The 230,686-nt window shown below is 42.8% G+C and carries 200 protein-coding genes and 1 riboswitch (2 of these 201 only partly in view); of the genes, 113 read left to right on the forward strand and 87 right to left on the reverse strand.

Features of this window, described 5'->3' with window-relative positions; genetic code table 11:
• On the reverse strand, positions 1 to 339 hold the 5' portion of the coding sequence (locus ACO067_RS13130) for a hypothetical protein (protein WP_421874802.1). The gene continues 33 nt to the left of window position 1, outside the view; the window shows 339 of its 372 coding nt (coding positions 1–339); it begins with the start codon at positions 337 to 339; its stop codon lies beyond the left edge, outside the window.
• Positions 340 to 501: 162 nt separating this feature from the next.
• On the opposite strand from ACO067_RS13130, the gene ACO067_RS13135 reads away from it, so the two are divergent.
• A complete protein-coding gene (locus ACO067_RS13135) occupies positions 502 to 1,395 on the forward strand; it encodes an EamA family transporter (RefSeq protein WP_421874803.1) in 894 nt (297 codons plus the stop codon).
• Positions 1,396 to 1,805: 410 nt separating this feature from the next.
• Here the strand turns inward: ACO067_RS13135 and ACO067_RS13140 are convergent, their stop codons facing one another.
• From ACO067_RS13140 to ACO067_RS13185, 10 genes are all read right to left on the reverse strand, one after another.
• Positions 1,806 to 2,261: a hypothetical protein gene (locus ACO067_RS13140; RefSeq protein WP_421874804.1), complete on the reverse strand. Its 456-nt coding sequence runs from the start codon at positions 2,259 to 2,261 to the stop codon at positions 1,806 to 1,808.
• Positions 2,262 to 2,265: 4 nt separating this feature from the next.
• A complete protein-coding gene (locus ACO067_RS13145) occupies positions 2,266 to 2,745 on the reverse strand; it encodes a hypothetical protein (RefSeq protein WP_421874805.1) in 480 nt (159 codons plus the stop codon).
• Between the two features lie 242 nt (positions 2,746 to 2,987).
• Positions 2,988 to 4,025 (reverse strand): polysaccharide deacetylase family protein, encoded by a 1,038-nt coding sequence (locus ACO067_RS13150; protein WP_421874806.1) that lies wholly within the window; start codon positions 4,023 to 4,025, stop codon positions 2,988 to 2,990.
• Between the two features lie 13 nt (positions 4,026 to 4,038).
• Positions 4,039 to 4,833: a glucosaminidase domain-containing protein gene (locus ACO067_RS13155; protein ID WP_421874807.1), complete on the reverse strand. Its 795-nt coding sequence runs from the start codon at positions 4,831 to 4,833 to the stop codon at positions 4,039 to 4,041.
• A 33-nt stretch (positions 4,834 to 4,866) separates the two neighbouring features.
• Positions 4,867 to 5,451 carry a hypothetical protein gene (locus ACO067_RS13160; RefSeq protein WP_421874808.1) on the reverse strand — a complete coding sequence of 195 codons (585 nt, stop codon included), beginning with the start codon at positions 5,449 to 5,451 and terminating at the stop codon, positions 4,867 to 4,869.
• A gap of 97 nt (positions 5,452 to 5,548) precedes the next feature.
• The gene (locus ACO067_RS13165; RefSeq protein ID WP_421874809.1) at positions 5,549 to 6,526 is read right to left on the reverse strand and encodes a hypothetical protein; all 978 of its coding nucleotides are present in this window, start codon (positions 6,524 to 6,526) and stop codon (positions 5,549 to 5,551) included.
• 157 nt (positions 6,527 to 6,683) lie between these two features.
• On the reverse strand, positions 6,684 to 7,730 hold the full coding sequence (locus ACO067_RS13170) for a hypothetical protein (protein WP_421874810.1): 1,047 nt from the start codon (positions 7,728 to 7,730) through the stop codon (positions 6,684 to 6,686).
• Positions 7,731 to 7,818: 88 nt separating this feature from the next.
• On the reverse strand, positions 7,819 to 8,661 hold the full coding sequence (locus tag ACO067_RS13175; protein WP_421874811.1) for a hypothetical protein: 843 nt from the start codon (positions 8,659 to 8,661) through the stop codon (positions 7,819 to 7,821).
• Between the two features lie 92 nt (positions 8,662 to 8,753).
• Complete coding sequence (locus ACO067_RS13180; protein ID WP_421878306.1) at positions 8,754 to 9,449, reverse strand: sulfite exporter TauE/SafE family protein; 696 nt, start codon at positions 9,447 to 9,449, stop codon at positions 8,754 to 8,756.
• A 53-nt stretch (positions 9,450 to 9,502) separates the two neighbouring features.
• Positions 9,503 to 10,165, reverse strand: coding sequence for a response regulator (locus ACO067_RS13185; RefSeq protein WP_421874812.1), 663 nt, complete (start codon positions 10,163 to 10,165; stop codon positions 9,503 to 9,505).
• Between the two features lie 250 nt (positions 10,166 to 10,415).
• Here ACO067_RS13185 and ACO067_RS13190 point away from each other — a divergent pair, with 250 nt between their 5' ends.
• Positions 10,416 to 12,299, forward strand: coding sequence for a tetratricopeptide repeat-containing sensor histidine kinase (locus ACO067_RS13190; RefSeq protein ID WP_421874813.1), 1,884 nt, complete (start codon positions 10,416 to 10,418; stop codon positions 12,297 to 12,299).
• Here the strand turns inward: ACO067_RS13190 and ACO067_RS13195 are convergent.
• The 4 genes from ACO067_RS13195 to rocD form a co-directional block, all read right to left on the reverse strand.
• Complete coding sequence (locus ACO067_RS13195) at positions 12,296 to 14,494, reverse strand: tetratricopeptide repeat protein (protein WP_421874814.1); 2,199 nt, start codon at positions 14,492 to 14,494, stop codon at positions 12,296 to 12,298. The genes ACO067_RS13190 and ACO067_RS13195 overlap by 4 nt on opposite strands.
• Before the next feature lie 69 nt (positions 14,495 to 14,563).
• Positions 14,564 to 16,486, reverse strand: a complete 1,923-nt coding sequence (locus tag ACO067_RS13200) for a tetratricopeptide repeat-containing sensor histidine kinase (protein WP_421874815.1) — start codon at positions 16,484 to 16,486, stop codon at positions 14,564 to 14,566.
• 53 nt (positions 16,487 to 16,539) lie between these two features.
• Entirely contained in the window at positions 16,540 to 18,330 is a 1,791-nt protein-coding gene (locus ACO067_RS13205) for a tetratricopeptide repeat-containing sensor histidine kinase (protein ID WP_421874816.1), read from the reverse strand.
• 88 nt (positions 18,331 to 18,418) lie between these two features.
• Entirely contained in the window at positions 18,419 to 19,699 is a 1,281-nt protein-coding gene (gene rocD, locus ACO067_RS13210) for an ornithine--oxo-acid transaminase (RefSeq protein ID WP_421874817.1), read from the reverse strand.
• A gap of 79 nt (positions 19,700 to 19,778) precedes the next feature.
• On the opposite strand from rocD, the gene ACO067_RS13215 reads away from it, so the two are divergent.
• From ACO067_RS13215 to ACO067_RS13265, 11 genes are all read left to right on the forward strand, one after another.
• On the forward strand, positions 19,779 to 19,934 hold the full coding sequence (locus ACO067_RS13215; RefSeq protein WP_421874818.1) for a DUF5522 domain-containing protein: 156 nt from the start codon (positions 19,779 to 19,781) through the stop codon (positions 19,932 to 19,934).
• 66 nt (positions 19,935 to 20,000) lie between these two features.
• Positions 20,001 to 20,240, forward strand: a complete 240-nt coding sequence (gene rpmB, locus ACO067_RS13220; protein WP_421874819.1) for a 50S ribosomal protein L28 — start codon at positions 20,001 to 20,003, stop codon at positions 20,238 to 20,240.
• A gap of 172 nt (positions 20,241 to 20,412) precedes the next feature.
• Entirely contained in the window at positions 20,413 to 21,867 is a 1,455-nt protein-coding gene (locus ACO067_RS13225) for an aminopeptidase P N-terminal domain-containing protein (protein WP_421874820.1), read from the forward strand.
• Positions 21,857 to 22,573, forward strand: a complete 717-nt coding sequence (locus tag ACO067_RS13230; protein WP_421874821.1) for an SIMPL domain-containing protein — start codon at positions 21,857 to 21,859, stop codon at positions 22,571 to 22,573. The genes ACO067_RS13225 and ACO067_RS13230 overlap by 11 nt, the downstream gene beginning before the upstream one ends.
• A gap of 58 nt (positions 22,574 to 22,631) precedes the next feature.
• Positions 22,632 to 22,814 carry a 50S ribosomal protein L33 gene (gene rpmG, locus ACO067_RS13235; RefSeq protein ID WP_115867038.1) on the forward strand — a complete coding sequence of 61 codons (183 nt, stop codon included), beginning with the start codon at positions 22,632 to 22,634 and terminating at the stop codon, positions 22,812 to 22,814.
• 2 nt (positions 22,815 to 22,816) lie between these two features.
• The gene (locus ACO067_RS13240; RefSeq protein ID WP_421874822.1) at positions 22,817 to 22,972 is read left to right on the forward strand and encodes a DUF4295 family protein; all 156 of its coding nucleotides are present in this window, start codon (positions 22,817 to 22,819) and stop codon (positions 22,970 to 22,972) included.
• 92 nt (positions 22,973 to 23,064) lie between these two features.
• Positions 23,065 to 24,018: a signal recognition particle-docking protein FtsY gene (ftsY, locus tag ACO067_RS13245; RefSeq protein ID WP_421874823.1), complete on the forward strand. Its 954-nt coding sequence runs from the start codon at positions 23,065 to 23,067 to the stop codon at positions 24,016 to 24,018.
• 183 nt (positions 24,019 to 24,201) lie between these two features.
• The gene (locus ACO067_RS13250) at positions 24,202 to 24,564 is read left to right on the forward strand and encodes a hypothetical protein (protein ID WP_421874824.1); all 363 of its coding nucleotides are present in this window, start codon (positions 24,202 to 24,204) and stop codon (positions 24,562 to 24,564) included.
• A 15-nt stretch (positions 24,565 to 24,579) separates the two neighbouring features.
• Positions 24,580 to 28,590, forward strand: a complete 4,011-nt coding sequence (locus ACO067_RS13255) for a VPS10 domain-containing protein (protein ID WP_421874825.1) — start codon at positions 24,580 to 24,582, stop codon at positions 28,588 to 28,590.
• Positions 28,591 to 28,680: 90 nt separating this feature from the next.
• On the forward strand, positions 28,681 to 29,694 hold the full coding sequence (locus ACO067_RS13260) for a helix-turn-helix domain-containing protein (protein ID WP_421874826.1): 1,014 nt from the start codon (positions 28,681 to 28,683) through the stop codon (positions 29,692 to 29,694).
• Positions 29,695 to 29,759: 65 nt separating this feature from the next.
• Complete coding sequence (locus ACO067_RS13265) at positions 29,760 to 30,647, forward strand: tetratricopeptide repeat protein (RefSeq protein ID WP_421874827.1); 888 nt, start codon at positions 29,760 to 29,762, stop codon at positions 30,645 to 30,647.
• Here the strand turns inward: ACO067_RS13265 and ACO067_RS13270 are convergent.
• On the reverse strand, positions 30,644 to 31,669 hold the full coding sequence (locus ACO067_RS13270; RefSeq protein ID WP_421874828.1) for a DUF697 domain-containing protein: 1,026 nt from the start codon (positions 31,667 to 31,669) through the stop codon (positions 30,644 to 30,646). The genes ACO067_RS13265 and ACO067_RS13270 overlap by 4 nt on opposite strands.
• Entirely contained in the window at positions 31,666 to 32,301 is a 636-nt protein-coding gene (locus tag ACO067_RS13275; protein WP_421874829.1) for a DUF6134 family protein, read from the reverse strand. The genes ACO067_RS13270 and ACO067_RS13275 overlap by 4 nt, the downstream gene beginning before the upstream one ends.
• A gap of 72 nt (positions 32,302 to 32,373) precedes the next feature.
• Here ACO067_RS13275 and ACO067_RS13280 point away from each other — a divergent pair, with 72 nt between their 5' ends.
• The 3 genes from ACO067_RS13280 to ACO067_RS13290 are packed head-to-tail and all read left to right on the forward strand — an operon-like array spanning position 32,374 to position 36,134.
• Entirely contained in the window at positions 32,374 to 33,585 is a 1,212-nt protein-coding gene (locus ACO067_RS13280; protein WP_421874830.1) for an alpha/beta fold hydrolase, read from the forward strand.
• Positions 33,586 to 33,645: 60 nt separating this feature from the next.
• Complete coding sequence (locus ACO067_RS13285; protein WP_421874831.1) at positions 33,646 to 35,760, forward strand: hypothetical protein; 2,115 nt, start codon at positions 33,646 to 33,648, stop codon at positions 35,758 to 35,760.
• Entirely contained in the window at positions 35,760 to 36,134 is a 375-nt protein-coding gene (locus tag ACO067_RS13290; RefSeq protein ID WP_421874832.1) for a DUF1801 domain-containing protein, read from the forward strand. The genes ACO067_RS13285 and ACO067_RS13290 overlap by 1 nt, the downstream gene beginning before the upstream one ends.
• A gap of 21 nt (positions 36,135 to 36,155) precedes the next feature.
• On the opposite strand, the gene ACO067_RS13295 is transcribed toward ACO067_RS13290, so the two are convergent.
• From ACO067_RS13295 to ACO067_RS13310, 4 genes are all read right to left on the reverse strand, one after another.
• Entirely contained in the window at positions 36,156 to 37,079 is a 924-nt protein-coding gene (locus ACO067_RS13295) for an SRPBCC family protein (RefSeq protein WP_421874833.1), read from the reverse strand.
• Positions 37,080 to 37,151: 72 nt separating this feature from the next.
• Positions 37,152 to 38,039: a DMT family transporter gene (locus ACO067_RS13300; RefSeq protein ID WP_421874834.1), complete on the reverse strand. Its 888-nt coding sequence runs from the start codon at positions 38,037 to 38,039 to the stop codon at positions 37,152 to 37,154.
• Positions 38,040 to 38,081: 42 nt separating this feature from the next.
• Entirely contained in the window at positions 38,082 to 39,575 is a 1,494-nt protein-coding gene (locus ACO067_RS13305; protein WP_421874836.1) for a sensor histidine kinase, read from the reverse strand.
• Entirely contained in the window at positions 39,572 to 40,273 is a 702-nt protein-coding gene (locus ACO067_RS13310) for a response regulator transcription factor (RefSeq protein ID WP_421874837.1), read from the reverse strand. The genes ACO067_RS13305 and ACO067_RS13310 overlap by 4 nt, the downstream gene beginning before the upstream one ends.
• A 248-nt stretch (positions 40,274 to 40,521) precedes the next feature.
• Here ACO067_RS13310 and ACO067_RS13315 point away from each other — a divergent pair, with 248 nt between their 5' ends.
• Both ACO067_RS13315 and ACO067_RS13320 read left to right on the forward strand, forming a co-directional pair.
• Positions 40,522 to 40,962, forward strand: coding sequence for a DM13 domain-containing protein (locus tag ACO067_RS13315; protein WP_421874838.1), 441 nt, complete (start codon positions 40,522 to 40,524; stop codon positions 40,960 to 40,962).
• On the forward strand, positions 40,946 to 41,845 hold the full coding sequence (locus ACO067_RS13320; RefSeq protein WP_421874839.1) for a hypothetical protein: 900 nt from the start codon (positions 40,946 to 40,948) through the stop codon (positions 41,843 to 41,845). The genes ACO067_RS13315 and ACO067_RS13320 overlap by 17 nt, the downstream gene beginning before the upstream one ends.
• Here the strand turns inward: ACO067_RS13320 and ACO067_RS13325 are convergent, their stop codons facing one another.
• Positions 41,846 to 42,028: a hypothetical protein gene (locus ACO067_RS13325; RefSeq protein ID WP_421874840.1), complete on the reverse strand. Its 183-nt coding sequence runs from the start codon at positions 42,026 to 42,028 to the stop codon at positions 41,846 to 41,848.
• Between the two features lie 179 nt (positions 42,029 to 42,207).
• Here ACO067_RS13325 and ACO067_RS13330 point away from each other — a divergent pair, with 179 nt between their 5' ends.
• The gene (locus tag ACO067_RS13330) at positions 42,208 to 42,621 is read left to right on the forward strand and encodes a hypothetical protein (RefSeq protein ID WP_421874842.1); all 414 of its coding nucleotides are present in this window, start codon (positions 42,208 to 42,210) and stop codon (positions 42,619 to 42,621) included.
• A gap of 57 nt (positions 42,622 to 42,678) precedes the next feature.
• Here ACO067_RS13330 and ACO067_RS13335 read toward each other — a convergent pair whose 3' ends face one another.
• The 3 genes from ACO067_RS13335 to ACO067_RS13345 all read right to left on the reverse strand — a co-directional run bounded on the left by ACO067_RS13335 (position 42,679) and on the right by ACO067_RS13345 (position 47,210).
• A complete protein-coding gene (locus ACO067_RS13335; protein WP_421874843.1) occupies positions 42,679 to 43,095 on the reverse strand; it encodes a DUF3052 domain-containing protein in 417 nt (138 codons plus the stop codon).
• Between the two features lie 28 nt (positions 43,096 to 43,123).
• The gene (locus tag ACO067_RS13340; RefSeq protein WP_421874844.1) at positions 43,124 to 44,431 is read right to left on the reverse strand and encodes a hypothetical protein; all 1,308 of its coding nucleotides are present in this window, start codon (positions 44,429 to 44,431) and stop codon (positions 43,124 to 43,126) included.
• A 244-nt stretch (positions 44,432 to 44,675) separates the two neighbouring features.
• Complete coding sequence (locus tag ACO067_RS13345) at positions 44,676 to 47,210, reverse strand: adenosylcobalamin-dependent ribonucleoside-diphosphate reductase (RefSeq protein WP_421874845.1); 2,535 nt, start codon at positions 47,208 to 47,210, stop codon at positions 44,676 to 44,678.
• A 389-nt stretch (positions 47,211 to 47,599) separates the two neighbouring features.
• Here ACO067_RS13345 and ACO067_RS13350 point away from each other — a divergent pair, with 389 nt between their 5' ends.
• The 5 genes from ACO067_RS13350 (at position 47,600) to ACO067_RS13370 (ending at position 55,979) form a co-directional block, all read left to right on the forward strand.
• Positions 47,600 to 47,995, forward strand: coding sequence for a PadR family transcriptional regulator (locus ACO067_RS13350; RefSeq protein WP_421874847.1), 396 nt, complete (start codon positions 47,600 to 47,602; stop codon positions 47,993 to 47,995).
• A gap of 283 nt (positions 47,996 to 48,278) precedes the next feature.
• On the forward strand, positions 48,279 to 50,963 hold the full coding sequence (locus ACO067_RS13355) for an ABC transporter permease (RefSeq protein WP_421874848.1): 2,685 nt from the start codon (positions 48,279 to 48,281) through the stop codon (positions 50,961 to 50,963).
• Between the two features lie 126 nt (positions 50,964 to 51,089).
• Positions 51,090 to 51,629 (forward strand): RNA polymerase sigma factor, encoded by a 540-nt coding sequence (locus tag ACO067_RS13360; protein ID WP_421874849.1) that lies wholly within the window; start codon positions 51,090 to 51,092, stop codon positions 51,627 to 51,629.
• A gap of 457 nt (positions 51,630 to 52,086) precedes the next feature.
• Positions 52,087 to 53,262, forward strand: a complete 1,176-nt coding sequence (locus tag ACO067_RS13365) for a FecR domain-containing protein (protein WP_421874850.1) — start codon at positions 52,087 to 52,089, stop codon at positions 53,260 to 53,262.
• A gap of 77 nt (positions 53,263 to 53,339) precedes the next feature.
• A complete protein-coding gene (locus ACO067_RS13370; RefSeq protein ID WP_421874851.1) occupies positions 53,340 to 55,979 on the forward strand; it encodes a carboxypeptidase-like regulatory domain-containing protein in 2,640 nt (879 codons plus the stop codon).
• 52 nt (positions 55,980 to 56,031) lie between these two features.
• Here the strand turns inward: ACO067_RS13370 and ACO067_RS13375 are convergent, their stop codons facing one another.
• The 7 genes from ACO067_RS13375 to ACO067_RS13405 all read right to left on the reverse strand — a co-directional run bounded on the left by ACO067_RS13375 (position 56,032) and on the right by ACO067_RS13405 (position 68,702).
• Complete coding sequence (locus ACO067_RS13375) at positions 56,032 to 56,742, reverse strand: hypothetical protein (protein WP_421874853.1); 711 nt, start codon at positions 56,740 to 56,742, stop codon at positions 56,032 to 56,034.
• A gap of 75 nt (positions 56,743 to 56,817) precedes the next feature.
• Entirely contained in the window at positions 56,818 to 60,048 is a 3,231-nt protein-coding gene (locus ACO067_RS13380) for a caspase family protein (protein WP_421874855.1), read from the reverse strand.
• A 100-nt stretch (positions 60,049 to 60,148) separates the two neighbouring features.
• Positions 60,149 to 60,784 carry a lipoprotein signal peptidase gene (locus ACO067_RS13385; RefSeq protein WP_421874856.1) on the reverse strand — a complete coding sequence of 212 codons (636 nt, stop codon included), beginning with the start codon at positions 60,782 to 60,784 and terminating at the stop codon, positions 60,149 to 60,151.
• A gap of 114 nt (positions 60,785 to 60,898) precedes the next feature.
• Entirely contained in the window at positions 60,899 to 64,258 is a 3,360-nt protein-coding gene (gene ileS, locus ACO067_RS13390; RefSeq protein ID WP_421874857.1) for an isoleucine--tRNA ligase, read from the reverse strand.
• 18 nt (positions 64,259 to 64,276) lie between these two features.
• Entirely contained in the window at positions 64,277 to 66,664 is a 2,388-nt protein-coding gene (locus ACO067_RS13395) for an efflux RND transporter permease subunit (protein ID WP_421874858.1), read from the reverse strand.
• A 208-nt stretch (positions 66,665 to 66,872) separates the two neighbouring features.
• On the reverse strand, positions 66,873 to 67,298 hold the full coding sequence (locus tag ACO067_RS13400; RefSeq protein WP_421874859.1) for an endonuclease domain-containing protein: 426 nt from the start codon (positions 67,296 to 67,298) through the stop codon (positions 66,873 to 66,875).
• 54 nt (positions 67,299 to 67,352) lie between these two features.
• Positions 67,353 to 68,702: a deoxyguanosinetriphosphate triphosphohydrolase gene (locus ACO067_RS13405; protein WP_421874860.1), complete on the reverse strand. Its 1,350-nt coding sequence runs from the start codon at positions 68,700 to 68,702 to the stop codon at positions 67,353 to 67,355.
• Between the two features lie 123 nt (positions 68,703 to 68,825).
• On the opposite strand from ACO067_RS13405, the gene ACO067_RS13410 reads away from it, so the two are divergent.
• Positions 68,826 to 70,469, forward strand: coding sequence for a hypothetical protein (locus ACO067_RS13410; RefSeq protein WP_421874861.1), 1,644 nt, complete (start codon positions 68,826 to 68,828; stop codon positions 70,467 to 70,469).
• A 292-nt stretch (positions 70,470 to 70,761) separates the two neighbouring features.
• Complete coding sequence (locus ACO067_RS13415; RefSeq protein ID WP_421874862.1) at positions 70,762 to 72,477, forward strand: methyl-accepting chemotaxis protein; 1,716 nt, start codon at positions 70,762 to 70,764, stop codon at positions 72,475 to 72,477.
• Between the two features lies 1 nt (position 72,478).
• On the opposite strand, the gene ACO067_RS13420 is transcribed toward ACO067_RS13415, so the two are convergent.
• The 5 genes from ACO067_RS13420 to ACO067_RS13440 form a co-directional block, all read right to left on the reverse strand.
• Entirely contained in the window at positions 72,479 to 73,255 is a 777-nt protein-coding gene (locus ACO067_RS13420) for a zinc-dependent peptidase (RefSeq protein WP_421874863.1), read from the reverse strand.
• Positions 73,256 to 74,803, reverse strand: coding sequence for a glycine--tRNA ligase (locus ACO067_RS13425; protein WP_421874864.1), 1,548 nt, complete (start codon positions 74,801 to 74,803; stop codon positions 73,256 to 73,258). It lies immediately after the preceding gene.
• 90 nt (positions 74,804 to 74,893) lie between these two features.
• Positions 74,894 to 75,127: a type II toxin-antitoxin system RelE/ParE family toxin gene (locus ACO067_RS13430; RefSeq protein WP_421874866.1), complete on the reverse strand. Its 234-nt coding sequence runs from the start codon at positions 75,125 to 75,127 to the stop codon at positions 74,894 to 74,896.
• Positions 75,115 to 75,255, reverse strand: coding sequence for a hypothetical protein (locus ACO067_RS13435; RefSeq protein ID WP_421874867.1), 141 nt, complete (start codon positions 75,253 to 75,255; stop codon positions 75,115 to 75,117). The genes ACO067_RS13430 and ACO067_RS13435 overlap by 13 nt, the downstream gene beginning before the upstream one ends.
• Positions 75,256 to 75,317: 62 nt before the next feature.
• Positions 75,318 to 77,261, reverse strand: coding sequence for a cation:proton antiporter (locus tag ACO067_RS13440; RefSeq protein ID WP_421874868.1), 1,944 nt, complete (start codon positions 77,259 to 77,261; stop codon positions 75,318 to 75,320).
• A gap of 166 nt (positions 77,262 to 77,427) precedes the next feature.
• Here ACO067_RS13440 and ACO067_RS13445 point away from each other — a divergent pair, with 166 nt between their 5' ends.
• From ACO067_RS13445 to ACO067_RS13470, 6 genes are all read left to right on the forward strand, one after another.
• Complete coding sequence (locus ACO067_RS13445; protein WP_421874869.1) at positions 77,428 to 78,201, forward strand: DUF547 domain-containing protein; 774 nt, start codon at positions 77,428 to 77,430, stop codon at positions 78,199 to 78,201.
• 168 nt (positions 78,202 to 78,369) lie between these two features.
• A complete protein-coding gene (locus tag ACO067_RS13450; protein ID WP_421874870.1) occupies positions 78,370 to 79,536 on the forward strand; it encodes an acyl-CoA dehydrogenase family protein in 1,167 nt (388 codons plus the stop codon).
• A gap of 55 nt (positions 79,537 to 79,591) precedes the next feature.
• Positions 79,592 to 79,786, forward strand: a complete 195-nt coding sequence (gene rpsU, locus ACO067_RS13455) for a 30S ribosomal protein S21 (protein WP_421874871.1) — start codon at positions 79,592 to 79,594, stop codon at positions 79,784 to 79,786.
• A gap of 72 nt (positions 79,787 to 79,858) precedes the next feature.
• Entirely contained in the window at positions 79,859 to 80,734 is an 876-nt protein-coding gene (locus ACO067_RS13460; RefSeq protein ID WP_421874872.1) for a tyrosine-type recombinase/integrase, read from the forward strand.
• A gap of 28 nt (positions 80,735 to 80,762) precedes the next feature.
• Positions 80,763 to 81,065 (forward strand): ribosome hibernation-promoting factor, HPF/YfiA family, encoded by a 303-nt coding sequence (gene hpf / locus ACO067_RS13465; protein WP_421874873.1) that lies wholly within the window; start codon positions 80,763 to 80,765, stop codon positions 81,063 to 81,065.
• A gap of 342 nt (positions 81,066 to 81,407) precedes the next feature.
• Positions 81,408 to 83,666: a TonB-dependent receptor gene (locus ACO067_RS13470; RefSeq protein WP_421874874.1), complete on the forward strand. Its 2,259-nt coding sequence runs from the start codon at positions 81,408 to 81,410 to the stop codon at positions 83,664 to 83,666.
• A gap of 167 nt (positions 83,667 to 83,833) precedes the next feature.
• Here the strand turns inward: ACO067_RS13470 and cysS are convergent, their stop codons facing one another.
• Positions 83,834 to 85,315, reverse strand: a complete 1,482-nt coding sequence (cysS, locus tag ACO067_RS13475) for a cysteine--tRNA ligase (protein WP_421874875.1) — start codon at positions 85,313 to 85,315, stop codon at positions 83,834 to 83,836.
• A 158-nt stretch (positions 85,316 to 85,473) separates the two neighbouring features.
• On the opposite strand from cysS, the gene rimP reads away from it, so the two are divergent.
• The 8 genes from rimP (at position 85,474) to ACO067_RS13515 (ending at position 102,244) form a co-directional block, all read left to right on the forward strand.
• Positions 85,474 to 85,944 (forward strand): ribosome maturation factor RimP, encoded by a 471-nt coding sequence (rimP, locus tag ACO067_RS13480; RefSeq protein ID WP_421874876.1) that lies wholly within the window; start codon positions 85,474 to 85,476, stop codon positions 85,942 to 85,944.
• Between the two features lie 3 nt (positions 85,945 to 85,947).
• Positions 85,948 to 87,189 (forward strand): transcription termination factor NusA, encoded by a 1,242-nt coding sequence (gene nusA / locus ACO067_RS13485; protein WP_421874877.1) that lies wholly within the window; start codon positions 85,948 to 85,950, stop codon positions 87,187 to 87,189.
• 38 nt (positions 87,190 to 87,227) lie between these two features.
• Positions 87,228 to 90,071: a translation initiation factor IF-2 gene (gene infB / locus ACO067_RS13490; protein ID WP_421874878.1), complete on the forward strand. Its 2,844-nt coding sequence runs from the start codon at positions 87,228 to 87,230 to the stop codon at positions 90,069 to 90,071.
• A 118-nt stretch (positions 90,072 to 90,189) separates the two neighbouring features.
• A complete protein-coding gene (locus ACO067_RS13495) occupies positions 90,190 to 93,063 on the forward strand; it encodes a ligand-binding sensor domain-containing protein (protein ID WP_421874879.1) in 2,874 nt (957 codons plus the stop codon).
• 341 nt (positions 93,064 to 93,404) lie between these two features.
• Positions 93,405 to 94,895, forward strand: a complete 1,491-nt coding sequence (locus tag ACO067_RS13500; protein ID WP_421874880.1) for a SusF/SusE family outer membrane protein — start codon at positions 93,405 to 93,407, stop codon at positions 94,893 to 94,895.
• 80 nt (positions 94,896 to 94,975) lie between these two features.
• The gene (locus ACO067_RS13505) at positions 94,976 to 97,699 is read left to right on the forward strand and encodes an alpha-amylase family glycosyl hydrolase (RefSeq protein WP_421874881.1); all 2,724 of its coding nucleotides are present in this window, start codon (positions 94,976 to 94,978) and stop codon (positions 97,697 to 97,699) included.
• 12 nt (positions 97,700 to 97,711) lie between these two features.
• Positions 97,712 to 100,672, forward strand: coding sequence for a SusC/RagA family TonB-linked outer membrane protein (locus tag ACO067_RS13510; protein ID WP_421874882.1), 2,961 nt, complete (start codon positions 97,712 to 97,714; stop codon positions 100,670 to 100,672).
• A gap of 12 nt (positions 100,673 to 100,684) precedes the next feature.
• A complete protein-coding gene (locus ACO067_RS13515) occupies positions 100,685 to 102,244 on the forward strand; it encodes a RagB/SusD family nutrient uptake outer membrane protein (protein ID WP_421874883.1) in 1,560 nt (519 codons plus the stop codon).
• A 213-nt stretch (positions 102,245 to 102,457) separates the two neighbouring features.
• Here ACO067_RS13515 and ACO067_RS13520 read toward each other — a convergent pair whose 3' ends face one another.
• From ACO067_RS13520 to ACO067_RS13530, 3 genes are read right to left on the reverse strand one after another with little or no spacing between them, the layout of a single operon-like run.
• Positions 102,458 to 103,300 carry a DpnII family type II restriction endonuclease gene (locus tag ACO067_RS13520; protein WP_421874884.1) on the reverse strand — a complete coding sequence of 281 codons (843 nt, stop codon included), beginning with the start codon at positions 103,298 to 103,300 and terminating at the stop codon, positions 102,458 to 102,460.
• Positions 103,301 to 103,302: 2 nt separating this feature from the next.
• Entirely contained in the window at positions 103,303 to 104,376 is a 1,074-nt protein-coding gene (locus tag ACO067_RS13525) for a DNA adenine methylase (protein WP_421874885.1), read from the reverse strand.
• Positions 104,377 to 104,391: 15 nt separating this feature from the next.
• Positions 104,392 to 104,724: a helix-turn-helix domain-containing protein gene (locus ACO067_RS13530; RefSeq protein ID WP_421874887.1), complete on the reverse strand. Its 333-nt coding sequence runs from the start codon at positions 104,722 to 104,724 to the stop codon at positions 104,392 to 104,394.
• Positions 104,725 to 105,237: 513 nt separating this feature from the next.
• Here ACO067_RS13530 and ACO067_RS13535 point away from each other — a divergent pair.
• From ACO067_RS13535 to ACO067_RS13545, 3 genes are read left to right on the forward strand one after another with little or no spacing between them, the layout of a single operon-like run.
• Positions 105,238 to 105,483, forward strand: a complete 246-nt coding sequence (locus ACO067_RS13535; protein WP_421874888.1) for an OadG family protein — start codon at positions 105,238 to 105,240, stop codon at positions 105,481 to 105,483.
• Between the two features lie 5 nt (positions 105,484 to 105,488).
• Entirely contained in the window at positions 105,489 to 107,375 is a 1,887-nt protein-coding gene (locus ACO067_RS13540) for a biotin/lipoyl-containing protein (protein ID WP_421874890.1), read from the forward strand.
• Between the two features lie 4 nt (positions 107,376 to 107,379).
• Positions 107,380 to 108,573 carry a sodium ion-translocating decarboxylase subunit beta gene (locus ACO067_RS13545; protein WP_421874892.1) on the forward strand — a complete coding sequence of 398 codons (1,194 nt, stop codon included), beginning with the start codon at positions 107,380 to 107,382 and terminating at the stop codon, positions 108,571 to 108,573.
• 43 nt (positions 108,574 to 108,616) lie between these two features.
• Here the strand turns inward: ACO067_RS13545 and ACO067_RS13550 are convergent, their stop codons facing one another.
• The 3 genes from ACO067_RS13550 to ACO067_RS13560 form a co-directional block, all read right to left on the reverse strand.
• Positions 108,617 to 110,398: a M56 family metallopeptidase gene (locus ACO067_RS13550; protein ID WP_421874893.1), complete on the reverse strand. Its 1,782-nt coding sequence runs from the start codon at positions 110,396 to 110,398 to the stop codon at positions 108,617 to 108,619.
• Positions 110,391 to 110,756, reverse strand: coding sequence for a BlaI/MecI/CopY family transcriptional regulator (locus tag ACO067_RS13555; RefSeq protein ID WP_421874894.1), 366 nt, complete (start codon positions 110,754 to 110,756; stop codon positions 110,391 to 110,393). The genes ACO067_RS13550 and ACO067_RS13555 overlap by 8 nt, the downstream gene beginning before the upstream one ends.
• 64 nt (positions 110,757 to 110,820) lie before the next feature.
• On the reverse strand, positions 110,821 to 112,047 hold the full coding sequence (locus ACO067_RS13560) for a hypothetical protein (protein WP_421874895.1): 1,227 nt from the start codon (positions 112,045 to 112,047) through the stop codon (positions 110,821 to 110,823).
• Positions 112,048 to 112,183: 136 nt separating this feature from the next.
• On the opposite strand from ACO067_RS13560, the gene ACO067_RS13565 reads away from it, so the two are divergent.
• The 4 genes from ACO067_RS13565 to ACO067_RS13580 are packed head-to-tail and all read left to right on the forward strand — an operon-like array spanning position 112,184 to position 114,467.
• On the forward strand, positions 112,184 to 112,558 hold the full coding sequence (locus ACO067_RS13565) for a MarR family winged helix-turn-helix transcriptional regulator (RefSeq protein WP_421874896.1): 375 nt from the start codon (positions 112,184 to 112,186) through the stop codon (positions 112,556 to 112,558).
• A gap of 34 nt (positions 112,559 to 112,592) precedes the next feature.
• Positions 112,593 to 113,237, forward strand: a complete 645-nt coding sequence (locus ACO067_RS13570; protein WP_421874897.1) for an NADPH-dependent F420 reductase — start codon at positions 112,593 to 112,595, stop codon at positions 113,235 to 113,237.
• Positions 113,238 to 113,293: 56 nt separating this feature from the next.
• Positions 113,294 to 113,947, forward strand: a complete 654-nt coding sequence (locus tag ACO067_RS13575; RefSeq protein WP_421874898.1) for an SDR family NAD(P)-dependent oxidoreductase — start codon at positions 113,294 to 113,296, stop codon at positions 113,945 to 113,947.
• A gap of 43 nt (positions 113,948 to 113,990) precedes the next feature.
• Positions 113,991 to 114,467, forward strand: coding sequence for a heme-binding domain-containing protein (locus ACO067_RS13580; RefSeq protein WP_421874899.1), 477 nt, complete (start codon positions 113,991 to 113,993; stop codon positions 114,465 to 114,467).
• Here ACO067_RS13580 and ACO067_RS13585 read toward each other — a convergent pair.
• Positions 114,464 to 117,517, reverse strand: coding sequence for an efflux RND transporter permease subunit (locus ACO067_RS13585; RefSeq protein ID WP_421874900.1), 3,054 nt, complete (start codon positions 117,515 to 117,517; stop codon positions 114,464 to 114,466). The genes ACO067_RS13580 and ACO067_RS13585 overlap by 4 nt on opposite strands.
• Positions 117,518 to 117,664: 147 nt before the next feature.
• On the opposite strand from ACO067_RS13585, the gene ACO067_RS13590 reads away from it, so the two are divergent.
• The 11 genes from ACO067_RS13590 to ACO067_RS13640 all read left to right on the forward strand — a co-directional run bounded on the left by ACO067_RS13590 (position 117,665) and on the right by ACO067_RS13640 (position 131,721).
• Positions 117,665 to 118,795, forward strand: coding sequence for a DUF4221 family protein (locus ACO067_RS13590; protein WP_421874901.1), 1,131 nt, complete (start codon positions 117,665 to 117,667; stop codon positions 118,793 to 118,795).
• Positions 118,796 to 118,977: 182 nt separating this feature from the next.
• Complete coding sequence (locus tag ACO067_RS13595; protein WP_421874902.1) at positions 118,978 to 119,982, forward strand: BF3164 family lipoprotein; 1,005 nt, start codon at positions 118,978 to 118,980, stop codon at positions 119,980 to 119,982.
• Positions 119,979 to 120,815: a hypothetical protein gene (locus ACO067_RS13600; protein WP_421874903.1), complete on the forward strand. Its 837-nt coding sequence runs from the start codon at positions 119,979 to 119,981 to the stop codon at positions 120,813 to 120,815. The genes ACO067_RS13595 and ACO067_RS13600 overlap by 4 nt, the downstream gene beginning before the upstream one ends.
• A 206-nt stretch (positions 120,816 to 121,021) precedes the next feature.
• Positions 121,022 to 122,188, forward strand: a complete 1,167-nt coding sequence (locus ACO067_RS13605; protein ID WP_421874904.1) for a hypothetical protein — start codon at positions 121,022 to 121,024, stop codon at positions 122,186 to 122,188.
• 191 nt (positions 122,189 to 122,379) lie between these two features.
• Entirely contained in the window at positions 122,380 to 123,579 is a 1,200-nt protein-coding gene (locus ACO067_RS13610) for a 6-bladed beta-propeller (protein ID WP_421874905.1), read from the forward strand.
• 16 nt (positions 123,580 to 123,595) lie between these two features.
• Positions 123,596 to 124,759 carry a 6-bladed beta-propeller gene (locus tag ACO067_RS13615; RefSeq protein WP_421874906.1) on the forward strand — a complete coding sequence of 388 codons (1,164 nt, stop codon included), beginning with the start codon at positions 123,596 to 123,598 and terminating at the stop codon, positions 124,757 to 124,759.
• Positions 124,760 to 124,846: 87 nt separating this feature from the next.
• The gene (locus tag ACO067_RS13620; protein WP_421874907.1) at positions 124,847 to 125,914 is read left to right on the forward strand and encodes a BF3164 family lipoprotein; all 1,068 of its coding nucleotides are present in this window, start codon (positions 124,847 to 124,849) and stop codon (positions 125,912 to 125,914) included.
• 360 nt (positions 125,915 to 126,274) lie between these two features.
• Complete coding sequence (locus ACO067_RS13625) at positions 126,275 to 126,481, forward strand: hypothetical protein (protein WP_421874908.1); 207 nt, start codon at positions 126,275 to 126,277, stop codon at positions 126,479 to 126,481.
• Between the two features lie 54 nt (positions 126,482 to 126,535).
• Entirely contained in the window at positions 126,536 to 127,621 is a 1,086-nt protein-coding gene (locus ACO067_RS13630; RefSeq protein ID WP_421874909.1) for a BF3164 family lipoprotein, read from the forward strand.
• A 48-nt stretch (positions 127,622 to 127,669) separates the two neighbouring features.
• Positions 127,670 to 128,764, forward strand: a complete 1,095-nt coding sequence (locus ACO067_RS13635; RefSeq protein WP_421874910.1) for an efflux RND transporter periplasmic adaptor subunit — start codon at positions 127,670 to 127,672, stop codon at positions 128,762 to 128,764.
• A complete protein-coding gene (locus tag ACO067_RS13640) occupies positions 128,761 to 131,721 on the forward strand; it encodes an efflux RND transporter permease subunit (RefSeq protein ID WP_421874911.1) in 2,961 nt (986 codons plus the stop codon). The genes ACO067_RS13635 and ACO067_RS13640 overlap by 4 nt, the downstream gene beginning before the upstream one ends.
• On the opposite strand, the gene ACO067_RS13645 is transcribed toward ACO067_RS13640, so the two are convergent.
• Genes ACO067_RS13645 through ACO067_RS13655 form a run of 3 tightly spaced genes read right to left on the reverse strand, consistent with a single transcriptional unit; the run spans position 131,718 to position 134,456 of the window.
• Complete coding sequence (locus tag ACO067_RS13645; protein ID WP_421874912.1) at positions 131,718 to 132,434, reverse strand: DJ-1/PfpI family protein; 717 nt, start codon at positions 132,432 to 132,434, stop codon at positions 131,718 to 131,720. The two genes, ACO067_RS13640 and ACO067_RS13645, sit on opposite strands and share 4 nt — an antisense overlap.
• Positions 132,431 to 133,684, reverse strand: coding sequence for a methionine adenosyltransferase (gene metK, locus ACO067_RS13650; RefSeq protein WP_421874913.1), 1,254 nt, complete (start codon positions 133,682 to 133,684; stop codon positions 132,431 to 132,433). The genes ACO067_RS13645 and metK overlap by 4 nt, the downstream gene beginning before the upstream one ends.
• Before the next feature lie 58 nt (positions 133,685 to 133,742).
• Positions 133,743 to 134,456, reverse strand: coding sequence for an SAM-dependent methyltransferase (locus ACO067_RS13655; RefSeq protein WP_421874914.1), 714 nt, complete (start codon positions 134,454 to 134,456; stop codon positions 133,743 to 133,745).
• Between ACO067_RS13655 and ACO067_RS13660 the strand changes: the two genes are divergently transcribed.
• Complete coding sequence (locus ACO067_RS13660; protein WP_421874915.1) at positions 134,455 to 134,667, forward strand: DUF2905 domain-containing protein; 213 nt, start codon at positions 134,455 to 134,457, stop codon at positions 134,665 to 134,667. The genes ACO067_RS13655 and ACO067_RS13660 overlap by 2 nt on opposite strands.
• On the opposite strand, the gene ACO067_RS13665 is transcribed toward ACO067_RS13660, so the two are convergent.
• Positions 134,659 to 135,420 (reverse strand): alpha/beta fold hydrolase, encoded by a 762-nt coding sequence (locus ACO067_RS13665; RefSeq protein ID WP_421874916.1) that lies wholly within the window; start codon positions 135,418 to 135,420, stop codon positions 134,659 to 134,661. The genes ACO067_RS13660 and ACO067_RS13665 overlap by 9 nt on opposite strands.
• 6 nt (positions 135,421 to 135,426) lie before the next feature.
• Complete coding sequence (locus ACO067_RS13670; RefSeq protein WP_421874917.1) at positions 135,427 to 136,143, reverse strand: pyridoxine 5'-phosphate synthase; 717 nt, start codon at positions 136,141 to 136,143, stop codon at positions 135,427 to 135,429.
• A 48-nt stretch (positions 136,144 to 136,191) separates the two neighbouring features.
• Here ACO067_RS13670 and ACO067_RS13675 point away from each other — a divergent pair, with 48 nt between their 5' ends.
• The 11 genes from ACO067_RS13675 (at position 136,192) to ACO067_RS13725 (ending at position 145,950) form a co-directional block, all read left to right on the forward strand.
• Positions 136,192 to 136,644 carry a GatB/YqeY domain-containing protein gene (locus ACO067_RS13675; protein ID WP_421874918.1) on the forward strand — a complete coding sequence of 151 codons (453 nt, stop codon included), beginning with the start codon at positions 136,192 to 136,194 and terminating at the stop codon, positions 136,642 to 136,644.
• A 4-nt stretch (positions 136,645 to 136,648) separates the two neighbouring features.
• Positions 136,649 to 137,188 (forward strand): CvpA family protein, encoded by a 540-nt coding sequence (locus ACO067_RS13680; protein ID WP_421874919.1) that lies wholly within the window; start codon positions 136,649 to 136,651, stop codon positions 137,186 to 137,188.
• Between the two features lie 28 nt (positions 137,189 to 137,216).
• Positions 137,217 to 137,972: an alpha/beta fold hydrolase gene (locus ACO067_RS13685; protein ID WP_421874920.1), complete on the forward strand. Its 756-nt coding sequence runs from the start codon at positions 137,217 to 137,219 to the stop codon at positions 137,970 to 137,972.
• A complete protein-coding gene (locus tag ACO067_RS13690) occupies positions 137,969 to 138,634 on the forward strand; it encodes a CBS domain-containing protein (protein ID WP_421874921.1) in 666 nt (221 codons plus the stop codon). Before ACO067_RS13685 ends, ACO067_RS13690 begins: the two co-directional genes overlap by 4 nt.
• Before the next feature lie 7 nt (positions 138,635 to 138,641).
• On the forward strand, positions 138,642 to 139,517 hold the full coding sequence (locus ACO067_RS13695; RefSeq protein ID WP_421874922.1) for an NAD kinase: 876 nt from the start codon (positions 138,642 to 138,644) through the stop codon (positions 139,515 to 139,517).
• Between the two features lie 45 nt (positions 139,518 to 139,562).
• A complete protein-coding gene (locus ACO067_RS13700) occupies positions 139,563 to 140,657 on the forward strand; it encodes a DUF6089 family protein (protein WP_421874923.1) in 1,095 nt (364 codons plus the stop codon).
• A 3-nt stretch (positions 140,658 to 140,660) separates the two neighbouring features.
• On the forward strand, positions 140,661 to 141,368 hold the full coding sequence (locus ACO067_RS13705; protein WP_421874924.1) for a DUF6089 family protein: 708 nt from the start codon (positions 140,661 to 140,663) through the stop codon (positions 141,366 to 141,368).
• An 82-nt stretch (positions 141,369 to 141,450) separates the two neighbouring features.
• The gene (locus ACO067_RS13710) at positions 141,451 to 142,188 is read left to right on the forward strand and encodes an isoprenyl transferase (RefSeq protein WP_421874925.1); all 738 of its coding nucleotides are present in this window, start codon (positions 141,451 to 141,453) and stop codon (positions 142,186 to 142,188) included.
• Between the two features lie 2 nt (positions 142,189 to 142,190).
• Positions 142,191 to 144,851 (forward strand): BamA/OMP85 family outer membrane protein, encoded by a 2,661-nt coding sequence (locus ACO067_RS13715; RefSeq protein ID WP_421874927.1) that lies wholly within the window; start codon positions 142,191 to 142,193, stop codon positions 144,849 to 144,851.
• Positions 144,852 to 144,854: 3 nt separating this feature from the next.
• Positions 144,855 to 145,391 (forward strand): OmpH family outer membrane protein, encoded by a 537-nt coding sequence (locus ACO067_RS13720; RefSeq protein ID WP_421874928.1) that lies wholly within the window; start codon positions 144,855 to 144,857, stop codon positions 145,389 to 145,391.
• A gap of 16 nt (positions 145,392 to 145,407) precedes the next feature.
• On the forward strand, positions 145,408 to 145,950 hold the full coding sequence (locus ACO067_RS13725; RefSeq protein ID WP_421874929.1) for an OmpH family outer membrane protein: 543 nt from the start codon (positions 145,408 to 145,410) through the stop codon (positions 145,948 to 145,950).
• 65 nt (positions 145,951 to 146,015) lie between these two features.
• Here the strand turns inward: ACO067_RS13725 and ACO067_RS13730 are convergent, their stop codons facing one another.
• From ACO067_RS13730 to ACO067_RS13760, 7 genes are read right to left on the reverse strand one after another with little or no spacing between them, the layout of a single operon-like run.
• Positions 146,016 to 146,243, reverse strand: coding sequence for a hypothetical protein (locus ACO067_RS13730; protein ID WP_421874930.1), 228 nt, complete (start codon positions 146,241 to 146,243; stop codon positions 146,016 to 146,018).
• Positions 146,244 to 146,300: 57 nt separating this feature from the next.
• Positions 146,301 to 147,482, reverse strand: coding sequence for a chromate efflux transporter (gene chrA / locus ACO067_RS13735; protein WP_421874931.1), 1,182 nt, complete (start codon positions 147,480 to 147,482; stop codon positions 146,301 to 146,303).
• Positions 147,482 to 148,444, reverse strand: a complete 963-nt coding sequence (locus ACO067_RS13740) for an isopenicillin N synthase family dioxygenase (protein WP_421874932.1) — start codon at positions 148,442 to 148,444, stop codon at positions 147,482 to 147,484. The genes chrA and ACO067_RS13740 overlap by 1 nt, the downstream gene beginning before the upstream one ends.
• Before the next feature lie 43 nt (positions 148,445 to 148,487).
• A complete protein-coding gene (recO, locus tag ACO067_RS13745) occupies positions 148,488 to 149,174 on the reverse strand; it encodes a DNA repair protein RecO (RefSeq protein WP_421874933.1) in 687 nt (228 codons plus the stop codon).
• Positions 149,171 to 151,345, reverse strand: coding sequence for a T9SS type A sorting domain-containing protein (locus ACO067_RS13750; RefSeq protein WP_421874934.1), 2,175 nt, complete (start codon positions 151,343 to 151,345; stop codon positions 149,171 to 149,173). The genes recO and ACO067_RS13750 overlap by 4 nt, the downstream gene beginning before the upstream one ends.
• Positions 151,317 to 151,904 (reverse strand): thymidine kinase, encoded by a 588-nt coding sequence (locus tag ACO067_RS13755; RefSeq protein WP_421874935.1) that lies wholly within the window; start codon positions 151,902 to 151,904, stop codon positions 151,317 to 151,319. Before ACO067_RS13755 ends, ACO067_RS13750 begins: the two co-directional genes overlap by 29 nt.
• Complete coding sequence (locus ACO067_RS13760) at positions 151,905 to 152,225, reverse strand: 2Fe-2S iron-sulfur cluster-binding protein (RefSeq protein WP_421874936.1); 321 nt, start codon at positions 152,223 to 152,225, stop codon at positions 151,905 to 151,907. It lies immediately after the preceding gene.
• Positions 152,226 to 152,245: 20 nt separating this feature from the next.
• Between ACO067_RS13760 and ACO067_RS13765 the strand changes: the two genes are divergently transcribed.
• Positions 152,246 to 153,664 carry a hypothetical protein gene (locus tag ACO067_RS13765; protein WP_421874937.1) on the forward strand — a complete coding sequence of 473 codons (1,419 nt, stop codon included), beginning with the start codon at positions 152,246 to 152,248 and terminating at the stop codon, positions 153,662 to 153,664.
• 2 nt (positions 153,665 to 153,666) lie between these two features.
• On the opposite strand, the gene rodA is transcribed toward ACO067_RS13765, so the two are convergent.
• The 14 genes from rodA to ACO067_RS13835 all read right to left on the reverse strand — a co-directional run bounded on the left by rodA (position 153,667) and on the right by ACO067_RS13835 (position 167,512).
• A complete protein-coding gene (gene rodA, locus ACO067_RS13770) occupies positions 153,667 to 154,935 on the reverse strand; it encodes a rod shape-determining protein RodA (protein ID WP_421874938.1) in 1,269 nt (422 codons plus the stop codon).
• Entirely contained in the window at positions 154,932 to 156,779 is a 1,848-nt protein-coding gene (mrdA, locus tag ACO067_RS13775; RefSeq protein WP_421874939.1) for a penicillin-binding protein 2, read from the reverse strand. Before mrdA ends, rodA begins: the two co-directional genes overlap by 4 nt.
• Positions 156,776 to 157,129 (reverse strand): hypothetical protein, encoded by a 354-nt coding sequence (locus ACO067_RS13780; RefSeq protein WP_421874940.1) that lies wholly within the window; start codon positions 157,127 to 157,129, stop codon positions 156,776 to 156,778. Before ACO067_RS13780 ends, mrdA begins: the two co-directional genes overlap by 4 nt.
• A 161-nt stretch (positions 157,130 to 157,290) precedes the next feature.
• Positions 157,291 to 158,103, reverse strand: coding sequence for a rod shape-determining protein MreC (gene mreC / locus ACO067_RS13785; RefSeq protein WP_421874941.1), 813 nt, complete (start codon positions 158,101 to 158,103; stop codon positions 157,291 to 157,293).
• 6 nt (positions 158,104 to 158,109) lie between these two features.
• Positions 158,110 to 159,138, reverse strand: a complete 1,029-nt coding sequence (locus tag ACO067_RS13790; protein ID WP_421874942.1) for a rod shape-determining protein — start codon at positions 159,136 to 159,138, stop codon at positions 158,110 to 158,112.
• Positions 159,139 to 159,200: 62 nt separating this feature from the next.
• The gene (purH, locus tag ACO067_RS13795) at positions 159,201 to 160,727 is read right to left on the reverse strand and encodes a bifunctional phosphoribosylaminoimidazolecarboxamide formyltransferase/IMP cyclohydrolase (protein ID WP_421874943.1); all 1,527 of its coding nucleotides are present in this window, start codon (positions 160,725 to 160,727) and stop codon (positions 159,201 to 159,203) included.
• 34 nt (positions 160,728 to 160,761) lie between these two features.
• On the reverse strand, positions 160,762 to 161,343 hold the full coding sequence (locus ACO067_RS13800; protein ID WP_421874944.1) for a phosphoribosylglycinamide formyltransferase: 582 nt from the start codon (positions 161,341 to 161,343) through the stop codon (positions 160,762 to 160,764).
• Complete coding sequence (locus tag ACO067_RS13805) at positions 161,334 to 162,209, reverse strand: geranylgeranylglycerol-phosphate geranylgeranyltransferase (RefSeq protein ID WP_421874945.1); 876 nt, start codon at positions 162,207 to 162,209, stop codon at positions 161,334 to 161,336. Before ACO067_RS13805 ends, ACO067_RS13800 begins: the two co-directional genes overlap by 10 nt.
• On the reverse strand, positions 162,206 to 162,994 hold the full coding sequence (locus ACO067_RS13810) for a Rossmann-like and DUF2520 domain-containing protein (protein WP_421874946.1): 789 nt from the start codon (positions 162,992 to 162,994) through the stop codon (positions 162,206 to 162,208). Before ACO067_RS13810 ends, ACO067_RS13805 begins: the two co-directional genes overlap by 4 nt.
• A complete protein-coding gene (locus ACO067_RS13815) occupies positions 162,994 to 165,516 on the reverse strand; it encodes a heme lyase CcmF/NrfE family subunit (RefSeq protein ID WP_421874947.1) in 2,523 nt (840 codons plus the stop codon). Before ACO067_RS13815 ends, ACO067_RS13810 begins: the two co-directional genes overlap by 1 nt.
• Positions 165,517 to 165,519: 3 nt before the next feature.
• On the reverse strand, positions 165,520 to 165,924 hold the full coding sequence (locus ACO067_RS13820) for a cytochrome c maturation protein CcmE (RefSeq protein ID WP_421874948.1): 405 nt from the start codon (positions 165,922 to 165,924) through the stop codon (positions 165,520 to 165,522).
• Positions 165,925 to 165,928: 4 nt separating this feature from the next.
• The gene (locus ACO067_RS13825) at positions 165,929 to 166,138 is read right to left on the reverse strand and encodes a CcmD family protein (protein ID WP_421874949.1); all 210 of its coding nucleotides are present in this window, start codon (positions 166,136 to 166,138) and stop codon (positions 165,929 to 165,931) included.
• 4 nt (positions 166,139 to 166,142) lie between these two features.
• On the reverse strand, positions 166,143 to 166,802 hold the full coding sequence (ccsA, locus tag ACO067_RS13830) for a cytochrome c biogenesis protein CcsA (protein ID WP_421878308.1): 660 nt from the start codon (positions 166,800 to 166,802) through the stop codon (positions 166,143 to 166,145).
• 56 nt (positions 166,803 to 166,858) lie between these two features.
• Positions 166,859 to 167,512 (reverse strand): heme exporter protein CcmB, encoded by a 654-nt coding sequence (locus ACO067_RS13835; RefSeq protein WP_421874950.1) that lies wholly within the window; start codon positions 167,510 to 167,512, stop codon positions 166,859 to 166,861.
• A gap of 163 nt (positions 167,513 to 167,675) precedes the next feature.
• On the opposite strand from ACO067_RS13835, the gene rfbB reads away from it, so the two are divergent.
• From rfbB to ACO067_RS13985, 30 genes are all read left to right on the forward strand, one after another.
• Positions 167,676 to 168,731, forward strand: coding sequence for a dTDP-glucose 4,6-dehydratase (gene rfbB / locus ACO067_RS13840; RefSeq protein ID WP_421874951.1), 1,056 nt, complete (start codon positions 167,676 to 167,678; stop codon positions 168,729 to 168,731).
• Positions 168,728 to 169,594 carry a glucose-1-phosphate thymidylyltransferase RfbA gene (gene rfbA, locus ACO067_RS13845; protein ID WP_421874952.1) on the forward strand — a complete coding sequence of 289 codons (867 nt, stop codon included), beginning with the start codon at positions 168,728 to 168,730 and terminating at the stop codon, positions 169,592 to 169,594. The genes rfbB and rfbA overlap by 4 nt, the downstream gene beginning before the upstream one ends.
• On the forward strand, positions 169,585 to 170,124 hold the full coding sequence (rfbC, locus tag ACO067_RS13850) for a dTDP-4-dehydrorhamnose 3,5-epimerase (RefSeq protein ID WP_421874953.1): 540 nt from the start codon (positions 169,585 to 169,587) through the stop codon (positions 170,122 to 170,124). The genes rfbA and rfbC overlap by 10 nt, the downstream gene beginning before the upstream one ends.
• Positions 170,125 to 170,151: 27 nt before the next feature.
• Positions 170,152 to 171,465 carry a UDP-glucose dehydrogenase family protein gene (locus ACO067_RS13855; protein ID WP_421874954.1) on the forward strand — a complete coding sequence of 438 codons (1,314 nt, stop codon included), beginning with the start codon at positions 170,152 to 170,154 and terminating at the stop codon, positions 171,463 to 171,465.
• Positions 171,462 to 172,406, forward strand: coding sequence for a UDP-glucuronic acid decarboxylase family protein (locus ACO067_RS13860; RefSeq protein ID WP_421874955.1), 945 nt, complete (start codon positions 171,462 to 171,464; stop codon positions 172,404 to 172,406). The genes ACO067_RS13855 and ACO067_RS13860 overlap by 4 nt, the downstream gene beginning before the upstream one ends.
• A gap of 6 nt (positions 172,407 to 172,412) precedes the next feature.
• Positions 172,413 to 173,666 carry a nucleotide sugar dehydrogenase gene (locus ACO067_RS13865; RefSeq protein ID WP_421874956.1) on the forward strand — a complete coding sequence of 418 codons (1,254 nt, stop codon included), beginning with the start codon at positions 172,413 to 172,415 and terminating at the stop codon, positions 173,664 to 173,666.
• Between the two features lie 60 nt (positions 173,667 to 173,726).
• Complete coding sequence (gene cysC / locus ACO067_RS13870; RefSeq protein ID WP_421878310.1) at positions 173,727 to 174,326, forward strand: adenylyl-sulfate kinase; 600 nt, start codon at positions 173,727 to 173,729, stop codon at positions 174,324 to 174,326.
• Between the two features lies 1 nt (position 174,327).
• Positions 174,328 to 175,233 carry a sulfate adenylyltransferase subunit CysD gene (gene cysD, locus ACO067_RS13875; protein WP_421874957.1) on the forward strand — a complete coding sequence of 302 codons (906 nt, stop codon included), beginning with the start codon at positions 174,328 to 174,330 and terminating at the stop codon, positions 175,231 to 175,233.
• Between the two features lie 55 nt (positions 175,234 to 175,288).
• A complete protein-coding gene (locus ACO067_RS13880) occupies positions 175,289 to 175,642 on the forward strand; it encodes a four helix bundle protein (RefSeq protein ID WP_421874958.1) in 354 nt (117 codons plus the stop codon).
• A gap of 3 nt (positions 175,643 to 175,645) precedes the next feature.
• Entirely contained in the window at positions 175,646 to 176,938 is a 1,293-nt protein-coding gene (gene cysN / locus ACO067_RS13885) for a sulfate adenylyltransferase subunit CysN (protein WP_421874959.1), read from the forward strand.
• 150 nt (positions 176,939 to 177,088) lie between these two features.
• Positions 177,089 to 177,847 (forward strand): 3'(2'),5'-bisphosphate nucleotidase CysQ, encoded by a 759-nt coding sequence (cysQ, locus tag ACO067_RS13890; protein ID WP_421874960.1) that lies wholly within the window; start codon positions 177,089 to 177,091, stop codon positions 177,845 to 177,847.
• 980 nt (positions 177,848 to 178,827) lie between these two features.
• A complete protein-coding gene (locus ACO067_RS13895; RefSeq protein ID WP_421874962.1) occupies positions 178,828 to 179,787 on the forward strand; it encodes an SDR family oxidoreductase in 960 nt (319 codons plus the stop codon).
• 76 nt (positions 179,788 to 179,863) lie between these two features.
• On the forward strand, positions 179,864 to 182,344 hold the full coding sequence (locus ACO067_RS13900) for an SLBB domain-containing protein (protein ID WP_421874963.1): 2,481 nt from the start codon (positions 179,864 to 179,866) through the stop codon (positions 182,342 to 182,344).
• A gap of 3 nt (positions 182,345 to 182,347) precedes the next feature.
• A complete protein-coding gene (locus ACO067_RS13905) occupies positions 182,348 to 183,448 on the forward strand; it encodes a Wzz/FepE/Etk N-terminal domain-containing protein (protein WP_421874965.1) in 1,101 nt (366 codons plus the stop codon).
• Positions 183,432 to 184,445 carry a UDP-N-acetylglucosamine 4,6-dehydratase (inverting) gene (gene pseB / locus ACO067_RS13910; RefSeq protein ID WP_421874966.1) on the forward strand — a complete coding sequence of 338 codons (1,014 nt, stop codon included), beginning with the start codon at positions 183,432 to 183,434 and terminating at the stop codon, positions 184,443 to 184,445. Before ACO067_RS13905 ends, pseB begins: the two co-directional genes overlap by 17 nt.
• Entirely contained in the window at positions 184,442 to 185,632 is a 1,191-nt protein-coding gene (gene pseC, locus ACO067_RS13915) for a UDP-4-amino-4,6-dideoxy-N-acetyl-beta-L-altrosamine transaminase (RefSeq protein WP_421874967.1), read from the forward strand. Before pseB ends, pseC begins: the two co-directional genes overlap by 4 nt.
• Positions 185,629 to 186,297: a pseudaminic acid cytidylyltransferase gene (gene pseF, locus ACO067_RS13920; RefSeq protein WP_421874968.1), complete on the forward strand. Its 669-nt coding sequence runs from the start codon at positions 185,629 to 185,631 to the stop codon at positions 186,295 to 186,297. The genes pseC and pseF overlap by 4 nt, the downstream gene beginning before the upstream one ends.
• On the forward strand, positions 186,294 to 187,478 hold the full coding sequence (locus ACO067_RS13925; protein ID WP_421874970.1) for an ATP-grasp domain-containing protein: 1,185 nt from the start codon (positions 186,294 to 186,296) through the stop codon (positions 187,476 to 187,478). Before pseF ends, ACO067_RS13925 begins: the two co-directional genes overlap by 4 nt.
• Position 187,479: 1 nt before the next feature.
• Positions 187,480 to 188,520, forward strand: a complete 1,041-nt coding sequence (locus ACO067_RS13930) for a hypothetical protein (protein ID WP_421874972.1) — start codon at positions 187,480 to 187,482, stop codon at positions 188,518 to 188,520.
• Positions 188,504 to 189,031 carry an acyltransferase gene (locus tag ACO067_RS13935; RefSeq protein WP_421874973.1) on the forward strand — a complete coding sequence of 176 codons (528 nt, stop codon included), beginning with the start codon at positions 188,504 to 188,506 and terminating at the stop codon, positions 189,029 to 189,031. The genes ACO067_RS13930 and ACO067_RS13935 overlap by 17 nt, the downstream gene beginning before the upstream one ends.
• Positions 189,021 to 190,031, forward strand: a complete 1,011-nt coding sequence (gene pseI, locus ACO067_RS13940; protein WP_421874974.1) for a pseudaminic acid synthase — start codon at positions 189,021 to 189,023, stop codon at positions 190,029 to 190,031. The genes ACO067_RS13935 and pseI overlap by 11 nt, the downstream gene beginning before the upstream one ends.
• Positions 190,032 to 190,196: 165 nt before the next feature.
• On the forward strand, positions 190,197 to 191,738 hold the full coding sequence (locus ACO067_RS13945; protein ID WP_421874976.1) for an aldolase catalytic domain-containing protein: 1,542 nt from the start codon (positions 190,197 to 190,199) through the stop codon (positions 191,736 to 191,738).
• On the forward strand, positions 191,735 to 192,469 hold the full coding sequence (locus ACO067_RS13950) for a 3-deoxy-manno-octulosonate cytidylyltransferase (protein ID WP_421874977.1): 735 nt from the start codon (positions 191,735 to 191,737) through the stop codon (positions 192,467 to 192,469). The genes ACO067_RS13945 and ACO067_RS13950 overlap by 4 nt, the downstream gene beginning before the upstream one ends.
• A complete protein-coding gene (locus tag ACO067_RS13955; protein ID WP_421874978.1) occupies positions 192,459 to 193,082 on the forward strand; it encodes an HAD family hydrolase in 624 nt (207 codons plus the stop codon). The genes ACO067_RS13950 and ACO067_RS13955 overlap by 11 nt, the downstream gene beginning before the upstream one ends.
• Before the next feature lie 273 nt (positions 193,083 to 193,355).
• Complete coding sequence (locus tag ACO067_RS13960) at positions 193,356 to 194,789, forward strand: lipopolysaccharide biosynthesis protein (RefSeq protein ID WP_421874979.1); 1,434 nt, start codon at positions 193,356 to 193,358, stop codon at positions 194,787 to 194,789.
• Positions 194,790 to 194,797: 8 nt separating this feature from the next.
• Positions 194,798 to 195,880, forward strand: a complete 1,083-nt coding sequence (locus ACO067_RS13965) for a polysialyltransferase family glycosyltransferase (RefSeq protein WP_421874980.1) — start codon at positions 194,798 to 194,800, stop codon at positions 195,878 to 195,880.
• Positions 195,852 to 197,117: an O-antigen ligase family protein gene (locus ACO067_RS13970; RefSeq protein WP_421874981.1), complete on the forward strand. Its 1,266-nt coding sequence runs from the start codon at positions 195,852 to 195,854 to the stop codon at positions 197,115 to 197,117. Before ACO067_RS13965 ends, ACO067_RS13970 begins: the two co-directional genes overlap by 29 nt.
• On the forward strand, positions 197,118 to 198,215 hold the full coding sequence (locus ACO067_RS13975) for a hypothetical protein (RefSeq protein ID WP_421874982.1): 1,098 nt from the start codon (positions 197,118 to 197,120) through the stop codon (positions 198,213 to 198,215).
• A 124-nt stretch (positions 198,216 to 198,339) separates the two neighbouring features.
• Positions 198,340 to 198,954, forward strand: coding sequence for a WecB/TagA/CpsF family glycosyltransferase (locus ACO067_RS13980; protein WP_421874983.1), 615 nt, complete (start codon positions 198,340 to 198,342; stop codon positions 198,952 to 198,954).
• A gap of 10 nt (positions 198,955 to 198,964) precedes the next feature.
• Positions 198,965 to 200,353 (forward strand): undecaprenyl-phosphate glucose phosphotransferase, encoded by a 1,389-nt coding sequence (locus tag ACO067_RS13985; protein ID WP_421874984.1) that lies wholly within the window; start codon positions 198,965 to 198,967, stop codon positions 200,351 to 200,353.
• 465 nt (positions 200,354 to 200,818) lie between these two features.
• Here the strand turns inward: ACO067_RS13985 and xrtX are convergent, their stop codons facing one another.
• Together xrtX and glmS are read right to left on the reverse strand one after the other, a co-directional pair.
• Positions 200,819 to 201,376, reverse strand: a complete 558-nt coding sequence (xrtX, locus tag ACO067_RS13990) for an exosortase X (RefSeq protein WP_421874986.1) — start codon at positions 201,374 to 201,376, stop codon at positions 200,819 to 200,821.
• A 1-nt stretch (position 201,377) separates the two neighbouring features.
• Positions 201,378 to 203,222, reverse strand: coding sequence for a glutamine--fructose-6-phosphate transaminase (isomerizing) (gene glmS, locus ACO067_RS13995; RefSeq protein ID WP_421874987.1), 1,845 nt, complete (start codon positions 203,220 to 203,222; stop codon positions 201,378 to 201,380).
• A 227-nt stretch (positions 203,223 to 203,449) separates the two neighbouring features.
• On the opposite strand from glmS, the gene ACO067_RS14000 reads away from it, so the two are divergent.
• From ACO067_RS14000 to ACO067_RS14015, 4 genes are all read left to right on the forward strand, one after another.
• Entirely contained in the window at positions 203,450 to 204,541 is a 1,092-nt protein-coding gene (locus ACO067_RS14000) for a glycosyltransferase family 4 protein (RefSeq protein WP_421874988.1), read from the forward strand.
• A 627-nt stretch (positions 204,542 to 205,168) separates the two neighbouring features.
• Positions 205,169 to 206,179: a phenylalanine--tRNA ligase subunit alpha gene (pheS, locus tag ACO067_RS14005; protein ID WP_421874989.1), complete on the forward strand. Its 1,011-nt coding sequence runs from the start codon at positions 205,169 to 205,171 to the stop codon at positions 206,177 to 206,179.
• A gap of 13 nt (positions 206,180 to 206,192) precedes the next feature.
• On the forward strand, positions 206,193 to 207,302 hold the full coding sequence (gene gmd, locus ACO067_RS14010) for a GDP-mannose 4,6-dehydratase (protein WP_421874990.1): 1,110 nt from the start codon (positions 206,193 to 206,195) through the stop codon (positions 207,300 to 207,302).
• 5 nt (positions 207,303 to 207,307) lie between these two features.
• The gene (locus ACO067_RS14015; protein WP_421874991.1) at positions 207,308 to 208,237 is read left to right on the forward strand and encodes a GDP-L-fucose synthase family protein; all 930 of its coding nucleotides are present in this window, start codon (positions 207,308 to 207,310) and stop codon (positions 208,235 to 208,237) included.
• Positions 208,238 to 208,240: 3 nt separating this feature from the next.
• Here ACO067_RS14015 and ACO067_RS14020 read toward each other — a convergent pair whose 3' ends face one another.
• The 7 genes from ACO067_RS14020 to guaB all read right to left on the reverse strand — a co-directional run bounded on the left by ACO067_RS14020 (position 208,241) and on the right by guaB (position 215,759).
• On the reverse strand, positions 208,241 to 209,206 hold the full coding sequence (locus ACO067_RS14020) for an AAA family ATPase (protein WP_421874994.1): 966 nt from the start codon (positions 209,204 to 209,206) through the stop codon (positions 208,241 to 208,243).
• Between the two features lie 11 nt (positions 209,207 to 209,217).
• The gene (locus ACO067_RS14025; RefSeq protein WP_421874996.1) at positions 209,218 to 210,567 is read right to left on the reverse strand and encodes a foldase protein PrsA; all 1,350 of its coding nucleotides are present in this window, start codon (positions 210,565 to 210,567) and stop codon (positions 209,218 to 209,220) included.
• A complete protein-coding gene (locus tag ACO067_RS14030; protein WP_421874998.1) occupies positions 210,521 to 211,375 on the reverse strand; it encodes a peptidyl-prolyl cis-trans isomerase in 855 nt (284 codons plus the stop codon). The genes ACO067_RS14025 and ACO067_RS14030 overlap by 47 nt, the downstream gene beginning before the upstream one ends.
• Complete coding sequence (locus ACO067_RS14035) at positions 211,372 to 211,788, reverse strand: ATP-binding protein (RefSeq protein WP_421875000.1); 417 nt, start codon at positions 211,786 to 211,788, stop codon at positions 211,372 to 211,374. Before ACO067_RS14035 ends, ACO067_RS14030 begins: the two co-directional genes overlap by 4 nt.
• Complete coding sequence (locus ACO067_RS14040; protein ID WP_421875002.1) at positions 211,778 to 212,119, reverse strand: STAS domain-containing protein; 342 nt, start codon at positions 212,117 to 212,119, stop codon at positions 211,778 to 211,780. The genes ACO067_RS14035 and ACO067_RS14040 overlap by 11 nt, the downstream gene beginning before the upstream one ends.
• A gap of 5 nt (positions 212,120 to 212,124) precedes the next feature.
• Positions 212,125 to 214,173 (reverse strand): SpoIIE family protein phosphatase, encoded by a 2,049-nt coding sequence (locus ACO067_RS14045; RefSeq protein ID WP_421875004.1) that lies wholly within the window; start codon positions 214,171 to 214,173, stop codon positions 212,125 to 212,127.
• A gap of 119 nt (positions 214,174 to 214,292) precedes the next feature.
• The gene (gene guaB / locus ACO067_RS14050) at positions 214,293 to 215,759 is read right to left on the reverse strand and encodes an IMP dehydrogenase (protein WP_421875006.1); all 1,467 of its coding nucleotides are present in this window, start codon (positions 215,757 to 215,759) and stop codon (positions 214,293 to 214,295) included.
• A gap of 87 nt (positions 215,760 to 215,846) precedes the next feature.
• Here guaB and pnuC point away from each other — a divergent pair, with 87 nt between their 5' ends.
• The 3 genes from pnuC to ACO067_RS14065 all read left to right on the forward strand — a co-directional run bounded on the left by pnuC (position 215,847) and on the right by ACO067_RS14065 (position 219,618).
• Complete coding sequence (pnuC, locus tag ACO067_RS14055) at positions 215,847 to 216,455, forward strand: nicotinamide riboside transporter PnuC (RefSeq protein ID WP_421875008.1); 609 nt, start codon at positions 215,847 to 215,849, stop codon at positions 216,453 to 216,455.
• Entirely contained in the window at positions 216,448 to 216,966 is a 519-nt protein-coding gene (locus tag ACO067_RS14060) for an AAA family ATPase (RefSeq protein WP_421875010.1), read from the forward strand. Before pnuC ends, ACO067_RS14060 begins: the two co-directional genes overlap by 8 nt.
• A gap of 15 nt (positions 216,967 to 216,981) precedes the next feature.
• Positions 216,982 to 217,091, forward strand: a riboswitch (TPP riboswitch).
• 64 nt (positions 217,092 to 217,155) lie between these two features.
• On the forward strand, positions 217,156 to 219,618 hold the full coding sequence (locus ACO067_RS14065; protein ID WP_421875012.1) for a TonB-dependent receptor: 2,463 nt from the start codon (positions 217,156 to 217,158) through the stop codon (positions 219,616 to 219,618).
• 203 nt (positions 219,619 to 219,821) lie between these two features.
• Here ACO067_RS14065 and ACO067_RS14070 read toward each other — a convergent pair whose 3' ends face one another.
• The gene (locus ACO067_RS14070; RefSeq protein WP_421875014.1) at positions 219,822 to 220,397 is read right to left on the reverse strand and encodes a DUF4136 domain-containing protein; all 576 of its coding nucleotides are present in this window, start codon (positions 220,395 to 220,397) and stop codon (positions 219,822 to 219,824) included.
• An 86-nt stretch (positions 220,398 to 220,483) separates the two neighbouring features.
• On the opposite strand from ACO067_RS14070, the gene ACO067_RS14075 reads away from it, so the two are divergent.
• On the forward strand, positions 220,484 to 221,110 hold the full coding sequence (locus ACO067_RS14075) for a hypothetical protein (RefSeq protein WP_421875016.1): 627 nt from the start codon (positions 220,484 to 220,486) through the stop codon (positions 221,108 to 221,110).
• Here the strand turns inward: ACO067_RS14075 and ACO067_RS14080 are convergent, their stop codons facing one another.
• Complete coding sequence (locus ACO067_RS14080) at positions 221,111 to 222,943, reverse strand: YfbK domain-containing protein (protein WP_421875018.1); 1,833 nt, start codon at positions 222,941 to 222,943, stop codon at positions 221,111 to 221,113. It lies immediately after the preceding gene.
• 116 nt (positions 222,944 to 223,059) lie between these two features.
• On the opposite strand from ACO067_RS14080, the gene ACO067_RS14085 reads away from it, so the two are divergent.
• Positions 223,060 to 223,632 (forward strand): RNA polymerase sigma factor, encoded by a 573-nt coding sequence (locus tag ACO067_RS14085; RefSeq protein WP_421875020.1) that lies wholly within the window; start codon positions 223,060 to 223,062, stop codon positions 223,630 to 223,632.
• Positions 223,619 to 225,052, forward strand: coding sequence for a TonB family protein (locus ACO067_RS14090; RefSeq protein WP_421875022.1), 1,434 nt, complete (start codon positions 223,619 to 223,621; stop codon positions 225,050 to 225,052). Before ACO067_RS14085 ends, ACO067_RS14090 begins: the two co-directional genes overlap by 14 nt.
• Here ACO067_RS14090 and prmC read toward each other — a convergent pair.
• Positions 225,049 to 225,891, reverse strand: a complete 843-nt coding sequence (gene prmC, locus ACO067_RS14095) for a peptide chain release factor N(5)-glutamine methyltransferase (protein WP_421875024.1) — start codon at positions 225,889 to 225,891, stop codon at positions 225,049 to 225,051. The genes ACO067_RS14090 and prmC overlap by 4 nt on opposite strands.
• Before the next feature lie 48 nt (positions 225,892 to 225,939).
• Here prmC and ribD point away from each other — a divergent pair, with 48 nt between their 5' ends.
• A complete protein-coding gene (ribD, locus tag ACO067_RS14100) occupies positions 225,940 to 226,965 on the forward strand; it encodes a bifunctional diaminohydroxyphosphoribosylaminopyrimidine deaminase/5-amino-6-(5-phosphoribosylamino)uracil reductase RibD (protein ID WP_421875026.1) in 1,026 nt (341 codons plus the stop codon).
• The gene (locus ACO067_RS14105) at positions 226,958 to 227,440 is read left to right on the forward strand and encodes a GAF domain-containing protein (protein ID WP_421875028.1); all 483 of its coding nucleotides are present in this window, start codon (positions 226,958 to 226,960) and stop codon (positions 227,438 to 227,440) included. The genes ribD and ACO067_RS14105 overlap by 8 nt, the downstream gene beginning before the upstream one ends.
• Positions 227,441 to 227,442: 2 nt before the next feature.
• On the opposite strand, the gene ACO067_RS14110 is transcribed toward ACO067_RS14105, so the two are convergent.
• From ACO067_RS14110 to ACO067_RS14125, 4 genes are all read right to left on the reverse strand, one after another.
• Positions 227,443 to 227,919 carry an RDD family protein gene (locus tag ACO067_RS14110; protein ID WP_421875030.1) on the reverse strand — a complete coding sequence of 159 codons (477 nt, stop codon included), beginning with the start codon at positions 227,917 to 227,919 and terminating at the stop codon, positions 227,443 to 227,445.
• Positions 227,920 to 228,034: 115 nt separating this feature from the next.
• Positions 228,035 to 228,691 carry a phosphatidylserine decarboxylase family protein gene (locus ACO067_RS14115; protein WP_421875032.1) on the reverse strand — a complete coding sequence of 219 codons (657 nt, stop codon included), beginning with the start codon at positions 228,689 to 228,691 and terminating at the stop codon, positions 228,035 to 228,037.
• A gap of 2 nt (positions 228,692 to 228,693) precedes the next feature.
• Positions 228,694 to 229,968: a Glu/Leu/Phe/Val family dehydrogenase gene (locus ACO067_RS14120; RefSeq protein ID WP_421875034.1), complete on the reverse strand. Its 1,275-nt coding sequence runs from the start codon at positions 229,966 to 229,968 to the stop codon at positions 228,694 to 228,696.
• A 149-nt stretch (positions 229,969 to 230,117) separates the two neighbouring features.
• Positions 230,118 to 230,686: the 3' portion of a phosphatidate cytidylyltransferase gene (locus tag ACO067_RS14125; RefSeq protein WP_421875036.1), read on the reverse strand. It continues 250 nt past the right edge of the window; 569 of the gene's 819 nt are visible here — the last part of the coding sequence; the start codon falls outside the window, past its right edge; its stop codon occupies positions 230,118 to 230,120.

Raw genomic sequence — 230,686 nt, forward strand, 5'->3', positions numbered from 1 at the left:
TCCCTTTTCAATCATCGCTTTTATTTCCACTTGAAGCTCTGGTGTTAACTTTTTGATGTGAAAACAGCTTTTTCCTTTTAGACACTTTTGAAGCTCAGCTGATAAGAAGAACTGGTCCACATGGGTGTAGATGGGAAAATAGTACAGCCGGATGTCCTTTGGTTTGGGTACTACACTGGCAAAATAAAATCCGTCTACTTTTTGCTTACCCTGCATGGCTTCTTTAGTGCCAGCCACTTCAAACACGTTTTCATTGTCTTTTCGGATCTGCAACGGAGGCACGTGAGCTTTTAAGAGTTCCTGTAGCGTATTCTGGATTTCAAGTAGGTCAATGATCATATGAATAAAACTAATCTTTTATTCTATTAGAATTAGGAAATAATACTCCCGAGTTGTCTCACCGCTTGATACGGCAGAACGACTTTCCGAATAAATAGTCGATTTGACTAGAATATGCGCCAAATGATACTCACCTTTGCCAACCTGCGAAATTGACAAATTATGTGGCTACTCCATGCAATTGCTTCAGCAATATTTCTTGGTTTTTACGATATCTTCAAAAAAATCTCTTTGGATAGCAATGCGGTGCTGCCAATACTCTTTCTATCTACTGTTGCAGGTTCCATCATTATGCTAGGATTTGTGATTGCATCAGAGAGCGGGTGGATTGCTGCAGATAGTTTAGCTTATGTGCCCCGGATGACCACTCGTGAACATTGGCTGATTGTGCTGAAGACGGTGATTGTACTGAGCAGCTGGATCTGTACCTACTTCGCATTGAAGCATTTACCCCTTACGATTTTCGCGCCGATTCGCTCCACCGGTCCACTTTGGACTACTCTTGGTGCATTCATCATCTTCTCAGAGCGGCTTACGCCTTTGCAGTTTATCGGTGGAGGGCTGATCTTTGTTTTCTTCTACTTGTTTTCTACAGCGGGGAAGCTGGAAGGCTTTTCCTTCCGATCCAATAAGTACGTCTGGCTGATGATCACAGGTACTTTGCTTGGTTCGGTCAGTGCGTTATATGATCGGTACCTACTGCGAGAAATGAATGTGATGGCAGTGGAGGCTTATTTCACCTTTTACCAGACATTGCTGTTAATTCCGGTTTTGGCCATATTCTGGTACCCACAGCGTGCCAAATCCACTCCTTTTTCGTGGCGTTGGGCCATTCCATTTATTGGTTTGTTTTTGCTGATTGGGGATTATTTGTACTTCTATAGCATTTCTCTGCCAGATTCGCTCATCTCCATTATAGCCCTGGTTCGTCGGTCCAATGTGCTGATTGTCTTCATTTTTGGGGCATTGTTTTTCAAGGAACATAACATAAAAAAGAAGGGAGTTTACCTGATTGGAATCCTGATTGGATTGACACTGTTGGTTCTGGGCAGGTAATTTTAGATCCCCCGGTATTTCGCCCGAAGTGTCGGGTCAGAAATCCGTGGAATGACGACTGCTCTTTTCGTCATTCCACGACGCAACGATGTGGAGATAGAGGAATCTGATCAATGCAGCTCGAGAGTTGATAAGGGGAAAGTTGGGAGGATCAAAAACGAAATTGATTTCTATCCGATTACCGTTCGGGATTAAAAGGGTAAAGTAATTTTATGATAGCATTGAGCATCACCATTCAAACTGTCATATTAGATCCCCCGGTATTTCTTTTGAAGTGTCGGATAGAAATCCGTGGGATGACGACTGTACTTATCGTCATTCCACGGTGTAGCGCAGCGGAAACCGGGGCGCCCGGCTAGGGGTGCCCGACCAGGGGAATCTGTTGCTGATCATAATGATCTGGCCGATGATTACCCAACAAACTCGATGTTCTCGGTCTGTGCTTTTTCACGGAGATCGTTGATGGCGGCTTTGGGAAACACACCACTTGTCTTGTAAGTGATTAGCTGATTGTGATTAGCTAACTGTAGTTGTAGTTTATCATGATTCACTTTCAAATAGCGAATGTCCTTCCATTTGATTTTGATGAACTCAGACAGCATCATGGGCTTGAACCAAAAATCCTCATCGTTAATCAGCAGTTTGGTGGCGTATCGGTTTGGGGTGTAACCCAAAAGAGTGAGCCCAAAGAAGATTATAGCTAGTAAAACCATCGACAAGGCGATATAAAACCGCATGTAGTTTTCGCTTGGGTTAGACCAGGTTTCTAACAACCAATTCAATCCTAAAATCAGCTGTATTGTCCAAAGTAGCATTCCATGCCACAATTTCATTTTAGTAAGACCAAGATAGTGTTTCTTTTGCATGGAATTATGAGGTTATTTTCACCCAATTCTTCTTCTCACCAAACTGAATGTCTTTAGACTCAGCGGTCTCTTTTAAATCACTTATGGCTTCTTTACTGAATATACCTACTGTCCGGTAATTGATGTTTTGTTCACTCTTCTTCAGCTGTATATAAAGTTGATCAGTGACCACATTGAGATAACTCAAGTCATCCCATTGGAGCCTTACAAGCTGATTGTTCATCCGAGGCTTGAAGATGATCTCTTCGTCATCGAGCATCAGTTTAGGAGCCATTCGATTGTTTCTAAAACCCAGGAAAAAAGAGACTAGATAATAAATACCAAGCAGAGTCATACCGGACCCAAGAAGCCATTTCATCAGAGAGTCTCCTTCTACTATGGCACCCCAAATCCAGAAGAGTCCCATAAGTGGATGAAGAGCTGCCATGAAAATAGTGGCAGCTTTTGTGTGCTTATGAATGCCGAGTAAATAAGTTCTTTGCATAACGGTGATTTTATCTGCAAAATAGCTTCTAACGGCAAAAATGTCAATTCATGAATCCCTATGATTTGAACTAATTAGATCCCCCGGTATTTCACCTGAAGAGTCGGGTGGAAATCCGTGGATCGGCTGTACTTATCGTCATTCCACGGTGTAGCGCAGCGGAAACCGGGGCGCCCGGCTAGGGGAATCTAGAGATCGGGGTGCCCGACTAGGAGTGTCCGACCAGGGGAATCTGTTGGTGACTACTTCACCTCTGGCCTGATCCAAAGATGACTATACCAGTACCATTTTCCATTTTGCTGAGCCGTAAGTGTGTAAAGGAATCTACGCCTTCCTGTGATATCGCTTTTCGGCGTGATTGTGAGCTTGACCTGATCCCCTTCTGGTGATTTGGATACACTACATTCACTCCCCTGTATGAAACAGTTCACCGAACCAGCTAAAGGTGAGTCCGAGTTGACAAGTAAGGTGAGCTTGGGACTGGTGGATTTTGCGATGAATGAACCTGGATCTTCTTTGCTTATTGCCACATGGTGCATTCCTGCTTTTGATTTGAACTTGTCAAGAGGGGCGTAGGACTCGGACATTGGAAAGCGAGGACATCTCATTAAATCCGTACTCAAGCCGATCACGCCTGAGTTCTGTGCAGCAGCGCCTTTAAATCCAGTCTCTTTGACAATGGAAAGCATTTTTGCATCCAATTCGCCATATGGGTAGGCGAATGTTTGGGGCTCTTTCCCAATTTTTTCTTTGATCAGTTTTTGGGTGAGTTGCAGCTCCTCTTTGAAGTTGGTATACCGCTCACTCTCGGGTTGATTGAGAAAGTAGGCATGTGAATGTGTGTGATTGCCAATCTCTACACCAGCATCTGCAGCTTTTTTCAGCTGCTCCCAGCTCATGTAACTAGTACCCCCCACCGTTTCTGTGTTGACATACAAGCTGGCTGGAAAACTATACTTTTTAAGGAGTGGAAGCCCATTTTTATAGAAACTCTCATAGCCATCATCAATCGTGAGCACGGCTGTTTTTTGCGGAGGGCTATCCGACTGCAAATAGTCAATTGCATCAGCAAAGGTCAGTACTTGAAACCCTTCACTTTGAAGATATTTCAGGTGAGCCTCAAAGTCACTCAGGGAGATGTTGGTAGATGGATACCGATCGTCACCAAAGCGGTGATAGACGAAGCACACCACTTCTTTTTGGGGATCAATTGGTGTGTTTTCGGAGCGTACACATCCAGATGATACTATGATACACAGGATCGTGGTTAGAAATTTCATTGCTTTAGCTGTATTACTGTTCTACAAAAAAGGTGGGATCTATTGTATAACTGTCGTACTGGGTGAGATTGTTTTGGCGGATGATGGTTCGGAGTTGATCCACATACGCATCCCGGCGCTCAGAGTAGTATTTCAAATAGGGAAGTAGCTCGTCCACGTCATCAGATTCAGCACGGGCATTTCTAAACCGTCTGTATGCTCTGGATCTTCCTACAGTCTCCAAATAGTCGGTTATGGACTCGGAAACGTCTGCATACTTTCGCAAATAGACCTGTTTGTCACCTCTGCTGTAGCTGGCTTTGATCCGGGGTTCATTGGCATTGTAGGACCAGATACCAAAAAGGTTGTTGGCCTGCTGGAAAAACCGTGAAGAGCCCCAGCCACTTTCCACAGCAGCTTGTGCCAAGATGATGGAATTGGGATGAGTGAGCATTCTGGAAAGGAGCTTTGTGGAGTCTTCTGTATTGAAACGGGCAACTTGTATTTTGTAGAAAGAGGAATCTTCTGGGGACCAATCCTCTTTGGCAATTAGTGATTTGAGCTGTTCTCTATCCTGCTCCAGGCGATACTTTGCAATAAGAATGGCTGGCAGCACTGCAGCAATGAACTTTTGTTTGGATTCATCTACAGTCAGTGATTCGAAGCTTGGGATATTTCGGTATAGTATGGCTTGTGCAGTGGAATCTCCCAAACCCACAATACCATCGGGAGATTTAAGCGTCACTTCTTTGGTTTGTAGGACCAGTTCCTTTTCCGCACAGCCAATCACCAGAGAGAAGCCAATGACGATGTAAGCAAAATTTTTCATCCGCCTTAGATAACCATCATTCATGCTTTTGGTTCACAGTTTGTTGGCAGAGATCCATTCTTCCTGTGAAGTGCGGACATCCTGATGAGTAGCTTTTAGTGTTTCTTCCTGCCGTTGTAGTCCCCGTTCTATGCTTTTAGCTACCATGGAGTGTTCTATGGGTTCATTCTCCTTCATGCCCATCTGCTGCATCACATGGATGATCCGGTCCATCCCAAAAGAAGCCAGAGCCACTTCATCCATCCCCAGGTGAAATTCGATCTGCATGTCAGACGTTTCCTGAAAGCGTTTTTCCAGCAGCTCATTGATCGAATTGAATGGATGGACCTCCATGGCGATTGCTTTGGTTATTCCAGCGAAAGTATGATTGGCAAGGTCGTAAGCCGAGCAAAGGATCAGGTCATCTGTTGAGGCAAGTTCGCCGGGTTTTTTTAGCTGAATATTCAGTACTCCAGCCATCTGCTCTATTTCCTTTCTTGTTTGGTCAAAAAAATAGACGAGCAACTGCTGACCAGGTGATTCAGCGAAATGAGCCATCACCACGCGGTATTTGGCCATTTTGCTCATGTAAGCGATGTAGCTTTTGGTGGGCCCCTTTGGTTTCTTTTTCCAAAACATGATAGAAGTTACGCAAACCCCACAAAAAAACCTCCTGATTGAGATAACCAGGAGGCGAAATACACCGTGTGTGTTCGCAATCAGGATGTATTCAAGTTTATTTACCAGCAGCGTACCCCAGGAAGGAATCAGTTGATTTGTCCAGATACAAAGTCGCCGCTTCTTTAACACCCGCTATGTATTTATTCGCATCACACTCCGCCACTTGCACCGTTTTAGCATCCACATCATTGGATACTACTATGGTATGATAGCCCATGCTATAGGAGGAATTTGCTTCAGCCCCAGCTACGGCTTTGAATTTTTCGTCTTTAAATACACCACTGATATTGATGTTTTTTTTCAGGGGGATATTGAGGTAACTCTGTGCTTCAAAATGATACTTGATGTTGCTACTTTGATCTACTCTTAGGTATGGACTGGCCACTACTTTTGACACTCCTCCTACGATACCGGTGGCTAACTTGCTGGCACCAGATTCGCTTTCTACCATAAAAGGCACATCCAGATCCACATTGACCACTACTGCTCCAAGCTGTTGAGAAACTTTGTGGCTCTTGTCAATTCCCTTTTCCTTACCGTCTTTGCCTAGCCTTTTTACATAGTAGTCAAAGCCCGTAGGAGTGATAGTCCCGTAGCCCAGCTTCTGTACCTCGCTCATCTTGCCTCCTGACATGCGCGTGTATTCCTCAAACTCCTTGATACCAGATGCATCGTCTGCAGTAAGGATTTCATATCCGGCAGCTTCCATTTTGGTGATGTAGTTGCTGTAAAGCTCATCGGTGATAGCTTGTAGATCCGCCTGTGGTACTCCTTCAAATCCCACAGTGAGTGTGGAGGAGGTAGCTCCATGGTAGACGCCTTCTCTTGTTTGTTCTGAGTCGATGTAGATGAGTTGGAAGTTCACGTTGAAGCGATTGATGTAAAGCTTCTTTGGAGCTTTTTTCATTTTCTTTTCAGCAAAGTTTCCGGCAGCTCTTCCAGTTTTGAATTCGATTTCCTGACTGACAGTTTGGGCATTTGCCCAGCAGATGGTCAATAGTAATCCAAGAGTAAGTGAAAAAATTTTTTTCATGGCACTTATTAGTTTGGTGAGATAATAAAGTTCTATTCATTCGCTTTCTGAAGCCATAAGTGCTAGAGGGCATATTGCCATACCATGAACCCCTGAGTGAGGACCAAAAAAGCCCGAACACAAGTGCTCAGGCTGGTATCAGAGGATCAGAGTCACGCTAGAATTTTGCCTTTTCTCCTTGCATTCCTTTTCGTACCATATCCAGGGACATGTCTAGGAACTCTATAATAGGTTTTTTTACCTCAGCCTGGTAGACACTGGCATCACACTCGATCGTGTTGGAAAGGGCTACGGTCTTGTCTTCTACTGTAAAGAAGGAAGCATATGATGGTACTGTTGTTCTGGATTTGTTGGCCACTGATTTGAACTCCTGACTTTCAAATACTCCGTTGATTTGAACTGGTTTGGTTAGCAGGGTTTCTACTGCAGCATCAGGATAAGCAACACCCGGCTTGTTTCCTTTTCCCTGAATGTAGGAAGCTTTGGCATTATGTAGTCTTAAATAGGCGCCACCTTTTACTTTGGCCGTGCCGAGCTGTGATTTAGCATCCAGATAGATACTTGGTACGTTCAATGCGATTTCCACTACACACATATCACCAAGCTCTTTGGATATCTTTGGGTTTGGTCCATAAGCTGAAGACGAAAAGCTCCCGTCGTTGCCTGTGACGCCACTCATGAATGCACCCGTTTTTTCTTTTCCGCTGTTCGTGATTCTTTTAACCATATAGGAGAACCCTTCCGGGATGACCATTAAGCTACCCTTTAGCTGCTCTTCGTTGATGGTAGGCCCACTCACCTTTTCCCAACCCTCAAAGAACTCAATATCACCTATATTGTCTGAGGTATACACCTCAAAACCCATTCCTTCTAGTTTGGAGACATAGTCATTGTAGATGTCATTGGTCATGGCTTGCAAATCTTCCGGAGCGATTCCCTCCACACCCACGGCGAGTCTGGCTGTAGCGTCTCCAGTGTAAGAACCGCCTCCAAGCTGACGTCCACCATAGACAGTCTTTTCAGCCTCAGCTATCATTTGGTAGTAAATCTTGAAGGACTTCAAGAAGACCTTTTTTGGTGCATCTGCCATTTTTTTGGCCTTCATATCCACTACCTGCACATTTTTCTTGTTGAATTCATATTCCTGGGAATACCCCATTAGCGCGATCAGTAGCAATAGGGTAGTAATTTGTAATTGTTTCATGATCGATTTTTTAGTTTAAAGTTCACTTTCTACTATGGGAGTTTCAATCCGTTGCAAATGGCAATCTATCTACCGTCTAGCACGGATATTACCTGTTCATAAAGGCAAAGCCCCAGGAAACGTTGAACAAAAACCCACTGAGTGGACGGTGACCGATCTCGGCAGCAAAGACCGAGTTTCCTAAAAATTTGTAGTCGCCATCATGGGGGCTTACGTACCAGGAGTAACCAAGTCTCCATCCGAGTATTCCATCGCTTTTGACATCACCGGTGTTGGCTGCTGCATCAGGGGTGGAAACTGGCAGCACCAGCAGATCAGCATATACTCTGGTGAATCCCGCCCCGATCCTTTCTACATCATTGTTAATTTTAGTTTTGACAAATGCCTGAGAAGTGAACTGGCCACCCAGGTAAATACCGGATAGGAAGATAGAGCCTCCAGCTCCATTGTCGACGATCGCTGTTTGGCGGTTGTGCAGACCAGCACGCACTCCCAGTTGGTTTTTGTATTGACCATTAGGGATTGTTATAGAACGTGTCTCTTCTACATTGTACTTTTTACCGTCTTTATATTCGGTGCCCGCATAAGGGTTGTAGCTTAGTATGATGGGTACATCTTTCTTTTTGATCTTGGTGGTCAGAGGTAAAAACCCTCCAGCTTCCAGCAGGAATCCGATACCTGATCCATTCAATTGGTAGACATCCACACGAGCTGTGCCTTCCAGAGTGATCAGATCAGTCAGTCCAAACCGAGCATTTGCACCGAGAAAGATGGACAGGTTGGTCGTGTTGCTTTCGGCTCCCCACTCTGGAGCAATGAATTTAGTGTAAGCTTTGTCGGGATCATCTTCCAATACCTGATAGGAGATTTGCTGCGATTGTGCCAGGTATCCCAGGCAAGTGAATGCTATAAGAGCGATGATGGTTTTCATGTGAGATTTTTGATGCCAAAAGTCTCTCAGAATCCCCAGGATTGTAATCCCGTGAGTACTCGATTTTACATACCGTCAGCAGGGTATTTTTGCTAAAAAACCATCAAAATGGCTGCCAGAGTTGTGGTGGCAATGATAAACCACCGATAGTAGGTCTCGGGTATTTTCTTGATGATCCAGATTCCCAGAAAAGCACCAATTACTACTGCAGGGAGTGTGGTCAGATCCAGTAAAAAACTGTCCCACGAGATGGTTTCCCAGACAAAGACATGGAAGGGTACTTTGAACAGGTTCAGCACCAGGAAGAACCAGGCTGCAGTGCCAATGTATTGGTTTTTGGGCAAGCGCATGGTCAGCAGGTAAAGCGCCATCACAGATCCGGCCAGGTTGCCCACCATGGTCGTGAACCCACCCAGCACTCCGAGCAGAGCAGCAAACCACCAGCCATCGGGGATCCGTTTGTTTTTACTCCGTTCCTGCCAGATCATAATCACCAAACTTCCCAGTATGATCACCCCCATGATCAATCGGAAAGAGCTATCATCAATCCGATCACCCACATACGTACCAACAATCACACCCAAAGCAGCCCAGGGAAACAGCTTGAACAGGTGTGACCATTTGGTGTGACGATGGTAGTAAGAGACGCCAAAGATGTCTGCCATGCACAGTATGGGAAGCAAAAGGCCAGTGGAATTCTTACCTCCGAAAATCATCGCTAGAAAAGGTACAGCAGCCATTCCAGCTCCGTGTACACCAGTCTTAGACATACCAATTAACAAAGCCACCAGGAGTAGTAATCCAAGGTCGCTGTGACTCAAATGAAAGGAGAAAAGCTCGATCAAATTAGATTGTTCGCGTAAGCATATTTGATTAAGCCCACTAAGTTATTGGTTCCCGTTTTGCGAAAGATGTTTTTGCGGTGGGTTTCTACGGTGCGTTCCGAGATGAATAGCTCTTCGGCTATTTGTTTGTTGGTAAATTCCTTACTAATTAATTTGAGGATTTCACGCTCTCTGTCAGTGAGTAGCTTTTGTTCGCCTTCACCATTTAGCCCTTTGATCAGTATGCTGTTTACATCTGAGCTAAGATAGGTTTTGCCGCTTTTAATGGAATAGATAGCATTGATCAGTTCGTTATGCGAATCCTTCTTGATGAGATAGCCATCTACACCTTCTTTTAAGATTTCTTTCACTAAATGAGCCTCATCGTGCATACTGAGCACCAATACCTTGAGATGCGGATACTTGCGCTTCACTTTTCTGACCAGGGTAAGACCATCGTCATCAGGCAGGTTGTAATCTGTGATGAGTAAATCTGCCTTGGTATGGGTGAGTGCATCCATGGTGGATTGTACATCACCGGCCGTTCCTACGACTTCCAAATCATGCTCCGCTTCGATGATCTTTTGCAGACCACCGATCAAGACGGCATGATCATCCGTTAAAAATATCCGCATGTGACTATTGACAGTGTTTTTGCGTAGGAAAGATAATAAATTCATTAAGCAACAGGTACTTTGAGCATCAAATAACGATTTGTTAATTATGCAGTAAAAAAAGCGTAGACACCCATAGCAAACCATACCATGTACAGGGTATTTCGAATGTAAGCCTTTCGCGTACTGATCTCTGTCCCATTTATTTGTAGTTGATCGTGTCTATGACCTCTTTTGTCTAGATGTTGTCTTGATTAACCTGGGTTGCCCGTATTTTTAAGAAACTATTTTGGATTGAATATAGCCACCGCCAGTTATGCTACAATTTTTATTGTTCCGTATATTAATCTCTGTTCTGTTAAGCTTGCTGCCTTTTCTGGTCATCGGCCAGGGTATTTCTACTGATCAAGAGCCTCTCCCAGAGCAGCTAGATGGAGCGCTGACCACAGCAGATACGGCATCTCTCAACAGAATGAATCAATTGGCCGCCTCCTACCGAAACAACCATCCGGACAGTGCGATTCTCTTAGCAAATCGCGTTTTAACACTGGCCGATTCGGGACTACTCACGATCAGGCTTCAGGCCTATAAGACCATTACTGCAGCCTACTATATGACCAGTGATGCTAAACTGTGCTATGATTATTCAGAGCAAATCATTCGAGTGGCTGAGCAGCTGGGGGATAAGAAATCGATGCTGAACGGACAGCTATATCTGGGGCTGGCTTATCTTCTGCAGGACAAGTTTGAAGAAGGGATAAAGGTTTTTGATAAGTATTTATTACTCGCCATGGAGTTGGAAGACTCACTGTCCATTGCCAGAGCATACCTCAATAGAAGCATCAATTTTGATGGAATGGAAAACTTCGAGCGAGCACTCTCAGATGTGAATGAGTGCATCACCTTTTCCCAAAAGATCAACAATTCCTACTTTCAGGCCATGGGACTCAATCGCAAAGGCTACATCCTTAGTGATCTGAATCGATATCAGGAAGCTGTGAATAATCATTCTGCTGCATTGGAGGTGATGAGTGATGACAATGACTGGGAGCGCTGTTTTGCCTATGCCGGACTTGCTCAGGCTTATCTGGGACTGAAAGACCTGGACCAGAGTATCGCCTATGGTCAGCGGGGTATAGATCTGGCTATGTCAATGGGTGTAAAGTGGGATATTCAAAATGTGGCTGATATCCTCTATCAGGCCTATGAACTAAAGGGTGACTATCGAAAGGCACTCGGCTATTATAAGCTCTACAAGATTTACAACGACAGTATCTACAGTGAAAGCAACGAAAAGAAGATCCATCAGCTGCAGCTGGAACAGGCAGCTCAGGTACAGGCAGCTTTGGCTAATGAGAACGAGCTGAACAAGCAGCTAGTGGAGCGACAAAGCAAAGAACTTATTCTTATGTCATCACTCATAGGCTTACTCCTCGTGATTTCCGGTGGGTTGTATTATGTGATCAAAAGTAAGAGCCGACTCACCCGAAAGCTTCAGGCCCAGCAACAAAAGCTTGAAGAATTAAACGAAATGAAGGACAGAATCTTTTCTATCGTTGCACATGATATGCGGAGTCCTATGCACACCGTTTGGGCCATGCTTTATCTGATTAAAAACAAACCAGACCATGTGCAGATGGATGAGCTGCTAGATGGAGTACAGCATCGCATTTCCACCGTCATTAAAAGCCTGGATAGTATTTTGGAGTGGTCTCTGAGGCAGTTTCAGTCTGAGCTGACCTCACCACCACAGCCGATAGATACAGAGGAGATCATCCAAGAGCAAATTCAGTTGTGCAGTTATGATGCCGAACAGAAAAAAGTGTCGATTATTCATGAGCCTACGTCTAGCTACAAAGTGTTAGTAGAGGGAGAGCACCTCAGAATCATTGTGCGAAACATCATTGCCAATGCCATAAAATTCACAAATGAGCAAGGAGAGATAATTATTAGTTATCAGGACCTTGGCTCTCAACTGTCCATAGATATAGCAGATAATGGTATAGGTATATCTAAAGAAAAACTTTCGAGGCTTTTCCAGTCAAGGGGCAACTCATCTACAGGCACCCGAAGTGAGATCGGTGCAGGCTTGGGTCTTTTTCTTTGTAAGCAATATGCTGAAATGAATGGCGGCACCATTAGCGTGGATAGTACCCCTGGTATTGGCTCCACTTTTCATGTGATTTTAAACAAAGCCTAGATCGCCTCTGCCTCGGCAGTGACCATTGGTTCTCTTACCTGAGCATTTACTATTAAGGTATTTCCTTTGATTCCTGGGGTGCTTTCTACCTCCAGTTCTCCATGAAGTAGGTTCGCACGAGAGTTCATGTTGTGCCATCCGTTTCCTTTGCCCGACTTTAGGAGATTGGCATCAAATCCACTCCCATTGTCTTCGATCAGGAGTGTTATCTCTACTTCGTCTTTAGTGATTTGTACGGTCACCTTATTGGCATCTGAGTATTTCATGATGTTGTTGACCCACTCCTGTGTGATACGGTAAAGCGAGATTTCTTGTACTTCGGTTAGCCGTTCGTCGAGTCCAAAAAAGTCTGTTTCTACATAAAGATTGCCGGTGCTGTTAATTCTAACCGCAAACTCGCTTATGGCAGAAGTAATCCCATGTTTGATCAGGGTTTGAGGCATCAGGTTAAAACAGATGCTCTTTAGCTCCTGGTACATTTCTTCCAACACCTTAGTGGAGTTTGAAAAGACCTCATGCCGATCAGCATCGTCCGTTTCCAGTGACTTCAAGTTCAGGTTAAGAATGGAAATCATTTGCCCGAACCCGTCGTGAAGGTCTTTGGCAAATCGGGTGCGTTCTTTTTCCTGCGAGGCAATGGTCGCTTCGATTTCCTTTTCACGAAGTATGTTTTGCGCTTCCAATAGAAGCAATGCTTGTTTCTTTTTAGATCGGCTTCTATTAAGCAGGACTACTGCTATCAAAGAAAGAATGATGATGCTCAAACCAATGATAGCAATCACGTTGCGTTGATTCTGTGCAGCTTGTTCGGAAATTTGAGAGGCTTGCAGCGCCAATTGTTGTTCTTTCTTTTCCGTTTGGTATTTCGTTTCTATTTCTTCTATTGAGGCCAGTTTATCACTATTCAGGATGGAGTCTTTTAGAATCGTGAACTCATCATACCTGGTCACAGCCCTTTTGTAATCGCCTAAGTGTTTATAAAGTGCAATTTGACTTTGGAGGATATCTTTCAATGTAATTTTATTGTCTATCGCCACGGCCAATTCATAGGCCTCATCCAGGTATGTTTCGGCCTTTTGCCAGTTTTGTTCCATAATGGCCAGTTCTCCTAAATTGGTCAGTGTCGGCAGCATTCCGGACGGGTTGCCAACTTCTCGCTTGATGGCAAGGGATTTTTCCAGGTATTCAGCTGACGCTTTCAATTGACCGGTTTCTAAATAAACACGCCCCAGACTACCCAGCGCACTTGACTCTTCCGTAGGGTTCTGATGAGCAATGGCTAATTCGAGCATTTTTTTAAAGTAAAATTCGGCACTGTCATATTGTTGTTGACCAGTATGGTATAGGCCCAGTCCGTCATAGGCGTTGAGTACAAGGTTTTTGCTGTTGAGCTTCTGCTCGATTTGAAGCATTTTTTTAAAGTACCGCTGGGCTTTTTCTGGTTTATCCAATTCATCAGCATAGATGTAGGCTAGATTGGCAAGTGCGTACGACTGAAAGTTTGGTAACTGCTCTTGTTCATATATTTCCAAAGCCTTGGTAAAGGAATAGATGCAGGAGTCTAAATCTCCTTTGTAATAGAATACATTGCCCAGGTTTAAGTAGATGTCACCTATCTCTTTGGTCCGATTTTGACTTTTCCTGATCTCCATGGAGTTCATTAGAGCAGCTTTACTCTTATCGTATTCGCCCATTTGCTGATAGATGATGGACATGTTGTTTAACAAACTGGCGATTCCATTCAGATCATTTAGTTCTTTCATTATTTCCAATGACATACCCTGGTAGTGGAGTGCTGAATCAAATTTTGATAAGCTCCTGAGCAGGCTTCCGTAGGTCAAATAGATGTCACTTAAACCAATCTGATAATCTATAGATTTTGCTAACCTTTCGGCTTTTTCTAAAACGACTCTGGAACTGTCAACCTGCTTTTCCGATTTAAGCAACCAACCCAATTGATTCAAAGCCAACACCTCGGTGGTGTCTGTTTCCATGTCTTTTATGGCCTTTTCGATAAAGAGAAAAGCACTATCAACATCAATGGAGAATTTGGAAATACGTATCTCGTTATATGCTTTTTTGTCTCCCGTAAGTTGGGTATTTAGCTGAAGCAAACTATCAAGATTGGTCCGCTGAGCGTATGTAGATAAAAAGTAACCGACAGCCAGAAATAGTGTGATTGGGTATTTCAACATTGGAGTATTTTTTCAGCAAAGTAGAAAACCCGATTTGCTCAATCCATACCCTCTGCATGGTATATTGAGTTATACCAATTCCTGTCTTGATTCCTGCGCAAATACTTTGGCATTCACTATTAGCGTAGATCCTGCTACACCCGGAGTGGTATCCAATTCTAGTTCTCCGTTGATCAGGTTAGCCCTGGAATTCATGTTTTTCCATCCATTACCTTTACCCTTCCTGAGTAGGTCAAGATCAAAACCAGGTCCATCATCTTCAATCATCAAGGTGATTTCGTCTTCGTCACGAGTGACCTGGATGGTGACTTTTCTTGCATCTGAGTACTTCATGATGTTGTTGACCCATTCCTGAGTAATCCGATAGAGGGAGATTTCCTGTACTTCGGTCAGTCGCTCCTCCAGACCAAAAAAGTCCGTTTCCACGAAAAGCTTATCCGTGGAGTTTACTCTTGCGGCAAATTCATTGAGCGCAGCAGTGATGCCATGTTTGATGAGTGTCTGAGGCATCAGGTTGAAGCAGATGGATTTGAGTTCCTGGTACATTTCCTCCAGCACTTTGGTGGAGTTTTCAAACACTTCTTGCTTGTCCTTAGCTCCATCTTCCAGTGACTTTAGGTTGAGGTTGAGAATGGAGATCATTTGCCCAAATCCATCATGCAGATCTTTTGCAAACCGGGATCGCTCTTTTTCCTGAGAGGAGATTGCAGCCTCAATTTCGGCTTCTCTTAGGATGGTTTGTGCTTCCTGAAGTAGGAGCTGTTGTTTTTTCCTTGAGCGACTTCTGTTGAGCATTACCACTAGTACCAATGAAACAATCACGATCACTAAACCGATGATCATAGCAATATTACGCTCATTTTGTGCTTCTTTTTCAGATAGGAGTGCCGCCTGCAAAGCTATTTGCTGTTCCTTCTTTTCTGTTTCGTAGCGCACATTGATCTCCTCTATATTATTTCTGGTCTCTTCATTAAAGATCTCCTGTGAGAGGGAATCGTATTGCTTGTAGGCGGAGAGTGCACGTCGAAAATCTCCTGTTGATTCATAACATTCAGACAAAACCAGGGACGATTCCTGTATTAGTACCGGCTCATTGATTGCCTGGGCTATCTGCTGACCCTTGATCGAGAAATTAATCGCATTTAGGAAATCACCTATTGAAAAGTGGCATTTTCCCAGGTTTACAAGAACCTCGGCTTGGCCAGATTTATTCTCAGTGGTCTGATAAAAAGGCAAGGCTTGCTGGTAAAAAAAGATAGCTGAGTCGGGCATGGATCGACTGAGGTAATTCATCCCTAGGTTTTGATGGGCATTGCCTATACCGTACTGATTTCCCAACTTCTGGTGGATTTCTAGAGCTCTTTGGTTGTAAAAGATAGCAGAATCAAACCTCTCCAGTTTACTGAAAACAGCCCCTAGATTGCTGAAACCTCCTGCGATCTCTGTGCTGTCCTGCGCATCTAGAGCATTTTGCAGGTACCTGTTAAAGTATAGCATGGCTTTAGTGTAATCATCGTTATAAAAATACACCTGACCGATGATGTTGGATGCTACACTTATTCCTTTTCTGTCACTCAGTTTTTCAAACATCTTGAGCGCCTTGGTGGCACTTTCTATGGTTTCTTCAAACCTCCCCAGCCGATTGTAATTGATCGACAGATTGACAGCTATTTTGGCAATATCCAGTTCATATCCACCTTTTTCGAAGGTTTCCAGAGCCTTCTCATAGTGAAAGCTGGAGGAATCGTACAGGCTTTTTCGATAAAGCCAGATGCCCAGAGCCTTGTGGTAATCCGCCTTTTGATACAGGTTGTGATCCTTATTGGTCAAGATCGGTTTGATCGAGTCCAAATACAGCAATCCGCTATCTGCATTTTGATTCATTTTCTCTTTAGCAGACTTCAGCAAGTCAGCCACTTTGATGGAGTCAAGTCCCTGGCCAGATGCACTCACACACGTGACCATTAACAAGGTTATGAATAGGTTTTTCATTCTCTGTTTTGGTAGAGGTATTGTTTTGGGGAATTTAGAACTTTATTTCGCAATCAACTCTGTACTGCGTACTCCGTTTTGTCTACATGCTGAGTTTTGGCATTTACGATCAGTGCAGAGCCTTTGATGCCTGGTGTGGTGTCTACTTCCAATTCTCCATTGATGAGGTTGGCACGGGAGTTCATATTTTTCCAGCCGTTACCCGTGCCTTGCCGCAGCAGATCAAGCTCAAAACCTGATCCATTGTCTTCGATCATCAGTGTGATCTCTTCATCGTCTTTTGTGATTTGCAAGGTGATTTTCGTCGCGTCCGAGTATTTGATGACGTTGTTGATCCACTCTTGCGAGATTCTGTAAAGAGAGATTTCCTGTACGTCTGTTAGTCGATCATCCAGTCCGAAAAAATCTGTTTCGACATATAGGTTACCTGCCACATTGATACGACCTGCAAACTCCTCCAAAGCAGCTTTTATCCCATGCTTGATCAAGGTTTGAGGCATCAGGTTGAAACAAATACTTTTGAGTTCCTGATACATCTCATCGAGTACCTGGGTGGAGTTTTCAAACACTTCGTTTCTATCCTTCTCTCCCTTTTCTAATGATTTCAGATTGAGATTAAGCAGAGAAATCATCTGTCCAAACCCGTCGTGAAGGTCCTTGGCAAAACGCGAACGTTCTTTCTCCTGACTAGATATGGCAGCTTCTATCTGCGCTTCTCGTAGCTTGATTTCGGCTTCTTGAAGGAGCAGTGCTTGTTTCTTCATCAGACGGTTGCGGTTCAGCAAAAACAAAGCCGTCAGTAGTGATAATGCCACGATAAGACCAAGAATCAACACTGTATTTCGCTGGTTTTGGGCTTCTTTTTCTGCGATTTCTGCAGCCTGCAGCTGGATCTGCTGTTCTTTTTTAGCCGTTTCGTACTTAGTTTCCAACTCCGCTACTGCTTTGGTTTTGGCGATATTGAAGAGGCTATCGCTGAGCGCCACATGTTGTTTGTAGAGTTCGAAAGCTTTGGTCACATTGCCCGATTGCTCATATACTTTCGATAGCTGAAGTAAAATATGTTTCTCAAAATCAGTGAATTGTGTTTTTTGTGCTACCTCTAGAGCCATTTGAAAGTAAGGCTCTGCCCTGGCAGCCATGCCATTGATTAAAAGAGTCTCACCAATGTTGTTTTGGACGATTGCTCCTCCAATCTGCTCACCAATGCGATTTTTGTAATCAGCTGCTAATTCAAAGTAATAGATGGCGCTATCCAGCATCTTCAGTTGTCCATAAACCTGACCGAGGTTGTCATAGTTATAACTCAGCCCTACTGTGTCATTGGCGAGTTGTTTGTACTCGGTTGACTCCAGAAAAAAGCGTTTGGCCTGATCAATATCATCTTGCTGAAAGTGTACCAATCCCATGTTGTTCAGACTATTACCAATTCCCACCAGATCGTTGGACCTTTTGGCAATAGTGAGTCCCTCCATATAATAGTCCATCGCCTTGTCAAAATTTCCTTGTTTTTTCTGAAGTGTACCTACCAGGTTGATCGTTAGCACTGTCTTTTCATTCATGCCGGCAGAGTCGAATAAGTCAACCGCATTTTGGTACAAAATGAGTGATTCCTCATAGGCACCAAGGCAATACTTAGATAGCCCTTTTTGGAGAAGTACTTCTGCCTGTATGCTGAGCTCGGATTGTTCGAGTGATCCCGGGTCTATTTCGTCGAGAAGAATAAATGCACCATCACAATCTGTTTCTCTTAGCTGTTTGGAAGCTTCTATGAGGCCGGCAATATCATCAGTCTTCTGAGAGGGCAGTAGCAAGGCACTGGCGAGTAATAAGGTGTTGAGCATAAGTTGGTGATTAGTGGCGGTGGTATGAAAATAAAAAAAGCGACCCGAATTCAGGTCGCTTTTTTGATGGCTCGCTCATTATTTTCGACTAGTTGTATGCTAGTATCGTTTTTTCTATGATATCACAGCATTCGTGTAGTTGTTCTTCAGTCATTACCAAAGGTGGAGCAAAGCGAATGATGTTGCCATGAGTTGGTTTGGCCAGCAACCCATTTTCACTCAACTTCACGCAAATGTTCCACGCGGTGCTGCTGCTAGGATGGTCGTTCACCACTACCGCATTGAGTAAGCCTTTGCCTCTTACCACACAGACCAAATCCGTTTTTTCAATTAGTTTTTCCATGCGCTTTCGGAAGATCTTGCCCAGTTTACGCGCATTTTGAGCCAGTTTTTCATCTTTAACCACTTCCAGAGCAGTCATAGCTACTTTAGCACCAAGCGGGTTACCACCAAAGGTAGACCCATGTGTCCCTGGAGTGATTACTTCCATCACTGGATCATTTGCCAGAACAGCAGAAACTGGATAAGCTCCACCAGAAAGTGCTTTACCCAATACAAGCAGGTCCGGTTGCACATAGGTTTTTTGCTTTTCGCAGTGGCCTGAACAAGTGCAATCACCACATACGGCAAGCAAACTTCCCGTTCTGGCTATCCCGGTTTGTATCTCATCAGCGATGAATAGTGCATTGTTTTCTTTACACAACTTAGCAATCTCTGCCATGAAATTGTCATTTGGCACCATCACTCCGGCTTCTCCTTGTATGGGCTCTACCATCACCCCCACAATGTTGTCATTATCAGCAAAGACCTCTCTTAGGGCATCTATATCATTGTAAGTCACCTTGATGAAGCCGTGGGTATACGGCCCGAAGTTTTTCTTAGCATCAGGATCTGAACTAAAGGAGATGATCGTGGTAGTTCGCCCGTGAAAATTCTGATCAAATACAACAATCTGACCTTTGTTTTCATCCACTCGTTTTTTCTCATATCCCCACTTGCGGCAGATTTTAATGGCTGTTTCCACAGCTTCTGCTCCAGTATTCATCGGGAGTACCTTATCAAACCCAAAGTAATTCGTTACATACTTTTCATAGGGTCCCAGTATGTCATTGAAGAAGGCTCTACTGGTTAGTGTGAGTGTTTCGGCCTGTGACTTTAGTGTGTCCACTATTCTAGGGTGACAGTGGCCCTGATTTACGGCTGAGTATGCCGATAGAAAATCATAATACTGTTTGCCGTCTACATCCCATACATGTACACCTTCACCTCTGGCTAGTACAACTGGCAAGGGGTGGTAGTTGTGCGCACCATGTTTGCTTTCAAGGTCTATATATTCCTTGGCTGATTTCTTTTTGGTATCTGTTGCCATAAATCTTTTCTTTATTCTGCTGTGGTACTAAAACAAAGCCTCAAATTTGAGGTTCCAAAAGTAATGTTTTCGCACGGAGATGGCGCAAGGAAAGAAGTTTAAAGGTTTACAGGAGGAAGATTTTTATTATACCCCGGAGAGATTTTTGGTCTTCACTGAGAAGTACCACCTCAAAAGAGGCTATTGCTGCAAGAGTGGCTGTAGGCACTGTCCCTATGACTTCAAAAGAAATTAGACTCCGTGTTTGCTATTTTCAAGTTTCTTGCGATCTTTGCAGTCCGTTTTTAAAAACTGAGAAATCATGTCAAAAGTTTGCGAAATATCAGGTAAGAGACCAAGAGTAGGTAACAATGTTTCTCACTCAAATAACAAAGTGAAGAGAAGATTCAATCCAAATCTTCAGAAAAAGAAATTCTACATTCCAGAAGAGGACAGATGGGTGACTATCAGCGTTTCTACTTCTATGTTGAGAACAATCAACAAAAACGGAATTTACAACGAGATCAAGAAAGCAAGAGTTAAGGGAACTACTTCTCTTTAATTCGAGTCTTTACCTGTTAATATAGAAACTAAGCCCTGTTCCCCTTGTGGAATTGGGCTTTTCTTATTTGCATGCTATTCTACATGCTTTCCGCCATTCGTCAAACTTGCATACCAGATCAGTGACGAATTGAATACCTTGCATCCGAAGGACACAACAACTCGAAACAATTATGAAAAAATGCCTATCGATTCTGGCTGTATTAGTTGTCACGCTGGTACAGGCACAAAAGCCAGATCTTCCATCTGATTTTTTATCTTCTGATTTCCATAAGGAACGACGCGAATTGGTTCGTGGGCAAATGCCTCCAAACAGTGTTTCGGTGATTTTTTCTAATCCGGTGAGAAACCGGGCCAATGATGTTGATTACGTCTATCATCAAGACCCTAATTTTTATTACCTGACTGGCTATACCGAACCGCATGCGGTACTGCTCATCTTCAAAGACAATCAGCAAAGTCCTGATGGTGAAGATTACAATGAAATTGTATTTATCCAACCAAGAAACGCTATGGCAGAACTCTGGACTGGCAGGAGATTGGGTACTGAAGGAGTCCAGGATAAACTAGCCATCAACCAGGCATTCAATAACAGCGAGTTTGAAAAGTACAACATCGACTTCTCCTCGTTTGATAAGGTGTTGTTCTATGACTTTGACAATGATGTGCGTGATACACGAGTCAAAGGAGATTTGTTTGATCTGATTTCGTGGTTTAAGGAAAAGGCTAACTACCCGAGTTCGGAATCTTTGGAGCTGGAACCTCAAGCACAAAACCTGGATACTGAATCTCTGGATGAGATCATGGTGTCTTTGCGAGGTGTAAAAACCGAAGCAGAGCTTGAGCTGATTCGAAAGGCCGTAGATATTTCTTGTATTGCTCAGCGTGAAGTCATGAAAGCCATGCGTCCTGGCATGTCCGAACGAGAAGTGCAGGGGATACACGAGTTCATTTTTAAGAAATACCAGGCAGAATATGAAGGTTATCCTTCTATAGTTGGAGCAGGACACAATGGATGCATCCTTCACTACATTGAAAACTATAAGCCGGAGATAGAGAGTGATGAGATGATCCTTATGGATTTGGGAGCCGAATATCATGGATATACGGCGGATGTGACTCGTACCATACCTATCGATGGTAAGTTTTCTAAAGAGGAAAAGGCCATCTATGATTTGGTTTACAAAGCGCAGCAAGCGGCATTTGAGGCCTGCAAACCGGGAGTTAATATTTCCAGAGATTTAAATGAAAGCATCGTCAAACCAATTATCAATGAAGGGTTGGTAGAGCTTGGGATCATCGATAGCGTGAACCAAAGACATTGGTATTATCCGCATGGACTGGGGCATCACATTGGGCTGGATGTGCATGATAAAGGGCAGTATGAATACCTGGAACCGAACATGGCCATCACGATTGAGCCAGGGATCTATATTCCAAGAAATGCCAAATGTGATGAAAAATGGTGGGGAATCGCCGTGCGAATAGAAGATGATTTCCTAATCACTGAGGATGGATGCGAATTGTTATCTGATCTGGCACCTCGCACCAGTGAGGAGATTGAAAAATTGATGAAAGAGCCAAGTCCGCTGGATGACTTTATTTTACCTTCCTTAAATGACAAATAAATTGATGAAGTCGGCGCTATATTCTTTAATCCTTTTACTCACTTTGTGGCAAGCAGAGGCACAGGAATCTCGCTCTATTATTGTAGATGGAGAAGCTTCTGATTATTACATTCCAGATGTTACCAAGTTGACCCTTAGATTTTCTGAAAAAGCTGAGAATCAAGAAAAGGCTTTATCCAATTTGGATAAGGCGTTAAATGAAACGGTAAAAGTATTGACCGAAAACTCCTTTTTAGTAAAGGAGGATTTACTGACTTCTTATTTTGAGAGTAACAAAAGGATAGATTATAAAACCAATGAAGAGCACGTAGACGCTTCACAAACATTAACGACCAAGTTCAAAACAGATAAAGAGAAGATTCTGACGATTTTAAATATTCTCAAAGACTTTAATATTGAAGCCAGTTACAAACTGGACTTAAAGTTTTCAGAGCAGAGAACGAATGAAATCGAAAAGGAATTAACCCGTAGAGCTTTTGATAATGCCAGAAGTAAGGCGGATCTACTGGCTACGTCAGGGAAGTTTAAATTGAAGGAGATTGCCAAAGTGAATTTCTCACAGCGTTTTATTAACAGGGATGTTTTCGCAGCTGAAGCTGTAGAGGAAAAAGTAGATATTGGCTATGGATCTTCCAGGTTTGGTGGGTTTAATGTAGAGCCATCCAAGGTTTCGAGAAAAATTACAGTGGAATACTATATAGAATAATTGATTTTTCAATTTTCTATACTACATTTGCACTCCTTTTAATAATTGGGCGAAGAATATGGCAAAGAAAGGCAATAGAATTCAAGTAATCCTGGAATGCACTGAACACAAAAACAGTGGACAGCCGGGTACTTCACGTTACATCACTACAAAGAACAGGAAAAATACTCCTGAGCGTATTGAGCTTAAGAAGTATAATCCTATCTTGAGAAAATATACTGTACATAAAGAAATTAAATAACCATGGCTAAGAAAGTAGTTGCAACCCTAAAGCAGCCCGGCGGAGCAAAATTCGCTAAAGTAATCAGAGCCATCAAGAACGATAAAGGCGGATACGCTTACCGTGAGGAGATGGTTCCTGAGGCAGAGGTAAAAAACGTATTGGCTAAGAAAGACTAATTAGGTCTTACTTTAAAGATATTCTTTGACTGAAGTCCCTCTGTGTAGGGACTTTTTTGTTATTTTCCGTCCTCGCTTTTTCGAACGTTACTATGGGCCTAAAATCATTTTTCAGCAAGGAGAAGAAGGAATCTCTGGACAAAGGACTCGAAAAGTCCAAGGAGAGTTTCTTCAATAAACTGGGTAAGGCAGTTGTTGGTAAATCAACAGTAGACGATGAAGTGTTGGATGAGCTGGAAGAAGTGCTCATCACCTCAGATGTCGGAGTAGATACCACCATCAAAATCATCGGCCGTATCGAACAGCGTGTTGCTAAGGATAAGTACCTCAATGCCTCCGAACTCAATAAGATCCTTCGCGAGGAAATAGCTGGCCTGCTAGAAGAAAACAACACACAAGATCTTAAGAGTTTTGAGTTGCCGAAAGTAGATGGCCCATATGTCCTACTTGTAGTCGGTGTGAACGGTGTAGGTAAGACTACCACTATTGGCAAGTTAGCCGCTCAACTGAAAGGGCTTGGCAAAAATGTGGTGCTTGGTGCAGCGGACACGTTCCGTGCAGCAGCTGTGGATCAGCTGATCATGTGGGGCGAGCGAGTGGGTGTTCCCGTCATCTCCAAAGGAATGAATACTGACCCTGCCTCTGTAGCCTTTGACGCTGCTAAATATGGTGTGGACAACAACGCGGACGTGGTGATCATCGATACTGCCGGCCGTTTGCATACCAAGGTGAATCTGATGAATGAGCTTTCCAAGATCAAAAAAGTGATTCAGCGATTTATCCCCGAAGCACCACATGAGGTGATGCTCGTGTTGGACGGTAGCACCGGGCAGAACGCCTTTGTACAGGCCACAGAGTTTACAAAAGCCACGGATGTGACTTCATTAGCAATAACCAAGCTGGATGGCACCGCCAAAGGCGGCGTAGTGATCGGCATTTCTGATCAATTCAAGATTCCTGTCAAATACATTGGAGTGGGTGAGCGAGTGGAAGACCTTCAGGTCTTTAACAAGGTGGAGTTTGTAGACTCCTTTTTCACTCGATAAATCCTCATTTCAACTCAGAATAAAATCCTGTATTTTACTGATTTGCAAAACGTTGCAGGCAAATGCTGTGTGTTTTCCTTACAATGTTTTAACCGTTGATTTTACTCTAATGAGACTACACTATTTCAAGTCAATATGTGCTAGTTTTGATTGATGTACCGGTTGTATTTATTTTCCATTTTGGTGCTACTGCTGAGTTGCAGAGGCTCTAATCAATCCATTTCTGAAACTGAACTCAAAGATCGAATCTCCGATAAACTGGGTGAAGATTTTGTGCAGGTAGATCGTGGCGAACTGGCCTTGTGCATGTCCAAACCAGAAGTGGTCGGGTCCGAATGGAAGACCTTTCTGGTGATTGATACGGCAACCGGCCAGGTGTTGTATGGTCCGGAACGAAAAAATGCCATCATCAATTGGTATGCAGATCGAGAATTGATCATTAAGGTTCAATCAGAAGTTATTTCAGATAAACAAAACTCCACAACGAATACTTATCTAGTCAATGTAGATTCCGGTGAAACATCCACCCTACAGGAATCCCGCTAATTGCACTCAACTACTATGAAAACAACCCAAACACTCAAAGCACTTGGAGGTGCCGCTATCCTTATACTATTGGTAGCTGTTGCATATCTTCTTACTAAAAGTGAAGAACAATCACTTACTGCATATCAGAAGTATGCACAGCACAAGATCCAAGAAGAGCGTAATGGTGATCCGAAAACTGACGCACCCGAGTTACATGGTATCATACAGCGTGAGCTGAGAACCAGAATAGGCGAGGAGTCTCCCAACTATGGGCCCAACCAGGTGATGGAAGAGTTTTTAAAAGCTAAGAAATCGATTCAGTCTGCTCGAAAGTACCGAACCAATTCTCTTGATTTTGTGGAACGTGGACCAGGTAACGTAGGTGGAAGAACGAGAGCACTCATAGTAGACCCTGATGATCCCAATCAAGAGACTTTTTATGCCGGGGCAGCCAGTGGCGGTATCTGGAAGACGACTAATGCTGGGCAAGTTTGGGAATACATCTCCTCTGATATTCCAAATCTGGGAGTGAACACATTAGTGATGGCCCCAAGCAATACGAATGTGATCTATGCGGGTACCGGCGAGCACTTTACCAGTGATATTGATGGATCCGGGATGTTCAAATCTACGGATAGAGGTCTCTCCTGGACGCAAATAGCCGATCCATCTGAGATGCCCGATTTTAAGAATGTGTCACGCATCGTGGTGGACCCTAATGATGAGAACACCGTGCTGGCTACTACAAGAAATACCGTTTGGGGTGGTTTTAGAGCTGCCATTTACAAGACTACTGATGGTGGCGCTTCCTGGACAAGAGTGCGGAGCTCTACCTCTCAGCGCTATGACGATATAGACTATGATCCTTCAGATTTCAATACGCTGTATGTGGCAGTGAGAGCTTTGGGTGTTATCAAGTCCACTGATGGTGGAGCTACCTGGACTGATGCCAGCGAGGGCTTAGTCCCTTCTGGTCGTGTGGAAATTACCGTATCTCCAGTCAATACCAATCGCATTTGGGCTTCTGTAGAGGGCGGTCTCAGCGGGAATGGTTCAGATCTGTATGTGAGTAATGATGGTGCGCAAAGCTGGCTATTGGCAGTGAATTCATCTGGTAGCAATGAAGACTTTCTGGGTGGACAGGGATGGTATGACAACATCATTACTGCTCATCCTTTTGACGAGGATATAGTCTATGTGGGCGGAGTAAATACATGGAAGTTTGAGCTGAATGGCGGACAGGGAACGGAGATTAGATCGATCCAACCTGAACAGGGTGGAACGGCTAGTTTTATGTCTTTCATCAATTTTGGGGGAGCTTATCTAGGCGGTGGAATGGACGTGGGCACTGTCAGTGAAGAGGATCTTTTGCCAGTAGAAATCAGGTTTGGTCAGGGCACTCAAAAAGCGCATCGTTTCACAGTAGGTGGTCAGGGACCAAGTGTTCCTAAGAATGACTATGTGTATGAAGATTATGTAGAAGTACCGTTTCAGGTATGGGATACAGAAAACAACGTACAGCTAATGGCTTCATTTAGAGACCAGCAGGAAGATGGCAACTGGAACTTAATCGCTCCTAATACAGAAGGGGCTACACAGAATCATTCCAGAGAATACCTGTATATCCACAATGTGCCTTATAGTGAATCGGCGGATGCTTCTATCTCGGTCACAGGGGGTCATGAGACCAATCAAATGTATTTCTTTTGGCCAGTTCTGGCTTCCGGAGCATCGTTTAATGCTGCTTCATTGCCAGAAAGTAATCTTCAAGTAAACTTCCAGATTACTGTTGGAACCACTAAAGTAACCACTAGCGTGACCGATGCCTATGGTCAGTTTGATGGGCCTAATGGCTTTCCTCAGGCTACACGATCACAGGGTCTTCATCCTGATCAACACAACATAGTGATGTATGATCTTAATGACAATGCTAAGACTTTCCGCATGTTGGTGGGAAATGACGGAGGCGTGTATCGTACCGTGTCTTCATCTAATCCAGGTCCTGTAGAAGGTCATTATGAGTTTATAAGCTACGGCTATAATACCACGCAGTTTTACAGCGCTGACAAAGCACCAGGTCAAAATCGATATGCTGGTGGTATGCAGGATAATGGCACCTGGTATCATCGTGCAGGAGTAGAGGGTGGAGCAGCTGTTGATGCCACGTTTGGTATCGGCGGGGATGGATTTGAAACTCTGTGGCATGGCACAGACCCAGACAGAATCATTGGTGGCTCACAGTATAATAACTTTCGCAGAACAGTGGATGGTGGCTCTAACTGGACCGGCGCTACATCAGGTTTCAACGATGATGGTCCGTTCATCACTCGTCTGGCACATCACAAAAACTTACCTGATAGACTATTTACAGTGGGGACTAAGGGTGTCTGGAAATCCAATAATTTTGGTGGAAACTGGGCCACAACAGCTATGGAAAATCCAGAACTATGGAGCTTTTCCAACAGCGCTGATGTAGAGGTTTCCTATGCCAACCCAGATGTGGTCTGGGCAGGAGGTGCACTGCATAGCGGAGCTCGGCTATTTGTCTCCACTAATGGAGGAACCAACTTTGCACCATGTGCCAACTATGACCTTTTCAACCTTGGAGCGGTATCAGGAATCGGCACGCATCCTGTCAATGATCAGGTGGTATATGCGTTGTTCTCTTTCGCTGGATTTCCAAAAGTGATCAAATCAGAAGATCTGGGCCAAAACTGGGAAGATATCTCAGGCTTTGATGGAACAGGAGCAGCGAGTGATCGAGGCTTTCCTGATGTGGCTGTCAATTGCCTATTTGTATTCCCAAACAATACCGATCGAATATGGGTAGGTTCGGAAATAGGCATTATCGAATCGATGGATGGAGGTGCTAGCTGGTCATTACTCGATAGCAATATGCCTCCTGTTAATATTTATGATTTTAAGCAGGTCGATGACCAAATTGTGATTGCTACTTACGGTCGTGGAATTTGGTCGGTATCTGTATCGGGCATTGTTTCGGCGCCTTTGGTGACCAATGGATACACCAATATTTCTGGACAGTGGCTTTTGGAAACGGAATATGCGGCTTCCTTTGATTCGGTTCTGGTATTTCTAAACGACCAATTGGTTCTGACAGACCGAGAGGTTGCTGCCGGAAAAACCACTTTGACTTTTGCAGAGCAAGCTGTGGATGGCTTGAAGTCTACTAAAGTGATTGGATATCTCAATGGTACACCATATGAGACCGATGAGCAAGATTTCTATTTTGTAAAACTGGGTGAGGTAGCAGACAGTTACCAAACCGATTTTTCCAGTGCTGCGGCGGATTTTGTGTCTGGAGGCTTGGTACTGACAGCTACAGATGAACTAGAAGATGCAGCTCTTCACTCAGATCACCCATATGCTGACGGAGTGGATCACTATGCTTATTTGCGTACTCCAATTCGGGTACAACTCAATCGATCAGACTTCAGCTATGAGGACATTGCTTTGGTAGAACCAGGTGCTGCTGGCAGTGCTTTTGGTGACGATGCTTTTAATGACTATGTCGTCGTAGAAGGGTCATCTGATGGTAAAAACTGGATTCCATTGGGGACAGGTTATGATGCTTCGCTTCATGATGATTGGACCGATGCCTTCCAAAGTGGCACTGTGACCTCTTCCCTATTTAAGTCGCACTCGGTTCCGCTCGTCAATTATTTTGCCAATGGCTCAACGATAATGATCCGGTTTAGGCTTCATTCGAATACTTCAGAATCAGGCTACGGATGGGTCATTGATAACCTCAGCATTCAGACAGAATCCATCTTAGGTACAGGGAAGTCACAAGAGAATCTATCCATATATCCTAATCCGGTTGTGAATGAAGCAACGCTCAGGTTTGCAGGTACGGTCCCTTCAGAAGTGATGGTGTATGACCTTAATGGCAAACGAATGGATGTGATAAATACAGGAGGTAACCGAGAGGTTGTTTGGGATTCAAATAGCCTAAAAAGAGGTGTCTACCTTGTGAAGTATTCCATTGATGGAGTCAGTCAATCACAAAAGGTAATCGTACAATAAGCTATAAAAGCCGGTTCACAGTTGAGCTGGCTTTTATTGGATTTCTCTTTTGATTAGGGATTCGTATCTTCCTCTTGTTATTCTATCAAGATGAATCCATCCTTTGATCACTGGACCGTAATATTTTTAGTCGTCGGACTGCAAGGTTTGATACTGGCTGTGGGGTTGTTCTCGAAAAAAACAAAGCAGTCAAACCTACTTGCATTCATGATGGCAAGCTTTAGCCTGATCATGATCTACTACGTGATCTACTGGACGAAGTACTTCTCAGTCTTGCCGAGAGCAATTGCAGTAACGCAAGGGCTTACTTATACTCTGGGACCACTATTTCTCTATTGGATCAAAAAGCAACGAATAGCCCCAATTCACTGGGCACCTTTCCTCATCTATACTGTGTACTTCTTCTTGCTGCCTTATCTGGTAGTGGAGGTTCGTCCCATAGTGATCCAGGCTCAGGTGATTTGTCAAATTATCCACTTATTGGCATATGCAGTTGTAGGTATTTTCGAGTTAAGACATAGTTCCAAACGCATGCAAGCAATTGGCTTGAGCTATCTCGGTTATACGTGCACTTTCCTGGGTTATTTTGTATTGGTTTGGACGCGGGTACTGACATTGGAATATGACTACATGGTATCCTTCGCTTCGTCTTTCTTCATCTATTTTATTGGCTACAGCGCATTCATCGATCGCTCTATTCTGCACTATAAGCAGCCAAGATATGATAAGTCCGGGCTGACCACCTCTTCTGCAAGGGCAATTCACCAGGAACTAATCCATATGATGGAGAGAGACCGACCTTACCTGGAGAGTGATCTGAAACTCTCCGATATTTCCAATGCGCTATCACATTCCCCCAATCATATTTCTCAGGTAGTGAATGAGTTAGAAGGGTGTAATTTTTCAGAGTTTGTCAACCGGTTTCGGGTGGATGAAAGTAAGCGGTTGTTACAGCAGGGAAATGATCTCACACTGATTCAAATCGCCTACCAGTCCGGATTCAACAATAAGGTCACCTTCAACAACACTTTTAAGAAATTTACAGGCCTCTTACCATCTGAGTTTAGAGATGCTGTACTAAGTCAGGATCCTCAGTTGCAATAAGGTAAAATATCATAGGATTTTACCACCTGGAGGAATTTCATGAATACTATTGATTCAAAAAGATCATGAAAACTCTTGCAATCCTTTTAATGCTATCATGTTTCACTGGTGTTGCTCAGGACTTGAAACAAACTGCTGATGCAAACTATCAAAACCAACAATGGGCCGATGCAGAAAAAGACTATAAAAAATACGTAAAGAAGAATAGCGCTGATTCTTCGGCATGGTATAGACTTGCCTTTTGTCAGATGAAGTTGGGTGATTACGAAGCATCTCTAGTGAATTTTGACAAGGCACTGGAGACCAATTTTTACCCTGGCTACACACTGTACAACAAGTCCAAGGTTTATGCTCTGCAAGGCAATACTGAAAAAATGTACGAAACCTTATCGACTGCTGCCCAACAGGGCTTTAACAATTTTGGACAGCTTCAGAATGAAGATGAGTGGAAGACATTTAGAGAACAGGAAAGGTTTGTTGCAGCGCTGCAAAGAGTTAAGGAAAATGCTTTCCCATGCCTTGCAGACCCTGTGAGGAGGCACTTTGATTTTTGGATAGGCGAATGGGATGTGATGGTAAACGGCAGAAAAGTGGGTGAAAACAACATCACTCTGGCGGAAGGAGGGTGTGCGCTGCACGAGAGCTACACCACCCCGGGTAATTTCTCCGGTCAAAGCATTAATTACTATAATCCACTGGATAAGAAATGGCACCAGACCTGGGTGGCTAGTGGTGGTAATGTACTAGACTACACCGAAGTGGACAAAGAAGAGGGAATGATTCAGTTCGTAGCTGATTTCCTAAACCCTGCTGGCCAGGTGGTGAAATCCCGACTGACCTTCACCGCTAATGAGGATGGTTCCGTACGTCAGCTATTCGAAAACTCATCCGATGGAGGCGAAACCTGGACTGCAGGATTTGATGGGCTTTATGTGAAAAGAAAGGAAAATTAATCACTTTCAGGTAGAGAAGGTTGGTCCTTTTTCTTGAAAGGGTTGACCTTTTTGCCTGCTTCAGTGATTCCATCAGCCACTTTGGATCCAGCATTTTTGATTCCTTCCCATCCGGAGCGGATGGTATCTGCACCAGCTTTGCGAGTAGCGCGGGCTAGTCCACTGATGATTTTGCCAGAAGACTCGACAATGATCGTTCGAAGCTCTTTGGTTGCACCAAAAAAGGCCTCTTTCCGCAATTTGGATCTAGAAGCTACCTGGTTGCATCCACAGTATTTTTTGGTGATATGTCCCACACGTAGTGTAAGGAAAGCATTAGTCGATCCTTCCAGTAGTGAATCTAGCACAATGTGCGCAGTGGGACCAATCACAGGTATGGACTTACCTGCTGAGCTTCGAAGGAAAGAGCTGATGACTGGCTCTATCTGCTGAGAGATGTCCAGGTCTTCTATTTCTGAAGCGAGAAAACTAGCTCCAGCTACGTTGGCGTAGAGGTAAACCATTTCCCGAAGTGTAGGTCGCTGATAGTAAATATGTGCAATCTTCCATACCATTCGCGATTGAGTGGCCAGGATGGTCAATGCATCCAGTTTTCCATTTTGTGAAACCGAAGTGGTCAGAAAAACAGCTGTTGCCGTTTCATGCACCACTTTAGATGCCTCTTTGTCCAGCCTGGTCAGACTAGCCTCCAAGTCATCTACTGATTTTGGCACGTGGTTTTGAAGTTTGAGGGTCTTGTTGCGTTGCAGCCTTTTGAGCATCCGTTTGCGATAGACAATCAACTCCTCCTCATCATTTGGCAGCTTCAGTGGCTGAGGTAACTTTAGATAGAGTAGAAAGGGCCAGGCTACTAAACCAGCCGTTAGCAGCACCATCACAGCCAATAAGATGTTTGCCATGATCTCGCTGTTGGCTCGCACTATGAGATAAACACCTGATATTTGGTTGATCATGAAGAGGATAAATCCCAAAATCACCAGGAGACTCAAAGGGATAAACAGCTTTTTAATGGATCTGATCATTTGGAAATGCTTTTGGCAAACGTATTATTTCTCACGGCTGCCAGCAGATCAGGTTTCAGTTCCTGGCTAAATGTGGCAAAGTCTCGACTAACTTTTACATAGGTACAAATGCCATTTTCGTAGGTATACTCATTTACTCCATCGGGTGAGGTGAGCTTGTACTTATGCTCACCCAACTTCTCAAATGTGAGGTACCTGCCAAAATAGGCAGAGAATACCTCCTTGTTGTGATAAGGCTCTTCGAAGTAGACCTCAGATACAGAATCTCGAATTTCCACTTCATCTATTTTCGTGTGGATACCGTCAATGATCAGTTCGTAGTACTGGTCTTTCTTATTGAGTTTTGTCGTTTTTTGCCGGCTCCCATTCAGGGTGTTAAACCCTGATCCGGTAGTGAGTACACTTCCCTGAAAGCTCTCTTCCAGTTCATACTCCACCTCAAATTTGAAAAGGATTCGAAATTCGGTTTGTGTTATTAGCTCGTAGGAGATGATGTCATTTTGCACTCGTCGGTTGACCTTGGTGACCCCCATGGACTCGCCATTTCGGATCACATCATAGATAAGTGATTGTCCCCAAAGTGACGATGTGACTAAGAAAATAAAACTGGAGGTAACTAGAAGTGGTTTCAATAGTGGTTATTCGTTAAATTCATTACAGATGGCCATCTAAATTAATCAATTTAAAACGCAATCACCCGTACCATGCGCTCCCAGAAAATTTCTTTCGATAATAATGAAGGCAAAAAACTCTCAGGGATTATCGATTTTCCCCTAATCGGTCAGCCGAAATGCTATGCCATTTTCGCTCATTGTTTCACTTGTTCCAAGAACCTTAAAGCTGTTGACAACATAGCAGCAGCACTTACCCAAACGGGGATAGCCGTGCTCAGGTTTGACTTTACAGGACTTGGACAGAGCGAGGGAGATTTTGAGGAGACCAATTTTTCATCCAACCTCAGTGATCTGAAAGATGCCTATGATTTTCTGTCTAAGAATTTTCAGCCACCTAAGATTATGATCGGTCATTCATTGGGTGGAGCGGCTGTTCTTCACGTGAGCAGCAAACTACAGGAAGTACAGGCAGTGGTGACCATAGGTGCTCCAGCCGATCCAGAGCATGTCAAGCGACTGTTCAAAGACAGTCAACAATCCATTGAAGATGCTGGAGTAGCAGAAGTCAACATTGGCGGTCGGCCATTTAAGATCAAAAAGCAGTTGCTGGATGATTTATCCGAGAAGAACTCCAAAGAGGTCATACACGAACTCGATCGAGCCCTGTTGATTCTCCATTCTCCTCAAGACAACATCGTTGGGATCGAAAATGCCGCAGAAATATACGATGCGGCCATGCACCCAAAGAGCTTTATTTCATTGGACGGAGCGGATCATTTAATGTCGGACATTGGGGACTCAGAATATGTAGGCAGTATCATTAGTCCCTGGGCCAAACGGTATGTGGATTTTGATGAGGAGCAAAACCTGGCTCCAGAGGGCGAAGTGTGGACCCGGTTATCAGGCAACGATTTTGTGACGGAAATTACCGCTGGCCAGCATCAGCTCATAGCTGACGAACCAGAAGGCAGCGGGGGAACTGATCTGGGACCTTCACCTTATGGTTATTTGCTGAGCGCATTGGGTGCCTGCACGGCTATGACTCTGCGTATGTACGCCAACTACAAAAAGCTGAAGCTGGAGGAAGTGGAAGTCCGACTGACTCACGACAAGATACATGTAGAAGATGGTGAGCAATCTGAATCTGCCAAAGGGAAAATTGATCAGATCAAACGGATCATTCATCTGGAAGGAGACCTGACTGCTGATGAGCGGAAACGATTGGTTGAGATTGCCGAAAAGTGTCCTGTCCATAAGACGCTGGAAGGTAAACCGGAAATTATCACTGAAGAAGCCAGCTAGGTTATTAACTTTGCCGCCAATCACTCACCTGGCCATTTTTCAGTTTCCAAACCACTCTATATGAAGCGAAAGGTTCTTATTGGAATTTATGTCATGATGCTGTCACTAAATGCTGTCGCTCAGCAGGATTTTAACGATAGCTATTTTTTAGATGCCCGGATTTTTGTAGATACCATGGAATACCGCTGGTCAAAGGATGTGGTGACCAGGAACAATAAAGAAATGCTTCGGTTTAGCTATGACCAGGAAAATGAGGTAGCCGAGGTGTACCTGATGTTCGACGAAGAGTCTCCAGTGACCGGTATTTCACTAGTCCCTTCAGGGGATTTTTCACAGGTAGATTCTTTGATTCTTTTTCGGGATTATGCCCGCTTCAAGGTGCAGTTCAACAGCCTCACCAATAGTGATTTTTTGAAATTCACCTTCAGAGTGAACATAGACAGCACCGAAGAGATCGTAGAGCTACCATTGTATCCATATACAGAAATCTACGTGAAGTTATATCCCAATACTGATGAGCTGTATATAGGAGAGGAGAAGGTTTTCGAGCTTACCAGCAACAATGTGGAGAACATAGTACCCGACAATCGCTGGACAGAAGGTTTGCCGATTAACTATCGTACCACGCGCGATGGACCGAGGTTATTGCTACACCTATTGCCCAATAAGCTGGGTAACCAACAGCTGGAGGTCCCTTTCAAAGTGAAGCGGCCATTTCGGAAAAATGGACAATTTATATACGATCTGGAGCCTCTTCAAGTAGAGTTCAGCGTTAAATCAGGTCGGCTGGTTTTCCTGAAATTTGACCAACAAGAGGTCACACCCAAAGAGGATAAGACTGAGCCTATTGAAGTCCAGATCGATAACAACCGCTTTTTACGACTAGACAAAACCTATCGGATCGAAAATCAGGAAGAATCTGGAGGGCCACTGATAGCGGAGCTCTACACGAAAGCTCGACTCAACAACGATAAAGTACTGTGTTTACTGCGACCTTATGCCTTTCACCGACAGTCAGAAGGTTACCTGTATATCAAAGAAGGTGATGACCCATGGTTTGTTACTAATGTCGATATCACACCCAAAACAAGTATCCAATCGATCTACGTGCAGCGTGAGGGTAAAGACTGGCAAAAGTCCAATGTGGTTTACCCAGGAGAAACCATCAACATCAAGCTGGAAGGTGAAGGTCTACACAAAGCCAATTTCAGTTTCCCAGGTGCCAATAATCTGGATTATGATTCTTTGATTAAAAATGAACAGATCAGCTTGTTTCGCATCAAAATACCGCTGACGATCAATTCCAACAGCATAGAAATATTCAATCACAACGAGTCAACAGGCTCCTCATTACGTGTGCAGGAATACCAGCGTCCACGTGATCTTGATTTCATCGATCTTGACTTTGGTACCCGACAGGTGAATGTAGCCAATGTGGATAAGCCAATTTATTATGAAGAGACCCTCACCGATCTGGTTTTTGATTTTCAACGATCCAAAATCGATGATGGTGACCTATACGGTAAGCAGTACCTGACTATTAAAGTGAAGATCTCCAATAAGAAAGGAAACCTGATCGAACTCTATCAATTTGATGAGGTGGTGGTCTGTCCCAATGAAGCCTCGCCGAGGTTCGTCAACTATGAAAGCAAGGACTGCAGAGGAGATGACATCAACCTTAATAATTTTATTTCTAAAAAAACTTCGGAGTTAGAAGAGTGGTCTCGGATTGAGCTGGAGATCAGTCATATCAAAAGCAAATATGGAGGCGCTGGCAAGACTAAGAAAATTCTGATCCACCTGAAGCGGGATTACAATTTTGACATTGACGTATCCTTTCCTGCTGGTTTGCTGATTCTTAAGTCTGGTACGAAGGCATTTACCAATTTTGGTGGGGTGAGCTTTGCCATGATTGCGCAGATGAGTTTTTACCAGGAGGGCAAGATTGCTAAATACAAGCCCTATAAAATTGGAGCTGGCTTCATTGCCATTGACGCATTTAACTTCTCTGAGAGCGGCGGCAACCGGGATGTCGGACTGGTGGTGATCGGGTCGCTGTACCCAACCTCCAGTGACAACAAACTGACCTTCCCACTATACGCCGGAGGAGGCTATCTCATGAGTGAGCAGAAGATGTTCTTTTTAATAGGTCCTGGAATTAGAGTGAGACTGTAATGCAATACGAAGCTACGAACCCTGACGATTACCTGGGCCAGCTCCAAAATGACTGGCGCAAAGAGAAGCTTTTGTGGATCAGACAACTGCTGCTGGGCTACTCGGAATTAGACGAAGGGATGGAGTATAAGATGCTTCGCTATGGCAATGACAAATCTTCTTTGTTCCACTTAAACGCTCAGAAAAACTACGTCAGTCTCTATGTGGGAGATACGAAAAAAATAGATCCTTCAGGAGCACTCTTAAAAGATTTTGATCTGGGAAAAGGATGTATCCGAATTAAAAAAAGCATTGACCTGGAAGCAACCTCACTGCCTGCTTTCATCGACATGGCGCTGCAAAGGTGGAAAGCAGGTCTGGACCTGTCATGCTGATAGCTCCAGACCTGGTTCAAATCATTTGATCGGGAAATTCACATCGGTGATGAGCTCTTTTGGAGCTGTTTCAGCTGGTGAGTTCACGTAGCTTTCAAACGGGTGAATGTCTTTCTTTTGCTTGAAAACCTTGGCTCGCTGCATCATCATCATGGCACTCCATGGATTGCCCAGGTGGTCGTATTTACCAATGTGACGTAGCTTATAGAGCCTGGTTTGAGGTATGCTACCCGTAACAACCCCATCCGGTAAGCCATTGGGCACTTCAGATACGGGAATCGCCGCGGTGTAGCTGGCCATCCCTTTGACTATCTCCCATTTATGATAAATAGAAACGGGCTCATTGGAAATGATGTCAGTCTTATCTGCCATAAACTCCATGAGCGTTCCAAAGTCCTTCTCCATAGCAGGACCCATGTTGTCCATAGATACATATCGAGTGATGCCAATGTAGGTACAGCCCGGGTAATCAGTCTGGCCAATAAAATCAAGCTTAGAGTGTACCTGATCATCCACTGCATAATCTTGCAACATTTTCAGCCCACGATCAAAATCCATTCCGAGCATGGCCACCATCATATTTTTCATGAAGAACAAAAAGAATGGCAACTTGCTATCCATGAGCCACTTCACCTCGGTCTTTCCTTCTTTTTCAGAAATTTCGAAACGGATATCTGCCTGCGACTTCCATGGTTTTAAAAAGTGCAGGTCAAAATCAACTGAATTGTTTTTTTCTGTACTTAAGATTTTCATTTCTCCACTACCTACTCGCTCTCCTTCCCAGGAGTAGGACTGGCCATCATCGGCCACATTAAATGTGGCTCCTGGTTCTAGGACCAACCAGGGAGACCATTTGTTCCAATGGTTCAGGTTGCTGACGCATTCATAAACTTTGCTCACTGGAGCATCTATCAGGATTGACTTCTCAACGTGAAATTTAGGCATGGTATAAAAAATTGGTTACTGGAATTTACTATTATCTAAACAATCAAGCAATACTACACCTCTACTTGCGTGTTAAGGTTTCTTCTTCTTTTCAGCTAGAAAGATTCCGCCGATGACTACTATAGAGCCTACCAATTGGATCAAAGTCAAACTTTCATCTAAAAACAGATAGGCGAGGGCAATGGTAGAAACTGGTCCAAGACTCCCGAAAATAGAAAAGCTATTAGCGCCTATCATTTTGATCGCATAACTGATCAAGTAAGAGGGAATGACGGTAGCAAAGAATGCCATGGCCAACCCGATCCAGTACACCTCTGCGTCAAAGTCCAGTATGGTTATTTCTTCTGTCAGCAAGTAATGAATCACTACACAGCCGCAGGAGATCATCATGGCGTATGATGTGAACACAGTGGCACCAAATTTTGGAATGATCCAACCGGAGCCAGTTAGGTAGCTGGCATAGGTCAGCGCACTGAAAAAGATGAGCACTGCTCCTAATATTACCTGATCACTTTGATTAACTGCCAACTCTCCAGAAAAAATAATGACCACTCCTATGTAGGTTACCACCACGCCGATCGCTTGTTTTCGGGTGATGGTTTTACCGAAAATGAGATAGGATAGTAACAGGACAAGTGTGGGGTAGATAAAGAGTATGAGCCGCTCCAAACTTGCTTTGATGTATTGCAGACCAAGAAAATCGAAATAGCTAGCCAGATAGTAGCCGATCATTCCCAGTGCAAAAAGCCATAGGTAGTCCCTGCGAGCTATCGGTTGCTGGGGGCGCTTGATCAGGCTTATAGTCAGGTAAAATGGAAAAGCAAAAACCATTCTAAGTAGCAGGATGGAGATGCTATCTGCTCCATATAAGTAGGCGAGCTTGACCATCACTGCTTTGCTGGAAAAAAGCAGAATGCCCGTTACGGCAAGGATAACTCCTAGTGTTGTTTGGTTTTTCAAGGTGGCTGATTTCAGCTGGCTAAGTTAACGCAGCTGTGGGTTTTATGTCACTCGCTCAGCATAAATCGGTAGATCAAACTGGAAGGTAGTTCCTAGATTTGGTTGGCTAATCACCCTTATCGTGGAGTCATGGATCTCCAGTATCTTCTTCACTATGGCCAGCCCCAAACCTGAGCCTTGTCCATTGGAAGGACTCTTAGACTTACGATACCGATCAAAAATATGCTGCTGGTCGTGTTCAGAAATACCTTGCCCAGTGTCTTTCACAGAAATAGCTACATGATCTTCATCTGCTTTTACCTCCATGGTAATGACCCCACCCGGAGGTGTAAACTTAAGTGCATTGTCCATGAGGTTTTGAATGACTCGCTCCACCAGACTCAGGTCAGCAAATACCAACGGAATATTGTCCGTGCTCTCTAGTTCTATACCAATATTTTTTTCCTTTGCCAGTAGTTCAAACTTGGAGCGGACATCCAGCGCAAGTTCTGTAATTTGGAAGGGTTCTTTATGTGGCTCTATCTGTTGAGCCTCCAGCTTTGAGTATTCAAAAAGCTGCCCGACCATATGTGATAGACGCTCAGAGCTGTTCCAGATTATCTTATGGTATTGTTGTCGTTCCTGATCCGCAAGCTCTTGATTCTTCATCTCCAATGTTTCTATGTAGCCCTGGAGAATAGCAAGTGGTGTACGCAGGTCGTGAGAGATATTGGCGATAAGCTCACGTCGCAGGGTATCTACTGATTTGATTTCTTCCATATTGCTGACGATGGTATCAGCCATGTCATTGAAAGTGGAAGCAAGCGTACTCAGATCTTTAGTCTCCGCCTGAGGTATTCGTGCATTAAGGTCTCCTTCCTGAAAGCGCTTTACATGATGGATTACTTCTCGCAGGTTTCTGGTGAGATACCATACGCTGATGAACCCGACGATTCCAGCAAACAACACAATCAGAATACTTGCTCCTACTCCTAGCCGCAAGAAGAAGCTAGAAAAGAGCTGTGTATTCACCATCTGGTATTGCTGACCAGCAAGTATGATATAAATAAAGCCGGCTTTATCTTCCACCTGATATCGCTCAGCGGAAAAGATCTTCTTTTGGCCAGGGTTTCTGGGATCATCTCCAAGTATATGAGCCTTCTTGTCGGACTGTAGAAATTGGAGAATTGGTTCGGTGGCAATGTGGGCTACGGGCTCACCCGGATGGTGATCCAAAACTACCGAATAGAGCACCTTGCCCTTTTCGTCCAAAAGATAAACTTCTATGCCCTGATTTACTGCCATCATGTCGTGCATGATGTCACCAAAGAGTGGTTTATTCACAGACCCGTCCTCTAGAAATGGTGAGGTATCTTTAAATTTCTCATTGATCAAATGACTGGCTACCTCACCATTCAATCGCTGTGTCACCTCCTCAAAATGTTTGTTGGTGATAAAGACCGATAGCGCCACAAATGCCGCTCCTATTATTACAAGTAATAAAAAGAAGCTTAGTGATAGTTTAATGATCAGTCGATTGTTGATGGCTCCTTTCATACAACCTCTTCATTGAATTTATATCCCACTCCCCAGGCGGTGATGATGAATTGTGGATTGTTCATATCTGCTTCTATTTTGGCTCTTAGCCGATTGATATGACTGTTGACAGTGTGCTCGTATCCATCAAAATCATAGCCCCAGATGAGTCTCAGTAGGTCTGTCCTAGAGTAGCACTTGCCAGGGTGTGTAGCCATGAGTGATAGTAACTCAAACTCCTTAGGCGAAAGCTCTACTTTGCGCTTGTCGATCGTCACTTTGCGTTGTTCTACATTGATCAGCAGATTGCCAAAAGACATCAACATCTTATTCTCTATGTCGATACTCTCCCGAATCATGGATGCTCGCCGGAATGTTGCCTTTACCCGAGCTATGAACTCTCGAATACTGAACGGTTTGGTCATGTAATCATCCGCACCTAGTTCCAAGCCTAGTACTCTGTCTATTTCTTCTGATTTTGCAGTAAGCATGATAATTGGTGTGTTGCTTTTAGATCGAATCTGACGGCACACCTCCATACCATCCAGAGTAGGTAGTGCTATATCAAGGATAATCAGGTCTGGAGTTTCGTTGAGTGCCCGATAGAGACCAGACTGCCCATCATATTCTCTAAATACTTCACAGTCGAGATCTCTCAGGTGAATTTCCAGCAGGTTGACGATTTCTTGATCGTCTTCTATAACCAATACCTTTTTCATAATTTATTCATAGCAATACAAGCGATAAAGTATCACAGAAGTATCACAGTGAGGTACAGACTATGTGATAAATAGGACCAAATAGAACTGCCACGACATTATTTAAGACTAAAAAGTGGCTCTCCTAGGAATAATGCGGTCACTAGTCGATTTGACGCAAATGTGAATTCTCTGTGACCAAATAGAGATATCTGCTTGCTTGATTTGTAAAAAGGAATTTATAATAACCAAATCAAGAAATGTATATCATGAAAAAACTAGCATTCGTATTGACATTAGGAGTCGTGCTGCTTTCGTGCAGCGAAGAAGACCCGGAAATAATCGATAGTAGCATGCCACAAGGTGATTTTGCCGTGTCAGCATCAGGGAATTTTGTTGCACAAAATGATACTGGCAGTTCGGGTATGGTGGAGACTGGAGTTGATTCTGAAGGAACCTCTTTCGTTCATTTTGCCGATGATTTTGAAACTGTATTGGCTACAGGAACAGTAACTGTATTTTTATCCACTTCAAGTGAGGCATCATTTGATCCTGGGAGTGGCAATCCAGATGTATTGCTAATCGGCAATGTCTCCATGAACGGTGAACAGTATTTCAGACTAAACGAAGCTCCAGCGGCTAAATATACCCACGTGATACTGTGGTGTGCTTCTGCAGGAATACCTTTTGGTTATGCGGAAATCCAATAAATATATCGGTTTATTACTTCCGCTGATCCACCTGTCGCTGATGGGTGGATCTCTTGTTGAAGTGCAGGCTCAGAGCGGATGGACCAAAGGAAAAGATGAAGCATTCTTTAAGCTGTCATACATCCACTTTTCCTCGGATGAGTACCACAACCTATCAGGTGAAAGCATGACCACCGCTACCTACCGTCAGCAACAAGTTGGAGTCTACGGCGAGTATGGTGTAACGGAACGCTTGACCCTACTAATGGACTGGCCGTTGCTGAAGTGGCAGGGGTTTGAATCTACAGAGACGGTGTTGGGAACTGGAGATATAAGGATAGGGGCTAAGTATGCCCTGGTGAAAAAGATCCCGATCTCACTCACCATCATGCCTGAGCTACCCATTGCTCAAGCCAACAAATATGCTCGGAATGACAATCCTGCTTTTGGATCGATCAACTTGCCTACTGGAGATGGAGAGTTTAATGTCTATTCCACATTGGCTGTGTCTACCTCTTTATATCCACTCCCTGGTTACGTTAATTTTTTTTCAACTTATAATTTTCGTACATCATATGAGTCTGTCCAGTTGACCGACCAGATGATGGAAGGATTGGAGGTAGGCTATCAGCCCGTAGGAGCTCTATGGTTGAAAGCTGGGCTGAAGTTACAACAGACACTTAATGACTCAGAAACAGCTGTAAGTTTCGTGAGAGGTGAAGGAACTGAGTTTACCTCCTACTACTTGGGTGCTTATTACAGCGCCACGGAAAGCTGGGGAGTGGACTTCACTTTTATTAATTACCTGGATGGCCCTCAACAGAGCCGCAACATTTACCAGGGTCCGATCTTCTCCTTAGGTCTTGTCTATGAGACCTCCGGGCTCTTTTCTGGAAACGACTAGTTACTTGACATCCTCTAGCAACACTTCGATCTCATCATTGCAGAATCCAAGCTCCTGGCCCTGTAGAAAGATCATTTGACGCTTCTCGTTTTCACTCTTTTGAAGTTCCAAAGTCGCTTTGGCTTTTTGGATGAATTGGAATACAAGCTCTTGCTGAAAGTCGTGTACCCTGAGAAGTGTCATATCGGTAAAATTTTAATAAGTGATCAATATGGGTGTGAATATATCAATATAAAGATAAATAGTCAATATAAAATCTAACAAAATAGCCATTTCATTGAGAATATCATTTTCACACAGGATGATCCCAACGAATTTTCTAAAAACTGGGTCTATTACTTGCATCGTATATGATTTACTAAATGAAACATCTATTATTCATAGCAATTATTGTGTTGGCAATTGGCTGTGATGACTGTTGCCATGAACTTGAAAACGGTCAGGATCTCATTGGTAAATGGCGAGTAGTAGAGGTCGGTTATTCCCCAGGTGCTGGCTACATCACAGATAATGTGGAGGACCAGTCCAGTTTTATCCAGTTTGGTACGGATCATCATTTCCAATCGAACTATGAGGAACTCAATGACGTCCATTACTACCGGATCCTTGAAGACAATGGGATCTCTGTATTAGAATTGTATCCAAGCAAACCGACAGATGATATGAGTGAGCAGTTGGTTTACAAATACCACTTGTCCTTTGAAGACAACTTGCTCAAACTGAAGTATGTCTACTGCATAGAGGGTTGCCACATCGGGATTCAGAAGGTAGAGTAATTGAATTGGATTCAGATTTAATCTCTGAAATCTAATGTTTTTTGTCTTAAAGTAAGGTTATCGATCTTTCGTCCGATACATAACCTTGAGACCAGACCAGTTTTCATCTACGGCTGCCACCTTAACATCCACCAGCCCGATTTTCAACACAAAATCTCTGATGGACTCCCTGTTGATATTTGTTTGCATGCCCGAGGAACCCTTTGGCCAGGATACCCACAGACTTCCATTTTTCTTGAGAAAAGGCTTGGCCATTGGTACGTACTTTTCCAATGCCTCACTGTTGAGCGTGAAGACATGTATGAAATCGAGGCTCTCAGGATCAGGATGCGCCACTTGCTCCACGCCTTCCGGCCAATCTGCAAACAGGTCAAAATAGTGCTTGGGAGCTTCAAATATTTTGATTTTGAAATCGGGTTTGATACCCAGTTTTTTGGCGAGGGGAGTTCCTGAATATCCAGCAGTCGGCATCATCTCGTAGATTGGTTCATAGGAATATACGTCAAAGTTGTACCCCGAAGTTTAGATCCGCCCAAAAAGTATGGTTATTTGTTTGGCTGACCAGTGGTCCCTCCACCACTGATGGATCGCCTGAATCTATCCAGGTAGCATTACCAGTCAGACCTACAAAGAAGTAGAGGTCCATCATTTTAGTTTTGCGGAATGGATTGTATCCAAACTGTGCTTTGGCCGTGTAGATTAGGTTGGGGTCCAGAAATGAATCTCCGTTTTCCACCAGATTAGTTACTTGCAAGAATGCTTCATAGAAGTATTGGTTCTGAGCCAGTCCTGCCGGACCTTTTTTCTTTTGATTGCCTAGAGCATAGCTGTATCCATTGCGATCTCGCTGACCATCCCAACTGTAAGTCAGAGCACTCAGGAGCTTTTTGGAGCCTGTCGCCATCTCGATATTGTAGCGAAACATACGGTTGGTATGTGCACGAAGAAATCCATTAATATCCCCAGCGAGGTTCAATAGTCCGACTGGATATTGTGGAATCTTGTCGGAGATATTAATCAGTCCAAGCTGTGCAAAACCAATGTCCTTACCGTAATTAACCAAACCTACCTGATAACCATCTCCGTTTTCAAATGCGAGGTTGAACAGTCCTAGCTGCATCCAATAGAAGCGGTTTTCGCGGTAAATGTGACTATTTCGGTTAGATACTGCATTGAACCCACCAAATTGCAATCCATCCAACTCATGATTCACATAATTAAACAAGGCAAAGAGCTGCGTGCCGGACATCATCCTGGCGCGATTAACCACTAAAGCTGATTGAAAGCCAAGTGCCATGTCTCCGACTCGATTGGATACCAGCGAGATTTGTCCTCCAGAAAGCGCTTTGTTTACATCGTTATGAATGGAACTAATTTGTATTCCATCAAGTGTACCTGTGACAAGATTGATGCCACCGCTTAATTGTCCTCCGAATCCCCCACCATTGACGCCATTGATCAGTCCAGCCACCTGTATCGCCCCAAACTCTGCCAGGCTATCGCGGTGCTGTCGAACTTTGAGAAAGGGATATGCTCCCAGTATATTGGAAATTCCAGCGATGTTGATGCCCTGACTTCTCTGTACCTGGAAGTGACTGATACCGGCAATGCTCAGGATGTTATTGGCATAGGCATGGCCTGAGAAGAGATTGATGGAGACATTGTGTTCGTACTTAAGGCCGTAGACTCCCGTACTACCAAACCCAGGGACAACTCCAAAATGGAAAGGTTTGAATTGGACAAAATCAGGATTTTGGGCATAGGCTAGCTGTACTGCCAGGAGCAGCGCTATCAAGGTGATTCTTTGCATAACACGTTTACATTAACACTAGAGGACTAACGTATGCTTACTTGGATTCGTACACGAATCGAGTGCTCTAGACAGATTGTAGATCTAAAGTCAATTGGGATGACTGTCACTCGCATATGAATGAAGAGGTTTTAAAATGCAATGAAGACCAACAAGTCCTAATATGTTGCTGTTAGCTCGGGGAGTTTGATTCGTATCTATTTACTAAAATCTTGATCAAGTGAATTGTTGCAACAGCAAAAGCCTAACTACACTTCGAATGCCCACAATTTTTGCATTTTAAGCAACCTTCCTCGAAGATCAAACCTTCTTCATCGCCACATTTGGGACAGAGGTGATCCTTTGCATGTGTGCCCTCTGGAATGAACTTTTTTAAGGCACGATTCACTCCATTTTTCCAGGTATTGATGTGGTTGCGGTCAAAATTGAGGTTGTCAATCAAATGGATCACGTCTACCAGGGGCATCCCATGTCTCAGGATACCCGAGATCAATTTGGCATAATTCCAAAACTGTTGATCAAAAGAACGGGAAAGACCAGCTATTAATACCTCATAGCCCTGGCTATCTACAAAGCGGAAATCATAGCGAGTCCTGTTTTGAGAATCCTTGGTACGGATGATCCAGCCATCTTTCACATAGTCGGGCAAAGCAAAGGAATCCTCAGCCCGACCAGTAAATATTTCATATGGTTTTCCGTTTAGTAACCCCACAAAAGCCATCCAGCTCTCTTTTTCATTTTGAAAACGAACGACCTTAGCCAACAGCTCCTTTGGACGTTTGGGCGCTTTGGTCTCGATGATGTCCTCTTCCTTTTTTTCATCCTGGCTGACCAGTACTCCTGTTCTGGACCCATCCCGATAGACAGTAATTCCTTTGAGACCTTGTCTCCAGGCTTGTCGATAAATTTCGTCTACTTCCTCTACTGTGGTCGAGGCTGGCAGGTTGATAGTGGAGCTGATAGAATGAGTGACATATCGCTGTATTAACGCTTGCAGTTCAATACGTTTTTGCCAGTCTATTTCAGGAGCAGTGGCTCCGGCATACGGACTCTCTTCTATGGACTTTTTCGGATAGAGAGCTTTCCATTCTTCCAGCTTGGCATGATAGACATCAAACTCCTCCCAGCGATCTCCGGATGCATCTATGAAAGTTGATTCTTTGTCAGACTGCTCTGAGGCTTTGCGTCGACGCTTGTATGAAAGCATGAACACCGGTTCGATTCCTGAAGAGGTTAGAGCCAGTAAGCTAACAGTCCCCGTTGGTGCCACCGTTGATATGGAGATGTTGCGGCGGCCATGAGTCATCATACGCTCATAGGTTTCTGGGAATTCTTTTTCCAAAAACGTCACAAAGGCAGAGGTCTTCTCTATTTCAGGATCAAATGCCTCAAAAGCTCCCCGTTCAATGGCCATATCCACCGAACTATCAAACTCTGCCTTGCATTTGGTAGCCATGATTTGTTGGACTAGATCTAAAGCCTGGTCGCTATCAAATTTTACTCCCAAAGCAGCCAGGGTATCAGCCAGTGCCGTGAAGCCAAGTCCCGTTCTGCGACCCTTCTTGCCATTGCTGTGTAGATGATTCCAGGTGTCTGCCTCCACATGCTTGATATGCCCGGGCTCCGGATCATTCGCGATTTTTTCAATGATTTTGTTGACATGCTCCAACTCCAGGTCCACCAGGTCGTCCATCAAACGCTGACCTTCATAGACTACTTCGTAAAACAGATCGTGGTTGAACCGTGCTTCAGAGGTAAATGGCTGTTTGATAAAACTAAAGAGATTCAACGCCATGAGTCGACAAGAATCATTGGGCTGCATGGCAATTTCCGAACATGGGTTGGTGGAAGCGTTCTCAAATTCCGGGTAAACGGAAGAGGTGCTATAGATGTGCTGCTTGTCCCAGTAAATGATCCCAGGCTCTGCGGTATGGTGTGCAGCTTTGATGATGGTAGACCAAAGTTCTCTGGCATTGATCGTTTTAGAAATGATCGGCTTCTCACTATTGATTGGCCAATGCAGCGTGAAGTCATCGCCGCTATGTACCGCCTGCATGAATGCATCGGAAACGCGTACGGACAAATTCGCACCTGTGACTTTCGTTAAATCCTGTTTGACGGTGATGAACTCTACAATGTCCGGATGGGCAATATCGATGGTCAGCATGAGTGCTCCACGGCGACCATTCTGACTCACCTCTCGTGTAGTGTTGGAAAAGCGCTCCATAAATGAAACGATACCTGAAGAAGTTCCTGCTGCATTGTGTACGGCCAGACCTTTTGGTCGGATGGTGGATAGATCAAAACCTACCCCACAGCGGCGTTTACAGAGCTGGGCGATTTGCTGGTCCGTGTAGAAAATACCTCCATAGGAATCCACAGGCGAATCAATCACCACACAGTTGCTAAGCGATCCGGTGAGGTGTGGGTTGCCCAGTAGTGCCATGACACTACCTTGAGGGATCAGGTATTTGAAGTCTTTGAACAACTCAAATATGACTGATTCCTTGAGTGGTTTACGTCGTTGGCCGTATTCACTGAGATTGGATTTATCCGTTTTTACCTGCTGGTAGTCGTGTTCGATTCGATAAAATTCACGAGCCATACGCTCATGCATGTCATCCGGGGTAAGTTCCAAAAACTGATGATCTTCATTGATCATGCAGTATTTGTTGACCCAGGTAGTAGCGGCCAACTCATCACCTCCGAAATAGAGCAAAGCGGCTTCCAATACATCTTCGCGTGAGTAAGTGGAGTTTTCCAGGAGTAAATCAGACATCAGATAGAGAAGTTTATGATTAGGCTAAAAACTGGATCAAAGGAAATAGGAGCTGGTTGGAAAGTGTATGACTCAGGTCATAGAGTGGTATGTTTGGTGTCAAGGTCCTTTATTCCCCTGAATTACTAATGAAAGATTGAAATTCTCCTTAATTGATTGGAATGGGTCAGTTTGGTTGGCAAAATAGGGATATATCTCCTTACACGGAAAGTAATTATTGAGTCATTTCTTGTACAAAGCAACAAAATATATAACTTGTACGTTTGTACAACAAACTTCGTTTGATTTGACCTTTGACTACCTGAATTTCTTAGAAATGGAGAAGCTAATGGAACACAAGTGGGATCTAGAGTTGATGAAGCTCGTATTGAATTAGAATAATATGAATCATGGACGAGCTGAAGCAGAACTCTGATTGCTCCATTTCTCTGTGGTTAGGTAAAAAGAAAACTATGAAAGGAGAAACCATAGGCGAACTGGAAGAGCTGGTACTTCTCACAGTAGGATCCCTGCAAGAGGAAGCTTATGCAGTAGCCATACTTGATGAAATTATTGAGAAGACTGGACGTAGTATGGACGTGACGGCCATTCACTCGGTGCTTCGTAGACTGGAAAAGAAGGGTCTGGTCAAATCCGAAATGCGTGGGGCGACACAGGAGCGTGGTGGTCGACGCAAACGCTACTTTACCATGACTCCAGCCGGGCGTGCTGTCCTGGATGACAACATGGCCGTGCGCATAGAGCTGTATCAGAAGCTGCCGAAACTGACTTTCTTCGGTATTTGACGGAACCACAGAGATCGCTGAGAAAACAGAGTATATAAACCTCTGAGTTCTTTGATTCTCTGCGTTTAGAAGAATATGCGACAAGAAAGAAAGTGAAAGTTAAGATTGCTCAACCACGGAGATCACTGAGAAAACCGAGTAGATAAACCTCTGAGTTCTCCATTTCTCTGCGGTTAGATAGAAATTAATTGATAAGAATGCTTAACCACAGAGAGCACGGAGTAAATAAACCTCTGATCTCTCCGATTCTCTGCGGTTAGAAAACTTCTGCGGTTAGAAAAAAATGACTAACAAAACCAACCATACCGACCCACCTCAATGGGCCATGCACTTCCTGCACTGGTATTGTAAACCAGAGCTGCTGGAAGACCTGGAAGGCGACCTGCTGGAGCTCTACGACCGGAAGGTGGAAGCCAAAGGTGTGCGGGCAGCCAACCGACTATTCACCTGGTTGGTGTTGCGTTCGTTTCGGTGGTCGGCGATTAAAAAGAATCATAAACTCAAAACTCAAATACCCATGATTACAGGACAAAATTTCAAAGTAGCGGCACGAGTGCTGTGGCGAGATAAATTCAATACCTTCCTCAATGTGTTGGGACTGACTATCGGGATACTATGCTTTGTGCAGATGGGACTTTACGTAGCACAGGAGCTGAGCTTTGACCACATGCACACCAAAAAAGACCGGATTTATCGTACCTATCTTTATGAAGACTATGGCGATGGTCGGATCTTCTTCAACTCCGTGACCCCCATTCGTTTTGAGCCACTCTTCGAGGCAGAGTTTCCAGAATTCCAATCGGTGGTACAACGAACAGAACGCACCTTTGCCGTCACCAAAAAAGGTGAAAACTGGATCAACGAGAGTGTGGCAGTGGTAAGTCCTGACTTCTTTGAGGTCTTTGACTTTGAACTCATTCATGGAAATACCAATCAACCCTTGCAAGGCAGGTACGATCTGATCATCTCAGAAGATTATGCGCAGAAATACTTTGGTCGGGATAATCCTGTTGGGGAAACACTAACCTTCAATATCAATGAAGAAGAAACCGCTTTCACCATCACCGCAGTATCGGCTAGCATTCCCGAAAATTCCAGCATCCAGTTTGACCTGGTGATTTCTAATGAGCTGAACAAGACGATTTTTGGTGAAGGGGCATTGACCGGATGGACCTCTGTGAGCCAGGAGACGTTTGTGCTAGTGAGTGAAAATGCGAGCATCAAAACCGTCAATGAAAAATCACAGGATGTATTGATGAGTTATCTCGGTGAGGATTTTGAGCGGGACCAGTATACGATAGGCTTTCAGCCATTGACGGACATCCATCTAAATCCCGAAATACCAGCTGGAATTGCGCCGGTGAGTAACCCGACCTATGTGTACGTGCTGGGGATCATTGGATTCCTGGTGCTGCTGATCGCCTGTGTGAACTACACCACCCTGTCCATTGGCAAATCTATCAAACGTGCCAAAGAAGTAGGCATGCGCAAGATCCTGGGAGCGGGCAAGAAGCTTCTTGTGGGACAGTACCTGACGGAGAGTATATTAATTGCGCTAGTATCGATGGTAATTGGAACTGTCATTGCCATTCTTAGCATCCCAACCTTTAACCGACTCACTGGCGTATCTCTGGTGTATGACTTTGCCTGGTGGCATGTGGGACTGTTCCTGTTGATCGGATTGCTAATCGGCACACTGGCTGGTTTGTACCCATCTTTTGTGCTGACGAATATCCGTATCATGACCATCATGCAGTCGTCCAACACTTCAGGTGGCAAGCACTGGGTACGCAAAGTGATGGTCACATTTCAGTTTTTAGTGACAGTGCTCCTCATTAGCAGTACGCTGATCATGAAGAAGCAGATTGGCTACTTGCAGAGCAAAGATTTGGGCTATGAATACGAAGCGGTGATTTCGGTTCCTTTGTTTGCCGAACAAAACGGCCGATTTGTGGAACGCTATATGAGTGCACAAAACAATGCTCGACTGCTGCAGCAAAATCTCGAAAAGCATCCTGAGTTGACCAACTTTACCACGTCCAGTCATGCGTTTGGCACCAATGGATGGATGCACCTCGCCTTTGAGGACATTCGGGGCAATTTCTTGTGGTTTCGATTGCTTGGAACAGATGCCGACTTTGTGGAGTCTTTTGACCTAAAGGTAGTGGAGGGGCGAAATTTTGAATCGGACAACACGGCCGATGAACGCCAGTCGATCTTACTTAACGAAACTGCTGTAAAGTACTTTGGGTTGGAAAACCCACTGGAAGAGAAGCTGCCAGGCGCTGACTTTGGGGAGCACCGGATTATCGGGGTGGTAGAAGACTTTCATTATTCTTCTCTGCATGAGGAGATAGAGCCGCTGGTGATCACGCAGAGCCTGATTCCGGTGTTTCAGGGAATCTCCGATGCAGACTTTACCGATTCACCCATTCCCAAGCTGCTGTTTAAGTATACAGGGACTCAGCTGACTACTGTCAATGACATCCTGCAGGAGGAGTGGAAGCGCACCTTTCCCAATCGTAATCTTGACTATGAGTTCATGGATGAGAACATCGCACGCCAGTACGAAAATGAAGCGCGCCTCAACAAGCTTATTGGCGTAGCAACCTTGATTTCAATAGTGATTGCGTCCATTGGCTTGTTGGGCCTGACTGTTCTGGTGGTCAACAGCCGTGAGAAGGAAATAGGCATCCGTAAGGTGATTGGCGCCTCTCCAGCACAGATCTTTGGCTTGCTGGCCAAAACATTTAGCTGGCAGCTAGCCTTAGGCGTGATCCTGTCCATCCCGCTGACCATCTGGCTGATGGGTATATGGCTCGAAGACTTTGCCTATCGGGTAAGCATCGGCGTGGACATGTTTGTGGTGAGCACGCTGCTTTCTGTGGTGATTGCACTGCTAGTCATCAGCTACCACAGCTGGAAAGCGACAAGAATCAATCCTGTGAAGAGTTTGAGGGCGGAGTGACACTCACCGTAACCGAATAATCAAAATGTGACTTTCGACAATAGACGAGGCTTGTAGGATCGGAGAATAATCTTAAAGAGCAACACTTCCTGTAAATTAGCGTAGGTTATTCAGCACCGACCTAACATGCAGTTGATTCAGGATTTTCAGAATGGAGACAAGCGTAGCTTTGAGTACATCTTTGGTGAGCTTTACCAAAGGGTCTGTGCTTACAGCCATCGTTACCTCACAGACAGCCAGGAGATAGAAGATCTAGTGCAGGATGCTTTCATTACGCTCTGGAACAAACGCACCGATTTTGAGCATATCAATGCTATCAAGTCCTTTCTCTACACGACCGTTCGAAACAAGTGTCTCAACTCACTGAAGCACCAAACAGTCATCCGAGAGCATGAAAGCCGACTGATCTACGAACTGGAAAACGCGGACAAAGAACAAGCGGTCATCGAAGAAGAGTACTATGGCCACCTCTACAATGAAATCAAAAACCTACCAGAGGGAAGTCAGAAGGTGATGTTGCTAGCATTACAAGGACTTAAAAACAAAGAAATCGCTGACGAACTCGACATCTCCGAAAACACTGTCAAGACCCAAAAGAAGATCGCCTATGCCAAGCTGAAAGAGCGTCTCAGTCCGATGTTGTTTAGTTGGTTATTGATGGTTTGATAAACCTAATCAACTTTCCCCGTTTCAAGAGGAACAAGAAAGGGGTTGGATACTCAGCAGATTCCCCGATCTCCATTGCGCTTCGCTTTACTCCGTCGTGGAATGACGAAGAGAGCAGTCGTCATCCCACGGATTTCTACCTGATACCTCGGGAGAAATTCCGGGGGATCTGAAATAGAACTTTACATGTGTCAGGCAAACTAAGAAACAAGATGAATCATTCTATCATTGGCAGATTCCCCTGATCGGGCACCCCTAGTCGGGCACCCCAATCTCCACTACGTTGTGTTGTGGAATGACGAAGAGAGCAGCCGTCATCCCACGGATTTCTGACCCGATCACTTTGGGGGAAATACCGGGGGATCTTGAGTCATGTCGAATAGAGTTTGAGGCGAAGAAATAAATATCAAAAAAACTCACTCCCTCACTTCACCCACTTCGCAAACTCGATTGTTTTATGTCCGTAATTGTGAAAACCATGAACGACCGATTTGACATAGCCGAGCTGATCCACAAACACTTCAAGGGTGAACTCACACCGGATGATGAGTCAAGATTCCTGGAGTGGTTGGGGCAAAGTGATAAGAATAAGGCACTATTCGAATCTCTAAAAGATCATCAGCAGGCCCTGACCCGCTGGGAAATCTACCAGCAGTTTGATGCTGACCAAGCATGGCAAGCCATGCAAGCTCATCTGGAGAAGCCAAAAGTGATCACTTTGCACACTCGTCTTTGGAGATATGCTGCAGCCATTCTGCTTCCTATCCTAGCTGTAGGAGCCGTGGTTTACATCCTTCAAGAGAGCACTGAACCACTAGCAGGAGTAGATGATTCGATCCTACCTGGTAAGGAACAAGCTACCTTGATCCTGGCAGATGGGAGCGAGGTGGAGTTGGTGCCTGATCAGTCCACCAAAACCATCGCACAGGGAGGAACTAAAGTCACCAATCAAAACAAAACCATCCGGTACGAATCCATCACTCATGAGGCAAAACCCTTGGCAGTGGTGTACAATGTACTCAAGACACCAACAGGAGGCACATACCAGTTGGAACTTGCTGATGGGACTCGTGTGACATTGAATGCGGAATCATCCCTGCGCTATCCAGTCTCTTTTTCTGACTCTACACGTACGGTTCATCTCTCAGGTGAGGCCTACTTTGAGGTAACCCACACCGGCAGTCCATTTATTGTGCAAAGCGAATCGCAGCGAGTGCAGGTCTTAGGCACAGAGTTTAACGTGATGGCTTATGCCAATGAGACTTTGGTTCAAACGACTCTGGTCGAAGGAAGTGTGCAGGTTGAAACCAATTCACAAAAGCGATTACTCAAACCTGGTCAACAAGCTGTTTTGGAGGCGGAAAATCTGGAGGTTTCATCGGTGGACACACAGAAATATACCGCATGGAAGTCAGGCAAATTTCAATTTAATAATGCCTCCATGGATGAGGTAATGCGGAGGTTGGCGCGCTGGTACAGTTTCGAATATGAATTTGAAAACGAGCAGTCTCGGGAACTTCATTTCACCGGGCGTATAGACAATCGACAAAAAATCTCTGGTATCCTGAAGATGCTGGAGGCAACAACTACGGTCCGCTTTGAATACACTGACAAGCGGATCATTATTCAATAAAAAAATGGGAAATGCGGCAACATCTCCCATTTTATTTCTAATCAAAAGACGTGACAATCTTTCAATCAATTAAAGGTATGAAAAATCTAATCAAAATTCACACTACCAGGTTCCGGCAGCTGCTCATCATAGCGCTGGCAGTTCTATTATCCTTGCTGTATCGTTCTGCTTTTGCGCAGGAGCAGCTGATTAGTTTGGACTTAAAAGAAGCTAGCTTTTCAGAGGCAATTGATGAGTTGACCAGACAAACCCAGATCAACTTTATTTACAATGAAGAGGAAACCAAAGACGTGACGGCAATCACGTTGAAAGTGTCTAACGTGACTGTGGAAGTAGCCCTGTACCAATTGCTTTCCGACACGAAACTCCAATACAAAAAAATCAATGAGACTATCGTCATCGGACCCAGGCCGGAGATCCCCAAATCAGACACTCCGGGCTTCAAACAGACGCTTCGCGGTACGATTTATGACAAGGACTCACAGGCACCGTTATCCTTTGCGACAGTACAGGTGATCACTTCTGAGACAATCAAAGGTGCCATTACCGATATTGATGGCAACTTTGCCATTCCCAACTTACCAATCGGTAGGCATTCACTAAAAGTATCATTCGTTGGTTATGAAGATGCATATGTCAATGACATCCTGTTAGGTACAGGTAAGGAGACCGTAATTAAAGTGGCGCTAGCGGAGCAATTGACTTCTCTAAACGAAGTGGTGGTGACTGCCTCTAACGGACTGCCTATCAACGAGATGGCTACTGTCAGTGCCAAATCCTTCAATGCCGAAGAGACCAAACGATACGCAGCAAGTATCAGTGATCCAGCACGAATGGCGCTGGTATTTGCGGGTGTAGCCACTACAGATGATGCCTCCAATGAGATCGTGATCCGTGGCAATTCTCCCAACTGGATGCTTTGGAAGCTGGAAGGTGTGGAGATCCCAAGTCCAAATCACTTTGCCGAGGAGGGTTATTCTTCTGGAGCGATCAGCATCTTGAGTGCCAATATGCTGGGCAACTCGGACTTTTATACCGGCGCTTTTTCAGCCGATTATGGCAATGCTCTATCTGGTGTATTTGATCTGAAATTACGCAATGGTAACAATCAGGAATACGAGCACACTTTTCAGGCAGGAGTTTTAGGCGTAGATTTTGCGTCAGAGGGTCCATTCAAAAAAGGATACAATGGTTCTTACCTATTCAATTATCGCTATTCTACTTTGGGATTGCTGAATGCATTGAACTTTGAAGTTTCAGAAAATGCGCTACCACAATACCAGGACTTGTCGTTCAAAATGAATCTGCCTACTAAAAAAGCAGGCACCTTTTCTGTTTGGGGGATTGGAGGTTTGAGCCAGGCAGTGGAGCATTTTGAGCCAGACAGCATCGAGCAGGATGACTGGCAGTATGGCTATCATGACGACACCTACACTGGCATGTATGCTTATGGTGTGACACACAATTACTTCATTGACCAGAACTCTTTTGTAGAAACAGTAGTATCTCATTCTAAAAGCTTTAGCAGAGAAAACTACGAGGAGATGGATTCCACCTGGACGCTTTATCCTCAGTTTCAGGATGGACTGAACAAAGGTTCCGTTCGATTGAGTTCTTATTACAATAGAAAGGTCAATAGTCGGCTCACTATGAGATCGGGAGCTATCTTGAGTCGCCTTGACTATGACTATGAGTCTAAAGAATGGGATAATACCGCGGATGACTGGAATGTAGAAATAGATACCAGAGGACACACCTATTTATTCCAGGGCTATGCTCTGGGAAAGTATAAGTTCTCAGACAAATTGGTCGCTACGGGAGGGTTGCATTTCACTCGTTTTGAGCTGAACCAGGATCAAACCATTGAGCCCAGACTGAGCCTTGCCTGGGAGCTGGCAAAGCAACAGAAACTAACTTTTGGCTATGGGCGCCACAGTCGTCATGAACACCTTCCGCTATATTTCGTTCGCACATATGGAGAAAATGGACAAATCTACATGCCCAATAGAATGCTGAATCTGACTCGGGCATCGCATTATGTTTTGGGATATGAAAAGGCCTTTTCAAAAACACTCCACTTTAAGGTGGAAGGTTACTATCAGCAAGTCAACAACCTCCCAGTTCCAAACAATCCATCCCACTATTACACGCCAATCTTTGGCGGTTTCAGCGACGTGGATACGTTGGTCAACAAAGGCAAGGCCCGAAACATTGGGCTGGAGTTCACTTTGCAACGCTTTTTTGCCAATAACTATTACTTCCTGGTGACCAGCTCCGTGTTTGACTCCAAGTACCAGCCGCTTGACGGCAAGTGGTACAATGGTCGGTACAACCTCAACTATGTTAATAATTTTGTCTTTGGAAAAGAATGGAAGTGGGGTGACAATAAATTGATAGGTCTCAATTCCAAAGTCATGTGGACTGGCGGCAAGCGTCAATATCCGATTGATCTGGAAACCTCCAGGGAAGAAGAAGGAACCTATGTGTTGGATGATCAGCCCTGGGAGCTGCAAACGAAAGATTACTTTCGTATAGACCTGGGATTGAAGGTTCATTTTTTCAAAAAAGGAAAAGAACAGGTCGTGTCCCTCGATATTCAGAATGTGACCAATCGCTACAATACCTGGGCACAGTACTACAACCCACAGTCCGGTCAGGTGGAAGACTCCACCATGGCCGGTTTGATTCCGATATTGAATTATCGATTGGAATTTTAGATCAAAATCAACTCAAAAGAAAGGACTGTCATTGAGAATTGACGGTCCTTTTCTAATCCTCCAGTTCACGATTAATGTGTTGGATCAAGCTGACCGCAGCACTATTCACCTGGTGGTAGTAATCAATGATGAACTCCCTGTTATATTCTATCTTGTTCAAATAGGTTAGGAACAGTTTTCTTTCTGCTTCAGTCAGTTTTACGGGTTGCACAAAGCGCACTAATTTACCAGACTCGTCGTAATGAAACGACTCAGCTAGTAGCTCACTGATTGGCTCAAAATAATTGTCAAAAAACTGATTCTCTGCATAGCTTTCTTCGAGCTTTTCGAGCACCTGGAAATGAAAATCATACATGGCAATGATCTCAAGCCTCAGCGAATCATCGTCAATCAGCTCCAGACCTTTGGATTTTAATGACTCATATCCAGATTTGTTTTGGATGGAAATGAAGTCTCGAAGTAGCAGTCTGAATTGTTCGTTGGCGGTACTGTCAGGGAGCTCTTTATTGTCAATTAAATCACGAAAATACGTGCATGCTTCGATTCCTCGCCGATGGCCAACAATATTGCCCCGCATGTCTGCCGTGTCCAACTGAAGTCCATTTCTGATCTCAGTCAAGATCTTGGTTTCTGTATGCTTGTCTTTTCGGTTTTCACTCCAGGTATTGAGGAGGAAGGCTACAGTAATCCCAGCAAATACCGTGAGAAACTCAAAGGCATAATAGCGTGCCTTTCTTTTTTTACCTCGCTTGGTCTCTTCCATTATATAAATATAGATGAGTTCTGTTTCTTGAGCGCATTCGGTTCAAAGCTTGTTGCATGGCTCATTTCTACTACCTTATTTTTTCTTCAGTACGATCGGGAAATCGTGGCCTATTGAGAACGTATTGGGATACTGAGGCATGTTCTTGTACTTCATGGAATAGGCCGGTACCTGATCATCGAGGAATGACTTGAGCTCATACACAGTTACTTTTTCATCGGCAGGAGCACCATCCGCTTTGCCTTTGAGTGCTTCAATCACCGTATAGGTGAACAGACCGTGCCCCAACTCCTGGAATTCGGTGGCTGTTTGATCCGATCCGGCAGCTGCCAGAATGTGTACTCCAGCACTACGTGATAGTTGGGCTAATGCTTTCTCTTCTCCGGCGCCCCTTGAGGCTAGTAGCTGGGTGGATCCACCAGAGTGACAAGCATCAATGAAGAGCACCTGCTTCAGAGCTTTAATGGATTTTAGTCGTTCAACCACTTCTGGAACGGGTAGGGCCTCTTGCTCCAGAGCTGCTTCCTCATAGAGTCGTGTGCAGTTAGTCGGGATGAAGTAGAATTTGTCATTGAGCATATTTCCATGACCGGCATAGTAGAAGTAGAAAACATCTGTTGGTTTGATCACTTGGGAGAGTTCATCCAGCTTTGTCAGAATATGGTCTCGCGTAGCATCCTGATCTGTAATAAGTATCGTTTCGACTTTGGTGAAGAGCGCCGCGCCCTGCTCACTTATCAGGTTGGTGATGCTTAAGGCATCATCCACAGCATAGTTCAGGTTGAGCCTGGGATTGGCATATTGATTGATTCCAACTGCAAATACGTAGCAAGCAGCCGTGGGCTCATCAGCCGGACGGTTGATTCGCACTTCATCTGGTTTTGATTCTATCCGGTTATGACCAAAGGCGGAGGCCTGGATGACGTTGAGTCCAGGGACTAAATCCAAGAAGTAGGATTTAGCTAATGATCTCCCAGAGTGTGTGGGTTCAAACTCGGTGTCTGCGATGACTCGTTTTCCATTTTGCAGCACTTTCAGTTCCTCAATACCGCCTCCCTGGTCAGTTATTTTGATGATTACTTCGGTCCTGGAAGTTGCTATTTCCCGCTCACGAGGATAGACGATTTCAACAACGGGTGGCGGTACACTGACGATCTGACTGCCTAAATTTCCTGTGGTCCGTTGCAGACTGCTTCCAAGCAGGTCTACAGTTAGAGAAGGCTGAAAGTATTTTTCAAAAAATTGTTCGAGGCTGTAAAGAGATTTTCCCTGCACAAAATACATGCTTTTCATCCCTTCCTGCGTGGCATAAAAATGCCCTGAAGGCAACATGGTGGTCCACCGGTTTCGGTCCAAAACGAGGTGAGTGTACACTTCTTTTTGAGATTCCATGTCCCAGACTTTGATGGTCCCATCCTGACTGCCAGAGATCAGATGAAGTCCATCGTCAGTAAAGCTAAGTGAAACTATGGCGGACAGATGGCCGACAAATTCAAATTGCTGGTGTCCGTTCCGATCATAGATCCGAATCACATTGTCTGCAGCTCCCGTCGCAACAAGGGTTTCATCGGGGTTGAATGTGGCACAATAAACCTTATCAGCGAGCTTTTTACCAATTTGGATAACCTTGCCACCATAGTACAGATCTCGTAAGAATACCTGACCATCCCACCCTGTGGTGAGAAGTGTTTTGCCATCTTTGGTGGTTTGTATGTCATGTAGCCGATCTTCATGTGAGTCAAACTCCACCACCACATCTCCCGTTTTTGGATCTCTCAAAGACTCCCCCCATGTAACCAGGCCCGTGGAGGTGTAGTGAACACTCATGGGGGTGTTATAACCATCTGATGCTGCTCTTGGCAAGTCCTGAAGGTATGCGCCGGAGTTAGAATCCCATGCGACCACCCTGCCGCTCATGTCTATGCTGATCACTTGTTTGTTGTCTATGCTGAACCCGACCGTCAGAACTCCCTGGTAAAGCCGGCGAGACCATAGCGTATCAGCTGTGGCTACATCGTGTACAAACAGTGATCCATCAGCTGCACTTGATACCAGGAGCTGCTGGTCTTCGCTGATGGCCAGACCCAGTACCATATCGTCATGAGCTGGAAAACTACTGGTGATTTTGCCGGTGGTGTAGTCCCATGCCAATACTTGCTTGCCAACACGCTCGATAATGGTTTTTGGGGGCAGGAATAGGTGTTTTTTCGTGGACTTCATGATCCAGTAATCCAGTAGATTGTCTGTGAGGTGTCCTTTGAATAGCCGCGTGGCTTTGAGATTGTTGGAGTTTACCAGCTGTGGGACAGCTCCCCGATTTAGTGCCAGCGTATCAGTGATGGGATGAAAAACCAGGTTGCTGATCTGGTTAACATTTTCAATTTCTAGTGATCGGATCAGTTTGCCTGTGCGCAAATCAAATGTGTGATATCCGCGGTTATCGTCCCTTTCAAATTGGCCTTTGACTCCATTGAGATATAAAGCCAGCAACTTACTGCCATCATTGGTTATGGCCAGGTCATTGAACTTAAATGCTATGCCTGTACCAATATCCTGAGGTGCCAATAGTACACGTGGTTCTTTTTTAGGGTCTACCCACCACTGGATTATTCCCTGTACCTGCGAGCCTATGACAAATGACTCGCTATCTGGTAGAAAGGCAACAGAGGTAATGCCTGAGTGACTGAATCTGCTTTCATAGTGCAGGCATTCATTGACGAGTTTTCGCTTGGGGATATTCCACAGACTGACCTGTCCATTTCGATCTACGGTAACGAGCCATTTCCCATCCGGACTCACATCCATTGAGTGCTGACAGTTATAGTTGCAGTAGGAGCGCTCTCCATCTAAAGTAGCGACGGGTTCTACTTTATCAATAGACCAAATCGTGGCTACTTTAGGTCCTGCAGTTATAAATTCTTTTCCATTGGGGAGGAACTGGCCACTTTGTAAATATCCATCGGTTACTTCATATGTTTTGAGTAATCGTCCAGAGTGTACTTCGAAAACTAGAGCCTTGCCACTTTGAACCACTGCCAGGAGCAGGTCACCAGCAGGATTAAAATCCAAAGACTCTACGTTGTCTTTACAGTCAATATGTCTCAGCTCGCGACCAGACGCCATGTCCCACAAAATGATGCTGCGATCATAGCCGCCGGATGCCAGGATGGTGCCATCATTACTAAAAGTCATGGCAGATACGCTGCTGTAATGACCGGCCTCTATCCGAAGCTCTATGGGTGAGTCCTGAGCTGTGGATCGCACAAGACTAAAAATCACGGTCGCAAGAATCAGAAGGAATCGCATGTGGCTATTGGCTTGACTAAGCCAAAGCTAACTGAATTAGACCATGAGAAACAAAAAAAGGCAGAATCTGCCTTTGCACTATTAGCTTCTCTTACCGGATCTATTCAGATTCCACTAGTTCAGCCTTCTCACTTTCTTCGGACTCATGACCGAAGTAACGTTTTTGGAAAATAAGGATGAAGGTGATTCCTAAAAATATGGAGGCATCGGCTACATTAAATACTGGCCACAAAGCCATATAGTCTCCCCCGATAAAAGGAACCCATTCGGCAATACGTCCTTCCCAAATGTCGATGTAAAACATATCTACAACCTGGCCATAAAACCATGGAGTAGGCGCATCGAATGGTGCATTGTCGAGCCATACTCCATAGAAAATACTATCCACCAGGTTGCCAATAGCTCCGCCAAGAATCATGGCAATACAGATGAGCAATCCTTTATTACTTTCTTTCCTGTAAAGCGTGTAGAGATAATATCCGATGGCCACCATGGCTCCAAGGCGGAAGATGGTCAGTACCAGTTTACCATTATCAATGAAGCCGATCTCCATGCCGAAAGCCATCCCCGGGTTAGTCAGGTAATGAAGCTTAAAAAAGTCTCCTAAGACCTGAATCTGCCCTTTAGATCCTTTGAGCATATTAAAATGCACGGCCATTTTCACAGCCTGATCGATGCCTATCACCAGCAAGCTGATGAGGTAAAACAAGTATAAAGGGGTTCTTTTTTTCTCCATTGTTCTAGTAAGTAGTCAATAAACCATAGTCTACAGACATTTATTTGTAATTTGTTAGTCGATAGGCCAAAGTCAATTGACGCCAGATTAAACTGTTGACTATTTATCTATTGACTATTTGGCCACTTCCAAATCCACACTCATCTCCAAACCGTCGATATCCAGGGAAGTTCCGTTATTCACTTGTTCAACATACTCCAATGAAAGCGCCTGGGTTTCCTTTTGTATGTAGTTTTTATACGATTCTACGGATTTTTTGAGTAAGTCATCGGTTGTATGATAGCTTACGTTTATTTTATCCTGCACCTCCAGTCCCTGATCTTTTCTCAGGTTTTGAAGTCTGTTCACCACATCTCTGCTGATACCTTCCTGTTTCAATTCATCGGTGATGGTGATATCAAGAGCGACTGTCAGGCCATCTTCACTGGCCACCAGCCATCCTGGAATATCTTCAGAAGTGATTTCTACATCATCGAGTCCAAGAGAGATCGTTTCACCGTCAAGTTCCAGGGCATAGGCACCGGTTTTTTCCAATTCTTTTATTTGTTCCTGACCCATTTGGTTGATCAATGGAGCAAGTAGCTTCATTTTTGGTCCAAAGGTTTGACCCAGTTTACGGAAGTTTGGTTTAATTTTCTTAACCAGAATGCCTGATGCATCATCTACGTATTCGACCTCCTTCACATTGGTTTCTGAGATGATCAGCTCTGCTACTTTCTCAATTCGAGCTTTGTCAGCTTCATTCAGAATAGGTATCAGCACCTTGTGCAATGGCTGACGTACTTTGATCTTTTCTTTCTTTCGCAAACTATGCACCAGAGAAGAAGCACTTTGTGCCAGGTGCATGCGTTTTTCTAGTTCCTCGTCAATGAGTGACTCATCTGCTTTCGGGAAGTCTGCGAGGTGAACAGACTCACTTTTATCCAAACCAGAAACAGCATTCAAATCCTTGAATAATTGCTCTGAGTAAAATGGGGCAATCGGAGCAGAAAGCTGAGCCACAGTGCTCAATGCGGAATAAAGTGTCTGATAAGCTGCTTCTTTGTCTTCATCGTATTCGCCTACCCAGAACCGTTTTCTGTTCAGACGAACATACCAGTTACTCAGATCATCCATCACAAAGTTTTGGATGGCTCGGGCAGCTTTGGTGGGCTCGTAATCATTGAATGCCTCATCCACTTCCTTGATCAGACTGTTCAGCTTGCTGATCACCCATCGGTCGGATTCCGTTCGCTTTTCCATGGGTACGGAGCCTTTGGAGAAATCAAACCCATCCAGGTTAGCATACAGTGCAAAGAATGAATAGGTATTGGATAAGGTGCCGAAGTACTTTCGCTGCACCTCTGCTACTCCTTCTATGTCAAATTTGAGGTTGTCCCACGGGTTGGCGTTAGAGATCATGTACCAGCGCGTAGCATCCGGACCAAACTTGTCCATCGTTTCGAATGGATTGACCGCATTACCAAGACGCTTAGACATCTTGTTACCGTTTTTGTCCAGAACCAGACCATTGGCAATCACATTTTTGAAGGCTACACTGTCATTGAGCAATACGGCAATCGCGTGAAGCGTAAAGAACCAACCACGAGTCTGGTCTACACCTTCCGCAATGAAATCTGCAGGATAATTGGCATTAAATGTTTCATCGTTTTCAAAAGGATAGTGCCATTGTGCATACGGCATAGCACCCGAGTCAAACCAAACGTCAATCAGATCTGGCTCGCGGTACATCGGTTCACCGTTAGAAGCTGTGAGGATCACATCATCTACATATGGTCGGTGTAGATCAAAATCATCTCCGATCTCTTCTGTCATATGGCCAGCAGTAATGGACTTCTTCACTTCTTCCTGAAGCTCAGCGATGCTGCCGATACACTTTTCTTCTGATCGGTCTTTTGTCACCCAGATAGGAAGCGGTGTTCCCCAGAAGCGCGATCGACTCAGGTTCCAGTCCACCAGGTTCTCCAGCCAGTTGCCAAAGCGTCCGGTACCGGTAGAGGCTGGTTTCCAGTTGATGGTCTTGTTTAGGTCAACTAGTCTGTCTTTTAGTGCAGTGGTCTTGATGAACCAGCTGTCCAAAGGATAGTAGAGCACGGGTTTATCCGTTCTCCAGCAGTGAGGGTAGCTGTGTTCGTATTTTTCTACTTTAAAAGCTTTATTCTCTTCTTTGAGTTTGATGGCGATGAGTACGTCAGTTGGCTTAAAGTCCGGATCGTTGCGAGTGGCATCATCGTAGTACTCCTCTTTCACAAACTTTCCAGCAAAGTCGGTTACTTCATCCACGAACTGACCTTTCTTATTGACCAATGGCACATCGTAGCCTTGCTCATCTTTCACCAGTACAGCTGGAACGCCGTTTTGCTGAGCTACTCTAAAGTCATCTGCACCAAAAACAGACGCTGTGTGTACTACTCCGGTACCGTCTTCGGTAGAAACGAAATCACCCGGTATCACTCGGAAGGCATTTTTCTCCAATCCCTCGTTGGTCACATAAGGCATGAGTTGCTCATAGCGGACTTCTAGAATGTCTTTTCCAGTAAACTCACTGACAATTTCAAACGGGACAAGCTTGCCACCAGCCTGATAGTCTTCGAATTTGATTTCTTTCGCCTTGTCAGAGAAATAATTGCCTACCAGATCCTTAGCCAATACGGCACTAATAGGTTCACCTGTATACTGATTGAAAGTTTTTACTTTCACGTAAGTGATCTTCTCGCCCACAGCCAGTGCACAGTTGGATGGTAAGGTCCATGGGGTGGTGGTCCAGGCGAGGATTCGAACATCTTCGTCAGCTGAATCGAAAAGGAACGCAGACTTGTCGTCTTTCTTCACTTTGAACTGGGCCACGATGGACGTGTCTTTCACGTCTTTATACGTACCTGGTTGGTTGAGCTCGTGAGAGCTAAGTCCTGTTCCCGCCGCAGGGGAGTACGGCTGAACGGTATATCCTTTGTACAGGAGCCCTTTATCATAGAGTCGTTTGAGCAAATGCCACAGCGTCTCCATGTACTTCTGGTCAAAAGTGATGTAGGGATCATCCAGATCCACCCAATAACCCATTTGCTGAGTCATGCGGTCCCATTCGTCTTTGAAACGCATCACCGTTTCTTTGCAGCGCTGGTTGTACTCAGCTACAGAGATTTTTTTGCCAATGTCGTCCTTCTTGATGCCAAGTTCTTTCTCCACCTGGAGTTCTACAGGAAGTCCGTGTGTATCCCAGCCACCTTTACGTTTGACCTGGTAGCCTTTTTGCGTTTTGTAGCGACAGAACACATCTTTCACTGCACGAGCCATCACGTGGTGAATACCTGGTGTTCCGTTGGCGGAGGGAGGACCTTCATAAAAGGTGAATGTTTCGGCTCCTTCACGCTCGGTTACTGACTTCTCAAAGATTTTTTGGTCAGTCCAAAATTTCAATACCTCTTCTGCTATTTGAGGGTAACTGACCTGCTTGTACTCTGGATATTTAGCCACCTTAATCTTCTAAAATTTTTATTGGTTCTTATCAGTCTCTTCTTCGTCATCCTCTTCATCATAGTCTGCTTTCGCAAAGTCCTCGATATAGGGATGATCCTCTTCTTTGATCTTACCGGTATCAAATTGCAACAGCAACGACGGCAATACGATCAGGTTGGTGAACATAGCAAACAACAGGGTGATGGAAGTTAGTTTCCCAAGTGCCACCGTGCCGCCAAATTCGGATAATGTAAAAATCACAAATCCACAAAATAGAATAATGGACGTATAGATCATGCTGGCACCGGTTTCTCTCAAGCTGCGGCTTACCGCAATTGGCACGAAGAAATTGTGCGCATGAAGCTCCTGACGGTATTTGGCCAGGAAGTGAATGGAGTCGTCTACAGAGATCCCAAATGCAATACTGAAAATCAGTGCAGTACTAGGCTTCAATGGAATACCCCAGTAGCCCATGATGGCCCCAGTCAGAAGAAGCGGAATCATGTTGGGTACCAGGGAGATGACAATCATTCGGAAATTTTTAAACAGAATAGCCATAATCACCGCAATGATGAAAAAGGCGAAAATCATGGAGGTAATCAGATTGTCGATCAGGAATTTGTTGCCTTTGATGAACAACGGAACAGTTCCCGTGACCTTAACGTCCATTTTGCCTTCATCAAAGATTTCGTCTATCCGGGGGCTGATGACCTGATTGACGAGTGAGTCCATTTTTTGTGAGCCCACGTCTGGCATTTTCAGTGAGATTCTGATCAGCTGACCAGTACTGTCTACAAAATTTTTAGAAACTCCTGCTTCGTCGCTTTCTTCTTTGAGATAGCGGAGGATGAATGCACTCTCCCGATTATTGGGTATGGAATAGAAGGCTGGACTTTGATTGTAAAATGCCTGCCTGGCAGCTTTAATAAAGCTAACTACTGATACCGGTTGTGAAATACCTTCCAGTGAGTCCAGGAACAGCTCAAACTCATTGATCTTGCGAAGGTTGCTTAGTTTCTGTACCCCTTTCTTGGTGCCTGTGTCCACGATGATCTCCAAAGGCATCACGCCACTAAAGTTCTCTTCAAAAAAGGCCAATTGCTTGGCCAATGGGCTATCTTCAGGTAGGTCATCTACCATGTAAGAATTCGATTCTAGCTTGGTTAGCCCATAGACAGAGGCAATCACGATCAGGATGGTGGCTGTAAATACCAGTTTGCGATGCTTGTGAACCAGCACGTCCATTCCAACCAGCGCACCATTTAGCATTTTGAAATCCAAATGCTTCAGATGTCTATCAGAAGGAGGTTTGAACAGTGAGAACACCGACGGGATCATGATCGTGCTCACGATGAACGTACACATGATGTTGATACCTGCCACTATACCAAACTCCATCAGGATGGGAATACCAGTAAACACTAATACGAAGAACCCAACAGCCGTAGTGAAGTTGGTGATGAAGGTTACGATACCGATGTTTCGGATGATTTTACCCAATGCTTTCATTTGGTCCCCATGAGTGCTGTATTCATGGTGATACTTATTGAGCATGTAGACGCTATTCGGTATGCCTATGACCACAATGATGGATGGAATCAGTCCAGTTAGCAATGTGATCTTGAATTGGAACAGTGAAACGGTTCCTAGTACCCAAACCACAATCACCCCAATGATGATCAATGGAAAAATCACGGCCTTTAGAGATCGGAAAAAACCAAAGAGGATCAGCCCGGTTACGATGACCGAGTAGATCAGAAATTTATTCAGCTCTTCTTTGATCTTAAGCGTATTGACCGATCGCACATAAGGCAGCCCGGCGTAGTTAACACTTATTCCGGTATTCTCTTGAAACTGGTCACCTGCTCTTACAATGTCGGCGACCATCGTATGACGGTACTCAGAGTTGAGTGCTTCTTTTTCAACGGTCACTAATATCAGAGTAGCTCCATTGTCTGGGTTGATCAGCTGACCGGAGTAGAATTTAAGGTCCATAGCGAATCGGAGCATACTGTCGAGTTCCGATTGGTCTTCGGGGATTTCTGGAAAAACAGGTTTTAGTTCAAATTGTCTTTTTTGATCATTCTTAGAGAGCATCTGAAGGTTGGCCAGGCCGAGCACATCTTTTACGCCTTTGATACTTTCTAGCTCATTCGAGAGATATTTAAGTCTGCGGAAGTTATCTGCTTCATAGAGCGAACTATCCTTAAATCCCAGAGCCAAAATGTTTCCGTCCTCACCAAAGGTTTGTTTGAACTGTCGGAAATAGACCTGATCTGGATCGTCCTCAGGCACAATATTGGCCATATCATAGGACCACTGGATGTACTGTGCCTGGTACGCCATGAATACTGTGATCAACCCTAAAACCGTCATTAGGGTGATCCTGTACTTAAGAATGATATTGGCTAATTGTGTCCACATGGAAAATGAAGCTGCAAATGTAATGATTTTATCAGTTCTGACGACCTTAATAACTGATTGATAAAGAGGTTGTTGGTTGAGTGGGAAAATTACGGTTTAAGGCTGAGTTGTTTGTTAGGTGTATTTCTGTTAGTTCGTGATTATATCCCCCCTTTGGAGGGGGTTAGGTGGAGGTGTGAATTGTCCTAGATTAAGATGGTAGGTATTGTTAGGGTTTATTTCTTCTTTTAGGTAAATCCAAATTTTTGGATTCAACAATGCTTGTCGCTACTTGAAATACAGTTTCATAGACATGATCAATGTTTTCTAACACCTGCTCATCTGAAAATCTTATCACTTTGAATCCAGCATCTTCTAATTTTTGTTGTCTGATCTTATCATTTCTGGCCAAGGATTCAAAGGAATGTGTAATTCCATCAGCCTCGATTATTAACATAAGCTCCTTACACATGAAATCAGCAATGTAGTTTAACACAGGCCTTTGACGTCTAAACGTGAATCCAAGAATCTTACCAGCACGAAGGACATATTTCCAAAGGCAAGCTTTTGCTTTGGTCATTTGCTTCCGATTCTCCTGAGCAAATAGCTTAAGTCTTTTGTTGTAACCGAAGTTATTGGATTTATTCGCTTTCATTTCCTCCCCCTTTCTCACCCTCCAGAGGGGGAAACCAATACTGAAATTTAGATTTCAAACCTTACTCGTTGGCAAGGAAAACCCATAGATTGTCTTGTACAATTTGATCGCATACGAGTCTGTGAGACTGGAAATGAAATCTGTGTTGACCAACAGTAGTTCATAGACGGTTTTTTGCTTTCTCAGCTTGCTTTGGATGGCTTGCGGTAGCAGCCTGAAAACCGATTTCATACGTGGTGTATGGGCGTCTTCATCATAGTACTTTGTGTAAGAAGCCATGCAAAATGATTCCATCAGCTTACCAATCACCTCAAAACCTCCGGCTTCACGTTCCAGCACTTGTTTGGAGCGGTAGATTTTTTCAATGGACAAAGAAGCGATTTTATTGAGAGCTTCACCTGCCGGAATATGTTCGGTCAAAGCTCCGTCAAACTCCCCGGTCAGAATCGCTTCATCCTGCTCTAGAAAAAGGGTAACACACTGCTGAATGAGCTGAGAAATAGCCAATGCTCGTAAAAGCCCTAGTTTCTGGTTGACATCATCGGATCGCTCCAGTTTTTGCTCATCATAGTTTTCTCCAATGATAGCTGCCATCAGATCCCTTGTTTGCTCATAAGGAACCAATCCCAGGCGGCATCCATCCTCCAGGTCTATGATGTTGTAGCAGATATCATCAGCAGCCTCTACCAAAAAAGTGAGCGGGTGTCTGGCCCACGATTCATCACCTAGTTGCTTTAGACCCATGGTCTGTGCTAATTCAGAAAATTGCTCCAGATTACTTCGGTAATAACCATATTTCTTTTGTGACTTTCGGTTCTTATCCCTGGGAGCATGTGAGGACTTTGGATATTTGGTAAATGCTCCCAGAGCGGCAAATGTAAGTCTCAAACCTCCATTGTCGTCATCATTTAAGATCCGAAAGCCTTGAGCATTTCCTTCAAAACTGATCAGGTCTGACCACTCTTTCTGATCCACTAGTTTTTGAAATTCCTGGCCCTTAGGATTATCTGTAAAAAAAGACGAAATAGCCGTTTCTCCAGAGTGTCCGAATGGTGGATTGCCTAAATCATGGGCGAGACTGGCTGCTGCTACGATTCCCCCAAAATCATGAAAAGTATAACCTGCTTCAGCGAGTTGTGGATACTTTTTCAGCAAGTGTTCGCCAACTGCTTTTCCAAGGGAGCGACCCACGCTGGATACTTCCAGACTGTGCGTCAGACGGGTGTGTACAAAATCATCTTCCGGAAGTGGAAACACCTGAGTCTTATCTTGAAGTTTTCTGAAGGGATGGGAAAAAATCAGGCGATCATAGTCTTGCTCAAATCTACTCCGGCTGTCATTGGCCACTACTGCCTCACTCTTATCTCCGAATCGCTTAGGTGAAAGTAATTGTATCCAGTTCATTCTATTCAGCGAATTTGTCCGCAAGTTAACCCCCTCAGATTAATCTGGGGTAAAAAGTATCAAATCAGCGGTATCATTTAAATTCTTTAGTTTTAAAATTTTTGAACCTAACCATTAGTAACAATGAAAAGAACACAACTTGTTGTTTTGCTATTTTTTATCCTTTCCCGAATCGAGGCTCAGCAAACGCTATTCCAACTCAAAAAAACACTTGGTGAAGACTACAATGATTACACTATCAGTCATGTGAGATACCAGGAAGATAATAATCAGGTAACCCTTTATGGCGTCAACTGGGAAAGGGGCTGGCTAAACGAGAAGAAAGAGTCTGAAGGAGGAAAGAAACTTGAATTTATACAAGGTGTGGGGATTCGGGGAGAGGAGGTTTCACAGCCGATTCTTACAGTACTGACTTTGGATGCTCAGGGGACCGTAACAGACAAAGTGGAAAGGCCCATTCATCTATCCGGAGTTTTTGATGAGATACCTGCTGATGCTTCATATGTAATCAATGACTATGAATCCTTGCAGAAATGGATCGATAGTGACGAGACTACTCAACTAACTGACTTACGAACTGAATTTCCTGAAGCGTTTCCTGTTGAAAAGGAAGATTATCAGACAGTAGAACTAGCACCGTCATATGGTGGCAATTTGAAAAAGCAGATAACCGAGCACAAATACAATAGTTGGTCAGGTAATTACAAAGCTGAAAAGCAGGGCTGGCAGACTGTCAGTTTTGAAAAAGCCACTAGCAAAGAATATGGTTCTGAAGAGTATTTCTTTGACAGTGAAAGAGAACAGATTCTCTTTCCATTGAAAGCTCAACTGGGGGATCGATTGAGTCCTTATTTCAATAAACAGATCTATCTAATAGATGCAAACGGAGACGTTTTAAACAGCACGTCAATAGAGCTGGAGCAGCCTAAGGATTTGAAGTTTGTTGGGGGATTTGGAGAGGGCCAAACATTCACCGAAGGTGCTATACTCATCTACGGACGAGCTCAACTAGGCAAGAAGAAAAATGATCAGGACCTGACCAGACACTATGCTGTTTTACTGGATGGGTCCGGTTCGGTGAAGTATCAGACTGAATTTAGTCTGGGAGTGGATAAGCAGTTCATCCAATTCTACACTTCGTTTAGACAGGGTGATCAATTCTATGTGTTTGGCCGCTTACTCGGTAAGGACAACTCTGCACATGTAGTTATCAAATTCGATCAAAATGGTTTTGTAGAGACCACTAAATACAACTATCAGCAAATGGTAGATATGCTCAAGGGAGACTCAGACCCAGCCTTGAGACTATTCATTAGCAGAGGTTTTGCGCCTTATTTGACCACAAGTCTGCCTGATGGCAGTACCTTGATTGCTGGGGAGACCTATGAGGAAGAAAAAGAAACTTTGCCACCCGCCGAAGGTCAAGCTTTTGGGGAAGTAAAAATCCATCGATACCACCTAAGCAGAATCTTTTTGGTTTTTGATCCGACAGGCAAGTGGGTAGGCTATTACTCAAAAAGACGACCGGAAGAAAAATCTGAAAAACCAGCGTCTATGGAGCTTGCATTTGTTTCCGACTCCAGGGTCTACCTACATGATAGTGCCAAGCGCAAAATGTTGGTCCTGGATTTGAGTAAAGAGATGGTTGAGGAGATTGATTCGGTTGAGAAAACCTTCTCAGACAAGGAGGGTCAAGCGGTTTTGGTCAATGACTGGAATGCTACGGAAGAAGGTCGTATAGTTGATGTAAAAGTATTGGCTTATTGAGGTAGTAAGCTACAGCTACATGATGGATGGGATCTGAACTCTCTACATAGTGATTTGGACGAGAGTTACCAAGTCCCGTTCATCTTGTTAAACGAATTTGGATTTAGGTTAAACACCTTGTAGTGATATTTTTTTGAGAAAAACATCGCATCAAATTGATCGATTGCTCACACGACCTACGTACCCATTGATGCGATGTTTATCCCTGTATAGTAGGAGGTTAGGTAATTCACCTAAAGACAGGAAAAGAGGATCTGGTAAATTCGAAGTTCATTAATACCAGCCATTTTTTATGTTTAGTTCACTCAGTAGATTTAAAGATCGAGTAGCAAGTCAAAGAACACAACAAGACTATTTAAAAGATGCCATAGACAAGGCGTGGGCCCACATAGAGTTTGAGCCAGATGGCAAGATTTTAGGTGCCAATACTATTTTTTTGCAAACGATGGGTTATACCAATGAAGAAATCATCGGTAAACATCATCGGATGTTTTGTGACAAGCAGCATGTCCAGTCCAAAGAGTATCAGGATTTTTGGAAAAATCTGGCTGCAGGTCAGTCCCTATCGGATGAATTCCCGCGAGTAGCCAAAGATGGTGCTGTGATTTGGCTCAATGCTTCGTACACGCCTGTGGTCAACATAGAAGGTCAGGTGGTGAAGGTGATTAAGATCGCTTCAAACATTACTGAAATGGTCCGAACAAGAAATCAGGCGACCTGGGTCAAAAATGCAGTAGATACTGGTTGGAGCATGATCGAATTTACTACTGAAGGAGTCATTTTAGGTGCGAACGATAATTTTTTAAACACATTCGGATACGAAGAGCATGAAATTCTTGGCAAACATCACCGGATGTTTTGTGACGTGGACTATGCGCGCAGTGAGGAATATTCAAGTTTTTGGAAAAATCTGGCTGCTGGTCAGGTTTCTACGGACTCCTTCAAAAGATTGACCAAGGCTGGAGATGAAAAATACATTTATGCCTCTTACACCCCAGTAAAAGGTAGAACTGGTGAGGTGGTAAAGGTGATCAAAATAGCATCAGATATTACTGAAGCAGTAAAAAGCCGGCAGAAATTATCTCAGCTGATGGAGCAGGTAAAGCTACTCAGCGGCACAGTGACCCACTCCTCCAAAGACCTCAGCGGTCGTTCCGTGGCTATGAATTCGTCTGTTGCCGAGATGTCTTCTGCTATCGAGCAGATTGCAGAAGGTAGTCAGGATCAACGTCTGCAATTAGAGGAGATTTCACAGTTTCTGATAAACCTTCGCGAAACCTCTACGGATACAGCAGACCGGACACGTGAGATCAAAGAGGCGGCAGAGTCGGGTGTGTCAGAGGCTAAGAATGGGAAAATAAAGCTGCAATCACTCGTAGAAAGCATGCACGGCATTTCGGGCAATAGTGATATTGTCACAGAGTCTATTGCGCAGATGATCCAGAAGTCACACGAGATAGCAGGAACTCTCAGTGTTATTACAGAAATTGCCTCAGAGACTAACATGCTGTCATTAAATGCCGGAATCCAGGCGGCCAGAGCAGGAGCTGCCGGTAAAAGCTTCGCTGTGGTGGCAGAGGAAATCAGGAAGCTAGCAGAAAACTCCAGATTAAGAGTGGATGAAATACGAAAAGTCATTACCGACACGCAATCGGAAGTGAAAAAGGCGGATGAAGCCATTCGGACCATGAGTGTAAGCGTCAAGGCCGGTGAGGAAATATCCCATCAAGCTGAGGAGGCCTTTGAGCGATTGGAAAAAAGCACAACCAATACACTAGAGAAGTCACAGGCCATCGAAGAGTCAGCTGAATTTCAAAACACTTCGATCAACAAGATCGTGGAGGCAGTAGAGCGAATAGTGGTAGTTTCAGAAGAAACGGCCACTGGATCTGAGCAATTAGCTACCTCATCTTCTGATGTGAAAGTGTCTATGGAAGTGGTGGAGCAAACAAGTAGAGATTTGCTGGAGCAAGCTGAAGAGCTGGAGAAACTCATTGAGCAGGAATAACCTATCTGCGTAATAGCAAAGGATCTTGCTTGAGTAGTTCTGCCAGGGTACGGTAGAGCGCATAGTTATGTGTGGAGAATTCTTTGGGGCGCTCGAAGAAATTCTCAACAGCCACTGCGAAGAATTCGGCGTGGTTGGTGGAGGCATATTCTCTAAAAAAGGAAGAGCGACCCGAGCGAATTTCTTCCATCTCCCGGATGGCCAATTCCTGCCATATCTTAATTGGTCCATCTTCCATAAAGCCAAACTCATCGTTCATGATGATGTTTTCCAACTGGAGTGCGTGAGCCATTTCGTGAAGACCCAGGTTGAGGCCTTCATCCTCGGCATATCCTTCCACAAAGTGTTTCCAGGAGATCACGATCACACCCATTGCTGGATTGACCTCTCCCTTGTGATAGCGCTGATCAGCATTACTCCAAAACTGATCAGGATAAACAATGATCCGTTCGAAATGTGCCAGGAACACATCGTCAAATCCAAAGGCTATCTGAACAGCACATGCCGAAATGAGTACCTCCATTTCTGAAGATACTTCAGACATTTGTCTGGGGACAAATTCGGTTAACCTTTGGAAGCGCTTTACCCGGTAGGCAAAAATGCGTTGAGATCGAGGTGGTAATGATCGATAGTAGGCAAAATGCTTTTGCAGCGAATACAACTCGCTTTTCGTAAGCGGAGGACGAATTCCTTCTGACGCCAAATATTGTTGGAAGGTATGTGACCGATAAATCACTACTCCAAAAACTGTGGCTACAATCAGAAGAAACCAAACCACTTACAACTGCTTTAGCAAAGTCTTGATGTTGACCTTTTCGTCCAGGGTTTTGATGAGCTCTGGGATAGAAACGCGTTGCTGCTCCATGCTATCCCGCTCCCGAATCGTCACCGTGTTGTCTTCCAGTGTTTGGTGATCCACAGTCACACAATATGGAGTACCAATGGCATCTTGTCTTCTGTAGCGCTTACCGATTGCATCTTTTGCGTCGTACTGGGCATTGAAGTCTAGCTTGATTTCCTTCATGATCTCTTCCGCTTTTTCAGGTAGCCCATCTTTATTCAGCAAAGGAAGTACAGCTACTTTTACGGGAGCTAGTGCTGGTGGTATTTTGAGTACAGTACGCTCACTTCCGTCTTCCAGTTGCTCCTCTGTATAAGAAGAGGACATCACGGCTAGAAACATTCTGTCCAGTCCGATAGAGGTTTCCAGTACATAAGGTACGTAGCTCTCATTCAGGTCATTGTCAAAGAACTGAAGCTTCTTGCCGGAGTGTTTTTCATGTGCGCTCAGGTCAAAGTCCGTTCGGGAATGAATTCCTTCCAGTTCTTTGAAACCCATCGGGAAATTGAATTCTATATCGCAAGCAGCATTCGCGTAATGAGCCAGGTTGAGGTGATCATGAAAACGGTAATTTTCTTCACCCAATCCAAGGGCTTTGTGCCATTTGATGCGCTTTTCTTTCCAGGTTTCGTACCATTCCATTTCTGTGCCCGGTTTGATAAAGAATTGCATCTCCATTTGTTCGAATTCTCGCATACGGAAGATGAACTGACGTGCGATGATCTCATTACGGAATGCCTTACCAATCTGGGCGATACCAAATGGGAGACGCATACGGCTGGTTTTTTGCACATTCAGGTAATTCACAAAAATTCCCTGAGCAGTTTCTGGCCGCAAGTAGATTTTTCCTGATTCATCCGCCACAGAACCTAATTCGGTGCTGAACATCAGGTTGAACTGACGCACATCAGTCCAGTTTCTGGAGCCAGATACCGGATCTGCTATGTCCAGGTCTACGATCAGTTGCTTCAAAGCTGCCAGGTCGCCTGCTTCTATAGCAGTTTTCATCCGGTTTTCAATCTCCTCGATCTGCCCCTGATATTTAAGCACCCGATCGTTGGTGGAAACAAACTGCTCTTTATCGAAAGAATCTCCAAACCGCTTTTCTGCTTTGGTGACCTCCTTATCGATCTTGCCTTGAACTTTGGCGATGGCATCTTCAATCAATACGTCTGCGCGGTAACGCTTCTTAGAGTCTTTATTGTCAATCAATGGATCATTGAAAGCATCTACGTGTCCTGATGCTTTCCAGGTAGTCGGGTGCATGAAGATCGCCGCGTCGATTCCCACAATGTTTTCATTGAGACGAACCATTGCTTTCCACCAGTATTCTTTGATATTGTTTTTCAACTCAGAGCCATAGGGACCGTAATCGTAGGTTGCTCCCAGACCATCGTAAATCTCACTGGAAGGATAGATAAAACCGTACTCCTTGCAATGTGAGGCTATATTTTTAAGTGTGATATTGTCGCCAGAATTTGCCATAGCCGCAAAGATAAAATTTTGAGCATCTTTTGACCATTTTTTTAATTGATGAGTTTCGAACCATGAATGATTCTCAGAATTATTTATAACTCATCTGTGTAAATTCTGTAAACATCTGTATTTGCCAAATATGACTTCTCGTAAATCCTCGTTTTTGAACTCTGGGACAATTCTGCCAGATCTTGGAAAATCATGCAATCTATCTATTGCTTCGAACACATTGTTGCCAAACTCTTGTACATATCTTACTGAATCTTGTGCGATGTAGTCTGTAATGGAGTCAAGATCATCCCATGCGGACTCTGCAAATCTTATTTCGACCATTTGGACTTGAATAAGTCTTTCGCTTGTTGTAGAGGCATCGATTTCCCCTCTTCCACATCATTTAACCCCTTCTCCACCTTATCAATGAAAAGCAGTTTGTCGATTAATTCTTCTGGTAGAAAACTCATTTGGAAGTTGATTCAATGTTTCTATTACCTGACCCTTTTTCATACTTTCAAATTTAGTCAAATCAATTATCAAACTTTAACTGCACTTCATTCAGGCTTTTGATGGAGCCAACCACCGTGACGATATCCTTCAGCCTCAGCCGTGTGTACCCATGAGTGATAATACTCTGCCCACCACGAATAATAGATAGAATGATCACATCGCCGGGTAGACGTAAATCTCGTAGCGTAAGTCCATGGATATCCGGGTTGAGAATTTCGATATCTCGAGAATCCTGACCTTTTTCCATGCCCAGCAAGAGAGAAGTAGCCTGCGGTGATCTCACGAAGTGATCCAGTAAACTCACCATCGCAGTGGAAGGATCTACCACCTTGGCATCCAGTGCCAGAAATTTGTCATAATTGAACCGGTGATTGAGCCTGACTATCACATCACGTGTGCCGAAGTGATGATAAGCGGTCTCACAGATGAGTAAATTTTCTTCATCCGAGAGCATGGTGACTATAGCTTCCGTCTTATCGGCATGCATCGAGTCAAACTCCTCTTTGCTGAAATCTTTGATTCCATAGGTCATTTTGATACCTTTTGGTTCGTCGATACTGCCCTCAGGCAGCTTGGTAGCAATTTGTACTTCCCATCCATTTTCTATTAGCTGCTTCGCTAGGGCTACCGATTGGCTCTCAAAACCAAAAATGATGGCATCTCTGATTCCGTCAAATTCAGGAGTTTGGGCTTTGCTCCGATCTTCACCCAACTTATAAATGGCCCATTTGAATAACGGGGGTCCAATGAATTGATTGAGCACAATGACGGCAATGATCACTGTGGCAAATTCATCGCCCCAGCTTGGAAACTCATCAGCGATCACAGTTGCTAATCCAAGACCTACACCAGCCTGGGTGACATAAGGCATCCATCCCAGATGATTTTGTTTCATCGGGTCACCAGCCATGATTCCGCCAGCATAGGCACCTATAATCATCGTGATGATCCGAATGGCAAAAAGAATCAACGCCACGCCGATGACCGAACCGATGACATTGACTGCTAATGTCGCACCTGTTAGGGTGAAAAAGGCTATGTATATGGGAGTGCCGGTTTTTTCCAGAATGTTCAGAAACTCTGGTCGGTATTTTGTGTAATTGGTGACATAAAAGCTCGCCAGAATCGACATCAGCAAAGGCTCCAAGTGGAGGCTGTGAGCAAAGGCGATCAGCGTTATTTCCTTTAGCGCATGGGACAACAGGTAGCTGCTAAAGCCTACAAACAAAACCAATACAGTCTTGCCTGGACGAATGATCTTGAAAGAGAGCACCAACTTGAGCAACTGACCAAAAAAGAAGATCCCCAAAAGGAAAGACAAGATCAGCTCTACAATAATGATCACTATACTTATCGCATTGAACTCATCACCACTGATCATGGATTCACCCAGCGCCAGGCAAATAGAGAACAGGATAATCACCAAAAAATCCTTAACCACAGTCACTCCCATCACGGTCTGAACAAACGGCCCCTTCGCTCGGAGTTCGTTGATCACAGCAATAGCAGATGCTGGTGAGCGAGCTACGAATATGGCAGCTGTAATAGTAGAAATGCTAATTTTAGCTGGCGTGCTCATCTCCGCCATGTAGGGAATGTAGCTTGCACAGAAGTATACGGCTATAGATCCGAATACAAAGGTGATGACCAGCTGTCCAAACGTGTTCCATTTGATGCTCTTGAACCGACTTCTCAACTCCCGTAGATATAGCTCGGCACCTGCAGCAAAAGCTATAAAGGCCAGGGCTATTTCATTGATGAACTGAAGGTGGTCTTTCGCTGATGCAGGAATTAGTCCAATCAGGTGAGGGCCAGAAATAATTCCTGTAAAGATCAATCCAGTGATCAGTGGTAATCGTATTTTCTGAAACGACTTGGCGATTTGATTGGATGCCAGGGCTATAATCAGAAATCCCGCCAGCAAGCCAATGAGTTCTTTGTATGTAGATAGAAATGTTACCAAGCTGACTGTTTTAGCTGAAATAGTTGGTTTTAACAACAGGCATTTTAATTGCCCGTTATCTTAATGAATCCAAAAATTAAACTGTTTTGTGAAATGAGGCACTAGGTTTTTGATCTAATCTTAAGAATTAACTACTAAAAACCTCTAGAGAAACTCTTTTGAATCTATGAAAATAACCAATAAGTACATGAAATATGTGGCTGGTCTAGTAGTTGTTTTACTTCTTAGCTGCAATACCGTGGCATCTAACTCCGAAGGGGGTAAGCCAGTCTCTCATGAGATCTTTGATTCTTTGCTGAAGAAATATGTGAATGAGCAGGGGTTTGTAGACTATAAGGGCTTCCAGGCTGAGCGGTCAAAACTACAGCAATACCTCGATTTACTTCAGAGTACCTCCCCGGGATCTGACTGGTCACGTGAAGAAGAAATCGCCTATTGGATCAATGTCTACAATGCGTTTACCATCGAACTGATTCTGAAACACTATCCGCTTGAAAGTATCAAGGATATCGGTAGCACCATTCAAATACCATTTGTAAACACTCCATGGGATATCAAGTTCATCGAAATCGGTGGAGAGGCCTATGATCTCAACAACGTAGAGCACGGCATCTTGAGGAAAAAATGGACAGAACCACGTATTCACTTTGCAGTAAACTGTGCGTCTTATTCTTGTCCGGTGCTCAGAGGCGAGGCTTATACGGCTGACAAGTTAGAATCCCAGCTAGATGATCAGGCCAAAAGATTTATCAACACAGATATAAGAAACGACATCACTAAAAAAGAAGCCAGACTCTCCAAAATTTTTGATTGGTATGGTGGTGATTTCAAAAAAGTAATGCCCATCAAAGACTTCATCAATCAATATGCCGACGTGCAAATGACTGAGCAAACGGAGATTTCTTACAAAGAGTACATCTGGACTCTAAACGAACAATAGTCATAAGGAGGGGAACAAACATCAAGTGTAGGAAATCAGTTAACCAAATGTACTTCAAGCAATAACGTACATCTGACGGATAATCATGTCAGTGGAAATAAGGCAAACGATGGGCTTTGACTCCCGTTAGATTGTTAGTTTTGTAGAACAACATTACCCCAAATACAAATGATTGAAACAATGACTGAGAGTCCGCAGACATCACAGCGGGCGGAGAATCAGCGGATGATCGCTGATATGATCCGGGAGTTCGGTAAGCATGAGATCGAACCACACAAGATGGATTGGGATGAATCCCAGGAATTCCCCGTTCATGTATTCAAAAAATTAGGAGAGCTTGGATTGATGGGCGTTTTAGTCCCCCAAGAGTACGGTGGATCTGGATTCGGTTACCACGAATACGTTACAGCCATTATCGAGTTGGCTAGAATGGATGGCTCCATAGGACTGTCCATGGCAGCACATAATAGTTTATGCACCGGGCACATCCTCCAGCATGCTAATGAGTCCCAAAAAGCGAAGTACTTACCCAAACTAGCCACTGCGGAGTGGATCGGAGCCTGGGGATTGACTGAGCCCAATACCGGATCAGACGCTGGCAACATGAAAACCACGGCAGTAAAAGAAGGCAATGAATGGGTGATCAATGGTGCAAAGAACTTCATTACCCATGGTATTTCAGGAGATGTAGCCGTAGTAATCGCTCGTACGGGAGAGCCCGGAAAATCACGTAATGCCTCAGCATTTATTGTAGAGCGTAGCACTCCTGGTTTTTCTGGAGGCAGAAAAGAAAATAAATTGGGAATGCGCTGCTCGGAAACCGGAGAAATGATCTTCGACAACTGTCGAATTCCAGAAGAAAACCTGATTGGAGAAGTAGGTGACGGTTTTGTGCAGTCTTTAAAAGTTCTGGATGGCGGACGTATTTCCATTGCGGCTTTAGGTTGTGGTATTGCGCAGGGAGCATTCGATGTGGCCGTGCAGTATTCCAAAGAGCGCGAACAGTTTGGTAAACCAATTAGTTCTTTCCAGGGTATTTCGTTTAAACTGGCCGATATGGCTACTAAGCTGGAAGCAGCGAAATTGCTGACCTATCAAGCTGCGGATTTAAAAATGCAGGGTAAGCCCATGACCAAAGAGTCTGCCATGGCGAAGTATTATTCTTCTGAGATTGCAGTGGAGCTGAGTAATGAGGCGGTACAGATTTTTGGTGGATATGGCTATACTAAAGACTATCCGGCGGAGAAATATTACCGAGATGCCAAACTGTGTACCATTGGTGAAGGCACTTCAGAGATTCAAAAATTGGTGATTTCCCGAGAAGTATTGAAATAAATGTTTGGGAGGAACAAATTTTCCATTAATTTTGCAGGCTCAAATACGAAATAACATGATTGTAGTAAACGTAAAAGAAAACGAGTCAATCGATAAGGCGCTCAAAAGATTCAAAAAGAAATTCGAGAAAACCGGAGTTCTTAGAGAATTGAGAGGCAGAACTTATTTCACTAAGCCATCTGTAAAGAGAAGAACTGAAGTGATCAAGGCTGCCTATCGTCAGCACATGCAAGAGCAGGAAAATAAGTAATCCCAACTCTAGGGAATTATCATATGAAATTAGTAAGTTAGTATTTACCCTGTTCAGGGTAGATGCTGACTTATGATTGACTCCTTCCTAAAATACCTTCGATACGAAAAGCGATATAGTGAGCACACGCTCACCGCGTACGAAAAGGATTTAGAGCAATTCACTCATTTTTTAGCAGACACTTTTGAAATGGAGGACACCCATGAGGTGAAACATCCCCATTTGAGAAGTTGGATCGTGGAGCTGATGGAAGCTGGTATAGCTCCAGGTAGCATCAATAGAAAGATTGCTACGCTCAAATCGTATTACAAATTTCTTCTTGGCAGAGAGTATATCAGCACCAACCCCACAGGTAGGCTAAAACCACTTAAATCGGAAAAGCGATTGCCATCGTTTGTTCGCGAGAACGAAATGGTCACCCTTTTGGATCAGGTGCAGTTTAGCGAAGACTTTTATGGTCAGAGAGATCGCCTGATTCTGGAGCTCCTTTATGCCACCGGCATGCGACTTTCAGAATTAATCAATCTTAAAGATCTGGATATCAACGAATACCAGAGTTCCATCAAAGTTTTAGGAAAAAGAAATAAAGAAAGGCTTATACCAACGTCCGATTTTCTCGTTAAACTACTTAGAAGTTATCGGGAAATGCGGGCCGAAACATTCGGCAAAACGGAGTTCCTACTGGTAACAGATAATGGTGATAAGTTATACCCAATGATGGTCTACAGAACAGTTAAGAAATACCTCGAGCAAGTCACTACCATCAGTAAAAAAAGCCCTCACGTATTGAGGCACACATTTGCAACTCACTTATTGAACAAAGGTGCGGAGTTAAACGCAGTGAAGGATCTGCTTGGTCATACGAGCCTGGCAGCTACCCAGGTTTACACGCACAATTCTATGGAGAAGCTGAAGTCGGTTTTCGATCAGGCCCATCCAAAAGCATAAATGGTTAAACCTTTAAATTAAAAGAATCATGAAATTACAAATGCATTCTATCCACTTCGACGCTGACCACAAGCTGGTCGATTTTATCCAAAGAAAAGCTGATAAGCTAGATACCTTCTATGATAGAATTATCGACGGAGAAGTTTTCATGAGACTAGAAAAGGATGATGATAGAGAGAACAAACTTCTGGAGATCAAACTCAACATTCCAGGAGGACAACTTTTTGCAAAGGAGAAATCCAAGTCTTTTGAGGCTGCAGCAGATGAAGCCGTGGAGTCTTTAAGAAGACAACTAAAAAAGCACAAAGAAAAGCTTTATGCACATAATTAATATAAGCACTACTTGTCAAAGGAAACCCTGATTAGCCCAGCTAATCAGGGTTTTTTTGCGGTTTCACGTGATTGGGAAACCAAAAATCGACCAAAATCAACCGGTTATCTAATAACCAGCAAAATTAGTAAATTATTCCTCACTTTTGTTCCAGATACTATTGGTTAGGGTATCAGCGGTGACTAGATGGTATAATCAACCATCAACCTATGGCCGTCTCTGAGGCGAGAGACGGCTTTTTTAATGTCTTGAGGTAAATTTAGATATGTCTAAAAATTAAATAAGATTTGTATAATAAATAATTCCGTCTAATTTTGATGTTAAGTTTAACTAAGCATCAATATGTTGATTTTGAGGGGTGTGTTGTTTTTTTTGGTCGTTATCAGCTTCTTGCCGGTGATTGCGCAGGTTAGTGGTGTGATCTACCATAAAGGAGAATCAATTCCTGGAGCCACCATTCAAATCATAGATTCTGATATAGGAACAGTCTCGGGTATCGATGGCAAATTCGAAATTGAGCGACTCCCGCGGACACCGGCCACATTACTCATTAGATCCGTCGGTTTTAAGCAAAAGCGACTGGAAGTAACGAATGGAGCGTTTTATGAGGTATCACTTGAGTCAAGTGAATTGGGTTTGGATGCAGTGGTGGTTACAGGCACCATGACACCCACGATGATCACCGCCTCTCCGGTGAAGGTAGAGGTGATTAGCTCAGAACATCTCAATACCTATCTTCCTGCTGCTGCTTCGAGTATTATGGAAGGGGTCAAATTGATCAACGGTGTGCAGGAGGTAGTGGCATGCGGAGTTTGCTTTACCAACAGTATCAGTATCAATGGATTGCCGGGCCCATATACAGCTGTTTTGATTGATGGTAGCCCCATGTTTGGCAACCTCGCTTCTGTGTATGGATTGAATGGCATTCCAAATCAGGTGATTGATCGCTTTGAAGTAATCAAAGGACCGAACTCGACACTTTACGGATCAGAGGCCATGGCAGGTGTTATTAATATCATTACTAAAGATCCGGCCAACCAACCTAAATTTTCTATCGACCTCATGGGCACTACTCATCTGGAAAGCTTTGGAAATATTGGAGTGTCCTCGTCAGGGAATAAATGGGAAGGGTTTACAGGTTTGAATTATGCCATCATCGGTGATTTCGATGATGAAAATGAAGATGGATTTAGTGATTTGGCCAATCTGGATCGATACTCTTTGTTTTCCAAATGGAGCATGGAGCGTGCGAATGGCAAGCAATTGACTGTCGCTGGAAAGTTGTATTATGAAGACCGACGAAATGGAGTGGAGAAGTATTTGCAAGACAGAAACTATCGGAACCTCCGAGGAAGTGATTCTATTTATGGAGAAAGTATCTACACCTACAGGGCAGAACTATTCGGTACCTACGAGTTACCAACCTCCGAAAACCTAAAAATGGATTATTCAGCCAGCCACCACATTCAGGATAGCTATTATGGAGCAGATCATTATGAGGCAGAGCAAACCATTGCTTACACCAACCTGGTGTGGAACAAGCAGCTGGTTAATCACACCTTAGTTGGTGGATTGACCAATCGATTTCAACTGTATGACGATAACACAGTGGCTACAGAGATTGAGTCCAGTGGACTAATCAATAATAATCCAGACAATCAGTGGATACCAGGTGTTTTTGTTCAAGATGAAATGGAATTAAACGAATGGTTCAGCTTGCTGGCAGGACTCCGATTAGACCATTATTCTTCCCATGGGTTCATTCCATCACCTCGACTTTCCACGAAAATGAAGTTAGGTGACTGGACCACTTTGAGAAGTAATTTTGGTACTGGTTTTCGGGTGGTTAATCTGTTTACGGAGGACCATGCATTTGTAACTGGCCAGCGCGAAGTTCAGATCACTGAGCAGCTGAAACCAGAGCGATCTGTTAACGGGTCATTAAATCTGAATCATGTTTTTACGATTGGCAACAGTCAGGGCATGCTGGATGTAGATGCGTACTATTCGTATTTCTACAATAAAATTATCCCAGACTATGAGCAGCCAGCTTTTATCATTTACGACAATTCTTCAGGTTATGCTGTCTCTAAAGGACTGGGGTTTAATTGGAATCAGGAGTTCGCTTTTCCCTTGTCGTACTCCATTGGTGGAAATCTTCAAAGAGTGACAGAAACCGAAGAAGGCATCACTAGAAATGTAGAGTTTGCGGCCAATTGGAGTGGGGTCATCACTGCTAATTACAATTGGAAGCAACCGAAAATGACTATCGGCTATACCTTACGAGTCACTGGGCCGATGGCACTACCCGAAGTGTATGACCTGAATGAAGCAGGAGAGCCTATCAGCTCACCACGGCCAATTCAATCAGAACCTTTTGCCTTTCAGAATATTCAATTGACGAAACAGTTTTCGAATCAGCTGAGTGTCTATGCCGGGGTGCAGAACCTGTTTAATTATGTTCAGAATGAGTCACCACTGGTTGGGTTCAACGACCCCAATAACCCCATTGGTTTCAGCCCTTATTTCGACACCTCATATGCTTATTCACCGATCCATGGCAGAGAGTTTTACCTGGGCGTGAAATGGCAGATTGATTGATTTGGATCGAAATCAAATCTCAAGTTGTCAAGATTTTGAAGTAGATACTGAGATTCCATGCGGATCAAGTTCAGCATGACACTTGCTATTGTATTTCGAATAAAAACACATTTCGTCATACTGAACTTATTTCAGTATCTAACTTGACAAATTGGGATCAGCACAACCTACTCCTCAAAAGCCCAGTCAATGCCTGTTTTCATATCTTTAACAATTACTCCCTGGGACTTAAGCAATGCTCTGAGTTCATCTACCTTGTCATAATTCTTGGCTTCTTTGGCATCTTTATAGTCTTTCAGGATGACCTCAAGCAGATTCTCTGAGGACAAGCTTGATTCTAGTTTTAATCCTAGAATATCTTCCGCGAAAGAAATAAAGGTAGATTTCATACGCTCAAAAGTCTCTTGACCGATCTCTTCAAATTTGAGTTGACCGGCCTGAATGGAATTCACCTTCTTTACCAGGTTAAACAGGTGTCCGATGGTAAGTGCGGTGTTGAAATCGTCGTTCATGGCATGATAGCAGTTGTCACAGATTTTATTGATCTGATCCGCCTGCTTCTGATTGATTTCCGCCTGTATCCCTTCTGGAAATTTATAATTTTTAATCAGTCGCAATCCATTGGCCAATTTCATGTAGCCTTTTTGAGCAGCGTTCAATGCTTCATTAGAAAAGTCCAGAGTGCTGGCATAATGCGACTGCAGCATGAAAAAGCGGATGGTCATTGGGCTGAAGCCTCTTTCTAGTAATTCATGATTTCCGGAGATCAACTGATGTGGCAAGAAGGAGTTGCCTAGCGACTTACTCATCTTAGTGCCGTTTACGGTCAGCATATTGGTATGCATCCAGTATTTGGCTCCTTCTTTTCCTTTGGAGCCGGCATTCTGAGCAATCTCACATTCGTGGTGCGGGAATTTCAAGTCCATACCACCACCATGGATGTCAAACTCTTCACCCAGATATTTGGTACTCATCACAGAGCACTCCAGGTGCCAACCCGGGAAGCCGTCACTCCATTTGGTCTTCCAGCGCATGATGTGTTCTGGCGCGGCTTTTTTCCATAGGGCAAAGTCTAAAGGATTTCGTTTATCTGAGCTTCCATCTAGTTCACGAGTCTGATTCAGAAGATCTTCTGTCTTACGACCACTCAGTTTACCATAGTCAAACTTATCGCTGTATTTATTGATGTCGAAATACACAGACCCGTTGGATTCATAAGCGTATCCATTGTCTACCAGCTCCTGGATCATGTCCAGCTGCTCCATCAAATGACCTGTAGCTGTGGGCTCAATATCCGGAGGCAACAGGTTAAAGGTCTCCATCACTTTGTGGAAGTCATTGGTGTACTTCTGTACAATCTCCATTGGTTCTAAAGCTTCCAGTTTCGCTTTCTTGGATATTTTGTCCTCACCAGTATCTGACAAGTGACCCACATCTGTGATATTACGCACATAGCGCACTTTATAGCCCAGAAACTGCAGGTATCTGTAAATCACATCAAAAGACATGAAGGTGCGCACATTGCCGAGATGAACATCACTATACACTGTAGGTCCACACACATACATTCCCACATGAGGTGGATTCAGTGGTTCGAATACTTCTTTTTCTCTGGTCAGTGAGTTTACAACTCGGAGTTTTCCGATCATCAGTTCTTTTTTATAAATCCTTAGTTATGACGAACTTGGCTTCAAATAGTTTGTTCAAACCGCAATTTGAATTGACTATTTTTTCTTTTAGCTTTGCATTGCAAATATAGAATTAAGGTTCGAGGGGACGCAAGTCCCCTCTTTTTATTCATAATAAAATGGTTGCAGGAAGGAAGATAGAGGAAGAGGTACATCAAATGGTCGAAGAAATCATCTCGGATGACCCGTCACTCTTTATTGTGAAAGTCATTCTGAAAGGCAACCAGGGGAACCAAAAGCTAATTGTGCTGCTTGATGGGGATGAGGGCATCACCATTGATAAATGCAGCAAGGTGAGTAGAAGACTCTCCGAATGGTTAGAAGAGCAAGATTTGGTAGACGGGAAGTATTTTTTGGAAGTCTCGTCGGCAGGTCTTGATTTTCCACTACAGTCAATCAGACAGTACCGCAAAAACATTGGCAGATCATTGAAAATAGATCTGGAAAACGGTGAGTCTGTGACTGGTGAGTTAAAAGAAGTGAATGAGGATCAGATTAAGTTGGAGGAGAAGCTAAAGAAGGAAGTACTCAATCACGAAGTAAAAGTAAGTGACATTAAAAAATCGATGGTATTAGTTTCATTCAAATAGACAATGGATACTGGAATTTTAATTGATTCGTTTGCGGATTTTGCCAGAGGCAAAAACATTGATCGACCTACTATGATCAGGATTCTGGAGGATGTTTTCAGAACCATGATCCGCAAGAAGTATAAGACTGATGATAACTTTGACATTATCATCAACACCGACAAAGGTGACCTTGAGATCTGGAGATTTAGAGAGATCGTAGATGATAACTCGGAAGATATCTGGGACCATGACAAAATCAGTTTGTCTGAAGCTAGAGAAATAGAGCCCGACTTTGAAATAGGAGAGGAAGTCTCTGAAGAGATTAAGCTAGAAGATTTCGGTAGAAGAGCCGTGATGACGGCCCGACAAACCCTGATTCAAAAAATAAAGGATCTGGAGAAGGATATTCTCTTCCAGAAGTACAAAGACCTTGTTGGTGAAATCATCACTGGTGAAGTGTACCAAACTCTTAGCCGAGAAATTTTGTTGATTGATGCGGAAGGGAATGAGCTGAATTTGCCGAAGGGCGAGCAGATTTCTAAAGACAGATACCGCAAAGGTGACTCTGTACGGGCTATTGTGCACCGTGTGGAGATGGTTAATGGAAACCCAAAAATCATTCTTTCAAGAACCTCACCTACTTTCCTGGAGCGTTTGTTTGAAAGTGAAGTGCCAGAAGTCTACGATGGTTTGATCACGATCAAAAATGTGGTGCGTGAACCAGGTGAGCGAGCTAAGGTGGCTGTAGAATCCTATGATGATCGCATTGATCCGGTTGGAGCATGTGTTGGTATGAAAGGTTCCAGAATTCACTCCATCGTACGTGAGTTGCAGAATGAGAACATTGATGTGATCAACTTCACTGACAACATGGAGCTGTTCATTGCTCGTGCTCTGAGCCCCGCCAAAATCACTAGTATGGTGATAAGTGAGGAAAAAGATCGTGTATCTGTATATCTGAAACCAGATCAGGTATCTTTGGCGATCGGAAAGGGTGGTCAAAACATTAAATTGGCTTCTCGTTTGGTAGGTTTGGAGATCGATGTGTTCAGAGAGTTGGATGAAACTCAAGAAGAAGATGTGGATATCGACGAATTCTCTGATGAAATCGAAAGCTGGGTAATTGATGAATTGAAGAAAATTGGTTTGGATACCGCTAAAAGCGTATTGAAGCTTTCTTTAGAAGAGTTGGTCAGAAGAACTGATTTAGAAGAAGAGACTGTTCAGAACGTACTGAACATCTTCAAACAGGAATTTGAATAATAGGCTAATAATAATATAAGTATTAGTAACAGTAATATATGGCAGAAGAAAAAACGTATAGACTTAGTCAAGTAGCGAGAAAACTCAACGTTGGTCGCGGAACAATCCTCGATTTCCTTTCTGATAAGGGTTTTGAGGTGGATAGTAGTCCGAATTCCAAGATCACACAAGAGCAGTTTTCCTTGCTTTCCAGGGAATTTGCATCTTCTGCCATGGAAAAAGAAGAGGCCTCTGGTTTGACTATTGGTACCAAGCATTCTGATAACATGGTCATCAAGGCCAATGAAGAGCAGGAAAAGTCGTCTGATGATGAAGAAGAGATTCTTATCAAGGACAACAGTGCCAAGCAGAATGCTAAAAAAGAAGAGGCTGAAGATGCCGAAAAGATCATCGGCAGGGCCAAGCTAGAAGGTCCTAAGGTGGTTGGTAAAATAGACCTCAATCCAACAAAGAAAGAAGAGCCTAAAAAGGAGGAGCCAAAGCCGGAAGAGCCTAAGAAAGAAGAGGCTCCAAAAGTTGAAGAAAAGAAGGAAGAGGCGCCCAAAGTAGAGGAAAAACCTAAAGCGGAGGAGAAAAAAGAAGAGCCTAAGGTAGAGGAGAAGAAAGAAGAGCCTAAGAAAGAGGTAGCAGAGGCACCTAAGGCCGAAGAGAAGATAGCTGACGAGCCTAAAAAAGAAGAACCGAAGAAAGAAGAACCTAAAAAGGCTGAAGAGAAGCCTGCTGATCAGAAAATAGAAGCGAAAGCAGACTCACTGAAAGGGCTTACTGTATTGGGCAAAATAGAGCTGCCTGAGAAGAAAAAGGCCAAGCCAGTGGCTAGTTCAGATGAGAACAAGGATCGCAAGAAGAAGCGACCTAGAAAACGAATCAACAGTCCGGGTGACAATCAAAACCGCGGCGGAGGAGGCCGAGGTGGAGATCGACCTAACAGAGGCGGAGGCGGAAGACGCGATACGCGTAAGACCGAGGAGCTTTCTGACAAAGAGATTCAGGATAAAATTAAAGCCACTCTGGCCAAACTCTCTGGAGGTAAAAACACCGGAGGAACTGGAAGAGCCAAGTATCGAAAAGATAAGCGAACCGCTAAAGCAGAGGCCGAAGAAGAAAGGCTGATGCAAGAGCAGGAAGAGGCTAAAAAGCTAAAAGTGACCGAGTACATCTCGGCTAGTGACCTGGCATCCTTGATGGGCGTATCGGTGAATGATGTGATTTCTACATGCATGTCACTGGGTATGTTCGTATCGATCAACCAAAGATTGGATGCAGAGTCCATTACCGTAATTGCCGATGAGTTTGGCTATGAGGTAGAGTTCACCTCTGAAGATGACGAGGTAGAAGTAGAAGAAATCGAGGACAGCCCGGAAGATCTGGAAGATAGAGCTCCGATTGTGACGATCATGGGTCACGTAGACCATGGTAAGACATCACTTCTCGACTTTATTAGAGATTCTAAAGTAACCGAAGGTGAAGCTGGAGGGATCACACAGCACATTGGTGCTTATGATGTGACTACTGAGAATGGCAAACGAATTGCCTTCCTTGATACTCCGGGTCACGAAGCGTTTACGGCGATGCGTGCTCGTGGTGCAAAGATCACAGATATAGCGATTATCGTAGTGGCTGCAGATGATGCGGTGATGCCACAAACCAAAGAGGCGATTAACCACGCTCAGGTAGCTGGAGTACCTATTGTTATTGCGATTAACAAAGTGGATAAGCCAAACGCTAATCCTGATAAAATCAAAGAGGAGCTCTCCGGAATCAATATTTTAGTTGAGGACTGGGGTGGTAAATACCAATGCCAGCACGTTTCTGCAAAAACGGGTGAAGGAATAGATGAGCTGTTGGAGAAGGTATTGCTGGAAGCAGAACTTTTGGAATTGAAAGCTAATGCTGACAAACCGGCAGTTGGTTCGGTGATTGAAGCGACGCTTGATAAAGGTCGTGGATATGTGACTACACTGATGGTACAGGCAGGTACTATGAAAGTTGGAGATGTGGTATTGGCCGGTTCCAACTATGGTAAGGTGAAAGCGATGTTTGATCATCGTGGAAATAAAATGAAAACGGTAGGCCCATCTACACCAGTATTGATGCTTGGTTTGGATGGAGCACCACAGGCCGGTGACCGGTTCAATGTGATGGAGTCTGACCGTGAGGCACGTGAGATTGCCACCAAGCGAGAGCAAATCCAACGTGAACAGTCTATCAGAACCAAGAAACACATTACGCTTGATGAGATTGGTAGACGTTTGGCTATCGGAAGTTTCAAAGAACTTAACGTTATTGTAAAAGGTGACGTGGATGGTTCTATTGAGGCACTTTCTGATTCCTTGCTGAAACTCTCTACTGAAGAAGTTCAGGTAAACATCATTCACAAAGCAGTAGGTCAGATTTCTGAGTCTGACGTATTGTTGGCCTCAGCCTCTGATGCGGTGATCATTGGTTTCCAGGTACGTCCTTCTGCGCAGGCACGAAGAACGGCTGAAAACGAAGAGATCGAGATCAGGTTGTACTCAATCATCTACGATGCGATCAACGATGTGAAAGATGCCATGGAAGGTATGCTAGAGCCAACTACAGAAGAAGTGATCACCGGAAACATAGAAGTTCGAGAAGTCTTTAAAATTTCCAAAGTGGGAACTGTAGCTGGTTGTTACGTGACTGAGGGTACCGTAAAACGCTCCAACAAAGTGCGGTTGATCAGAGATGGTATCGTGGTTTATGAAGGTGAAATCAATCAGTTGAAGCGATTCAAAGAGGATGTAGCTGAAGTGAAGAATGGTTACGAATGTGGTGTATCCATTAAAAATTTCAATGACATCAAAGTTGGAGATATCATTGAAGGGTTCACTGAAAAAGAAGTAAAGAGAACGTTGTAAGAGTTCGATTAACGCATAATTCATCAAAAGCAGGTCTATCTGACCTGCTTTTTTTGTTTCAATAGATTGGTATTGATAAATTCGAGAATCTCACAGTAGACCACTTACCCCATAGCCAGTGACTAGAGTTGCTTTGTTTTTGTATGGTATGATCTTGCTAGCCTCGCCAGCAAAAGCCCAAACCGACCAATACATTTATTACGACCTCAGTGATGCTGTGGATAATGAAGTCATCAAAGGCGTCATCAAAGATCAGAATGGCTTTATCTGGTTTGCTACCGATCAGGGCGTGCTCAAATATGATGGAAAGTCCACACAGCTTTTTCGTGAGGGGTTGCAAAGTGCCTACACGAAGAACTTTCTTACCACTTCTGACAATCGACTGTTGGTCATCAATGACCTGGGTATTCGGGAGATTGTGGAGGAAGATAGCTTGCTATTTGCTCCATTCCAGTGGGGCGGTACTCAGTACAACGAACCTTTGGGTTACCCGAAGAGTATCTTTCAAGATCGAAATGGAAATATTTGGATCGGGGAATACAATGCCTTACTTAGGATCAACAGTGAAGGGTACAAGCGGTTTGAGCTTGGACAGCCCTATCAGTCTATTAGTTACCACCGTACGTTTAGTTTTAAAGAAGATGCATTTGGCACTTTGTGGATAGCTCCATTTAAAGGGTCTTTGCTGAAATATGACCCTGATGCAGATGAAGTGCTACCTGTCGACATCAACCTGCCAGTAACAGAGGTAACCGGTATCAGCGTCCTCAGGGGAGATTATATCTTGATAGGAGGAAAGGAAGGACTGTTTCAGCTAAAGGTGGATAGCGATCAACAAATCCTTTCTGAGCAGTTTTATTCGGAAGTAAAAAATATTTCAGCCCTGCAGTCGGCTCGAGAGCAACTCTTCATCGGTACCTGGGACAGTGGCCTTAAGGTCTTTGATTTTGAACGCAAACGATTTGGATCTATAGAAGAAGTGGACTTTAACGATGTAGTCGACTTTTACTATGACCGCTCGGTACCAGAGATTTGGGTAGTTGGTAGCGAAAATGTTGGATTGATTTCGTTTTCTGTGATTCACTCGTTTCAAAGCGTTGGAAAATCACGAGTAGAGTCTGTGACCAATGTTGGAGATGAAATATACTATTCTATTGGTCAGGAGTTGAAGAAGTTTACCTGGGACAACACTGGCCCTGGGGTTTCCATCATTTCTTCGAAGACCAACTACTTCGATCGTATCCAGGCAGACAGTGGCGCAGTTTGGATAGGTGATAGCTTTGGTGCCATCATGTGCTATGATCTGAAGAATGAAGAATTGTTAAATATCAAGGATAGCACTGGGTCATCTATTAAATATGTGACCATAGATCGACAAGGCAATAAATGGTTTGCCGGGGATAGCGAGCATCTCATTCGAATAGGGAAAGGGCAAAAGAGTATGAAATACTATCCCTTGAAGTCTTCAAACATTGTCCGACAAGCGCCAGATGGGCAAATCTATGTAGGTTGTTGGGGAGCCAATGGGTTATTTCGATTCTTACCATCAGAAGATAAGTTTGATGCAATTACCTTGGAGCTAGATTTTGATTTGGAGGATCAACTTTCGGTTGAAGATATAGCCATTGATCCATCAAATGGATTGTGGCTAGCTACTAATCATGGATTACTTACAGGTAAAGATGGGTCGTTCAAAAGGGTCCGTGTACCTAATCTGGAGGAAGACGTACAGCTAAAAGCCGTGGCTATCAAGGAGGATATTGTATGGATTTCAGGAGACTTTGGGGTGGTGGCATACGATGGTAAGGATGCCATTCTGTTCAACACCAAAAATGGACTTCCATCTAAGCTGCTGAACTGGCGAGGACTGAAGCCCTATAAAGAAGGAGTATTAATCTCATCAGCCAAGGGTCTGGTCATGGCTAAGTCTGATTTGGTGAAGTTCGAAAAGACACCTTCACCAGTGATTTTGAGTATTTCGGTTGATGGGCAGGCAATCACTTCGGAGAGCGATCTGTCGGTAGCTTATAAGGGAGCTTTGCAGGTGGAATATACCACACTGACTTATCCAGGTAAGCAAGTTATCTATCAATCACGTTTGATAGGGTTAAACGACGACTGGTCCGATCCGACCAGCAATAGACAGGTTTCCTATCTGGGGTTTTCTGAGGGAAACTATCAGTTGGAGGTTCGCTCAAGAGAGATCGGTGCACTTTGGAGTGATCCGGTCATTTTGACGTTTACCGTGCCTAAACCCTGGTTCCAAACCTGGTGGGCTTATGTCATGTTTACTGTCGCTACTGTTATAGCGGTAACAGTTGTAGTGAGAGTGTATAACTACAGTCTCATTTTGCAGAAGCGCCGCTTCCGCAAAATCATCGAAGAGCGTACTCAGCAGATCAATGAGCAGAAAAATGAAATCATCAGCCAGAAAAATCACATTATTCAGCAGAAGGAAGAATTGCTTGCAAAAACGGAAGCAGTTCACAAATCACAGCAGGCTTTGACAGAAGCAGACGTTAATTTTCTGCATCTAAAAGAAAAACAGCTCAAAGATCAAATCGAATATCGAGATAAACAGATCACCACACAGTCGCTTAACCTGATCCAGAAAAACGAGGCTTTAAAGTCAGTAAAAGATAAACTGGAAGAATTGATAAAATCTCATCAACGAGTGTCAGGTCAGGATATTAGAAAGGCGTTGAAACTTATCGATGACAGTTTCAAACAAGATAAAGACTGGGATGATTTCAAACTTTATTTTGAGCAGATCTACACAGGATTTTATGCCAAGCTAAAAGTTAATTGCCCGGCATTGACCACACAGGAGCTGAGACACTGTGCGCTGATCCGGCTTAACTTATCAGTCAATGAATGTGCTACTATCTTGGGGATTTCCCCGGATAGTGTTAAAGTGTCCAGATCAAGAATTAGGAAGAAACTGGAGCTCGAACAAGGCCAAAACCTCACTGATTTTATTCTTTCTATTTAAGTAAAAAGGTTAACAAAAGGTTAACCACCAAAAAACCTGTGAAACTTTATTCTTCCTTTAAAAATTATATTTGTTAACTCTTTGTTAACCCCTTGTTTTCAATCAAAATAGGTCTTCTAGTACCCTCAACGCATTTTTTAAGGGTGCTTATAGTACAATTGACAATCCTTTTTTCCATCCTTCTTGATAACTAATTGTGGTGGGTTAACCCATCAATCAATTCTTCTTACGGGTCAATTTGGTTGCTGGATATTGAAAAAAGCGCAATAAACCAGCTGATTACTGGCTGCTATTTATCGATTATCCAAAAAAGACAATCAATCAATAAAATTATTTTAAGTATGAAGAAGTTAAATGAAATTTTAGGAAAGCTAATCATGGTATTTGCTGTGATTTTTGCAATGTCAGCTTGTGACACAGCTGATGACGTAACAGATGAGATCGATGACATCATCAACGAAGGTCCATCACTAGATGATGGGTACTATATCGTGGGAAGTGCCATCAGTGCAGATACCACAGATGCCAACATGCTAGTGTCGGGTCAGGTGAACGGTCCTGATTTTGGAGCACAAGACAGAAGTGGATTTTTCGAGGCTTATGTGTACATGGGTTCTGGGGATTTCTCCTTTATGAAAGTTGCGGGTGAAGAAATCACCGAATTTGGAGGTAGCTATGAAGAAGTAGTGGATGGCGATCCAGCCGAACTCAACATTTACGTTGGTGCTTACTCAGACGGAGGTAGTGCTTCTGCGCCTTTTGATGGTTTGGTGCATGTGATGATCGATGAAACTACCGGTCAATTTGTAATCATTCCGGTTCACTACTGGGAGATTATTGGTGGTGCTACCGAAGGTGGCTGGGGCTCCGGTCAGGAAATAGCGCTAAAATCTGCTTCTGCTGACGAAGTAGTATTCGAAGGAACCAAAATCGTGTTGAGAGAAGGCGACTTCAAATTCAGATTTGACGGTAACTGGAGCATGAATCTTGAAGAAGGAGACTGTGATGTAGCCGAAACTGCATGTCTGAACTACTTCACCAACTTCGGTGGAACAGTGGATGAATTAGTACATGGTGGAGGTAACATCGTATTTGATGGAACTGAAGGTGAGTACACCATCACTATTACGTACAAGCCTGGAGAAGGAAACAGTATCACTGCTAAATTGGAAAGAACTGGAGATGTAGAGCCACTTCCAGAGTACCCTGATGAACTGTATATGGTTGGTGCTACCATCGGTGGATGGGATTGGGAAGCTAACGGTATTCAGATGATCCCAGTGCATAGCAACCCGCACCTTTTCTGGAGAATAGTATGGATGGATGCAGATGCTGCGGATCCGGGTGTGAAATTCGCTCCTCAACCAGAGTGGAATGGTGATTTCGGTATCTCAGGAGAAGCTACTGATGGCGTATTCGCTAAAGGATCAGATAACGTTCCTGCACCAGCTGCATCTGGTTACTACACAATTGTGGTGAACCTTGAAGCAGAGACTGTTGAGGTAAACGCTCCTATGGTTTATGGAATTGGTGATGCATTTGGCGGCTGGGATGCAGCTACAGAAGCGTTCCTTTTCACAGTTGATAATGACAACATGGTATTAAACTCAATGGCATTTGTAGCCGACGCTGAGCTTAGAATACACGTTACAGCATCTACAATGACCAAGTCCGAAAGCACTGACGCCGTTGATTGGTGGCAAGCAGAGTTTGTTCCTATCGATGGTACAATCGAATACCGTGGAACAGGCGGAGATCAGGCAAGAACCAACGTTACTACTGGTCAGACCGTTTCGCTTAACTTCAAAGATGGTACTGCTACCATTCAGTAAGACTAAATAAATCTCTATGGATTGCCTCTATTCTGAGGCAATCCTCCTTTTAAGAAGAAGTTTCTAGAATACTCAGGAAAATGCTTAGAAACCTACTAGTGTTAATAGGTCTGTTTGGGTCTGTGTGCTATGCTACTGCCCAAAAAGTAGACATCAAACCAACCATCAGTCCCACTTTTTTTTCTCCAGATGAGGAGATCACTATCACTTATGATGTGACTGGGACTAATCTGGCAGGTTTGAGCGAAACATGGCTATGGCTTTGGTTGCCAGAACTGGCCGATGTGGATGTGCCATCCAATGTAAATCCAGCGAGTTCCGATCCTGGAAAAACGGATAAAGCCAAATTCACTAAAAGCAATGATGCCGGCCGAACTTACTTTTCGATTAGCCTCACGTTAACAGACTTCACCAATAAATCTGCTGCTGAGATTACAAAAGTAGGAATGCTCATCAAAGGTGATGATTGGGGTGACGGTCAATCAGAAGACTATGTTTATGAAATCCAGGATGGGTTTAGCTGGTTGATCAATTCTCCCTCATCGGGATATTCCTTTTACAATGAAGGTGATGAGGTAGTTTTTGATATTGATCTGTCCGAAAGCGCATCAGTTAGTCTCACTCTTGATGGGAACGAAGTTTTCAGTGCTGATGCTACCAATGAGATTGCTTACACCCATCAGGTGATTTCGGATGGACTGGTACATCAATTGGTAGTGAGTGCAAGTAATAGTTCAGAGACTCTTACCTACCTGCATTCATATACCACATCTCCAGAGGTACAAGAGGCCACGTTGCCCGACGGTAAGGTCAATGGAGTGAATCACGACTCTAATACTTCAGTGACTCTGGTGCTGACAGCACCTAATAAAGACAATGTCTTTGTCATTGGTGATTTCAACGATTGGTCGCTGGACACTGACTACCTTATGAAAAAAGATGGAGACAAGTTTTGGTTAGAAATAACTGGTCTTGAGGCGGGTACCGAATACATCTATCAGTACCTAATCGATGGAGAACTTGTTATTGCTGATCCTTATTCAGAGAAAGTAAGCTCGATATATGATGACGGAGAGATCATTGCCGAGAATCGTTATCCTGGATTGAAACCACATCCAAGTGACAAAACATCCAAAGAAGCTTCATTTCTGATGGTAGGTATGCCTGAGTATGAGTGGACGGTCACTGATTTTCAGGCTCCGGCCAAAGAAGATTTGGTTATCTATGAACTTTTAGTACGAGATTTTTCAGAAGACAGAAATTACCGTGCAGTCATCGATAAACTGGACTACCTGGATTCTCTTGGGATCAATGCCATTGAGTTGCTACCCGTCACAGAGTTTGAGGGTAACCTCAGCTGGGGGTATAATCCATCTTACATGCTGGCTCAAGATAAATACTATGGGACGGAAGATGAGCTCAGAGAGCTTATTGATAAAGCTCATGAGCATGGCATTGCCATTATTTTTGACATGGTGCTCAATCACCAGTTTGGTAGAAGTCCCCTCGTCGGGATGGAAGCCAGTGGTGAGTTTGGACCACCCACTTCCGCTAATGTCTGGTTCAACACCTCGCCCAAACACGACTACAATGTAGGCTACGACATGAATCATGAAAGTGATTACACAGTGGAGTTTGTGGAGCGTGTGGTGAAGTACTGGATCGATGAATACCAAGTAGATGGTTATCGCTTTGACCTGTCTAAAGGCTTTACCCAAAAGAATACCTTGGGAGATGTAGAAGCCTGGGGTAAATATGACGCCAGTCGTGTGGCCATCTGGAAACACATTGCAGACTACATCTGGGCACAGGACCCTGACTCTTATATCATTTTGGAGCACCTCGCAGAAAATAGTGAGGAAAAGGACCTGGCCAACTATGGGATGATGCTTTGGGGCAACATGAACCACACCTATATCCAGGCAGCTGAAGCACGTAGCGTGGACCTGAACTGGTCCTATCACAAAACCAGAGGCTGGGATGAACCTAACCTGGTGGCGTACATGGAGTCTCACGATGAGGAACGGGTCATGTGGGATATCAGCAAGAGATCAGGATATTCCCTCAGAGAAAACCTGGATCGCATTAAACTCAACGCAGCATTCTTCTTCCTAACACCAGGACCAAAGATGTTATGGCAGTTTGGGGAGATGGGCTACGATGAAGAGCTGAACAATGATCGGCTAGGTATCAAGCCAACTCATTGGGAATACATGGAGGATCCGGAGAGATTAAAACTTTTCGCAGCTTTCCAGTCCTTGATCAACCTAAAGACCAAGACGGATCTTCTGGATCCAGAAACCTTTAGCTGGGGAGTGAGCACTTCCTACAAATGGCTCAATTATGACAATGATGGAGTGAAGATTTGTGCGTTTGGAAACTTCAGCGACGAGTCACGATCTGGTGACCCGCATATCCTTGCTACAGGTACCTGGTACGACTACTTCACTGGTGAGACAGTCGAAATCACCGATACTGATGAAAGGACCCTGGGGTCTGGAGAGTTTCAAATACTAACTTCAGAACCTATTGAGAATTACATCAATACCATCCCCTATGAACTAGTGTTAGAGGTGGATGAGACCAGTCAGGGAATGTTGGTTTATCCCAATCCTACCAGGGATCAAATAGCTATTGAAAGCAAATGGAAGTTGCACCATGCATCGCTTAGAGATCTAAGTGGACGCACACTCATGGTTACCAACCAGCCAGTGATGGATTTATCGCAGCTTCAACATGGTCTCTACTTACTAGAAGTGGAGACAAACTCAGGAACATTTACAGAAAAAGTGATAAAAGAATAATCCAATAAGAGTATGAAGAAGAATAATTGGAGAACGAATCACATTAAGTCTTTGCAAACTTCGCTGTTTGTAGTCTTGATGATGATCAGCTCAGTGCTTAGCGCGCAGGAGCGAGTGATTACTGGGAAAGTAACCGACGCAGAAGATGGGTCAGGAATTCCCGGAGCGAATGTTATCGTAAAAGGTACCTCAGATGGTACTACCACCGACTTTGATGGAAATTACCGTTTGTCTGTATCTGACGATGCAGTACTTGTCTTTTCATTTATTGGTTATAAAAGTGTAGAGGAGCCAGTGGGTAATCGATCTACTATCGATGTGGATTTGTCGTTGGATATAGAAGAGCTGCAAGAAGTAGTCGTAGTGGGATATGGTGCCGTCCAAAAGAAGGACGTGACCGGAGTGGTTGCTAAAGTGGATAAGGAAAACTTCAACAATGGAGCCATCACCTCACCTACTGAGCTGCTGGCAGGAAAAGTAGCCGGAGTTTCCATTACTACTGCTGGTGGGATCGGTGGAGCTCCACAGGTTCGAATTCGAGGTACCTCTTCTATTAACGCTAGTTCGGATCCACTTTATGTGATTGATGGTGTGATCATTGACAATGGTGGAACTGCTGGTCAGCGTAATCCACTCAACTTTATCAATACCGAAGATATTGAGAGTATTACGGTCTTAAAAGATGCATCCGCAGCAGCCATTTATGGTTCTCGGGGTGCTAAAGGTGTGATCATTATCAATACCAAGCAAGCTACAGGTGACCCAAGAATCAGCTACGATGGATACTACTCCGTGAGTAATTTCATTGGTGAGCCACAGATCATGAGTGCTAACCAATTTACGTCATTGATCAACTCGAAATACCCACAGTACTCAGAAAACCTGGGAAACACTACTACAGATTGGGTGGATGAAGTGACCCAAACAGCTACAGGGATGAAACATGCCCTTTCACTGTCCAATAACGGCTTGTACATTTCCATGATGCATCATACCCTGAACGGTGTGGTGAGAAAGGATAAGATAGAGCGAAACATCTTCAACCTGAACTACAACAACAAGTTTTTCAATGACGTGGTGAAGTTGAATATTGCTCTGAAGAATGGCTTTACCAAAAACAACTTTGGTAGCAACCAGGTAGGTGCAGCCTATGATTTCAACCCGACTGTGCCTGTCAGAAGTGACTCCAGTATTTTTGGTGGCTACTACGAGCCCAGAGGTATTGGAGAACTTGGTGTACAAAATCCGGTAGCTCAGCAAAACCTGTCTACTAACATCGGTAGATCTTACCGAGGATTGGGTAAAGTAGAAGTGGTCGTAAACATACCGGGTGTAGAGGGACTGTCTGTAACTAACAACATCTCCTATGACGTGACCACTTCCAAAAATCGATTCTTCCAGCCGTTGAACCTTTTTGGTGTGTATGGTAGAGGTTCTCTCACCTACGATGAGGCACTGAAGACGAGTTTGCTGTTTGAGTCCTTCGCCAACTATAAAACAGATTTAGGTTCTCAGAATAACCTGGAGCTTACAGCTGGGTACTCCACACAGACATTCAACTTTGAAAGCACGGCTTTCTTCGCAGATTCTCTAAAGAACGACCTGTATACCTACTATGACATCAGTCAAGCCAAGGAGATTAAATCAGGACAGGGGTATAGTGAGACCAGACAAGAGTCAGTATTTGGTCGAATCAACTATTCGTTCCAAAACAAGTACCTGGTTACGGCTAATTTTCGAGTAGATGGAAGTAGTCAATTCGGTCAGGACAATCGCTATGCCTTCTTCCCTTCATTGGCGCTGGGTTGGAGAGTAATTGATGAATCTTTCGGAGCATTTCTGGAAGGGCCATTTGATGATTTCAAACTGCGTGCAGGCTATGGAAAGCTAGGTAACCAGGAGTTTGGTTCGTACCTATATGAGACCTTTTACTATCCGGGTACCAACGACGCACGCTACCAGTTTGGCAACCAATACGTCACCACACTCAGACCAACAGCTGTAGATCCGGGCATCAAATGGGAACTTACAGAGACTTACAACATTGGGTTGGACTATACCATCTCGGGTGGTCGATTCTACGGTTCATTGGAAGTGTATCAGCGAAATACGGACGACCTGTTATTCAGAACAGTGATTCCAGCCGGGATTAACGTAGGTGATCGGGTGCTTACTAACGTAGGTTCCATGGTCAACAAAGGAGTAGAGTTCGAACTAAGTGCAGTAGCTGTGGACAAACCAAAGTTTAAGTGGAACTTGTCATTCAACGCTTCTCATAACCAAAACGAAGTGACTCGAATCACCGGAGGTAGTGACCAAAGTGGATTCATTCAAGATGGAGGCATTTCAGGAGATGTCGGTCAGACCATACAGATCATAGCTGTTGGTCAGTCACTGAAGACCTTCCATGTGCTGGAGCAAAAGTATGAGAATGGAAAGCCTGTAAACGATCAGGGGCTCAATAGCCGATTGGATATGTATGTGGATCAAAACGATGATGGCATCATCAACGAAAACGATTTGGTTCCGTACAAAAATGCCAATCCGGATTTCGAATTTGGGTTTACTTCCAATGCAACTGCAGGTAATTTCAATCTGAGTTTTACACTGAGAAGTAAAGTGGGCAACTATGTGTACAACAACGTTGCATCGAGCAAAGGATACTTCAACCGAATCAAAGAGTTTGGTCCGAATAATATCCACACCTCGGCGTTCAAAACACTGTTTGAAGACAAACAGCTTCAGTCGAGTTATTATGTGGAAAATGCTTCTTTCTTGAAGTTGGACAACATCACCTTGTCCTACAACATTGATGCATTGGAGTGGGCTAAAATACGCCTGTATGGAACCGCTCAAAACGTGTTGACGGTAACAGGATATAGCGGATTGGATCCGGAAGTAGCTGGAGGTATTGACAATGGCTTGTACCCAAGATCATTGAACCTTATCGGCGGTATTAATATCACTTTTTAATCGACAGGAGCCATGAAAAGAATACTATTATTAATCATACCTTTATATGTAGCGTTTTCTTGTGCCGACCTGGATGTGGCACCGAAAACAGGAACTACAGCGAACAACATCTTTAAAAATGCCGAAGCTTACCGGCAGTACATAGCGAAGATCTATGCTTCACTCTCACTGACCGGACAGGATGGACCGGCAGGACAGGGTGACCTGACCATCATCAATGACGAGGGATTTACTAGCTACATCAGAGCTTATTGGAAAGCACAGGAGCTGCCAACTGATGAAGCGGTTATCGCATGGAATGATGCAGGTATTCAGGATCTGAATACCCAGACCTGGTCTTCAGACAACCAGTTTGTGCGTGTGCTGTACTACCGCATCTTTTACTTGATTTCACTCACAAACGACTTCATGCGCCAGTCTACCGAAGGTGTAATGGATGCCAATGGAGTTCCGGTGGAAGACCGTGAGGAGATCATGCAATATCGAGCAGAAGCCCGGTTTTTAAGAGCACTAGGCTATTGGCATGCGCTGGATTTGTTTAGAAACGTGCCGTTGATCACCACCATTTCTGGTGATTTTCCAGAGCAGTCAAATGCAGAGGGCATTTTCAACTTCATCGAAAGTGAGCTCAACGAAATAGAACCGCTGATGGCCGCCCCTCGTGAAAACGAGTACGGTAGGGCTGATCGTGCAGCGTTGTGGATGCTTCGAGCAAAGCTTTATTTAAATGCGGAAGTCTACACAGGTGAGGATCGTTACTCCGATGTGATAGCAGATTGCAATCAGATCATTAGTGCGGGATATACTATTGAGCCGGAATACAAAGACCTGTTCAATGCGGACAACCATAATTCTGATGAACTTATTTTCACTTTACCAGCTGATGGGGTGAACTCACAGAGCTGGGGATCGACCACATTCCTGGTACACGCCGCTGTTGGTGGAGAGCTGATGGTGCCTGCTGACTATGGAATAGATGGTGGCTGGGAAGGCTTACGGACCACCAAGGTCTTTGTGAGCAAGTTTGCAGATATCACCGGTGCTACAGATACTCGTGCAAACTTTTACTCTGATGGACAGACCCTGGAGATTGAGGACTTAAGAACGTTTACCAACGGCTATGCAGTACCTAAGTACACCAACCTCACAGCAAGTGGAGGAGTAGGAAGTAACACCACACATGTAGATACGGACTATCCGATGTTCCGACTAGGTGATGTTTATTTGATGTATGCTGAAGCGCATTTGCGAGGTGGAGGCGGAGATGCTGGTACTGCACTTGGGTATGTCAATGCTTTGAGAGAGCGGGCATATGGAAATGCCTCTGGTAATATTACCTCTGGTCAGCTGTCATTGGATTTTATTCTTGACGAAAGATCTCGTGAGTTACACTGGGAGGCTACTCGTAGAGTGGACTTAATTAGATTCGGAAGATTTACCGATAGTGGAGTATGGCCTTGGAAAGGTGGAGAAATGGAAGGAACAACCACTGGTTCGTACCTGAATATCTTCCCGATTCCGGCTTTCGAGCTCAATGCCAACCCCAACATGGAGCAGAATCCTGAGTATTAGCGTTTTCTAATACTTCTTCATAACAGGCCCTTTCGGGGGCCTGTTTCATAATTTAATTTGTTTCGATTACCTAACCAAAAAGCAGGCCTGAGTGGTCTGCTTTTTTATGCTTTTGGTTGGATTGCATTTGGTAATGAATAATTGCTCGTTTACCAGTAAGTGATAATTCCTTCAAAGGTAGAAAGGATCTCAACTAACAACTCATCGATAGTCTTAAATACCTAATTCTAGTTTTATTTGTTTTAGGTCAGCAAGCAAATCATCTCGCATTTGCTGAGTATAAATCCTGTAAATATCACCGAGATTTTGATATTCAATGAGTCTTTCAAAATCACGCATTCTTGCTGTCCAGGTCACTCCATCTGTTACAAGGAAAAAATAGGTGTCACTTCTCTTTTCATCAATAATTTTTCGGACATCACCAATTACATCACTTTGCTTACTTCCTGTTGCTCCATAAGCTTTCACCTCAATGACAATGCTCGGATGTTGGGTTGAAGGAATGCAGAAATCAGCTTTTGCGGTACTCAAGCCATTTGCTCCAATGAAGCTTTTTCGAATTTCAAACTTATCAAATACTTGTTGCACTAAAACTTCTACAAAGTCTTCTAAATTCTTGCCTCTTTTTTGTCCCTTAATAGCACTGCCTCTACCCATTTTTAATCGCTCTTGAATAACCTCCTTCCAAGTGTATTTTCTTGAGATTAGAGTATTAATTGCTTTTACCAGACCGTAATTCTCCAAAACCGCCAAATATTCATTAGGATTATTCCTGAATGATATTTTACCATGTCCATACTTGTTGTCAAAAAATAATGCTTTAAGAGTTTCGGTAAATTCATCTTTTGATTGTTCAAGAACCAATCTGAACAATGTAATTCCGGCATCAAAGTTTTTCTCTAATAAGCCTTTAAGATGTTCAGTTGTAACAGATTTCTCGACGTTGAAGTCAGTCAGAAATGTTACGAAAGTTCTAGCAAAATCGTCTTTCCAATCGGTTAATACCTCTCCCAATTTAGGAATCAGTTCATGTTTAGTTTGTTTATGCCTTTGCATTCTTATCCTTGACCAATTATTAGATATTCATTGACTTTCGATCTGGATACTGTTGAATGATTCCCAAAATGATACTTATATGGCTTGGATTTGACCTCTACACTGGATTTATGATTCCTCATGATTGAGGTTAAGGTTTCCAGGTCTGGATAAGCATTGGATGAGTATGATAAAATTAAAGTACTGTCATTGAATTTATCAAACATCTCATCAAATGCTTTTATTGCTGTTTTACGATAGGAAAATGGAGTGAATTTCTTTTTAATCTTCTTGACTTTTGTGTTTTCCATAATCTCCTCTCCATTCCAATATTTTGAAAGACCTTCTAAAAAATGATATCTTTTTATATAGCAATTATCGTCTGAAGGAGGAACATATGGTGGATCTAAGTAAACCAGATCTGGTTTGTACATTTTTTCACTGAAGTCAAAAATATCTAAATTAAAAGTTATGTTTTCCTGATCATTATCAAAAACAACGTTATTGTAAATTGCAACCTGTTCAATGAAATGCTGTTTAATAGTAAGTCTCAAATCACGCCTGCCATCATTGTATTTATCTAAGTTACCGGAAATTGTGAAGACACCTCTAGGTTGTTTTTTTAAACATGATCTGAATAAAGCTGTATATGCCAAGGCTCTTTTATATGGAGATGAAAGGCGAGATATATTATGACTTACTTTGTCTAGGAAGAAAAGATCATCTTTACTGTAAAAGACCTGATTGAAAGTCTTCTGAATAAAGTTATCAGACTTTACATTCTCGTTGAGAAGCATTGAGAGGTCGGTGCTATCTATTATTTCTGATTTATTTTCAATGACGGCCTTTGATATCAATGAGGAGAATTTCAGAAAATCGTTGGAATAAACTCTTTTATTCATTGATTTCAATAAGTAAGAAACAACACTAGAACCTGCAAAGGCGTCAAATGCAGAGTTAAATTCAAGTGAATTCAGCGTCTCATGAATCCATGGGATTAGTTTGTATTTGCTACCCATATATCGCAATAACGGATAGTTATTTATTCTATCTGAGCTGGATCCTTTTTCGAATGATGGTAATATTAGTTGCTCCATTTAATAGACAGATAGTTAAAAATCTATTTGACCCTGACTTGCATTTTTATTTTTGATATATATCGCCTGTTCCTCGGCGACAGAAAAAACTGTCTCAGAGCACTCATATTTCATTGCTTGTTCAATTAAGATATCTGCAACGAAGAGCTCTTTTAGACTTTTGAAGTCAAGTTTGTATAATTCCGATAGCGCTTTGAGCTTCGCAAATGGAAATTTCTTTTTTCCTCTTTCAATTTTACTTACATCGGTGTACGGAAGATTCATTTGCCTTGCAAAAGTATCTTGTGTTTGATGATGTAATTCTCTTTGTTTTCGAAGAAACTCTCCAAATGTTGCCACCTTATCCACTTGATATATTTTGTCTTGCCACTATTTTGGCAAGTTAATTAATTGACAACCGTTAACGATAGCAGATCAGTGAATTTTTTCTTAGAACTCATCTGAAATAATCCAAAATCAAAAAATGAATACTTTATTTAAATTTTGTTCTTTAATATCTTCCAAATGCTGACCTAAAATCGAGAATGATTTGGAGTGTCTCCAGACACGATCAGATTAATTATTTTCTATCATGTCTGTCATTAAGTTTGGAGATCCACTCGGTTAGACTGCCGTGTCTTGAGACACTCGTTTTCATCTAGGTTCTTAAGTGACACTTAAACAACAAATGGCATATAGGTCTAATGTCAAGCTTCTAAATTCTAGTGTCTAATATCTAGCATCTTTAGTCTATCAACCCTTTGACCAAAATCATAGCTAGACCTGACTCATGATATCGGCATCCTCTCCGGAGTTTTTCACCTTTGTTTTGACGTCCAGTCCAAAGGGATTCATTAAATTCAAGTCTCAACTAACCCAAAAATGGACCAACTATCTACAGCTTTTACACTACTAGGTATTGGCATGATTACCGTATTCGTGGTGCTCTCACTAGTAGTCATTACAGGCAATCTTCTCATTCGGTTTGTCAATACGCTCAACGCATCTGATAATCAGGGACCTTCTTTACATGGAGATGATCCAGGGGCTGTTGCTGCCATCACGGCAGCAGTGGAGATAGTGACCCATGGCAAAGGGCGTATCACTAGTATTGAACGTAAAAAATAAAAGTCATGGCTAAGGAAATAGGCTTAAGTCTAGTGTATCGTGATATGTGGCAGTCTTCTGGTAAGTACATGCCACGTGTGGATCAGCTCGTTCGTGTAGCTGAGCCAATCATCGATATGGGATGCTTCCGACGAGTGGAAACTAATGGAGGTGGTTTCGAGCAGATCAACCTGCTTTATGGTGAAAACCCCAACAACTCTGTGAGAAAATGGACCCAGCCTTTTAATGATGCAGGGATCGAGACGCATATGCTGGAGCGTGGCCTCAATGGTCTGCGGATGTATCCGGTGCCCAGAGATGTGCGTAAGCTGATGTTCAAGCTTAAGAAGAAGCAAGGAACAGATATAGCTCGCTCATTTGATGGTCTCAATGATACCCGAAACCTCAAGCTTTCTATTGAGTATGCCAAGGAGGGAGGTATGATTGCTCAGGCTGCTCTATGTATTACACATTCCAAACTCCATACGGTAGACTATTACCTGAAAATGGCCGAAACACTCATCGATATGGGTGCCGAAGAGATCTGCATCAAGGATATGGCCGGTATTGGCCGACCAGCGTCTATGGGTAAGCTGGTAGCAGGAATCAAAGCCATGAAGAAGGATATTCCGGTGACTTATCACGGACATTCTGGGCCAGGATTCTCCGTGACCTCTTCGCTGGAGGCAGCCAGAAATGGTGCTGACTTCATCGATGTAGCCATGGAGCCACTATCATACGGTACCGCTCATGCGGATTTAATTACTGTTCATGAAATGTTAAAAGATGCCGGGTTCAGTTTGCCGGATATCAACATGAAAGCCTACATGCAAGTACGTTCGCTTACACAGGAGTTCATTGATGACTTTCTCGGCTATTACATCAATCCGAAAAACCGGTTGATGAATGCGTTGCTCATCGGTCCTGGACTTCCCGGCGGTATGATGGGCAGCTTAATGGCTGATTTGGAAAACAACCTGAAGAGCCTTAATAAGTGGAAAGAAAAAAACAACCAGCCTCCAATCTCTCAAGATGATCTACTAATCAAATTATTTGATGAGGTGGAAGAGATTTGGCCACAAATGGGTTATCCTCCATTGGTTACTCCATTTAGCCAGTATGTTAAAAATGCAGCTTTGGTCAATGTGATGCAGATGGAAAAAGGCAAAGAACGCTGGTCCATGCTGGATGAAAATGCCTGGGACATGGTGCTAGGCAAGTCAGGTCGCGTGCCAGGTGAGGTGGGAGATACGTTGAAGAATCTAGCCAAAGAGCAAGGACGTGAATTCTTTGATGGGGATCCGCAAGATCTTCAGCCGGATGCGTTGGATGAATTCCGCGCCAAAATGAAGGAGAATGGATGGGATGCTGGCCAGGATGATGAGGAACTCTTCGAGTATGCCATGCATCCACAGCAGTACGAAGCCTATAAATCTGGAAAAGCGAAAGCTGATTTCGAGACGGATTTGGCGAAAAGAAAGGAACCAGAAGTGACCCCTACTCCAACTCAGAATATCCCAACTCCGCCGGTAAGTGCACAACCAAAAGACATGGACATCACCGTAAATGGTCAGGTCTATAAAGTGTCTGTGAGCTATGGAGAAGAAGGGAAAGCTGATCAGGCCCTACCCCAAGCCACTGCAGAATCTGTACCCAAACCATCCATGAATGGCAATGGCTCTGCCAAGGCAATCACAGCACCACTTGAAGGGAAAATCTACATGACCAAAGATGCTGGAGAAAAGCCCCTGAAAGTGGGAGATTTGGTGGCCAAAGGGGACATTGTCTGCTACATCGAAGCTATGAAAGTGACCAATGCGGTTAAATCTGATCAGGAAGGTACTGTGATTGATATTCTGATCAGCGAAGGCGATGATGTATTTGACGATGATGTGTTGATTAAGCTGAACTAAGTAGATGGAGTTATTTGAGAAACTGTACCGGATGACGGCCATCCAGAACATCATTGAGTCGCCTCAGATTCTGCTGATGATATTGATTGCTTTCTTCTTGCTGTATCTCGGGATCAAGAAGCAATACGAGCCACTTTTATTGGTTCCTATTGCGTTTGGGATGTTAATCGCCAATTTTCCCGGAGGTCAAATGGGTGTGGAGAAAATAGATGAAACCCTCACGCTCTATCAGATAGCCCATGAGCACGGCATCATGAACTTCGTTTATTATTCACTAATCAAAACGGGATTCCTTCCTCCTATAATCTTTCTGGGGGTTGGTGCTTTGACGGATTTCGGCCCAATGCTGAGAAATCTCCGGTTGGCGTTTTTTGGGGCGGCTGCTCAGATTGGAATATTTACGGTACTGATCTCGGCAGTAGCTTTCGGATTTAATCTGAAAGAAGCTGCATCTCTTGGAATCATCGGTGGAGCCGATGGCCCAACAGCCATTTATACGACAATTAAGCTGGCACCTCATCTGCTCGGCCCGATAGCTATTGCAGCCTATTCTTATATGGCGCTGGTACCAGTGATCATTCCTTTGGTAGTGCGATTTACAACGACCAAAAAAGAGTTGTTGATCAACATGAAGCAGCAAGACAAGCTCTTCCCGTCTAAACGACCAATCAAGAACCTTCAGACTTTGAAAATCATTTTTCCGATTGCTGTGGGGACCATTGTGGCTTTGCTCGTTCCGTCCTCTGTTCCCTTAATTGGGCTATTGATGTTCGGGAATCTGGTCAAGGAAATTGGGGCCTCTACTGGCCGCTTGCACAAAGCAGCGTCAGATACGATTCTCAATGCAGCCACGGTCTTTCTCGGGCTGGCTGTTGGTGCTACCATGACAGCCGAAGCGTTCCTAAACCTGGAGACTATCCTGATTATTCTGGGAGGTTTTATCGCTTTTGCGATCTCCATCGCTGGGGGGATTTTCGCGGTGAAGTTTTACAACCTGTTTGCCAAAAAGAAAATCAATCCGCTCATTGGGGCAACCGGACTTAGTGCTGTACCCATGGCATCACGCGTGGCAAATGATATAGCATTAAAGCACGACCCCAACAATCATTTGCTGCAATATGCTATGGCGAGCAATATTTCTGGTGTCATTGGTTCTGCGGTCGCTGCAGGAGTTTTAATTAGTTTCTTAGCAGGCTAGAAACGCGTTGGACCACATCATGTGGTCCGACGATCATTTGCTATTAGTAAAACTCATAGTTGTAATGAATGGAGTATTCTGGATCTCCATACACATTGAAGATTTCGGTGCGTTCTTTTAGTCCATTGTCGGCATAGTAGTACTTTCGGGTATTGTAGAGTTTTCCGTTGTTAAAGAATTTGGAGGCCACTAGTCTGGAATCATCGTATTCAAACTCGTAAGTGATCTTTCCATCTGAAACCTGTGTGAGCAATTCACCGGAATATTGAAACGAGTAGTCTTTACTGTTGTGTACCGATTTGGAAGGACGTGATTGCTGACCTGGTCTTAGATATTTGTTTATTTCTGAGTTGTCCTGTTCTCCATGGTGATGGTAGGATTCTACTTTGTTGTCCTCGTAAGTAAATTCCTCAATGAAACTGCTTTTTATAGTAAACAGGTTGTTGTAAGACTGATAGCTGGCGTCTACAACGATCCTTTCGGGTAGGTTGGCCCCAGCCGTGGTAATGCTTTTGCTGTATTCTGTGCCTTCATATCCCACGCTAAACTTTGGATGCCCGTTCTCGAAGGAGTGCTGATATTTAGCTGGCCAGTCGTTACCATATAATAGGTTGTATTCTGCAATGTCCAGTTCAAGTCCATCCAGAATTACAGGTACAGCATTTGCATCTGTTTGTCCCCAGAGACTGACCCGGAATGGATTTTCATAGTTGTAAGGATAGGTCATGTGCTGTATCACTTCATCTAGCGAACCATCCGGTAAGAAGCGTGCGACTGCCACGGTTTTCATGTCCTTGTTTTCCGTATCATTTTGATGACTGACAAACGTAGTGGTGATCTCTCTGATGGGTTCACCGTTATAAACTAATGTTTCTGGAAATGCAGTCGTGTTAGTGGTATCACATCCGGCTATCCAGGTTGCCAGAAGTAAGAATGGAATCAAAAAGGCCAATGATCCCCAGTATGTTTTTTGCGGATTGTGCAGTTTATCAATACGTTTTCGGGTGTGTGCAAAACTGAAGCTATTCAGCGGAAGTCGGTTCACGGTAAGATGACGACTTGCCAGTGAAAGCAACACTTGTGAATAATCCTGGGCTCCAAAGCGACCTGACATTTCCAGATCCACTTCATATTCATGGTTGAGGCGAATCTCATGACGGATGATCCAGAAAATGGGATTGTACCAAAATACACATAAGATCAGCTCTGAGACAAGTATATCCAAACTATGCCATTTACGCGCATGGACTTGCTCATGAGCGATGATCACTTCCGCGGGTTCGGAGTTTTGATATTTTGAAGAGATGAATATCCTATTAAAAAAAGACGCCCCAATGATTTTTTCCGAAGTGAGGAAGTGAATTCCAGAAACGTGATCGAAGCTCGCCTGACGGTTCAACCGAATAACCGAGCGCAAGGCTGACAGGAAGCGGATCAAGAGTAACACGGAGATCATCAGATACAGCATCCACCAGTTTATTTGGAAATCATTGGTGCTGTTTGGAGTTACTGCCCTGGTGTTGGTAATCTCTCTCGCATCCTCACTTGTTTGGGAGGAAGCCGCATTCACAGCAGGTTCTCTTTTCTCCACGGATGGTTCTTGTTGGTCGAGGACATGGGTAATTTTATGCGGAGTAGGGATCCACCTGGCAGCTGTATTTACCTGATAGTTCATTAGAGACAGTAGAGCTGGAGATAGGAGGCATAGAAGCAATACCATTCGTCTTATGGATGGTTGGAGCGTCTTCTGAATCAGGAGGTATCCAAGGTAAAGTACACCCGAGGACAGCCCAACTTCTAGTAAATAAGGTGTGAGTTTATCCATTGTCTTTGCTGTTAATCATTTCTTTTAGTTCGGCTATTTCATCAGGGGATAAATCGTCATTTTTAATCATGAAGGACATCACTTGGGTAAACGAGCCGTCAAAATAGTCCTTCACCATGGAGGACATGAGGTGGCGACTGTATTCCAGCCTGGAAATAGCAGGGAAGTACTCGTGCGTTTTGCCATAGGCTTTGTGAGTCACCATTCCCTTGCCTTCCAATATCCTGACAATTGATGACACGGTGTTGTAAGGAGGTTTGGGTTCGGGAAGCTCGCGAATGATATCCTTTACAAATGCCTGCTTTAGCTTCCAGAGCTGCTGCATGATGGGTTCTTCTGCCTTGGTGAGTTTTTCCATTCGTTAAATGTATAACGGAAAAATCAGTTATACAACTAAAATTTTAGTTATTGTACGCAGAATCTCAGAATTGTAGTCTCATACCCAGTGAAAGGGAAGTGGTTCGTGGGTTGATGGTAGATTCATTCCATGAAAGTCCAAACTCTTGATTCGAATAATCATCAATGCGCATGGAAGTGAACCAGGAGTTTTGGAAGCGAAGACAAAAGGAAAAACTCTTAGACACGTAATGATCGATAGAGCCAATCACGCCTAACCCAAAAAGAGATTGCTTACTGTTGCGCTCCTCATAGCTTCCGTTCATGTCATCACCAGCATAAATATAGGTATACAAATCTGGTGTCATTTGCGAAATAGCCACACCTGCGTTGAATTGCCAGTTGTCACTGACGCCATGGAGATACGGACTAAACCTTCTGAGTAAATAGACACTATGCATTACAAACTCATAGTTATAGTTCACAGAATGAGAGACATTGGTGTCATAATAGGCTAGGCTGGACCCGCCGTAAAATGAACTAGTGAGTTGATATCCTACTTCCCAGTGACTGTTGGGGCTATAGCCAACACCAAAGGATGATTCTATCTGACCTCTTCTATCCTGACTTACCTCTGGAAACTGACTCTGGTAATTTTCAATTATTTGATCACCAATGGAAGTCCACCAGATGCCCGGTTCGAATGGTTGAAGGTAAAATCGAGGACTATATCCCAGTTGCCTGGAAGGCTTTTCCAGATCTTTTGAAAATGATAATCTATGAAGCCGAGCGATTCCTTTCTCAGTAATTCGAATACTATCCGACTGAACGAAGAACTTGTTGAATCTTGTCTTTCGAAGTTTCAGGATATTGGTCGGGCTGGTGGTGTCAATGTACAGGCTTGGAGTCATCGCTACCAGTCCGGTAAGCAGACTGGTAGGGGCTACTATGAGAAAATTGCCAAGTACAAAGAAAAACCAGGGGCCAAAATAGCTGTCATTTTCACCTAAGGTGGTGAATACAATCAGTGTTTCGCTGAAGACAAATCCTTTGATCAGTCCGGTGAGAAAAGACGATTTCTGTAGAAGGACAATTCGATTGATTGCCTCATAGGAAAGGGTAGAATCGTATCCGTTTTCTGGAAAGAACAAGGTGACTGAGTCTTCAGTAATGTCAGCGAGGTATCCTCTTAATTGCTCTTGATCATTTGTTTCAAGCAGGACTTTGATCGCTTTTCTATCTGGCATTAATTGGCAGAAAACGCTATGATGTAGTAAAGACACAGCCAGAAAGACAAGTAGGCGAGCTTTCATAATGAAGTAGGAGTTGAAAAAATCTTAAAAAAGATAACTATTATTTCAATCTTTAGTATTATTGCTTGTACATACAAATATAATGACTGACGATAGATCTTACTTTTGTGATTGTTTATATTTCTCTGCTAATTCCTTGGCAAGAAACCTCACCCGAATAGCAGAGGAGGCTTTTGCTAAGACAGGGCTTGCGCCATCTCATGCGTTTGCACTGATGTCGATTAATAGAAACCCGGGTACCAATCCATCTGATGTGGCGAAGGAGATGCACATGACCCCTTCCACGATAACTCGGTTTTTAGATAAACTGGAAGTCAAAGGGTTGATCTCCCGGAGATCTGAGGGTAAAAGTTCCTCCCTCTGGCCAACTGAAAGTGGTAAGGAAATGCAACCTGATTTGGAGCAATCATGGAATGAACTATTGAATAGTTACAATGAAAAGATAGGTAAGGAAGCTGCAGCCGGCCTGGCCAGAGTGGCGTATGATGCGAGTGAAATCTTAAAGGAATAATATTTTGGAATAACAATTAGTTGTACAAGCAAATATGAAAAAGATAGGAATTATTGGATCAGGCATGGTTGGGAAGGCCCTGGCTGACGGATTTTTAAAGGAAGGATATGCCGTGAAGATCGGAACGAGAGACTTAAGCAAACTTGCTGACTGGAACGCTCAGTCAGGGGAAAGTGGATCTGTCGGATCATTTGCCGAAGCGGCGACATTTGGTGAGCTAGTTGTGTTGGCCGTTAAAGGAGCTCATGTTGTAAAAGTTTTGACAAGTCTGGATGAGGTTAGCCTCAAAGGGAAAGCGATTATCGATGCGACGAACCCAATAGATGACCAAGCCGGTCCGGAAAATGGAGTGCTCCAATTTTTTACCGGCCCTAACGAATCCCTAATGGAGCAACTTCAGTCATCATTTCCTGAGGCACACTTTGTCAAAGCATTCAATTCGATTGGCTCTGCTCATATGGTTCATCCAAATTTTGTCTCGAAGCCTACCATGTTTATCGCAGGTAATCATTTATCAGCCAAAGAAGAGGTCACTGAAATCCTGGAACAATTCGGATGGGAGGTAGCGGATATGGGAGCGGCTACTGCTGCACGAGCTATCGAGCCTTTGAGCATGTTGTGGTGTATTCCAGGCTTCACTCAGAATCAATGGTCTCATGCATTTAAGTTGTTGAAATAAACAATCTGGAGGTGAATAGTCTTGTATTAAGGCTATTCACTTAATTTTTTTAAACTATGGAAAAAGTCATCGCTATAGCCGGAATGGGCGGTGGGATCAGTTATGCAGTTGCTCTGAGGTTTGGTAGAGCCGGATATCAAGTTGCCATGATTGCTCGCAATGAAGAAAAACTCAAAATCTTTAAGGACATGCTCTTCAAGGATGGCATTCCCAGTGAATACTATGTCGCGGATGTATCTGTCCAAAGCCAGCTGACGAAGGCATTTCGAAAATTGAAAGAAGAACTAGGGGATCCAGAGGTATTGCATTACAATGCGGCAAGGATTAAGGACAAACACATACTTCGAGAGAGTATTGCTTCCATTGCTTCTGACATCAAAACGAATGTGGGAGGGGCACTGCACAGTGTGAAGCAAGTAGTGCGAGCGATGAAGAAATCGAAGAAAGGAACCATATTGTTTACAGGAGGTGGACTAGCATTGGAGCCACATCCCAATTATGGATCACTCTCCATAGGTAAAGCTGCCATTTTGAATCTCGCTAAGCAGCTGGGATCTGAACTGTCATATGCTCATATCAAGGTTGGTACCGTAGTGGTCAAAGGATACGTGCAGGCTAAAGACCCTAAGTACAACCCCACCATGATTGCTGAGGAGTTTTGGAAGATTCACAAAGAAGAGTCTAAAGCATTTCACTTAGTTGAATATTAAACCTGACCAATTTTTGTCTAAAGACTTTCGCTAAATTAGCCAAATGAACATCTGGATCAAACGCACATCGATTGGATTGGCTGTAGTGCTTGTCCTCATTCAGTTTTGGCCTACCGACAGACCCGAAACAATAGTAGATAACCCCAATGACATTCATCAGGAGATGGTCATTAATGCGGAAGTCAGTGACCTCCTTAAGGCAGCGTGCTACGATTGCCATTCTACAGAGGTGATCTATCCATGGTATGCCAGCGTAGCTCCTGTTTCATTCTGGATCAATGAGCACATAGCCGATGGTAGTCGCCACTTAAACTTTTCTGAGTGGGCGACTTATTCGCCTAAAAGAAAGCATCACAAGCTGGAAGAAATTTATGAAGAAGTAGAGGAGGGTGAAATGCCATTGGATTCCTACACCTGGATACACAGTGAAGCTCGTCTGACACAAGAGCAAGTTGACCTGTTAGTCAACTGGGCGAAATCAGAGATGCAGAAAATCAATGTAGAGGAAGAAGGCAGTTAAGTTCTTTTCCTCCGCACCATCATGGCTGGAAGCACTATTAGTACCAGTAACGTAGAAAATGCCAGTCCTCCGATCATTCCTATCGCCAGCGAGAACCAAAAGACCTCCTGATCTCCATTGATTAGGAACGGAATCAATCCAACACAAGTGGAAACTACCGTAAGCGTAATCGGCCAGGCTTTCTGAAATACCGCTTTGGTTACGTTTCTGGATTGGATGCGACCTTTTTGCTGGTTGTAGTCACTGAATATGAAAATGGCCGCATTAACGACCAGGCCACCGAGCATGAGAAATGCCGCATAACCTCCCTGATCAAAGTAAAAGCCTCCCCACGCAAAAATCAGGAAGAGTCCAATAAAGGAAAGTGGAATGATGAATACGATCAGTAGCGGCTTTTTAAAATCTTCGAAGAAGACCACACAGATCAAGTAAATAGCGATAATGAGCACAATGATGAGTGAGTATTGTCTTTTTTCTTTCTCACCAAACCAGCTGTATCGAGAGGATTCCATACTAAATCCCGGTGGCAGAATTGGCTTCATTTCTTCCATTACCTCTTCCAAATACTTCTGACCAAATCGATGACTTCCAAAATAGTCAAAGCCAACCATTCGCAGGTACTGACGATCTTGTTTGTGGATCTGCGGATTGCCCGTTTCTTCTTTTAGATGACCAATCAGTCCGAGTTTTACCTCATCAAAGTTGTAGTTGAGCAACTTGTAGGGACTGAATGTGGAGGCTCTCTCTGGATCTAAATAGACAGGCACGCGCTCATTGTTTAAAGAGGCGTAACCAGCCGGAGCGGACCGGTAAGACTGGTTGGCTGCAGACTGGAAGGCACGGTGAATAGCAGCTGTAGGGATGGCGTTCCACTGATCCTGATATTGAAACCGCAGTTCTTTTAAGTCTTTGGAGTTCCAGCTCAGGTGTTCGTTGATATTAACCTCCTGGATGCGTTTGTGCTTTAGGAGCTTCTCTGCAAAAACTCCGGCCATTTCTTCCAATTTGTCAAACTGATAGCCTTTCATCTGAACCCGAAAGCTGGGCAGCTGCTCACCGGATTGGTTACTAAAGCCTCGCCCCACACCATAGATACTCCAGTCCACACCACCCCAATCTAGTGCTTTGGATGTAAGACGGTTTTTCAGCACATAGGGCAGGCCACCTTTTTCTTCTTTCTCTTCAAACTCAATAATGATTTGTCCACTAGTACCCGAGTACACATAGGATAAGAACACGTCCAGACCAGAAACAGTAGCCAGGTACTTTTCTACCTTTTGTAGGGTAAAATCCATTTGCTCGATGCTATGGCCATAGGGCAATGAAGCTCGTACGTACAATCGCGTTTTTCCTGGTTCCCGAAAGCCACCACCTTCGAACACATTTCGGTAAAACAGGCGACTGGCTCCTCCCAATACGCGATCTACATAGGGTCGAATTTCCTCCTGATAGTAGTCATTGCCATAGGTATCATTGTACCACTCCTGTCCTTCGATTTTTGTCGGGAGCAGATAAACCGGTAGGCCAAACGCCAAAGTCAATGCAGTGATTAGCCAACCTCTTTTAGACGCCAGCCAGATGACTAACCGATCGTAGAACTGGTAGACTTTTATGGTTCGCTTTGATTTCCCACTGGATGATTTCGATACTCTGGCACCCACCAGTTCCAGCAGAGAAGGAGTAAACAGCCAGGCCACCAGGAGGCTGCAGCTCAGAGATAAGATGACAATGAGTGCAAAATCTGAGAGGTTTTGCCGATCCTCTGCAGGAAGGAAAAAGACCACAGCCAGGGCTGCTACTGTAGTGAGGGAAGCGGCCAAAAGTCCTGTCAATATTTGCTTGTTGCGGTACTTGGTTAGGTGGTCCAGCATCACGATGGCATTGTCAATAAGCAATCCAAACGATACGGTAAGTCCCGCTATGGTATACAGGTGTATTTCCAGGCCCCAGAGATACGAAAGCAAAAGCACCAGCCCTACATTGATGAGAATCCCAGAAAACAGAATAACCAGTTGCTTCCATCGAAGTGTAAATAGTAAAATGAATCCGCAGAGGATGATGATGGAAAAAATGGTCCGGTAAGAAGCTTTATGAAGTTCCTCCTTTAAAAATGTGGTGTCATCGTAGCGTTTTCTGACGTTTATTGAAGAGGGTAGCTGCGGCGAAATGGATGCCACGACTTGCTCCGCCTCTTCTGCCACTTCAATTCGGTTGACCGCTTCGGCAGCCATGATCGAAAGTAGGATGGCTTTTTTTCCGTTGATTCGGTGAATGCGCTCATCTTCGCGATCCTGCATGATGATCTGACAGATATCACCAAGCTGCAGTTCTTTGCCGATTGGAATGGATTGGAGTTCATTTAGCTTTTTCTCAGCTCCGATCAGCACCGGGAGCTCCAACTGCCCATCGCGTATGGAATATTGGAAGGCCAATGAAGTCTGACTTTGCAATGCCTGTACGATTTCTCTGGGAGCAATACCCAAGCGATCCAGCTGATCTTGACGGTAATTGACGACCAGAGTCTTGGTGGAGGTACCTGAGAGGTCTACTTGTTGTACGCCTTTTACGGTAGATAGCCTGGCGATCATTTGCTGATCAATGACCTGCTGAATGTCTGAAGTAGCCATGTCGGCGTAGATTGCATAAATCAGCAAAGGGGAGTCATTTTCGTCCTCATCAGTTTGCAGACTTACCTGGGGAAAACCCACTTCTGGCGGCAGTTCCTTTTGAATTCCCCGAAGCAGTGAGATGATCTCTATTTTTTTAAAGGCCAAATCTTCATTGGCATCAAAGGTCAAAGTGAGGTATCCAGAACCATATCCGCTGCGTGAGTATAGTTTTTGAATACCATCAATCTGGCTGAGCTCATTTTCCAGGATGGAGGTGATTTTTTGTTCGATGATAAGCGGAGACGCACCATACATCTGGTAGGAGATCGTGAATGCAGAACTGATGGGTGCTGGCGTGTAATGCAGGCTTAGTTTGGGGGCTAGCAGCACACCCAAAAGCGCTAAAATGGTAAATACCAATACCGTGCGGAATGCAGACATGGCGGAAAGATAACTGGAAGGGAGAAATCAAACCATTACTTGTAGAATAAATAGCAAGAAAGTTGAAAGTATGTTAGTTTGCTAATTGTTCGAGCTAATTGTGTTATGCTGATAATGAGACCTATTCTCTCTTCAATCCTCCCTTGTTTGACCTTGGTATTACTGATGGCTGTCTTCACTGAATGCAATCATAAAACAAGTGTTGATTATGGACAGCTCGACACCATCCAGGTCAAGGCTGAGAAAGTACTGGAGGTGGACAGTGTCTCGCTCAATCATTTGGTTTACCCTCAGATTTTGGAGCGCGATGGAAAAACCTTGGTGACTTCCATAAACGTCGTAGACAACTCGGTTAAGATTTATAATTTGGCTACTGGCCAACTTGACCGGACGTATTTGTTTGCCAAAGAAGGACCTAACAAAGTTGGTGCGGTCCTATCAGTTAGTTTTCCGAATTCGGATGCTATCTTTTATCTGGATCAATCCTCCACTTTGTATGTGCTGGATGATTCCCTGAAATTCTTATCAAGACATTCTTTCAAGCAGGCAGAGCAGAAGGGATTACCACTATTTTATGCCAATCACATTCCTCTGATTCATAAATCCGGGGATAAGTTAGTAGCAGTTAATTATTACACCAATAGGACAGACAGGATGCTCCTTTTGGAGGTGGATCTGTCAACTGATAGTTTACGTTATTTCAATCCCATTCCGCCAGAAGTCGTCGAAGGATACTATGGCATGGCCGATTTTACTTATTGGAATTATGTTTATAACCCAAATAGTAAAAGCTATGCTTTCAGTTTTCCAGCGTCGGACTCTCTTTATATGTATGATGCTGATCTCAACTTTACGCACAAGGTGTCGGCAAGAAGTACTTTAAAAACGGATGAAGTAGCACCGCCCTTGCCTACAGTGAAATCTGATGATCTTGGAGAACTCCGAAAGTTCAGTCAGGAAGAAGTCATGTCACGTATTAAGCAGTCATGGGCTTATCATGATTTGATCTATAATCCCAAAAAAGGCCACTACTATCGATTTGTTGGTCTACCGATCAGTGAAATGGATATCGAAGATGGGGACCCGATACGAAGTGAGGTTCGACAATTTACCCTTTTGGTCATGAACGAAGATTTCGAGACCCTCAATGAATACCTACTTCCATACAACAAATACCTGATCGAAAAAGACTGTTTTTTTATTCATAGCGGTGACCTCTACCTGCAGCGACACGAGGAGGATGAAGACCGTATTTATTTGGATGTGTTGGATTTGTGATTAGTGGGTGGTAAAAACTCGCCGTATGCTTATTTTGAATGTAATGATAGAAACCCTTGATTGATAAGATTTGCGTCATTAATTTAATAGGTCAAACCAAACGGTGGATTCACGAATCTGCCACGAAAGTCTGAATGATTAACACCCTACTTTTACGTCGTTTAAGTCTACTAACCTTGTTGATGAACTTGATTGGTTCTTGCACGAATCAGCCTGCCAGGGAAATCACTTTTGACTCTTTCACGGAGAAAATTGAAGATCTGGAGCTGAGATCCCGGCATGACTTACAGCGTTTTATGTCTCTTCCTGCGATGCATTTGGTAGGGGACTACTTGGTCTTTTATGATGTCCATTTGCAAAATGAGGAGTTAATTGATGTTTACAGTAAGGATAGTTTCGAATATCTGGGCTCTTTGGTCACGCGTGGAGGATCTGAAACGGAGATAACCAGCCCAGGTTTCCTAACAGTAGCTCTCGACAACCACTCCATATGGGTGACGGATAATGGCAAAAGCCAGATGGTTCGCTATGACCTGAGTTTGGTCAATCGTGATTCGGTTATTCATTGGTCTGAGGTTATTTCCTACCCTCCAGATACACCAATTCTCATGGGTTTTGCGCCAACTAACAATGGTCAATTCATAGGGCAGACCTTCGCTGATACGGATAGTTTACTGATGCAATTTGACTCTGATAGCAAACGGTATGTGGCATCTGGTTATCCATCTGATGATGCTTTGGTGGTAGGGGATGCCTTTTCACAATTTGCCAATGTTTTTTGTTATTTACCAAATGGGAACATTGCGCTTGCATATCGTCATTATGATGCATTGCAAATCCTCAATACTGAAGGCCTCAAACTGAGGACAGTTATCGGACCAGATAAACTAAAGATAACCGGTCCCAGAGACAAAAAAGCCGCATACCGCCATACCAAGGCCACTGAGAACTACCTATATGCAGAGTACGTAGGTGATGAGGTCATTAATCCTGAAACCAACTCGATGAATCAGGCCAGGTCATTGTTTATTTTCGATTTGGATGGAAACCCTGTTGCTGAGATAGACCTGGGACTAACCATCGCTAATTTTGCCGTAGATCCGGAAACAGAATCCCTTTGGATTTACACCAATGATACAGAGAATGAACCCTTGTTAAGATATAAATGGAATGAAAACAATTTATGATTAAACCCACTGCCACCTATTTTCTCACATTCGTTGTTAGTCTATGCGCCTATGGACAACAACCAGTCAAAGAGGTAGCTCCGTTTGACTGGCATGCTTTTGACCAGAAGGGAGGTAGTGATTTTTATGACTTTCAGTTTGTCACCTATCAAGAGTTACAAGAGGGTCCATTCACCGCTCGTGTGGAGCCCGGAGTTCATAAGCTGGTTTTTAATGAAGGTGTCCCTTTAGAGAGCCTTTCGGTAAAAGGTCCAGACGGGGAAGATGTTCCGCTCAGCTATACCAAGGATTCGGTCACCTTTCGGTTGGAACACGGTGGATACATTGATCTGGTCCTCGAAGCTGAAGAACTTCAACTCGGAAATACAGAGCTAGTGGCGATGTTGTATTTTGCCTACGACCAGCATTGGTCCAAAGAATACGACGGGTTGGATGCCAAAAACTTAGACGGATCACCCTTTGAATTCAAGCATTCTAAAGGATTAACCCTTTATGTTCAGTATATGGCACCACATGAGCTGCCTGACAGTAGTCCCTCTAAATTTCAAGAGCTTAAAGACTTATATGGAGATCAGCTGGATATTGTGTTGATCACTAATAATTTGGGGTATTTTGGTAAGCAGACACGGGTGACTGCCTGGGACAAGAAGTATCCACAGTTGAGCTTCGTTTTGGATCCAAATTTCAGGATGCGGTATCAATACAAAAAGTATCTGATGTCCAGCTTCAGTTTCCTCACAGATGGAGAGCAAGTGCTCTATTGGCGCCTGGGAGACTGCTATGATCCTCATGCGATTTTCGAACCTAAAATCAAAGCGTACTTGAGGAAGTGAAATGATTCAGAATAATTGGTTTGTGAGGTCTTATTTGCCATAGACCTTGGGAAGGTGGCCCTGAGAATATCAGAAGTGACTACCCGTCCAGGCATCATAGTCTGCCTAGAAATAGTATGCCAATCACTTTAAACAATATTTCTTCCAATTGATACGTATTCCTTAAGACCAACCTTAGTTCTCTTTTCTACAAAGCCACCTACACTATGAATATGAAATCTGTTTATTGTTTCGTCTTAGGACTTAGTTTTCTGATTGTGTCATGTACTGAGCCAACCCAGGAAAATGCATCAAAGGAACAGGGAATTGCTTTTGAGAGTATTCAAAAGTTTTCCCAATACGACTCGTTGGTTATAGATAAAGCCGAGAGACTAAGATTCGTTGGACAGATGGCCGAAGACTTGGTGTTCCAAACTGATCTTGGAGACTTTGTCATTACTTCTCCAAAAGGTGAACTAATCCGAGAACTTACACTCACTGGTGAAGTCATGGATCGCGTAGGTAAATCTGTTTATCAGTCTGCGATACATCAAGACAAGCTAGTCATACTGAGTAGCAGAGGCATTTCGTTTTATTCTTCAGAAGGTGAACTGCTGCACAGGATTCATCAGAAATTTCCATTCAAGTCGGCAAGGAAGACCTTGTATGTCGATATCATCAACAAAGACTCCATTTTCATCATGGATCCTCAAAAGCCATTTTTTGATTTCACGGCGAATAATCCGGGGGATCCAAGTTCTCTTGAAAAGTATTATCGAAGTTACCACGCTGGTATGATCTACCGTACTTCTCAACCGTCACTGGACTCGAGTGAGCTGGTCATGAATTTTCCACTCGAATCCATTTTTGCTGAATACCAATACCATTATCCTGACTATGGCAGCTTCTACATGTATGATCCGAACACCTCAATCCTTTATTTTATGCACAGTCCTGATTTGATGTTGCACTCATTGAATATCCAAAATGAAACCGCTACATCAATAAAGTTGGAGTTGCCTGATTTTAATATTGAGTTTAAAACCAATCTATCAGAAGGCATGCCGGGTGGTCAAGTTTTACAAAAGGCCAGGATACTTAATGCTTCAATTACAGCATTGACTAGCAAGGATGATAAAATTTACGTGCAATATCGTTTGGGTTTACCGGAGCAATCACTCTTTGAGACCAAAGCTGAGAGAGTGAATCGAAGGGAATATCGATTAGCCGTATTTAATAAAGAAAATAGGACTAGCAAGGTTTATAAGCTTCCGAATAGTTTCGAGACTTTTCAAGGTGTAGATCATCAGGGCCGACTATTGTTTAAGTCCAAAATGGAGCATCCTGATTCCGAAGTGTTTTATGTAGTGGATTCGGATAAGCTGTCAGAATAGATCTAAGGTTTGAATTGGTGGTTCTGATCAAGTGATGTGATTACTAAAGGAAAAATGATTCGACTGACTGGAATTAATAAATAACGGTACCCCTTGCTAAAGCATGAATTGGCTTTTAATTTACTTGTTGCTGCACCTGTCTATAATGGTTAGCAGTGTTATGCTTCTGATTAACTATTTCACCAAACCAAATGAACACACTACTTAAAGCCACCGGCTTTCTACTACTTGCTATTGTTTTTTCCTGTTCGGATTCTCCACAAGAATCTGATGAAAATTTAGCCATACCAGTTACCTTCCAGCGCACCATCAATCTGTCGGAGCTTGTTGATACAGAGCTCAGTTATATTCCGCTTCAGTCAAAGGAAGCGCCTCTGATCGGGGAGATTCAGAAAGTTGCCTTTACCGATTCGTTGATCTATGTTTTAGACAAATACCACCTGCAGACTGTACTCATTTTTCGAGGAGACGGATCATTTGTTGGGCAAGTAGGTTCGGTAGGCGAGGGCGTTGGCGAATATCAATACATTAGTGATTTTATCCTTACCGAAGCTGGGATCGAAATTGCGGATTCACATTCGCAAAAGGTAATTCAGTATTCGTTTGCTGGACATTACGACAAGGAATGGAAAGTACCTTTTATGATTTCAGAGATGGAATTGGCCGGAAACAATCGGAGATGGGTCTACTCGCCATATGATATTGCGGATACAGCTTACAACCAGGTGCTCTATCTTCTAGACTCCACCTACACGACTATTGAGCAAAGTTATTTTCCTTATGAAAATGTAATCGATGATGCGCCATTTCCCGGGTACATGACTAGCTATGATGGTCACATGACTTACACCAAACCACTTTTGGGTGAATACTACCAATTTAATTCCAGTAACGGCCAGAAGGAGTTTGAAATGAAAGTAGATTTTGAGCCTTATGGCTGGCCCATCTCAAGAAAGGAGCTCACCAGCGAAACGGAAGCAGTGGAAGAGGTATTTAGGAAAGGAAATGTGATGACTATGTCACACCAACTGACAGAGACAGAAGGTTTTATCACCTTATGGACGCTGATGAGGGATCCAGATTTTGTATCGGATGATCCATATGACTTTGGAGATCCATGGCTATGTATCTATCACAAAAAGTCTGGTAAGCTATTGGCCGTGCAAAACGTGATCAATGATCTGGATGATGGTTTGTTTGCCTTGCCGATTGCTACTCATAGAGATCAATTGATTGGCGTCTTAAATGTGGAGAGGTTACTCGAGCAGGCCGAACCCGGTAGTTCTATGCAATCCACATCCAGCATTGCACAAATTATGGATAGCCTGACTCAGGAGAGCAACCCGGTATTGATGAGGTATCGGTTGAATGACGGGTTGTTCGATGATTGATACAAGTGTCAAACGAATGAATGGGTTAGTAAATTGGATATGGGGGTTCTTGATACTTACTGCCTGTTCTCAAAAAGCAGAGCAAAGCCAGGAAACCTTCTTGGAGGATGGCGCTGATAGAGAAATTGTTATTTCGACTGAATTATCTGAACCAATTCAATTTAACGATTTTGCTGATTTGCAGTTTATCCAACTCGAAACCTCCGATAGTGTCCTTCTGTCTCGACCTTCGAAAATCTTAAAAGTAGGTTCCAATTTGATTATTCTGGATAAGCGTTTGAATGCTGTACTTCGTTTTGACGAACAAGGTCAATTTCTAAATAGAATTGGACAAAATGGGGACGGTCCTGGTGAATACCGAAGACCTATGGATATTCTTTGGGATGACCGTTCACGCCGCTTAAAAGTCCTGGTTAATTCGCATTCTGGCTATTTTGCATATGATTTGAAAGGAAACTATTATAGCAAGCAAACCAACTCTTTCTTTACCATTGGATTTGCACAGTGTGGTGAGCAGATGGCCTGGTTCAATGGGTACAACAGTGATACGCATAACTTATACTTGACGGATGGAATAGGCGAGGTTGTTGATCGATATTTTCCATACGACCCAAGCAATTACCGTTTTGGCATTGATTTTAGTGGAGGCATTTCTAATATACAGAATGGTGGATTCCTCTATGCAGAAACGGCCGACCCTGTCATCTACGAATTTGATAGTGATATGAACCTTTCTCATAAATATCGATTTGATCTCGGCCCTCTGACTTGGCCTGGTGATAGAAAGACCGAGCTAGATGCTTTTTGGGAAAAGGTGGAAACCTTTGAAACCGCCTATCTAGGTTCTCAATTTTATAGTAATAACTGGGGCTTAGTCTTTGACTATTATGACAAAAACCATGGATATGCGTTTTACAGCTACAATGATGGGGAGTTATATGCCAGAAGCTCACTTGCAAATGATCCGCTTGCTGAAATACTCTGGGCGCCTTGCGGGTTTGGACCGAATCAGTTCATTTCCTTTTTGAATCCTGCTGGGTTTGATGACAAGACAAATGACTTCCAGCAGCGTATTCATAGCGATTACCCGATACTATACGACCTGCTCACCGATCGGTCAAGGGATTATTATGACAATCCAATAGTGGTAGTCCTGACTTTCAACCAAGATACCATTTGACAATACGATTTTTAGTGCTAGGTGAGACTGAATTTAACGCATAGAATGACATACAGCATTATATTAAAAATCGATGGTAAAGTGTAAATGAAAGGGCATTTAATAATTTCAGTATCCGTTGTTTCATGTAAATCGGATTCAGAATATTTGGATAGTGGTCTTGCTATCCGTCATTTTGATGAGTCAGATTTTGTAGAGAAAATAAATATCAGGGGAACGAAACAGACTGGCAATGATATCATGGTACCTAGAAGAATCAAAATTCTGAACGAAGATCTACTTCTAGTTGCTGAAAAGACGACCGATACTTTAATACATGTACTGAGTAGATACAACTTCAAATGCATTAAACACTTAGGTATCAGGGGTTCTGGTCCAAGGGAAATTGAGTATCCCTATAAGTTTCTAATGAAAAGCCTAGAAGACAGTACATTTTGGTACCTTGGAATGGGTAGAGAAAAAATACTAAGTAGGTTTGATGTGACTTCCTCGTCTGTATATCCTGATACTCAAATCCAGCTTAGAGACAGTCTTTTTTTAATGATGGATTTTGCTTTTTCTTCTGACAGCTCAATTCTGGGGACATATTCAGATGGGATGGCTAAATTTTACGAATATTCATTGAACAACAAGAAGTTAAATGTTTGGGGTTCATGGGAAGGAATGGTTGATCAGGATTGGCCTCCTAACGTCATATCGTCACTTTTTAATGGAGCATTTACTTCAAATCAGGCAAAATCTAAATTCGTATTGGCATCTACCAAAATAGATTATTTAGAAATTTTTGATAAAACAGACGGCACTTCTATTGGTTTGAGAGGACCAATAAACGAATTCCCAAATGTTACTGTGGATCAGTCTAGTTCCTACCCGATGCTTATGGAGCTAGGTTATGAGAATTTATATGGATATTCAAATGCTGTAATAGGAGAAAAATTCATTTATGCACTCTATTCAGGTTATAGCCGGCGTGAAGTTGATATCATTAAAGAAAAAGCCTTCGATAAGTTGTTGATATTCTCATTAAGTGGTGATCCGGTTAAGTACATACAGTTCGATGAGCAATTAGTTGATTTTGACGTAGATCATGTAAACGGGATAGTGTATGGAATCACATACGATGGCAATCCGAATGTCATTGTTTATCAGCTCTAGAACTTTCGTAGCGATGGTATATGACCATTGCTACTTCAATTTAATTGGACAGATTACCATTACCATTACCTCTGTGCCAGGTCTATGACAATTATCGGTGTACTCTAGAAAGATCACCTAACACCCACCAACTCCACTAAGCAAAACCATTATATCAAATGATAGCAAATAGCCACAAAATACTATCAAATGATACAGAACGGTATGTATTTTCATAAAAAACAACGGAAAGACTTGCAGAATACCCCCCCCCCTGTTATACATTGTCAAAATCAAAAATTCACCGGCCGGATTTTTTTGATTAGCGGATATCGAAAAGCTATCAATAGAGTAGATAGTCAATTATAACAATAATTTGATATGAAAAAGTATCTTAAAACCTCTCTATTCTTTTTTGCAATGGTTATTGGATTTGCAGCATCATCTTCTATTTGTTGTGAAGCCACAGCAGGAGATTGCAGACATCCAAATGGAATGGTTTTTACCTATTCAACATTGATTAACGATGATACATGCACAGGTCATGAGTGTACAGAGTGTACTGAAGAAGGAGGCATTGGAGGCTAAGTGGGAATGTAGACTGCCTTGCTATTAGTGAGGTGGTCTTCTAAATAATTTTGAATGAATTATGCTAAATTAATTCCGTATTTGTCAATACTGGTGCTTTGGGCATGCAGTGACGATACTAAGCAGTTTGCTGATGGATACGCCATCAAATACTTCTCTGCAAGTGATTTCAATCATCATATCGAATTGAAAGGTAAAAAACTGGAGAATGGAGATTTCCTGATCCCAAAATCCATCTATTCACTCAATGATTACGTTTTAGTTGGAGAAAAACAGGCTGATACGTTCCTACACATTGTGAACAAAAAGGACTACAGCTGTATGCGACATGTTGGAGTAAATGGATTTGGCCCTAAGGAAATTGGAATGCCCTGGCGAATTTATCCTGATGTGAATAAGTCCAATGCGTTTTGGGCTTTGAGCGTAGATGGTCAAAAACTGTTAAGTTATTTTGATCTTAAGAATAGTTCACCTTACCCAACCAGACAGCACCTTCTTCAGGACAGTCTTTTTTACATGATGGATTTTGCCTTCTCATCGGATACCACTTTACTCGGAACCTTCTCTGATGGAGAATCGAAATTTCATGAATTTACTATGAATCAGCAGAAGGTCAATCAATGGGGGAATTGGAGTAATATGGTAGAGATGAATTGGCCTCCTAATGTGATTTCGACCCTTTATTCAGGTGTATTGAAAACCAATGAAGCCCGAGAGGTTTTTGTACTTTCATCTGTCAAGATTGACCATTTGGAAGTATTGAATAGAGAAACGGGAGAGCTTTTTGGTCTTAGAGGACCGGAAAACAGTTTTCCCAGCGTAGTGGTGGACAACTCGAGAGGCTATCCACTTCTGGCTCAAACTAGTTTTGAGAATAAATATGGGTATGCCACTTCAATAGTGACCAATGACTTTATTTATGCGTTATACTCCGGCTATACCAGGCATGAAGTAGATCGGCTTCACTCGAAAGCCTTTGATAAAGTGCTGAAATTCTCTCTTAAAGGAGAGCCCCTTATTTATTACCAAATGGATCGTCAGCTGATAGATATAACTTTAGATGAAGAGCGAGGCATTCTTTATGGGTTGACTGTGGACGGAAATCCCGGCATTGCCGAATTTAAGCTGGAGCAAGAATGACTGACTAGTTTAGTTATTCATTTCCCCATTCATCACTATCTTAGCCACATGAGAAACAGCTATCTGGGATGCATCTTACTAGTGGTGTTGGCATGTAGTTGCAGCAAAACTTCTGAATACTCTGAAGAAGAAGCTAGCACCTCCACGGCTACCCAGTCGGAGGATGTGCTGGAGGTACAAGTGGTCAAAGCCGATACCGAAAAGCTTTCCATCCCCATCACCGCATCAGGCAAAATCGAAACCGGTAGGTCCAAAAAGCTGGCCTTTCAGCAGAGTGGTCTGCTGGAGCAGTTAACTATCAGTAATGGTCAGCAGGTGAAGAAAGGACAGCTCATTGCCCAGCTAGCCAACCGCCAGCAGCTGATCCAGTATCAGGAAGCAGAACTTACCTACAAGCAGGCGCTCTATCTGGATGAAGACGAACGCATGTTCTTAAACGACTCGGCATTCTACAAAGACAAGTGGTCGGAAGTAAACGAAAAAACCGCCCTCAAGAGCGGAGTGCCTCAGGCCAAACTGGCTCTGGATAAGGCCCGAATTAGCCTAGAGCAAACCAGACTATACGCGCCGTTTGATGGACTCATAGCAGACCTGGAGGTAGAGCCTGGCGATTTTATTTCAGCGAATAAACCCATCGCACAGATCTACCAGCCCAATAACCTCATCATCGAAGTGAGTTTACTGGAGTACGATTTCCCAAAAATATCCATCGGGCAGCAAGCGGAGATAACCGCCCTGGCCAATCTTGATCAAATGTATACCGGTGAAGTGATAGAGATCAATCCTACCATTGATGCATCTGGACATTTTACCATCAAAATAAAGCTCAAAGACTCCACCGAAGGTTTGGTGCCTGGCATGAGCGCCACGGTCACCATCGCCTCGCTCAAAGAGCAATCGCAGCTGATCGTCCCCATGAAGGCGGTGGTCAATCGGTCTGGCAGGCAAGTGGTATTCACCCATGAAGATGGACTGGCCAAGTGGAACTATGTGACCCTGGGAGATCAGAATGGTGAGTATGTGGAAGTGTTGGAAGGGGTAGCTCCAGGTAGTGAGGTGATCATCACCGATGTGTTTCAGCTCGCACATGACAGCCCGGTAGTTGTTCAGCCAGCCACAGAATCCAGTACTGCTTCCCTATGATTCGTTATTTTCTCGCCAGGCCCATTGCCGTTCTGACCATCTTTTTCTGCGTGGCAATAGCTGGGTTTCTGGCCTATTCGAAACTGCCTGTCTCCCTCATGCCGGACATTTCCACGCCGCGTCTCGTCATTGTGGTAAATTATCCCGGATACGGCGCTGAGTATATCGAACAAAATGTGTTGGCTGACTTGCGCAACCAACTTTCTGGACTCTATGGCTTGGAGCAGGTGGAGTCCATCAGTGCCAACAATGTCGGACATCTGGACCTGACCTTTGAGTACAACACGGACATGAAGCTCGCCTTCATCGAAGCAAATGAAAAACTGGATCAGGCTACCCGGTTCCTTCCAGATAACTTGCCTCGACCGCAGGTCCATCGGATCTCCGATACGGACATTCCAGTCCTCCGGCTGCAGATCCAGTCGGGTGAGCTGAGCGCACCTGAGCTTTCCAATCTCACTCGGTTTATTCTGCGCAGACGGATAGAAGGCATCAATGGAGTAGCCAAAGTGGTGGTGAATGGCCTCACCGAGCAGGTCATCAACATCCAACCGAAAATGGACATTTTGCGGGCACTTCAAATCTCAGAAGGCTATTTGGTCGAGGCTTTGCGCCAAGCCAATTTTGATCAGTTCCAGTTGCGGGTTAAAGAAGGCATTTATGAGTACAACGTTCGGGTGGAAAATCCATTGAAATCGATAGAGGCCATTAGGGGCCTGGCTTTTACCTTACCTTCCGGTCGACAGATTGCTATCGGGCAGGTAGCGGAGGTAACTTATGGTACTCAGGAGCCGGTTGGAGCACACCTTTATCAGGGAGCAAATGGCATTGTCATCAACATTCACAAACAGGCAGCCGCCAACATGCAAGATCTGGAGGCGGAGTTGCTGACGAATATAGATCAGCTCAGTGAGGAGTTTCCAAAGATTCGATTTGACGTTACACAAAACCAAAGCGCTCTACTGGCACTGAGCATCAATCAGCTTTCGAATAGCCTAATCTTAGGAGGAGTTTTGGCCTTTGCCATCCTGTTTGTTTTTTCAGCCAACTACAAACTGTCCATCATGATGGGCCTGATCATACCAGCAACGATCCTGGTAACCTTTGGGATTTTTTACCTGAGTGGATTATCCATCAACATCATCACGCTAAGTGGTTTGATTTTAGGAATCGGGATGCTCATTGACAATGCCATCATTCTCATTGACAACATCCACCTGCACCATCAAAACGGGATGCCATTGCGTGAAGCATGTGTGAAAGGAGCCAATGAGATTTTCACTCCACTGTTGAGTTCGGCATTTACTACGCTTTCTGTTTTCCTGCCATTGATCTTCCTCGGAGGCATCGGAGGTTCGTTTTTTCAGTTTCAAGCCATGAGCCTCGGAGCGATGCTGACTGGTTCATTGTTGGTGGCCTTTTGTTTGTTGCCGGTTATCTATCAGCAGCTGCGGCCTGATCCAGCCAACGATTCCAGCAAGATTTACGAGCGCATCTTAGGCAGTTACAAAACCTCCAAAAAGCGATCTTCATTGATCAACGGGTTACTCCTATTGGTTTTTGTGGTTTCGCTGTTCGCTGTGATCCGAATACCGGTTACCAACCTGCCCAAACTGCAAACATCAGATGCAGCACTGAAGATTACCTGGTCTGACCCAATTACTTTGGATGAGAACATGAAGCGAACGCTGGAGCTAATTCATCAGGCAGATTCTTCGCTCAGCCAGTCGGAGTTTGAAGTGGGTATCCATTCACTGGACCCATCACAGCCGAGTTTTACCAATTCATTGATTGGTTATTTTCAGTTCGATGGTGTGGACGCCAAAGACAAGAATCTAGAGCGTACGGATAAGTTACTGCGTCAGAAATATGCCCATGCGAAATGGGAGTTTAGTCGTGCCAAAAATCCATTTGACCAGTTGTTTGAGCAGAACAGTAGCTTTATCAAGGTCAAATTTCGACCTTCAGGTCAAAACATGTTGCAACTATCTGAGCTGCAGCTACCACAGATGAATCAGGCCCAGCCAGAATACGGTTTCATCACTCAAAAAGGCTTGTACCTGGATGTGAATGAAGATCGCCTCAACCAGGTCAGCGTCACTTCTGAGGAATTGATCAATCAGATCAAATACTACTATCAGGATCAACTGGTAACGGAAATCCAACGCACCAATCAGAAGGAACGCGTGCAGCTTGATGCTACAGGAAAAAAGGACAAAGGATTTTTAAATGCAGTCGTGTTTGCCAAAGACAGTCTGGGTGCTGCCTATCCCGTTGGCTACTTTTTTGATTGGAAGGAGCAATCGGTGAACCAGTTTGTCACAGCTGACCTGGCAGGCGTTTACCAATCTGTGAGTTACTCCGAGAATGTGGATAATCCGGCAGCTATCATTTCTAGTATAGAAGAGCAAGCTAGAAACAATCAGTTCATCGTTGATCTGGAAGGATCCTTTTTACTAGCAGATCAAAACCTGGCCGATTTGATCATTAGTTTGATATTGGCGGTGACGTTGCTTTATTTCATATTGGCAGCTCAGTTTGAGTCACTGAAACAGCCATTAATTATCCTGATCACGCTCCCAATTGCCCTGGCAGGATCAGTACTTGGGCTTTATCTAATGTCATACTCCATCAACATCAGCAGCATGATTGGGATGATTGTCACACTGGGGATTATCGTCAATGACAGCATCTTGAAAATTGATACGATCAATCGCATGCGAAAGGATGGTCAACCGACCGAAGCAGCTGTGGTCAATGCCGGAGAACTTCGCTTGAAACCCATTTTAATGACTTCTGTCACGACCATTTTGGCTTTACTTCCACTCCTGTTTTCTTCAGGACTTGGAGCAGACCTACAGGCGCCTTTGGCTGTTGCGGTGATAGGTGGGTTGTTTATTGGTACGCTTTGTTCGGTGTACATGATCCCTAGGTTGTATCGCCGGATGTACCGCTAGTCCACTATGGCAAACTCATAATCATTGACATCCCAGTCAATGACTAAACCTTTACCAACTCCTTTAGCCACTTTTTCTCCGTAGAGTAAATGCACCAGGTAAAGAGCAGGATCATAAGACTTAGCGCCTCCGGCAGAGGTGATTAGATTGTGATCATGGACAAAGCTCACCTTTTCGTGAACGGTCAGCTGTGGATACATTTCGCGGTATCGGGTTATGTCAGTTGGGAAAGTGGTGGATTCGTGACCATCTACTAATCCTGCTTTTGCCAATAGAAAAGCACCATCACAGAGCGACATTACATAGTCAGCTTGCTCTCCTGCATTTTTCACAAACGTTATAAGTTCCTCGTTTTCCAGATCCGTGTCCATACTATGCTCCGCACTTGGTACGATGAGAATATCAATGTCTGGAATAGAGTCAGTTAGAAATCCATAATCAGGAATCAGCTTCAGACCTTCGAAAGTGGTTAAGGTGTCCCTTGTCGGAGCAACAGTGAATACCTGAATGCCTCCCTCCGTATGAAAAATCGTGTGCTGAAAGATGTCATAAGGAGCCATTAACTCCGAGTTGTAAACTCCATCTATGATCAAGAAAGCCGCATTGAATGATTGACCTGTTGCAGTTGCTTCTATTTCGATTCGTTCCTGCTGTTCTACCTGCTGAGAGCAGCCAAAAGCCAAACCAATCAAAACTAGAAATGAGATTCTCACAGTCCGAATGCTTCCTTCACCTGATCTACATAGTCCAGTTTCTCCCAGGTGAAGGTTTCGAAAGTCATTTCTTTGGTTTCTCCTTCACCGTTAGTGAATGATCGTGTTACTGTTTCAGGCTTTCTTCCCATGTGTCCATAAGCAGCAGCATCTGTGTACATCGGGTTTCTAAGCTTCAGACGTGTTTCGATTCCGTAAGGTGTCATATCGAAGATCTCCTGCACCTTTTTGGCAATTTCGCCATCTTTCAGGTCCACGTTAGCTGTGCCATAGGTATCAATGAAAATACCCATAGGTTCTACCACACCGATTGCATAAGAAACTTGAACCAATACTTCTTTACACAATCCGGCAGCTACCAGATTCTTAGCAATGTGACGTGTTGCGTAAGCAGCAGATCGGTCTACTTTGGATGGATCTTTACCGGAAAACGCTCCACCACCGTGAGCTCCTTTACCGCCGTAGGTGTCTACAATGATCTTTCTACCTGTCAAACCAGCATCCCCATGCGGTCCACCAATCACGAATTTTCCGGTTGGGTTGATGTGGTATTTGATTTGATCATTAAATAGTTTCTGAATGTCATCACCCAGTTGTTTTTTCACTCTTGGGATCAAGATGTTAATGATGTCTGATTTGATTTTAGCCAGCATTTTTTGCTCTTCATCAAAGTCGTCGTGCTGTGTGGAAACCACGATCGCATCAATTCGTGTGGGTTGATTATCATCCGAGTATTCTATGGTCACCTGTGCTTTCGCATCAGGTCTTAGATAAGTTATGTCTTTATTTTCCCTACGTAGTGCAGCCAGTTCTCGCAATATGCGATGAGAAATGTCCAGGGCCAACGGCATGTAATTTTCGGTCTCGTCCGTCGCATAGCCAAACATCATTCCCTGATCACCAGCGCCTTGAAGCTTCGGATCTTGCTTATCCACACCCTGATTGATATCCGGAGATTGTTCGTGAATGGCTGATAAAATGCCACAAGAGTTAGCCTCAAACATGTATTCTGACTTGTTGTAACCAATTCTTTTGATCACATCTCTGGCCAACTGCTGCACATCCAGATACGTCTTGGATTTTACCTCACCTGCCAAAACAACCTGCCCGGTTGTCACCAATGTCTCACAAGCCACCTTGGATTGAGGATCAAAAGCTAAGAAATGATCGACTAGCGAATCAGATATTTGATCGGCGATTTTATCTGGGTGTCCTTCTGAAACGGACTCTGAGGTAAATAAGTATGACATATTTCTAGACTTAGTAAGGGCTGCAAATTTATGATTTTCGGTGAATTCTACCCACCTTTTATGAGAAATGGCCAATGCTAAATACGGCCGGTATTTTGTGAAAGTCTTCTCGGGACTTTTTCCATTCAGCAATAGGTTGTGTTTTGATGTATTCTTTTGCACCAAACACGTCTACACAAATACTCAATCGTGTTTGTGCATTCAGGTTTTTCATTAGATCATCCAGCAATTGATTGTTGCGAAATGGGGTTTCCATAAACACCTGAGTGTAACCAGTTGATTTTAGGTCTTGTTCCAACTTTTTGATGGCTTTCACCCGATCTGCTTTCTGAATCGGAAGGTATCCATGGAAGGTGTATTGCTGTCCGCTAAATCCTGAGGAGATCACTGCCGTTTGAATTGAAGTAGCTCCGGGTAATGGAATGACCCGAAAGTTGTTTTGATGTGCAAAGGCTATTGCCAGACTACCGGGATCTGCTAGTCCTGGAAGGCCCGCTTCACTAATCACACCTACATCATGACCTTGGTTCAGCCATTGCATTTTTTTACTTACCTCGGCTGCCGTAGACTTTTTATCCAGTATTTCAAATTGTAAGGAAGGGATTTCAATGCCAAGGTTCAAACTGCTAATAAATCTTCTAGCCGTTCGCACATTCTCCACCAAATAATGGTTGGTATTTTGGATGATATCCAATACCATTGGTGCCAGAAAGGAGGCATCGTTTGATTCGGAGAGATACGTAGGAATAAGAAATAACGAACCTTTACTCATGCTGGGCAAGATATTGATTTATGTGGGAATACTGTTGGTCATTCTTGGGGTGATCCTGTTATTCGTTGACAAGCTAAACTTTCTAGGCAGGCTTCCAGGCGATATCCGAATCCAACGAGATAATTTTCGATTCTATTTCCCAATTACGACCAGCATTTTGATCAGTGTCTTGATCTCCCTGATCATTTATCTGATTCGAAGGCTATCCTAAAAACTCCGTTACCAGCTGGTTCAGTTCCTCTGGCTTTTCAGCATGCACCCAGTGTCCAGCTCCATCCACCATTTCTATTCGAGCATTTGGAAAGTGACTGGTGATTAATGGCTGATCTTCTGTTTTGATGTAGTCACTTTTTGATCCACCTATGAATAATGTCTCTTTGTCATAGACGGCATTATCAGCAATGCCGCTACCAACTTGCTCGATATTGTTTTCAATAGCATATAGGTTGAGTTTCCACTCAAAATTATTGTCAGAGTCTCGTCCTAGATTTTTAAGGATGAACTGCCTGACTCCAAAGTTTTTAATCACCTGACTCATTTGCTGGTCGGCTTCTTTGCGTGACTCCAATGACTTCAAATCGATGGAGTGAAACCCTTCAAAGATCTGCTGGTGATGTGGGGGATAATATTTTGGTGCTATGTCTACCACAATGAGTTTATCCACTTTTTCAGGATAAAGGGTAGCAAAATGCATGGCTACTTTTCCACCCATGGAGTGACCGAGGAGGTAAATAGTATCTAACCCTTCATCTTCCATCAATTCTACCAGATCCTCAGCCATGACCTCATAGTTCATCTCATCGCTGTGTGGTGAGTTGCCATGGTTTCGCTGATCGATTAAGTAGGTTGAATAGTGATCACTGAATGACTTCCCGAGTGTTTGCCAGTTGTCAGACGATCCAAATACTCCGTGGAGAACAAAAAGCGGATGTCCGTTTCCGTATTTTCTAAAGTTGAGTTTCATAAAATATTAGTCCTGTAGCTTTCGCAAATACATCTGGATAGTATTCTCCAGACCATAGTACAGCGCATCACAAATCAGCGCGTGTCCAATAGATACTTCATCCAGGTGGGGAATGTTTTGCTTGAGGTGCTTGAGGTTATGGAGATCCAGATCATGTCCGGCATTTAGTCCGAGTCCTAGCTCTCGGGCTCTGGCAGCAGCTGCTACATAAGGCCCAGTTGCGACTTCTTTGTTCTTGAGAAAGCCACTGGCATATGGCTCAGTATAGAGCTCGATCCGGTCTGCACCAATTTTTGCTGCTCCTTCCACCATTTTTAGATCTGGATCCACAAATACGGATGTACGTACTCCCCAGCTTTTGATCCTACCGATGATTGCTGTCAATTTGGATTCATGAGTCACAGTATCCCATCCAGCATTGGAAGTGAGCACGTCAGGTCCATCAGGTACCAGGGTAGCTTGCGCAGGTTTTACCTTTTCAATGATTTCCATGAATCGGTCGTCAGGATAGCCTTCGATGTTGAACTCGGTAGTGACTACATCTTTTAGCCCCATTACGTCCTGGTAGGTAATGTGTCGTTCGTCTGGTCTTGGGTGAACGGTAATTCCTTGGGCGCCGAATCTTTCACAATCTTTTGCCGTTTGAATCACATTGGGATTATTCCCGCCGCGGGCATTGCGGAGGGTTGCAATTTTGTTGATGTTTACGCTAAGTTTGGTCATAAATAGTCAACCTTAATGGAAGGCAAATTTGTTCAGAAAAAATAGAATATGAGTTTAAAATCAAAAATAGAGGCAGAAATCAAGCAAGCGATGTTGAACAAGCAAAAGGAGCGCTTAACTCCTTTGCGAGCGATCAAATCGCTGATACTGCTAGCTGAGACTGAAAAAGGCGGTGGAGATGGACTGTCTGAGGACGCGGAGCTGAAGCTTTTGACTAAAGCGGCTAAGCAGAGAAAAGACTCTCTGGAGATCTTCAAAGAGCAGGGCAGAGACGATTTGGCCGCTAAGGAACAGAGCGAACTAGATGTAATTGAAGAGTTTTTGCCAAAACAATTGAGCGAAGCTGAATTGGAAGCAGAGCTGAAATCGATCATTTCTCAGGTAGGCGCCTCGGGACCGCAAGATATGGGTAAGGTAATGGGAGCAGCCACTAAAAATCTGGCTGGAAGAGCAGATGGGAAGGCCATTTCGATCAAAGTGAAGGAGCTCCTAAATCAGTAACTGAGTGAACTACCTGGACATATTTTTCATCGTTATTTTTATTATCGGAGCGGTGAAAGGGTACCTGAAAGGGTTGATCGTGGAGATCTTCTCTTTTCTTGCATTTTTCATTGGCCTATTTGTAGCCATCAAGTTGACCATTCCGGTGGCCAATCGATTTTTTGATTCATCGGATTATTTTCAATTTCTGACCATTGCAGTCTTCATCGCACTTTTTGTTGCGGTGATTTTGGTGGTCAACTTAGTGGCCAAAGCCCTTAAGAAAGTTCTGGACCTCACATTTCTTGGTTTGTTTGACAACATTCTGGGGGCACTGGCAGGCATCTTTAAGTGGGCATTTATAGTGAGTGTGATCTTTTGGGTGTTTGATTCGATTGGTCTCAGGTTACCAGGCGAACAATCCAATGATTCATTGATTTATCCTTTTGTGGAGCGCTTAGGGCCGGCGGTATTCGCGTGGGTATCCAATATGCTCCCGTTTATTCAGGATATGATAGATTCGCTGAAAAATATTAGTGATAAACACAAAGGAGTGTACACATAATTGTGATTCTTTTGTTAATTTAAGATAGATGCAAATAAAAGAAGACAAGGGCTTTAGTTACATAGATGAAGGAGAAGGTGAAGTGCTACTGTTACTTCACGGTTTATTTGGTGCACTCAGCAATTGGGATGGTGTGGTGACCAAGTTCTCCCAGAAGTATCGGGTGATCATTCCTCTGCTGCCAATCTACACCATGCCTGTGAAAACTGCTGGTTTGGATGCGCTCAATAAATTCACTGAAGAATTCGTGGAAGCCATGGGTCTGACTAAATTGAATATCATTGGCAATTCGCTTGGAGGCCACGTTGGGCTGATATTCACTCTGGCCAATCCCGATAAAGTGAATACACTCATTCTGACAGGAAGCTCAGGTTTGTTTGAGAATGCGATGGGTGGGTCCTTTCCGCGAAGGGGCTCTTATGATTACATACAGGAGCGTGTAGCTTATACATTCTACGATCCTAAAACAGCCACCAAAGAGTTAGTGGATGAAGTATTTGAAACAACCAAGAGCATCCCAAAAGCATTACGAATTGTGGCTATTGCCAAGTCTGCCCAACGTAATAATATGGCAGATGATATCCCAAATATCAAAGTGCCAACGTTATTGATTTGGGGATTGAATGATACCATCACTCCACCATACGTAGCCCATGAGTTTGATCGGTTAATTCCGAATACCACCCTTAGGTTCATTGATAAATGCTGTCATGCACCTATGATGGAACGCCCCGAAGAATTTAACGTTATATTAGAAGAATTCTTAGAGAAAGAGTTAGTATGAACGCCAAAGACCTGATTAACTACATGATTCCACCACTAAAGCCACAGGATAACATTTCCAAAGTGCGGCAGTGGATGGATGAATTGCGTTTATCAGAGCTGCCGGTAGTGGAAAATGGCCGCTTTTTAGGCATCATTGATGAGGAGCTAATTCTCAATGACGAGTTACAATATCCGGTAGTTGGAGATTATCCGTTGGTAGGACAAAATTGCGTAGTTCAGTCTGGTAATCACTACTATGAAGTGCTAAAGGTCTCTGGAGTAGAGGGATTTAGGATAGTAGCGGTAGTAGATGAACTCCATCAGTACATTGGTGTGGTCTCGATAGAAGATGTGGTCGAAGCTTTTGCCAAGAACTCTTCAGTCTCTACACCAGGAGCCATTATTGGTTTGAGGTTGAAGTTTCATGATTATTCACTATCTGATATCAGCAGGATCATAGAAGCGAATGAAGCTAAAATACTGAGTAGCTACCTCAGCCCACACTCAGAAGACCCTAATGACCTGCATCTAACGTTGAAAATAAATAAGGAAGAAATCACGCACATCATTGCCTCTCTAGAACAAAGTGGTTTCTTTGTGGAGAATTCGTACAATGTGGCCAATTCAAGTTTTGACGAGAAGGAACGCATTGACATCCTCATGAAGTACCTAAAATTATAATAAAGGGATGGGCAAAATTGCCATTCACGGCCGTCGAATCTCTCCAGATTCCATTCAATATGTAAAGGACATTCTTCGCATCATTCAAGATAATGGTAGGGAGATTTATGTTAGTCCCAGTCTGGCCCAGCTAGAGATTGAGGAGCCGTTGTTTGACGGATTGCCTCATTATAACCCTGACAAAAACATGAGTGGATTTGAGGCCATCTTTAGCCTTGGCGGGGATGGCACTTTATTAGAGACCCTCACACATGTAGCTGTTTCCGAAGTTCCAATATTGGGTATTAATCTGGGACGTCTGGGTTTTTTAGCGGTTATCTCAAGAGAAAACATCGCTGAAACGCTCCAACTATACTTTGAAGGATCATATACCTATGAGGAGCGATCATTAATACAGCTTACGACTACTGAAGGAGTTTTCGGAGAGGTGAACTATGCTTTAAATGAATTCGCTATTCTCAGGAAAGATACTTCTTCTATGATTACGGTAAAGAGTTATCTGGACGGGGAGTTTCTCAATACCTACTGGGTAGACGGATTGATGGTGGCTACACCAACCGGATCTACTGGATACTCGCTTAGCTGCGGAGGACCGGTGATTATGCCCGACACTAAGAATTTCATCATCACACCCATCAGCCCGCACAACCTGAATGTACGTCCTTTGATCATTTCAGAGCGCAGTAAACTGCATTTTAGGGTGGAGTCAAGAAACCAATCTTATCAGGTTTCACTTGATTCAAGATCAGAGGCAGTAACCGACCAAATCGACCTTTACATCGAAAAAGCACCGTTTACAGCCCGATTAATCAAAATTAGCGGCACTTCTTTTCTTGATACCTTGAGAAATAAGTTAACTTGGGGACTTGATAAGCGAAATTAATATTTCCACAGATACATTACCTTTGCAACTGGTTTTCTGAGTGTTATGAGAATTAAAATATTAATACCATCATTGATTCTTCTTCTATGCATTGGATTGACAGATGCCAATGCGCAGAGAAATAAGTACAAAAGAAGAAAGGCTAAGAATCGGGCAATGTCCAATTATACTTCCAGAGGGGGTGGACGTTTCCGACAGTTTAATTTTGTTTCTTTCAATGTCAACGCCTTAAACTACTATGGTGATCTGGCTCCTGTGAACAGAGCTGCAAGTACAGACGTGTCTTTTACCCGACCAGGATTTGGAGCGGAGATTGGAGCACGTTTCAATCCATACATGGCGGTCAGAGCTGGCTTCAACTACGGAAGGCTCAAAGGAGATGATATTACTTCGGACTACAATGACGAGAATGCCTATGGCAGGTATCTGCGAAACCTGAGTTTCAGAAATGATATCAAGGAGTTCCATATTGGCATGCAGTTTTCTTTACTTCCCATCTGGGGTGGTCCAAATGTACGGCCAGATTTCAACGTCTATGCCATGATCGGCGCAGCGGTTTTTCACCATGAACCCAAAGGAAAAGTTCCTGAATACGATCATACACTCGGAGGAGATGTAGAAAGCAATTATACCCAATATCCGGTGGCTCAGGCTGGTGAGTGGGTGCGGTTGAGAAAATTAGGTACCGAAGGGCAATTGATCGATTCACTTGACGTTAAAGGTTACAGTCCATTTCAATTTTCAGTGCCACTAGCTATTGGTGCCACCATGAGACTCCCTGGTCCATTCAACTTGAGCGTGGAGCTGGGATATCGGTACTTGTTTACCGATTATCTGGATGACGTAAGTGGTAGTTTTGTAAGATACGATCTGTTTGATGACGATCTTGCTCGAATCATGTCTGATAGAAGTGCAGAGCCTACCGCAGTATGGCAGGAGGTTCCCAGAGATGGTTTTCCTGGTGCTGTAGGTCAGCAGATGCCTGATGGCACTACTTACTATTCAGCGCGAGGTTATGGTGGTGGTCTTGCCGGAGACAAAGGTCGAGGCAATCCAGACGATAATGACATGATGTTCATGACCACTGTGAAACTGACAATGATACTGGGCCAGGTAAGAAGATCGGCTAAATTCAGATAATTTTTGAAGAAAGTATTATTCCTATGTTTTGTGCTGGCAAGTGTTACTTCGCAAGCTCAGTTTATTGAGTTTGGAGGAGGTATTGGTGCATCACATTACACCGGGGATTTGGTTCATTATCCCCATATTGAGTTTACTCGCCCAGGTGTCACCGGCATGCTTAGGCTGAACCTTTCGAACATCGTCAGTTTTAAGACGGCATTTACCTACATGAAATTGGTGGGGAATGACGATTCCTACATTGATGCACTGGGCCAGCAGAGACAGCACTCATTCAATCACAATGTTTACGAACTCAGTTCCGTTTTTGAGTATCACTTCCTCAGCTACAGGTCAGATAAGACCCGCAATAAGTGGGCTCCTTATGCGATGCTCGGTTTGGGTTTTGCTAATATTCAGGGAGTGGAGCCAACCTACGAGGAGTTCAATCAGATTCAGGTGGTGATACCGATGGGTGGTGGGGTAAAGTATGAACTCACCAAGCAATTGACCCTGGGCGTAGAGTTAGGTGCCCGGAAGACCTTTTTTGATTATCTCGATGGTGTGAGTGATGGTGATACCAGGATTAAAAACTACCAGTATGGCAACCCAAATGATAAAGACTGGTACTTCTACTCGGGTATCAACCTGACCTTTGTTCTCTACAAAATTCCATGTCCGTATCCATATGTTCCCAATCGAGCAATCCTTAGTCGCATACGAGCCAACTAATCGTTAAAAAATGTTTAATAATTCTTCATTAGTAAAAAAAACCACAACTTTGTGGTCTTTCGCATTTTTGGCGTAGAAAGGGATGAAGGAGCATATTAAGTCAGACAATTTACCGAAGCATATTGCCGTTATTATGGACGGTAATGGGCGCTGGGCCAAAAAGCAGGGTGCTGCCAGAATTTTTGGGCATAAGAATGCTATCAAGGCCGTTCGTGATACCACCGAAGGGTGTGCCGAATTAGGTGTAGAGTGCTTGACACTGTACGCATTCAGTACTGAGAACTGGTCAAGACCGGAAATGGAAGTGAAAGGTTTGATGGCACTTCTGGTCTCTACAATCAAGGATGAGCTCCCTACGCTGATGAAAAACAATATCAGTCTTCATTCCATTGGGGATAGGTCAGACTTGCCGTCTGAGACCAGAAGGAAACTAGAGGATGCCATAGAGCAAACTGCTGCTAACTCTGGAATGAAACTAATTCTCGCATTGAGCTATAGTGGCAAATGGGATCTGACCAATGCCATGAAGACTATCGCCATGAAAGTGGAGAAGGGTGAGCTGGAAGGAGCTTCGATCAACCAGGAAACTGTAGCAAAGCATCTCTCGACTAGTGGTTTTCCAGATCCTGAATTGTTGATAAGGACAAGTGGAGAGATGAGGATTAGTAATTTCTTGTTGTGGCAGCTGGCTTACACCGAGCTGTATTTTACGGAAGTCCTGTGGCCGGATTTCAGGAAAGAGCACCTTCATGAAGCGATCTTGGCTTATCAAGGACGTGAGAGAAGGTTTGGAAAAATAAGTGAACAGATCAACCTGTGAAAATGTATAAAGGTATATTAGTTGCGATTTGTACAGTGATTTTCTCCATTGGGAGTACTCATGGCCAAATAGTATTTGGAAAAACCAAGCAATCTACTGATGATGGGCTTTCCATTAACTATTCGAACCCACGGGTTTATGAAATCGCCGATATTCAGGTAGAGGGAGTAGAGTTTTTGGATAATAACGCACTTATTTCCCTGGCTGGATTGAGAGTGGGAGATAAAGTAAAAATTCCTGGTAATTCCATTTCAGAGGCAATCGATAAACTCTGGAAGCAAGGAATTATTGGTAATGTAGAGATAGTAGCCAATAAAATAGAGGGAGATAAGATCTGGTTGACCATCAAGCTGACAGAGCGGCCAAGACTGACCAACTTTGAATTCAAAGGGATCAACAAAAGCCAGATTTCAGAGCTAAAAGACAAAATAGAGCTGGTAAGAGGAAAAGTTCTGACCGATGTGGTCATTAAGAACACCAAACTAGCCGTGAAGCGATATTTGGAAGGCAAAGGGTATCTAAATTCAGAAGTAAACATTCTCCAATCCAAGGATACCATTCGCTCCAATAGTGTCAACATCCTTATTGACATTGAGAAAAACCAAAAAGTTAGAGTTAAGAATATCACTTTTATCGGAGATACGGTGTTTGCCAATGCACGTCTTAGAGGTAAGCTGAAAAATACCGGAGAAACACCTAAAATAAAGTTGCCGAAAGACCTCCTGGAGAAAACAGTGATGATGCTCAACCCAGTGAATCTATGGCATTTTATGACTCATCGGGAAAAAAAGAGCTTTGCTGACCTTAGAGATTACCTTGGCGAGCATGCCAACGTTAACGTGTTCAAATCTGCCAAGTATATCGAAACAGACTATACGGAAGACAAGCAAACCTTGATTTCTTTTTACAACTCGAAAGGGTATAGAGATGCGGAGATCTTGAGTGACTCTATTTACAGCATTGACAAAAGACATCTAAACATCGATATCTACGTAGAGCCAGGGCAAAAGTATTATTTCCGTAACATCGTATGGACCGGGAATTTTATCTATGACAGTGAGAAACTGGATAAAGTACTCGGTATTGAGAAAGGTGATGTTTATGATCTCGACCTGGTCAATAAAAAACTAAATTTCAATCCGGCAGGAGAGGATATTTCGTCACTATATATGGATGATGGTTACCTTTTCTTCCGTGTTAATCCAGTGGAAATTGGGACCTACCAGGATTCCATCGACGTAGAGATGAGAATGTATGAAGGTCCTCAGGCCACCATCAACGAAGTAACAATCAGTGGCAATGACAAGACCAATGATCACGTAATCAGACGAGAACTAAGAACTCTGCCTGGTCAGAAATTCAACCGATCTGAACTAATCAGAACACAAAGAGAGCTTTCACAGCTTGGCTATTTTGATCCAGAGCAAGTGAATCCGGTGCCAAAGCCAAACCCGGCAGATGAGACCGTGGATATCGAATGGCAGTTGGTAGAGCGCCCGAATGACCAGATCGAGTTGTCTGGTGGCTGGGGTGGTAACTTTGGGTTCATTGGCACCCTCGGCCTGAGTTTTAATAACTTCTCAGTGAAAAATATCCCGCACTTTGATAAGTGGAGACCATTGCCGATGGGTGACGGTCAGAAATTCTCTGTGAGGCTTCAAGCCAATGGTGTAAGATATCAGAGTTATTCGGTGAGTTTCAATGAACCTTGGCTGGGTGGTAGACGACCAAACAACTTCGGGATCAGCTTTAACCACTCCGTGCAGCGAAATGTGAATTTCCGAAATAGAAATGATGTCTACAGTAAGTTACAGCTGAGCGGAGCTACCATATCTCTGGGTAGAAGAGTGAGATGGCCTGATGACTTCTTCCAGGTGTCCAATTCCATCTCCATGCAGAAGTACAATGTGCAAGGCCAATCTTACGAACAGTTTTATAAGATCTCTGGAGATGCCTATAGTTTTACTTTTAATAATACCATTGCCAGAAACTCCGTCGATCAGCCGATGTATCCTAGATACGGTTCTTCACTATCAATGAGTGCATCGTTCACTCCGCCATATTCATTATTCAATGATAGGGAGTACGATACGGATAGTCAGGACAATTTTAAATTCCTCGAATACCACAAATGGAACCTTGATTTCAGATATTATCTAAAATTGGCAGGAGATTTGGTACTAGCACCTAGAGCCCACTTTGGATTCCTTGGTTCTTACACAGACAAGGTCGGTGTAGGACCATTCGAGCGGTTTACTCTGGGAGGGTCTGGTTTAACTGGCCAGAATTTTGTACTAGGTACGGATATTATAGGTCTCAGAGGATATAATGACCGATCGCTCAACGGAGACGATCCAAATGCAGAGTATCAGGGAGGAACGGCCTTTACCAAGTTCGTGATGGAGCTGAGATATCCAGTTTCATTGAATCCTTCCGCTACGATTTACGGGCTTGTGTTCTTTGAAGGCGGGAATAACTGGAGTGATATAGCAAGATTTAATCCATACAATCTATACCGATCAGTAGGGGCGGGCGTTAGAATATTCATGCCAGCCTTCGGTTTGCTGGGTTTAGATTGGGGATATGGACTGGATGCATTGCCAGGATCTAATGAAGTGAGTGGTCCACAGTTCCATTTCTCTATTGGTCAACAAATTAGATAACCAATGAAGAAACTACTTGCATTCAATGTTATTCTGTTATTATTCGCAATAAATGATACATTTGCGCAGAAATTTGGATATGTGGATACCCAATATGTGCTGGGTAGAATGTCCGAATACAAGGAAGCGCAAGCTGAAATAGAGACTCTTGCCAAAGGGTGGGAGACGGAAATTCAGTCCAAGTATAAAGAAGTGGAGGAGAAGGAGGCAGCGCTGCAAGCAGAAGAAGTTCTGCTTACTCCTGAGATGATGCAAGAGCGAAGAATGGAGATCGATCGAGCCTGGAAAGAGGTAAAGGAATACCAAAAACAGATTTTTGGATTCGATGGACTTTATTTTTTGAAGAAAAAGGAGCTGATAAAGCCTGTACAAGATCAGGTATTTGACGCTGTGGAAAAAGTTGCCAAAAACCACCGGTTACAGATCGTTTTCGATAAGTCTGGAGATTTGGTGATGATTTATACTGATCCCATTCATGACTACACGGATTATGTGTTGGAGGAATTGGGGTTAGGTGAGAATAACGGAGAAAATAACTAGGAAACAACGATTAATTATGAAAACTAAAGTTTTAAGCTTATTGGTTGCTCTTATGGCATGTGCTTTTACATTGTCAGCGCAAGAAAACTTGAAAATTGGATACACCAATGCTGATTATGTATTGAGCCTGCTACCTGAAGCAAAGCAAATTGATGCTGATTTAAAGGCATATGAGAAGCAGCTTCAGAATTCGATGCAAGCAAAATATAACGATCTGCAAACTAAAATGGCAGACTATCAGGAAAACGCAGCGTCATGGGATGACCTGATCAGAACAGATAAAGAGCAGGAAATCGAAGCGCTTCGTCAGGGGATTCAAAAATTCTCGCAAGATGCAGAGCAGTCTATGGCTAAGAAGAGAAATACCCTTCTGCAGCCTGTGTATGAGAAAATAGGTACGGCAATCGAGCAAGTAGCTAAGGAGAATAACTACACGCATATTTTTAGCGCTGGTGCTCCAGGATTTGATGTACTGTTGTACGCTAGAGAGCAAGACGATGTGTCTGATTTGATTCTTAAGAAATTGGGAATTACTCCACCGGCAGCTAATGGTGAGTAATACTTATATCTAGAGATTATTCAAAGCGCCCGAGTGGCGCTTTTTTTATGCCTCTCAGATTGAGGTCATGCCGAATTATCTCGCTTATTGATGACCCGAATCATAATTGCTGGAGCTACCACCGGAATGGCAATAGTGAGGAGGAAGAGTACGATTTTTTGCGCATTGCCAAAAGTATTGGTTCGGAGTATCGAACGGGTAGAAAGAATAAAGAGTATGGCGGCACCAATGAGGCCAAGCGCCACCATCAGTTGCCAGACCATCATGGATGGTCCCTGTGTCATTACTTCCATATTAGCTGAGTTCTTAATGTTTATCGAAATTAACCCTGAAAAACGAAGCTTACAATCCTAATTGAGAATTATACCAGTAATCAAACCTGTGAGGATGATAAACGGAGTAGGGATCCTGGTGAAAAACATCAGACACATAGTACCAAGTATGAGGATATAGTTAAGTGTGGATGGAGGTATTGGTTCAAACAACAAAAACGCGGCTGCTATTACCATCCCTGAGCTCACTGCATTGATGCCTTCCAGTGATGCCTTGATCATTCGGTACTTCTTAAGATCCTCCCAAAACCTACTCACAAAAAAGATGAAAAACGTACCCGGCAGAAAGACACCAGCTGCTGCCATCAATCCTCCTAGAATCTGTTGAAGTGTATCCGTATCACGCATGCTGAGTGTACCTACATACGCACTGAAAGAAAAAACAGGTCCTGGTAATGCCTGGACAAAGCCATATCCAGAGAGGAACTGCTCTGATGTCAGATACTCTTTGAACTCAACAAACTCAGTATACAACAGCGGGACCAACACCTGCCCACCTCCAAAAATCAAACTGCCATTTCTGTAAAAATTCTCAAAAAGCCGAATGGGCAAATACTGAGTTACCCCACCCAATACTGCAGCAAATACGAGTACTGAAATCCATAAAATGAAATTTGACCAGTTGATCTTGATCGTTGTTTTTTCCTCAACAGGTTGATTTTTGTATTTGAATGCAGTCACAAAACCACCAATGAGTAGCATGATAGGGAATGCCCACGGCGTCCGAAAAATGTAAGCAGCCATGGTAGAAATAATCATCAGGAAAAACCCAGTCCGAGTGGACACCACACTACTCGATATCTTGTAAGCTGAATAAGCAACAATCCCCACAGCTATAGGCTGAATATACTTTAGGAACTCCAGTGATACGTTGAGCTCCTCAAACATGTTGACCATGATCCCGAGAGAAATCATGATGGTCATAGCTGGCAAAGCCCAAATGAGTAGCGTTAGGTAAGCCAATCCAGGTCCGCCTATTTTAAATCCTATGGCGGTGATCGTTTGAGTGGACGTAGGACCAGGTAATATCTGACAGAGTGCGTGTAGCTCTATCAGGTCTTGTTCAGTCAGATAGCCACGCTTCTCCACCATCATGTCTAGAAACAACGCAAGGTGCGCGGTAGGTCCACCAAAGGAAGTTAAGGAAAGGATTAGCACATCCTTCAAAAATATGATGTATCTAACCCTGCGAACTGACATTAGGATTTCAAACCAATTTCTTTGAGACGTTCATCCAAAAACTCACCGGCAGTCATGTCTTCATACCGTTTGGGATTGTCTTCGCTGATGCAGCTATCCAGGCAGGTAAGATCCATGCTGGATCGCGGATGCATGAAAAAAGGAATGGAGTAGCGCGAAGTTCCCATCTGATCTCGTGGTGGGTTAACCACTCGGTGTATTGTAGATTTCAACTTATGATTGGTTAGCCTATCCAGCATATCTCCTACGTTCACCACTATCTGATCGGGCAATGCAGTGATTGGGATCCACTCACCATCCCTGCGAAGGACCTGCAGGCCATCAGCACTAGCACCCATGAGTAGGGTAATCAGATTGATATCTCCATGCTCAGCTGCTCTCACGGCGTCTTCCGGGATTTCATCTGGATTCTCGATGGGGAAATAGTGTATTTGACGTAGGATGCTATTACCCTTTTTGACTTTATCATCAAAATAATACTCATCCAGTCCCAGATGAAGGGCAATGGCTCGGAGCATTTGTATACCCGCCGCCTCGAGTGTCTTATAAGCTTCAGTGGTGTATTCTTTGAACTCAGCAACTTCATGTGGCCAGATGTTGTCAGGATATTCGGGAAGCTGATCTTCTGGAGGTTGTCCCACATGATAAAATTCCTTAAGATCCCCGGTGTTACGACCTTTGGCTTTCTCCCGACCTTTGCTGATATACCCTCTTTGCCCAGCCAGTTCCTTTTTCTCATATTGCAGCTTCACATCATCGGGTAGGCTGAAAAACTTCTGTACAGTAGCATAGAGCTTTTTTGTCAGCTCATCAGATAGTCCGTGATTTTTGATGGCCACAAAGCCAATGTTCTGGTAAGCATTGCCCAGATCTGCTACAAATTGTAATTTTTTTTCGGCATCACCTGAGGTGAAATCTGCAAGATCTAACGAAGGAATTTCGCTATATAAAGTATCGCTCATATCTTTTGGGGTCAGTTCAAAAATAAACTCATTTGACCAAAAATCATTGAAAAACCTGGTGTAACACCTTCAAAGATTTGATCTCTCCGATGGCATCTGTGTGATGATGGTAATAGTTGAGAATGAGCTCCAGGGCTTTGAATCTCAATTGACCACTCCCACCTATGTCATCGGAAAAGTCACTGCTGATGACCGCAGACACAAAATTGAGTAGCTGCTGATCTTCATGTATCATTTCCAATTCCATACTTCGGATGAGCTCGTCACCATCAGCCACACCCAAGCCTAGATAAGGTAAGATTTTCAAGAGAAAATGTAAATGAAAATTCTCAATTTGTGCAGTCATGGAGTCAAACTCCCGTACTGCGGTGTATAAAAAGCCAAATAGCATTTCCTGAGGACCTTTCTCATGATACAGCAGCTTGGAGAGTATTTCTGACAAGAAAAGTACGATGGTACTTTTTTTAATATCAGTTTGAATACTGTGAGTAGGGGTAAGGTATTTATATTCAGATAATCGTTGGATCTCCCGACCAGATTTCATATAAATAACCAGATCTAACAATGAAAATGGCTGGAAATAGCCAATGCTGCGCTTGGAACGAGCGCTACGTATACCATTCACCATGAATGAAGTTAGCCCATGATCTTCGGTGAAGATCTGCACGATAATGCTTGACTCCTGGTATTTGATGTATTTAATGACAATTCCCCGAGTCTTTTCTATCATTCTTCGATTACGGCTATTTTACCAATGTAAGACTCCTCTCCATCGAAGGTAGAGCTAAAAACAATATACACTCCTGAAGCCACTCGTCGCTGATTGTAATCCAACAAGTCCCAGCTGGCAGAACTCCCATTTGCTTGTACTTCTCTAATCAGTTTTCCATTGATATCGGCGATTTTCAGGTTGGCATTTTGAGCAAGTCCGCTAAAACCTACCTGTCCACTGTAGCCTGGCCTAATCGGGTTGGGAAAAATCTTGACATTGGAATGGACAGGGCTACCAATAGAGGAATTTGACCGAAACGAACTCAATCCCTTATCGGTAAGCATGAATACTTCACCATTGGTAGAGTTATAGGCGAATTCTTGAATGGTATTTGAAGGCAAAGGCGAATTTCTTTCTGTAAACCGATAAACTAGTATGCTTAGGTTGCTGTCAAACACCCAGACGCCATCATCGGATGTGCCCACCCAGAGTCGATTACCTCCATCAATGGTTAGAGCCGTCACAGCTTGTCCATTGAAGAGTTGGTCAGCATCAAATATGGCAGGAATTCCGTTTTGATCATCAAAGATATAAGTGGCATCACTAAAGGAAACCAAACCTGACTGAGTACCTACCCAGCTCTCATCTGTCAATGAAATGCTCACCGCATTGACGGAATTGCTGGAAAGTTCATCAGCCGTAGTAAGAAGCCGGTAATTGTCATCTGATAATTCGAGGTTGATAATACCACCACCATCAAATGAGGCTCGTGTCATCCATAGTGTTTCTCCGCGAGAGATATCAAGCCCAGTTGGATATCGGGTAGCAGTATAGCCTTCGTCATAAGTGGTCAAGGACTCGTCGGGGTTCATCAAAACCAATGGTGACTGGTGATCAAAACAAGTTATGTAAAGCGAATTAGATGCCTTGATTGCCGGTATGACCACCTCTCCAGAAGTTGAGCTTACAGGGATGTTTAATTTCGAGTTGGTAGTGGCGTTGAGCAAGCCATAGCCTGCAGAAGCGAGGTAAAGATTTCCGTTAAAGTATTGGCCATCCGTAATGTTGAAGAAACCATTTGGCGTTTCAGTCTGCCAGGATTGATTATCGAAGAGGACATACCCGAGACTATCCTTTTGTCCGGTATAAGACTGCACATTGGGGCCATAAAAGCCGAGGATCATGTCGTTGGTAAAACGGATATGTGTCAGATCGTCTGAGAATGGGCCATTGGGAAGGAGAGGCTGCCCCATTGGATCCACCAGACCCTGAGTTTCGGAGGCCAACCACCAGCCATTATCCCAATGAAGACGATTGATTTCGTGATCGTAGTGTTGAGCATTGGTAAGAGAGCCACTAACCAATTCATATCGCGAATTGTTCATTAATAAAAAGATAGATTCGTCAACTACCTCCAGGTCTTTTACAGACAGGTCTGAAGAAAATAGTAAGGTCTTATCTCCTGATTGAATATCGTAAGAAACCACGGAGGTGTCATTGACTATGGCTAGCACCTCATTGGGAGATTGGACAGTTAGATCACTGTAACTGTCAGTGGCAGGTGCTAGTGTCTTCCAGTTATTGAAATCCAGCAGGTTTTGACTGAGTAGACCGGCTAGCATGCCCTGGTTAGTAGCCGCGATCAGGTAATCAGGTGTAGAGGTAAGCTGATAAGCGGACACGTCAGTGGCGTTTTCACCAATGGATTGGTAGTTTTCAATGATCTCACCCGTGTTGATGTTGATGACGACAATTCCGAAACCATTGGCTGCATAGATCTTGTTATTTCTAGTTTCCACATCCCGGATTGCTTTGTTGCCAACCAGCTGAGATTCATATATTTCTGTGACATTTATTGCTCCAGCATTTCTAAAAATATCGACCAGACCTGATGGATATCCAAGTACCAAGGCACCGGAAGATTCGCCGTAAGCCATGGCAGAGCTGCCCACATCTGATAACCCATCTAGCTTGGTAAGTAGGTTGAGACTGCCATCATTCTTGTTGAGATAAAAAACTCCATTCTCAGCGGCGGCAATTATACTTGCCGGACCACTGACGATGCGTTCTATCTGATTGTAGCTAAAATGAGTACGCCATGTTTCAATTGGAATATCCTGCGAGAGACAAGCAAAAGGAAGCAGTAAAAGAAAAAGTAGGTTACTTCTTAGATCCATTCGTTTTTTCATGAAAACATTTTCTGCAGAGTGCCTCATAGATATCCTTTTCTCCTAAAACGACCGTCTTCTTAGATTTAGTTCGTCGATGTGAATAAGAAGCTACTTTACCACAATCCATACAGATGGCGTGTACTTTAGTGATGTATTCAGCAATGGCCATTAGCTTGTCCATAGGCTCGAAGGGGTGTCCCAGAAAATCCATATCTAGACCAGCCACAATCACGCGCTTTCCTTGATCAGCTAGTTGATTGGCCACAGCAATAATTTCCTTATCAAAGAACTGTGCTTCATCGATACCTACTACATCACAGTTGGTAGCTCTCAGCAAGATGTCCTGAGCAAAATTCACCGGAGTGGAATTAATCTTGTTAGCATTGTGAGAGACCACCTGCTCTTTAGAGTATCGCTTATCCACCTTGGGCTTAAAGATTTCTACATGCTGCTGAGCCAGTAATGCTCTATTGAGCCGACGTATGAGTTCTTCTGTTTTGCCCGAAAACATCGATCCGCAAATCACTTCAATCCAACCGGATTTGCTCTGACTTCCAATATTTGGTTCTACAAACATCTACTCTGAGTAATCTATATGAGGTAGTTGATAAGCTTGAGGTACTCTGATTCTTATATCTCCTGATACCTGACACTGACAGGAGAGTCGTTCATTTTCTCCAAGCTTCCCCAATTTAATAAATCTAATTTCAGCTTCTGTGGGATCGTTGAGGTGTTGGTGTCCTTTCAGGATGATCGCCGTGCAGGTGGTACAGCGGCCCTTCATGCCACAAGCATGCATCCAATCGGTCTCCTCCAGCAAAATATCCAGAAGTTTTTCCGTTTTAGACTTGCAATGAATAGTTTTACTATGGAGGTTTTCAATAGTGACTTCTGGCATTTTCAATCTTCCCAAATCTTATGCAAAGGAAACTAAATGATGAATTTATCAGAGAATATAGTGAAGAGTTTTCTGAAAAAATCACCTCGGAATTTTTCGCAGAAAAGGAGCGGATTACGGGTAAGGAAATTCTGAATGTTTCCCCATCGAAGCAGCTTAATTTTTTCATTTTAAAGATCCTCTTCCGTAAGTGGCAGGAGGAGATGAAGAAACTGGAGAGTCCTTTTTTCAACTATAAGAGTCCTGAGGTGCGAAAGGCAATGGTTCAGTTCATGAACACACTGTCACAGCACATAGAGGTCAGTGGGGATCACTTCATTTCCATGGCTGAAGAGGCGGTAGCTGATACGCTTTTGCTTGCTGTTGACCCTGGGAGTTATCTTTCTCTGGAGTTTGAAGCAATGGATGTTTCTAAGGTCACTGATAAAATGACCAAACCCATTTTGAAGTACATCAAGCTTCACAAAGAGGAGATTTCAGCCTTTTTCGCAGAAAATGAAGGAGCGGACATTGATGAGTTTGTGGAGAACGCTTCAGACTATTTTGATGATTTGGAGGTCAGTGATATTGTTCAGAACCAATTGGAACTGCTGTCTCAGATTGTGCCACTATCCGAGGATGATCTATACTTCAAGGAAGAGGATGAATTGGATCTTGATGAGGAGGAGGATGAGCTTCCTGAAGTAGATGATTCCATTCTGGATGATGAGGACGATGAATCAGCCATAGAGCCTGAAGAGGATGAAGATAGTGACGAAGAAGTGAGTTTTGACTATCCGGAAGAAGAGGAATCGGAAACACTGAACCATACTGACGAGGAGGGCACTGATGAAAAGGTGAGTGAATCAAAAGAGTCGGCAGAATTAGTTGATTCCGAGGAAGAGTCGGAGGATTCCGAGGAAGCCAGTGATGATGACGATGAGGAGAAGTACCTGGCCGAGGATGGTCGTGACTCTTATTCTGAAGAAACATTCGATGAGGATGATGAAGAAAATGAGGATGGAACCATAGAAGAAGAGAAAATCTCGGACGAGTCAGAGGAAGACAGTGTCTCCGCAGCTGATGATGAAACCGTACCAAATGGGCCAGCTTCTGAAGATGATGAATCTGTCAATGAAAAGTTTGCCGAACAGTCTCCAACCATCAATGATAAGTTTTCCAAAGAAGACGATGATACTGTGGCTGGAAATCTGGAGAAAAAGCCAGTTAGTACCATTATGGAGGCCATTTCAGTGAATCACCGCTACATGTTTACCAAAGAATTGTTTGATGGCAATCGTGAGGCATTTACAGCAGCCATAGAGAACATTGAATCACAGGAGTCCTTTGATGATGCAGTGGAAATGTTGGTTCAGCGCTATGCCAATAAACTCGGTTGGGACATGAACAGCGACGAAGTGAAGGAGCTGCTAAAAGTAATTTTTAGAAGGTTTAGATAGTATTAAAGTCTCTGCAATACTTGCATTCTGTGAGCGTCTAGCTTCAAGAAGATGAACAGCAGAATGGTGAATGTCCACAACGAAGACCCACCGTAACTAAAAAATGGAAGCGGAATCCCGATTACGGGAAACAATCCAATGGTCATGGCTATGTTGAACGCAAAGTGGAAAAAGAGAATGGATACCACGGCATAGCCATAGATTCTGGCAAATGGACTTTTCTGTCTCTCAGCTAGAAATATCAGCCTTAAGAATAGTGCCGTAAAAGCCGCGAGGAGAAAGAAGCTCCCAATCCAACCTTGTTCTTCACCTACGGTGCAGAAGATGTTATCAGTAGTCTGATCCGGCACAAAGTTGAACTTCGTTTGAGTCCCTTCCAGATACCCTTTACCGGTAAGTCCTCCAGAACCGATGGCGATTTTTGATTGTGTCACCTGCCAGCCCGCTCCAAGTGGGTCTCGGTTCGGATTTAGAAGTTGCATCACCCGTTGCTGCTGGTGGGGTTTTAAGACATCCGTCAGGATGAAATCCACACTGCGTACAAATCCAGCTGCCAAAACACCGGCGATTACCACCACGGCTATTTTTCCCGGAGCCTTAGCGACCAAACCAATGCCTAATAAGGTCATCACTACAATTCCAATGAGAAGGATTGTTTGACTCAACACGAGTGTGCCAAGGAATAACACGGCTATCGAAAAGCCAACGACCAGAATCATCGGGTGCATTCCTTCCCGAAACATCACAAGTATCAGACTTCCAAAAACCATGGCTGTACCTAAGTCTCCTTGTAGGATGATAAGTCCCAGTGGAACCAGAAAGAATAGGAATCCAATGATCTGCGAACGCATTTCTGAGGATTTTCGGGTGGACTTACTCAGGTATTTGGACAGGGCCAGCGCTGTGGCAAACTTGGTAAACTCTGAAGGCTGAAACTTAAAAGATCCAAGCTGAAACCAGGATTTGGACCCAGCTACCTCTTGTCCAAAAAGCAGTACAGCCAAAAGGAAAAAGATAAATACTCCAAAAACAATGTAAGCAAATGAGTCATAGAACCTGAAGTCTACCATCATGATCAGCACAATGAGGATGATCGATGTAGCAATCCAAATGAGCTGCTTTCCTGAACTTTGGCTAAAACTAAGAATTCCCTGGTTCACATCTGGGTCGTAATCTGCAGCATAGATATTTAGCCACCCACTGAAAACCAGCACCAGGTAGATTAAAACGACCATCCAGTCTATCTTATAAATTAGCTGGTCATTTCTCATGGTTGAGTTGCTCTTTTGGCTTTATTCATCGCTTCCAGTTCACGTTTCTGACGCTCATCCAGAAAATCCCCTTTCAACACGAACTCTTCAACCCAAGGTCGACTGATTTCCCCCTTGATGTACTTCTCAATAACAAGACTGGCTGTACTAGCTGCAGCTCGAGCTCCCCAACCGGCATTTTCCACATACACTGCTATGGCGATTTGTGGATCATCTTTTGGAGCAAAAGCCATGAATCCGGAGTGGTCCATTCCGTGTGGATTTTCTACAGTACTAGTTTTACCACAAATTGGTAGATCTGGGATGTATGCACGGAAGGCGTTTTCCCGAACCACTTGTTCCATTCCATCAATTACTGGAGGAAAGTATTGATCATCTATTCCTACATCATTTCGTTGGGGTTCTATGAGACCTTGGCCATCTATGGATTTGACGATATGTGGGGTGTAGTAGTGTCCACGGTTTGCAAGCAGTGCTCCGAGATTGGCCATTTGTAGTGGTGTCACCAACAGCTCACCCTGACCAATGCTGAGTGAGTATATATTACTAAATGCCCATGTATTGGCACCTTTGTATACTTTATCGTAATAGGATATATCTGGGATGAACCCATTGTTTTCGTTAGGGATGTCTACGCCAAGCTTATGTCCGAGTCCAAACTTATAAATGTAGTCGTTCCACTTTTCCATTCCGATGCGTGCATCGATGTATCGGTTTTCGTGATCGCCTTGCTCGATTACTCTTTTGAAAACTTTGTAGAAGTAATTGTTCGAAGATAGTTTAATAGCGCGCTCCACATCATATATCCCTGGGGGAGCATGGTCACCAATCAGGTTGCCCTCACACATGATTTTCTCATTGGGATAGAGCTTTTTCTCTTGCATGGCTATGAGCGCCTGTATGGTTTTAAACATGGACCCTGGTGGATACATAGCCTGCAAAGGTCGGTTAAACAGAGGTTTCAATGAATCATCCTGAATTTTACTGAAGTTCTTACCGATATCTCTTCCACTGAGTAGGTTGGGATCATAACTTGGAGAGGAAACCATGGCAATGATTTCACCCGTTTTAGGGTCCAGAGCCACAAGGCCGGCAACTTTCCCTTTGAGTAATTTTTCGGCATAGGTTTGTAGTTCGGTATCGATCGTGAGTTGAATGCTTTGCCCCGGAACGGACGCTGTATCATATTCTCCATCTCTAAATTCACCTTTGACTACTCCCTGTACGTTTACTATTTTGTAGCGAATGCCACGCTTGCCACGTAGTTTATCTTCGTATTGTTTTTCAATCCCAATTTTGCCAATGTAGTCACCACTTTTATAGTAGTTGGTGGTGTCACGATTCAATTCTCTGCGATCTACTTCTCCAATATAGCCCAGGGTATTGGCAAGAATATTCTTTTCATAACCACGAACAGTCCTTGGTAGTGGATAGAACCCATTATAATTGACAAGTCGATCCTGTATGCGAGCAAACATATCGTTGGGTATCTGCTCCATAAATTTGGAGGCTAAAATGCTGGAATATCTTCTGGCTTTCTCGTATTTGGATTCGAAAGTGGCATGATCGATCTCCAGTAGGTTCATGATCTCCGCGGAATCATTTAGATCAACTTCCTTTGGGACAATCATCAGGTCATAAACCGGAGTATTGTATACTAGTAGGTTTCCGTCCCGGTCATAGATCAATCCTCTGAAAGGGTAATCAACAATTTTTTGGAGGATATTATTCTGAGCGGCCAGTTTGTATTCATCATCCAATACCTGAATCGAAAATAGCCTGATAGAAAAGACTAGTGCTATCAATACAATCACGCCTTGAATAATAAATGATCTTCCGCTCATATTCTTCTGGTTTTTGGTGCAATGAGAAAACTGAGTGCGAACACAATCACAAAACTGTAGAGCGCACTATACATCACTTTTATGAACAAAAATCCAAACGAATTAAATCCACCGTTTTCAATGGAGAAGATGATGGCGTGGTGCACAAATATTAATGGGAGCAAATATTTTACAGAACCCCAAATACCTAATTCATTCCAGCTGAGCTGTATGTCGTCATCTGATCGGTCAATGACTACTCTAAACCAAAAGTCTTTGATGAATGCCAGCAGTATAGTAGCGGAAGCATGAATGCCAGGTGTATTGCTAAACATATCCACTGTCAGGCCAGTAAGAAATGCGATTCCCATTGCAAGACTTCTGTTAAGTCCGAATGGTAAGAATAAAATGAATCCTACGTAGAAAAAACCAAAAGCAGAATCAAATAGAACCAGTTTATATAAAAACGGCACCTGCAGTATAAGGAATACCACTAAATGTAAGGCCTGCTGTTGATAATTGATCCTAAGCATTATTCGGTAATGGCTTCTAATTCCAAACTGTCTTGTTCTTGCTTCATTCGGTTCTCAATCACAAAGACATAGTCGACAGAGCTAAAATCTACAGCCAGGTCTATTTTCGCATTGTAGAAAACATCATTGTCTTCCAATTCGAAGGACGCAATCTTTCCAATGTATATATCCTTTGGAAATATAGCATTGTATCCAGAGGTGACTATGCTATCACCTTCTTTTATTGGGATGTGCCTTGGTACATACTTCAGTTCTGCTTGCAAGGGTGATTCGCCATCCCACTGAACAGTACATAGTGTGTTCGTTCTGGAAATACTGCTGGAGATCAGTAGGTTTCGGTGAAGGAGTGAGGTCACCGTGGCAAAGCTATTTGATGCTGACTTTACCTGCCCAACTACTCCAAATCCAGAGATTACGCCCATGCCAGGCTTTATTCCCTGGTCCAGGCCCGCGTCCAGGGTCATGTAGTTCATGGACCGCCTAAAGGTGCTGTTGATCACTCGAGCTTTCTTAAGGATGTAGCGTTCTTTTGAGGTGTCTAATTCCACTTTCCCCAAAGAGTGGTTAGCTAGTTGCTCTCGCAGGAGTTGATTTTCTGCCACTAGCTGGCTGTTGATTTGCTTGAGCTGAAAGTAGTTTGTGGTATTGCTGGTCAATAGATTCACTCCTGCTACCAGGGAGTTGGAGGAATTCAGGAATGCAGCGTTTGGCCTTTGATTGTAGGCGATGATCAACCAAGCACAAACCCCTTCCAATAGCAGAAATAACCCGAAGGTTCTAAACCGGTAAAGGAAGTTGAGTAGGTTTTGCATTCACTTTTAGGTCATCAATACAGGCTTATACTGATTTAGATTTTTCAATGCCAAGCCGGTGCCACGCACTACCGCTCTCAATGGATCTTCTGCAATGTGAATCGGAAGCTTAGTTTTCATAGACAGACGCTTGTCCAATCCTCTCAAAAGAGCTCCACCACCTGTTAAGTAAATTCCATTATCGTAAATGTCAGCGGACAACTCTGGAGGAGAAATCTCAAGAGCTTTCAATACCGCTTCCTCGATTTTCGAAACAGACTTATCAATGGCAAAAGCAATTTCGGAATAGGAGATCTTAATAACCTTAGGAATACCGGTCATCAGGTCACGTCCTCGGATTTCGTAGTCTTCTGGTCCATCATCCAGCTCTGTCAGCGCAGATCCAACTTCTATTTTGACACGTTCAGCTGTTCGCTCCCCGATGAGGAGGTTGTGCTGTCTACGCATATAATCAAGAATGTCTTTGTTAAATGAGTCACCTGCCACACGAATTGACTGGTCACATACGATACCACTCAAGGCAATCACAGCGATCTCCGTGGTACCACCTCCGATATCCACAATCATAGACCCAACAGGCTGCTCGATGTTGATGCCAATACCAATGGCTGCCGCGATTGGCTCATGGATCATGTAAACTTCCTTAGCTCCAGCGTGCTCGGCAGAGTCACGTACCGCTCTTTTCTCTACCTCGGTAATTCCAGAAGGGATACAAATCACCATTCGGTGCGAAGATGGCATCCAGTTGCTTTTCCCATTGTCGATCATTTTGATCATGCCACGGATCATGTGCTCTGCAGCGTGGAAATCGGCAATTACCCCGTCTTTCAATGGACGGATGGTTTTAATGTTTTCGTGAGTCTTTTCGTGCATCTGCATCGCCTCACGACCAATCGCCAGCACTTTGTTGTTGTGTTTGTCTATGGCAATGATAGATGGTTCGTCCACCACGATCTTATCCTTGCTGATGATCAGGGTGTTAGCAGTACCAAGATCTATTGCTATATCACTGTTGAAGAAATCGAAAAAACCCATGTTCTACTCGCTGTGTGTTTTGTTGGGAAAGCTACGAATTTAATATGTATTGTTTGGTTATACTAATGTTTAAAATGACGGGTACCTGTGAACACCATGGCCATGCCGTGCTCGTCACAATAATCAATGGATAACTGGTCTTTCACAGAACCTCCTGGCTGGATCACAGCCTTGATTCCCGCTTTGTCAGCTATCTCCACACAATCCGGGAATGGGAAGAACGCATCTGAAGCCATAACCGCTCCATTGAGGTCAAAACCAAATTTCTTTGCTTTTTCAATGGCTTGCTCGAGTGCATCTACACGAGATGTTTGACCTACTCCACTTGCATAGAGTTGACCATTGTTGGCCAGAATGATGGTGTTCGACTTAGACTGTTTACAGATTTTAGAAGCAAAGATCAAACTGTCTACCTGATCTGCTGTTGGTGCCACTTTCGTTACCACTTGTAAGTTGTCAGCACTATCAGTGACGTGATCATAATCCTGTACCAAGGTGCCATTGAGCATGCTCTTATGTATCTTTTTGCGATCCCAGCCCTTTTTCAGCACTAGCAAGATTCGGTTTTTCTTTTGTTTCAATACTTCCAGAGCTCCTTCAGAAAAGGATGGAGCAATTAGGATTTCGAAGAACAAAGAGTGCATTTCTTCTGCCGCCTCTTTAGTTACTTCTTTGTTGGTCACCAGGATGCCTCCAAAGGCTGAAATGGTATCCGCCTGAAATGCTTTTTCGTAAGCGGTTTTGACGTTATCGGCAGTTGCTACTCCACAGGCGTTGTTATGTTTGAGTATGGCAAATGCTGTTTCATCTCCAAACTCACCAATGAGCTGTATAGCTGCTTCAATATCCACCAGATTGTTATAGGAAATTTCTTTTCCATGAATCTGCTCAAAATAGGGCTCTGTCTCCTGATAGAAAACACCTTGCTGATGCGGGTTTTCACCATAACGAAGTACTTTGCCGTTTCGGGCGCTCGTTTTGAAAGATGGCACCAAACCTTCACTATTCATATAGTTGAAGATGGCCGAATCGTAATGAGAAGAAGTGTCAAATGCTCTGGTCGCAAAAAGCTTGCGGTCTTCTAGAGTCGTTTCACCTTTTTGTTCTTTTAGAATCTCAAGAAGGTCACTGTAGTATTCTCTTGAAGACACAATCAACACATCTTTAAAATTCTTCGCTGCTCCTCTGATGAGCGCTATTCCTCCGATATCTATTTTCTCAATGATATCCGCTTCGCTGGCGCCACTTGTCACCGTCTCTTCAAACGGGTACAGATCTACAATGACCAAATCGATTGCTGGAATGTCATATTGTGCTTTTTCAGCCTGATCTCCCTCATGGTCTCTTCGGTGCAGGATTCCACCAAATACTTTTGGGTGAAGCGTTTTCACCCGACCGCCAAAGATGGATGGGTAGTCAGTAACATCTTCTACTGCTGTAACGGGTACATTCAGCTCTTCAATGAAACTTTGTGTGCCTCCAGTAGAATAAATTTTTACACCCAATTCGTTGAGTTGCTCCACGATTGGGGCCAACCCATCTTTGTAAAAAACCGAAATAAGTGCTGATTTGATCTGTACTTTGCTCATGTGCCTGAAAATAAGCTGCAAAGCTAAAGATTCCTCAGTTTTTTGACGTGTATTCCGTAATGTAATCCTCCACGATCAACGGAAAATATTGGTGTTCAAGTTGATGAATTTTCCCAGCGAGTGAATCAGGGGTGTCATCCGATGAAATCTCACAGCTGGCCTGGAACAGAATATGTCCTTCATCATAGTTTTCATTCACCAGGTGAATGGTAATTCCGGAGTTGGACTCTTTGTTGTTGATCACAGCTTCATGCACCCGGGAACCGTACATCCCTTTGCCTCCATAAGCCGGTAAGAGTGCTGGGTGGATGTTGATGATTTTGTTTGGAAACTCCTGAATCAGGAAATCCGGGATTTTCCATAGGAATCCAGCCAAAACGATGAAATCCGTTTTCAGGCTTTTCAGTTTGTCCACGAAACTCGTATCTGCAAACTCTGACTTATTGAAAACGAATGGTAAAACGTTGAGCTTTTTAGCTCGTTCGATCACGTAAGCATCGGGTTTGTTGCAGAAGACTGCATTGATGGAGATTCCATCTACCTGATCAAAGTGTTTAATGAGCTGTTCGGCATTGGTGCCACTACCTGAGGCAAAAATTGCAATGTTTATAGCCATGGTTTCAAAAGGATCATGCTGATTAGACCTGATAGAATAATTAGGTTGGTAAATCTAATGAGACTTTGATAATCCTTTTGACGGTCGGCGTAGATCAGTTTGTAAATGAACCAAAGAAAAATGGGCAGCAACGCCATGAAATAATACCTCACCAGCCAATTGTCAATGGTGATCAAGAAGGATAATAGAAATGCTCCACTTCCCCCGATCACGAGATAGATGAAAAGTTTAGCCCCTCTAATTCCAAAGATCACCGGGATGCTTTCGCATCCAAATGCTGAATCTCCTTTCACATCTTCAATGTCTTTGAGCACTTCTCTGACCAATGTGATGGCCATGGCGAAGAGCGAATAGATGTACACGAGAATTTCATTTCTGCCTAAATAGACACAAACCATGAGTAGGGTAAGCCCAGTGAGAAATGCGATCACCAGATTACCGATAAGCGTGATTCTGCGGAGCTGATTGGAGTAATACCAGAGAAAAAAAGAAGAGATGATGTGAACCACCCCTACTTTGATGTTGAGGTAGAAGCCTATGCCAATGGCTCCAAAAGTGAGTACTATATGCGCCAGCATGGCCAGCCGTCTACGAAACATTGTTCCTACCACGACTTTTTCTGGACGGTTGACCATGTCAATTTTTTGATCGTAGTAGTCGTTGATGATGTATCCGGCAGCAGCGATCATGACCGTACTTACGCTCATCATTAAAAAACCCAGAGAAGTGATCTGTTGGTATTTTACCGGATATTCTGAGACCAGAAAAATGGCGGTAAGGTATTGTGTAGCACCAATAATGATTAAGTTGGGAATGCGGCTTGCAATCAGAAAACCAACAAAATCATATCTAATCAGGCGCTTCATTTCTCCTTCAAGCTAGCAATTTGGTTTGATAAAAGCTTGTAAACTTCCGATTTCTCGGGTTGGTTGTGTAAGAGGGTTAAATGCTTTTGAATGATATTTTCATCACCTCTTATTGCCGGACCGGTCTGGGCCTTGGCGGCAGATATCGAAACAGCTTTACTCACTGTTTCCCTCATCAGGTGTTCCAGATCCTTTAGGTCGAGATCTGCATCAGCCAGTATTTCCTCCGCGATTCGGTAGAGGTGATTGGTGAAGTTGCAGGCATAGACTGCAGCCAGATGTACTTTTTGCCGATCCTTCGAGGAGACTACTTTCACGTTTTGGCTTAATACAGACGCCACTTTTTGGATTAACTCCAACGACTCAGAAGAGTTGCTCTCAATGAAAATAGGAATCTCTGAAAAGTTGACCTGTTGACTTTTAGTGAAGGTTTGAAATGGATACAATACCCCAATACTTGTATGGCTCGTGAGTATTTCCATAGGCTGTGAACCAGAAGTATGAACCACTACGGTATCTGCTGGGAAATCTATTCCCTCAATTACTTCTGGTAGCTTTTGATCCGGAACTGATAGAATGATGAGGTCACTGATTATACTGGGGAGTTCATTGACTTGAAGCGGGTCTGAATCCGCCAGACCCAATTGGTTGATCAATGTCTCAGCACGTGACTTTTCTCTGCTCACAATATGTGTGAGCTGTATGTCTTTAGACTTGCCTAGCTGGCTTGCCAGATGAAACCCCACATTCCCTGTTCCTACAATGGTGGTTTTTATCGGCATCATTATTCCATTCCTTTATCACGCATCTTTTGGAACTCGGTGTATCGTCGGCTAATCGCAATACCAAAACCTACCACCAAAAGCAAAGTCCCCAACCAAAGGACATTGATCCACGGCTTAGCCACCGCTTCGATAATAATCCAGTCTTTTTGGGTAGTGCTTAATCCGAAAACAAAACTGTTGTTCTCAGGCTGGATGGACTGTATGGTGATTCTTGAAGCTAAATCGTTGATTACGTCTGGTACTCTTCCAGCCATTTTATCCTTAATTACATAGATTGGTTCAGCAGTATAAGTTTGGAATTCTCCTTGAATCTCAATGATCGCTTTCACCGCAATGTCACCTGGTCCCAAAGTGATTCCATCCAGCTTTGATAGTGGTTCGATGTTAATGAATTTGGCCACATAGTCATTAATAAAGAATTGTGATCCCGGAGAGACGGTGATTTCCTCAATTTCACTCCACTGCACCTCCTGGTCTGGATCCGGAAATGTTCTTACATGGGTGTAAAGGTCAGCAGTAAGCGTTCTGTTGATATCTGGAGAATAGACATTGCCCATTTGCTCATTGATCTGAATGCGGGGGTATAGTGTGAATGTTTTACCATTTGCATTTTCAAAAACAACCTCAAAGTAGCTGTTCTCAGCATTGATGATTTGCACGGTATCGCCTGCTTCCAGTATTTCTCCTGTACTGGAAATCGTCTTTCTGCCAATAATCAACTCTAGAGGACTAGCCGCATCACTAATGTCATTTAAATCCACATAGCCATGATCAGTGGTCAATTTCCTCAACCCTCTGTAGGTCATTTGGTAATCCGTCATTTGTCGCGGTTCATTGACAAAGAGGAGGAGGTTATCTTGATTGATCTCATCTGGAAACTCTTTGCTCCAAAGCAGACCGGTGTTGTTCTTCGAGAGTATTTTGGAATAGCCTGAACTGAATAGCACGCCTATTAGCATCATGGCCACACCAATGTGCGCGACCGCTCCGCCTGATAATTTGATGTTGGATTTGGCCACTGAAATAAAGATTTTCAAGTTGGCCACAATGGAGTACACTGAAGCTGTTAACAAGAGCAGGTACCAAAAATCTCTGACTTCCGCTACCATGAAAATGACAGCAGAAAGTACCAAAGAAAGGATTATCGGAATGGAGAGTTCTTGCTTGAGCTTTTCCTTATCCATTTTATTCCACCAGAAAAATTGTCCTGTTCCAGATAGTAGTGCGACTAAAATGGCAAAGTATAGCTGAAACTGGGTGTAAAATTCTACCTGATCTGCAGGCGGTGCCAGATTTGAGCTACCACCAAATGCTTCTACTATCTCATTCCACACAGGAATAGAGGTCGGGATGATCACCTGAAAGCCCATCAAGCAAAGTACTGTGGCACCCATGAAAATCCAGAATTCTCTAGAATAGGCGGAGGTTTCTTCTTTGCTTCCAGGGATTTGTTTCCAAACTCGGGCAGCCAGAATCACTGATAAAATGATAAATACAAATAGGTAGATCAGTAACTGTCCGGACAAACCGAGATCGGTAAAGGAGTGTACAGAAGCATTTCCTAGCACACCACTTCTGGTAAGAAAAGTGGAATAAACAATTAGAATGTAAGTAGCAAGCACCAGAATAATCGAGGACTTTAACGCCACGTTGCTTTTCTTGAAAGCGATCATAGTGTGTAAAGCCGCCACCAGAATCAGCCAGGGAACATAGATAGCGTTTTCCACTGGGTCCCAGTTCCAGTACCCACCAAAGTTCAGCGTTTCATAGGCCCAATAGGCACCCATCAATATCCCTACGCCAAGTACTGCAGCTGAAAACTGTGCCCATGGAAGTGCGGGGCGAATCCATTCTTTTAGCCGACCTGTGATCAAACCAGCCATGGCATAAGCAAACGGGATGACGGTGGTCGCAAATCCTAAAAAGAGCGTTGGCGGGTGGATCACCATCCAGTAATTCTGTAAAAGTGGGTTCAGACCTTTGCCATCCTCAGGAATGAAGTCTGGCTGCATTTGAAAGATAGGATCATTGAGTACATCTCTTAGCAGCATAAATGGAGAGCTACCAATTTTGATATTGAGGTAGGGAATAACCACGCCCATGATCATACTCACCAGAAAAGCCTGAGTAAAGGTAAAAACGGCCATCATAGAGGCTCTCCAGGACTTGTTGGTGTGTATAAGGATCAATCCCAAGACCGCATTCCAAAACATCCAAAGAAGGAAAGATCCTTCCTGTCCGTTCCAAAAGCTCGAAATCTGATAGTAGACAGGTAGGAGCTTGGATGTGTACTGATACACATAATGGTACTCAAACATATGCCCGGAAATCATTACAAAAAGAGTAATGACTATTCCAAAAATGGCAATGGCATGAACATAAAAGGCTCCCTTTGCAAAGCGAGCCCATGAATGGCGATCATCGTTGATGCTTTTGGCAAATGCATAGGTTGCCACAATGGACGATACAAATGCCAGAATAACCAGGATATGCCCAAGGTTACCGGGAATGTAATGAATCATAAATTAGGTGTTAACTCCTTCTTCCTGATACTTGGAAGGACACTTTAGTAATATTTTATCTGCAACGAATTTGCCATTGTGATAACCACCGACTACTACTACTTGCTCCGAACGAAGAAAGTCAGTTGGCATAGGATTCGGGTGATATACAACCTGAGTCTCATTGTTTTCATCTACCATCTGAAATTTGAATGACATCATATCAGGACTTGGTTCTATACCTACTACATGACCAGCCTCATCTTTGGTCAGTGTACCTACCACATGAATTTTGTTGTCATTGCCTTTTTCGGCCATTTCCTTAGCATCTTGGAATGATACATAGGCACTCGCATCACCAGCAGTAGACATGATCACAACGATTGCAGTCGCAATAACCAGAATTCCAAAAATGTGACTTTTCTTCATGATATTATTTGTTTTTAAGCTCCTCTTCCAACTTGTCGATCTTCCTATCTATCCTCCATAGATAAATGAAGAAACCTACTAACAGGATCAAAACGATTCCAACCACTACATAGATTTTGCCTTCACTTCTAAAGGTGTCCGCCATTGGTATTTGAAGTAGGAGATCGTTGAAGAAAACCGTGATATTTAAGAATAAGTTCGCAAGTATATTCATGACATTAATCATCCATTTTTTCAGAGAGCAGCTTGTACCTTATTTTGATGGTGGCTATCCAAAATCCAAGTAAGGACCAGCCGATCACTGCTGTATAAAAGACTTTTCTAAGATTGCTATCCAGATCATAAGCATTGAACCCTGGATTTCCTCCATTACCGGGATGTAGGCTATCAGTCATCCTTGGCAAAATGAATAATAGAGGTATTAATGCAGCAAAGGCAAAGACATTATAAACCGCGGAGATTTTGGCTTTTTGTTGCTCGTCCTGAATAGAGCCTCTCAAAATGAAGTAAGCAAAATAGATCAGAAGCCCGATGGCCGAAGCATTTTGTTTGGGATCATTGCTCCATGGTTCGCCCCAGGTGAAGGTGGCCCAGAACATCCCGGTAAGCATCCCCAATATTCCAAATACCACACCTACTACAGCCAGCTGACTGCTCATGATATCGTTTTCTAGCTTACCAGAAGAAAGGTACTTGATGGCATGAACCACAGATGCTAGAAATAAAAACAGCATGCCAAACCACATAGGAACATGGAAATGCAATACTCGTATGGTTTCATTCAGAATAGGCAGTCTCGGAACCTGAAACAGAAACCCACCAATCACCACATAGACTAAGATTGCCATCGTTAGCCATTTCCACCACTTCGTCCGTATTAGGTATTTCATTTTTTAATTGGTTCTGAAATCCGTATTTCCAACCATTTTTAGCATCATGATTTCCAGGTAAATGGAAACAAAATGAATGAGAGTGCAATGATAATAACATTCACACTGAGAAGAGTGATCAAATTTGTACTAATGTCGGCGATTGAGCCACCCAATACCAGTATTTTAGAATTGGAGATAGAAAGCAACAGGATAGGAATAATCACTGGAAAACCAAGGATAGCCATCATCACTGCGTTGTTGTTGGTTTTGCTAGATATGGATGACACCATGGTAAAAGCCGAGCTTAAGCCCAGGGAGCCGACAACAAGGTTTAGCAGGAAAGGACCTGTTGTCTTTACTGGAAATCCTAAGAAAAGAGAAAAAACCAGGAGAGCCAGTGTGATTAAGACCAATTGGTATACTCCATAGTATAGTAGCTTGGCGACAATGATTTGGGAAGGTCTAATGAGATAAAAATAATAGCTGGAGCGGTCATCTTCCTGAGCAAAACTTTTAGCTACTGCATTGATGGATATGAAAAGTAGGATCAACCAAAAAAGCGCATTCCACGTTTCAGCCTCAATGAACCCAGTAAATGCCAGGTAACTGGTAATGATCAGGGAGGTGATGTACAGTAAAATTCCAGCGGCAGGGTATTTTGTACGCCAGTCAATTTTAAGATCTTTGAGAATGAGCCATTGGAGTTGCTTCAGCATACTGCAAAGTTAATCCAACTCCTTTTTTTGACTAGAAAGCTTTCATTAATTTGGGTCATCTTTGCCTTTCCAAAAATCGAAGGAATTCAACTAGTTAACGGTCCATTGACCAAGAACACCTAAAATGAAGAATGTCTGGAATTGGTCCTTCTAGATTTGTAACATGAATTTTGAGAGAAAAATATTAATCACTGGAGGTGCCGGCTTTATCGGCTCACATGTCGTGCGGCGGTTTGTACAAAACTATCCACAGTACCTGATTGTGAATCTGGATAAATTGACCTATGCGGGCAACCTGGAGAACCTCAGAGATGTTGAGGGCGCCCCGAACTACCAATTTATCAAAGGGGATATTTGTGATGCAGCAACGATGGATCAGGTTTTTTCTGAGCATCAAATAGACGGTGTGATTCACTTGGCTGCCGAGTCACATGTGGACCGATCGATCACCAACCCGATGGCGTTTGTGGAAACCAACGTTATTGGGACAGTGACACTGCTCAATGTAGCCAAATCTCATTGGTCTGATTTTAAAGGCAAACGATTCTACCATGTGTCTACCGATGAGGTTTATGGGAGTTTAGGAGACACCGGATTGTTCACAGAAACAACGCCTTATGATCCTAAGTCACCTTATTCTGCATCGAAAGCAGCTTCTGATCATTTCGTAAGAGCTTATCAAAACACCTACGGATTACCTACGGTCATTTCCAATTGCTCTAATAATTATGGGTCTTATCATTTCCCGGAAAAACTAATTCCATTAACCATAAACAATATTCGAAACAACAAGCAGATTCCTGTTTACGGCAAAGGTGAAAACATCCGTGACTGGTTGTTTGTGGAAGATCATGCCAGAGCTATTGATGTGATTTTTCATAAAGGTGCTGAAGGAGATACTTATAATATTGGAGGGTTCAATGAGTGGAAAAATATTGACCTGGTCAATCTGCTTTGTGATATTCTAGATAAGAAACTGGACCGAGAAGAAGGAACTTCTCGAAAGCTAATCACTTACGTGAAAGACCGGGCAGGACATGACATGCGCTATGCTATTGATGCCACTAAACTAAAGAATGAGTTGGGATGGGAGCCGTCATTACAGTTTGAAGAAGGGTTGGAGAAGACTGTAGATTGGTATCTGTCCAATGAAAAGTGGCTGGAAGATGTCACCTCAGGAGATTATCAGAATTATTACAAAGAGCATTATCAATCATGAAGGGAATCATATTAGCAGGAGGTTCAGGGACAAGACTGCACCCGCTGACACTCGCGGTTAGCAAGCAGATGTTGCCTGTTTACGACAAACCGATGATTTATTATCCACTATCGGTGTTGATGTTGGCAGGAATCAGGGAAATTCTCATCATCTCTACTCCACGAGACCTTCCACAGTTCGAGGCGCTATTGGGAGACGGTAAATCGTTGGGTTGTGAATTCACCTATGCCGTTCAGGAAAAACCTGAAGGACTCGCTCAGGCATTTATTATAGGTGAGCAGTTTATTGGGGAAGACTCGGTTGCTCTCATTTTGGGTGACAACATTTTTTATGCTTCAGGTTTGTCGAAAAAACTTCAGTCATGTGTCGATCCTGATGGAGGAGTAGTGTTTGCCTATCGGGTAAACGACCCTGAAAGATACGGTGTAGTTGAATTTGATGAGTCAGGGTTGGCTTTGTCAATTGAAGAGAAACCTACTGAACCTAAATCAAATTATGCAGTACCAGGACTATACTTCTATGACAATGAGGTAGTGTCTATAGCCAAATCCATTAAGCCAAGTGCGCGAGGCGAGCTGGAAATAACGGAAGTGAATAACCAGTATTTAAAAAAGGGCAAATTGTCAGTGGAGCGCTTAGATAGAGGAACAGCCTGGCTGGATACCGGGACATTCGAATCGTTACAGCAAGCAGGGGCATTTGTTCATGCAATTGAAACCCGTCAGGGAATGAAGATCAGTTGTATCGAGGAAATTGCTTATAGAATGGGATATATCGATGCTGGTCAATTAGAGAAATTAGCTGACCCATTAATGAAAAGTGGATATGGTTCTTATCTAAAGCAAGTACTCAAATGGAGATAATTGAAACACCTCTCAAAGATTGTTTTATCATCAAAGCACAGCTCCATGGAGATGATCGTGGGTTTTTCCTGGAGTCCTTTAATCAACGCGAGTTGGCAAAAGCTGGAATTGATTTTGAGGTCAAACAGATTAATTTTGCGAGATCCGGCAAAAATGTGCTGAGAGGTCTGCATTATCAGAAAGCACCACATGCCCAAACAAAATTGGTCGGTGTGATTTCAGGTAGTGTGGTGGATGTGGCAGTGGATTTACGACAGGATTCTCCGACTTTTGGCAAGCATTTTAGGCTGGAAATTGGCTCCAGAGATACGTTTTTGTTAATTCCAAAAGGGTTTGCTCATGGATATTACACTTTAGAAGACGATACAACCTTTTATTATGCGGTTGACGATTTCTATCATCCTGAGGCTGAGACTGGTCTATTTTACAAAGATCCAGAGCTCAAAATTGACTGGGGTTTAATAGGTTTGCCCATTATTTCAGAAAAGGATCAAAAACAGAGTTCTTTTCAAGCGGCAACATTGTTTTAAATAAAATATTGACATAATAGATAAGCTATGAAAATTGCGGTAATTGGAACAGGGTATGTTGGCCTGGTGTCAGGTACTTGTTTTGCAGAAACAGGGAATCACGTTACTTGTGTAGACATTGATGTGAACAAAGTGGAAAAACTCAAAAATGGTAAGATCACCATTTACGAACCTGGATTGGAAGTGCTCTTTGAGCGAAACATCCGTCAAGGGAGATTGGAATTTACCACTGATCTTAAGGAAGGAATAAAGGATGCTAAAATCATCTTCCTGGCATTACCAACACCTCCAGGTGAAGACGGCTCTGCTGACTTGAAATACGTGCTCAAAGTGGCAGATGATCTGGGTCCAATACTCGAAGATTACACAGTGGTGGTTGATAAAAGTACCGTTCCTGTTGGAACAGCTGACAAAGTACACGCGGCTATTGCTAAGAATGCCAAAGTGGACTTTGATGTGGTCTCCAACCCCGAGTTCCTTCGAGAAGGAGTAGCTGTAGAAGATTTTATGAAACCAGATCGCGTGGTGATCGGGGCTGCGTCAGAAAGAGCTAAGAAAGTAATGGAGAAGCTTTACGGTCCGTTCGTTCGTCAGGGCAATCCCATCATTTTTATGGACGTAAAATCTGCAGAGTTGACCAAATATGCAGCTAACTCATTCTTGGCTACCAAAATCACGTTCATGAATGAAATCGCCAATATGTGCGAATTGTTAGGTGCCGATGTGGACATGGTTCGTAAAGGAGTGGGCACCGACACGCGTATCGGTAAGCGATTCCTGTTTGCTGGTATCGGGTATGGAGGAAGCTGCTTTCCAAAAGACGTTCAGGCATTGGCTAAATCCGCTAGTGAGGTGAACTACGATTTCAAAATCCTGAAGTCTGTAATGGATGTCAATCAAACGCAAAAGGAAAAGATGATTGATCCGTTAAAGGCATATTTCAATAATGATTTGTCAGGTAAAACCATTGCGATTTGGGGATTGGCCTTCAAGCCTTACACGGATGACATTCGTGAAGCACCAGCATTAGAGAACATTACCAAGTTATTGTCAATGGGAGCCAAGGTAAAAGCCTACGATCCGGAGGCAATGGAAAATGTGGAAGGTGTATTTGGCGATAAAATCTACTTTGCTAAGGACGAATACGATGCGCTGGATGGAGCAGATGCCTTGATGATCATGACTGAATGGCCAGTGTTCAGAACACCAGAGTTTGACAAGCTAGAGTCTCTGATGAATAATAAGATCATATTCGATGGTCGAAACCTGTACGAGTTGAGTCAAATGGAAGAGCTTGGCTTTACCTATTACAGTGTAGGAAGAGCAACGGTAAAATCATGAGCAAGCAAAAAGTATTAGTTACCGGAGGAGCTGGATTTTTAGGTTCACATTTGTGCGATCGCTTTATCAACGAGGGATATCATGTGGTGGCGATGGACAATCTTCTCACTGGTGATATTTCGAACATAGAACACTTAATGGGGCATCCTGATTTTGAGTTCCATCATCATGATGTTTCCAAGTTTGTTCACGTATCGGGCGACTTGAAATACATTTTGCATTTTGCCTCACCGGCAAGCCCAATCGACTATCTCAAGATGCCTATCCAAACCATGAAAGTGGGCTCATTAGGCACGTTGAACTGTCTGGGATTAGCCAAAGACAAAGGAGCCAGAATGTTGATTGCCTCGACTTCTGAGGTATATGGTGATCCACAAGTACATCCACAGAAGGAAGATTACTGGGGGAATGTTAATCCCGTTGGTCCAAGAGGGGTATATGATGAAGCCAAGCGCTTTCAAGAAGCCATGACGATGGCCTATCATACCTTTCATGGCTTAGAAACTCGAATAGTTCGTATTTTCAATACTTTCGGGCCGAGGATGAGACTGGATGATGGAAGAGTATTGCCTGCGTTTATTTCTCAGGCACTGAGAGGTGAAGATCTTACTGCTTTTGGGGATGGAAGTCAAACGCGTTCCTTTATTTATGTAGATGACCTGATCGAAGGAATTTATCGATTGTTGTTGAGTGACTATGCTCAACCCGTAAACATTGGTAATCCGGAGGAAATCACCATTAATGAATTTGGTGAAGAAATCATTCGACTGACAGGAAGTAAGTCCAAAATCATCTATCAACCCTTACCAAAAGATGATCCGAAACAGCGGAAGCCCGATATTACATTGGCTAAGGAAATTCTTGGTTGGGAACCAAAGTATTCGAGAGCGGAGGGTTTGAAACCAACTCTTGATTATTTTAAGAAGAAAGTACTGGGCTAAGGAGGAATGAACTACAAAGTAGGTATTATTGGATTAGGCTATGTGGGGTTACCACTTGCCGTAGAAATAGGTAAACAGTATGATACCATAGGGTTTGATATTTCTAAAAATCGTATCAATGAGCTACTAGCAGGAACTGATCGCACGAATGAAGTTAGTCGTTCAGAACTTCAATCGGCGAATAACCTCACCTACTCGAGCGATTTGGTCAACTTGAAAGACTGTAATCTATACATCATTACTGTCCCCACTCCGGTTGATCGGCACAATAAACCAGACCTGACACCACTTTTGAAAGCGACCCAAACAGTTGCTCAGGTTTTGACCAAAGGAGATATCGTGGTTTACGAATCAACAGTATTTCCTGGTTGTACGGAAGAGGTTTGTGTTCCTCTTTTAGAGCAAAGTGGTCTTGTTTACAATGAAGATTTCTTTTGTGGATATTCTCCGGAAAGGATTAATCCAGGCGATCAGGTTCACCGATTAACAACCATTCTGAAGGTAACGAGCGGGAGTACACCAGAAGTAGCCGAAAAGATCGATCTGTTTTATCGGTCTTTTATCACGGCAGGTACACATCTGGCTTCTTCCATCAAGGTGGCTGAGGCTGCTAAAGTGATTGAAAATGCGCAGCGCGATATCAACATAGCATTCGTTAATGAGCTATCCTTGATATTTAATCGGATGGGTATTGATTCAAGTGAGGTGTTGGAGGCGGCAGGTACCAAGTGGAATTTTTTGAAATTTCAGCCTGGATTAGTGGGAGGACACTGTATAGGGGTGGATCCTTTTTACCTAACATATAAAGCAGAGGCATTAGGGTACCATTCACAGGTTATTCTTGCCGGCAGGAAAATCAACGATGGTATGGGTGCCTACGTAGCACAGCAAATGATCAAGCTGCTTTCTAAGGGTGGGCATCTGGATTCAAATACCAGGGTTTTGATTCAGGGAATTACCTTTAAGGAGAACTGTCCGGATATTCGAAATTCCAAAGTCATTGACATTTATCGAGAGTTAACTGATTTCGGTATTGACGTGGATGTGCATGATCCGCAGGCCGATCCTGATGAAGTATTGCAGGAATATGGATTTGAACTGGTAAAGAATCCAGACCTGACGAATTATAAGGGACTGATTTTGGCGGTTGCTCACCAAGCTTACCTTAGCCAGGATTGGAACGCTATCCGTAAGAACGTGTCGGTGATTTATGATGTGAAAGCCTGTTTGCCGAAAGAAATATCAGATGCACGTCTCTAAACTAAAAATATTTCAACAATTTTGCCCTCCCATTGGCCCAACTGAAAAATAAACAATTGCATTTTGGATTATAAGGAAAATATTATTCCTCATGACCATCAGATCAAGCTGAGGGATCGCATTGAAAAGTATGGGTTTGAACCCAAACTGCTTTGGTTTACAGGACTATCCGGTTCTGGAAAGTCTACCTTAGCCGGAGCCTTCGAGACCCATTTGTTTAACAAAGGCTACCATACCTACATATTGGATGGAGATAATGTGAGGTCCGGGTTGAATAATGATCTAGATTTTTCAGATGAAAGTCGAAAAGAAAATATACGCCGCATTGCCGAGGTTTCTAAGTTGTTTATAGATGCTGGGGTAGTGGTACTCACAGCTTTCATATCTCCATTTAAGGAAGACCGTGCCCAAGCAAAAGCACTTGTTGGCAAGGAAAATTTCATAGAAATATTTGTAGATACTCCTTTGGAGATTTGTGAATCCAGAGATGTGAAAGGTCTTTATGCCAAAGCACGAGCTGGAAAAATTCCGAATTTCACTGGTATAGATAGTCCGTTTGAGCGGCCTGAGCACCCGGATATTCATCTGGAAACTGCCGGCAAGACAGTGGAAGAGTCGTTGAAAGAATTGATTGATCAAATGAAGATAAAATTGAAGTAGCATGAAAAGCTATAATTTGACCCATTTAAAAGAATTAGAGGCAGAATCGATCTATGTTTTGCGGGAGGTCTTTGCTCAGTTTGAGAATCCGGCGATACTTTTTTCAGGAGGTAAGGATTCGATAGTTGTAACGCACCTCGCGAGAAAGGCTTTTCATCCGGGAAAGATTCCCTTCCCATTGGTACATGTGGACACTGGGCACAATTTTCCTGAGACCATTGCTTTTAGAGATGCATTGGTAGAAAAGCTAGGTGCTAAGCTGGTTGTCGGGTCAGTTCAAAAATCGATCGACGATGGCAGGGCCGCTGAAGAAAGAGGAAAAAATGCCACAAGGAACGCGATTCAGACGGTGACACTTCTGGACACCATCGAAGAACATCAGTTTGATGCGGCTATCGGTGGAGCACGTCGAGACGAAGAAAAGGCCAGAGCGAAAGAACGGTTTTTCTCCCATCGAGACGAGTTTGGTCAGTGGGACCCTAAAAACCAGCGACCGGAACTCTGGAACATCTTCAACGGCAAACAGCATCATGGAGAGCACTTTAGAGTATTTCCATTGAGTAACTGGACGGAAATGGACGTTTGGCAATATATTTTGGCAGAACAAATAGAAATTCCTTCGTTGTATTTTGCTCATCAGCGTCAGGTTATTCGCAGAAGCAATACCTGGCTTCCAGTTTCAGACTTTATCACAATGGATCCTAAAGAGGAGATTGTTGAAAAACAAATTCGCTTCAGGACATTAGGTGATATCACGATTACGGGTGGTGAAGAATCCGATGCGGATACATTGGAGAAAATCATTGAGGAAGTGGCAGCTGCCAGAAATACCGAGCGCGGTAATCGTGAGGATGACAAGCGTTCTGAGACTTCCATGGAGGATCGGAAAAGACAGGGATATTTTTGATGTGGCCCCAGCTTCGGCCTTTAGCCGTTGGCACTTCTTGATTTAATTAATAGATATGAGAGACTTTACTAAATATGATGTTTGGAACAACGGTATTGATTTCGTTGTGGATATCTATGAAATGACTAAGAACTGGCCTGATGAAGAAAGATTTGGGCTTATTTCTCAGGTTAGGAGAGCCGCTGTATCCATTCCGTCTAATTTTGCTGAAGGTTGTAGTCGTTCGAGTGAGAAAGAGTTTAAACGATACTTGGAAATTGCATTGGGTTCAGCATTTGAAGTGAAGACGCAATTGGTCATTGCTAGCAAATTGGGATTTACCAGTTTCAACGATGCTCAGGAATTGATGGATAAACTCGACCTAGAGTCTAAGCAAATTAATGCACTTAGAAATAAATTAAAGGATTGAAATATGAATAGTAATAGCCAACAGCCAACAGCCAATGCTAACAGCTATTTAGACATGGAACTCCTACGCTTCACTACTGCTGGGAGCGTAGATGACGGAAAAAGCACCTTAATTGGACGGTTGCTTTTTGACTCTAAATCCATTTTTGAAGACCAAATGGAGCAGGTGAAGCAATCCAGTGAGCGTAAGGGCCTGGAAGCAACTGATTTGGCTCTGTTGACGGACGGTCTGAAAGATGAACGTGAGCAGGGGATAACCATCGATGTGGCTTATAGATACTTTGCTACACCAAAACGAAAGTTTATCATTGCGGATACTCCGGGGCATATTCAGTACACTCGCAACATGGTGACTGGAGCTTCCACGGCTAACGTGGCCTTAATCCTGATTGATGCAAGAAATGGAGTGGTAGATCAGACCTGTAGGCATTCGATCATAGCCTCCTTACTACAAATACCACATGTGGTGGTCTGTATCAATAAGATGGATCTGGTGGATTATGATAAAGCCACCTATGATCGTATTGTTAGCGAATACGAAAAATTTGCCGCTAAGCTTGACGTGAAAGATGTGCGTTTTATTCCGATTAGTGCTTTGAAGGGGGACAATGTCGTCAATCGAAGTGAACACATGCCCTGGTTTGAAGGATCTACATTATTGTATACTTTGGAGAACATCCACATTGGCAGTGACTACAATCACATCGATTGTCGATTTCCGGTACAGACAGTTATTCGTCCTAAGTCTGACAAGTTTCACGATTACCGTGGGTATGCAGGTCGAATAGCTGGTGGTGTGTTTAAGCCAGGTGACGAGGTGACAGTGTTGCCTTCAGGCTTCAGTTCTAAAATAAAGTCGATTGATACCTTCAATGGTGAAATTGATGAAGCTTTCGCACCCATGTCAGTTACCATTACCTTGGAAGATGATATTGACATTGGCAGAGGTGATATGATTGTGCGAACCAATAATCAACCAGAGCCTAAGCAAGATATTGAAGTGATGATGTGCTGGCTGAATCAAAAAGGACCAATGCCTAGAACAAAGTACACCTTACGTCACACTTCAGCTGACATGAAAGCGATGATCAAAGAAGTGCGGTACAAGCTGGATATCAACACCCTTCATAGAAATGAAGAGGATAAGGAGATCAAAATGAATGACATCTGCCGTGTACAACTGAGAACGACCAAACCAGTCCTGGCAGATTCTTACCGAAAAAATCGCCAAACGGGAAGCTTGATTTTGGTAGACGAAGCGACCAATGAAACGGTTGCAGCTGGGATGATCATTTAAATCAAACAGAATAATAAAACCAACTGGGAGAGGCCGTCTCAAAAGGTAATGAGATTGTCAGGGTGAGCCTGCCTACCGTCAGGCTGGCTCGATGTGACATAATACGCCTATTCCACTCATTTAAAGACAGCCTCTTTTTGTTCACATCATATGGATATCAACGAATTAATTAGTACTGCCAAACAGGCAGCCATTAAAGCTGGAGAAGCCATTATTGAAATATATGAAAGTGGTGATTTCTCCATAGAGGCTAAGTCGGATGACTCCCCATTAACTAGAGCTGACAAAGCTTCTCACAACGTGATTGTTTCGTTTCTGGAAAAGACCAACTTGCCCATATTAAGCGAGGAAGGTAGTACGGTGCCTTTTGAAGAACGCAAAAACTGGGATTACTTCTGGATGATTGATCCATTGGATGGTACCAAGGAATTCATTAAGAAGAATGGAGAGTTCACAGTGAATATTGCTTTGATCCACAGAGATGAAGTGGTAGCTGGTGTGGTCTACACTGCGGTGTTGAAGGATTTGTATTGGGCGATAATCGGAGAAGGAGCATTCAAAGACGGTAAGAAGCTAAATGTCAACTCTTTCAGTCGAGAGGATAAGGCGTTGAAGGTAGTTGCATCTCGTTCTCATTTAAATGATGAGACGCAATCCTTCCTGGCTGAGTTAAACCAACCTGAGATTGTGTCGAAAGGAAGCTCTCTTAAGTTGCTAATGGTTGCTGAAGGTCAGGCAGACTTATATCCACGCTATGCCCCGACCATGGAATGGGATACTGCGGCTGCTCAGATCATAGTGGAAGAGGCCGGAGGTACTGTGGTGCAGAAGGATTCAGACCGCAAAGTGGTTTACAACAAAGAGAACTTGTTGAATCCTTATTTTTTGGTGTCTGGGAAAGTAAGGTGACGGGTTTGTCTGATGTTTCGACAGGCTCAACATGACAAACCCTGTAGACTACATGTTTTTTGTTGCTCAACAAATTATTTTGCCTTGGCTTTCAACGGGTGAGGAACAGTAGTTACCAAATGTCATCCAATTTAACGACCGTTATTCCACGACGCAACAAGGTGAATATCGGGGTGCCCGACGAGTGGATCTATCATTGAGTGATTATTTATTGGATCACTTGAAGTTCTCTGAAGACTTACCATTCAACTGATTTGATTTCTCGATTTGTTTTACCCAAGAAAATAACTAATCCGATAGTACAATATACTAATTCAGATCCCCCGATATTTCTCCCAAAGTGTTGGGTAGAAATCCGTGGGATGACGTCCGCTCCTTTCGTCATTCCACGACGCAACAAGGTGAAGATCGGGGTGCCCGACGAGTGGATCTATCATTGAGTGATTATTTATTAGATCACTTGAAGTCTCTGAAGACTTACCATTCAACTGATTTGATTTCTCGATTTGTTTTTACCCAAGAAAATAACTAATCCGATAGTACAATATGCTAATTCAGATCCCCCGATATTTCTCCCAAAGTGTTGGGTAGAAATCCGTGGGATGACGTCTGCTCCTTTCGTCATTCCACGACGCAACGAAGTGAAGATCGGGGAGCCCAACCAGGGTCGCTCGGACATAGGTGCTCGACGAGGGGAATCTTCATGAAGGCATACATTTCCTAGTTAAGAAGAAGTCTCCCTTAGAATTTCTTTCCTAATCTCTTAACAGATCTTACATAATCATAGAAATTCAGGGGCGCCCGGCACAGGGGAGTGACGGATGTGGTTTGAGTAAGAGATTTACTTTTCACCAACCCACCCTGATATCATTTTCGATAAAGTTGTGGTTGGTTGTCATCGTGAGCCTGTCTGCCAATGGTAGGGGACTCGAAGGATAGACAACTATTAAGGACCTTAAATTTGTCTTTATCTTTACCCCATGAAGAAAAACGTGATCGTGACCGGGGGTGCTGGATTTATTGGCTCGCACATTGTGGATGCATTGCTAGAAGATGAACGAGTGGGAGATGTTCTGGTTATCGATAATCTATCTAACGGCGATCTCAAGAATATTGCTCATCATGAGGGCAATTCAAGGTTTCAATTCGAGCAGATGGATATTCGGGATTTTGAGGGTTTATCCAGAATATTTAAAGGCTATCACCTAGTATGTCATCAAGCAGCTTTGGGGTCGGTGCCTCGTTCCATCAATGACCCTCTCACTACCAATGCGGTCAATATTGATGGAACACTCAACGTACTGAAAGCTGCAGTAGACCATAAGATTGAACGTGTTGTTTTGGCCTGCTCTTCCAGCACCTATGGAGATTCCAAGGAATTGCCGAAAGTTGAGGAAAGGATAGGGAATCCACTGAGTCCTTATGCGGTGACCAAGTTAGTAAATGAGCAATATGCTGCCGTATTTCAGAAGACCTATGGACTGGATTACATTGGCTTGCGCTATTTCAATGTGTTTGGCCCCAGACAGAGCCCGGATAATCCCTACGCGGCAGTCATTCCTATTTTTTGTAGAGCTATGATGAGGGGTGAGCAACCTACCATCAATGGTGATGGATTGACATCCAGAGATTTCACTTATGTGGAGAATGTAGTTCAAGCCAATCTAAAATCACTCTTTTCGGACAATAAAGAGGCCATCAACGAGGTTTACAATGTGGCGTGTGGAGAGCAAACTTCATTGAATGAGTTGGTGAGGCTGATTAACAAAGCAGTAGGTGCTGATATTGCTCCTATCTATGGGGCTGAGCGCGCTGGTGATGTGAAGCATTCGCTCGCAGAAATTTCAAAGATTCAGAATAGAATGAATTACAAGCCTTCAGTATTCTTTAGCGAAGGGATTGAACGGGTTATTCGATGGTATGAACAGGAAGCCAAATGACTGAATATCTTTTAATAGAAGGATTGAATAGCAACAAATTATCTACCTTTGCCCACTAAATTTTAATGACTAGCTAATGAACAAGTTGCGGGAAGTGCTAATGCTGTGTTTTATGATCGGCATTGTGTTTCTATCAGAAGCTCAAAATACACAGACGATTCAAAACCTGGGAAAGGTCAATGTGGATGAATTGTCTGATGATCAAATCAAGAAATTTTTAGATCAGGCGGAATCTAGTGGATATTCCGAACAGCAGCTGGAAATACTGGCCAAAGCACGTGGTATGTCAGCTGCTCAAATTGCCAAACTGCGTCAGCGGATAGCGGCAGTGCGATCCGGTCAAACAGCTGGTGGTGGTAAAGTTTCCATGAATAGTCGAGAACGCTTAGCACCGAATCAAACACAGGCAACGAGTGACCGTTCTTCTGATTTCGACCCCTTTGGCACCATTTTTCCAGTTGACACTTTAGAGGAAGAAGCTTTGAAGGTGTTCGGTTTGGAGTTTTTCAATAATCCCGATCTGGCTTTTAGCTCTAATCTTAATATTGCCACACCTAAGGATTACCAACTCGGCCCCGGTGATCAGGTGATTATCGATGTATGGGGTGCTTCTGAGCAAAATTATCAATTAGAAATTTCTCCAGAGGGAGCTATCATTATTCCAAGTCTCGGTCCTATTCATTTGAATGGCTTGTCCATGGAGCGGGCAGAAAGTAGAATCAAAGCGCGACTGAAGAACATTTACAGTACACTTGGAGAAAACACCTTCGCTCAGGTGAGTTTAGGTCAGATCAGAACTATTAGTGTCAATATTGTTGGTGAGGTGCGGCGACCTGGCACGTATGAAGTTTCTTCTTTCACCACTGCGTTTAACGCTTTGTATAGTGCAGGAGGACCCACTAAAAACGGGTCTTTTCGAGAAATCACTGTTTTCCGCTCAGGCAAACAGGAGGCTGTTTTGGATGCTTACAATTTCCTGATAGAAGGGAAAGGACAAAACATCATGCTGCAAGATCAGGATGTATTAATAGTAAAACCTTACCTGAACCGTGTGGCTATTGAAGGTGAGGTGAAGCGTCCTGCCTACTACGAATTGAAGAGTGATGAAACTCTTGGGACACTCATCACCTATGCGGGAGGGTTTACGGAACAGGCTTACACCAAAAGCTTATCCATAAGAAGAAACTTGAGCAACCGAAAGACAGTCAGAACAGTTAGATTCGGTGATTTTGAATCAGTGGCATTACAAAACGGAGACGCCATTGATGTGGGTGGTATTCTTAATCAATTTGTCGGTAGGATAAGAGTAGAAGGAGCCTTCAATCATCCGGGAGAGTTTGAATTGAAGGAGGGTATGAAGCTTTCAGATGCCTTTCATCTGGCCGATGGACTAAGAGCAGATGCTTTTTTGCAGCGCGGTGTGATTATTCGCCAGAATGATGATTTGTCGTTGAGTAATATGGCGTTTAATCCGCAAGAAGTATTGAATGGAACATCGGATATACTCTTAAATTCTGAGGATTTAATTCGGGTCCAATCCATTTTTGATTTACGGGAGAACTTCACGGTTTCCATTCAGGGAGAAGTACTGAAATCTGGTCAATTTCCCTACGCGGAGGGTATGACGGTAGAGAATTTGATTTACCTGGCGAACGGATTTAAAGAAACCGCTGCCAAATCTTTTGTGGAAGTAGCACGACGCGTAACCGATGAAGACGGTGATGGATCGAATACAGCGACCATTTTCAACTTCCCGATTGATCGAAACCTTCAGATGAAAGCCGGTGATGAGCGGTTCGTTCTGGAGCCGTTTGATTTGGTGGTCATCCGAAAGTCTCCTTTTTATGAGAAGCAAGCAATCGTAGAAGTGGAGGGAGAAGTACAGTATCCTGGAAAGTATGCCCTGGCCAGTAAAAATGAACGGATATCCGATGTGCTGAAACGAACCGGAGGACCAACTCAATATGCCTATATCAAAGGAGCTACGCTGATTCGAAGAACGGAATATTTTGTGAATGATCAAGATGAAAATGAAACTGATGCAGCTGCCAGCATTAGAAGACAGGAACTGAAGTCGTTATTGGAAAGAGATACCTTGGTGGATAAGTCTCAGCGAGCATTCAAAACGCATGAATCCATCGGAATCAAATTAGATGAAATAATTGCAAATCCCGGGTCCAAATATGACCTGATTTTAAAAGAAGGAGATGTCTTGAGTATTCCTCGCGAACTGCAGACTGTGAGAATTAGAGGAGAGGTGTTATATCCAAGTACAGTAAGGTTCGATGACGCTAAGAGTTTCAAACAATTCATTTCTCAGAGCGGAGGCTTTTCAGAAAGTGCGAAGAAAAGCAAGTCTTATGTCGTATACCCCAATGGAAGCGCTGAAAGAACCAAATCGTTTTTATGGTTTAAGGATTACCCAAAAGTGGAGCCTGGAGCTGAAGTAATTATTCCGAAGAAACCGGATAGGAGAAGGCTTAGTCCTACGGAGATTCTTACCTTGGCAACCGGAGTGGGTTCATTGGCGATTATTGTTAATAATTTAACAAGGTAATTGATGGAAAATTCCGGAGCGAAGAGGTATTTAGATGGAGATGAAATTGACTTACGGGTGTTAGGTGAGGTAATTTGGTCACGAAAATCAGTAATAATTAAAATTTCATTCTTCTTTGTTATTGTAGGTGTCATTTTGGCTTTTACAAGTCCAAAAGAGTATGAAACGTCTTGTACATTGATTCCAGAAGCAATGTCAGGGCAAGGTAAGCTGGGAGGCTCCTTAGGTGGATTAGCTTCTTTGGCTGGTGTTGACATTGGAGGTCTTAATTCTGGAACCGGCTCTACAATCAACCCCGGATTGTATCGTAGCGTAGCACAAAGTACGCCCTTTCTACTTGAAATAATGAATCAAAGTTTCTTCTTTAAGGAACTGAATAGAGAGATGACCATTTCCGAGTATTATTCTGAACATTTAGAAACAGATTTGTTTTCATGGCTATTTGGATTGCCAGGTAAGTTAATTGCTGTTTTGAAGCCAAAAACCGCTGAGGATACTACGATTCATAATACAGCTAACAACCTAGTTACTTTATCAAAAAGTGAGCAGAGTGTGGTGAATGACCTAAAAGAGCGTATTTTGGTAACGATGGACTGGGACCTGAACATCGTGACTATAGAAGTCGAAATGCAGGATCCTCTCGTTGCTGCCGAGATGGCCTCTTTTACCCAAGAATACATCACTCGGTACGTGACTAATTACTCGATTTCAAAAAGCAAAGAACAATTGGACTTTGTAAATTTACAGTTTGAAGAAAGAAAGAAGGAATTTATACAGGCACAATTGGCTTTAGCTACCTTCAGAGACCAGAATAAAAATGTGAACACGGCAAGGGCGAATACGGAGCAAGAGCGCTTGCAATCAGAATACAATTTGGCTTTTAGCCTTTATGATCAATTGGCTAAACAAAGGGAATCCATAAAGATGCAAGTAAATAAAAATACTCCAATTTTCACTATTCTAGAGCCCGTTAAGGTGCCTGTTTATAAAAGTGCTCCTAAAAGGAAGCTAATGATATTCATCTTTGCTTTTTTGGGAGTTATCGCTGCAATTGCATATGTTTTAATACAAAACTTCTTATTAACAAATGAACTTAAAAAATAAATCAATTCTAATCACTGGAGGAACTGGTTCATTGGGCAAAGCTCTTACTGAATTTATTTTATCGAAGCAATCTGAAATCAAGAGGTTGGTGATTTACTCAAGAGACGAGCAAAAACAATTTCAAATGGCTCAGGAGTATCCTCATGATAGATATCCTCAAATCCGCTTTTTTATTGGTGATGTACGAGATAAGGAAAGATTGACCAGAGCAATGAAAGGAATTGATTATGTTATTCATGCCGCGGCGATGAAGCATGTCCCTATTGCAGAATATAATCCTGACGAGTGTATTAAGACAAATATTGGAGGAGCTCAGAATGTCATAGATGCTTGTTTTCAGACGAATGTAGAACGTGTTGTAGCATTATCTACGGATAAAGCATGCGCCCCGATCAATTTATATGGAGCTACCAAACTAACTTCTGATAAGCTTTTCATTGCAGCAAATAATATTAAAGGAGACAATCCAATCAAGTTTTCTGTTGTTCGATATGGAAACGTCATGGGTTCAAATGGATCTGTAATACCTTTTTTTATCAAGAAAAAGGAAGAAGGAGTTTTGCCAATTACAGATGTTGAAATGACACGTTTCAATATTTCACTGCAAGGAGGAGTCAGTATGGTTATGCATGCTTTAGAACATGCTTGGGGAGGAGAATTGTTTGTACCTAAAATTCCTTCCTATAAAATTCTGGATGTGGCAGAAGCAATTGGACCTAATTGTGAAAAACCAGTTGTTGGTATACGCCCTGGGGAAAAAGTGCACGAGGAAATGATTACTGCTTCGGACTCGTTTTACACCTATGATTTAGGTAAGTATTATGCCATTTTACCCGCCACTCACAAGTGGAGTCTTGATGAATACGTCAAAACAAACAATGCTCAAAAAGTACCTCAAGGCTTTAGATATAATTCAGGTGAAAATACTGAATGGGAAACAGTTGATTCATTGAGGGCGTTGATAATAGATCATGTTGATCCTAATTTTAGTGTATGAAAAGTGCAATCCCCTATGGCAAGCAGTCAATTTCTCAAGAGGATATTGACGATGTTGTCGCTACGCTAAGGTCTGATTACCTCACACAAGGCCCAAAAATTCAAGAATTTGAGGAGTCTTTTGCCGAGTACGTTGGGTCAAAATATGCAGTAGCGGTTTCGAATGGAACAGCTGCACTTCATCTTTGTTGTATGATCATGGACTTAGAGCCTGGAGATAAGGTAATTACTACTCCAATCACATTTGCAGCGTCGGCAAATTGCATCAGATACTGCGGAGGAGAAGTTATTTTCGGTGATATTGATCCTGAGACTTACCTTTTAGATATTGAAAGTGCGAGGCGAATTCTTGAAAGTTATCCGAAAGGTAGTATTAAGGGAATTATTCCAGTAGACTTTGCGGGAAGGGCCGTAAATCTTGAATCTTTTAGAGTGCTTGCAGATGAGTTCGGTCTTTGGATTCTAGAGGATGCCTGCCATGCACCCGGAGGTTATTTTAAAGATAGTAAAGGAAAAAATCATATGTGCGGGAATGGAAAGTTTGCCGAACTGGCTATTTTCTCATTTCATCCTGTTAAGCATATTGCCGCAGGTGAAGGAGGTATGATCACAACTGATGATGAAAAGTTGTATAATCGGTTGTTGAAATTACGAACTCATGGGATTTCAAGAGATAGCGAAAGCTTTTTGAACTCAAGAGAGTTTGCAACGGGCGGTTCGGACAAGGCGACCTATCCAGGGTGGTATATGGAAATGCAGGAACTTGGCTACAACTACCGACTGACTGATTTTCAGGCAGCACTTGGAATTAGCCAATTGAAAAGAGCAAAGGAAGGACTGGTTAGGAGAAGGGAAATTGCTGCCAATTATTTTAAGGCTTTCAAGGATAAGTCTTTTATAAAGGGCCAATCCGGGATAATAGAAGGACATGCATATCACCTATATGTTGTAGAGGTAGAGGATAGGCTTGGCTTATATAATCATTTAAGAGAACACGACATATATGCTCAAGTTCACTACATTCCTTGTCACTTAATGCCCTATTATCAGGGTTTGGGTTGGAAAGAAGGTGATTTACCATTGGCGGAAGAATATTACAGGAGCTGTTTGAGTTTACCAATGTATCCAACACTTACAGATGACGAACAGGATTATGTGATAGAAAGAATTCTTGAGTATTATTCATGAAGAACCTGTGTATTATACCGGCAAGAGGAGGTAGTAAAAGAATACCAAGAAAAAATATAAAGAACTTCCATGGAAAGCCTATTATAGCCTATTCAATTCGTGCTGCCTTGAAAAGCGATCTCTTTGATGAGGTTATGGTTTCTACAGATGATGAAGAAATTGCTGAAGTATCAAAAGATTATGGTGCGAAAGTTCCTTTCTTAAGATCTGAGAAGAATTCGGGCGATTTTGCCACTCTGGCAGATGTAGCTGAAGAGGTCATAGATAGTTACCGAAAAAGCGGAGTGGAATTTGATAATTCTTGTTTGATTCTGCCAACTGCACCACTTGTTCAGGTTGAAAATTTGGTAGATGCATACAATAAGCTAATAAGTTCTGAATTTGATAAAATTAGCCCAGTTGTTAAGTATAACTATCCAATTCAAAGAGCTTTAAAAATAGACGAATCTGGAAGTTTAGATTTTATTAATCCTTCTTATGCAAAGACCAGGTCGCAGGATTTAGTTGAAGCCTATCATGACGCTGGTCAGTTTTATTGGAAAAAACATAACGGTAGCAATGGTAATTATAGATCAGCTATTGTAATATCTGAATTATTGGTTCAGGATATCGATACGCTAGAAGATTGGGTACTTGCAGAATTAAAGTATACATTAACAAAGTGAATTCAATTCTAATTATTGGTGCAGGATTTGGTCAATTACCTGCAATAAGAAAAGCAAAAGAACTAGGCTATGCGGTTATTTGCATAGATAGAAATCCAAATGCTGTCGGTATGCAGTTGGCAGACTTTTCATATGAAATAGATGTTGTTGACATGGAGGCAGCCTTAAAAATTGCAGAAAAACATGCTGTTAATGGAGTGATGACTATGCAAAGTGATTTGCCCGTTCCAACAATCGGTTTTGTTAATGAAAAACTAGGATTAAACGGTGTAAACTTTGAAGTTGCTATGGATTGCAGTGATAAAGTTGCAACTCGAAAAAAACTGGAGAAATTTAATTGTGAACAACCAAAATTTGGCATTGTAAATGAATTAGATGAGGCCTTACTAATAATTGATAAAATCGGATATCCGTGTATCATTAAGGCACCTGATAGTTCTGGAAGCAGGGGAGTAGTAAAAGCAGATAATGAGGAAGATATTCCAGGGGCATTTAAAGAAGCAAAAAAATATTCAAGAAGTGGAAGTATATTAATTGAAGAATTTATCAAAGGGATAGAGTTTGGCGCTCAAACATTTTCAATAAATGGTAAATGTGAAATTGTTCTCATGCACAACGATACATTGTCTGAACCTCCTTATATGATTCCAGTTGGTCATTCTTTTCCGTTTTACATGCTGAATGAATTGCAGAAGGAAGCAGCTGAGCTAGATATAAAAAAAGCAATAGAGTCTTTGGGAATTAAAGATGGCCCCGCAAATGTTGATTTAATTCTTGATGAAAAATCAAATAAAATCAAAGTAATAGAGGTAGGGGCGCGAATTGGTGCTACTTGCCTCCCTGAATTAGTGGAGTATCATACAGGTATTGATTGGGTCGGTGCTACAATTTTAAATGCAACTTCCAATAAAATTTTCTTACAGAAAAAGTTTAGTAAGCCTGTTGCAGCGACAATTTTAACTGCAGATAAAGACGGAATTTTTCAGGAATATTCTTTAATGCGAAACCTTCCTTCTAATGTCGTTGAATTTGAGTGTACTGCAAAAAAAGGAGATGTAGTTTCGACTCTTAAAAAAGGTACGGATCGAATTGGAAAAGTTTTAGCTTATGGGAAAAATGCAATTGATGCAGAAAAAACTACTACTGATGTAGCTAACTCTGTATTATTTAAAATAGATTAATATGAAGATTCGCCCTTTGTTCTGTGTAAATGGGGGTACTAGTATAGGTTTTGGTCACGTTTCAAGAACTTTATCGTTAATTAATCAATATAAAAGAAACAATCACGTAGCATTTACACTCACACTCAAGTCTAATGTTTATTCAGAGAAGCTAAAATTAAAATCCGATAAGCTTCTTCAGATTACATCCTTTAACGACCCTAACGGGCTACAGGAAGCATTCAATTTTATAAGTAAAAATGAAATCAATTGCATAATTGTTGATCTCGTTGAGTCCGACTTCAAACAACTCAGTGCTTTACGTATCTTATTACCAGACATTTTTATTGTTTCAATTACACTTTTTTATTTTGATGAGGTAATTAGGTTTGAAGATTTGTCATTTTTTCCTTCCTTCAACCCTATTGACTTTAAGGTCATTAGAAACGATAGAAAAAAGTTGAAAGTCTATTCTGGTAAAGATTATTTAGTCTTTAGTGATAAGTTCAAAGAATATTCGTCGGAGGATATTGTGCCCACTTATGATATTTTAATAACAATGGGAGGAACAGATCCATTCGGAATTACGGTCAAAGCTGTGAAAGCCTTGCAATCAAGTTCCTATAAAGTAGGTATTATTTTGTCAGGTAAAAGTGAACATTTTCATCAGGTACAGGAACTTATTAAAGGAAAAAGCAATTTTGTTTTGATTGAATTTTCAAATGATTTGCCATTATTGATGAGACAGTCTAGAGTTTTATTATTGAATGGTGGAATTACAAGATATGAAGCATGTTTGGCAAAAAGGCCATTTATTGCCATCTCAATTCATGATTTACAATATTCAATAACTGAAAATCTAACTAATCTGGGTGTTGGTGTAAATTTGGGAGTACACAGTAATCTGGAAACAGAAGCAATTAGTCAATCAGTTCATGAATTAATAAGTATGCCAAATTTGTACAATGAAATGGTTGAAAACATGAGCAATATTCTTGATGATTTTGGATCAGAAAGAATATATCATATCATAAAAAGGGAGTTTAATGAAAAAAATAACTAAATGGAATCGTCTCATTATGAAATGGAAGTCCCTGACGATTCCAGATGGACCTTATGGTGATAGAGCAAGGGGAAAACTCTATGAACCATTCTTAAAGTCATATGGTAAAAATTTCAAAGTAGGTGCGCAGGCATTTATTTTTAATCCAAATGGGCTAAGTGTTGGAGATGATGTTTATATAGGTTTTAATAGTTATTTAGGTCAGGGTGAAATAGATTTAGAAGACGAGGTTCTAATTGGTAATTTTGTTTCTTTGACTGCATCTAATCATTTGATGAAAGGTGAAAGCTTTAGGTTTGGAGGATTTCATGCTGAGAAGATTGCAGTTAAAAAAGGAACCTGGATTGGAAGTCAATCTTCAATTACAGCAGGTGTTACTATTGGACGTTCATGCCTCATTGCAAGTGGGGCTGTGGTAACTAAGTCATTCTCAGATGGATGGATTATTGGGGGAGTTCCAGCAAAAAATATAGGATTAACAAAAGACTTTAAAGAGAAATATGAATTCTAACATCTATGTAATAGCTGAATTATCAGCTAATCATAATAACGATTTTGATTTGGCAGTCAAGACAATTGAGGAAATGGCCAAATCAGGAGCAGATGCCGTAAAAGTCCAAACTTATACGGCCGATTCTCTTACTTTAGATGTAGATAATGAATATTTTGGACCTAGAAAGGAGGGGTTATGGAAGGGATTGAAACCTTATGATGTTTTTAAGGAAGCTTCAATGCCTTTTGAATGGCAGCCGAAATTGAAAAAAATTACTAATGCATTGGGCCTGGAATTTTTCAGTTCACCATTCGATTTCAAAAGTGTAGATTTTCTTGAAAATGAAGTAGGTGTTCCAAGATATAAAATTGCGTCTTTTGAGATTACGGATATCCCATTAATTGAGTATGCAGCTTCAAAAGGTAAACCTATGATAATATCTACTGGTGTAGCAGAGCTAAGAGATATTCAACTGGCAGTTGATGCCTGCAGAAAAGTTGGTAATACTGACATAACACTGTTAAAGTGTACATCAGAATATCCTGCACCAATAGAGAAAGCTAATTTGAATACTATTCCTGACTTAAAGGAAAGGTTTGGTGTACAAGTAGGAGTCTCTGATCATACTATGGGAAGCATAGTGCCAACAGTTGCAGTGGCACTTGGTGCGTCTGTGGTTGAAAAACATTTTATTTTGGATAGAGCTCTTGGAGGTCCGGATTCTGCTTTTTCTATGGAACCAAGAGAGTTTACCGAAATGGTACAAAATGTAAGGCATGCAGAAAAGGCCTTAGGTAGGATCAATTATGAGGTATCTGAAAAAAGTAAACTAAGACGAAGGTCTTTATTCGTTTCAAACGATATTAAAAGAGGTGAAAGGTTTACAAAGGATAATATAAGAAGTATTAGGCCGGGTAACGGTATTCATCCTAAAGAATTCACTTCTGTAATTGGGAAAATAGCGAATCAGGATATTTTGAAAGGGACACCTTTATCCTGGACTCAGTTAGAAGTTTAAGAATTTCCACAAAATAGAATCTTTTTATTTTAATGGCTATTTCATAGATAGTATTTTAAGTTCGGACATGGTTTGTGGTGACAGTGATATTCAAATCAACATTTACTTTTGTCAACCGATGATATACTTCTATGATTAGCTTATTAGTTTAAATAACTTACCAAAATGGATTTTGAGATATTAGATTGTACAATTAGAGATGGTGGATATTATACCAATTGGGATTTCAGTGATGAGGTTGTTGATGTCTATTTGAAATCATTTAATGAATTACCAATTGATTATTTGGAAATTGGTTACAGAAGTAATCCCTTGACGGAATATTTAGGTAAATTTTTTTATTGCCCAGTTCCTGAATTAATTAGAATCAAAAATATTACCAATAAAAAATTAGCAATCATTCTGAATGAAAAAGATGTACGAAAAGAGGATGTTCATAATCTATTAGATGAATGCAAGGGCATTTTGGATTTAGTAAGAATTGCTGTTGATCCTAAAAACATTGTTCGTGCTGTGGGTCTTGCCAGAGAGATTAAGAAAATTGGTTTTGAGGTTGCTTTCAATGTAATGTACATGTCTGAATGGACAGGTGATAAAGGGTTTGCAAAAAACTTATCCTTGATTGAAGATTCTGTGGATTATTTCTACATGGTTGATTCATTCGGAGGAGTAACTCCTAATGAAATAGAGAAAATATACAACCAAATAAGGCCTGTATTGAATTGTAAAATCGGGTTTCACGGGCATAATAATCTTGAACTAGCGCTAATCAATTCCCTAAGGGCTATTGAATTAGGGGCTGATATTATTGATGCCACTGTACTTGGAATGGGAAGAGGCGCTGGAAATTTAAAAACTGAATTGCTACTTACCTATTTAAATTCTAAAAATGGGTTGGAGATTGACTTCAATCAATTGAGTAAAGTGGTAGATAAATTTGCTGAGCTTCAGGAAGAATATAACTGGGGAACTAATCTTCCTTACATGGTTTCTGGGGCTAATAGCTTACCTCAGAAAACTGTAATGGAATGGGTAACAAAGAGGTTCTATTCGTTCAACAGTATTTTACGTGCGTTAAAGAATCAATCTGTCGGGCGACAGGACAATATTAAATTGGCAACATATAAATTTGATGGGCTAAAGAATTCCGACGTTCTGCTTGTAGGAGGAGGGGCTTCAATTATACAACACAAACTAGCAATAAAAGAGTTTTTAAAGGAAAATGATGATATAGTTGTTATTCACGCTAGCTCAAAAAACGGATTACACTTTAGAGACCTTGATAACCCACAAATATTTTGTTTGATTGGGAATGAGGGTTATCGATTGGAGTCAATTTTCAATAACCAAGAATTTACTAACAAGAGCTTTTGTTTGCTGCCTCCTTACCCAAGAAAGATGGGGACTTATTTACCTGAGATTTTTAAAGAAAGGTCATATGAAATTGAATCAATAAATTTTGTTGAGGATTACGAAGATTCTCACACGAGTCTCGCAATTCAGATTGCGATTGAATTACAAGCTAAAAACCTTTACATAGCTGGATATGATGGGTACCCGAATACCATGATAAACACAAAGGAACAGGAATTATTCTTGGAGAATCAAAGGCTCTTTGATTTGGCATCAGAACACATTGAGAAAATAGTAAGCCTGAGCCCAACCAAATATGATATAAAGACAACGTCTATTTATTCATTAATATGACAGAGGATTTTTTGGTCGTAATACCTGCTCGAGGGAAGTCAACAAGGTTCCCAAATAAACCATTGACAGATATTGCAGGGAAAACAATGATTCAGCGTACATATGGACAGTGTGCCAAGGCAGTTGATCTAGAAAAAATTTTTGTAGCAACAGATAGTCGAGAGATTTATGATCATTGCATCAGCAATAATTTGAATGTTGAGATGACTCCTGAGAATTGTCTTACAGGTACGGATAGGATCGCAGAATTTGCTAAAATACACCAGGCGGATTACTACATCAATGTTCAGGGAGATGAGCCTGTTATTAACCCTGAGGATATAAAGAATATACTTGATCAAATTCCGATAAATCCAAATGCAGTTATTAATGGTTATGCCAAAATATCAGACGAACGCGATTATTTTAGCTTGAGTGTTCCGAAAGTTGTCTTAAATGATATGAATGACCTGATGTACATGTCAAGATCTCCTATTCCAGGGAATAAAGAGGGTGTATTTAGAGATGCTTATAGGCAGGTCTGTATTTATTCATTTCCTAGTCAAATGCTGAGGTACTTTGGGGTAGGTAAAAAGAAAGGGGTTGTGGAGCAAGCCGAAGATATTGAGATATTGAGATTTCTTGAATCAGGGGTGAAGGTGAAGATGATTGAGTTGTCAGGTCAATCCATCGCTGTAGATCACCCAAGTGATGTTGATAAGGTTTTAGCATGGTTAAGTAATGAGAATTAAAGATTTCGACAATATAATCTGGGATTTTGATGGGGTGATTCTGGACAGTGATTCAATCCGAAGGCTTGGTTTTGTTGAAGCCTTAGATGGTTATCCTAAATCTGAAATTGATCTCTTAATCGAATACCATAATCAAAACGGAGGATTGTCAAGGTACCATAAATTCAGATATTTTTTTGAAACTATCAGATGTGAGCTAGTTGATAAACAAAAGATTCAAGAACTAGCTCGTAAATTCTCCCTGGTAATGATGGAGTTGTTGTTGGATAAGCGTTTATTAATTAAAGACGCCCACAGTTACATCAAGCTGAATAGTAACAAACAAAAAATGCACATTGCTTCAGGCTCTGATCAAGTCGAACTTAGAAATATTTGTTCTGAGTTAGATTTATATGACTATTTCATAAGTGTGAATGGCTCCCCCACTCCCAAAGTAGAACTCGTAGAAGCAATTTTAAGAGACCATAATTACGAGAAGGAGAGAACTTGCCTGATTGGTGATTCAGTGAATGATCTAGATGCTGCCCATGCTAATGGCATTAAGTTTGTGGGTTATAATAACCCTAAACTAAAACCAATATCTGATATCTATGAGGATCAGTTAATGAAATAAGATGTAAAATAGTAATTAACTTGTATTTCTAGGGTCATCAGAGTAAAAAGTGGAGTGTATAGAATCTACACCTGATGGAAAGCACAAAAACTTGATTAATCGGTACTTTAAGGAATGTAATCATTCTACATACTAGACTTGAAGTATCATATCCTGATTTGGTAGTGAGCGGTCCGCGTATGAGGGAAATGGATATACTCGGTGATTTGGAGTTTAGTATGACAGTCATTAAAAGGGAGCAAAAAGGAGCTAGTAAGGTAAATTCAATAAAGGTTGATTAAAGATAGAATACTTTCACTCTTTAAAAGGGCTTATAATTCTTCAACATTCACATCGTGGGTGAGTATCCTTGTTAAAGGAGGTAACACAGTATTTATACTACCACTAATACTTAACGGATTTGGAGTACAGGAAGTGAACACTTATTTGTTTTTGTTACTTCTCTTTTCAATTAAGGATATGTTTGATCTTGGTTTTCTTAATAACATTGCGAGGTTTTATTCATATGCGTTATCAGGGGCCTATAATATTAGAAATCTTGATAAGAATAAAGAGACCATTTCCGTTAATCAGAAACTGCTAAATTCGGTACATAAAATATCTGCCAAACTCTATTTTGGACTATTATTGCTCTCAGTTTTAATAGTCGGCACTGTAGGCACTTACCTTGTTCTTGATTTTATTGATTTTTCGCAATTGGATCAATTGATTGCTTGGCTCTTTCATGTGTTAGCGATGTGCCTATGGATATATGGAAACAAAGACTTATCTCTATTGATAGGCTATAATAAAATTGCACTACTTCGTCGCTGGGATACTCTCTTGAGTCTTGTCCAAATTATCTTCTCACTTGGTTTATTGCTGCTTTTCAATAATATCTGGTACCTCCTCATAAATTATTATTCATGGCACATGGTGATAGTGTATAGAAATGCTAAACTGAGTCACAAATATCAAATAAGAATTTATGAGTCAACAAGTCCTAAGGTAGACTTATATGTGTTTAGAATAATTTGGCCAAGGGCATTGAAAAGTTTTTTCAGTGGATTGTTGAGCATGGGATTGGCACAGATTATGGCCATTTTCTATGCGAACATCTCTGATGCTAAAAGCTCGTCTTCGTATATGTTGGCTTTAAGAATTGCAGATCAAATAAAACAAATTTCTAGAGCACCTTTTTACTCCAAGGTGCCAAAGTTTGCTCAGAGTGTTGTGAAAGATCGAGCATCCATGTTTGGGGATATAAGAAGAAGTATGACTCTTAGCTATGGGGTATTGCTAATAACTGTACTGTTGGTTTATCTCTTTTCCGCTCCAATTCTAGAGCTGATATCTTCCTCAACAAAGTTTGTAAGTCGGGATCTTTGGTTGATCATTGGATTTTCAATTTTAATTGAGAGGTTTACCTCTATGCATAATCAAATGGTGCTATTCACTAGAAATATGGTCTTGTCTCATAAAGCCCTTCTTATTTCGTCTTTGGTAAATTTAGTTTTGGTTATTTTGTTTTTTGACAAACTGGGGGTTTACATTTTTCCTATTGGATTGACTATGGGTTATTTGTCATTTTATTCTTGGTATGTTGCATATAGAAATTATAGGTTTTTTAATTCTTCATTCTTTCGGTTCGAGAAGTTCCATTTTGTTCCAGTCGTTGTTTTAATGATTGTTTTATTGGCTTTTGAACTATTGAATACCTTACTGTAACCTGCTGTATGAAACATTTCTTCCACATACATAATAATTCAAGTTACATATGTGCTTTAGGAATTAAAAACTATTTGTCTTTGAACAATGACGATGTGGTTTTTTTTATTGCGCGAGGAATAAAAATCCACCAAGAAAAGATAAAAGTGACTACAATTCCAGATAGAATATATTATCACCCTTATAATTTACTCAAGAAGTTGCATCGCTTTCATTGGATCCGAAATAGAGAAATCATTTCTGAAATAGACGCCATGATAGAAAGTGCTTCTCAAGGCGAAGAATTTATCTATTATTCTCCTCACTCGAGGAATTCTATATACAGAGTTTATGCAAGTCATCCAGGTTGTGCTGGAGTAAATTATATTGAAGATGGAATGGATGGTTACTTAGGTCGAGAAGGGTACTATGCAAAATTCCCATTCGAAATACCTGTTATTCACAAAATTGTCAATTACTTTCTTTTTAGAAATATTAAAATATTTTGTTATTCTCGGTTAAAGCCATTTGCTGACCCGTTAAGGAATATTGGAATCTCTACTTCGAGAATTTATGTATTATCAGAAAAGGCATTTGAATTTAGAGAAAATAGGGTGTTAATTGAAAGTAAGTATTACGTGCCTTCATTTCAACACGATTCCTTAAAGCTAGAAAATTACATTCTACTTTTAGATGCTGTGGTAGAACAAAAGGTAGCTAAGCTCGAGCACCTTAGCATGCTGTTGATAAAAATTGCTGAGAAACTTAGATCAAGTAAGGTATTAGTTAAATATCATCCAATTCAATCTGAAGAGGTTAAACGATCCTTGGTCGAAATATTTTCAAGGTTTGAAATTGATCTTGTTGAATATGAATCTCATGTTCCTTTTGAAGTTGTTCTTTTCAGTTATAAAGGGCTCAATATTTATGGAATTGGTTCATCTTTGTTGGTATATGCATCACTAATGAATGATCATAAAGTATATGCTCTTTACGATTTTTTTCAAATCGAGTGTGATTTTGTTTCACCTCGACTTGGAACTTGGGATAATGCTTTAAAGAATAAATCAAATGTGAGAACTTATGCCGAGTTCAGGGAAATTGAAGTTTAATATTCATCTCTCTATTGCTATTTTGACATTGGTCATTTTGCTAATGAGTTCAATGTCGTTTGCATTTTTTGAAATAAGTGGAATTGGTGCCCGTGGTTTTGAAGTAAAACTTTTCAGATTTATGCTATTATGTGCAATTATCGCACTGTATGTTATCTGGATTATTATTCAATTGAAATTGACTTTTCCAAAACCTATTTTAATCTTTTTAGGCTTAATTATCTATTCCACTATTGTATCTGTGATCTTGAATTCACCAAGAGAATATGGACCTTCACTCCTTAGGTATTTCACTTATATTGTTACTTTCAATTTATTTTATTTGATTGTAAGTGAAATAAGTAGAGAGACTGTCCTTTCTATCATGAGGTGGTTTTCTTTAGCTTGCATTCTCATTTCCATATTCTTTGGTTTCCTTGAAATATTTACCGGTAATGTACAATATTTAAATGGTGCATTTCGTGTGGCCGGACCATTCAAGTGGCATCAATTAGCTTTCGCCATGTTCCTTTTCTGTTGTATGATGATTACAGACTTTGTCTTTTTCAGACAAATGAAAACCTTACGGTGGAAGTTGTTTTATGGTTTTATCTGGTTACTCCTTTTTTACTTGTTAATTAGAACAGGGTCGAGAGCGCTTTTTGTAATTGTGTTTTTGGTTTACTTTCTGATGGCTTTTCTTAAGACAGATTCATTTAGAAAAAAACTGTTGATATCTTCCATAGCGGTAATAATTTCAATAGGAAGTGCAATAGCAATCGTAAGTTTGAATATTTCTCCCAGACTTGCCAGAATGATTGTCAGTGATGATAAGACGGGAGACGGCTCTACTGCAAGTCGGATTGCGATACACATTAATGCATATCAAGGATTAGATGATTTGGATAAGTTAATGGGTGTAGGACTTGGAGGGTTTACAAAGTTTTATCAGGACGTTACGGGAAGTGAAGATATCGCAGCACACAATAATTATTTGATGTTCTTTGTTGAATCAGGTTATTTGGGAGTGATATTGTATTTAGGCTTTCAAATAGTCTTGTTTTTTAGATTATTGAGACTTATTAAATGGAATAAGGATGACCCATTCATAAATGTGGCTTTTGCGCTATTCCTTGGAATTGACGTCTTAAGCTTCCTTCAAAACAATTTCTATTTTCTAGAGTCAGAAACAATTACATGGGCCTTTTATGGGGTTGCCTTTGGAATTGAACACATTGATTTTAATCATGGAGGATAAATGAAAGTATTGATATTATCTGCGAATCCTCAAAGTTTTGCTAATGTGAAAGCGGTTGGTATTTCATTGGTATATCAAGGGATAGATGTAAGTTATCTTGATACCCAAAGTCTATACCATCAACGGTTTGAAGTTCCTTCAAAATTCACCCGTATTATTACGGGCATATCTTCATCAAAACCATTTTATATCTCAAATATTCTTAGGAAAATAAGAATTCTTGAGGCGTTACGAAAGGTGGTAAAAAGTAATTCGAAGAAATTTGATATTATTTTGACGGGTGATTTGGGGATGGTCGAATGCACAATTATCAAAACCTTGAAAGTAACCAAGGTTTTCTTCATTCAAGATGCACTTCTTCTAAGGAAACAGAAAATGAATTTGACCAGAAGGCTTAGATATCTTTACTATGGCTTTCGAAATCGTTTTTCTTTTTGTAGTTACATATTCTGTTCTGGTCAAACAACTAAGGAAAGTTTAATTTTAAGCGGTGCTCGACCAGAGCAAGTTTATGCGACCGGAATACCTCGCTTTGATAATTCTCATTTCGAGAGTAAACCATATGATAATAAAAAACTGACAGTTGTTGTAATTGGTGAGGCTTTTGCTTGGCATAACCTTAATTCAATGCAGGAAGCTCAAAAAGAGTTTTTCGAATATCTCAATGACTTCTCAATATCAAATCCAGCAGTGGAAATCTTGATTAGAAAACACCCAAGAGATTTTTACAAATATCCGGAACTTGAGAGTCTTAATTTTATTAATGGGTTAGAAGAAGGTCTAGGGGAGTCTATTTCAAGGGCCAATATGGTAATTGGTTATGCAGTGCCATCAACTGTTTTATTCGAAATCATGAGAGATAATATACCTATTCTGTTTGTTAAGCACGAAAAAATTGAGTATTCCACAATGATTTGTAAAAATGAATTTTTCAATCACGTTCAATCCGTTGAGGATTTCAAGCAACTGGATGTTCAAACTCTAAAAAACACCATAAATGCAGATTTGGATTTTACTTCAGTGGGTACATTCATCAATCACCAATCATCACTTCCCGTTATTTTAGATTACATTATGAATGAGATGAATAATGCTTAAACATGTAAATATTCTTGATGTCCAAATAACGCCTTGCACGTCCGATGAGTTATTAGATTTCATAGATAGCAAGATTTTTGAAAGAAATAGACGTTTGATAATATCTAATGTGAACATACACGCTATGAATATAGCTAACACATTAGATTGGTTCAAATCTTTTTTAAATAATGCTGATGTTAATTTTTGTGATGGTGAAGGTGTAAGAATTGCAGGTCAAATTTTAGGTCAAAAAATTCCAGAGAAGATCACATATAACCGATGGATATGGCAATTGGCAGAACGCTCAAGTAGAAAGGGTCATTCGTGGTTTATAATTGGCTCGGAAGCGCCAACAATTGCTGCAGCTTTCTCTGTTCTAAAAAAGAAGTATCCGAAATTAGATTTACTTGATTGCCACGATGGATTCATTAAGGATGAAAAGACCCTGAGAGAACTAAAATACAAAATTAACGAGCTGAAACCTGATTTACTTATCTTAGGGATGGGAATGCCTTTTCAAGAAGATTTTTTAATTAAAAATGCGAATGAACTAGATTTCGGTATTGCATTAACCGGCGGTGCAGTCTTTGAGTATATTTCTGGGAATGCGAAAATGACACCAGAAATTTTTTATAAATTAAAGATGGAATGGTTCTATCGATTTATGCAAGAACCAGGTAGGTTGTTTAAAAGATATTTTGTTGGCAATTTTGTATTCTTTTTAAGAGTCTTCAGAAGAAAGCTTAGGAAAATTTAAAGCAATACTCATGGCTAGATCCTACCGTTATAGTACTTATTTCCCTGTTTTATTTTTGTTGGCTGATTTGTTTTGCCTGAATCTTGCAGTACTCCTAGCGAATTTTGAAAGGTTTGGGACTCTGATATACATCAATGAATCTTATTTGACGCTACAAATAGCGTTAAATGTAATTTGGCTAGTTATTTTTTTTATCACTCGCCTACATCAAATTGATAGAGAAGGTCGATTGATAGATCACGTCAATAAGCTGTTGACTGCCTTGGTGGTTAACCTATCCGTAGTCTTTGCTTTGTGGTTTGTAGCTAAACCCTTCTATTATTCAAGGCAACACCTTTTCATGACTTATTTATGTTTCACCCTATTACTTGTTTTTTGGAGGACTGTATGGCATTATTTCATCCGATACAGTCGCATGAAAGGGTTCAATATTAGAAATGTGGTAATTGTAGGTTATGGTGAGTTAGGAGTAGAATTGGAAAAATATTTTAAAATTAATCCTGGGATTGGATATCGCTTTTTAGGTTATTTCGATGATCGCAAAGAATCAGTTGAACGTAAGTATTTGGGCAATTTGGAGCAACTTAAGGAATATTCCTTGAGCAACCCTGTGGATGTGATTTTTTGTTGTTTGCCGCGTTTGATCGAAGGGGAAATCAAGGATTTGATAGATTTTGCAGAAAACAATCTGATCAAAATCAAGATCATTTCCCAGTTTAGTAAACTTGGCAATAGGAACCTGACCATTCAGCGTTATGGGGGACTGCCAGTTATTAATGTTAGTGCTATTCCGTTGGATAGTCGGGCCAATCAATTGGTCAAACGGATTTTTGATGTGATATTCTCATCGTTGGTGATGATTTTCATTTTTTCCTGGTTGATCCCTATTATTGGGTTATTAATTAAGCTAGAATCTCCTGGTCCAATCTTTTTCAAGCAATATCGAAATGGTCGAGATAATCACCCATTTTTGTGTTGGAAGTTTCGAACCATGGTCGTTAATAAAGATGCTGATAGCAAACAAGCCACTAAAAATGATCCACGAATAACCAAAATAGGAGCGATTCTTAGAAAAACAAGTATTGATGAATTGCCTCAGTTTATTAATGTGTTTCTCGGGGACATGTCGGTAGTTGGGCCAAGACCTCACCCGATCAAATTAAACGAGAAATTCCAACCACAAATTGATCGCTTTATTCAACGTCATGCAGTAAAACCAGGAATTACAGGTTTAGCTCAAGCTAAGGGGTTTCGTGGAGAAACTTCTTTGTTTTCTGATATGAGTGGGAGGGTTCGATTGGATCGATTTTATGTGAAAAACTGGTCATTAATATTGGACTTCAAAATCATACTACTCACGGTGATTTCAATTATGAGAGGCAGCGAAAACGCATATTAACTTAAACGATTTTGGAGGTCATTGTATAGAATTTTTCCGCCTTCAATAGCCAATAGTATAAAGGGTAATCCGAATAAGTTGCGAAATTGTATTCTAAAAAAATAAGCTATTGAGGGTTGTTCTATTAGAAGGAAAAAAATCCAAAAGAATATTATTAAAGTAAGCAAAGAGGTCAACCCCAAAGTTAACAGTAATCTAATCCGTTTCTGTTTTTTGAATAATAATTGAATAAAAAGGAGATGCAATAGAAAATAGGTTGGATAATATAGAAACCATCCTAAGGCCTGATCATTATATTCAGGTGTTCTAGATTGATTTTTGAAAAATTCAATTATCGGATTACTCTGTTGATTCACAAGCCTCAAAAAAAATTTTACAATACTGGCATATGCTTTTATTATCCAGATTCTTAATATACCATGTAAAATGATAATTACTAATGTAATTCCAGTAAGAATTCTGTTGCTAATTTTTAGCATCCGATACTTTTTCTCCAATTGATGAGTATTTATTCAACCAATACCTCCAGAGCAAAAATATTAGCAAATAGACAATAAATACATAGGTATATTTGTGGTTAAAATCAAAAGTTTCTTGTAGAAACTTGTAATTCAAAGCAAGTATTATTTCCCTAAATACATTAATTAAAAAAACCATAAGGCTTCCAATAGATATCATTATTGCCTTAAATTTCAATGGTCCTGGAAAACAAAGTATGAATCCAATAAACAAAGCAATGAGTTCTAAACCATTGCATTCATCTGCCACCAATACTACTGGTTGATTATCAATGCTTATAAATCTAGATGTGTCATTTTCATATTCATTTCTGTAGGCGTATTCTGTGTTAAATCCTAATAAATTTAAACCAAGCTTAGTTGACTGCACCACTTTGGTAGTCAACCATTTATTGGCTCTGCCATCCGGCTTAATGAATCCATGATAGGCCACCATCCACCCTATGAACAGGATGACTGCCCGTATCGCAAATACTCTCAAGATGGAATTAACCTTATTGTTCATATTACTCTACCGTTACACTTTTAGCCAGGTTTCTGGGTTGGTCTACGTTGCAGCCTCTTTTCAAGGCGATGTGATAGGAAAGCAGTTGAAGTGGAATAACTGCAAGTAGTGGACTCACCAATGGATTTGATTTCGGGATCTCAATGCTGTAATCAGCCATAGAAGGGGCTACTTTGTCACCTTCCGTTACCACTGTAATGACTCTACCTTTACGTGACTTAACTTCCTGTATATTCGATACAATTTTTTCGTAGGAATCGTCCTGAGTGGCAATAAACACTACCGGCATGTTCTCATCAATCAAGGCAATAGGTCCGTGTTTCATTTCAGCTGCAGGATACCCTTCAGCATGAATATAAGAAATTTCTTTTAGTTTCAATGCACCCTCTAAAGCCACTGGGAAGTTAGCGCCCCTTCCTAGATAGAGAAAGTTTTCAGCCTGATAGAATTCTTGAGCGATCTGCTCTATTTGGTCATTTGCTGTAAGTACTTTGCTTACTTTCTGGGGGATCTGCTCTAGTTCTGCAATTAGTAGTTGAAACTGGGATTGAGTGAGCGTGCCTCGAATCAACCCGAGTTTGATAGCTATCATTGATAACACAGTGACCTGGGCCGTAAAGGCTTTGGTTGACGCCACACCTATTTCTGGTCCAGCATGAAGGTACGCCCCCTCATGGGTTTCTCTGGCAATCGATGATCCGACTACATTGACCACACCCAACACGATGGCTCCTTTGCTTTTGGCAAGTTGAATAGCCGCTAAAGTATCAGCAGTTTCCCCGGATTGGGAAATAGCTATAAACACATCTCCTTCCTTGATGATTGGATTTCTATACCTGAACTCTGAGGCATACTCCACTTCCACAGGAATTCGGCAGATATCTTCAAAGAGGTATTCTGCCACTAACCCAGCATGCCAGGATGTTCCACAACCTAGTAGTGTTATCTTTTTAGCATTGATGAGTGCATTGGCGTACTCACTGATTCCACCCAGAACCAACTCACCTTTGTCTGATGATATCCTTCCCCTCATGCAATTGGCGATGGATTCAGGTTGCTCGAAAATCTCTTTTTGCATGAAGTATTCATACCCACTCTTTTCAATCTCTTCTAACTCCATGTCAATGGTGTCTATATGCGGAGTTTGAATGGTATTGTCCAGTGACTTAATGGTATAACCTGCGTCATTGATAATGGCTATTTCAGTTTCTTTGAGGTAAATCACTACATTGGTAAACTCTACAATTGGTGTGGCATCAGAGGCGATAAAGTATTCGTCCTTTCCGATACCCAATACCATGGGACTCCCTTTTCGTGCAGCAAATAAGTGATCTGGTTGGTCTTTCGAAATCATCACAATGGCATAGGCACCAACCACTCTATTCAATGCCAAACGAAGTGCCTGTTCTGTTGTGACTTGCTCCTTTTCTTTCAGGAAATAGATGAAATTCACTAATACTTCCGTGTCTGTTTCGCTGTGAAAGTGATATCCATTTCGGATCAATTCCTCCTTGAGCGATTCGTAGTTCTCAATGATGCCATTGTGAATGATTGCCAAACTCCCATCATTGCATAGATGTGGATGCGCATTGGTATCATTTGGCTCTCCATGAGTTGCCCAGCGGGTATGACCAATACCAATCCTGTCCAAGGAAGATATTCCGTCATCCAACAGTTTGCCCTGAAGGTCAGATACCTTTCCTTGTTTTTTGCAGGTCAGCACATTTCCATCAGAAAAACCAGAAATACCGGCACTATCGTATCCCCGATATTCAAGTCTTTTAAGGCCATTAATAATCACCTCTACTGGGTTTCTTGCTCCTTTGTAAGCGACTATTCCGCACATATCCAATCGTGATTTAAACTATTTGCGAAGGTATAAAGATAATCTTTTTCATGCTTCCTTGAATCAGGTTGAGAAAACTATGCTTCTAAAAAATGTTTAATTCTCTCTATGAATTGTGCTAGAAAGGCCCCATATTTATACTCCCATCCAGTATTTTACACCGTTTAACGAAAATCATCTACCGAAAAACAAAGACTGCCTAACTTTGTCTCATACCATCGCAACCTATGCAAATCGTTTTTGCAATATTATCGGCCTTTGTGGTCACTTTCATTCTGCTGCCTGTTCTAATTAAAGTGAGCAGGTCCATCGATCTGTTAGACAATCCGGATCGGCGCAAGATCCATTCAATCAGTACTCCCTCACTCGGTGGTGTGGCGATTTATATGGGATTTGCTCTTTCTGTTCTGATAACCGTTCCATTTCATTTACTGACGGAAATCAAATTCATTTTGTTTGGTACCATCATCATGCTTTTGCTTGGTGTACGAGATGATGTAGCTTCCGTCACAGCTAAGCACAAATTGGCCATCCAGCTATTCTGTGCTTTGATAGTCGTTTACCTTTCTGATATTCGCTTGACCGGTTTTTATGGATTGATGGGTATTTATGAAATGCCGATGTGGTTCAATATTCCTTTTTCCATTTTCGTCATTGTGGCCCTAACGAACTCTTACAATCTCATTGATGGGATTGACGGGTTGGCTGGATCGGTAGGAATTTTGATTCTTGGATTTTTTGGCTGGGCTTTTTTGGCTCAAGGAGAACTGGCCTACGCTGTGATGTGTATCTCTTTAGTAGGCTCACTCTTTGCTTTTCTGTATTTCAATTGGTTTCCATCCAAAGTGTTTATGGGTGATACCGGCTCATTAGTTCTTGGGTTTATTGTGTCTTCCATGGCCATTCACTTTATCAATGTGGCTGATGGTGGTGGATTTGTTTTGCCCATCAATGCTTCAGTAGGTGTGGGTATGTCTCTATTGGTTTTGCCCATATTCGATACGCTAAGGGTCTTTGCGATTCGATTTTACAACGGTAAAAACCCACTTGACCCGGATAGAAATCATTTGCATCATGGGTTGCTCAAATTAGGTATGAACCACGCTCAAGCCACTATTACATTGGTGGTATTCAATTTAACTATACTTGGATTATCGATACTTCTCAATAACTATTTGAAAAATGGGGAGTTAATTATTGCCATTGCCTCTGTGGTATTGGTATTTCTGGTGGTATTCGAGATCCGATTGAGCAAACTCAAACATTTGAAAAAGCAGGTCACTAAGCCCACCAATTTTTACATTTCCAAATCGGCATAGGTCCTAAAGTTTCGGGTTACCTTCTTAATCAGAGGGGTAACTTCAATTTATGGATGAATCTGATAACGTGTGAGAAGAATAGTTTTGAATGGATCAATTCGAATAACTGTTGAGTAATTGTAATTTTTTGAGGATGGGCATTCGTTCATTTTAGATTTTCCAGACTAAAATTGGATTAACGAATAAAAGACTGTCTGAGCTTTGGATGTTCTCTATCGATATTACAAAAAGGAAATGGCGAGTCTTTTTTATTCGCCAATTTTTGATTGGAAAAGCGTTAATAAATGAACGCAGCCCCGGGGCGCGGAGCCTAGATTTTTGACGGTTCGCCGTTGCGACTACTTTTCATCAACCTTCCAGGCGGTGGAAAAGTAGGGCCAATTAAGATAAAGGAAATTGTATTCACTGAGTGAGGCCAGACTTGATAGTAAGGCCGAAGAAATATCAATATCTCAAAACCAAATTATCTAAGTTTTCAACTCCAGTATTGATCAATAAGTTGTAATTCACAGAAATATTTTTTAATCCCAACTTCTTGCTCATCTAATCCATTAAAATCAACCGAATCTATTAGGCTTTATTATTTTTGCCGTTCGTCCTCAACAATAGAGGATTAAATGCATTTGTATGAAAGAGAAGATAGAACAGTACCTAAAGGAAATCGATGAGCTTACCGCATCCACCAAAGATGAACTGGAGGCTTTCCGGTTAAAATTCATTAGCCGAAAAGGTGTCATGAACGATCTGTTCAACTCTTTTAAGGAAGTTCCTAATGAGCAAAAAAAGGAATTTGGGGCGAAACTGAACGTCTTGAAAGAAAAGGCACAATCGAAATTTCAAGAGTTGATTGAGGTGGTGAATACAGCTTCCTCAAAGGAAGAGGCTGGATCCATTGATGTCACGCTCCCATCTTTTACCAACACAGGATCATTGCATCCGCTCACGAAGACCAAGAACCGGATCATTCAGATATTTGAACGTCAAGGATTTAGTGTAGCTGAAGGGCCTGAAATCGAAGATGATTTTCACAATTTCACGGCATTGAATTTCCCGGAAAATCATCCGGCACGCGAAATGCAGGATACCTACTTCATCACCAAAAATCCGGATACCTTACTACGTACGCATACTTCCAATGTGCAAATTCGGTTGATGGAACACGGTCAACCTCCATTTAGATCCATCATGCCTGGACGAGTCTACCGAAATGAAGCTATTTCTGCCAGAGCGCATTGTTTCTTCAATCAGGTAGAGGGGTTGTATGTAGATAAGGAGGTGTCTTTCAAAGACCTGAAACAAACACTGTATCACTTCGCCAAAGAAATGTTCGGCAAGGATACTCAGGTGAGATTTAGGCCTTCTTTTTTCCCATTTACGGAGCCAAGTGCGGAAATCGACATTAGCTGCTTCATCTGTAAAGGTGATGGTTGCAAAATCTGTAAACATACCGGTTGGGTAGAGATTGGTGGGTCTGGAATGGTAGACCCGAATGTGCTGGAAGCCTGCGGAATCGACTCCAAAGAATACAGCGGCTTTGCATTTGGTATGGGAATCGAGCGAATCACCATGCTTAAATATCAGATAGATGATATCCGCCTCTTTTCGGAGAACGATATGCGTTTCTTAAGTCAGTTCTAAAACCATTAAGTTCATGAAAAAGGCATTAATCACTGGAATCACCGGGCAAGATGGAGCATATCTGGCTGAACTTCTATTGGAAAAAGGATACGAAGTACACGGCATCAAAAGACGCGCTTCTCTTTTCAACACGGAAAGAATTGATCACCTTTACCAGGATCCGCACAACACCGATGCAAGGATGTTTCTGCACTATGGTGACCTCACAGATTCACTGAACCTGACTCGTCTCATACAGGAGGTACAGCCGGATGAAATCTATAATCTAGGCGCTATGTCGCATGTTCGGGTGAGTTTCGAAACTCCAGAATATGTGGCCAATGTAGACGGTACGGGAACCCTGCGGATATTGGAAGCAGTACGACTTTTAGGGTTGACTGACAAAGTGAAAATCTACCAGGCGTCCACTTCAGAGCTATATGGTAAAGTGCAGGAGGTTCCGCAAACTGAGAAGACTCCATTTTATCCCAGATCACCATACGGAGTGGCCAAGCTCTATGCTTATTGGATTACAGTAAATTATCGGGAAGCTTACAATATGTTCGCTTGTAATGGCATCCTGTTCAATCACGAATCCCCGCTGAGAGGTGAGACGTTTCTTCCCAGAAAAGTATCACGCGGTGTGGCTAAGATGGCTCTAGGTTTACAGCAGGAGATGTTTGTGGGTAATCTGGAGGCAAAAAGAGACTGGGGACATGCCAAAGACTATGTGTATGGTATGTGGTTGATGCTGCAGCAGGATCAGCCAGAAGATTTTGTGTTGGCCACTGGCAAGACTACCTCTATTCGTGACCTGATCAAATTGGCTTTTAAGAATGTAGGTGTTACCCTGAGGTTTGAAGGTAGTGGTGTGGATGAAATTGGAATAGTTGCTGAGGCTGATCCTAAATATGCCTTCAAGAAAGATCAGATCGTCTTGCGAATTGACCCTAAATATTTCCGACCAACTGAAGTGGATTTGTTGATAGGAGACCCCTCCAAAGCCAAAGAAAAGCTGGGGTGGGAACCCAAATACACCTTTGAAGAGTTGATTCAGGAAATGGTAGCACATGATTTGAAGCGATTTGAGAGGGATCAGTATTTACTAAAAGGAGGACACGATATCCTGCACCAGGCAGAGTAATTGGGATGAAAAAAAACGCCAAAATATACATAGCAGGCCACCGAGGTATGGTTGGTTCAGCGATTCAGCGAAAGCTAACAGCTCTTGGACATGATAACCTGGTCTACAAGACATCTTCCGAGTTGGACTTAACCAACCAACAAGCTGTCCAGACTTTTTTTGAAAAAGAGCAACCAGAATACGTGTTTCTTGCTGCTGCGAAGGTTGGTGGCATCCACGCCAATAATACCTATAGAGGTGCTTTCTTGTATGAAAATTTGATGATCGAATCAAACATCATCGAGGCGGCCAGAGTAAATAATGTTCAAAAACTTCTTTTCCTTGGGAGTTCGTGCATTTATCCAAAGTTTGCTGAGCAACCGATACGAGAAGATAGCCTGTTGACTGCAGAGTTGGAGCCGACCAATGAGCCTTATGCCATTGCCAAAATAGCAGGAGTGAAGTTGTGTGAGACCTATAGGGATCAGTATGGATGTGATTTTATCAGCGCCATGCCAACCAACCTGTACGGCCCTAATGATAACTATGACTTGCAGAACTCACACGTATTGCCTGCGCTGATTCGCAAATTTCATAGTGCCAAAGTGGAAAAAAAAGAATCAGTTGAGATCTGGGGAGATGGGTCTCCACTGAGAGAGTTTCTGCATGTAGACGATCTGGCCGAGGCTTGTTTGTTCCTGATGGATCATTATGCTGAGGGAAGTCCTATCAACGTTGGGTCCTCGTCTGAAATCACCATAAAGGATTTAGCGCTACTGGTGAAAGAAGTAGTTGGATTCGAGGGTGAACTCCAATTTGATACTTCTAAACCAAATGGAACACCTCGCAAACTCATGGATAGTTCCCGCATCAATCAAATGGGGTGGCAGCCATCTATTGGACTGGAAGAAGGTGTTGCCAAAGTCTATAAAGATGTAGACAAGTCTACCTGGTAATCTTTATAGCAGACTCTCAATCAATAGTTCTTCCGTTTTACCTTCAGCTTCAGCTTTGAAATTGCGCACAATACGGTGACGAAGTATTGGTTTGGCTACTTCCTTGACGTCTTCGATATCTGGTGAGAACTTCCCTTTGAGCAAAGCATTGCATTTAGCGGCAAGCACCAGGAATTGACTGGCTCTTGGACCTGCTCCCCATTCCAGGTACTCATTGGACGTTTCCGCAGCATGTTGAGTAAATGGTCTTGTCTTGTGAACCAGTTTGACGATGTATTCAAACACATTGTCAGGAACCGGTACTTTTTTGACGAGTGCCTGGTATTTCAGGATGTCTTCCTTAGAAATGATTTCACCAATCTCAGTAGTATCCCCACTTGTTGTTTGTTTCACAATGTTGAGCTCTTCTTCCAGACTCGGATATTCCAGCTTGATCATGAACATAAAACGGTCTAGCTGAGCTTCTGGAAGCGGATAAGTACCTTCTTGTTCTATTGGGTTTTGGGTGGCCAATACAAAAAATGGCTTGTCCAATACATAATTCTTACCTCCTGTAGTCACAGCGCCTTCTTGCATGGCTTCTAGCAATGCAGATTGTGTTTTTGGTGGAGTTCTGTTAATCTCATCTGCCAGAATCACATTGGCGAAGATGGGACCTTTGATGAAACGGAAATTACGTTCCTGATCGAGTGTTTCAGCTCCTAGCACATCAGATGGCATCAAATCGGGGGTGAACTGAATGCGGTTAAATTGGAGACCAAGTGCATTGGTCATGGTATGGACAAGCAGGGTTTTCGCCAAGCCGGGAACACCCACCAGTAGCGCGTGACCTCCACAGAAGATCGAGGTGATCAGGAGTTTTACCGTTTCTTTTTGTCCTACGACAACTTTGCTTATTTCCTTCTCAAGCTTATCATAGGCAGCACTCAGTTCTTTTGCTACCTCAACTTCATTGTCAATTTCCGCCATTCAGTATCTTGTTATAGCTGTAATAGGTTACAATTATCATATTCAGGATCAATCTCAATATAGACGTTGTCCCTGGCATCATCAAACCACTCAGATAATATCTTGTTTTGTTTATTGTTTAGTGCTGCAGTTGCAATTTTCTGGTAATCATCACTCAAGTTGGCTTGATGGGGTGCCACTCTGTTTTTATAGTACAGGATTCTAAATGCATTGGAGCCGTCCGCTTGCTGGAATTCGATAGGCTTGGTAATGGTGCCAATTTGCATGGTGTCTAGTGTGAAGAAGATGGTTGGGTCTAGCTGCTCTACCGATACTCGGTTGGATTCATTTGGGTCTAGAAAATAACCTCCGTTAGAAGAAGTTAGCTGATCATCAGAATACTCTTTGGCAGCTTTTTCAAAACTGATGCTATCCGCCAGAATGACCGTTCGGAGGCTGTCCAGGTACAGCTCTGCCTTTTCCACATCTCTGGCAGATGGCTTAGGACTAATTAGTATGTGTCTTGATTTAAAGGTGTTTCCTCGCTTTTGCTGGAGCTCAATCAAGTGGTATCCAAATTGTGTTTCAATGGGCATGGAAAGCTCACCTTCGTCCAGGGTCATGGCAGTAGCTTCAAATTCAGGAGCCAGATCTCCGCGTTTGTAGAAGGGGAGCTCACCGCCTCTTGCCGCCGAGCCCGGGTCTTCCGAATATTCCCTTGCCAAGTCCGCAAAAGACTCACCTCTAAGAATCCGTCCTCTGATCTCATACATCAATTTGCGAACCTCTTCTTTCTGTTTCTTGCCGGGAGTTGGAGCCTTTACGATTTGTCCGACAGTTACCTCGGTGGAGAAGAACGGTAAGCTGTCTCTTGGGATCGTTTTGAAGAATTTTTTCACTTCCGCTGGAGATACCTTCAGATCTGAAATAATGGTTTCCTGCATTCGCTGAATGGTCAGCTGCTCCTTGATATCGTCGAAGATCTCATTTTGGATTTGCTCCATGGACTTGCCATAGTATTTTTCCAATTCTTCTTCAGAGCCTACTTGTGAGATCATGTAATCCATTCTTCTGGACAAGCTGGACTGCACCTCAATATCAGAAACCTCAACGGAATCAATTTGAGCTTTTGCCACCAGCATCTTGTTGACCACCAGTTGCTCTAAAATCTGGCATTTGGCATTCGAACCGCGAAACTGACCTTTGGACAGGTATTCCAGATAGGCTCTTTCCAGATCCGATTTCAGCACTATGTAATCGTCAATTTTAGCGATGATTTTATCAACCACTACTTCCTGACTGTTTACACTCAGGCTTGCGATTAATAATAAGAAACTAATTGCTGTATATCTCAAACTCGTTGTTCTTTTCTGCTTCCTCATAAATTTTTGCTTCTAGCTCTTTCTTCAGCGCAAGTTTTCTTTTGTTGATAATGATCGTTTCTATGTCTTCTCGTATGAACTCTAACGGAGAGATCTCATCTGAAATTTTGTAGTCAAATATTTTAAGAAAGTAAATGTAGTTGTCATCAGACGTCTCTGAATACGTATTCTTAGATAGAAATTGATTTTTATCCTGAAGCGTTCCGAGTGGAGTTCCTAAGATCAAGTCGTCAAATATGATCCATGTGGTGTCTTCCATAAACGATTTTGTGGCAAATTGTGCCACATAAGACATTAGATCCTCCAGGTTTCCATCAGGGTATGCTCTGAAATTTCGTCTAAACTGACTGAGATTTGGGGCGTCTTTCGGGGTTTGTACAAACAAGCATTTCAGGATGTTTTGCTTCAACAAAAAGTTATCCGATTTATTCTTATAGTACGATTCTATGTCTTCCGGCCCAACCACCCGGTTGAGGTTTTCATCTATGTACTTCTTCTCGAAAGAGTGAACCATCAGGGCATATCTGTAATCTAAAACCTTTCGCTCGATTTCCGCTTCATTGAAATCTATGGCCTGAGATGATCGTGAGATCATGAGCTGTTTTTTAACCCAGTCCTCCACATACTTAGCCACAATTTTGGTGCTATCCGCATTGGAGGTATTGGGTGCCACCAGACCTTCCAGGTCCGAGCTGTAAAGGTAGCTTTCCATGGCCTTGGCAATAGGAGGCTCATTGGTCACTTCCTTAGGTTTAAAGAACTCACAGGCTGCGAGAACAGCAAGCAGTGCAACCCACCAATATCTCATTTTTCTAGATTTTTGGTCAATCTGCAAATATTATAATTCTTCTCGGTAGAGAACTCAATTTTGTCCATTATTCTCTTGACCAGAATCAGCCCTACTCCACCTTTGCGACCAGAGGTGATGATTTCATTCATTGAGGGTTCCTGATAGCTATTCATATCAAAACTGACGCCTCTGTCTTTTATGGTGAATGTGATTTTTTCTGAAGCTTTCACATCCACGATTACATCAATTTTTTTGGTCGGATTGCATTGATTGGAATGAATGATCAGGTTAGCGCATACTTCATCCACGGCCAGTACCAATTTGTGGGTCTCCACTTCGGTAAGTGGTGTAGCGTTGAGCATTTCCGCCACAAACTGACGGATACGCATCAGGTTCACTTTGCTGCACGATATGGTGAGCTTATGCTTCATTCAGGCACTCCAGAGCTTCAGTTTTATTGGATTTAATATTCATTAAGTGTTGTAAGCCGAGAATCTCAAAAACTTCCAAAACCTTATCTTTCAGGCTGAAAATGACCAACTTGACCTCATTTTTTTTAAGCTCTTCCAGGTAGCTGATAAATACGCCAAGCCCGGCGGAAGAGATGTATTCCAGGTGCTCCAGGTCTATCAGTATTTGAGAAGACTCTGCTGCAGCCGTTTTCAAGGCATTGTCTAATTCTATGGACGAACTGGCATCAATCTCTCCATAAACCTGGATCAGCTGATAGTCATTTTCCTTACTTGTTTCTATTCTAACCATAATCATTACTTAAACCTGACGATGGTTAAACTGTAATCATCGTCGAGTTTATTTCCATTCAAAAATTTCATTAGGTCGTTGATAATGCCATTTTTCATTTCTTCCAGTGGCTCATCAACGTGGTTGAGCAGTGAGGGTTCCAAGCCTTCTAGTCCGAACTGCTGATTGTCGGCGTTTTTGGCTTCTACTATACCATCGGTGTATAGCAGAAGCAAATCTCCCGGCTTATAAGAGATTGTATGTTCTTCAACGTACTGGTTATATTCAGAGTTTCTCAGAATGCCTAAACCCAGACCATTATTCTCTAAACGACAGATTTTCTTAGATGAAGCGGAATAAAAAAGCCCTGGGCAATGTCCTGCTCGCACATAAGCCATGGAATTGTCATGCGTATTGATCCGAAAATACATGGCTGTAATGAAGGAAGATTTTTCCAGGCAGCGGCTCATAGCGGCGTTGGCCTGTATGATGAACTCGCTTGGGTTTTCGTCCTTTTGGGCAAGGCTATGAAATATGCCGCGCATCTGTGCCATGTTGAACGCTGCTGAAGTACCCTTGCCGGACACATCACCTATGATCAGGTTGAAGATGCCTTCGTTTGGTTCCAACACATCATAGTAGTCTCCACCTACCTCATCGGCCGCCATACTGAATCCCAAAATATCGAATCGATCGTTGTGCTGCATCTCAGAGGGCAACAGGCTTTTCTGTACGCTTTTGGCAATTTTCAATTCCTCTTTGTAGCGTTCCGTTTCGATTGCCTCTTGAATCAACTGGAAGTTCTCAAGGGAAATACTTGCCTGATTGACGAACGTAGAAATGATGTCTACCATTTCTCTGTTAAAAGCATCGCTTACTTCCTGTAGCAACACAAGGGCACCAGTCTGCTGGTTTTGGATCATCACCGGGACAGCAATAATGGATTTGAAATCCGGGTAATTTAATGAGCCAATCACCCGACTGGAAGCATATTCTCCATTGAACTGATAGTTGAGAATATTTCGGATGTGCTCTTGTTTTACGCTGTGTTTGATGTCCTGAACAGTAGGGTCAGTAATGCCACGAGTAATCAAAATCGGATCTTGACCCTGGCGAATTTCCAACCAGGCAGCATCAGCAAATACCGCACTCATGGAGCTCTCTAGTAGGATGTCATAAGTCTGCTCTGCATTTTGTCCGGCAGGAATGGATTGGCTCAGTTTTTGAAAATCAATTGCTTCCTGGAGTTTGCGTTCGAATACACTGGAGGTCGGGAGGTTAAAGAGTGTGACGAGTACCGAGATGCCTGCATATAAAATGATAAAAACAAAAAGGGATACGATAAATACGCGATCCAGCAAGTTGATGCTAAGCAATCCGGTTTCGGCCAGATTGAGTAAGTTGATCAGAAAGTGAAAAACGTAGATTCCTGATAGCAGAATGAAAAGAATACTCTTCCACTTCTGTTTGAAGTTCAAATATGCGATCCACTTCAGGTTGAAGGATAGTACCAAAGCGAAAATGCACAGAAAAATCAACGCTGTGTTGAAATTAATGCTCATGAACTCATACCCAAACCAGTCAAAGAGTAAGCTCGCAAAAAGGGAATACTCGAATATGGTCCAGAGTTGAATAAGACTCTTGGATTTTTGATACAGTATCAGTCGTTTCCAAACCACAAATGTGGAAACCAGATAAATGACCACCAGCCCAATAAGAATATTGTAAAGGAAGTTGATGGTCAGGGCATTTTCAGTAATGGTACTATTGCCAAAGACAAAGAAGAACCCTCGAATCAGTAAGGAGCCGATGGTGGTGACCAGTCCGGTGATAAAGACTCTCCAAAGCAGGTCTATGAAATTGACGCTATCGGCTTTGGTGATCGTATACCGATAGAAGAACAAGGTGCTAACCACCAAGGTAGTCAAAAATACCTGAGGCAATACCTCGGAGAGGTTTACATTTAGTTGATACTTTTCTACAAATAGTAGGTACAGATCAAAAAATGTAAACAACAACCAGGACAGTATTCCTGTGAGTAGACTTAGCCTTATTTTGAGTTTGTTGGTTAGCATTCGAAACAGTACAAAAATACGGGCTTCCCGGTAATAAAAAAGCCATACTGACAGTATCGTCAGTATGGCTTTTGCCTTTTAACCCAAATTAACATTCCAGTCAGTAGGGTTGAGAATGCTTATCTACGGCTGTAGTTTGGAGCTTCTCTGGTGATGTTGATATCGTGCGGGTGAGATTCTGCCACACCTGCCGCTGTTATTTTTACGAATTTGGCATCATGTAGCGCCTCAACAGTGCCTGCACCACAGTATCCCATTCCTGCTTTTAGTCCACCTACGAGCTGGTAAAGGACCTCAGCTACCATTCCTTTGTAAGGAACTCGTCCCACGATTCCTTCAGGGACTAATTTCTTAATGTCATCTTCAGCATCCTGGAAATAACGATCTTTCGAACCTTCTTCCATGGCTTCTACGGAGCCCATACCACGGTAGGTTTTGAACTTTCGACCTTCATAGATGATCATTTCTCCCGGTGCCTCATCGGTTCCTGCAAGTAGTGAACCGATCATTACGCTGCTAGCTCCACCAGCTATCGCCTTGACCAAGTCTCCTGAAAACCGAATACCTCCATCTGCGACAATTGGGATTTTGCCTTTCACAGCTTTGGCTGCTTCATATACTGCGGACAGTTGAGGTACCCCAACTCCAGCTACCACACGAGTGGTACAGATACTTCCTGGACCTACACCTACTTTAATAGCGTCAGCACCAGCTTCCATTAAGGCCTCCGCAGCTTCTCTTGTAGCAATATTTCCTACAATCAGCTCGAGATCCGGGAATTGCTTCTTCATATTTTTGGCTGCATCAATCACCCCTTTGGAGTGGCCATGAGCAGTATCAATACTTACCACATCCACTCCGGCGTTGATCAGTGCCTGGATTCGATCACTAATGTCTGGTGTGACACCAACAGCCGCACCTACACGCAATCGTCCATATTCATCTTTGCAGGCATTCGGCCGATCTTTGTTTTTCAGAATATCTTTGTACGTGATCAGTCCTGTGAGTTTGCCATCCTTGTCGACGATCGGAAGTTTCTCTATTTTGTACTCCTGCAGGATCTCTTCAGCCTCTTTCAGCCCTACCTCTACCTCAGCAGTAATGAGGTTTTCTTTGGTCATGATTTCGCTGATAGGCCGTTTCATGTTTTTCTGAAAGCGCAGATCCCTATTGGTGATGATCCCAATGAGTTTTTTATGACTGTCAACTACTGGAATCCCACCGATTTTATGCTCACGCATGATTTTCTCAGCATCTCCTGCCACACTGTCATGAGCTAGTGTGATTGGATCCAAAATCATCCCACTTTGAGATCTTTTTACTTTACGCACCTGCGCGGCTTGTTTTTCTACCGGCATGTTTTTGTGAATAAAACCCAATCCACCCTCCAAAGCCATAGCAATAGCCAGGTTAGCCTCAGTTACTGTGTCCATGGCAGCAGAAACCAAAGGGATGTTCAGAGAAATATTTCGCGTGATTTTGGTGGTTGTATCGGTGTCTCGTGGGAGCACTTCTGAATAACCGGGAAGCAGCAGTACATCGTCGTAAGTAAGTGCTTCAAAGAGAAATTTGTCGTCGAAATTCATGCAAATAATATTTGTTATTATTTGCCGGGCAAAATTAACTAGTCCTGATAAGATTGTAAAACTAAAAGTGATTTATAATTTCACGGCATGAACGAATTCTTCTCTTTGGTACTGGAGCAATTTTATGAAACCACTTGGCTGGAGGCTTTGGCCGTCGTTTTCGGCTTGTTGAGTGTTTGGTATTCCAAGCAAGAAAACATTTTGGTGTACCCGACTGGGATTGTCTCTGTATTGATCTACGTCTATCTGTGTTTTGAATACAAGCTATATGCAGACATGGGCATCAACGCCTATTATTTTGTGATGAGCGTTTATGGATGGTACAACTGGGTGCATACAAAAGATGCCTCCAGGCAGCAGATACCTGTTTCCTGGAACAGCCGGAGCGAAAATCATTTGAGCATATTGTTGTTAATCTGTTCCTTTTTACTGATTCGCTATGTACTGATTGCCTACACAGATAGTGACGTGCCCAATTGGGATGCGGTGACGACTTCTTTTGCACTGGTGGGAATGTGGCTGATGGCCAAGAAGAAAGTAGAGAACTGGATAGCCTGGATCATCACTGATATTATCTCGGTACCACTTTATTTGTACAAAGGGTTGCCATTCACAGCTATACAGTTTTTGATCTTTACTGGACTGGCGTTTTGGGGCTTTTTTGCATGGAAGAAATCATACGAAAACAATGACTAAGCGAATAGCGATAATCGGACCTGAGTCAACAGGAAAAAGCGAGTTGTGCCAACACCTGGCGAGGATTTATGAAACGGAGTGGGTGCCAGAATACGCTCGATTCTACCTGGATAGACTGGATCGGCCATATGATAAGGAAGATTTGCTCGCCATTGCTCAGGGTCAGATGGCATGGGAGGATGATAAGGCCGAGGAGGCTGGAGAATATCTTTTTTGTGATACCAATCTGATTGTCATGAAGGTATGGAGCGACCACAAATATGGGGATACCGATCCATGGATATTGGAAGAGCTGGCTAACCGAAAATACGATTTCTATATACTTGGAAACATTGATTTGATCTGGCGGCCAGATCCTCAACGTGAACACCCAAAACTTAGAAAGCATTTTTTTGACATCTATGAAAACTACCTCAAAGAGCATGATCTGCCATATGGTATCGCATCAGGCATTGAGGACATGCGGGTTAAATCCGCCAGAGATCTGCTAGAGGATTTTTTCAGCCGATAGTTTTCTTCTACTTTTGCAACCATTAAGGGGTGCCTTACACGAGCAATTTGCTCTAACGGGCTGAGATCATACCCATTGACCTGATCCGGTTAGTACCGGCGTAGGGATTGGACCAAATGAGGTCCGTGTATGATAACCAGTAGGGGAGTTCCCCGCTTTCCGTATGGTTGAATTTGTTAATTAATAAACATGAAATTTGGAACAATGCTGATAGCAGTCATGCTGTCTGTATGTGCTTTGGGGCAATCCTCATTGCAGGGAAAAGTCACGAGTAAATCGGGAGAAGAATTAATTGGAGCCAATGTCTGGCTGGAAGGCACGAATAAAGCCAGTGCTACGGATGGAGATGGCAATTACATCATCTCCGGAATCACATCGGGTCAATACACCTTGAAAGTAACATATGTCGGTTATGAGTCCTACAGTGATCAGATTATAATAAATGAAGACCAATCATTGGATATTGCTCTTGCCGAGAGTGTGATTAAAGGTGAAGAGGTCATCGTATATGCCACGCGAGCCAACGACAATACACCTACCACATTCACGAATATTTCATCCAAAGAAATAGAGGAGCGTAACCTGGGCCAGGACATTCCATTTGTGCTACGGTACACACCATCCATGGTGGTGACATCTGATGCTGGGAATGGAGTTGGTTACACTGGGATTCGGATACGAGGTAGTGACCCTACCCGAATCAACGTCACAGTGAATGGCATTCCGCTCAATGATTCTGAGTCACATGGTGTTTTTTGGGTCAATATGCCAGATTTCACCTCTTCTGTAGATAATATCCAGATACAGCGAGGAGTAGGTACTTCTACCAATGGAGCCGCTGCTTTTGGAGCTTCGGTCAACTTACAAACGGATATGCCGTCTCAGGAGCCTTATGCCCGGATCAACTATAGTTTCGGTTCTTTTAATACCTGGCGTCATACGGTAGAACTCAATACTGGACTGATGAATGATCGATGGGCTTTTCAAGGGAGATTGTCTAAAATATCTTCTGATGGGTACATTGATCGGGCCGAATCAGATCTCCGGTCTTATTTCCTATCTGGTGGATACTATGGAGAAAAGACGACTATCAAGGCACTGACCTTTGCGGGAAAGGAAGTGACCTATCAGTCATGGTATGGTACACCAGGAGCCAAACTCTTTGGTGATGATGAAGACCTACAGGAGTTAATTGATTTTGGCGGAGAATACTCCACGCAGCAGCAAATCGACAACCTATACAACTCGGATAGAAGGTTCAACTACTATCTCTACGATCAGGAAGTGGACAACTATGGCCAGGATCACTATCAGTTACATTTAAGTCATACGTTTAGTCCAAGCTTTAATGCCACGGTTGCTCTCCATTATACGCATGGTGAAGGGTATTTTGAGCAATATCGAAATGAGGATGATTTTGCTGATTATGGATTGCAAGACTTGATAGTGGCAGATACCACTATTGCATCTACAGATCTCATTCGCAGACGTTGGTTGGACAATGACTTTTATGGAACGGTTTTTTCGGTGAACTATGCCGATAACGACTGGAACGTTACACTCGGAGGAGGGTGGAACTATTATGATGGAGATCATTTTGGAGAAATCATCTGGACAGAGTACGCCAGCAACTCACAAATTCGTGACAGGTACTATGACAACTATGGACGAAAGTCGGATTTTAACCTGTATGCCAAAGCAAACTATCAGCTAACTGAAAATCTAAATTTATTTGGTGATGTACAATTGAGAAGGATTAATTATAAAACCAAGGGAGTGGATAGTGATCTACGCAATATCGACACTGGAGGAGACTATACCTTCATCAATCCGAAGTTTGGTGGTACTTACATTATCAATGCCTATTCCAATGTTTACGCTTCATATGCGGTAGGTAACCGAGAGCCAGTAAGAAACGACTTTGTGGATGCGCCTAATAATGAAACTCCAGAACACGAAACCTTGAATAACATAGAGGTTGGTTATCGAAGAACTACTTCCACATCGTCTTTTTCGATCAACTACTATCTGATGGACTACCAAAATCAGCTGGTACTTACCGGCGCACTGAATGATGTGGGTTCAGGAATCCGTACGAATGTGGATGATAGCTACCGTATGGGAGTAGAGCTAGTTGGTGGTTTTCAACTATCAGAAAAGATTAATTTCGGAGGTAACCTAACCCTTAGCCAGAACAAGATTGCCAATTTCACGGAGGTGGTCTATGATTACGGTGCTGATTTTTCTGAGTACAACGTCATCACAATTGATCATAAGAACACGGACATTGCATTTTCACCAAGTGTAATAGCTGGTGGGCAGCTAGAGTTCCTGCCGATAAGTGGACTCAGTATACAATTGATGGGTAAATATGTAGGTCAACAATACCTGGATAATACCAGCAATAATGATCGGGCTATCGACTCTTACTTTGTCAGTGATGGATTGGTGAGTTATTCTACTGCACTAAAAGTAGTAAAAGAGCTATCGGTATCACTCATGGTGAATAACATTTTCAATAAGCTATACGAGTCCAATGGATATACCTGGGGGTACTTCTACGGGTATGATGAAGGTAATCTATACCAGCAAAACAATTACTATCCGCAAGCCGGGACCAATTTCTTGCTGTCATTAGCCGTGAAGCTTTAAAGGCCAATAAAAAAAGGCTGTCTCAAAAGCGGGCTCTTGTCATCCTGAACTGGTTCCGCATGGAATGTCAGGATCTAAAATGCATTGATATTCAATTACATAGATTCTGAAATAAACCTGTCTGCCAACAGGCAGGTTCAGAATGACACCAATTTCAGACTTTTGAGACAGCCTTTTTTGTAGTTTTTTATTCTTTTATCAGGCTACTGCTGATAGCTGGCTGCCAATAGACGGTATTGGTTGAGTATACTGCGTACTGCATATTTCACGTCTTTGCTGAAATAAGTTTTATCATCAAAGAGACCGCTGGCATATCCTTGCCAGATCACTCCATGACTTTTCCTATCGATAAAGTCGATAAGGAGCGTTCCTTCTTTCAGTTCATAATCCTTTGTATTGTATTTGGCTTCTTCAATGTATTCCAGGTTGCGTTCGTTCTCTGCTTTTTTAGCGAAAAACTGATCCCAACTCTCTAGCTCCATCTGATCATAGCCTTTGAACTTCATGTCATTGTCAAACACTTTGTAGGCCACATAGAGAGACGGTTTATTCGATAGTTTGTAACCTTGTGAGATCATTCTTCTCTCGATTTCATCACGAATCATATAATCACTCAACCCGTTAAAATTTACGGTGTCACCGATGTTTAGAAAGTTGAATGTATTGTATTGCTTGAATTTGCCACGGTAGGAGTAGTCATATTCCACCACAAAATCTCTTTCTGCCACACATCCCATCACAGAGAAGCCAATCAGAATTAAGGTTAATAATTTTTTCATCTTTTTTGCAAGTAATATTTCATTAAGACAGTGAGCTCCATCATCTTAGAGTCTTATAAGTTAACATTGAATTTCTACAAATCCGAATGTCTTCACATCATATAGTCCGAGATGAACAAGAACCTGCACTAATTGTGCATCAATTGGACTCATTTCCGACCGATACGCTGCATGCTCTTCTGGAGTGGTCGCCCACCGTGGTGGCATGTGAACCAGCCATCGACCGATTTACGAGTTTGGGGCATAAACTGGATGTGGTACTAATTGGTTTTCAGAATTTTAGCTTTTGGCAGGAGAAATTAAGTGCTCAGCAGCCTTTAAAAATTGTAACTACCCAAAATGGAGGATTTTTGATGACAGGGCTTACCATTTTGCAAAGAGATGGTCACAGTGCCGTCAATGTCATCACCAGCGAGGATACCTATCCTGAAGTGGTGGAGCTCGTAATGGATTGGATACAGATACTAGATGTGGTGGTCTTCACGCCCAGGAAAAGAATATTGATTGTCAGAACCGAGACATTTCGAAAATGGATTCCTAAGGGCACCGGAATAAAATTAGTCTGTTTATCAGGTGAGTGTGATTGGAGGTTGGACGCGAGAGGCCAGGAGATAAACTCTAAACTCGAAGAGCTTACCTTCACCAAACAAGAAGAGGGAGACCTGATCATCCAAAGTAACCGGCCTCCCTTCCTTGTCATTGAGGAATTATAACTATTGTGTCAGGTGACTGGCTATATCTACCAGCTTGACGAACTCACCTCGATATCCGTATTCATCGTCACCTGCTGCGTTTTTTGCCATGGTCAGTACCGAATCAAATGTAAGATCTCCTTTGAATTCTGAATCTCTTAGCAACATCCCAAATGCAGCTACAGAAGCAGCCCAGTTGAGGTTTTCATCATTGTCCATGCGGTTATCGTTGGCTATGGTTTTAGTGATTAGTTTACTCTTGGTGCCATCAGGTTCCTTGTATCTAAACTTCACCGTCAACAACTCATCCGCATTGCCATGAGTGGTTGTATTTTGATACTTCAGTGGGTCTATGTCTTTTGCTAACTCACTTTTTACGCCTACTGGGATAACCTCGTAGAGTGCAGTTACCGTGTGGCCACTTCCAAGTTCTCCTGCGTCTTTTTTGTCATCATTGAAGTCTTCATCATTGAGTTTTCTATTTTCATATCCTATCAATCTGTAAGCCTGGACGGCATTTGGATTAAACTCTACCTGGATTTTGACATCTTTGGCAATGGTAAAGAGTGTGCCACCAAACTCAGTCACCAGCACCTTTTTCGCTTCCATGATATTGTCGATGTAGGCATAATTGCCATTCCCTTTGTCGGCTAGCGTTTCCATTTTGGAGTCTTTGTAGTTACCCATCCCAAATCCAAGGACTGTAAGGAAGACACCACTTTCTCTTTTTTCTTCGATTAGTCGCTGCATCTCGCCGTTGCTGGAAGCGCCCACGTTAAAATCACCATCTGTAGCCAGGATCACGCGATTATTTCCGCCTTCAATGAATTGCTCCTCCGCTACTTTATAGGCTAGTTGGATGCCTGCACCGCCGGCAGTAGAGCCACCAGCTTGTAGCTTTTCAATAGCCTCAAGTATCGCTTTTTTGTCATTGCCATCAGTTGGAGGAAGTACCAATCCTGCGGCTCCAGCATAAACGACTATGGAGATTTTGTCTTCTGCTCGAAGCTCATTTGTTAGCATTTTGATAGAAGACTTAAGCAGAGGCAGCTTGTTCGGTGCATTCATACTGCCGCTTACGTCCAGGAGAAAAACCACGTTCGAGGCAGGCAATTCATCCATTTCCAACTTTTTTCCCTGTATCCCAATTTTTACCAGAAGGTGATCCTTATTCCATGGTGCTTTGGTTTTGGAAGTGTGTATCGCAAAAGGATCACTCCCTGTTGGGTTGTTATAGTCGTATTTGAAATAATTGATCATCTCTTCGATACGAACGGCATCTTTTGGAGGCATGGTGCCCATATTGAGGAATCGGCGCATGTTGCTGTAGGAGGCTGCGTCCACGTCTATGCTGAATGTCGATAGCGGCTTATCATGGCTGGTATGAAAGATGTTTTCTTCAATGGCATCATATTCTTCAGTGTTGTAAGCGGGTTCAAAGTGCTGGGTCATCATTAGGCCTGAACCTGCCACACGGGATACTGCACCTGTCATGGCAACTTTAGACATTTTTGGAGCATACTCTTCTTCCGCTATCATGTCCACCACCACTTCCTGGAGTTCCATTACCTCGGTTTGTAGGATTACGTCCATTTTTCGTTTGGTTCCTACCTTGATTTCTTTGGTTTTAAATCCAACATATGAATAAGACACTTTGCTCTTTTCATCCTTCACTTGAAGGGAGTAATGTCCATTTATATCTGTAAGCGTTCCATTGGTGGTGCTCATTTCTACAATGGTGACACCCGAAATTGCATTCCCTGAATCATCATACACTGTTCCGTAGATGTTGACTGTCTCGGCCTTTGCATTGAAAGCGACCAGTAGTGTGAATAGAAAAATTAGCTTTTGCATGTCGGTATCATTTTTGATTTGTATTGTTGAGATGTGATACCGAAGTGGATTCCATAAATTAGTCCGAAAAAAAATTAAATAATGTTGTAACTATCAGATATACAGCTGTTTTAGAGTTGAAATTTTTTTCTTCACATACTGACCAAAGAACCGATGCTGAATTACTTGAAGCTTTTCAGGAGTCGCACGATTCCCAACTCATTGGGCAATTGTTCAATCGGTATGTGCATTTGGTTTATGGTCTTTGCTTGAAGTATCTGAAAAATCGTGAAGAGGCTCAGGATTCTGTGATGGAAATATTCGAGTCCTTACCATCTAAATTATCCACTCACCAAGTAAAGCATTTCAAGAGCTGGCTGTATATGGTATCCAAAAATCACTGCTTGATGCAGCTAAGAAAGTCATCCCATCAGGAGAAAATGAATGGTGCATTTATGGAAAATGAGGTGATGATGCATCCTATAGAGGAAGAGCAACCAATAGATGATGATTTGGGAGCTTTGGAAAAGTGTTTACAGCAGTTGCGAGCGGAACAACAACAGTGTGTGAGGTTGTTTTATCTAAAAGAGCACAGCTATGAAGAGGTAAGTAAGATGACCTCATTTGCGTTGAAAAAAGTGAAAAGTTATATCCAAAATGGAAAGCGAAATTTGAAAATCTGTCTGGAGAAGAGTCATGTCAGCCAATAAAGACAACATATCGAGAGAAGAAATGAGGCAATACCTGGAGGGTAAACTTTCTGGTAAGCAGGCTCATCGTGTGGAGCGGTATCTGTTGGAGAATGACTTTGCCGAGGAGGCTATGGAGGGTTTTGAGGGTTTTGATCAAGAAGAAATTGATCAGGATTTGGACCTATTGAGATCGAAAGTATCTGGACAAAAACGAAGAGAATTCTTCTACTACATCGCTGCTTCTATTGCTCTGCTCCTCGTGGCTATTAGTAGTGTTTGGTACTTTTCCGAAAGTGTGAATCAAGACACCTTATCTTATAAGCAAGAAGAAAGTGCCAACAAGGGAAAAATTAATTCTAAGTCTTCCACCGAGTCTCCAACCGGGTCTCCTACCCAAGACTTGAAAAAGATGGATCAGCTCAAACAAGAGAATCTGGTAGAAGAGACACAAGCAGTGGTAAATCCAGAGCAAGCAAAGAGAGGTGCAGAGGCAACTAAGTCGAAATCAACCCATCGACCGATTGCTGAGAGCACAACTTCAAAGGATGATGTATTTGAGGAGGAGGTCCTAATTGAAGACGATCTTGTTCTGGCTGAAGTGACTATGGAAGAAGAACAACTACCAGAATCCATCAGAAAGGAGGCTTACTTGGAGGAGGTAGAAGTTACAGATATCGAACTGGATACGCCAGAAATGCAAAATGCACTCACTGGACGTGTGGCCGGAGTCCAGATTCCTGAGAATCGTACTGCTGCTTGGGATTTGGTGACTGGGAGTGTGACTGAAGTCCAGCCTAGCAAAAAAATAATGATTAGAGGAACAGCATCGATCAGTCGTTCAAATGAATACACAGGCCCGTATGTGACTGGTCAAATCACCGATGCTGATGGCAATCCCCTACCAGGCGTGAATGTCTTGATCAAAGGAACTACTACTGGTACTATTTCTGATGTAGAAGGCCATTACACGATTCCTAGAATTGAAGATGGTATCCTCAATTATTCCTTCATTGGCATGGAGTCAGTAGATATCCAAGTAGGTGATCGGGATACTATTGATGTGGAATTGGAAAGCGATGTGCAGGCACTATCTGAAGTAGTAGTAGTTGGATATGGTTCACAAGATGATGAGATTGGGTTTGTTGGAGCAGAACCAGTGGGAGGAATGAAGGCGTATAAAGACTATCTGAAAGCTGAAATGAACTATCCATCAGAGGCGATCAGTAAGGAAGTGGAGGGTAAAGTCATTCTGAAAGTGACTATTTTGGCTTCAGGTGAGATAGGACCTATTGAAGTTCGAAGGAGCCTGGGGTTTGGCTGTGATGAAGAGGCCACCCGTTTGGTCAAAGAAGGACCAGAATGGCAACCAGCCCAACGCGATGGAGAGCCTATAGATACTGAAGTGAGGATTAAAGTGGTATTTGATCGCAACAACTAGCGCTGGGCTTTGATCATGCGATCCTTTCCGTTCAAATCTTTCAAAACTATCACCTTTTGATATCCTAAGCTTTCCAGTAATTCCTTCGTTTCAGTACCAAATCGCTCGTGAATCTCGAAGTATATCTTGCCATTTGGATTCAGATTCGTCTGTGCAAATTCAGCGATCTTACGATAGAAAACCAGCGGGTCAGCATCCTCCACAAACAAGGCTAATCCCGGTTCGTGATCGAGGACATTGGCATGCATTTCTTGTTTGTCCGCGTTCGGGATATAAGGTGGATTACTAACAATAACATCAAACTTATTGTCAGAAGTGATGTCTAATGCATCCATTTGCTGGAATGTAACCTTAGCTCCAAGTTGCTGGGCGTTGTGTTTGGCAATTTCCAGTGCTTCCAGGGAAATGTCCCACGAGGTAATTTGCACCTCTTTCATTTTCAAAGCGAGACTAATTGGAATGCACCCAGTGCCTGTGCCAACATCTAAAATGCTTAGCTTTCCTTGATTTTCGTTCGCGATGAGGTGGACTAATTCCTCTGTTTCCGGTCGTGGGATCAGCGTGTCTTTGGTCACTTTAAATGGATGACCACAGAAATAGGCAAAGCCAACAATGTGCTGGATGGGTACATTATTTAGTAGCTGAGCCAGCGCTTGATTAAGTCTATTTTGTTCATCAGTCGTGAGCACCTGATTGGGTCTGGTCAGCCTGGTCATTTTGGAAACACCCAGCAAGTCCTCCATTAGAATAGTTGCAAGCGAAGTTGCCTCCGCCTCATCGTGGATGGAGCTTAGTTCCTTCACCAGGTGTTGATAGACAATGGAAATTGCAGAATTCACACACGAAGTTAGTCATAGATAATTCAGCCAAACAACTAAATTCGCGACATGACTGATCAGCAATTCATGCAGCGTGCTCTGGATCTGGCTACACTTGGTATGGGCCAGGTCAGCCCTAATCCTATGGTTGGTTGTGTGATTGTACATAATGAGCAGATCATTGGTGAAGGATACCATCGAGCATACGGTGGGCCACATGCAGAGGTAAATGCCGTGGCTGATGTAACAGATAAGGAGTTATTAAAAGAGAGCACAGTTTACGTGACCTTGGAGCCTTGCTCTCATTTTGGCAAGACACCTCCATGCGCAGATTTATTGGTTAGACATCAGGTGAAGAAAGTAGTCGTCTGTAACGAAGATCCGAATCCTTTGGTATCGGGAACTGGCATCAAGAAACTACGCGATTCGGGCATTGAGGTAGAAGTAGGCATCTTGGCTAACAAAGGAGACGAGCTCAATAAACGTTTTTTCACTTCCTTTATCAAAAAACGGCCGTATGTTATTTTGAAGTGGGCACAAACGGCTGATGGCTTTGTGGCTCGGGAAAACTTCGACAGTAAGTGGATCAGCAACCAATACTCCCGGCAGCTAGTACATAAATGGCGATCAGAGGAGGATGCAATTCTTGTTGGAAAAAATACGGCTCTTTACGACAACCCAGCACTAACCACCAGAGATTGGGACGGCAAGAATCCGATACGGATCATCCTTGACAGGAAATTGGAGTTAAACCCGGAATTGAATCTTTTTGATGGACGAGTGAAGACCCTGGTCTTTACGGAAGCTACTGGCCAGAGCAAAGAGAACCTGGAATACATCCAGGTAGACCAAATGACGCCTGGAGTTATACTTGCAGAACTACACAAGCATAACATCACTTCAGTAATAGTGGAGGGCGGAAGTCAGACTTTGCAATCATTCATAGCTGCCAACCTTTGGGACGAAGCAAGAGTTTTTATCTCCCAGAATACTTTTGTCACGGGCATCGCGGCACCTACTATTAAAGGGGAACTAATCACGGAACAAGACGTTTTAGAAGATCAATTATACATTTACAAGAATTCAAATGGCTGAAGAACTACACCTGTCCACGTCCACCGATAAGATTGAAAAATACGAATCGTTAATACCGCAGATCGAGGCATTGATTTCCGGAGAGACAGATTTGGTGGCCAATCTGGCCAACATATCGGCTGCCTTAAAATCTGGTATGGGATACTTCTGGGTGGGTTTCTATATGGTGAAAGGTGAGCAACTGGTCCTTGGACCGTTTCAGGGCCCGATTGCTTGCACCCGTATCAATTTGGGCAAAGGAGTTTGTGGAGAAGCCTGGGAAAAGGCACAGACCATGGTGGTTCCTAATGTAGATGAATTTCCTGGACACATCGCCTGCAGTTCGGATAGTAAGTCTGAGATCGTAGTACCCATCAAAAGGGATGGAGAGGTAATTGGCGTGCTGGATGTGGATAGTGACGAGCTTGACTCGTTTGATGAGGTAGATCAGAAATATTTAGAGAGACTGATGGACAGCCTCTCTAAAAATCAATAAGCTTATTTTTTCACCACGAGAGCACCTGCAATCATATCGTGAAGTGCTTGTTTCTTCTCGGTAAGTCCAGCCATGATATATCCAATATAGATAATCATTTGTGAGACAATCTTACCTAGATTTCTTAAAAGTGCTTTGCCAAAATCCAATGGTTTGCCATCAGTATCTGTAACCTTTAATCCAAGGGCCATTTTCCCAATCGAAGCCTGGTATTTACTTGCTTCCATTAGGCTGAAGTAGATTAGCTCAATCACATAAGCCACAAGGATACTACCAATCATTGTGGAGACCATTCCGATTACCATTCCTATAGCATCTTCTTCTGACATGTATTCCATATTCTCCATGGAAGCCATACTAATACCCAATGCGCCAAGCACAGGAAGTATCACAATCCATTGTACTGTGGAAATCAAGATTTTGTCGACAATGTACGCGACGAATCTTAGCCAAAAACCTGCATATTTTTTCTCTGACATAGTTGTTTAAGTTAGGTTTAAAAATCACACTGAATATACGAAGATTGTACAAAATGAAAAAGCCATCATGACCTAAGCGTCATGATGGCTTTTGAGAGTTTATCTTATCAGTTGACTAAGGCAGTTCGGCTATGACCGTTTTGCCCCCATAGGAAATGTCATCGATATTCACCTTGATCTTCGCATCTAAGGGTAGGTAGAGGTCTATTCGGCTTCCGAATCGGATAAAGCCAAACTTCTCACCTTGCTCCACCGGGTTGCCCGTTTCCGAATAGAAACAAATTCTTCTAGCCACTGCACCAGCAACCTGACGCATCATGATCTCCACGCCTGATTTCAATTTCAGCCCAATAGAGGTCCGTTCATTGTCCGTACTGGACTTTGGATGCCACGCTACTAAAAACTTCCCTGGATGGTACTTGAAGTAAGTTACTTCACCAGCCACCGGACTTCTGTTTACGTGCACATTTAGCGGAGACATGAAAATAGACACCTGGATTCGCTTCTCCTTCAGGTATTCGGTTTCCTCGGTTTCTTCTATCACCACTACTTTCCCATCTGCCGGAGCAATGATGAACTTGTCATTTTTTTCGACTGGAAATTCTGGATCTCTGAAAAATCGCACAATCAGGATAAAGAAAATAACTGCAGCTACAGCCAGTATGATCTGGACAATTTGAAATGGAATTAACCAGTAAAGTCCCGCATAAAGCAAGCCAAGTATGACGGCTGCTATCGGTATGATCTTGTATCCTTCTTTGTGAATGTTCATTGTTAAAATCCTCCTCTGAATTTATAGGTCTTAGCTACCTTGTCGATGGCTACAATATACGCCGCAATTCTCAATGAAACATTGTATTGCTGTGCGGTCTCATACACCTTATCGAATGCAGTTTTCATAATTCTATCCGAACGTCTGTTGACACGCTCGGCAGTCCATTTGTACCCCAGGCGGTTTTGTACCCATTCGAAATACGAAACAGTAACACCACCGGCGTTGGCCAGGATGTCAGGAACAGCCATGATGCCATTATCGTTCAGGATCGCGTCGGCTTTAGCAGAAGTAGGTCCGTTAGCTCCCTCCACAATGAGTTTTGCTTTGATCTTAGGAGCATTTTCTTCAGTGATTACATCTTCTACCGCCGCAGGTACCAGCACATCTACTTCCAAAAGCAGCAACTCATCAGGGCTGATTTTCTCTGCTCCTTCAAAACCTTCAAGAGATCCATTGTTATTATTTCGATATTCAATAGCTTTTTGAATATTGATACCTTCCTTGTTGTAGTAAGCCCCACTCAAGTCAGAAACGGACACGATCGTTACACCGCGTTCGGCCAGTAAGCTAGCTGCCCATGAACCAACGTTTCCAAAACCCTGTACCGCACAAGTAGCTTTGAATGGATTGATTTTCATCTTCTCCATAGCTGCCAAAGCGGAGATCATCACACCACGGCCAGTTGCTTCTGTGCGGCCGAGTGAGCCACCTAATACAAGTGGTTTACCCGTAACAACCGCATTGACTGTCATGCCTTGAGCACGAGAGTAGTGGTCCATTAACCAGGCCATTTCTCTTGGTCCTGTTCCCATATCTGGCGCGGGTATATCTCGGTCTGGTCCAAAGATTTCATGCATGGCTTGAGTAAAAGAACGAGTTAATCGTTCGATCTCACCAGCAGACATCTCTCGGGGATTGCATTTGATTCCTCCTTTAGCACCACCATAAGGAATGTCCACCACGGCGCATTTCCAGGTCATCCACGCTGCCAGTGCTTTTACTTCGTCCAGGTTTACGTCCATATCATATCGGATGCCACCTTTGGACGGTCCTAATATATTGGAGTGAATGACTCTGTATCCTTCAAAAACCTTGATGGAACCATTGTCCATCGTAATCGGAAGGGAAACAATGACTTGCTTTGTGGGGGATTTCAACACATTGTAGACTTCATCATCCAGGCCGAGGTGTTGCGCTGCAATGTGAAATCTTGACATCATTGACTCGAAAGGATTTCCTTTATCCTTAATAGGAGCCGGTTCAATGTAAGCCATGCTTATTAAATGATTAAATAGGGTTATTGTTTATTTGGCAGCAAAACTAGCTCTTTCCGGTAATTAACCCAGCCAGTTGGTGCTCTTTTCGTATATCTATTATGTTTTCGATTATTGGCCTAACTGGTTGCAAAACATAGGGTTTTCTGTTAAAACAATTTCAAGAAAACGACTACAAACGGCACGGCTAGTATTAAGCTATCAAACCGGTCCAAGAATCCACCATGTCCGGGAATTGAGGCTCCGGAATCTTTGATCTGCATGGTTCTTTTAAACATAGATTCTACCAGGTCACCATAGGTGCCGGCAATCACTACTATTAAGGCCACGCTTACCCATTGCCATAAGGCAAGACCTGTGGAATATCTACTAATCAATATGGAGAATGCCACCGCTGTAATAGCACCACCGATGGCCCCTTCCCAGGATTTTTTAGGTGAGTGACGCTCAAATAATTTACGTCTACCAAATCGGATTCCCGAGAAATAAGCTCCGGTATCACTAGCCCAAATGATGAGCATAAGACCCAGCAGGATCTCGTAGCTGTAATACCCATGGTAGTGCACCACCACATTCATCAATGCGAATGGCAATGCCACATAAGTGAGACCCAGGTAGAACAGCGCAATGTTTAGGAAAGGGTTGTTGTCATTTTTCTTATAAAGCTTAATCAGAAAAATGAGTGAAGCCACCGGGAAGATAGCAAAGTAGTATTTGG

Origin of the sequence: Marinoscillum sp. (assembly GCF_965229915.1) — a bacterium.
Taxonomy (GTDB): Bacteria; Bacteroidota; Bacteroidia; order Cytophagales; family Cyclobacteriaceae; genus Marinoscillum.

Coding starts and splice junctions, on each gene's coding strand:
- ACO067_RS13605 (WP_421874904.1), top strand. CDS start 121,022: ATGAATATGAAATCTGTTTATTGTTTCGTCTTAGGACTTAGTTTTCTG.
- ACO067_RS13190 (WP_421874813.1), top strand. CDS start 10,416: ATGCTACAATTTTTATTGTTCCGTATATTAATCTCTGTTCTGTTAAGC.
- ACO067_RS13150 (WP_421874806.1), bottom strand. CDS start 4,025: ATGAAATTTCTAACCACGATCCTGTGTATCATAGTATCATCTGGATGT.
- ACO067_RS13905 (WP_421874965.1), top strand. CDS start 182,348: ATGGAAAATTCCGGAGCGAAGAGGTATTTAGATGGAGATGAAATTGAC.
- ACO067_RS13780 (WP_421874940.1), bottom strand. CDS start 157,129: ATGGGAATCGCATTTCTTACTGGCCTGACAGTGGATATGTTTAGCAAT.
- ribD (WP_421875026.1), top strand. CDS start 225,940: ATGACTGATCAGCAATTCATGCAGCGTGCTCTGGATCTGGCTACACTT.
- ACO067_RS13345 (WP_421874845.1), bottom strand. CDS start 47,210: ATGTCTGATTTACTCCTGGAAAACTCCACTTACTCACGCGAAGATGTA.
- ACO067_RS13625 (WP_421874908.1), top strand. CDS start 126,275: ATGAAAAAGTATCTTAAAACCTCTCTATTCTTTTTTGCAATGGTTATT.
- ACO067_RS13730 (WP_421874930.1), bottom strand. CDS start 146,243: ATGGAAGTAATGACACAGGGACCATCCATGATGGTCTGGCAACTGATG.
- ACO067_RS13640 (WP_421874911.1), top strand. CDS start 128,761: ATGATTCGTTATTTTCTCGCCAGGCCCATTGCCGTTCTGACCATCTTT.
- ACO067_RS14075 (WP_421875016.1), top strand. CDS start 220,484: ATGTCTTCACATCATATAGTCCGAGATGAACAAGAACCTGCACTAATT.
- ACO067_RS13715 (WP_421874927.1), top strand. CDS start 142,191: ATGTATAAAGGTATATTAGTTGCGATTTGTACAGTGATTTTCTCCATT.
- ACO067_RS14020 (WP_421874994.1), bottom strand. CDS start 209,206: ATGGCGGAAATTGACAATGAAGTTGAGGTAGCAAAAGAACTGAGTGCT.
- ACO067_RS13445 (WP_421874869.1), top strand. CDS start 77,428: ATGAAAATAACCAATAAGTACATGAAATATGTGGCTGGTCTAGTAGTT.
- rocD (WP_421874817.1), bottom strand. CDS start 19,699: ATGGCAACAGATACCAAAAAGAAATCAGCCAAGGAATATATAGACCTT.
- ACO067_RS13320 (WP_421874839.1), top strand. CDS start 40,946: ATGCGGAAATCCAATAAATATATCGGTTTATTACTTCCGCTGATCCAC.
- ACO067_RS13985 (WP_421874984.1), top strand. CDS start 198,965: ATGGCTAGATCCTACCGTTATAGTACTTATTTCCCTGTTTTATTTTTG.
- ACO067_RS13415 (WP_421874862.1), top strand. CDS start 70,762: ATGTTTAGTTCACTCAGTAGATTTAAAGATCGAGTAGCAAGTCAAAGA.
- ACO067_RS13405 (WP_421874860.1), bottom strand. CDS start 68,702: ATGAACTGGATACAATTACTTTCACCTAAGCGATTCGGAGATAAGAGT.
- ACO067_RS13900 (WP_421874963.1), top strand. CDS start 179,864: ATGAACAAGTTGCGGGAAGTGCTAATGCTGTGTTTTATGATCGGCATT.
- ACO067_RS13175 (WP_421874811.1), bottom strand. CDS start 8,661: ATGAAAACCATCATCGCTCTTATAGCATTCACTTGCCTGGGATACCTG.
- ACO067_RS14040 (WP_421875002.1), bottom strand. CDS start 212,119: ATGGTTAGAATAGAAACAAGTAAGGAAAATGACTATCAGCTGATCCAG.
- ACO067_RS13665 (WP_421874916.1), bottom strand. CDS start 135,420: ATGAAACTCAACTTTAGAAAATACGGAAACGGACATCCGCTTTTTGTT.
- ACO067_RS13410 (WP_421874861.1), top strand. CDS start 68,826: ATGAAAAGAACACAACTTGTTGTTTTGCTATTTTTTATCCTTTCCCGA.
- ACO067_RS13360 (WP_421874849.1), top strand. CDS start 51,090: ATGCAGTTGATTCAGGATTTTCAGAATGGAGACAAGCGTAGCTTTGAG.
- ACO067_RS13240 (WP_421874822.1), top strand. CDS start 22,817: ATGGCTAAGAAAGTAGTTGCAACCCTAAAGCAGCCCGGCGGAGCAAAA.
- ACO067_RS13895 (WP_421874962.1), top strand. CDS start 178,828: ATGAAGAAAAACGTGATCGTGACCGGGGGTGCTGGATTTATTGGCTCG.
- ACO067_RS13340 (WP_421874844.1), bottom strand. CDS start 44,431: ATGCAAAGAATCACCTTGATAGCGCTGCTCCTGGCAGTACAGCTAGCC.
- rfbA (WP_421874952.1), top strand. CDS start 168,728: ATGAAGGGAATCATATTAGCAGGAGGTTCAGGGACAAGACTGCACCCG.
- ACO067_RS13260 (WP_421874826.1), top strand. CDS start 28,681: ATGAATCCATCCTTTGATCACTGGACCGTAATATTTTTAGTCGTCGGA.
- ACO067_RS13515 (WP_421874883.1), top strand. CDS start 100,685: ATGAAAAGAATACTATTATTAATCATACCTTTATATGTAGCGTTTTCT.
- cysQ (WP_421874960.1), top strand. CDS start 177,089: ATGGATATCAACGAATTAATTAGTACTGCCAAACAGGCAGCCATTAAA.
- ACO067_RS13285 (WP_421874831.1), top strand. CDS start 33,646: ATGAAGCGAAAGGTTCTTATTGGAATTTATGTCATGATGCTGTCACTA.
- ACO067_RS13750 (WP_421874934.1), bottom strand. CDS start 151,345: ATGAAAAAACGAATGGATCTAAGAAGTAACCTACTTTTTCTTTTACTG.
- ACO067_RS13205 (WP_421874816.1), bottom strand. CDS start 18,330: ATGCTCAACACCTTATTACTCGCCAGTGCCTTGCTACTGCCCTCTCAG.
- ACO067_RS13585 (WP_421874900.1), bottom strand. CDS start 117,517: ATGTCTGCATTCCGCACGGTATTGGTATTTACCATTTTAGCGCTTTTG.
- ACO067_RS14025 (WP_421874996.1), bottom strand. CDS start 210,567: ATGAGGAAGCAGAAAAGAACAACGAGTTTGAGATATACAGCAATTAGT.
- ACO067_RS13195 (WP_421874814.1), bottom strand. CDS start 14,494: ATGTTGAAATACCCAATCACACTATTTCTGGCTGTCGGTTACTTTTTA.
- ACO067_RS13135 (WP_421874803.1), top strand. CDS start 502: ATGTGGCTACTCCATGCAATTGCTTCAGCAATATTTCTTGGTTTTTAC.
- ACO067_RS13215 (WP_421874818.1), top strand. CDS start 19,779: ATGGCGCAAGGAAAGAAGTTTAAAGGTTTACAGGAGGAAGATTTTTAT.
- ACO067_RS13805 (WP_421874945.1), bottom strand. CDS start 162,209: ATGAAGCGCCTGATTAGATATGATTTTGTTGGTTTTCTGATTGCAAGC.
- ACO067_RS13330 (WP_421874842.1), top strand. CDS start 42,208: ATGAAACATCTATTATTCATAGCAATTATTGTGTTGGCAATTGGCTGT.
- ACO067_RS13670 (WP_421874917.1), bottom strand. CDS start 136,143: ATGACCAAACTTAGCGTAAACATCAACAAAATTGCAACCCTCCGCAAT.
- ACO067_RS13800 (WP_421874944.1), bottom strand. CDS start 161,343: ATGGCTATAAACATTGCAATTTTTGCCTCAGGTAGTGGCACCAATGCC.
- ACO067_RS13755 (WP_421874935.1), bottom strand. CDS start 151,904: ATGTTTGTAGAACCAAATATTGGAAGTCAGAGCAAATCCGGTTGGATT.
- ACO067_RS14035 (WP_421875000.1), bottom strand. CDS start 211,788: ATGAAGCATAAGCTCACCATATCGTGCAGCAAAGTGAACCTGATGCGT.
- ACO067_RS13820 (WP_421874948.1), bottom strand. CDS start 165,924: ATGAAGAAAAGTCACATTTTTGGAATTCTGGTTATTGCGACTGCAATC.
- ACO067_RS13620 (WP_421874907.1), top strand. CDS start 124,847: ATGAAAGGGCATTTAATAATTTCAGTATCCGTTGTTTCATGTAAATCG.
- ACO067_RS13305 (WP_421874836.1), bottom strand. CDS start 39,575: ATGAAAGGAGCCATCAACAATCGACTGATCATTAAACTATCACTAAGC.
- pseB (WP_421874966.1), top strand. CDS start 183,432: ATGAACTTAAAAAATAAATCAATTCTAATCACTGGAGGAACTGGTTCA.
- ACO067_RS13395 (WP_421874858.1), bottom strand. CDS start 66,664: ATGTGGACACAATTAGCCAATATCATTCTTAAGTACAGGATCACCCTA.
- ACO067_RS13695 (WP_421874922.1), top strand. CDS start 138,642: ATGGGCAAAATTGCCATTCACGGCCGTCGAATCTCTCCAGATTCCATT.
- ACO067_RS13560 (WP_421874895.1), bottom strand. CDS start 112,047: ATGAAAGCTCGCCTACTTGTCTTTCTGGCTGTGTCTTTACTACATCAT.
- ACO067_RS13225 (WP_421874820.1), top strand. CDS start 20,413: ATGAAAAAATGCCTATCGATTCTGGCTGTATTAGTTGTCACGCTGGTA.
- cysD (WP_421874957.1), top strand. CDS start 174,328: ATGAAAAGCTATAATTTGACCCATTTAAAAGAATTAGAGGCAGAATCG.
- ACO067_RS13270 (WP_421874828.1), bottom strand. CDS start 31,669: ATGATCAGATCCATTAAAAAGCTGTTTATCCCTTTGAGTCTCCTGGTG.
- ACO067_RS13370 (WP_421874851.1), top strand. CDS start 53,340: ATGAAAAATCTAATCAAAATTCACACTACCAGGTTCCGGCAGCTGCTC.
- ACO067_RS13555 (WP_421874894.1), bottom strand. CDS start 110,756: ATGGAAAAACTCACCAAGGCAGAAGAACCCATCATGCAGCAGCTCTGG.
- ACO067_RS13520 (WP_421874884.1), bottom strand. CDS start 103,300: ATGCAAAGGCATAAACAAACTAAACATGAACTGATTCCTAAATTGGGA.
- ACO067_RS13425 (WP_421874864.1), bottom strand. CDS start 74,803: ATGGCAAATTCTGGCGACAATATCACACTTAAAAATATAGCCTCACAT.
- ACO067_RS13335 (WP_421874843.1), bottom strand. CDS start 43,095: ATGATGCCGACTGCTGGATATTCAGGAACTCCCCTCGCCAAAAAACTG.
- rpmB (WP_421874819.1), top strand. CDS start 20,001: ATGTCAAAAGTTTGCGAAATATCAGGTAAGAGACCAAGAGTAGGTAAC.
- ACO067_RS13615 (WP_421874906.1), top strand. CDS start 123,596: ATGAATGGGTTAGTAAATTGGATATGGGGGTTCTTGATACTTACTGCC.
- ACO067_RS14115 (WP_421875032.1), bottom strand. CDS start 228,691: ATGAACATTCACAAAGAAGGATACAAGATCATACCGATAGCAGCCGTC.
- ACO067_RS13740 (WP_421874932.1), bottom strand. CDS start 148,444: ATGAGCGATACTTTATATAGCGAAATTCCTTCGTTAGATCTTGCAGAT.
- ACO067_RS13380 (WP_421874855.1), bottom strand. CDS start 60,048: ATGCGATTCCTTCTGATTCTTGCGACCGTGATTTTTAGTCTTGTGCGA.
- pseF (WP_421874968.1), top strand. CDS start 185,629: ATGAAGAACCTGTGTATTATACCGGCAAGAGGAGGTAGTAAAAGAATA.
- ACO067_RS13355 (WP_421874848.1), top strand. CDS start 48,279: ATGACTAACAAAACCAACCATACCGACCCACCTCAATGGGCCATGCAC.
- purH (WP_421874943.1), bottom strand. CDS start 160,727: ATGAGCAAAGTACAGATCAAATCAGCACTTATTTCGGTTTTTTACAAA.
- ACO067_RS13600 (WP_421874903.1), top strand. CDS start 119,979: ATGATTAAACCCACTGCCACCTATTTTCTCACATTCGTTGTTAGTCTA.
- ACO067_RS13280 (WP_421874830.1), top strand. CDS start 32,374: ATGCGCTCCCAGAAAATTTCTTTCGATAATAATGAAGGCAAAAAACTC.
- ACO067_RS13860 (WP_421874955.1), top strand. CDS start 171,462: ATGAGCAAGCAAAAAGTATTAGTTACCGGAGGAGCTGGATTTTTAGGT.
- ACO067_RS13825 (WP_421874949.1), bottom strand. CDS start 166,138: ATGAATATACTTGCGAACTTATTCTTAAATATCACGGTTTTCTTCAAC.
- recO (WP_421874933.1), bottom strand. CDS start 149,174: ATGATAGAAAAGACTCGGGGAATTGTCATTAAATACATCAAATACCAG.
- ACO067_RS13580 (WP_421874899.1), top strand. CDS start 113,991: ATGAACATCTGGATCAAACGCACATCGATTGGATTGGCTGTAGTGCTT.
- ACO067_RS13310 (WP_421874837.1), bottom strand. CDS start 40,273: ATGAAAAAGGTATTGGTTATAGAAGACGATCAAGAAATCGTCAACCTG.
- ACO067_RS13835 (WP_421874950.1), bottom strand. CDS start 167,512: ATGCTGAAGCAACTCCAATGGCTCATTCTCAAAGATCTTAAAATTGAC.
- ACO067_RS13720 (WP_421874928.1), top strand. CDS start 144,855: ATGAAGAAACTACTTGCATTCAATGTTATTCTGTTATTATTCGCAATA.
- ACO067_RS13435 (WP_421874867.1), bottom strand. CDS start 75,255: ATGAGTTTTCTACCAGAAGAATTAATCGACAAACTGCTTTTCATTGAT.
- ACO067_RS13165 (WP_421874809.1), bottom strand. CDS start 6,526: ATGAAAAAAATTTTTTCACTTACTCTTGGATTACTATTGACCATCTGC.
- ACO067_RS13710 (WP_421874925.1), top strand. CDS start 141,451: ATGAAGGAGCATATTAAGTCAGACAATTTACCGAAGCATATTGCCGTT.
- ACO067_RS13970 (WP_421874981.1), top strand. CDS start 195,852: ATGCCGAGTTCAGGGAAATTGAAGTTTAATATTCATCTCTCTATTGCT.
- metK (WP_421874913.1), bottom strand. CDS start 133,684: ATGTCATACTTATTTACCTCAGAGTCCGTTTCAGAAGGACACCCAGAT.
- ACO067_RS14105 (WP_421875028.1), top strand. CDS start 226,958: ATGGCTGAAGAACTACACCTGTCCACGTCCACCGATAAGATTGAAAAA.
- ACO067_RS13635 (WP_421874910.1), top strand. CDS start 127,670: ATGAGAAACAGCTATCTGGGATGCATCTTACTAGTGGTGTTGGCATGT.
- ACO067_RS13760 (WP_421874936.1), bottom strand. CDS start 152,225: ATGCCAGAAGTCACTATTGAAAACCTCCATAGTAAAACTATTCATTGC.
- ACO067_RS13375 (WP_421874853.1), bottom strand. CDS start 56,742: ATGGAAGAGACCAAGCGAGGTAAAAAAAGAAAGGCACGCTATTATGCC.
- ACO067_RS13810 (WP_421874946.1), bottom strand. CDS start 162,994: ATGATGCCGATAAAAACCACCATTGTAGGAACAGGGAATGTGGGGTTT.
- ACO067_RS13325 (WP_421874840.1), bottom strand. CDS start 42,028: ATGACACTTCTCAGGGTACACGACTTTCAGCAAGAGCTTGTATTCCAA.
- ftsY (WP_421874823.1), top strand. CDS start 23,065: ATGGGCCTAAAATCATTTTTCAGCAAGGAGAAGAAGGAATCTCTGGAC.
- ACO067_RS13450 (WP_421874870.1), top strand. CDS start 78,370: ATGATTGAAACAATGACTGAGAGTCCGCAGACATCACAGCGGGCGGAG.
- ACO067_RS13400 (WP_421874859.1), bottom strand. CDS start 67,298: ATGAAAGCGAATAAATCCAATAACTTCGGTTACAACAAAAGACTTAAG.
- pnuC (WP_421875008.1), top strand. CDS start 215,847: ATGAACGAATTCTTCTCTTTGGTACTGGAGCAATTTTATGAAACCACT.
- ACO067_RS13595 (WP_421874902.1), top strand. CDS start 118,978: ATGAACTTGATTGGTTCTTGCACGAATCAGCCTGCCAGGGAAATCACT.
- ACO067_RS13935 (WP_421874973.1), top strand. CDS start 188,504: ATGAAAAAAATAACTAAATGGAATCGTCTCATTATGAAATGGAAGTCC.
- ACO067_RS13865 (WP_421874956.1), top strand. CDS start 172,413: ATGAACTACAAAGTAGGTATTATTGGATTAGGCTATGTGGGGTTACCA.
- ACO067_RS13230 (WP_421874821.1), top strand. CDS start 21,857: ATGACAAATAAATTGATGAAGTCGGCGCTATATTCTTTAATCCTTTTA.
- ACO067_RS13725 (WP_421874929.1), top strand. CDS start 145,408: ATGAAAACTAAAGTTTTAAGCTTATTGGTTGCTCTTATGGCATGTGCT.
- ACO067_RS14015 (WP_421874991.1), top strand. CDS start 207,308: ATGAAAAAAAACGCCAAAATATACATAGCAGGCCACCGAGGTATGGTT.
- mrdA (WP_421874939.1), bottom strand. CDS start 156,779: ATGAGCGGAAGATCATTTATTATTCAAGGCGTGATTGTATTGATAGCA.
- ACO067_RS13350 (WP_421874847.1), top strand. CDS start 47,600: ATGGACGAGCTGAAGCAGAACTCTGATTGCTCCATTTCTCTGTGGTTA.
- ACO067_RS14120 (WP_421875034.1), bottom strand. CDS start 229,968: ATGGCTTACATTGAACCGGCTCCTATTAAGGATAAAGGAAATCCTTTC.
- ACO067_RS13545 (WP_421874892.1), top strand. CDS start 107,380: ATGGAGTTATTTGAGAAACTGTACCGGATGACGGCCATCCAGAACATC.
- ACO067_RS13365 (WP_421874850.1), top strand. CDS start 52,087: ATGTCCGTAATTGTGAAAACCATGAACGACCGATTTGACATAGCCGAG.
- xrtX (WP_421874986.1), bottom strand. CDS start 201,376: ATGAACAATAAGGTTAATTCCATCTTGAGAGTATTTGCGATACGGGCA.
- pseI (WP_421874974.1), top strand. CDS start 189,021: ATGAATTCTAACATCTATGTAATAGCTGAATTATCAGCTAATCATAAT.
- ACO067_RS13980 (WP_421874983.1), top strand. CDS start 198,340: ATGAATATAGCTAACACATTAGATTGGTTCAAATCTTTTTTAAATAAT.
- ACO067_RS13685 (WP_421874920.1), top strand. CDS start 137,217: ATGCAAATAAAAGAAGACAAGGGCTTTAGTTACATAGATGAAGGAGAA.
- ACO067_RS14045 (WP_421875004.1), bottom strand. CDS start 214,173: ATGCTAACCAACAAACTCAAAATAAGGCTAAGTCTACTCACAGGAATA.
- ACO067_RS13385 (WP_421874856.1), bottom strand. CDS start 60,784: ATGGAGAAAAAAAGAACCCCTTTATACTTGTTTTACCTCATCAGCTTG.
- ACO067_RS13145 (WP_421874805.1), bottom strand. CDS start 2,745: ATGCAAAGAACTTATTTACTCGGCATTCATAAGCACACAAAAGCTGCC.
- cysS (WP_421874875.1), bottom strand. CDS start 85,315: ATGATCGGAAAACTCCGAGTTGTAAACTCACTGACCAGAGAAAAAGAA.
- ACO067_RS13975 (WP_421874982.1), top strand. CDS start 197,118: ATGAAAGTATTGATATTATCTGCGAATCCTCAAAGTTTTGCTAATGTG.
- ACO067_RS13955 (WP_421874978.1), top strand. CDS start 192,459: ATGAGAATTAAAGATTTCGACAATATAATCTGGGATTTTGATGGGGTG.
- ACO067_RS13160 (WP_421874808.1), bottom strand. CDS start 5,451: ATGTTTTGGAAAAAGAAACCAAAGGGGCCCACCAAAAGCTACATCGCT.
- mreC (WP_421874941.1), bottom strand. CDS start 158,103: ATGCAAAACCTACTCAACTTCCTTTACCGGTTTAGAACCTTCGGGTTA.
- ACO067_RS13765 (WP_421874937.1), top strand. CDS start 152,246: ATGCAAAGGAAACTAAATGATGAATTTATCAGAGAATATAGTGAAGAG.
- ACO067_RS13290 (WP_421874832.1), top strand. CDS start 35,760: ATGCAATACGAAGCTACGAACCCTGACGATTACCTGGGCCAGCTCCAA.
- ACO067_RS13610 (WP_421874905.1), top strand. CDS start 122,380: ATGAACACACTACTTAAAGCCACCGGCTTTCTACTACTTGCTATTGTT.
- gmd (WP_421874990.1), top strand. CDS start 206,193: ATGAAAAAGGCATTAATCACTGGAATCACCGGGCAAGATGGAGCATAT.
- ACO067_RS13575 (WP_421874898.1), top strand. CDS start 113,294: ATGGAAAAAGTCATCGCTATAGCCGGAATGGGCGGTGGGATCAGTTAT.
- ACO067_RS13460 (WP_421874872.1), top strand. CDS start 79,859: ATGATTGACTCCTTCCTAAAATACCTTCGATACGAAAAGCGATATAGT.
- ACO067_RS13430 (WP_421874866.1), bottom strand. CDS start 75,127: ATGGTCGAAATAAGATTTGCAGAGTCCGCATGGGATGATCTTGACTCC.
- ACO067_RS13790 (WP_421874942.1), bottom strand. CDS start 159,138: ATGGGTTTTTTCGATTTCTTCAACAGTGATATAGCAATAGATCTTGGT.
- ACO067_RS13185 (WP_421874812.1), bottom strand. CDS start 10,165: ATGAATTTATTATCTTTCCTACGCAAAAACACTGTCAATAGTCACATG.
- ACO067_RS13965 (WP_421874980.1), top strand. CDS start 194,798: ATGAAACATTTCTTCCACATACATAATAATTCAAGTTACATATGTGCT.
- ACO067_RS13295 (WP_421874833.1), bottom strand. CDS start 37,079: ATGCCTAAATTTCACGTTGAGAAGTCAATCCTGATAGATGCTCCAGTG.
- rpsU (WP_421874871.1), top strand. CDS start 79,592: ATGATTGTAGTAAACGTAAAAGAAAACGAGTCAATCGATAAGGCGCTC.
- rfbB (WP_421874951.1), top strand. CDS start 167,676: ATGAATTTTGAGAGAAAAATATTAATCACTGGAGGTGCCGGCTTTATC.
- ACO067_RS13700 (WP_421874923.1), top strand. CDS start 139,563: ATGAGAATTAAAATATTAATACCATCATTGATTCTTCTTCTATGCATT.
- ACO067_RS14110 (WP_421875030.1), bottom strand. CDS start 227,919: ATGTCAGAGAAAAAATATGCAGGTTTTTGGCTAAGATTCGTCGCGTAC.
- glmS (WP_421874987.1), bottom strand. CDS start 203,222: ATGTGCGGAATAGTCGCTTACAAAGGAGCAAGAAACCCAGTAGAGGTG.
- ACO067_RS14090 (WP_421875022.1), top strand. CDS start 223,619: ATGTCAGCCAATAAAGACAACATATCGAGAGAAGAAATGAGGCAATAC.
- ACO067_RS13140 (WP_421874804.1), bottom strand. CDS start 2,261: ATGCAAAAGAAACACTATCTTGGTCTTACTAAAATGAAATTGTGGCAT.
- ACO067_RS13945 (WP_421874976.1), top strand. CDS start 190,197: ATGGATTTTGAGATATTAGATTGTACAATTAGAGATGGTGGATATTAT.
- ACO067_RS13570 (WP_421874897.1), top strand. CDS start 112,593: ATGAAAAAGATAGGAATTATTGGATCAGGCATGGTTGGGAAGGCCCTG.
- ACO067_RS13930 (WP_421874972.1), top strand. CDS start 187,480: ATGAAGATTCGCCCTTTGTTCTGTGTAAATGGGGGTACTAGTATAGGT.
- ACO067_RS14000 (WP_421874988.1), top strand. CDS start 203,450: ATGCAAATCGTTTTTGCAATATTATCGGCCTTTGTGGTCACTTTCATT.
- rimP (WP_421874876.1), top strand. CDS start 85,474: ATGGTTGCAGGAAGGAAGATAGAGGAAGAGGTACATCAAATGGTCGAA.
- ACO067_RS14080 (WP_421875018.1), bottom strand. CDS start 222,943: ATGCAAAAGCTAATTTTTCTATTCACACTACTGGTCGCTTTCAATGCA.
- ACO067_RS14070 (WP_421875014.1), bottom strand. CDS start 220,397: ATGAAAAAATTATTAACCTTAATTCTGATTGGCTTCTCTGTGATGGGA.
- ACO067_RS13690 (WP_421874921.1), top strand. CDS start 137,969: ATGAACGCCAAAGACCTGATTAACTACATGATTCCACCACTAAAGCCA.
- ACO067_RS13510 (WP_421874882.1), top strand. CDS start 97,712: ATGAAGAAGAATAATTGGAGAACGAATCACATTAAGTCTTTGCAAACT.
- ACO067_RS14065 (WP_421875012.1), top strand. CDS start 217,156: ATGAAATTTGGAACAATGCTGATAGCAGTCATGCTGTCTGTATGTGCT.
- ACO067_RS13540 (WP_421874890.1), top strand. CDS start 105,489: ATGGCTAAGGAAATAGGCTTAAGTCTAGTGTATCGTGATATGTGGCAG.
- ACO067_RS13880 (WP_421874958.1), top strand. CDS start 175,289: ATGAGAGACTTTACTAAATATGATGTTTGGAACAACGGTATTGATTTC.
- rpmG (WP_115867038.1), top strand. CDS start 22,632: ATGGCAAAGAAAGGCAATAGAATTCAAGTAATCCTGGAATGCACTGAA.
- ACO067_RS13675 (WP_421874918.1), top strand. CDS start 136,192: ATGAGTTTAAAATCAAAAATAGAGGCAGAAATCAAGCAAGCGATGTTG.
- ACO067_RS13255 (WP_421874825.1), top strand. CDS start 24,580: ATGAAAACAACCCAAACACTCAAAGCACTTGGAGGTGCCGCTATCCTT.
- ACO067_RS14060 (WP_421875010.1), top strand. CDS start 216,448: ATGACTAAGCGAATAGCGATAATCGGACCTGAGTCAACAGGAAAAAGC.
- ACO067_RS13550 (WP_421874893.1), bottom strand. CDS start 110,398: ATGGATAAACTCACACCTTATTTACTAGAAGTTGGGCTGTCCTCGGGT.
- ACO067_RS13500 (WP_421874880.1), top strand. CDS start 93,405: ATGAAGAAGTTAAATGAAATTTTAGGAAAGCTAATCATGGTATTTGCT.
- ACO067_RS13505 (WP_421874881.1), top strand. CDS start 94,976: ATGCTTAGAAACCTACTAGTGTTAATAGGTCTGTTTGGGTCTGTGTGC.
- rfbC (WP_421874953.1), top strand. CDS start 169,585: ATGGAGATAATTGAAACACCTCTCAAAGATTGTTTTATCATCAAAGCA.
- ACO067_RS13655 (WP_421874914.1), bottom strand. CDS start 134,456: ATGAGTAAAGGTTCGTTATTTCTTATTCCTACGTATCTCTCCGAATCA.
- pseC (WP_421874967.1), top strand. CDS start 184,442: ATGAAAAGTGCAATCCCCTATGGCAAGCAGTCAATTTCTCAAGAGGAT.
- ACO067_RS13155 (WP_421874807.1), bottom strand. CDS start 4,833: ATGAAAAATTTTGCTTACATCGTCATTGGCTTCTCTCTGGTGATTGGC.
- ACO067_RS13660 (WP_421874915.1), top strand. CDS start 134,455: ATGCTGGGCAAGATATTGATTTATGTGGGAATACTGTTGGTCATTCTT.
- guaB (WP_421875006.1), bottom strand. CDS start 215,759: ATGAATTTCGACGACAAATTTCTCTTTGAAGCACTTACTTACGACGAT.
- ACO067_RS13170 (WP_421874810.1), bottom strand. CDS start 7,730: ATGAAACAATTACAAATTACTACCCTATTGCTACTGATCGCGCTAATG.
- infB (WP_421874878.1), top strand. CDS start 87,228: ATGGCAGAAGAAAAAACGTATAGACTTAGTCAAGTAGCGAGAAAACTC.
- chrA (WP_421874931.1), bottom strand. CDS start 147,482: ATGTCAGTTCGCAGGGTTAGATACATCATATTTTTGAAGGATGTGCTA.
- ACO067_RS13630 (WP_421874909.1), top strand. CDS start 126,536: ATGAATTATGCTAAATTAATTCCGTATTTGTCAATACTGGTGCTTTGG.
- nusA (WP_421874877.1), top strand. CDS start 85,948: ATGGATACTGGAATTTTAATTGATTCGTTTGCGGATTTTGCCAGAGGC.
- ACO067_RS13315 (WP_421874838.1), top strand. CDS start 40,522: ATGAAAAAACTAGCATTCGTATTGACATTAGGAGTCGTGCTGCTTTCG.
- ACO067_RS13525 (WP_421874885.1), bottom strand. CDS start 104,376: ATGGAGCAACTAATATTACCATCATTCGAAAAAGGATCCAGCTCAGAT.
- ACO067_RS13815 (WP_421874947.1), bottom strand. CDS start 165,516: ATGATTCATTACATTCCCGGTAACCTTGGGCATATCCTGGTTATTCTG.
- cysN (WP_421874959.1), top strand. CDS start 175,646: ATGAATAGTAATAGCCAACAGCCAACAGCCAATGCTAACAGCTATTTA.
- pheS (WP_421874989.1), top strand. CDS start 205,169: ATGAAAGAGAAGATAGAACAGTACCTAAAGGAAATCGATGAGCTTACC.
- ACO067_RS13200 (WP_421874815.1), bottom strand. CDS start 16,486: ATGAAAAACCTATTCATAACCTTGTTAATGGTCACGTGTGTGAGTGCA.
- ACO067_RS13855 (WP_421874954.1), top strand. CDS start 170,152: ATGAAAATTGCGGTAATTGGAACAGGGTATGTTGGCCTGGTGTCAGGT.
- ACO067_RS13950 (WP_421874977.1), top strand. CDS start 191,735: ATGACAGAGGATTTTTTGGTCGTAATACCTGCTCGAGGGAAGTCAACA.
- ACO067_RS13265 (WP_421874827.1), top strand. CDS start 29,760: ATGAAAACTCTTGCAATCCTTTTAATGCTATCATGTTTCACTGGTGTT.
- rodA (WP_421874938.1), bottom strand. CDS start 154,935: ATGAGAAATGACCAGCTAATTTATAAGATAGACTGGATGGTCGTTTTA.
- ACO067_RS13470 (WP_421874874.1), top strand. CDS start 81,408: ATGTTGATTTTGAGGGGTGTGTTGTTTTTTTTGGTCGTTATCAGCTTC.
- hpf (WP_421874873.1), top strand. CDS start 80,763: ATGAAATTACAAATGCATTCTATCCACTTCGACGCTGACCACAAGCTG.
- ACO067_RS14030 (WP_421874998.1), bottom strand. CDS start 211,375: ATGAGATATTGGTGGGTTGCACTGCTTGCTGTTCTCGCAGCCTGTGAG.
- ACO067_RS13535 (WP_421874888.1), top strand. CDS start 105,238: ATGGACCAACTATCTACAGCTTTTACACTACTAGGTATTGGCATGATT.